This is a genomic window from Thermoplasmatales archaeon (genome assembly GCA_026127925.1).
Classification (GTDB): Archaea; Thermoplasmatota; Thermoplasmata; order Thermoplasmatales; family Thermoplasmataceae; genus JAKAYB01.
The window spans coordinates 57,672-260,414 of record JAJSLM010000002.1; the positions used below are offsets into that span (position 1 = coordinate 57,672).

A 202,743-nucleotide genomic window follows, 5' to 3' on the forward strand; every position below is an offset into this window, starting at 1 on the left:
CATGCAGGGGAATGGATTACTCGCTTGAAGATAATTTGCGCCATCTCCTAGAACAGGATTACAGGAATTTCAAAATAATTGCCGTCGTTGATTCCTCAGATGATCCTGCTGTGAAATACCTGAAAGGCACAGGAATGGATTATATAATATCTGACTTTGATTGTAGGCATTGCAGCGGAAAGGTCAAAGCCATATCTTCCGCCATCAAGAGCTTTAAGGATTTCGACGTCTACGTGATTGCAGATTCTGATATCACTGTCGAAAAGACATGGTTAAGTAGACTCCTGTCACCATTCTCTCGCGATGATGTCGGCATCAGCACAACCTTTCCTTATTTTTTGCCAGTTGGTGGCTTCTGGTCGAAAGTAAAACTCGTCTGGGGATTTGTAGGCCTTGGCATGATGGAATCTAAACTGACAAGGTTCGGGTGGGGTGGATCCCTTGCTTTTAGGAAATCAATAGTGTCTGGTGAGAATTTCAAATTTTTTTCAGAATTTGTTTCGGACGATATTGCACTTACAAAACTCTGCAAAAAGGAAGGGAAGAGCATAGCTTATGTGGCAGGTTCCAGGCCAATAATCAATTCTCCAGACAACTTTCGAACGTTCATAGAATGGTCGAACAGACAAACATCACTATCGGTGTATGCGACAAGGAATGTTCTTTATTATGGCATTCTTATCTATTCCGCAACGTTGGCTATTTTTGTCCTTTCCATATTGCTCTCAGTGTTGTTGAATCCAATTTTTTTAATATTCCTGATCCCAACAGTTATAAACGCAGCGAAAGCCATGAAGAGATCTGGAAGAAACTATCTTATAACTTTCCTTGTTAGTATTTTCCTCCCATTTCTTTACATGTACAATCTTCTTCATGCTTTGAAGGCAAAGTCCATAAGTTGGAGAGGTAGAGAATACTCTCTCTACAAATAACACATGGCAACACCTGCATCTGCAGGAGAATCTCGCATCACTTCACTGCGTTCCTGAAAACCATCCTGCTATGCTCCCGTTGACTTTTAAGGTCCTTGTCTGAGGTTTTGCTGAAACTATGTTCTTCTTTATCATATCCTTCAAAATTACCGCTCCCAGGAAACCTCCCAGATGGTATTCTTGCTCAGAAACATCTCTGCAGCCGTATGCAAACATGCGTTTTCCTATTTCATAAAATCGAATATTAACCCCAAGGTGCTGCAGTCCGACTGTACCGATATCCGTCAGTTTGTACGTTGGTTTCTTTGCATCGTCAACAGCAATCCAGGATTTCTCAATCAAAGAATGCAGGAGCTCCACGCCAAGTTTGCCGGCAAGATGATCGTAGCAAGTTCTTGCCTTTGAAAAATCGCCATCTTTTGCCGGCGTTCTTTTTTTAGAGTCACGGATAGAATTTATAAACCTGGATCCTGCAAGATCATCGAGCCACATAGAGTAACTTTCTAAGGGTTCTGGTATCAATGTATACTTTATTTCTCTCCCAGATCTGTGCGGTGCAACAAGGCCAACCGAACGGAGTTCTGAGAGGTGCGCGGACACTTTTGGTTGAGGGATTCCCGTACTTTTTACTATGGAACCTACGTTGCGTGTTCCAGATGCCAGAACCTCAATTATCGCTGTCCGTTCAGGATTAGAGAGTGCTCTCGCAATGTTGTTCCTAGTTGACCTACGTTCCATGATTTCCTTTTTGACATATTTAGCTGGACATATTATATTTTTCTTATATTTCCTGCCCCTTAATTACGCTCCGATCATCATGAAATCATGGAAAAAATGAATCACGAAAACAATAATCCTTTTGATTCAAAGGATCTGATGTACATAACAAAGAACCTGCTGACCACGGATGAAATAATTGAAAAATCAAAAGTTAGTCCCTCCAGGATTTCTGAATGGTTGGAACTGGGAGCATTCCCAGAACCAACTTATGTGACTTCGGATGGTAAGAAATGGTATCCGAAGTATACCGTCATTCTTGTCCAGCGAAGTATAAAGAACGGTACTTCACCAAAAGATGAGTTCATAAATGATGCAAAGAAAGTGATAAATAAATCAGGGCACGTCTACAGATTTGGCAAGGTGGAGGAGACAAACGAGAGTGATGATGAACTGGAAAAAATGTGGACAGATTTCAGATCTGGACTGTACGGAGCTTGCCTTCGAGTGCCCGATCCAAAGAACATACTGTCAAAGGGTGACCTGATAAACAAAATAAAAGGGCTGCTCGAAAAACCAGACTTATCCGATGTTTCATGGTGCGATTCACTGAAAAAATATGTAAATGAACTTGATAATGTTGAGGCAGAGTTCACCAATTATGATCGTGCAAGATTCGGGGGCCAAGTTTCAAGGGACATGTTCGTTATTGAAGTAAAGACAAAATACCCACAAATATTCAGAAAGAAGTGAAGCCTTCGGCAGAAGACTAGACTTTTTTGGAATAATTTCTTATAATCCAAGATTTATTTTGAAAATGAAAAGTAATCCCTGCCCGGGCTATCTCACCCAACTTCGTATTCTCCCAGGTTTTCCGAGCATACCGATACCTCGACCTTCTAAGATGAATTATCGGGACTGAAATACAAAGCGTAACGAAAATACTAAGAGAGAAAAGAGATTAAAATAATGCATTTGTATTCGTTGTGTATGGCAGAACTAAATGAAAAGGACTTCCCGCCGCTGTTTGGAACAAATGGCATAAGGGGAGTTCCAAACGAGGATCTTACAGCTGAATTTTCTCTGGCAATTGGAAAATCAATAGGTACGTTCTTTGGATCGAAGATAGCAATGGGCAGGGATACAAGGGACACAGGGCAGATGATATTTGACTCTGTTTGCTCAGGCATACTCTCCTCGGGATGCGATCTTATCGATCTTGGCATCCTTCCAACCCCCGCCATACAGTACTACTGTAAAATTAACAAGATTCCGGGCGTTATAATAACTGCATCGCACAATCCACCGCAATTTAATGGAATAAAATGCATAGCATCCGATGGAACTGAACTGGAGAGGGAATCCGAGAGAAAGATTGAGCTCATATATTACAATAAAAAATACTTGACAGTAAACTGGGATAAAATTGGGCGAGTATTTCAGGATAACAATGCACCTGGAATATACGTTGCAGGAGTGATGAGTAAGGTCGATCGTGATAACATACGTGGCAGAAATTTTAAGGTCGTTGTAGACACCGGGAACGGTGCTGCATTCTCCACAACTCCAACTCTACTGAGAGAGCTTGGGTGCAAGGTGGTCACGCTGAATGCAAATCCGGACGGGAAATTTACGTCAAGAAACTCAGAACCCAGACCTGAGAATCTGTCAGAACTCATTTCTGTAATGAAGCTTGGAAAATTTGACCTAGGCGCGGCACACGACGGCGACGCAGACAGGGCAGTCTTTGTTGACGAGAAGGGTAATTTTATCGATGGTGATATCACACTTAGCCTTATAGTGAAAAATCATGTCAAGAGAGGAGAGAAAGTCGTTACGCCCGTGAGCAGTTCTGATGCCCTTTCTGAAATCTGCAAGGAGAAAGGTGCTCAGCTGATAAAGACGAGAGTGGGCGCACCTATTGTTTCTAGAACAATGATCAGAGAAAAAGCATTACTGGGTGGAGAGGAGAATGGTGGCGTAATTTTCGGCCCTCATCAGTACTGCAGAGATGGTGCCATGACGCTGTCGCTCTTTCTAGATCTCATGGCTTCTACCGGATTGAAACCTTCAGAGTTGATAAAGACGGTTCCAGAATTCCATATGGAGAAAGCATCCGTCAAAAGAGAACTCGAGTGGAGCATTATGGAGAAACTTCTTCTGGAGCAGCTGGGTGACGTGGCGATTGATAGGACCGATGGTCTGAAGATCATGCTTGAGGATGGCTGGGTACTTCTCCGTCCTTCTGGAACAGAACCAATAATAAGGATATACGGCGAATCGAGAGAAGAGAAAAAGGCTAAAGAAATAGCCAATAAATACAAGGAAATGATAGAAGAACTCAACAGACGCTGACGCTACCGTATACCGGGATGAATCAGAATGAATGCGAAAAAACTGCAACATTGCCTGGACTTGAACAAACTATGCATTTCCTTCCCTCGTTTGAACCGTATGGTATCCCCAGGTTGCCGAGTCCAAATTTTTCCTCAAGTTTGTCTGAGCATTCTTTTCTCCCGCACCAGCCAGCCATTAAAAAACCATTTGCTTCAGCTATTTCATTGATGTCATTCAGCACGTGTGATGAGTTCTTTATGTATTCCTCCGCCCTCTTCATTAGGATCGTTTTTATCTCGTCAAGAATCGCTGTGGTTTCTGATATTCTTTCAACGGGGGCCGTTCTTTTTTCCTTTGTGGGCCTCAAGGCAAAGGTCACGGTGTTTCTCGAGAATTCTTTTTCTCCGATCTCAATTCTGAGCGGGACGCCTTTCATCTCCCACTCATTATATTTGAATCCAGGGGTATAATTGTCCCTGTCATCTGTAGATGCCCTGATACCCATTTCCTTGAGCATCCTCTCGATGTTGTGAGCATATTCTTTTACCTTTGGGTTTTCTGAAGGTATTGTGACAATAATCACCTGTATCGATGCTATTGATGGAGGAAGGATTAATCCCTTATCGTCGCCATGTATGCCTATAACTGCCGCAAGGAGTCTCTCGCTCATACCGAATGTTGTCTGGTTGGCATAATCGTGCGTTCCGTCATCTTTCAGGTATGTGATGTTGTAATTTCTGGAAAAATTCGTCCCATACTCATGCATAGTTGCAACCTGCAGTGAACGCCCTCCAACCAGAGTATCGCCGGCAAGTGTGTACATTGCGCCAGGGAACTTGTCCCATTCAGGTCTCTTGTTGACGATATAAGGTATACAGAGTTCCGAGCTAACCTTTTTCCATATATCAAGGTAATCCAGCAACTGGTTCTCTGCTTCCTCAAAAGTGGCATGTGCAGTGTGTGCTTCGAAAAAGTGGATTTCTCGGACTCGAATGAAAGATCGTGTGTGTTTTGTCTCGTACCTGTATACGTTCACAATCTGGTATATCCTAAGCGGGAGGTCTGTGTGCGATCTTATCCATAGGGAAAACATTCCGTACATGGCAGCTTCGCTTGTTGGTCTTAATGCCATTTCAACATCAAGTTTATCATTACCTCCTTTTGTAACCCAGTAGACCTGATTCTCGAAACCCTTTACATGTTCAAATTCTACTGAAAGCTGGTCTCTTGTGATAAGAACTGGAAAATTAACCTCTTCAATGCCATGAGCCTCAACGCTTTCCCGGATTATCCTGTCAATTTCCCGCATTATTTTCATTCCGTAAGGGAGCCATACGTTCATTCCCTTGACCGGATATCTCTTGTCTGATAAACCGCTTATCTCAACAATTTCGTTGTACCATTCACTGAAGTTTTCCTTCTTGTTTTCCATGATGCTTACTCAGCATCAGTACCATATAAATAAAATGATTCAGTTCCATGCACGCGTGAGAAGAAAAGCATTTCCATACCGACCTTACTCCTTCGTCGGGCTGGCCAATCCGACGACCGATTATAACATGTTTAATCATCCACGTCGATGATTAACTACCGTAGCATTGAATCTGAGTGTGAGATGGAATAAGACCTTTGGACGTCATGGCAAAGGCACCGCCGATGAAGCAGGGACCTCCGGTGCTTTAGCATGGAGAGGACGTCAGTGATCTTTCCCGACACCTATTCAATGGTGTATGTCCTATTATCCTGATCTATGAATGAGTGCCATCTCGAATGAAACTTGGCGTTCTCACACCATTCATTATCTTGCTCGTTACTGCGTTAATATTTAAATATCGTTAATAATTATGATGTCTATGTGTGCTATAAATCCGCACTCTATTTTGTTAGGTCGTTCCTTTCATTTTCTTGCTGTCTATTTGGGGGGTTTTTCTCTCCGGATTAACACAAATATATTCTTCTCTGGTTCTTTTCCCGTTCCCTCCGGTCTCGTTATCCTTTCCACTGCGTTTCTTCGGTATAATGTAATGTTAACACGTACAACGACTGCAGAAAGGCCTTATTTATGTGAGGCGTCAACGTTTACAGAGCCAGTTGCTGAAATTGATGTATATACACCGTTACTGGGAGGTAGGTAATAATGTATCTAAGAAAATTGACTTTAATCGTGATCTTAATTGTTGTCAGTGTATCGGCAGTTTCTGGTGCAGTAATACTGTACCATCCTTCTGACCCGGCACATGTTTCATTTAGCAGTTCAATAATGAAACAGGACGAGACCTCGTTTGTAATTTCGCCATTTAACATAAGCCCCAACACAGTTTTAGTCCAGAACTTCACAACTGCTAATAGCGGGAGATTCAATTTATCCGTTCATACAGCGAAAGGTTCCTCCACCGTTAACGTTAGTGATGGTTTATGGATCTATATTTTCAATGAATCACAAGGAGTCAAGCTTGTTAACGATTTTGCACATAAATACATGGATAACAACTTCCTTTATGCCGAACTCGCTAAGGGATTCGTCACAATTCACTTAACTCCTAATTCTAAATCGAAGAATACAATCGCTGAGGTAGGGCTTTTTGAAAGAAACATCACTGCTGAAAAAGGCAATTACATGATCATAGCTGTAAATCCGTCCAGTTCATTGAACCACGTTCAGTTTAGTGCTATACTCGCAGTAAAAAACTAATTCCCTTAAAAAATGCTCCCATAAATATATGTTTTCAATGTAATGTTTTTTCACATTCGTATGCTAGAACATATGGAAATTGATTCGCATTTGTATGAGTTTTGAAGTGAAATTTTTAGTCGGTAAAGGCCAAAATAAGGGGAAAGTAGAAAATTTGTAATGTCAACGACAAATGAAGTCGAAAGGTAATATTAGACCGATCGCCTAGACAGGGCTGCATTTCTATTTTTCTCGTAACTCAAAGAAGCTTCATCAGCTTGTCCATATAACTTCAATACGAACAATGGTGGGCATGCATAGGTGTTATTTGTAATCTTTTGTCCTTACCCATCCCTTGGAGAACGGGGTATTTTAAAACAAATTCCTTTTATATTTCAAAAAGGTATCATATTGTGATCAGGGTAGAAAGAATATACTCGGCTTCAGGCGACGAAAAGGGCATGAGGATTCTTGTAGAGCGTCTCTGGCCGAGGGGATTTACAAAGGAGAAGGCGAACCTTGGAATGTGGATGAAAAACGTCGCACCCACAGATGCACTGAGAAAGTGGTTTAACCATGAACCGGCAAAATGGGAGGGATTCAAGCGAAAATATTACGAAGAGCTTGATAAGAATCCGGACACTGAAAAACTGGTAGAAATCTGCAAGAAAAACGACGTCATATTTTTGTTTTCGTCAAAGGAAGAAAAAATGAATAATGCTGTCGCTCTCAAGGAATATATCGATCACAAGATCAAGAAATAGGTTGAGCTGCGGACAATCGTTCAATGTTTTTAAGTTCTCTTAGTGTACGTGCCCTTATTTCTTTCGGAGATTCGTACTCTTTTTCCTGTTTTCCGTTGGACAGGAATTTTTTGAGCAGGTTTTCCATTTCTCCACCACATTCGCATTTTTTCTCTTCAATTGGAGATGTCGATACCTCGACTCTGAGACATTTTTTGCACCTGTATAGCTCTTTCTTTCCTGAAAATTTTCCTTTCTTTGTGATCGGTGTCCCATTTATCTGAATTATATCCATGGCAAAATCATATGGTTTCGCAGAAGATATGGATGTCCCTATGCCAAATGAAGCAACACCCGCTTTTTTTAGTTCTAATAAATTCTCAAGCTTCAGTCCACCTGAAACCATGATCTTTACATTCCTGAATCCACGCAAGTCGAGCTCCCACCTCACCTCTCTCACTATATTTGCAAAATTACCTCTTCTTGAGCTGGGCGTATCGAGTCGTATATAGTCTAACTCTGGAAACATCTCAGCCGCTTTTATGGCCATGAACTTCTCATCGCCGTACGTATCAATGAGAACCGTTTTCTTCGCAGTATCTCTGGAATTTTTTACAGTATACTCCCATGCCTTGTCGTCTCCGAGTAGAAGAGAGAGGGCGTGTGGCATTGTGCCCACCGGTTCCTCGTCAATAAGTTTGGCTCCCAGAATCCCCGACACTCCATCCGCTCCACCTACGAAAGCTGCACGGTCTATCATTGGGGAAATCGCCGGATGCATTCTCCTTATACCGAATGAAATGAACGTTGTGTCCCCGAGCACCTGCCTTATTTTAGAGGAGTAAGTCGAAATACCTGTAGACTGGCATATGAAGCCTAGGATTGCAGTTTCAAAAACAGAAATATCCGGATATTTGCCCTCAATGCGCATGAATGGAATAGGGACTCCTGAATAATCCCTGGGGGGTAGTATGGTGCCCTCAGGAATGCTATAAAGATCCAGATGTTTCCCGGACAGCAGTTTTACAACCTCATCCAGACCAGAGAAATTGACCCATGGGTCAAGAGGGCCTGATAGTGTGAATTCAACGGTAACTCTATCATTGAATTTTACTCCGGAAACAGCCTTCATGCTCCTCTCAAAATATACGTCCGATGCCTTACCAGCAAGTATATCCTCATCATTGGCAATATTGAATGTAGACATTAGTTCACTTCCACAAGCAGTTCACTGTCATTTATTAATCTCACCTGGTAGTTTCTTTCCATGAAAGAAAGGGATTCCTCATGCCTCTTGGGATCGATGGCAGCGCAGAGACTCTTTATAACATTAATCTCGTAATTCCTGAAGAACGCTCCACTTACGGTGTGTTGGACACATATGTCAGTGCTTACACCGCATATGAAAAGGATTGATACTCCCCGCGCTCTCAAAAAACCGTCAAGGTCGGTATCAAAGAATGCATCATAGTGTCTCTTCCTTATGCGATACCCGGGAAATCCTTTCAGTTCTGGTACCAATTCGCTTGCAGGAGTCCCTATAAGACAGTGCTCCCCCCACACCTTGAATTCCGGATCATCACTTATATGCGTATCCAGGGTGAAGACAACCTCCATCTTTCCTTCGGCATTGCTAATGATCTTCGGAAGTTTCTTTAACACCTCGATCGCACCCTTAGAACCAAATTTTCCCGTGACAAAATCGTTGACCATATCCACAACTATCAAGGCTGATTTCATTCTTCCTCACCCTCAGTATCAGAATACCACCATATAGTCTCGTTCCCCTGATCCTCGATGTGTACGCCAAGCTTCTTCAGACCAGATCTTATCGCGTCAGAGCTTGCAAAGTCCCTTGCAATCCTGAGGCTCTTTCTTGCAGAAAGAAGGAGGCGGATCAGGTCGTCGCTTCTGGCTGTGGTCTTAGATTCCCTTATTATTCCTGTGAACTCGTTTACCCATTTAAGGACTGACAGAGACAAGTAAGCCGCCTTAGGTTCCATTGTATCCAGTTTTTTGTTCCATTCATTTACAAAGGACATCAGCTTTGAAAACATTCCCCTGAAATCTAAGTTATTTTCGAGAAACGAATCTAGGGACGCTATGGTCCCCTCGTCGTTCTCGAAGGTCTCATTTCCAGCCTTCTGCAGCAATTTGTTATATATGGAAGACAGTGCATTCACGTTTTTGCTGGATTCCTCCATTAATTCCCCTGAAAAGCTGAGCTGCGTATTAAACTGGCAGTTGAGCAGGGCGTACCTTAAATCTTCCGGTGTAAAATCTCTGAGGATCTCATCTATTGTGACATAGTTGTGAAGAGACTTCGACATCTTTTCACCTTCTATATTGAGCATCCCTGTGTGTATCCAGTATCTGGAAAGAATCTTTTTTCCACTTGCGGATCTTTCTATCGCTATTTCCGCTTCATGGTGAGGGAATATCAGATCGGTTCCTCCCCCATGTATGTCATATGTTTTTCCAAGAAACGCATCAGTTATTGCAGTATCTTCTATGTGCCATCCCGGCCTTCCTTTTCCCCACGGGGAATTCCAGTAAGGTTCGCCGGGTTTCATCTTTTTCCATATTACAAAATCCCTGGAATCTCTTTTATTCTCGTTGATATCTATCCTTGATCCTGAGCGCAGTGAATTGAGATCCTGGCCCGAAAGTTTTCCGTAGTCTGGAAATCTGGAAACAGAAAAATACACGCCGTCGTCCGTTTCATATGCATAATCTTTCCTCACCAAAGTCCTGATTTGTGAAATGATCTTCCTTATCTCCATGGTCGCAGGAACGTAAATGTTCACACTGTCTATCTTCAAAGCTCTCATGATCCTGAGATAATCCATGAAGTACCTTTTGCTAATTGTCTCAGTTGGCAGACCCTCCTGAGCTGCCTTTGCTATTATCTTATCATCCAGATCGGTTATATTCTGGACATAGAAAACGTAGAATCCCTTGATTCTCAGGTACTTCGCGAGAGCATCGAAGAATACGTATGTTTTAGCATGTCCGATGTGAGGGCTATCGTATACTGTTGGGCCGCAGACATACATCTTCACTATCCTGTTTTTACTCAACTTGAACGGAACAACTTTTTTCTGCATTGTGTCGTATATCTTCATGGAACCAACCGAATTAGTTTCTATTTGCATTTTATAGTAAGTATTAAATCTATTTACTTTTTGTCGATCAAATCAGAAATGTATTCCAGATTCTTCGGAGTCACGTAGAGCGAACCGAGGGAAAGAAGCTTACCTCTCTCTACATCGATCATTGATATGGAACAGTTTCTTATCTCAACGCCATAACTTTCAACTTCCCCAAGGTCCATGTATTTGGACACAGCTGACCTGATGGGTAGGGCGTGGGATACAAGGACTTCTATGCCTGAGACAGATTCAATGGCGCGCAGCATCCTTTCCTGATGCTCTTCCCAGGTTTCGACTCCAAGTCCAGCCCTTGACCTGCCTACTGCAGGGAACGCCCCAATCTCTGTGTTATTGAATTTTCCAAGGTAAGATTCTCTCAACCTCTCGTCGGTTTCAACGCGAATACCACGTTCCGCTCCGATAGTTTCTGCAGTTTCACGGGCTCTCTGAACTGGTGAACTTCTTATTCTATTGATCTTCAGGAGAGAAAGTTGCTTGGCGGCAAATTCGGCCTGTGAATGTCCCTTCTTTGTTAGCGGGTAACCTTCGATATCGCTCGATATTATTCCCTTTGTGTTTGATATGCTTTCACCATGCCTCACAAGTACAGCTATTTTCACGAATCCGTGATTCGAGCATCGTTAATAAAGAAGAACGAAGTTGTTTTGAAAATTTTTAGGGTTCTGAGCCTTGGGCACAGCTGTCTATTGTCTTAACTGCTACATTGAGTATAATTATGAAGACGAAATTACCGTGCCGATGCCAGATTTCGCAAATAAACTAATAACGGAGAAGAGTCCGTATCTGCAACAGCATGCTCACAACCCTGTTAACTGGTACCCATGGTCAGATGAGGCCTTTAGCGAGGCGAGGAACAAAGACAGACCTATCTTTTTAAGCATAGGATATTCGACATGCCACTGGTGCCATGTAATGGAGCAAGAGTCATTCGAAGATCCGGAAGTGGCAAGAGTGATGAACGAAACATTCATCTCAATTAAAGTGGACAGGGAAGAACGGCCAGATCTTGATTCGTTTTATATGAAAATATGCCAGCTGATGACAGGGTCCGGTGGATGGCCAATGAACATTATAATGTCACCAGATAAAGTTCCTTTTCTGGCACTAACTTATGTGCCAAAAGAAAGCAGGGGAGAGCAGATCGGACTTATCGAACTGACAGAGAGGATAAAAGAATTCTGGAAGGAAAAGAAGGATGCTTTAATAAAAGGTGGATCAGAGGCGCTGGCAGAACTAATGCGAGTAGAACAGAAGAAACCAGCCTTATCCGTTACACCTGAAATCAGGAAAAAAGCCTTTGCAGGATTAACCTCAATGTTCGATTCCAGTAACGGTGGTTTCGGTTCCAGACCCAAATTCCCAACACCCCATAACATAATGTTCCTCTTCAGAGTTTTTTTCTCCACGGGAGATAGAAATGCTCTTGAAATGGGTGTAAAAACACTGACTTCTATGAGGCTGGGTGGCATATATGACCATGTAGGGGGTGGCTTCCACAGGTACTCAACCGACGAAGGCTGGATTTTGCCCCATTTTGAGAAGATGACTTATGATCAGGCCCTGCTTTCCATCGCATATACTGAAGGGTACCAGATGTCCCACAACGAACTCTTTAAAGAGACTGTGCTGTCGATTCTTCGATTCATGACTAAGGAGATGCGATCTCAGGAGGGGGGATTTTATTCTGCCATAGACGCGGACAGCGATTCGGAAGAGGGGAAGTTCTACGTTTGGGAATACAATGAAATTTTACGCGTTCTTGGAGAAAAGGACGGGAGCTTATTCGCAGAGCTGTATAATGTGAGACCTGATGGGAACTATCTCGACGAAGCTTCGGGAAGGAATCCAGGAAAGAATGTGCTTCATCTTAACAGGACACTCCGTGAAGAAGCACTTCAAAGGAGAATTGAACCCAAAAGTTTCGAGCAAAATATTTATTCCATGCTTGAAAAATTGAGGCTAGGCAGATCAAAAAGAAACCCTCCGTTTAAAGATAAAAAAATACTTGCGGACATCAATGGCCTTATGATAACCGCACTCGTCAGGGCTTATAAAGCGTTTAACATGGATGAATTACTCAATTATGCAATCGAAGCTGAGCAATTTATAAGAAATAAAATGTTCGAAGGTGACAGACTTCATCACTTTTACATGGATGGTTTTGTTTCACCTGACGGTTTTTTGGACGATTATGCCAACGTTATACAGTCTGAACTTGAGTTATTCTCTGCTACAGGTAAATCAACCTACTTGGAATTCTCCCTGAAACTTGCTGAAATAACAGACGAACTGTTCGAAGACACTGAAAATGGCGGATATTTCTTCAGTTCAAGAGATGATACAGGTAGCTCTGTAAGGCTGAAGGAGGGCTACGACGGAGCTGTTCCATCAGGCAACTCAGTTCATATGCTCAACCTGCTCAGACTTTCGCTGATCACAGGAAATAATGATATGTTTGAAAAGGCAAAGAACATAGCAAACGCATTTAACGCCGAGATCGAAAGAGGCGCTCCTTTCCATTCGTACATGATGATTGCCATTGATCACGCTATCTCAAAACCATATCTTGTTACTGTTCCGGACAACACTCCTGAGTTAGAAAAAGTAAGAAGATCTGTTTGGGAAAATTTCTTTCCACATGCTGAATTTGTTTTTGCGAACAGTGAACTTACCGATCTACTTGCAAAGCTGAATCATTTCATTGAGAAAGATGTTACAAAGAACCAGATATCAGTATGCAGCAGAACTGAATGTCTCCTTCCGCCAAAGAACGACAGGGAACTGATTGATATCTTGTCGGGAGTGAATGAAAACAGATCGTAAAGCTGAAAGTTATAAAAAATGAAGTGCAGAAATGGATTGGCATTCAATCCACTTTTGCCCAGCAAAGTGCATTTATATAACCTGCAGGTTATGATTTTAGTTCGTTCTAAATTTCGTGCAATATTTTCACAAATTTAATTTTCAGCGACCAACAATAGGCCATAGATATCTGGATTTTCGTTGAAGAAGCAACTCTGTTATAAAACAAATCTTAAGAATCCGAACCGTTGTTATATATTTCGAGAACGGCTGCCAGGTCCCTTTTTGCAAGGTTTGGATCAAACGGCACTGGGGTATCATTTCTTACAGACTCAATAAATTCAGAGAATTCTTTCTCAAATACATCATAGAACTCAATATTAGCTGGCTTTCCGTTGAGTATGAGTCCACCAAATGCCGTTTTTCTATCCGGGAATTTGAAATCTAACTGGCTTCTGGAATTTACATCCTCGTAAAGGGAACCTGCAGAACCTATTATCTCGATTCCTGGAACGGAAGGCGGTTGTCTGTATGCCCATGAATAATAAAAGAAGCCGATAGATCCACCTTTGAAGTGGAATAAGGCTGTGGCGTTGTCCTCGCCCTGAATTGATGAACCAAGATGTGTGTCTCCGGATTCTATTCTCGAGTAGTTTCCGCCGAGGTTGAGCAAAGTATCGATATAATGTATTCCACCATCTATGAGCGATCCGCCGCCCATATGATCAGATTCAGTCCTCCATCCAGGCTTGTCGAAGTATCGCTGATCTCTCACGATAATTGTTCCTATCTTTCCAAGAATCCCATTTTTTATTGTATTCGCAGCATATCTCACCGATGGGTCGAAGAAATACTGCTCCGCCACCATGAATTTAATGCCATTCTTTTTTGAAGCTGAGATCATCTCGTCGGCATCTTTCAATGAGGTTGCTATTGGTTTTTCAACTATAACATTCTTCCCAGCTTCCATCGCTCTGATCGCCATTTCCTTATGAATATGATGCGGGACCACCAAATCGATTATATCTGCATCGGACTTGATGGCCTCATCGAAGGTTGAATATCTCTTTTTTATACGGTACTTTTGCATCACTTCCTCAGCGACAGAATCGTTTCTTTCAACTATGCTAATATCAATGTCCTTAATCGATCTTAAGTGAACGTTCCCAAAACCTTTGCAACCTACAACCACAATTTCCATGAATAGCTAAGAAGTTCAAGGCATTTAAGAAATTCGTTGCAGCAGGCTGGGAAACGCTCAGACAAAAATTCGGAGAACGTTCGCTGCACAGTTACCTTTTTGCAATGTAATCACTTTCAGGCGTTTTCAAGGTATTCTCCTCAGATCTGACGACTTTTGTACGCACAAGGGAACTGATTCCTGCGGCGACCAGGATGAAAAAGCTCGCTATAAGTGCAGCATGGATTCCAACAAGAAATTTTGAGGAAACTCCGCCTTCCAGCTTGGTTACTCCAAGAAAGACTTCGAATGCAATGTAACGTGGGATCGACAAGGCAGCTATGGATATTGCTATCACATAGCTGAAGAGTGTTCCAACATTGCTTAAAGTCCTTAACAATCCAGAGATCGAACCGTAGAGTTCTCTGGGAGCCCCAGACATTACCGCACTATTGTTAGACGGCCAGAACATGGACCCTCCGAAACCAGTAACAATTGAACCGGCGATCACGAGGTACAAGGTGGAATTCAGTCCCATCATGAGATAAATCAAGACACCACCCGCCATCAGGAATATTCCAATGCTCGCGACTATTCTTGATCCTACCCTATCCGAGAGTTTTCCCATCCTGGGGGCGAACAAGCTTGAAATAATATACCCGGGGACAAGCAGAAGTGAAGAATCCAGGGGACTGAAACCTCTTATCCCCTGAAGATACATTATCAAAATGAACAGAACGGAAAGATAACCTATTGCCTGCAAAGTAGCCGCAAGAAGGGAGAACGATAGAACACGATCCTTAAAGGCTTTCAGCAAGATCAAAGGATCCTTAACATGTTTTTCTACAAGTATAAACGGTATTATAAGCACAATGCCAACAACAACTAGCACGAGATTCAGGATATCAATGCCATTTCCGGCTATTTCTACTGCGCCATAAGAAATGAGGGAAAGCAATACAAGAAGCAGTACTGTTCCGAAGTAGTCAATCGTCGTTTTCGTCTTCTTATTATCCTTTATGTACATAATCGAGAAGTAGAAGCCTATCAGACCTACAGGGACATTTATGTAAAATATATACCTCCATCCTATAAGTGTGGTAATTATTCCTCCAAGCACTATTCCAAGTGCTCCTCCAATTGTCCAGCCCATGCTTGTTATACCAAATGCTCTTCCGCGCTCTTTTGGTGGGAAGTAATCTGCAACTATGGCACTGCTGTTTGCCTGAATCAGGACCGCGCCAAAGCCTTGAAACGCTCTGGAAATTATCAGAAACATTACATTCGGCGAAGCTCCAGATGCTGCAGATCCAGCTATAAACACAAGGAAACCAATGTTGAATATCCTTCCTCTTCCAAATATATCGCCTAGACGTCCCAACTGGGTCGTCAAAGCAGCAAGCACCAGTAGATAGATCAGAATTACCCAGATAGTATCGAGAAATGGAGCGTGAAGCTGGTCAGTAATGGTTGGGAGAGCAAGTATAACAATAGTTGTGTCAATAGCTGACATCAACATTCCGATAAGGACGCTTGCAAGTATCAGATTTCTTCGTTCGACCATTGTTGGCACATCTTAGAGTCGGAACACTCCAGCGAGGTCGATTCACCCCAGCGCCTTAAGAGATATGTAACCTCTTTAGTCTTCGCACAAAATAAGGCTGTGCTGTATTATTTTTTAGTATATAACCGTTGATGGGTAAGAAATTATTTGCGTTCACAATTTCGTAATTATATTAAACGAATTAAGATGGAGATATGTATCATCGTAGGATGATTGTCAAGTGAAGCATAGAATCTTTTTGAAAATGATCCTGTTTGGTTGGTGCATCCGATCCGAAGAATCACAATAATTCCATATTCTAAATATAGTATGTAGGTAAATTCCGAGCAAACTTTTTATAGGATTATCTCTTTTGATTCTTATGCGGAAGATTTTCCTGGCAGTCATTTTGACCGCAGCCATGATCGCCACCTCTTTCTTTGTCCTGAATCTAACCCATGATTCGGGGGGGCGTTCCGATATGGTCACCGTATAGTATAGAGAACAAGAGCATAGCCCTATCCTATAACGTATTTATGGACGAGAACGGGAATCTCATCCCCCAGAACATGACTCCGGAATTCTCCATCCATTCCTCATCGATAACCTATGAGGAATATCGCAACAACAATGTAACGCTGATCGTGAACAACGTCATGACAGGAAACACAATAGTGAATTCCTCTGCAATGATCGTAAACAATCTCAATTATCCAGTTGAATATATCGTCTCCTTCGATCTCGTAGGTGAAAGGAGTTACTTCACCTACGGATCGAGTGTCTCTCTCCTAAACGGAACATCGACAAACATCAGCGGTATACCCGTGAGATGGCAGTCAAACGGATTCGTCAGGGGAGTGAAGGCATACAGCAACGGTACGAATGCCCTGATTATCCCATATGCTGTCGATCTTAGATCAGGTGGAGCGTTCTTCATCGATCCAACCATAGGGAAGAAACCCCTTGGAGAGTCTTGTTCAATCTATTATTATGGAGACATCAGTGCTACGCTTAACGCTCCATCAAGTACCGCGTTAGGAGACACAATAACCCTAAGTGTCACCATCAACTCCCTCTCAGGTTCATCTCCCCGAAAGGTCAACTTCTATATATCCGGTGGTGGGCAGACACAAAATATTCACAGCACCAGCGTGACCGACGGAAATACATATACAGCGAGCTGGACTGACAATATTATCGGAAATATAACATTCTGCGCCAACTATCTTTACGACAGAGAGACCTACGACTATCGCGGACACGTATACACAAGTTACTGGTATTCATCCCTAGGAAGTGTCAGTATACACATGGATACTAATCCTTATAAGTGGATAGGTTACGACGGGAATAACGCTATATACCTAAGTAGTGTTGGATTCACACCTCCAATAAATCTAATTAATGAGAAAGGTTCTACGAAAATAAATGAAAAGAACGGATATAGAGAAAATGCATTTGCCTTTAATGTTTCATACTCTCAGGCATACACTAGTAATAATAACCAAGAGGGGTGTCTACTTACAAACCTCTACTTGAGTGGTTCTGGTATAGTTGCTACGGACTGCTACGGAATCGGTGGACCATACGTAATGCTTCAAGGTCAACTTAATAGCGGCCCAAGCGGGTCATATTTGAGTGTCGCTTCGGGTAGTGATTACTCTGTTCACATGGGCGATGTGAACTCAAGTGGAAATTCAAACGCTGGTGAAATTGCGTCTTTGATGATAGGTGCCTTTTCTCTTGCTGCTTCGATCGCTGCACCTGAATTTTCAATTCCATTAGGTGTATTAGGAGTCATCTCATCTGCTCTCATATCCTCGGTACACGAAACAAGTGGTGCTACCACAAAAGTTGAGGATTCCGGAAAAGTTTGGCAATGTTTTGTTCTGAACGGTGATGATACCTCTACGTATGGTTCAATCGAGAGGGCAAATTATTCCGCTGGAACAAGACTAAAGCTTACTTTACCTGCAAATGCTCTTAGAAGTACCGGATCCAGCTTAACTATACTCGGTTGCTCTGTCGGCTATGACGGGAATGTTAACTTTAGCAAGACAATTCCGTTGGTCCCTGCCTACGCCATATACGGCTCCACAGAAAACAGTAATAATGTATCTATAGGCGGGGTAAATCTCTACTTTAATCCCGCAGGAACGGACATTTACTATGAAGTTACCAGCAATAATTATGCAGGCAGTTCCAGTTATAGTGATTTTGTGTTCTACGCAAATTCGTATACGACATACAACGTCTTCTACGGTCCAAATGTATACGATCTATCATACGTTGGGAATTTACCCAACGGGGGTCACAGCATCACTACTGGAGGTCTGGGTTCGTCTTTTGGGCCCAGAGACTTTAAGGTCTAAACGTTGAGTTTAAAGAATCGGGCGAGAAAATGGATCAGAAGAAAAAAGAAAAATTCAGAATCCGGCACAAGAGGACATTCGTAAGTCTAGTTGCAGTTATAATTGCTCTAATCGTGATCTCCTCGGTTCTTTTCGTTGGATTTGTATACGTTCCACCATACACACTGCACAACTCTTCAAGTGAGTTTACATTTGCAACAAACAATTCCGAATTCAATGGAACAGGGCCTTGGGTTGGCAATTACTATGTGAATGGAAATATAACATCAATAACATACTTGAATCAGAGTAAACCTTCAGCATTTAAGATGTCGCTTGGCCAAATGCAGTTGAATTTGAGACAAAATACTGCTTTTGAAATGAATACATTAGTGTTAACAAAGCCAGGTGATTTATTTTATTGCTTTATTTCAGGGTTGTCTGTGAAGGGGCACATTCTGGATAATTTGCATCCTACTGGGGTAGAATTGCATTTTTACTTGATTGGAAATAACAAAGGAGAAAACTATGTTCACATCATAAACCAGAACAATACCTATGGTTGTATATGGGACAGGTTCAGTCAGTCTGTAGACAATCTTTCGACTCCTGAGCACGGTTACTACCCTAGTTACCCTTACGGTCCGTCAATCCATAACTTTTCTTCCCCTGTGGTACTAGGTCTCAGTACAAAAAATGTGACGCATTTCGACTTTTTCTCGAGTGGTTATTATAATTTCGGATTGACTATGTTGGTCAGGCTCACATTTAACGCAACAAGGAATCTTAGTTCCGTGCAGGGACAAAACTTCGAATTGTGTGCGAGCCTCCTTGGTCTCGGCAAAAAAGTAACTTCATCAGTCGAGGTCAACATTAGGGTTTTGCCATTAGTTTATATCACTAAAAATATGGGGGTCCCGTTCTTTTATATGAAAAATGATCGTACAAATGTTACTTACATAGTGAATGAAACCAATCGTTCACTGCCCGTGGAACCATACACAAATTACACTGCTTTTTTCTATCTCAATGGAACAAAGGAGAGCTACACCTTTAATACGGGTCCTCCCTTTGTGGATCGAGTACTAAACGTAGATCCGGAAAAACCTTATTTTGGATTTCTTTACAATCCATAATGTCCGGAGTGCAATGACTAGGTAGTGTGAATACTTGGTTGCCTCAGAATCAACTAATCAAGTGGGAATATTCGGAAAGCGTTAGAGGGATTGTTAAATAATTGGGACAGGATTCCTTTTTATGTTTCGCCATATTGAAGGAAACGGAACCTTGGAAAAAGTTCCAAATGGCGATATAAGTACAGGTAATTTCGGCGGAAATGTACTAAAGACTCTGTGTATTTAAGGGATAGAGATAATGGCTACGATTATTCCAAACAGGATCAAAAAATATTACAGATTACATAAACGTCTGTTTATTTCTATACTTGTTGTAATTGTTGCAATAACAGTTATCATGGTTTTTGTTTACAATTATGAACCAGGTTTTGAATATCATTCCTATGTTGGTCGCATATTTGGAAGTACAATCGGTCCAACAAATATACCATCTGACGATCCAGTGTTCGTCCTTGGAAATAATTCCACATCATACAGATCAATATCTTACCTCAATCAAAGCGGTTCTAGTTCCTATTTTAGTTCAAATTACTCAAAATTATATGCGGATTTGAATCCAAGTAATGTTGTATTCAATAATTTCCCAACATACGAAATTAGCGAATGTGTGAGAGTAGAAGGCCATATAGCTTCCAATCTTCATCCAACAGCTGTTTTCATAATTTTTTCTGCAAAATCATTCAGATCCTCGTTCATTTCTTACCTAGTTCTCAATCCTCTATTTCCTTCGGCCCAGGCTTCGAACAATGTCACTATTAATCAGAACTCTTATGGGAGCGAGTTGGCTCTCAACGGTACCCATGGAGTTTCAAAGGTTATGAGTAGAGTTCAACTTGACAATGTATCCTATTTCAATTTCAGACAGAACTACTATAACTTTGCATTTAATTATTCAACTGTAGGATATATTTCACCATTTCTATCTAATTCTGCAAAGGTTCAGAATCTCGTTGTTAATTTAACAGCTGAACTAATTGGCTTGAGTGAACCAGTTTACACTATGGTATCAATTCACATATCAATACCCCCGTATTACCTTATGAGAATTCAGACGCCACCACCGAATAACGTTAGTGTGATTCAAATAACACAAAGAAATTCAAGCGTAAGATACGTCGTAAACCCTTATGAAATTGATAGTGGTAATATATTATCTTTTAATGCGATTCCATACCAAACTTACATTGTCAAATGCCTGTTAACAAATGACACGACTTTAGTCAGGACATTCACAGCCGGTAGACCATGGGGAGAAAATAACTCATTTTTCATTTAACTATAAATTAATGGCGTGCCAACAACGAACTGCTGTTTTACTTGTTGTTTCAGTAAGGGGATTTATCCGGCACGACCTCTCCTTGTTTTTTTGATCTTTCTGGTATGGGCTCATTGAGTATTGTTTAAATCCTTCCAGTCGCAATATATATTTTAGGAAATGTTAAAACAAAGTTATATCTATACTGGAGGATGGATCTAAAGATCAAAAGGGACAAAAAAATGATAGAATCAACTACTTCATGCCATTAGAATTTGATATGAGGATACGAACGCCGCGGGAGAGATTCGAACTCCCGATCCACAAGGGAACCAGATCTCAAGTCTGGCGCCGTACCACTGGGCCACCGCGGCTTCATTAGGTAAAGGACAGGTGGATAATTAATCTTGCTTGCTTTCCATACGTGCTATAAGCGATTAGACTTTGAGAAGCAAGAAGGACATGGCTACAACTATAGCGATAACAAGGATAGAAAAGATAACATTTACCTTTCTCTTGGGTTTATACTCATCGCTCTCTATCTGCTTTTCTGCGACGAGGTAATTATAAGTGCCATAAGCTATTGTCAATGCCCCAAGAATTATCATCACTTCACCGTATACCACTGTTCCTGCTCCAAGGGATGATGAATTTTTCAGAATGTCAAGAAATATGGCAAATTTCGCAATAACAAAACCAAACGCAATCAATGCGATCCCAGTTCGTATCCACGCGAGGAAGGTCCTTTCGTTCGCCAGATAATCAGAGGGCCTTGCGCTTTTAGATTCCATTTTTATTTTTTCCCCATAGCAATAGCCATGAAAGGATAAAAACTGTTCCCATAACACGAGTATGGAAAAAGATTAAGGTTCATCAATTATCTTCTAAGTCTATCATTCGCTCGGATAGATGGTCTGCTTTTAGAGCTTCCCGTCCTGCCCGTTCTAAGGCCTCTTCCTTTGTACCCAGCCGATGTTAGACCTCTGTATACCCGCCCTGTGTTCTGTGGTTCGGAAATCCAAGATATTCTAGAATCATTCGTTATCTGGGGACTCTCTCTGTCAACAAGTATTACTTCATAATACTTGTATAAGCCATCCTCACCTACGTAGTAGGAATTAAGAACCTCGGCATTCGGATATTTGTCCGCAGCCCTTTCCTCAGCTATCCACTGTATGCTTTTCTTTGGTGTCAGCTTGTTGTAGGCCATCCTTCTGGGTCTTCGCCCCCCCATTATCTTGGGTTTCCCTCTTCCTCCTCGTCTTACTCTGGATCTTACCACCAAATAGCCGTACTTTGCCTTATAACCGAGTGATCTGGCGCGATCTATCCTCGTTGGAAAGTCCACTCTTACGACTGAATTTCCATTTCTCCAAGAGATCATCCGCTGCTTTTGTAAATTATAAATTTCGGATTTTTTTAGATCTTTCCAAGCATCACCGACTAAACTGTAAGTATTTTTTACTTCGCTCATTTTCGATTATCTCCAATCTTGTTATAACAAAGTGAATTAACACGCAATATATAGATATTTAGCAATCTTGATCATTCTGGATTACCAAAACGATATCAATTATCTGTCTTAGGAATATATATCGCTAATTCCATGGAACAATGGATTAACAGGATGTAGCGGCTATCAAAAACCATGCAGTAACATATTTTATCCTCCTAGCCATTTCATTTTGTTGAAAGGATCGGAAATAAGAAAGAGATATGTTCTTGTGTATTCATCATCTCTTGATAGTGTTCTCAGACAAATGGATTCAAACCTTACAAAACTTGGCTGCAAGCGGAAATTCAGAAACAACTTCTACGCTATTTACCTTGCTAATCAGTATAACAGAGACGATGTAATAGATTCGATCAACATGATCGATAATGTTAGGACTATAATCACGAGTGGCACCATTAAAAAATGCAAAGATGTAATGAATGAGGACATCAAAAGAAATTCAGTGTGATTTCCTTTCTGTCTTCAGCATTGCCACTTCCTTCTCTGAGAGCATGAGGAGTTTTTCGACGCTATCTGCAAATTTCCTGTTTCTGGTCATGTATGAAAAGTACCACAGGTTATCGTTTACCTTATCGGAACCGGTATGCATCAGTGTTGACAACTTCAGAAATAGAGATTTCCTGGTTTCCCGGGTTTCCCTGAGAGCAGCCATTCTCATAATGTAGCTTGGGAATTCATATTTGACATAGCTTTTGTTCGGCTTCTGTATTTCAGAGGATATTCCGGCACTAATTTCCTCGGCAAAGCCCTTGAACGCATAATGCTGCTTCTTTATGACTCTGCCCACAAATATGTCCGATATAGAAAGGATATCATATGCCGCAGATAGGTCATCGGCTTCGTCTGCTTCATAAGGCAAATTTTGATCAATCCACATCAAATAATCCTCCGTGGTGAAATCTTTGTTCCACAGATCGATAAGAATTTTCTCATAGGTTCGATCTTTGAATGTATCAGAAATCGTGTTATATATTGATACGGGTGCATCCCTTTTACTCGCACCTAAACTCAAAACTTTGTCATCCGAATATGGAAGGACTGAAACTATATCATTTATGATGCTCCTGATGTCCTGTCCATTCTTCTGAATCAGTTCGTCTATACGTTCTGAAGAGAACTCAAGATGTTCGCCCGAGGATATCTCTCTTATCCTGTCTACGAGTTTGTTTCTAAATGTTTTATAATCAAGATCCCCTCTTCTATTGTACTGCTTGAATTCTATGGCAAGTGACCGGTTGATTATGTCTCTCCCGGCATTTTTCCTTCTGAATGAATAAAAATCGTTTAGCGTTACTATTATGGGGTTATGTGTTGCGGCAATAATCTTTGAAAGCTCTGACAATCCTCCAAAATCCCCACCGGTTCCGCTGTTCCTACCTTCGAATATGTTATCGGCCTCATCGATAAGTATTATTCTCTGGAAACCTTTTGAGCCCTCCTTGTGATCACTAAAGAGATCCGAATATATGGAAGCCATGAGCGCAACTCTCTTCATGGCATCAGCATTCCTCTGATCAGAGGAATTCATCTCAACTACTGGAACATCGCTTTCTCTCGCTACTGTGATGGCTGTTGTAGTTTTTCCGGTGCCTGGCGATCCCCATAACAAAAGTGCACGCTTTGCTGGAATTCCATTTTTCCAACTATCAAGCCAGTTTTGTATCTGCAAAAGGATATCCTTTCTTATTATCAGGTCAGCAAATGTCTCAGGTCTGTATTTTTCGGATATGGTATTCATTTGATTCTTATTCCAGATGGCATCTCCTTGTCAGTGGTTAGCAGGCTGAGCGTTTGATCATTTTCTGCAGAAAGAAGCATGGCCTCACTGTCAAGCCCCATGAACCTAGCTTTCTTCAGGTTGTTTATTATGATTATCGTCTTTCCGATCATGTCCTCAGGGTCATAATATTCAGATATACTGGAGATCACCTGTTTCCGTGTACCACCGACATCAACTATAATCTTCAGGAGATTCCTGGATTTTTCCACCTTTTCGCATTCAACAACCTTTGCAGTCCTAAATTCTATCCTGTGAAATTCATCAATAGAGATTTCTTCTTCCACCATACTTTCACCCCTTTACGAATTCTCTTCCAAGTGTTTCTCTCGCTATAATTGTCTTCATGATCTCCCTCGATCCTTCCGCCAGCATGAAGGACCTTACCCCTCTGAGGGCCAGCTCCTGCGGATTGAATTTTGTGTACCCGAAAGCTCCATGCCATTGGAGTGCATCATTTATTGCATCGAATGACCACACTGTCGAGAGCAGTTTCGCAATGGCGATTTCCTTTGAGACTTCGAACCGAGTGAATCTCTCTTTTCTCTGCTCCTTGTCATACATCCACAGTGCCTTGTAAGCAATGTTCCTTGCAGCTTCCAATTTTGCTGTGTGGTCCGCCAGGCCAAACTGGATCCCCTGGAATCTGCCGATGGGTTGCCCGAAGGCTTTCCGTTCTTTCATGTATGAGGTTGCATTGTCCAGGCACTGTTGTGCTATCGATGCTGATATCAACGCAATCAGGCCACGTGCAAATTCAAATCCCTCGTGAACGATCTTGAATCCCCGGTTAACCTCGCCTATCATATTACCTTCAGGCACCTCATAATTTAGGAATCGTATCGATCCCCAGGTAGATCCTTCGCGTCCCATCTCTTCAAGGCTGGAGAGTTCCATCTCGCTTTCTCGATCAGGCGTATAGAATAAAGAAATCCCTGCTGTACCCTTGTCAGGATCTGTCTTTGCAATGGTTACATAACCTCCGCCTATCTCCCTTACATCCTTAACAAGACTGATATAGGATTTCTCTCCATTTATTATGTAAGATCTGTGGTCTTTCACAGCAACAGTCTTCATTGACCCCAGATCGGATCCAGCTCCAGGCTCTGTAGAGGCAACGCCCGTTATTATATCCCCTTTTGCAATCTTCTCTAAAACATTATCTCTTAAAGTATCTTTAGCATATTTTGATAGCAGGTAGGACCATGCATTGTCAACCAGAAAAAGTACAGATATTGCTGCAGTGACATCCTGGCGCGCGATCTCCTCTGCAACTATTCCTGTTGTGACTGCATCTGCTCCCATGCCGTTATATTCTTCGGGAATAGTCATTCCTAAGACACCAAGTTTCTTCATGCCAGTTATTATGCTTGATGGTATCCTCTTTGTCTTTACCATATCTTGGATTCTTGGCGCAATTTCTTTATTAGCAAACTCTCTCACAGAATCCCTCAGGATTGTCTGTTCTTCCGAAAATGAAAAATCCACCATTAATGTTAATCAATGGATAGAATATAATCCTATTTTTCTATCGATCTAAAATCTTGTAAACGAATTTAAAATGACGCGCAGATATCTCTCATTTTCAGATCCGAGAGAAGTCTATTTTTCTCTTTGACGGATCTTTGGAAAGCAATGTTACTCTGCTGTCCCTTCTTTCGCCAGACAGAACGTATCCTGTCCTGGATGCAAGTTCTGATGTGAATTCAAGTATATCATCATGGGACGGCATGTTTTCCCGATCAAGCCTGGCTATTGATTGGCCAACATGGACATATCCCTTTGACTCTATGTAATCTGGACTTGCAATGTTGTCCATTTTTGCATATTCCTCAATGTATGGCATATTTATGTATTTGACAAGAGTGTGTCTTATGACTTTTCTTGTGTCGAGGGATGGCATTAATTCCAAAGTCCTGTTGAAATTTTCCCAGGCATTGCCTATCGATGGATTAAGAAGGTCGTAGAAGATCTCTTTAGTCGGTCCGGCCGTAGTAACATAGAGCTGAGTTGGCAATGGATCGAGTCTTTCAAGAACCATAGGAAGGGTGCCATTTGTCACGAGAAAAGTAGACATGCCTCTCTTTTTTGCCAACGCTATGAATTCTCCGAGTCTAGAATATAAAGTAGGTTCACCGGTTAGGGATATGGCTATATGCTTTGGATTCTCGGCTTCCTTCCACTTCTCCGGAGACACCTTTGGATTGCCCTTGAAGCCTGATATGAGTTTCTTATGTGCTATAATTGATTGTTCCAGGATTAATTCAGGATCATCTTCATCAGCTATGTGCATCCCATCAAATCCCTGAAATCTCCAGCAAAATGCACAGTTCTCTGTGCAGGCCGATAGTGCAGGCGTCATCTGAACGCACTGGTGAGAATTTATTCCATAAAAGTCACCCTTATAACAACCACGCCCTCCTGTTAACTCGCTCTTTGTCCACTGGCACACTTTCACTGCAGAATGCTTGCCTACAAGACCGTAGTGTTGCTTCTTGTATACCTGCACATAGGCGTTTTCCATTTTTGACTTAGAATTACCAGATATATAACATTTTGCAGGAACGGTGTACTCTTCGAATCTTCAAGTAATAAATCTCCAAAAATTTCCATGAACAATCATGTCAATGAGTGAAGTGCAAAGCACATTTGTTGTTTGATCCAAGTTTTGCAACCAAACACGTTACAAGTTCTTTTTTCCTGGCATCATAAGAATAGATTTCTGACGGGATAACTCATTCAAAGTTCGTAAAGCAGATGAAGTGTGTCCACAACATGTCAAAGGGCACTCGAATAAACACGTGGATCTCACAGCGCATGTATCCTGAGTTATGTATTGTTTGCCTCACTCATAATCCTTGTATATATTCCTTATCGCTTTTCATGGAATCAATGCGATTGTATTCCAACAAGAATGCCCAAAAGAAATTCTTAATTTCGAAAAATAATAACAAATTTGGAGAGAATGCTGATTTTCCTCTCCTTAGCACAAAAATTAGGTAGAATTTAGTTTAGTCTTCTCCGCCTTCGCCGCCCTGCGGCATATTTCCTGGGCCAGATCCACCCTTGCTTCCTTTCGTGGCGATAACGTCATCGATTCTGAGTATCATAACAGAAGCTTCAGCTGCAGCGTCAATTGCCTGTTTTCCAACTCTTATGGGCTCAATTACGCCAAGTTTCTCAGCATCCGTTACTTCTCCCTTGAAAAGATCTATGCCTGCGGATTTGTTCCCTTTTGCATGCTCATTCCTTAGTTTTATTAGCATGTCTATTGCATCAAGGCCCGCATTTTCAGAAAGGGCTCTCGGTATCTCTTCCATGGCATTCGCAAATTTCTCTATTGCTAGCTGTTGCCTTCCCCCAACTTTTGAAGCATATTCCCTGAGTCTTAGTGCAATTTCCTCGGCCGCGGCACCAGCACCCGGTGTGTAAGCTCCATCCTCAACGGCTGCAGCAACAACATGCAGAGAATCTGTTATGGAACGCTCAATCTCGTCAACAACATGTTCAGTTCCACCGCGCACCAGTATGCTTACTGCTTTCGGGTTTTTGCATCCGGTTACAAAGGTGAGATAATCATCTCCAATCTTTATCTGCTCAACAGATTCTGCAACACCAAGATCCTGTGGAGAAAGCTCCTCTATGGAAGATGCTGTGGTTGCACCAGTGGCCTTTGCAAGTTTATCAATATCGCTCTTTTTTACTCTCCTAACGGCGTAAATTCCTTCTTTGGAGAGGTAGTGCTGGGCGAGATCATCAATGCCCTTCTGTGTAATCAGTACACTTGCTCCGCTATTCTTAACCTTTGAGACCATGTCTTTTAACACATTCTCTTCCTGGGAGAGGAATCTCTGAATCATAGAAGGATCTTCGATCCTTATGTTTGTATCAAATTCTGGCTTCTTGATCTCTAAGGCAGCATTCATTAGCGCGATCTTTGCATTTTTGACGAGGTTTGGCATTCCGGGGTGCACTTTTTCCTTGTCGACAATTATCCCATAGATCAAGCTTGTGTCTTCAATCGCGCCGCCCTGTTTCTTGACCAACTGTATGTCATCAAAGTCCACTCTGTATTTTCCATTGTCCTTTTCAGCAACGGCCCTAATAGCATTGTAAGATATATCTGAAAGTTTTTCTTTACTGGATGCGGCACTCTTGCTTCCCAGCGATGTCGAGGCCATCTTGACAAGTAGATCTTTGTCTTCAATTTTTACTGGCTTTGAGAGACCTTCAAGGATCTTCTTAGCCTGCTCGGCCGCCAGTCTGTATCCGGAGGATATTACGGTTGGATGCACATTCTGATTTATAAGGCTTTCAGCCTCCTGAAGAAGAGCACCAGCAATGACGACTGCCGTTGTTGTGCCATCGCCAACAAATGCATCCTGTGTCTTCGATACTTCCACCATCATCTTCGCCGCTGGGTGTTCAACATCCATCTCTTTAAGGATAGTTACACCATCATTTGTAATGACAATATCTCCAAGCGAATCAACAAGCATCTTGTCCATGCCTCTTGGCCCGAGGCTTGTTCTTACTGAATTTGCAATGGCTTTTGCGGCGTCGATGTTATTCTTCATAGCATCCTTGCCACTTTCTCTTTTTGTTCCTTCTCTGAGTATCAATATTGGTTGTCCTGCTAACATAGTTATCTATCAAGTAAAAATAAACTTCTATATAAGCATTTCTAATTTTAGCAGCATCTTCTCATAAAACGCGTGATTGTAAGCTTTTCGAACAACATTATATTGTCATATGTAATCTCAAAAGATGGTTAATGTTGAAAATGTAAAAATTGGTGAGCGTCACTTTCAGTATGTAAGCATGAATCTTGGTAATGCGCCTCTTCTGATCCTCAGGGGAGAACAAGGATATGTTATGTGCGGTTACCTGAGTTTAGAAACAGCCGAAAAGTTAGGGGATGCAGCTGTCAGGGTGACTGGCGTCAAGGATCTTGACAGTTTGCTTGGCGCAGTGGTTTCGGGAAGAACTACGAAAGCCTCAGAGCTTGGTATAGAGGTGGGCGTTAAAGTTTCGAGTGTTATTAAATTTTTATAAAGCAGGGAAAAGATAGAAACGTGAATGACACAGCCGCAGTTGGTATAATCCGCAACTCTAATAGAATCATAATAATCAAAAGAAAAGTGTCATCACACGATCCCTGGTCCGGGCAAATTGCTCTTCCTGGTGGTCACATAGAGAATGGGGAAACCATAAAGGAAGGATTGCTGAGGGAAATTATGGAAGAGGTTAATATTGAACTTTCAATAGAATCTATTGTTGGCGAAATGGAACCGGCTTCCACCATTATCAGTCCAGAGCTCAAGGTGTTTCCCTTCATACTCGATCATTCGGATCTCGAAGCGGCCCAACCTGGTCCCGAGATAAGCGAGATAAAAATCGTTAATGTCTATGAATACGAAGAAAGCACAACAGACAGGGGATTCCCAGCATTAAATTACGATGGATGGTACGTGTGGGGTATGACCTACAGGATACTTACCGAATACATAAGAGGAAATTTCAGATCTTATAAGAAGTAGTGCCGTTCTTTCTGAATGATATTCTTATTGCGAAATCCGAAAATTCCGACATAGACTTCTGCAATTCTTGCAGTTTTCCTTTTTCGGATATGGCTAGAAGAAAACCCTCTCCGCCACCACCCATTAGGCGTATGCCCTGCGCGTGATTATTCTTAGCCTCTTCTATAAGATTGTCAATCTTCTTGTTTGATATATTTTTGTCCAGTTCCTTTTTGATCTCCCATCCCCTGTTAAGATCGCTGATAAACGCATTTAGGTCATTCGTCTTTACGGCATCTACCATTTTATATGCAATCGATTTTATCTCAAGTAATTTAGGTATTATCTTGCTATTCTTGTTTTCAGTTTGATCGATCTGGGATTTTAGAAACGTTGAGCTTTCTCTGGTCGATCCAGTATATATCAAGAGTGTTCTCTTTTCAAGCTCTTGAATGAAGTCAGAATACTCCGAAAGATCGAGCATATTCTCAGAATCTCGTGTAAATTCCATCAACTTGAAATGGCCCATGGATATGGCATAAGGGTCCTGCTTTCCTAGGGCTATGTTGAAATAGTCTTTTTCCAATCTGTAAGATTCAGCTGCAAGCTCATTTGCAGAAATTTCCTTTCCCTTGATAGAATAGATCAACTTCAATATCGCCGTAATCAGGGCGCTGGAAGAACCCAGTCCAGAACCAGGTGGAACTGCGTTGTTGATTATCACCCTACCTCTTGATACACCTTTTGATTCAAATAACTTATAAAGTTTACTTAATACATCGTTCGATTCGGAAACGAGAGTTATGCTCTTGAGAAAATCTCTTGAAGATAGCTCAAGATCATAAGGATCCGGTTCATATGTCACCATGACTTTTCTATCGATGGTTGAGTTAAGTACGGCGCCTCCATATCGCTCTATGAAAGGCTCAACATCCGTACCTCCTCCAGCAAAAGTAATCCTGAGGGGGCTAAAGGCCAGATATCTATCCATGTATGAATCTCACTTGGATTACTAACGTCTCATATAATTGTATTGGTGCAAATTATCGGGATGTATTTCATTGATTATTGACATTTTTAAATCATTACCCTAACATGAAAGGTATTTCCATTAAATAGTTCTTCTAGTTCAAGAAATTGGATAAGCGTCATGATATTAGAATACATTCTGGAGAGTAGCACTATTAGAAGAAATTACCCGCGAAGATTGTTTCGCTTCGTGGATATACTTTTGCTCAAGCAATGGAAAAGATATATATCGGACGTTTAAATTGGTGGTAACATATGGTTTCTGAAAAAGCACTTTATGCAATTATAGCTGCCGTAGTTCTGATAGGAGGCGTTGGTATTGGCGTTGGTTATTATCATGTGATTACAACTGCCCCGGTCCCCGTTACTCAAAAGGAGACTTCACTGACATTGGTGATTACGCCAAACAACTATTTCAAAAATGCGACAATAAGTCATAGACAACCGGCTTATTTCGTCCTTGAACCTAACGGGACTCTGGGATCATCAGCAAAAATAGTTCTCCCCGCTCATACGTTGATTTCTCTGACAATAATAGATTATGATTCAGGTGTAGCAACAAATATAGGGCCGAATGGAACAGCAAATGTAACTTCTTACACAAACTTCACAGGCACGGTAGGTAATGTAGGATACGTGTACAATGGAACTGCACAATATGTGAACGGCACACTCTCCGGCAATTCTACGAATAATATTACGATATCGCATGGTGCCGGCTGGAAAGTTCATCACATGCCTTGGAATTCGACATTCGGAGGCTGGGAAGTCACGCACACTTTCACCATACTCAATGGAACTCAAATTATGTTAAATGTTCCTTCCTGGGCAGGGGATAATCCGAACGGTGGTGGCGTGACGCATACCAGTTTCTATATTAACCAGACTGGCACATTTTCCTGGCAGTGTTTTGTTCCTTGCGGTAACGAACTTGATGGATGGGGCGGTGCAATGGCCACACCCGGATGGATGATGGGAGTAGTTCAGGTAGATTGATCGCATGAAAAGCGAGGATAATAAGCCAGAAGATGAATCTAGGAGAAATTTCCTGAAATTGATGGGTGTTATCACCGTTGGTGCAGCATCTGTTGGCGCTCTTAGAGGAGTAATACAGAATATAATTCCCCCACCATCAAAGACAATAACTTCATTTCCTGTTCTAACACTTGTGGGATCAAGCGGATCTCCTATTAAGACCACAGATCTCAAAGTTAACGATCTTTCTATCGTAACTTTTCTCTATCCCCTTCAGGGCGAGCCTAATTTCCTTCTAAGGCTTGGAAACAGCAGCAACAAGGACATAGCTATTCCATCAATGACTGTTAAGATACCAATAAATGGAAGCACATACAAATCGCCTGGCGGTACCGGCCCCTATAATTCCGTGGTCGCTTCAAGCGCAATATGCCAGCACCTTGGGTGCGAACCTCCTGCTATACATTTCTACCCTCCGTCATCATCTTCTTATTCCGGAAAAATACATTGCAGTTGTCATGGTAGTACATATGATCCGTTTTCCGGTTTCTCTGTCGTCAATGGGCCTACGCAAAGACCATTGCCTAGTGTGATCATGTCTTATGACAAGGCAAGCGATACTTATTCTGTCAAGAACATGGTTGGCCCGACAATATATGGGAAACCAAGTGATCTGAGTGGTGCTGCCTCTCTGCCGTCTTCTACACAAACAACAGTGACAAATTCAGGAGTCCCACCTTGAGGTTATTACCATGGCTGAAGAAAAAGAAAACCTAATTGCAAAAATAATGAACGAACCGCAACCGCTCCCACGCAAAGTTCCTGATTACATGCGAAAGAAAGGAGGAATATGGTACTGGACCGGAGCCCTTGTAATGTTTGCTTTTCTGTACGAGGTTATTACTGGACTTGTCCTTTTGTTTTTCTATCAGCCCTCCAATCCTTATGTTAGCACAGCTAACGTTGCTTACAATATCCCTTATGGAACAATATTATTGACCACGCATCTCTACGGAGCCTATGCGATGATCGCACTGATGTACATTCATCTTCTGCGAAACATGTTTGTTGCTGGATATAAGAAGCCAAGAGAACAGCAGTGGCTAACAGGTGTATTGCTGTTTGTGTTGACTCTTGGTGCTGGTTTCTTTGGGTATTCCATGAGCGGGGATGTCCTATCGATATCGGCTACCGATGTCGGAAGAGGTATAGCTGCTGGTTTTCCATACATTGGAAACTACTTGAGAAGTATATTCTTCGGGAATGGAACCTCTTTATCTCTTTTCAGCAGGATGCTTTCCTGGCACATAATAATGGTAGCTCTTATAGGCATACTGTTTCTCGTTCACTTCTTTATGGCGGAGTACAATACTATTATGCCTTCTCATAAAAGTGCAAAGTATGTTGCACCGGCAATAGATCATGAAGATTCCAGTTACAAGAAGTGGTATCCGTACAATATGTATTATATGCTTGAGTTGATGTTCCTATTCTTTGGCGTTATCATCATTCTGCCATCTATCCTTGCAATAATTCCACATATGCCACCACTTTTTTCTCCTTTTCCTCAGGCTGAGCCAGGTACTCCAGCAGCCTCAATGGTAACTGTCTTCTACCCTCCGTGGTTCCTTCTCTTTCTTTATAAGGAGCTGGACTTTGAATTTTCAGAAGGAATGGGTCCATTTTGGGCCACGGTGCTCTTCGCTGGCATGCCCCTTATATATCTGATCATATTGCCAAAACTTGACAGCGGTGATTCTCTTAAACTGAGAGATCGGCCTATAATCGTGTCATTTGGCATCCTTGGGATTGCATACATCGTTGGCCTTTCTATCTGGGGGGCTATACAACCAGGTTTTCCAATATCTACAATTAAGGTTCTGGCATTTTTCTTTGGTATAGGTTTTGTGATCATTGCTACAACTGCGCTAATCGCTAAGGGATATCGGGAAAAAAGGATAAAGAATGAGAATTCAGCTTATACGTTCATTTCTGCGGCTCTTCTGATATTCTCTCTTTTCGGTCTCGCAATGCTCGTATTTTACTCGATAAAATATCCAACGATGATCCATCTAGTCTCTCTCGCAATAATGGCCGTGATAAGTGCACTTGCAATATTTTCAACTGTTGCCTTTGCCCTTGGAAAACTGCCACGTAAAAGTACACCTAAAACGAAGCTTGTTGGAAAGAGAGGACATATGATAGCTGGCGCTGGATTTGCATTTTCTGCAGTTGCCATTCTTTCTATCGTCTCCGTAATCCCTCCAGATGATTCATTCAACAACGCCCTTTATGGGATCGGGCTCGGTATCATCTTCCTGCTTGTTGGAGGCATAATAAGGATTCTCAGATCATCCGAACTGGGAGAATAAAATCGGAGGCACAGTCTGAAAAGAAAGTTTACGTTACCCTATAGTTCGGAAAGAATGTAAAAACTAATAAATAGAAAGAGAAAATGAAAGCCCATGCAGAAAAACAATAGCTACTGGCATACGGTTCCGGTAGGTCCAGATCCTCCTGAGCATCTGTATGTTATAGTTGAAACACCAAAGGGAAGCAAGAACAAGTACGAGATGAGCAAACAGTTTCCTGGAATCGTTTTGGATCGTGTTCTTCATTCGTCGGTTATGTACCCAATAGAATACGGCGCGGTTGGCCAGACCCTTTATGATGATGGAGATCCGCTTGATGCTATGGTCTTGGTAAATGATCGAACATACCCTGGAGTCGTAATTAAAGCTAGGCCTGTCGGCTTGATGCACATGATCGATCAAGGTATAGTGGACAATAAGATTCTTACGGTTGCAGAGGACGATCCGGTTTATAGCAATGTTGTAAATTATGACGAACTACCTAATCATGTAATAAAAGAAATATCACATTTCTTCGAGACCTATAAGTTGCTTGAAGAAAAGAGAACCGAAGTTCTAAAGTGGGAAGATCATGAGAAAGCCATAGAAGAGATAGACAGATCAATAAACCTGTATAAAGAGAAATTTAACAAATGAAACCTTTTCAGCCGTTCTTTGGGTAAAACTTTATTTTTGCCATATAAAATCGCTTTATGAGCTCGTAGAAAAGTAGTGTATTTCGCGCACATATCAGCGAAAAGAATTATAATAATCCTAGAGCTTAAGGAAGTTATGGCGTTCACAATATTCGATTGGGAAATGCTGGTGCTGGGAGCCGCGGTCGTAGGCCTATTGTATGCGGCTTTGCAGAGTATTTCCCTCCTGAGAATCCCTGTGAAAGAAGAGTTGCCCGCAGAAATTTCGAAGAGGATAAGGGAAGGTTCTGATGCATTCATGAAACGGCAATATACAACCGTTTTCATTTTCGCAATAATTCTCTTTGTGATAATATTTGTGGCATTCTACTTTTATCAGGGTTTTGACGTTGCATGGAAACTTGCCTTGGGTTTCATAGTTGGCGCAGTCGGGTCTGCGGTGGCTGGGATAATTGGTATGAGCATATCAGTCCGCCTTAACGTGAGGGTTGCCATTCTCGCTAAGAAGGGAATGAGCCCTGCACTCAGGGCAGCATTTAGGGGCGGGAGTGTTACTGGCCTTTCTGTCGCCTCATTGGCACTCTTAGGCCTAATCGTGTTCTACCTCGCATACAAGAATCCGGACTTGATGATTGGCTACATATTCGGTGCATCTCTTGTGAGTCTCTTTGCAAGAGTTGGAGGAGGCATATTCACAAAAGGAGCAGATGTAGGAGCCGATCTTGTTGGTAAGGTAGAGGCAGGGATACCTGAAGATGATCCGAGAAATCCGGCTGTAATTGCTGATAATGTGGGCGATAATGTTGGGGACTGTGCAGGAATGGGTGCTGATCTGTTTGAAACGTATGTTGTAACGATTACCGCATCCATGCTTCTTGCTTTCCTTGTAGCCAGAACATATGCAAGTTATAACGGCATTTCTATGCTATCAAACGGAGTTACTTTTCCGCTCGTGATAGGCGCCATAGCCATATTCGCAACGATAATCGGCACATTCTTTGTTAGAAAGAACCAGAAACAGCGGATAATGACTGCACTGTACAAAGGACTAATCGCAACCGCTATAATTTCTGCAATCGGATTCTATCTGGCGGATTATTACCTAATGAATGGAAATCTCGCCATATTTGGTGACACTCTTGTAGGGATATTTATAACATTCGTAATGGTTTACGTAACTGAGTACTATACTTCGGAGAGATACAAACCGGTAGCAAGAATTGCCAAGGCGTCAACAACCGGAGCCGGTACAACTATAATTACAGGCCTAGGTTATGGCTTGCAGGCGGTCTTCATTCCGGCAATTGTAATAGTCGGTGGGATCCTCGTATCGTTTTCAATCACTTTCCTTTCTTTCGGCAACATAGCAGATTTCGGTCTTTACGGAATCGGGATTGCCGCGACAAGTATGCTCTCCGTGGTTGGAATGATCATTTCAATCGATTCGTACGGTCCTATAACAGACAACGCTGGTGGAATAGCGGAAATGGCTGGATTTGATCAAAAGACAAGGGATGAGGTTACAGATCCACTTGATGCTGTTGGAAATACTACAAAAGCCGTTACAAAGGGTTATGCAATAGGAAGCGCTGCTCTTGCTGCTCTTACTCTGTTTGCAGCGTATAAGACACTGATCGCTTCTAAATTCCCAATAATAGAAATCGACAATCCACTCGTAATATCCGGACTCTTCATAGGAGCTATGCTTCCATTCTTCTTTACATCATATCTCATGAATGCTGTTGGAAAGGCAGCGTCTGCGATAGTCGAAGAGGTAAGGAAGCAGTTCCATGAAAGACCAGGGATACTCAAGGGCACCGAAAAGCCTGATTATGGCAAGGCAGTGGATATAGTCACTAAGGAAGCACTCAGACAGTTAATGATCCCGGCAATCATAGCAGTTGGAACTCCAATAATTGTAGGTTTTGTTCTCGGGCCGCTGGCCCTTGGAGGAATATTGATCGGCGTTATACTATCAGGTTTTCCGCTCGCAATAATGATGACAGTCGGTGGTGGCGCCTGGGATAACGGAAAGAAATACATCGAACAGGGGAACTATGGTGGAAAAGGTTCTGAAGCCCATAAAGCCGCTGTTGTTGGAGATACTGTGGGTGACGCTACAAAAGATACTGCAGGCCCTGCAATAAATCCACTGGTGAAGGTCGTCAACACAATTTCAATACTCTTCGTGGCTATAATGCTTTCGCACTACCTTCTCATCGGTTTCCATCCATAAAAACAAAACTATTTGGAAAAGTTCAAAGGGATAAAAACAACATCCCGTTTTATTTTTTTTGAATGCAATACAAACCACACCTCTTGATTCTTTTCACTTAAGAATGCAGGAGCTAACGTTGCAAAACGATCACAGCCAAACTGAAACAGCATTAATTTTCATGCTTATATGAATTCGCAAGTACGAGCAATTCTTAAGATTCAATTCTGGGCTTAAAGTAAACTTTTGGGTTAATGTGCGTCCGCAAGCGATCATTGAAAATGGTACAAAAGTAAAAAAAAAAGGAATGGAAAATGGTTGTTAGGAAAAGACTAGATCTGGTCCCATATTTCATGAGCAGCTATTATCGGGATATAATCAATATAAAAAAAAGAGAAGATTTTATTCTTCGTTGTCCGATTCCTTGGACTGAAGTGCAGCTCTTGCTGCCGCCAACCTCGCTATTGGAAGCCTGAACGGAGAAGCAGATACGTAGTTCAAACCAATCTGATGACAGAACTCTATCGTGTCAGGATCGCCTCCCTGTTCACCGCATATGCCTATTTCGAGGGTTTTATTTGTTCTCCTGCCCTTCTTTACTGCAATTTGCATTAATTCACCTACACCTTCACGATCCAAAGAATTGAACGGATCATCCTTGAGTATTCCATACTCAAGGTACTTGGCCATGAATTTCCCTTCGGCGTCGTCTCGGCTGTAACCGAATGTCATCTGAGTGAGATCATTCGTGCCGAAAGAGAAGAACTCTGCATATTTGGCTATCTGGTCAGCGGTTACACATGCCCGGGGTATCTCTATCATGGTTCCAAATTTGTAATCTATTTCAGTGCTTCCCATGGCTTCTTTGGCAATCTCCCTAAGAGATGTTTTCAGGCGTTTCATCTCGTTTGAATGTCCAACAAGCGGGATCATAATCTCCGGGAAAATTTTCCTGCCTTCTTCGATAACTTTCTTCGCTGCAGTTATTATTGCCCTGACTTGCATCTCGTATATTTCGGGGTAAAGCAGGCCTAGTCTGCATCCTCTGAAACCAAGCATGGGATTAAACTCCTCAATATTCCTTATTACTGTAAGAAGGCTGTTAAGTTCTGCAAGTCTTCCCACAATGGAATCCATTTCCTTGTTGTCTGTGGTCTTGGTAAGCTTCAATTTGAGATCGAATTCCTCCTGAAGAACATCTTCCTTGCTTGGAAGGAATTCATGAAGTGGTGGGTCGAGCAAGCGGATTATCACCGGAAATCCTTCCATTGTCCTGAAAAATTCAGTGAAATCCGATACCTGCATCGGAAGAAGCTGATTGAGATACTGAATCCTTTGTTCCCTGGTCTGGCTCATGATCATGGCACGCATTATGGGGATTCTATCTGTTCCTAGAAACATTCTCTCGGTTCTCGCCAAACCTATACCTTCAGCTCCGTTTTCACGGGCCATTTTTGCTTCAGCCGGCGTATTGGCATTTGCACGTACTCCAAGTTTTCTGAAACTGTCAGCCCATTCCAGAATGATTTTAGTTTGCTCGTTTATTGCAGGTATCTCTACCTCCAGTCTTCCTTTGAAGAACTCGCCAGTGGCTCCGTCGATTGTAACGACGTCGCCCTCTCCCAGCACGAGGCCGTTCACGGTTGCCTTTTTCTCCCTGACGCTAACAACCAGCATTTCGGCTCCCACAACTGCAGGTTTTCCCATAGCCCTTGCAACGACTGCGGCGTGAGATGTCATCCCGCCTTTCTGCGTCAAAAATCCTTCAGATGCAGCCATACCCCTGACGTCGTCCGCAGTAGTTTCAGGTCTTACCAGGATCACCTTCTTTCCGTCTTTGGATTTGGCGACAGCATCTTCAGAGGTAAACACTATTTCACCAACCGCAGCACCAGGCGAAGCTGCCAATCCCTTACCGATAGCTTTCTCATGTTTGGACTTCTTTACCTGTGGATGCAGTAAAAGATCAAGGGTCGACGGTGTTATTCTCAATACTGCAGTTTCTCTTGTAATAAGACCTTCATTTGCCATTTCAACAGCCATACGCACTGCTGCAACTGCAGTTCTTTTTCCGTTCCTTGTCTGCAGCATGTAAAATCTGCCCTTCTCTATGGTGAATTCCATGTCCTGCATATCCTTGTAATGGTTCTCCAGAATTTCTGCAGAACGGACGAGATCAGAATATGCCTGTGGCATAAGGGTCTTCATATCATCTATGTACTTTGGCGTCCTTATTCCGGCAACCACATCTTCTCCCTGTGCATTCTGAAGAAACTCCGCAAACAGTTTATGTTCCCCGGTGTTTGGATCGCGGGTAAACGCAACGCCAGTAGCTGAATCTTCACCCATATTACCGAAGACCATTGTAACAACACTCACAGCTGTACCAAGGGTATCAGGAATTTTGTTTATCTCCCTGTAGGCTATGGCTCGCTCGCTGTTCCATGATCGGAATACGGCTTCAACGCATAATCTCATCTGTTCAACAGGTTCCTGCGGGAATTTCAGACCCTCTTTTTCATATACACCGAAGTAGAGGTTGATCAACTCCTTAAGCTGGTCAGCACTGAGTTCATAGTCTTCCTTCTTACCGTACTTCTTCTTTATTGCTGTGAGGTTTTCCTCAAAATTCTCCTTGGGCACGTCCAAAACAACATTCCCAAACATCTGGATCAATCTTCTGTAAGAATCGTAGGCAAAGCGTTCGTTGGAACTCGCCTCTGCTAGACCCTGAACTGTTTCATCATTTAATCCAACATTGAGAACTGTATCCATCATACCTGGCATGCTGATCTTTGCACCTGACCTCACGGAAACAAGGAGTGGCGAAGATCGTGAACCAAACTTCTTACCGGATTCCTTCTCAATGGTTGCTAGAGCCTCAAGTGTCTGTTCCCACATTTGATCAGGGAACTCCTTCTTCTTGAGATATTGCAGACATGCCTCGGTTGTTATTGTGAATCCGGGAGGGACATTCAACCCGATTTTCTTCATTTCTGCTAAGCCGGCTCCTTTTCCACCCAGAAGGTCCACCATCTCTTTGCTGCCTTCCGAAAAAAGATATACATATTTGGCTGACATCATGATCTTGAATTGTTACAGACAATAAAAGGTTCTTTGTTTCGCACGACAAAGGCGCGTATAAAAAAAATCAAGGAGAAAGAAGGAATCGTAAAGGTTAGGGCGATATAACTTGCAAAGAATGTCATTTCAATCTGATTTAGGGAAGATCTCTTATCTCTACAGAGATGGGCATTTTCCATTGATCATGCTACATGGCCTTGGCGGAACTGGAAACAGTTTTTTGAAGGTTGCACTTCAATTACCGAGTGATTTTGCACTAATTATGCCCGATCTCCTCGGACATGGAAAGACAGTATCGAACGTGGATAACATTACTATTGAGAACCAGGGACTTCTGGTTAAAAGGATTGTTGAACATCTTGGTGCGTCAGAATTTGGTCTTTATGGGCATTCGTATGGTGGCTGGATATCTCTCTACTTCAGCATAAACATCGGGAAACCTCGGATCCTTATCCTGGAAGACTCCGCTGGTTTGAATCCAACAGTTGGGGAAGAGGGGGACGTTGAGAAATTTCTCGATGCAATTATGAGAACAAGCCCATGGAACAGCAGGGATACGTTAAGGTCAATAATAATAAACAATGCAACGGCTGAAAAGAAGATCACGAATGACCAGTTGAACTCTCTCACCCAAAGAACGTTAATCATGTGGAGTGAAGAGGATAGGGTTATACCGATTTACTTCGGTAAATTGATGCATGAGAACATAAAATCAAGCATCCTTATTACGTTCCCAAATGCTGCGCACGTACCGCATGTAAAATATCCGGAAAAGGTTGCCAGTTCAGTAACATCCTTTTTCAGAGGTACAATCTAGATATGGCCGGTAGAGTATTCTCCAGGATCTTCGAGCATTCTCCTTTCAATCATTGGGATGTGTGATTCCAAATCGATCTCGGAGAGCATGCTCACACTTCTGCCTGCATTTGTATAATTGAGCAATACAGCAGAGTCATCCTGCGTCATGTGCGTGGCCAGTGATCCTCCGCCAAGCGGATCGCTTATAGAATTCACAGATACTACCGGTACTCTGTTCTCCAATGATCTTAGCTTGACATAGAGGTGCCACATTTCCCGGTAGCGTTTTAAAATCAGGGAAGGGTTGAATATGATTCTCGCGCCTTGCCTAACCTGGACCTTAACATAGTATGGGAAATCAAGATCGTAGCATACTGCGATTCCGAAGGCAATATTTTGTGCACGAAAAACCTTTAACTCATTTCCGCTCCTGTATTTTGATTTCTCAGGCCCAAAAAGGGAGATCTTATCCTGGTAACCTTTAAGTTCTCCCTTATAGAAGACTGGAGCAGAATTAAAGAGCCCATAAGATCTTTCTACGGAAAAACTTCCAGGGATTACCAGACAGGAAAAAGAATCAGATATATTAGTGAACATATCCATAACCCTTCTGTATTCTGCAGATTTCTCCTCCAGAACAGTATTCAACCATTTTTCAGGCATTATCAGACTGTCTGCTTTCGAGGTCTCCAATTTTCTTTCTATTTTCTTCACTATAGAGTCGAGTTCTGAATATGCAGAAATCCTCGCCTGGAAGCTCAGGATTTTCAATTTTTTTCACCGTGAGAATTTTTCTCTAGGTATAAGAATAGTTTCATAACCATCTCTTGCTTTGTAATGTTTCCGATGTCACTCGGGCCGTTCGCATCGATCAGGAAATAATGGTTCTGAACTCTGCCGTATGGATCGTGCTTCTCAGAGAATGAATTGTAAACAATATAATCGCCCCCTTGACTACTCAGGAGTTTTTTCCAGTTTCGTGGTATTTCAGAGCCCTCAAGTTTGAAGGTCACAAATTTACCCTTGTGTTTCTCCCTAATCAATCGGTTCAATTTTCGCTCCTTCTTTAGCTCTATCTTCCAATCGCTGTCACTGTCCAGCTTCACTTTGCTTGGTTTAGAGACAGAGAAATCCGGAAGAGACGCTGAATTTATAACGATATCAAATCTTTCACTGTCCAGTATCTTTCTCACGGAATCGAAGTATTCATCAAGTGTGTGTGCTTCGTGAAATTCCACGTAATCCGGAATTTCATAATCTGAATTACCGACATATACCACGTGTGAAGACCCGAAGATAAAAGCGTACCTGGAAAGGTAATATCCAGTAAGTCCTGTCCCTCTGTTAGTGATCACTCTTACGGGATCTATCGGCTCATCTCCTCGTCCGCCTATTATGAGTGTTCGGGTCCCGTTCAACAATGTCCTGAAGAATGCCAGCTTGACGAAATCGATAATTTTGCTTGATTGTGAGATCTTTGCTTTTTCCTCTTCAATTAGTGGCGGCATTATAATCGCACCTGCACTTTCCAAAGTGGCTAAATTATTGGAATTTATTTTATTAGACATCATGGCTTCATGCATAACCGGGCAAATGACTACCGGATTGTTATTACCAAGAGCAAATGAGAAAAAGAGTGAGACCACATCATCAGCTATTCCGTTTGCCATCTTCCCGACAGCATTATAGGTGGTAGGGCATACAAGGAGCATTCTCTCCTTTTCTTTGTGAAGAAACAACTCGACATGTTCCACATTTCCACTAATCTCTGTCACAACCGTATTCCCAGAAGCCCATGCAAAGAGTCTTGGATCGATCATCTCCTGAGCTTCATTGGTCATTCCGACTATAACATTCGCTCCTTCCCTGCGCAAATCCCTTACTACGTCAAGGGTTCTGTAGATAGAAATGCTTGCACATACCCCCAGTATCACGGTCTTGTCTTTCAAGGATCCTTCGTATCCTGTTTCAGTCGTCATTTTCAAGTCTCCTTATAAGCCAGTTTCCTGTTGCATAAGCACAAAGATTTCCCTTTCCGTCATAAAGCTTCATCTTCACAAAATAAATCTTTTTCCCACCTTTGGCGACACGTGAAGTAACGGTCACCGGTCCTTCTTTGGCAGGACGTAGAAAATTTACAGTCATATTAACAGTGAGCTCATCTATTGCTTCCCCGTATGTCATTACCGACAGTCCGCCGGCGGCATCCATTATACTCATGATCGCACCTCCGTTCATTATCCCCCCAGGCCTAAGCAGATTCCTTTCCAATGGGAATTTAAGTTTAAGAAACCCTTGGACAGCTTCAACAATATCGATATCAAAATTCTTAAGAAAATTATCAAGTTTAAGGATCTCAGAAAGCTGCTCTTTCATGTTGTGGATAGCTATTACGGTTTCTTAATAATTTTCAAAGCGTTGTTAGTAGCTTTTAGAGCTACTATTTCCCGCAATTCTGAAATAATAAGTTAAATATGTTTAAAAGGTAATTCTAAAGCTTCTAATGAAATTAATTGCATAGAAAAAACTTTATGTTAACATCGCATTATTAGTTATGGAGACTACTAACGATGAATTTTCAAAGATCTCTGAGTTGCTGAGGCTTTTGGGTCTGTCGTATTATGAGGCGCAGGGCTTTGCTGCGCTTGTCTATCATGGTATCGCTGACGCAGATACCGTAGCAGATTCCGCTAAGATTCCAAGAACATCTGCATACAAGGTGATGGAGTCTCTGGTCGAAAAGGGTTTCGCAAAAGAGACACAGGGACGGCCAAGGATGTTCAAGCCAGAAGACATGAACAAAATTAGGAACGAATTCACTGAAAAAATTGACGATCTGTTCCGAAGGCTAAAAGCGCTTCAAGACGTTCTTCCATCAAAGGGGGAACCGCAACTGATCTACACGATTCATGGGACGGACAAAGTTTATGACAAAATTAAAGAAATGATAAACCTGACCGAGAGGGAACTTATAATATGCACACCAAGGATAAGAGACATTCGAACAGCATTCAAGAAAAATATCGAGAATGCCGTGAAGAGGGGGGTCAAGATCATTTTCATTACACCGCCTAATAAGAGAGTACCCTCACCATCAACTGTTTATAGAAAAGAAGGCCTTATCGCCACCGATGTAGTAAGTGATCAGGAGAGAGCTATGCTTGCCGCTCCTGAAATGGATGCATGTGGTTATTCCGATAATCCCGCTCTTGTGGCGCATGTTTTCCAGTTTGTGAACATGATGATGAACGGCGAAACGCCAAAGACGGTGTAGGGTTTGAAAGATATCACCGACATTATGCTAATAGGAGGACACATATCCACTTCGGGAGGTGTATCACTTTCACCAGAAAGGGCCAGTGTCTTCGGTTTTCGGACATTTCAAATATTCTCGAAAAATCAGATGCAGTGGAAGAGCAAACCTCTCGATCCTAATGAAATTGAAAAATTCCATGCAGAGGTTAAGAAGAGATCCCAACAGGGGATAATGGTTCATGCCTCCTACCTCCTGAATCTTGGCACGTCCAAGAGAGACCTCAGGGCAAAGGTTGAGGTGGGATTTGAAGAAGAGATAAGAAGGGCGGATCAGCTCGGTATAAGCTATCTCGTGATTCACCCCGGATCGTCATTCGATTCTGAGCCAAACGTTGCGATTAAAAATATTATTGAAAACCTTAACAACGCGATCTCAGAGGAGCAAAAATGTATAATACTTCTTGAAAATTCGGCTGGTCAGGGGAACACAGTGGGCAGGACATTTGAGGAGCTTTCTGGAATTATTGGGGGAGTCGAGATGAAAGACAGGATCGGGGTGTGCATTGATACGTGCCATGCCTGGGCCGCCGGATATGATATAAAATCAGAAGCGGGTTACAACGAGACAATGGATCAGTTCGACTCTATTATTGGCTTGAATAAGTTATACGGTTTTCATCTAAATGATTCTAAAAATGGAAAAGGAGATCGGTTGGACAGGCATGAGCAGATTGGAAAAGGCAGAATAGGCGACGAAGGTTTTGCTAATTTTGTCAATGATAAAAGGCTCCGACCAAAATCTTTTGTCTTCGAGACCCCACTTGGTGAAGCCGGGTATTCGAATGACCTGGATCATTTGCGAAAGATACTGAGGTCAGATTGATGAACATCATATCTTTTAGGCCATTATTTTTCAACACGCAGTGGCAAAAGTCAATTTCTCCTCCTTATGACGTGATCAGTAAGGACGAGGAAGTCGAGTTAAAGAAATTTCCATTTAACATTACACACATAACGCTTCCGGTTACCAATGCTATTGGTTCCGATCTCTTTAATGAGTGGATATCTAGGGGAGTTCTTTACCGGTACCCGAAGGAACTCTTGATTGTAATTATGCAAGAGTTTGAATACAATGGAAAGAAAATGAAACGATTCAGTGTGATGGCCCCTGTACAAACTTCACCGCCAGACGAAGATATTTTAACGCATGAACACACTTTTGGAAAATATGTCGGTGAAAGGAAAGACTTAATGAAGTTGACAAAATGTCAGCTTGAGCCCATATTTCTCCTATCCGAGAAAGGAGATCTTCTTGACAAATTAAAGAGGTACACAGAATCTACACATTTTCAGAACTCTGTTGAGGAGCCGAAAGGGGTAATGAACTACGTATACCTTGTGGAAGATAAAGAAAGAATCAGTGAGATATTATCTTCAGTTTCCAGTTCAAGGGCTATCGTCGCGGATGGCCATCACAGGCTCCAGGCGACAAGAGAGCTTTACGAAGAGGATCAACGGAACAAAGACTTCTGGAAATTCAGTCTTTCATACGTTGAACCCGCGGATCAGGATTCGCTTCTCATTCTTGGGATTCACAGGGTGATATCTTCTGGCCACAGTTTGAGAGATTATATGGCTCGCATTAGAGACTATTTTGAAGTTTCTGAAATAGATAATGCAAATGATGCAAAGACCGTTGTTCTCTATGATGGGAAATACCATTCATTAAGACCTAAAGATAAATCGTACAATGAAGCCGGCATAGACGATATAGAAGCATATGAGGCTTCAAATCCATTACTTATAGATCGAGTTCTTATTAGAAAGATTCTTGAAATTGATGAATCGACAATACTTACGGACGTTTATTATACCGGCGACGAGAGTGAAGCCAAAGAGCTTGTTGATGACGGAAACAGTGGTTTTGCAGTCATAATGCCGCAGTGGGACAAGAAAAAACTGTTCGCCTTAATGGATAAGGGCGTACAGTTGCCTCGCAAATCTACATATTTCTTTCCAAAGATTCCTTCTGGGCTGGCACTTTATTATGATGTAACGTGACAAAATGTAATACCAACCACATATTTATTTATCCACAGATGCCATTTAACTAGACAGATTTAGGCCGTTGTAGCTTAGCTGGTTGAGCAGCTGATTCGTAATCAGCAGGTCGGGGGTTCGAATCCCTCCAACGGCTTATTGACCGGCACAAGAAATTTATTCAATTACCAATAGAAATTGTTACGGATCGTAAAGGATTTCGGTTCATTCTGTATAGTATACAATCTCAGTACAATAAGGTACTAAGGAAAAGAGAATGATCTTGCAGAGTACGGTAAGCGCATTTACCATCTCCAGCATGAAAATGCATGGGGGCGGTAAACATTAAATGGCCGAAAATGGGTAAATTTGATTGGGCGATTGCACTGATAAACATGGGTTTCCAGGTACATGTGATGAATCTTTCAAAGTTACCCCAGATATTTCAGACTGTCACGAAGCACCCTATAACAAGTTTCCTTAACTGCAATTATGAATGAGGATTTTAGAAGAGAATGGATAGAAAAACAGATGCATAGCAGTGCATAATATTTCAGGAACGGATGTCAAATGTGAAGGCTTGAGAAAAGACCAGGGGGATAATGAAAATCGTCAGTTCTTGAAAGATGAGACATCTTATAAGAATTTATACGTAAGATGAAAAAAGGTGTGAATTTGCATTCAGTGGATATTAGTTAACAAATGATCCTTTGCGAAGAGCTAGTATGGATTTATCCGTATAATTTCATCAAATGTTTATTCATTGACCAACCAGTAGCCTATTCCTGCTGCATATTCATTCAGCTGTTGTTTCTGTTCCTAATTTTTCAGTCTCTGCGAGTGCATTGACTCGTTTCCTCAAGTACTCAGGAAGCATGAGAATATACTCCTGGAGTTTCTCTTTGTTAACAGCCCTCAAAATCTCGTTTTTAACTTCCTCAGGCAAAAACTCATGATAATACACCATATCAATTAGGATCTTTTCCGGATCTGCAACAGGAATGAAGAAACCGCCATATTCAACAAAAGAGTAACCAAAAAACATGCTTCTCTCTATCCACCGTAACAGATAATTCCTTCCCAGAAAAGTTCGTATACCGCTTCTTACGCGTCTGGGCGTAATTATGATTGGATTTGTTTCTTGCTCCCATAGATTCCGGATAGATAACGCATCCTGTAATCCATAATAAAATGGTTTGAAGGCAAATCCCACATACTGAATCTCATCGTAGAAAGAATATTGACCCCTAGTGATCCTGTATAATCTTCCTGATCTCACAAGATTATTCAGCACCAGCTTGTAGTAACCTTCTGGACCATGCCTGTAAGTGAAGAAATTTCTGGCTTCGTAAGAAGAGAAGACTGGTTTAGAGGAGAACCTGGAAACAAATTCCTTCATGAATTTCATCTAATATGCCTCTTCATTTCTCTTATCATGTTTTCAAAGGTAGGAGCCAGCCCAGTGTAAACAAGTGTCCGCAGTACGTGCTCATCAATGGGTGACGGCAAGTTGGAGAGGAATTCCATAAGATTCAGCCGAGTCGAAGCCTGCAATTCATAATTGGTTGAAAGGTGGTAAATATCATAAATGTCCCTTATGTAACGACGATCAGCATAAGCCAGCATCTTCTCTTCTATAAACTGGTCAGCTGTCAGACTTAAGACCTCAATATGGCTTCCATCTGTGAGTTCATATGCTATCTGGTTGCCTGTCGCATTGAATACGTGGTTGACCTCGACTCCTACAATTGCGTTATTGTTCTTTATACTTGAAAATATTACATTTCCAGTATCTTTAATCTTTAAGACCGACAAACCGTGAGACATAACTGATTTCTGAAATTTAGTCAAGATTCTTGGAAAAGAACGAGAATAAAAATCAAGATCCTCGGAAAATCTTTTACCATTGTAGCACCTCCATATGGCTGTTCCCCCATGAAAAATTAACTCATCTGTAAGCGAATAGAGAATGTCCATGATTTCGTCCTGAAGAAAGGCAACCTGAACCTGAGATTGCTTTTTTAGTTGCTTTGCAATAGGTAATTTCATGCCTAGCAATTAACCTAAGATATATAAATGTATATCTTGGGTTTATTAGTATCCACTGTAAATCTATTTTATAAGATCTCTAAAAATAGGTAAAGTTGTCTATAGAAGCGATAAGCATTTCATTAATATGGACGAGAATCTGGGATATACAGGATCTTTTGGAAATCACAGCAAACCATGTACACTATCAATATTTCCCGTCTCTGATCAACTAACAGCTACGACTACAGCGTATAAAATTCTTGCTTTTTTATTCATGTAAAACAAAATACACTTATACATATGTGGTTACTGTTACCGCATCAGTTACATTTTCAACAAAGAACTTAGCATATGGTTACCGTATAAACAATTAGGTCAGATGTTAATAAAACCTCGCTTAGAGAAATATTGTAATGTTCATTTAAAATTGAAGACAAACTAATTCGAAGAACCAGCGTGTTGTATTGGTGTAATAGGAATGTCAGATGTTAAATGATGTCATGCTTGAAAGTGTAGTGTTAAAAGTTGCCTGCGCTCCTGAAAGTGGAACTCCGTAAGAGATCAGAAAAACAGCATAGGAACCAGAATGTGCGAACAAAAGAGTAACACCTAAGAGAGAAAAGCCAGAATATTGGAAAATGCCATGCGTTGAATTTACTGCAATCTTGGTATACAAGGAAATTACGTCAAAGATCCCCAGTACATCAGAATATGCTGTTGCAGCTTTAGACGAAGATGAAAAGTGGTACTCGAGCAAACTTATGGAAGAACCATTACTGCTGTTCGTGAACGTTACATATTCTGAACTGACAATCCCAGTGAAGTTGAATGTGCTGTTTCTTGAACTATTAGTTTCAGAAGTACTTGTGTTCTTAAAGTCCTGATGGGTTTCGGAATTAACTTGATTTTTGCTTGGTACGCCGAAGTGAGGTTGATTCACAACAAAACCATAAACCATCACTACTACCAATATGACAACAACTACTGCGACTCCTGCGACAACTATCTTGCTTTTTTTGGATACCACGTTTCTTAAGTGGCGTAGTATATTTAAATATTTCTTAAAAAAATAATATCCCGTTAAGAAGCTGCAATTTATCTTGCTGTAATCTTTTTCTTGGGAATATTGTACGTTGCGTAATAATAAACTATTCCAAAGAATATGGCGAAGAAGAGTAAAATAAACAAATCCGATATCTGGCGAACTGCTTCAATGTACCAGAACGTGGCGAACGACAGAAGAATTGCCGAAACAGCAACCTTCACGTCGGCTTGTTTCACTTTTCTGACTTGAGATCTCAAGACATAAACCGCTATGACCACGGCAATCAAGCCCAATATAAGGCCAGTTAGGGTATAATAATAATTCTGGGGAAAAAGTGCTACGAGCACTATTGCCGCTTCAAATGCTTCCACAACACCAACAGAGTAAGCGGTAATAAGGATGCCGTGTTCCTTCTCTTCCTTCTTTGTCGGAAATCCGAGACGCTGGTACCTCATTGATCTTTTTGCGCTTCTCATTAGCCTCAAGCCAAAATACAAAAGCAAAGTCGCGGAAACAAGTCTCACATAGAAAATTGGTAGAAGGGCAATATAATTACCGATAAATGCCGTTGGAACAAGTACAGTAATGACTCCTAAAGAGACAGCGTAGAATGGTTCTGCGGTTCTAGTCTCTGCATAAAGTGCAACACCGACAGCAGATGCTTCAGACATTTCTAACAAAGTTATTCCGAAAGCTGCCAAAAGAATAGCAATTTCAATCAAGTTGCCTGTATATGCCTTTTTCTTTAAAGCTTTTTTTATGAGCTTTCTTTTCCCCGAAGGAATGTCCAAAACGCCATAGTTTTACGGACAAATCTAAGAGGTTAGCAACTTTTTTCGAGATTTAAAGTATCCCTCAATTAGCATGTTGGAAAATAAGTAATCCATTATTTTTTAAAACTATAAAACAGGCAAACGTTTCCTTTTATAGCCCAAACAATAGAACACGAAATTACTGAAAAAATTATATCACGGTTCGATCTTAAAATAGAATTCCGAATGTTCAATTATATCCTTGAGCCCGTTGGCCGCTTCTTCAACTTGAAGCATGAATTTACCTTCATCAAGATTTTCTCTTCCTATTTTCTTTAAAGAGATCATATTTTCGTCCAGCTGTTCTCCAAGTTCTTTTGCAATATTCTTTAATACCGTCGCATCGTGATCTAGACTCTCTGAAATGAATCTAGATTTTCTTATAAGCTTCCGGTATAAGTGAAAATTCCTATCTGGCTTCATGAGGATATTGAGAATCCTGGTAAGCTCACTGAAAAGTAGCAACCTTGAGCCATAAAGCACCGGAAGGTAGTATACACGAAATGTCCTTTTTTTGCTCATCACAGGAGACAGCAACTGCTCCCTCTTACTGAGATCAGCTTTTGGATCCGTTAAGTCATAATTTCGGATCTCACCGAGAAGTTTCAAGATCTTGCCAGTTTCATGCACTACCCTGGCATTTTTATGAAGAGGATACAAGGTTTGCAGGACCGTAAAATATTTTCTGAGTTCGACACGTTCATCGTGGATTTTTTCCACAGTGTATTCATTGATAGAGAGGAAATTGCTCAACGCAGTGTTGGCATAATCTTCAGGCCTCAAGCTTACTCTCCACATATCTTATAAGTTCTAATCTAACATCTTCAAAATTGCTGTCAGTTATGATATATTTTTCTTTTGGAAAAGCTGTCTTAATAGTATTCTGAAAAACATTTATGTAATTTCTATATGATTCATAAACGTCCCATTTTGTGAGCACATCCATTCCAGCTTCTAGCGGATCCAGAAACCCCCTTTTTGATATTAGCCTCCTCATTATTTCATCAGGAGATGACACGAGTACAACCTTGATGTCAGGTTCAGGTAGTATCGATAGAACATCTGACATCCATGTGTCCTCTAGGCCCCTTGCAGCACCCCAGGTCTTAAGAGAAAGGGTGTAACCGTCTGCAATTGCCATAAAACCTGATTCCACGCCGGATCTTATTGAAAGTTCTACCTGATCAGCAAGATCCGTAACGTACGAGAGAAACAAGGTCCTTCTCCTGAATATCATCTCCTTTTTCATTTTTGTTATGCGTTCTCCGATGAGTTTGGACATTTGCAACCCAAAGGCCAATACTCCATAACCCTGACCTTCAAGATATTTTTTCAAATCCTGAGAGTGAATTGTTCTTCCGGAGCCATCTATTCCTTCTATTGAAATCAGTTTTCCTCTATTCATAAAATCCCTCGTATGTTACTCCTTATTTCCATTTGGACTTCTCTCGGTGTCCGTGTTCCATCGATAATCACGAAGTTATTTTCTTCAGCTATTTCATCATAAGTTTCTAGAATCATAGACTGATACTTTAAGAATCCATTTCTCTGGTCGAGATCCGGAAAAATATCATGGCCAGATTCTTGTGGGTTTATCTGCTGCCGTTGCGATTTTATTCTGCTATAGGCGACCTCAGGCTTCACCCGAATATAAAATGTAATGTCAGGTTTTGCTGCAAATGAATAAAGCTCTCTTATCCACTTACTATCCACACCTCTTGCCTTGTCTCTCGCATAGGCCGTGTAAATGTACCTATCTGCTATTATAACATATCCAATCCTCATTAGTGGCAAGACAAACTTTTCGTAACGATCACAAAAATCAGTGGCGTGTATCAAACTGAAAGTTATAGGAGTCAATAATTCCTTCTTCTTTGATTCTTTTATTATGTCATGTACCCATTCGGATGAATTCCATTCTGTAAGATAGGCATCTCTGGATTGGGCTATCCAGTCTCTCAACAAAGCGGATTGGCTGGATTTCCCAGAACCATCCATACCTTCAAACGCAAAAAGTTTCCCTTTCATATTGTCCTGCCCGAATAGTTTTTGCTCGTAATCGACTTCATCTCTTTAGCTGCCTGGAGCAAGTCGCGAGCAGAAAATTTGTCGCTAGCAAAATTCAGGATGTTTCTGTCAGGTTTCGATGTGGTGGAACCCAATATGGCCGCTACTATCAGGCTTTCCTCAGATGTGAATCCTGGCATAACGGAATGCTTGACAAAGTTGAAACCCATTTCATATGGGTTCAAGAAGCCGAACTCCTTTAGCGTTAGTGCAATAAAAGAAGAAGCGGCAAGATAAGGTGTGATTTTTCCGTATCTGGTCGAATCATCTGCTATGCTGTCGTAAATGGCGGGTGAGATGTGCAAATTGAGATTCAGGGCTATATTCTCAAGCCAGTCTCTTCTCAAGGTCTTTCGATCAATCTCAGTTCCAGTGAGGACTCCTTCGCGCATTCCGTATGATGACACCATTAATTCCTTTGATTCGGCATATTTCATGAATTCATCTATTACAACAGCCGCAACGTGTACAGTTGCGGATCGATCTTTGTTCACCCCAGAAATATTTCTTCTATCTTCTGGATCAATAGATAAAAGATGTCTAGCATGCTTTGAGATACGCTGAATGGGTAGTGAATATCCGTGGAATGATAGCAATGGGTATTTGCGAGAATTAAGATCTATTTTTGCCAGGGCCCTAACATTGCCGCCAGTTCCAACAATTTGTTTTCCTCGAGGCAGATATATATTTTCTAGTTGTTTTCTGATTTCTTTTCTAAGTTTCTTTTCATCCTTTTCAAACTTCTTGAGCTTAAGGGCACCCAGGCCATACAGTTTCACTTTTCCAATTCTGCCATTCTTAACGGTTGCAACTTCTAACGAACCGCCACCAAGATCAAATATCATGGCATCTTTTATTGGCAGGGTATTAATCGTCCCCAGAGCAGCGAATTTTCCCTCCTCTTCTCCGGAAACAACATTTATCTTTATGCCTGTTTCTGAAAGTATCTTATCAACGATATAATCTGAATTTGACGCATATCTGAAAGCACTGGTGCCAACAGCAACTGTATCTGAAATATTCTCTAATTGAACGATGCTTTGAAATCTGCTCAATGTAGAGATAGCATTATCGATTTTTTTCTCTGAGATCGCTGACCCACTTTCAACTCCGGCCCCAATTCGTACAAATTCTTTTACGGACCGCCTTATCTTGAATGTTTTGTTTTCATAGAAATCGTATGTACACAACCTGAATGAATTATATCCTGCATCAATTACTGCTTTAATCATACATCTATCTCTGAAGAACTTTCTGGTCTATGACAAGTTTGACTAGGCTCTCTCCGTCGGAAGGATTATAGCTCAATAGAACAAGGCTACCTTTGCTCGTTTCAATGTTCGCGCCAGTGATAGCTTTTAGTAGTTTAGAAATCAAAGGTTCATGCGAAACAACGAGGCAGGACAGGTTGTCAAATTCCTTGATTCTGTTTATAAACTCCAAGGGTTTTCTCCCCGGCTCCAGTTCCGGAATAGTCTCTATTTTTACATCGAGTTTCAGTTCATCGCAGATCACATCAGCCGACTGGTATGCTCTCAGGAAACGACTGGAAAATACCCTATCAACAGTAACATTAATGTCATCGAGCAACTCAGCAACGCGCTTCATTTGTTTGATTCCACGCTTTACCAGTTTTCTGGCCTCATCAGACTCACCCTCAACAGAGGGCTCAGAAGCACCGTGCCTCACGAAAATTAGAGTTATCACGTTAGTTTGATTTGCCAAATTGATTTAAACATTATGTATATAAAATATATTGTCTATAGTTTTTATGTAGCTTAGCCCTTATTATCAGTATTTCAGGCAACGAGGTTCTTGGAGCCAATTGTTAACCTTTTTTCCCAACAGACAGGATTAAGCTTTAATCCAAGAACTAAATACTTCATGCAGTGAAGAAGCACGGAGAAATCATCGAAACCTATGTTCGAGCCCTAGAACCAAATTGTCCCATCCTTACCCCATTGATTAATTCTAGATCGGAATTCGAGATAGAACAGCTCAATGCAGGGATTGAATCGACAAACCACCTTGTATGGATGGAGAAACTTACTGAAGGCTTGAGATCGGATCTCAAAAAAAATGCAACATTCGTAAAGGCAGTATCAAGGCACAATTTCTGGATAGAGGCTCACAGCTGCACAATTTGCAAGGTAATTTCAACGATACAAGCTATTCCAATTAGTGTCAAGCCATCAGATTCTGGTGGCCTCATTTACAAACTTTTTCTTCCAGACAGCAGACTTGTACCAAAGCTGGGAACCATGCTTGAAGACACTCGGGAAAAGTTCGTCGTGTACGAAGGAAATGATAACACTGCGGGAACAAGCTTGACAATGAGGCAAAGAGAATTGCTTCTGTTAGCGTTCAGGGAAGGTTATTTTGATTCTGATCGTAAGATAAGCCTCACAGATTTAGCTGAAAAAATAGGGATCTCCACGAAAACACTTCAGGAAACATTAAGGCGGGCTACTAAAAAGGTGGTTCAGGATTACGTTACTGAAAAATTATAAAAAAAGCACACATATGAGGTCATAAGTTGATATACTATTCCTAGATAAGTAGATTGATAAACATGACATATGTGTTTAAATGCAAGGATATAGGAATGAAAGACGCATTCGAAGTACAGGCTGACACAAAAGAAGAACTTCTGCCGGTTATACAGGCTCATGCCAAGGCATCTCATGGCATAAATGAAGTAACGCCAGATCTGTTGCAGAAAATAAATGCCGCAATAAAGAAAAAGGGAATGTTCTAAGCGGACAAACAGAGCATTATCATTCCCTAATTAATTATTTTATAAATTTATTTTAATTGAACTTTTTCATTTTTCAAAGATCAGTATTTTCGAAACAAAATTGATCGAGATAGAAAAATAATATATGAACAAAAGCAATCTGATGTCCATGACTGTGACACAGCAGGAAGTTTTAAGTTGGTTGTCTGGTGGGGACGAAAAATCTGGCAACCTTGTTGATGTACCCTGGAAGATACAGCAATTTCAAAAGTATGCTATTTTAGAAAATGACAAAGTACCATTTTCCGTGTACCTCATATTTGAAAATGATATTATGAGGATATTCCTGAAAACAGGCATAGAAACAGCTGTTCTCGAGAATCAGGAAAGGTTGAGCATTTACAGGACCCTCCTATTGCTCAACAGGCAGCTTGATCTAGTAAAATTCATGCTTGACGGGATGAATGAAGAGGTCGTCAGCAGAGTTGATCTTGAACTGGATGAACTCTCAAAAAATGAACTTAACGTGGGGTTGAGTACTCTTCTCTCTTCTCTTTATCTTATGGTAAAGGCCCTCAAACTTGAGGATGAGTTCCAGGCCGGTATTGTTGAGCGAATGGTTCTCATGGTAAAGGATATGCTGAAGCAGGGAAAGAGCAAAGATGATATAAAGCAATATCTTACAGAAAAGATGGGGTTAACAGCTGATCAGGCTCAGAGTGTTATTGACCAGATAGTAGGAAGCCAGGAAAAGAAAATGCCAGGTGAAATGTACGGATGAGTGAGAAGCAGAGCTTTTTAAAAATTTCAAGTATAGATGCCGTATCATCCGACGTGTCCTTGATCACCAAGATATTATCCCTTCAGCAAAAAACTCTAAAGAATGATAAAGGGGAGTCCGTGTATTATTATGGTATACTTGGTGACGAAACAGGAACGATCCAATTTACTGCTTGGACCTTTTCTTCATCTTTAAGGGCAGGAGATGTTATAGAGATTGAACACGCGTCTGCCAGAGAATATAACGGCACAATTCGCCTCAATATTGACGCGAGATCCCAAGTTGTAATGAAACCCGGAACGGATATTGAAGTTAAGAGATCATATTCAGAAAAAAAGATTAGGGATCTGAGTTTGAAAGAACCTTTTGTCACGGTCAAAGGAAAGATTTCAGGTGTCATCGAAAAGGAGAAGGAGAAGAATGGAGAAAAGATCACGCTCTATTATGGTAATCTTGAAGATGACACTGCAGTCATCAGAGTCACTTCTTTCAGCAGGAAACTGGAGGAAGGCGAGACAGTAAAGATAGTGGGAGCCAAAGTGTCTGAGTATAATGGACGACTACGCCTAACTATCAGCGATAAGACGCAGGTGGAGCATGCTGATCTTGACTTCAAGATTGGAATCAGACTGTCAAATATTTCGGACGTTAAATCTCCCATCAGCGGCGTTTCCATTGCTGCTGTTATAGTAAACATTGGACCGAAGAGCGGTATAATAAAACGATGCAAAACGTGCAACAGAAAAATTGACGATGACGCGTGTGAAGAGCATCCAAATGATGGTTTCTACAAAGACCTATTTGCGTATTTTACTGCCGAGGACGGGACAGGATACGTTCACTGTACCTCCGGTAAATCCCCTCTGGGCGGTGTCCTTGGTCTGACTCCTGATCCTCTGGAGACACAAAATATCACGACCAGCCAGGTGATCAAGAAGCTTAATGAAACGCTCCTTGTGAAACCGGTTATTATCAGTGGCGACTTTGTAAAAAATAATGATTCTATGGCATTTAGGGTCAGAACAATAAAGCAGATGTCCGAAGACGATTTAAGGATCGTGCAGATGTTTGAGGACGAGGAAATTATATGATCTCACAGAAGCGAGAAGTATCTAATTGGATTTTTGCCCTTGAACTTAGGGATTCAAAAGTAACAGAGAAAAATGATGAATGGGCAAATGCAAAGCCGGTTGTAATAACTCCACTTGGAACTAGGGTTAGGCGTGTCCTGATCAACGGGATCATATCCCAGAAAAGTGTCCAGGACGATATGGCAAAACTTACAATTTCAGATGGAACAGGTAACTTCTACCTCTCTGCTTTTAATAACGACTTCAACAGGCCTGGCAGGGATGAGCTCAATGAGTTTCAGATAAACGAATCGGTTATTGTCATGGGGCGTGTCAGTTCATTCGGAAATGAGGATAAGATATATTTCAGCATATCTCCTGAGTTGATTGAGAAGTCCGGCGATATAACGCAAAAATTCTGGAGTTCCAGGGCCAGATATATAGCTACACGAAAGATATACGCCATAAGAGAGGCGGGAAAGGAACCTGAATCAAGCCGCGAAGCGCTGATAGGCAAGGGATATTCTCCGTACGAAGCTGATTGCGCTCTGAGATCGTTGAAAAACTATCCGGATTACGATATTCAGAACTTTGAGCGTGTAATTGCTTCTTCACCTGCTCCCGAAAAGAAAGACGATGAAGAGCTGAGGATGAAGGAGGCAATAATTAACTACATAAAACAGAATGATGAAAATGGAAAGGGATGCAGGTATGAGGATATAGCTGCAGCCTCGAAACTTCTTGGATTCGAGGAGAATAAGGTAGACGAAATTCTCAACGAGCTTGGGTCCGATGGAGAAATTTACGAAGCATCGCTGAAACGATACAGAGTTATCTAAAAAATCTTTGCTGGAACATTCTCTGTTACACTCTTCTCCCTTGACAGGGTGTAATATGCTTTTTCTTTATCGTAATCCACAACTATAAATCCGAAATCAAAAAGTGATTCGAAGATTAAGGCACTGTTTTTTCTGAACAATGAGGATATATCCCGAGAATTCTTCTTCAATTCAACAAAATTGGATGGAATCCGAACACCAACCACATCACTAGAAACTGATAATTTAAGTGGATCTATTGACATGGGATCAATAATAAGATCTGGCGTCCTAGTCCTTATAGGGTTCATGGAGAGCCATCTTTCAGCGATAAAACGATCGGTTGGCAGGCCAAAGTTAAGCGAATCTTCCATGTTTCCGTAAAAGTTGCGCAGATATTTCCTGGATATTGCCCCGATCTTATGTATATTAAAATTCGCATTAAGTGACATTAATGGATCAAACGTCCACACTATCAGCCGGTAACCATTATTTTTGGCCCACTCTTCCTGAGCCTTTTTCAGCTTGAATCCGGTTCCATTGTATTTCTTCTCTTCGAGTACTCCCGTCATGTGAGAATACAGGTAGACCTGGTCATTTTTATATCCCGGAAAACTGAAATTTATTCCTATAACCTTGCCGTTTTCCTTCGCCATGAGAACAACACCGCCGTGGAATTTCATCGCGGTCAGTGTGTCTTTAACAAGTTGATCTGCATTTTGCATTCCCCATGCTGACTGAACAATTGGAAGTACATTCCTCAGCTCATCAGGATCGTTTACGATATCTATATTCACAGGAGAATATCGCCAATGACAATAAAATGTATTCTACGGTGCTGCAGGCTCATTGAAAATTTAAAGAAAAAAACTTCAAATAGAACAGGGTAAACAAAGCATCTATTTTTTATTTTCTCAGCAGAATACCAAGTGAGAAAACAATCTTTACAGTGTTAGTAAGAAAAATCTCCCCTCTACCTAATGCATCTCAAATAAATCAAGGAAAATTATCCAAGACGTCTTCAGTTCTAGGAGAAATTTATCATTTCAACTTTGTGCTGAAAGCATAATTAACTGAGCGATCGAAAAAGAATAAGTTTTATCATGCAATACCCTGAATCATGCAGAATAACGAAGACGGGAAAGTAACGGAATTAAGTGATCAAACCTTTGATGAATTTACAAAAACTCATAAATTCGTGGTGATTGATTTCTGGGCCGAATGGTGTGCCCCATGCCTGATTCTTTCGCCGGTAATCGATCAGCTTGCTGAGGAGATTTCTTCTGTCTCATTCGGAAAGCTAGATTCCCAAAACAATGAGAATACGGCAAATAAGTACAGCGTTATGAGTTTACCTACTATTATGCTTTTTAAAGACGGAAAGGAAGTCGACCAGGTAATCGGAGTAACTTCAAAAGGTAATCTGGAGAGATGGATCAAGAAAAATGTGGCGTGATCGTTATGGGGAATTTACTTCTTGGAATTAATGGTTTGAGCTATTCAAGTTTTATGGAATGCAATCCCAAGTTTCTTCTTTCGTTGTTCGGAGCTACATACCGCGGAGTTGTCCTGAACAGAGACTCCTTGCATCCGTCGCCTGCTTGGCTATCTGTACTAAAGATGAAAGATGTAACGGGCAACAGTTTCATTGCTGCATCAAATGACGAGTTGCCTCTTGTCATGGATACGAAATCAAAACTTGTTAACATACCAATAACCGATCCATCCCTTGGTCTCGCGAGCATGCATTATTCGGCGCAAGTGTCGGCAGAGAAAGAGATAGACGATGTGAAGCAGATGGTTTCTGAACTGTTGCCAGACAACAATGTTATCGCCTCAATAAATGCAATCGATCGCTTGATGTCCAATGGGGAACAGAACAAGTGTCATCTCTATGAACTTGTGGATTCTTCCATAAGGAGCATGACATCAAGGGCTGACGACTTCATAGTTTTCTCACCGTTTGGGGGTGGTGTGAAGAATGGTAAGTACGTTCGAGAGGTTCACGGAATATATATGGGTACGATAGATAGGCCTTCCGAATTCGAGACCATACGCCCCGCTAATGTTGGTGCGCTCTTTCGTGAACTGGCAAGTAAAAAATAGAATTATGGTTTATTAAATCAAGGTTTTACAGAATCCGGTCTCTTGTCTGTTGATCCTCTGCACGTTGATCATATGGATAAGTAACGCCCAGTTCACTTGCATTATTCAGTTCTCTTATCTGAGTCTCATTCAATGACCAGCCCGTTGATCCGAGATTATCCGCAAGTTGATCTATTGTTCTTACACCAATTATTGGAGAAGTTATGTCCTTATTGGAGAGGAGCCAGTTCAATGAAATCTGTGGAATCGATTTGCCAGTCTCCTGGCTTATTTTCTCCAGTACTGAAAGAACCCTTTCGGTTCTTTCATTATCGAATCTGCTATAATTCTCTGGAGCCGAAGAGTCCCCGATACGTGTACCCTTCGGTGCATTCCTAATACCGTTTCTGTATTTACCAGAAAGAATGCCTCCTGCAAGAGGACTCCATGGTAGCACGGCTATCTCATCCGCATGGGCCATTGGAAGAAGTTCGAACTCAACCGCCCTCGTAAGCAAGTTGTAATTTGGCTGTAAACTCACGGGTTCATTCCATCCATTCGATCGGCATATCTGCAACGCTTTTTCGAATTGCCAGGCCCTGAAGTTGCTGGCGCCAATGTACCTTGCCAGTCCATCTTCAACAATTGTATTCAGTGTTCTCAGAGTTTCCTCAAGAGGTGTAAGGGGATCCCATGCATGAATTTGAAGGAGATCTACGTAATCTGTGTTCAATCTCTGCAGGCTCTCCCTGATTGAATGAAGTATATGCTTCCTTGATAGGCCGACTCCGTTGGGGTGATCTGCTGTTCTGAACCTAACCTTTGTTGCAACAAATATCTCTTCCCTGTTGTTCTCTGCTAGCCATTTCCCTATTATCTGCTCGGAACGTCCCGAAGAATAAACGTTGGCTGTATCGATAAAATTGCCTTTTTCTTCGGCAAATTTTGTCATAATCTTCATGGCAGCGTCCTCATCAGTCTGCCATCCGAAAGTCATTGTTCCAAGGCACAACTCGCTGACCAGGGCTCCAGTCTTACCAAATCTTTTCATATTCATATTTTTTTATTACATTCACGCTTAAAAAAGTATCTAAGTCCGTCCATCATCCTGGCTCACTGTTCGATACTAAAGATGAAAAAGAATAATAGATACAATCTGTTAACATTTATATGGAACTAAATTGTTATCGTGTATCACTTCCATTAATTGTTCCGTTCACTACGAGCTTTGGAACACAAAAGTTTAGGGACGCATTGATTTTTGAACTTAACAAGGATGGCACAACTGCTTATTCTGAATCCGTCACGGAAGAATCTCCCGGCTATAGCTATGAGGATAATGAAACGGCAATTCATGTGATTAGGGATTTTCTGATAGAGAACATCAAGGACATTCCGGAACCGAAAGAGTTTCTTGAAAGGACAGGTTGGATCAAAGGCCACAACATGGCAAAGGGAGCATTAGAAATGCTGCTCTGGGACTATTATTCGAAAGAAGCCGGTATTCCGCTTTATAAATATATTGGAGACACAAAGGGAAGCGCAGAAGTCGGGGTTTCCATAGGGATGGACGAGTTGGAGTCGATGAAGGAGCGGGCAAGGGATGCTGTGAAGAAGGGATACAAAAGGATAAAGGTCAAGATCAGGAAAGGTATGGAAGAAAAGATCGTTTCATCTGTAAGATCTACTATTGGAGAATATCCAATGAGTGTTGACGCGAATACAGATTACACTCTCGATGACACGGACTCCCTTAAAGCTCTGGACAAATACAACCTCAAATATATCGAACAGCCTCTTTCCTATGATGATCTGATTGACCATTCATATCTTGCATCAAAAATCTCAACACCTATCTGCCTGGATGAATCGATAACCTCTTTTGACAAAGCAAGAAAGGCAATATCTATCAACGCATGCAAGGTTATAAATATAAAACCCGGCAGGGTCGCTGGATTTACAGAATCATTGAAGATAGCGAAATACTCGCACGATCATGGTATCCATGTTTGGATTGGAGGAATGCTGGAAACCGGCATTGGCCGGGCGTTTAATGTATCCCTCGCTTCAAGCCGGTTTATTGACTATCCCGGAGACACCTCGCCGAATGACAGATACTTCGAAAAGGATATTGTGAAGAATCCTTTTACAATGTCAGATGGATTGATCGAGCCAAACGATGCTCCTGGAATTGGCGTAGATGTGGATCACAGGTTCCTTGTTTCTGTCACGTCTGAACGTTTCAAGCTCCTAGAGTGACCATGTTATTTTCATGTCTCTCGCGGCTTTCACTTCATCAACCCTGCCAACAGCAAGATTCTTTGGGAGTTTAGAAATCTCGTCCTGCGACAGTTCCAGCCCGCTCACGAGTATTTCTGCGAAAACATCGAGATCCTTCTTAGATGCACTTTCTGTAGGCTCAATCATCATGGCTTCGTGTACGATCAGTGGGAAGTATATGGTTGGTGCGTGTATTCCATTATCGATGAGGAATTTAGCAAGATCCAATGCCCGCTTCCCAGTATTTTCAGTTGAGAGGACGAATTCATGTTTCTTGAGTTTTTCATACGGTATTTCAAACCTTTCAGAAAGTTTCTTCGCGAGATAATTGGAGTTGAGCACAGCTCTTTCCGATGCAGATTTAAGGCCATTTCCGCCCATATACTTTATGTAAGACCATGCCCTGAGCATTGTGTTGAAGGAACCGTAATAGGAGCCGACCTTGCCAATGGTTTTTTTTGCGGAGTAGTCCAGGAAGTAATTTTTCTCATTTTTAGAAACTGTTGGAACTGGGAGGAATTCTTTCAGGAATTTCTTGACCGCAATTGGGCCGGCACCGGGACCTCCACCTCCATGCGGCGTTCCAAAAGTTTTATGGAGGTTAAAGTGAACCACGTCAAAACCCATCTTTCCTGGCGATGTTACACCCATAATCGCATTCAAGTTTGCTCCGTCGTAATACAGAAGAGAGCCGTTTTCGTGAACCAACCTTGCTATTTCGACGATGTTATGTTCAAAGATTCCAAGTGTATTCGGGTTTGTAATCATGAGCGCAGCGGTTTTTTCCGTCAGTGCAAACTTCAGAGCATCCAGATCAACGGTGCCATCCTTTCCAGAAGGAATCTCCACAACGTCAAACCCTCCCATGCTTGCAGAGGCAGGATTTGTACCATGAGCCGAATCCGGTATTATGATTTCTCTCCGTTTTTCTAGTTCTCCAATATCCTTAAGATAGTTTCTTATTATCAAGACACCAGTAAATTCCCCATGAGCACCTGCCCTCGGTTGTAGAGTGATGGCATCCATGTCAGATATCTCCTTGAGATATTCCTGAAGTTCGTACATTATCTTCAGATATCCCTGAATTGTTGTTTCATCCTCTAGTGGGTGTCCAGAGGTAAGCCCCGGAAATGAAGAAAGCTTGTCAGCGAATTTCGGGTTGAACTTCATCGTGCATGATCCAAGCGGATAGATTCCCTGATCAACGGAATAGTTCATCTGGGAAAGCCGTGTAAAATGCCTGACGACATCATATTCAGCAACCTCTGGCAATTTGAGAGACTTTCTTTTCAATCCTTCCGGAATTAACATTTTAGATTCGCTCAGATAGCTTGGAAGCTTATAGTCGTTCAAGGAGGACATTTCTGATATAAGCGGTTCATCATACTTTGCTTGCTGATACGACATCAAAGCACCTCCAGAGTGTCAATTAGTTTTCCTATATGTTCCTTTGTGGTGCGCTCTGTTACCGAAAAGAAATGGGCATTGTTTATACTGTCGTACTTTTTATTTATTAATCTGGACATTTCAAGACCGCCAAGTATCATCTTTTTTGCAAGTTGTTGCTGAAGGCCATTCTGTTGTTTTTTAAAGCTTACGAGGACATCAGAAAATGGTACACCCGTTACTGTATTCGGATCTATAAGGTTGTGTTTAATCATCTGATTCTTCAGGTTTGATGAGGCGGAAACTGTTGCGTCTGCAATTTTTTTCAGTCCATTCTTTCCTACAATGGATAAATACGTGAGAGCAGTGAGGGCCATCAGAGCTTGATTTGTGCATATGTTACTTGTCGCTTTTGCCCTGCGTATGTGCTGTTCCCTGGTCTGTAACGTCATTACAAAAGCTCTTTTACCGTTTGTGTCCAAAGTCTCCCCGATAATTCTGCCCGGAGATCTCCTTACGTGTTCCTTCTTAAAGGAGAAAAGTCCTAGAAGGGGACCACCAAAATTTGGGTGTAATCCAAGCTGTTGTCCTTCGGACACCGCAATGTCTGTGCCATATTGGCCCGGTGGAATAACTGATCCCAGAGATATTGGATCATAATACGATATTAGTACCGAATCTTTCTTTATCTCCTGGATTCTGGGAATATTTTCATCAAGAATTCCATACGCGTTTGGAAGTTCACAGACAATGGCCGCTGTATTGTCTGTCATTTTTTCCTGGATATCATCCAGATTCACATATCCCCTGTTATGATCTAGGGAATATCTCACAAACTTCATGTCAAGGCCCTCCGTGTAGCTCTCAATAACTTTGACCTTGTCATCGTACATGTTTGCTGGAATCAGTACTTCCTTTTTTCCGTTAATCCTGAAAGCCATTCTTACTGCTTCGCCGAGCGCACTGTATCCATCGTACATGGACGAATTTGTCATATCCATTTCTGTTAGATCAGATACGATACTCTGATACTCAAACAGGGACTGAAGCATCCCCTGGGATATTTCCGCCTGATAGGGGGTATAGGAAGTTTCAAACTCGGATCTACCTACAATGGCATCAACTGAACTCGGTATAATTCGATCATAGATTCCGTTACCAAGGAAGTTATAATACTCATGGTTCCTGTTCAGATGTGAGATCAGGTTTGCTTCTCCTATCAACTCGTCTTCCGAAATCCCGTTTGGTATTCGAATGATTTTCCCTTTAATGCCTTCTGGAACATCGGCAAAAAGATCGTCAATGTCTCTAATACCAAGTAACTTCATCATTTCAGATTCTTCATTATTGGACATCATAATTTTCCCAGCGTATGTAATATCGCAAGTGTGTATTTATTTTAATGGCAAAGGATAAACCTGATATCTGCAATTTGTTAGCAACGGAAATTGAGGCAAATCTGCAGCCCTACGAAATCTGATCTCGACTAGGAAATTTATATAGTTTATAAAGTGATAAATATATTAAATGGTCAAAGATGGGCATTTAATGTTAATGAAAGAATACAATAAGTCACAGCTTTACAAGGGGAATTTCTTTAATTATTCCATCTATAGAATGATAAGTCTCACAAGTCTTGGCCCAGCATTCATAATTGCAAGTTTCATGCTGGCTTCAGGCTACCTACAGAGAGAATATCTGGGGATGATCAGCATTTTAATTCTTTTTATAGAGTTGGGTCTTGAGCCATTTTTTGGTTTTGCAATTGACAAATTTCCGAGAAAGGCAGTATTGAAATACTGCGCGATTGGCATGATTTCACTGGCTCTGGGCACTTTCTTTTTAGCCAGTATGTTAGGGTCAGGAAGCGTATTTGTTCTTCTGAGTTTACTAGTTTTCGGAGACGTCATTACGGGCGTTGTCTTTTCGGCTCAGAGAGCACTTCAACAATCTATCTCATCCGAATCGGAAATGGGGAGGAACAATGGGATAGCAGAAGTTACGAGTCAGATTCCACAGGCGATTGGCGCATTTCTAACGATCCCAATAATAATCTATGTCGGCTTTTTGGGGGCTATTGTATTCGCCATTGTCACATCTTTTCTGTCTATCTTGCTACTTTCCAGAATCAAAGAAGAAGTTAAGAAAAGCAAGCCAGCGAAAAATTCCCCAAAAATAACGTCCCGAGGTGGTTACAGAGCCACGCTCCATTTCATTAGAGAAAATATAACTTCCGTGATGTTCGTAACGACTCTAAATTTTGCCTTCGTTTGTCTTATGTCCGGTAACTACCTTACTCCTGTTTACATTTACAAACTCGGAGGTGGGGTTTCAGATCTTGCTATTGTGGAATCTCTCTATGCACTGTTCGCTATTTTTTCAGGTTTAATGGCACCCAAGTTTGCAAAATACAAGAGAAATCTTCCGTTGATCTGGATATTCATGGGAATCTTTGCCTTAGGGAACATATTAGCTTCCTTGGGGGCCCACTTTTATTCTTCATGATTTCGCAGCCCATATTTTTTGGCGTAGGTAATCCCTCTGTCAGGATACTCAGGAACACATTTGTAATGAACAGGATCCAACATGAGGTCTCTGGAAAATTTTTTGCAGGAATAAACATAATTTCCACAATTTCAAGAATATGCATGATGACATTTATGACGCTGGCCATAAACATCATTCCCATTGAACTATTGTGGAAAATAAACGGAATAACGGTAATCGCAGCGATTTCCTTGTCAGTTTACATGTCGATTAAAGTTAGTGAAGTGCGCAGGTTTGCGTCTTTAAAGGGCACTACACTTATAAATAAGAAATATCCAGCAGATATTCATGGATAAATGGCAAAGAAAATTCATATTTGAGGTACCGTTCATGTATCACTTGATTAAAGAAGACTCATTGGCATATTCTGAGGCAATTGCCTATCCAACAATTGGAATTATATTGCTGTCTGGGATATCAGACAAGAACAATAGAATCCCTTTGCACACCTCAGCTGGTATAGCTTATACCGGGCTTGATTCGGAAATTTTTACTGATACAATAGTATACTTAAATCATGGCAAACAGGAAGGTTTTCTTGATGGCAATCCTGTGGAATATTCTGATTCAAAAAGATCTCCTTTCACGATTATAAACAATCACAAGAGCAGTATTTTTGAGCATTTGAATCTCAGTTCAGAGAATATTAATGTGTCATTTCGATCAGATAATAGGAATATACTGAGCGGAAGTTCTGACGCCGGTGCAGCTGCAATCGGGGCTAACATAGTTCAGCTTTCTGGTGGGGTAGCTGATACAGAGAAATTTGAAAACGAATTAAGGGGTATTTCAGAAAGTGTAGGAAGAAGTTATCATGGTGGTTTGACTCTCACATGGTCATCTGGGAAAGAATGCTCAACTGAAGTGCTTCTTCCGCCAGAAAGTTTCAGAGATTATATCATCTTGGGGTGTAATTTCAGAGATCGGCGTAATCCATCGGACACAATTCATGAATCCGCTGTAAGACATCCTGCATACGCGGAACGTGTTAAAAGAACAAAAGAAAGAGCGAATACCCTTAAAAAATACTCAGAAGAAAAGGATATTAAGTCTATATTTGAACTTTCAATGAAAGACACGGATGATTACCACAACTTACTCGAACAAGTCAATGTTAGAGTTATAAATGACAGGATGCGAAAGCTGATGAACAAGGTCAGGGAATTGAGAACGGAGACGTGGATGACCTATATAATTACCGGAGGCAGCAATGTTTTCGTCCCGATTGAAAAAAAGGATCTAAAGACAGTATCGGAAAACCTAAGAGGAATGTGTGATAGCTTGATCCCGTTAAAAGTTGCAGGAAACGCTCATGTCATAGACTCTTCAATTAGCATAAAGTGAAGCGCGGTGAGCCGTCTGGGCATTAAAGTACTTCTTACATGTGGAATAAATCGTCCACAAGTCCGGTATAGAAAAATATTAATTGTTTGATTATCTTTACCTTTTAGAGATGGCAGAGAAAAAGAATGAAGGTTTTCAGTCCGGAGCTGGACTTATACGATACTTTGAGGAAGAGGAAATCAAAGGTCCGGCGCTAGATCCTAAACTTGTCATTTATATCGGGATCGCTATGGCCGTCATAGTTGAGTTGGCTAAGATATTCTGGCCAATATGAAGTATTTCTGCCAATAGTTTCGCTTCAATACATTTTTCTGAAAGAAAGATACCATCCAAATTAGTTTGAGATACAAGGCTTGATCTTCTCGCCGCAAAGAATTAAATTCAATTTGTCATTGCCCCTGTAAGCTCCGGTGGTGTAGTCCGGCCAAGCATAAGGGACTCTCAATTCCTCGACTCGGGTCCAAATCCCGACCGGAGCATTACAAAACTCACACAATGCACTTTCAGGGGAAAATCGCTTTATATAAACGAAATTGAACCTTTTAATTATTGGAAAAGAACACCAATACGAAAAATAGATACCTGAATTAGATCAGTTGATTCTCAAAAACAATCCAAGGAATTGTATTATGGATAGTTACCATGAAAATTCAGATGCATTGCAACACCGATACTTATAGATTGGGCATTGAAATCATCATTTCCACATCGAGGTTTAGAGCCGCAAAACATGAAGCTTGAAATTGTATTCGGACATAAGCTGCTTCGAGAATCTGCGGTTCCTATGGCTCAGCAGAGACCATGAAAAGAGGCAACGGAAATTAAATGGCACATCAATAGTTCGCTATATTTCATATAGCGACAAATCTATATCAAGGAGGTGAATCACGTGACGGAATGTCGTTTAATAAACTTTATGTTGTAGTAATAGTGATAGTGCTGGTAGCTGTTGCGATCGGGGGCGTTTTCATTATCAAGGATCATTTTCCTGGGCCATCATCCAAGAAAAGCTCTGCTCTCTCGTCCCCCGGGTACCTTAATATAACGGTGGACAAAACCATAAACGATAGTGCGTACGCTAATTTTTTAGCTGAAAGTTATTTGGATTCAGGTTTTAATTCATCGTACCTTAATTCCACAGGTCTGTTTCTAAACAAAACCAGAATGCTTTACAACTTGACTATAACTTACCACGGTATTGGAACTACCTATTTTGCCTGGCCTGATATACAAATACATACTACCGAAGGGAATGCCACAGAAGGGATTTTGGATGAGGATCCTGCTACGTTGCTGTTCGGGGCGAATGTTGGATATGTGGAATTGAGTAACAACCAGAGTATGTCTGGGCAAATTGCAGGTTATTTCAATACAACAGCCAGCGTGACATCCATCTCGGTTGAAAGTGCAGTTATACTTACAGGTGTGTCTAATGGATATGAATACAACCCAGATATCTCCGCAAGTACCTCTAAGATTCCAGGAGTCTCTTCATATCTTTCTGTACTTTCTCAGCACACAGGAGCTGAAACAGAATATCCGAACGTTACACTGGATGGCCATCAGATCGATACTGAAATAAGTGGATGGACTCCTGCGAGTGGTGTTGCTGTTACGCCACTGAACATATCAGATCCATTCAGCCATCATAACGGTTCTGTTCTTCTCATATATACCGGACAGACGATTACTGAAGATCTGAACGTTACTGATGGTAACAGTTCCTACTATTTTGTTCTTAATAGCGTAAGTGGAAATACAGGTGTGTCGTCTGTGAATAACCTCCCTCTTAGCACTGAAACCAGTGGGTATTTTGACATAACTGTGACTGTGGTTGGACCCAACTCTTCTTTCACTGGTCCACTGGTAATAAACTTTAATGGGAAAATGGTTTCAATTTCATAAACACATCTTTTCTTTCTTCTATATAAAATTCTTATTATCCATTTGCCGAACCCGTACAGCGGACTCCGTAATTATGAGTTACGTGTTTTTCAGGTACTCCAATTATTTGGTTTAGAATGAATTCTTTTCTGGAAAATCCGAAATAAAGACAACTACATCGATATACTTCCAGGAAAAATACATGAAGAAAAATGAGATCAAAAAAAGCTACAAAAATAAATGCAATGATGTTTAGAATAATCCTTTTTTGTAGACGTTTTTTACTTCAAAAGCCTGTATGTCCCATGTCGGGCCCAGTGATTTTGCAACTTCCATGAGGTGATTCAAAGAGTCCGCTTCCCATTTACATACAGCCATATTTTTTCCCTGACCAAGATCTATTTCAAGCAATTTAAGTCCAGATGGTAATTTCTTTTCTTTAGCCATCGAGGTTACTTTGTTAGCAAAATCCATAACTTTGTCTTTCTGGTCATCTTTCCAACTGTGCACTACAACTATTTCTGTCATATATAATCATTAATGAACAGTATTTAAATATATTTAATTAAACGTTATAAATTGTATATATATTATAAAAATTGATTCGATTAATCAAGGAGTAGTGTTTTCACTTTGTAGACATCGGCCTGATTTCCCGGAAAGTTTTGAATATTCACGTCAAAAATACTTGGGATGAGGACAGAAATGAATTGTTAACCTAGGAACGATAAAAAAAAATACGCCGCAAGCCATAATATAGGGGAACCTCAAACCCCCTCTTAAGAAGAAGGGACTTGTAATTCTACAGGACAAGGAATATTGTGGTCATTACCGTGTGAAAATAAGTGAATTGCTTGAGTTCACTTCTTTGCTTCGCGGATTAATTTCCATTCATCATCTGTCAGCATGTCGAGAAAGTTAAATTGACCGGCAAGCCAGAGGCCTTCCCCACCGTCGAATTTTATGATATCTCCATTTATGTAAGTGCACGCATCAGAAATGAGAAATATGGCCAGGTTTATCAGCTCTTGAAGCGAACCGAATGTACCCAAAGGAACCCTTTTCAATAAAATGTCTCTTATCTCTTTCGTAGGCGCGAGATGAGACATTGCACCTTCGGTCGGAACGATGCCGGGGGCTATAGCTATGTGCCTTATGCCGTATTTGCCCCACTCAGCGGCAAGAGATTCAGTAAGTGCTAAAACTCCAGACTTGCCAATTGCAGACGGAACTACATAAGCCGAACCAGTTTGTCCGTATATTGTAGAAATATTAATGATCGTACCTCGCTGCTTTTTCTCTATCCACCTCTTTCCAAGGTCCATTGTCAGGTTTATAGTTCCATTGAGAACTATTCCTATGACAGAATTGAATGCGTTGAGTGAAAGCCTCTCGGTTTTGCTAATAAAATTTCCAGCAGCATTATTGACCAGAGTGTTAATTTCTCCAAACTGCTCCAAAAAATAATTCACAGAATATTTTACCTGTTCCGCATCACGGATGTCGCATCTTGAGTATATCGCGTCTATTCCCAGATCATGCATATCGTCTATTGTTTCTTTTAGAACATCCTCTCTGCGTCCTACAATCGCAACCTTTGCTCCAAGTTGTCCAATCCCGATTCCTATCTCTCTTCCGAGACCTGTCCCTCCGCCACTGATAAGTACTTTTTTTCCTTCCAGTATTTTATCTTTGAATATGTCCATGCAATTGAATGTTTTCAGCCGATAAGATTCTTTGCCTGGTAGGACACCAAGACGTTGTTTTAAGCAACATTAACATAAAGCAAAAATGTTGCTATTGCTTCACGCACATGGAAAGTGAGGTGCTATTTTACAAGCACCTTATTAGAATGAGGTCCAGATATGTTGCCTACTCCACGTAAAACAGGAAGATAATGTCTGACTAACTGACGTTTATGAAAATATCAAGTCACAAATGATTTCAATTTCAGATCATTCAAATATTTGAGACCTGTTTGATGAACTGCATGTCGATCACGCTATCTTAATTTATTTGCTTTGTGTGGTGGCTCTCACGTGTTAAAATGTGCAGTCTATCAGTTAATTTTAAGGAACATTACATTTGTCGGAATTTCTTGAAATTTACGGATACGTATTATCCACGCGATCATTTATATAAATCCAGCAGATAAACAAATTGTTATGAATCAAGAATTCCACGACGAAAACAAGCCGCCCTTCCCGGACTCCTTTTTTGAGGGTCTGGATAAGATAAAGCTAGCTGCATTGGTTCTAATAATAGGTACATTATTATCGCTGGTATCTCTATTTGTTCCAGCAGTAGCAATTGTAGCGGCGATATTAGTTATTATAATTGTATGGGTTGAGCTCATTGGTGGTTTCAGGCTTCTTAAGGAAAGCAATGCTGATTACGGTATAGGACTAACTGGTGCATACGGATTGATCGTAGCTGCCATAATTCTTTTTATCGGCGGAATATCCGTATTTGTTCTTCCCCCATTTGGTTTACTGGTCGTAATCCTGGGCGCTGTTTTAGGGATCCTTGCTGGTATACTTGTTGCTATAGGCTTATTCAGGATCGGAAGCAAAAATGGAAGTGGATTGATGGAAGTCGGGGCAGTTTTGGTGATATTTATTTCATTTATAGGTTGGATCCTTGTTTATGTATCTATAGGCGAGATTAAGAACAAAGCTAATAAGAGAAATGCTGAACAGTCGTTCAAAAGCCAGTAGTTAAAAATATAGAATTAAATATAATATTTATCAAAAATTATCCTTTATTGGAAAAAAGCTTTATTGTTAATTATCCTTTACTCTTTAGAGATATAATGACTGTTGACGACAAATTATTGGAGGTACAGGAGAAAATCGAGAGAAAGGTAGGAGGAATAGGAAGAGGAAAATATTCTCGTGTACTTAAAATGGCTAAAAAACCAAATAGAGAAGAGTACGTTAAGGTTGTTCTGATTACCGGGATCGGAATAATATTGCTGGGTGTTGTTGGTTTTGTCATTTATCTGATAATGGGTGTTTATATTCACCTACCTTAGGGGTAGAATAAAAATGGAAAATCAGGTTGAATTTGTAGATATTAATAGTAATGATTCTTCTGTAGGATGTGGTAAGACTGTAGAGGTACCTGTAATCCTAAGAGAGAGCCAGATAAAAAGAAAATTCGAAATAACTCTGTCGGTAGATTTCAATCAGGTGGATAAGTTGGTTGAGTGGTTCGTATCCGTTCAGGATCAGAAAAATAAATCCATAAGCGTTTCTCCAATGGATAAGAAAGACCTAACCGTTGAGGTTGAGCTCGACGAAGGTGAGAGCAGGAAGGTAGTTTTTTCAATAACAACCCCAAAAGGAGGATACATAGGGGATTTGGCAGCGTTTACCATTTCTGTAAAATCGGAAGACGGTCTTCTTTCAGCAACAAAATTACTTAAACTAACTCTTGCACCTATGATAATAGCTATGAAGACAACTGTTGGAAACGAATTACCAGTTTCTGTTGATCTTGAAAGGAAAAGTAACAGAGATATGGAGGAGAGGCGAATGAATGATCCTAATGCTATCAACGAGGTACTTTCCATTCTATCTCCCTATGAAGTGAAGGGTTATGTTTTTGCAGAAGTCATGCACCCCGATAGGGTAAGCTATATTGCAAAAGGAATAAAGGGATTCAAAGGTGTGGTAACAGGTAACATCGATATAGAAGAGATTGCGCATTATCTCATTCCTAAACCTGCGGTGTCTGGTCTTGAACTTGGCGCATTTGTTGAGCTGATAGATGGACCGTTTAAGGGTGAAAAGGCGAAGATAATGTCCATAGACTCAAATAAAGAGGAAGTTACAGTACAACTTGTAGAATCTATGGTCCCAATTCCAGTGACAGTAAAGGCAGAAGCAATAAGAATGCTTGATGTAAAGTAATCATTATGAGACTGAAGTCACCTTCAAAGGAGAGTCAGAAAACATTTCAGGAACATCTCAGGAAACTGTTCGAAAATCCTGAAGTTATAATTCCTCATTGCATAGATGGAGGATTATTTTGTCCATTCACTTCTTATGAGAAGAAATTATCCTCATCAAAATCCAATTTCGAGAAATTCTCGAAATCCGCGGATCAATTTCTTTCTGGTATGGCGGAATCTTATAAGGTTGTCAACTCAGATGCCCTGCCTCTCCTAGGGATGATAAAGACGCAGTTTGGATCTGTTGAATTTGCAAAGAGGGGAGACACTGATGAAAACGTACTTGCGGGGATACAGCACTATGATGATCCATTGTGGCGAATGATGGCTCACTACACACTCTCTAAATCAAAAGGTGTCAGAATTTATTCCTCAACTAATTATTTTCTAGCGTCATGTAAGAACACTTCTCCCGGAAAGGATTTCTTTCTTGATGCGCTTAAGGATGAAGGCATAGACGTTACGGTTGCTGATAATACGATAACAGTCGGTACAACGGGCAACAGTATGACTGTGACCCACCTGAATTCCGTTAACTTTAAGATTTTCGAGAACTCAAACCATAACACAATGATGGCTCTGCTGAGGCATGAACTTACACCGGACATATGGGCTGATTTTAAGTTCTCCTTCGATTATCTTCAGGATCAGGTTTCGGAAACTCAAACAGATCTTCTGGAATCCTACTCACAGGGTAGAATAAATGACAGAGAAGTCATTAAGTTGATTAGTGAATTCCGAGAAAAGGAAGCGATCAAGAAAGGGGCTTTTATGGTGGGTTCTGAAGTTTATCCTGGGCCAGAAGAATTCGTGAATGCGCACGATTTTATTTACGTTGATAAGAGCGTTATTATTCAGTGCTTAAAGGAATATGGAAAGGGAATAAGGATGGATACATTTTCCGAGCGTAAGGTCCTTGATGTGCTTTGGCCTGGCTTTAAAACGGAGATTCTAAAATCCATATTCCCTTCAGAACCGGATTCTTTTTTGAACTCCGCCAAAGGATCTCCGACGGAACAGATTATAGCACTTAAAGGCAGGCTAAAGGTCGACGAACTTAAAATCTCTGCAGAGGGTACAACTAGAGATTCTGCGTTTCTAGTCGATATCTTGAAAAATTATTTCAGTTACGGCAAAGACAGGACAATCCGCAATTTTGAAAAATCACTGGGGGAGTCTGTTACCAGGAAAGCTATTTTCCTGGCATTTCTAGACAGTGTCGGCGAAAGGAGGAACAGAGAATGGCAGTTCACTGAAACTGAAACCGATCTTGCTCAGAAAATTTCTCCGCATATAAAGAATATTTTAAAGGCTGGCCCGGATCACGCAACCGAAGAGATAGAGAAAATAAAAGCTTACGTTAGATAAACATGGCAAGACATTTTGTTTCAAAGAAGGAACAGAAAGTAGTCAGGGATCAACTTCTCTCCATGGGAATAGATCTTGGCGATCGCAGCGTTGAGCTCGATCAGCGCAAAGATTCCAGATGTTATTTTGTTGGGGGTAAACCATATATCTACGTATCGGACAGGTATATTCCGACAATATTTCTGCTTAATGACATCAGACCTAAAGGCAATGTCGTCGTGGTCGATGATGGTGCTGTTTCTCACGTGATCAATGGTGCCAACGTATTCTGTAAAGGCATAACACAGTTTTCGGGCAGCATAAAGAAGGGAGATACTGTTTTTGTCACCGATCTCCGAGGAAATTTCATAGCAGTAGGATTGGCCGCTGTGTCATCTGAAGACTTCTCCAAGTCAAACCCCGGAGAAGCAGTTCAGACTATTCATTATCCAGGAGATAAGATCATTAAAGAATTTTATGCCATTTGAAATATCAAGCTTTGTTAGTCATTTATTGGGGTTGATTTCATTTTTATTAGCACAAGAGATTTGTGCGTGCACCTTATTAATCAGCGGGGAATTTTCCCAACTAACAGGCATCGATTCGCAAATAAAGGTGGAAGGCAATAAGGCAAGCACATTTTCCGGAAAAAAGGTATGCCGTGAGCCGGGATTGAACCAGCGACCTCCAGATCTTCAGTCTGGCGCTCTCCCAACTGAGCTATCACGGCCTTCGTTTAGGATATGTTAGCGTTATTTAACACTTCCATTGATATTTGGTGTTAAAAGAAACAGGGCGAACGATATTTATTATATGTAGCTATTAGCCTTACTTATATGATACCTGGCGGAATGAACTCAAAAGAAGTAAAGAGAATGATGGCACAAATGGGCATTAAATCTACAGAAATGCCTGACGTAAAAACAGTCATTTTAAAGGGTACAAATAAGGACTACTCAATAACCAATGCTCAGGTTACTATGATAGAAGCGCAGGGTGTTAAGACCTTTCAGATACTCGGAAATTTTAAGGAGATAGCCAAAACAGATACCGAAAAACAAGTTGTAGGATTCCCGGAGGAGGATGTAAGTTTGGTTATGGAGCAGACGTCCTCGTCACGGGAAAAGGCAATAGAAGCACTCAAGAAAAACGACGGAGAACCTGCAAGAGCTATACTGGACCTAATGCAAAAATGATCAACAGAGAAGAAATTCTAAGGCGATGGAAGCCCGATGAAGCAGAGAAAAAGAAATTACATGATATTTCCAACGATTTGATAGCAAAAATTAAAAAGATACTTCTGAGAGAGAAGATCGATGCCGAACCGTTGGTCGTTGGTTCTGTTGCGAAGCATACAAATGTCAAGGGTGGAGATATAGATATTTTCATTGTATTCAGCAGGAGTTATTCCGAGAAAGACATCGGAAAACTGGGCCTGAAGATCGGACATGAGGTGCTTGTGGATGGAAGGGAAAAATATGCAGAGCATCCATACGTTTCTGGAACAATTGACGGGGTAAAAATTGACCTTGTGCCATGCCTGAGGATAGAGAAAAATTCAAAGATTATAAGTTCTGTAGACAGAACTCCTTTGCATACTCAGTATGTCCTGGAAAATTTAGCAAAAAATCAGGCGGATGAAGTCCTTCTCCTGAAGGCTTTCATGAAATCTGTGGGCGTCTATGGGTCTGAAATCAAGGTTTCCGGATTTTCAGGTTACATATGTGAACTTCTCGTCATTCATCTTGGTACATTTGAGAATGTGATCCAGATGTTTGCAACAAGCAGGGGAAGAATACTGATTCCAGAAGATGTGGAAAATGAGAAGAAGTTTTTGTCTCCTGTTGTGATAATAGATCCGATAGATGTTAACAGAAATGCATCTGCTGCTGTCAGCCTCGAAAACCTTTCGAAGATGAAGATAGAATCAAGATTATTTCTTCAAGATCAATCCATGAAATTTTTCAGTGGTCCCTTACCTGTTAAACCATCGCAGTACAGGGATCGGGGGGCATTCATGAGAATTTTCAGGCTCCAGAGACCAGATCTCGTAGATGACATAATATATAGCCAGGCAAATAGATTTCAGCAACAACTCACGGACCTTTTATCCTCGAAAGGCTTTTATCCGGTTTCATCAGAACTTTCTGTTTCCGCTGAATTTATAGATGTAGCAATTGAGACAAAACTTGTCGACCTTCCAGGAACAAGGGTACACATGGGCCCCCCGGTTGACGATGAGCGGGCCAAAGATTACATAGCACGATGGTCAAACAACAATGCGTTAAGAGGGCCATATGTCTTAGGAGATCGCCTTGCCGTGGATGTTTCAGTAGAACCGAGAACTCTGGAGGAAACAGTTAGGTTGGAACTGCCAAGGCTCAACATAGGCAAACATCTAAATCCACTGAAGAAAAAATTGATCATCATTGACCCGTCAAAGACAAAAGCCAGATATGAGGTACTGGGAAAATTTTACTCAAGAAAAATTTTGATTTGATGTTATCCCCCAGAAAATACCTCCAGCAGAGACACATCATCGTCAGGAAGTATGACATCATTTCCAATGAGTGGCACACCGTTCCTAATGCACACAAAGGATTGTTCCGATAATTTCAATTTAGAAAAGAGATCAGCCACACTCATCTCCCTGTCTATGGGCACTGTTGATCTATTTCTTCCTATTATTGTAACTGCCAAATCCATCACCACCATTTTTATAAGTAGCCCCGAGCAGATTTGAACTGCTGTCAACGGATCCAAAGTCCGGTATGCTTGGCCACTACACTACGGGGCTAGGTGTCCATAAAAATAGCACTGTCATATTAAAGCTTAACTGGGAAAAATGGACAAAAATCAGAACGACATCATCTTCTTGGCGTTCTTTTTTACTCTTCTCCATAACCCACTGGTGTACCTTTCACTCTCGGACACCTTGCCTCTTTCATGGTAGCCGTATTGCTCCCAGTATCCATCTTCATAATCACTTATCAGCTCAATTTGGGTCAGCCATTTCGCGCTTTTCCAGCCATACAGTTCTGGTATGAAAGGCCTTGCCGGGAAACCCTGTTCGACTCTAAGTGTTTGTTCATTCATCTTAAGCGCAATTATAGATTTTTCATCCATTGCATATTCTATCGGAACGGGAGTGCTGTATCCTTCAGCACACCTGAACATAACCCATCCCGCATCATCCTTCGGCTCTGAATCAATGATGATTTTTCTCAGGCTCGGGCCGGACCATTTTACTTTCTTTATGCTCCATGCTGTTACACAGTTGAAGTCGCTATAATATTCAAGTTGTGGCATGCTTGAAATTTCCTTATAAGAGTACTTTCTGGGCTTATCAACAAGTCCAGTGAGTTCCAGGCCCCATTTATCTTTGTTTATCTCAGGTTCACCGAGGGCGGAATATATGATCCAATCGTTTATGTACCTCTGTCCAGGATTTGGAACATGAATTTCTTCTTGATCCATTAAAATGAAATATTATCACATAAATAAGGATATTGTGAAACCAGATGCTAATGTGCGTTTGCATTTGTGTGGGATTGATCGGAGTTGTAGAAGGTACCTTGTAGTTCGCATGAAATAGGCAAAATTTATGTCAATTGTTAGGCTTAACTGCCATAAGTGATTTTTATGGAGTCTGCACAGTTAAAAAGGATCGAAGACATTGCACGCACAATTGGTCTTAATGATGACGAGTTTGAGAAATATGGAAATTATATGGCAAAGGTCTCGCTGAGCGTCCTTGAACGAGTGAAAAACAAGAAGAAGGGTAAATTAATCCTTGTCACTGCAATCAGCCCAACGAAGGAAGGCGAGGGTAAGACTACAACGGCTATAGGGCTAGCCCAGGGTTTCCAGAAATTAGGAAAGAAGGCGTGTATAGCTATCAGAGAGCCTTCTCTGGGCCCATGCTTCGGTATCAAAGGCGGCGCTACCGGTGGGGGATTGGCTAAGGTCGAACCAAGTGACAGAATAAACTTGATCTTCACTTCAGATTTTCCCTCGGTTTCTGCTGCACATAATCTTCTCTCATCAATGATTAACAACCACATCTACTTCAACAAGGAACCAAGACTAGATCCAAGGAAAGTCGTATTTCCAAGAACCGTGGATATGAACGATCGATCCCTCAGGGATATAATCATCGGATCAGGTGGTTCAGAAACTGGAGTACTCATGAAGGACCAGTTCGTTATCACAGCTGCTTCGGAGATAATGGCAATTCTTGGCCTTTCAACAAGCTACAAGGATCTGAAAGAGAGGCTATCGAGGATTCTAGTTGGATACACTTTCGACGGATCCCCTGTTTACGCATCGGATCTGAATGCCCAGGGTGCTATGGCTGCCCTTCTCAGGGACGCGCTGCTCCCCAATCTTGTTCAGTCTACTGAGGGTGTTCCAGCCTTTGTGCATATCGGGCCATTTGGCAATATAGCGCATGGGACATCCAGCATAATCGCCGACAAGATGGCACTTGGGCTCACAGATTACCTAATTACCGAAGCAGGCTTTGGCTCTGAGCTTGGCGCCGAGAAGTTTTTCGATATGGTGACTCGAATCGGGGATCTTCCGATCGATGGTGTCGTAATAGTTGCAACAATAAGAGCCTTGAAACTCCATTCTGGAATGCAGGAAGGTAAGGCCGATCCAGTTGAGATGCTTTCAAAAGGATCTGAGAATCTCTTGAAACATGTTGACATAATAAGGAATTTTGGTGTCGATCCGGTTGTGGCAATAAACAGGTTTCCCTCGGATACTAAGGAAGAGATCGATACGCTTGAAAGCATACTCAAAGAAAAAAAGATTGAATGGTCTTTATCAGAAGGGTTTGCCAAAGGGGGTAACGGAACAGTGGATCTTGCTACAAAGGTTATAGACAAAATTTCTGCCGGAAACGCTCCATTGAACAGAACTTACGCGGAGAGCGATACCGTAAAGGATAAGATCATCAAGATTGCAAAACAGGTGTACGGTGCAACCGATGTGGTATTTGAAAAACAGGCGACAAGAGACCTGCGTAATTTATCCCTCACAGGGATGGACAAAGCTTACGTCTGCATGGCAAAAACCCAGTACTCCGTAACGGACGATCCAGCCAAGCTTGGATGGCCGAAAGATTTTATCGTCACAGTGAAGAAAATCTCGGTTTCTTCTGGTGCAGGATTCGTTGTTCCAATGCTGGGCGATATAATGACTATGCCAGGGCTTCCAAAAATTCCTGCAGCAGAAAAAATAGATCTAACAGATGATGGCGAGATCACGGGTCTGTCTTAGGTGCAAGTATTAGAATAATGGCATAATACAGCACGAAAATGAGTTCAAGAATACGTTTCGAAGAAGCTGGCCGTATAGGGGATCTAGCAATTAGGAATAGGATTGTTATGGCCCCGATGATCTCCAATCTTGCCAACCCAGATGGATCTACGAACGAGACACACATTTCATATTTGCGGGAAAGAGCCATCGGTGGGACCGGTCTAATAATCACAGAGTACACTTACGTCGACAATGTAAATTCAAAGGGATCGCGCAATGAGCTCGGTATATATTCAACAGATTTCATTCCAAAACTGAGGAGACTTACAGAGATTGTTCACAATGAAGGTTCTAAGATTTTCATACAGCTCGTCCATGCGGGTGGCAAGGCTTTAGAATATTCTGAAAAATCTATGGCACCGAGTAGCGTAAACTACCAGGGCAAAGTGCCGAGAGAAATGAAGACAGACGATATTGAACGTGTGACATCGGCGTTTGCACGGGCTGCAAAAACAGCTGAAAGGGCGAACTTTGATGGCATTGAACTTCACGGTGCCCATGGCTATCTTCTTCAAGAATTCATTTCTCCGTCCCTGAACAGGAGAACCGATAAATACGGTGGTGATTTTGACAACAGGATAAGGTTCCCCCAGGAAGTAATAGATGCAGTCAAGTCTGAAATAAAGATTCCTGTAGGGATAAGACTTAGCCTATATGAAGACGATCCGGATGGGTACGGCCCTGAATATGGCCTGAGGGTTGCGGAATCCCTGAAAGGAATAGATTATGTGCATTTTTCGGCTGGTAGGTTCGCAGCTCCTGGATCTTCTGCATCCTTTTATAGCCCTAAGGCACATATATATTCAAGGCTGCCCAGGAAACCGCGGGTGACTTCCATTGTAGTTGGTTCTGTGACTTCACTGGAAGATGTTAACGCAGTGCTAGAACGCTCTGATTTTGTATCTGTAGGAAGGGGCCTTTTGGCCGACCCCCACTTTGTTAAAAGATTGAGCAATGGTAAAGACATAAGGCCATGTATCAGGTGTAACCAGGCATGCAGAGATCTTTCCTTTGGTGAGGTGAGGTGTACAGTGAACGTAGACCTTGGCTTTGAAAGGATGCCATATTTTATGGGCAGTCTCAAAGGAGAAATATCCATAATCGGAGGAGGTGTCAAAGGCATCGAAGCAGCGATAACTGCTGCAAGGGCAGGCCTAAAAGTAGCACTATATGAGCAGAGAGAAAGGATTGGTGGACAGATACTAGATATTTACGATCCGTTCAAGAAGAAAGAATTCCACGTCCTTCTTAACTATTATGAAAATGTTCTTAAAAATCTTGGAATTGAAATGCACATTAATGAGCGATATACAGGGAAAGGCCTTTACTGCCTACCAGATGTGTCATATGGGCATATTCCTGGGAATTCGGAAATAACAATAAATTCGAATATTTATCAGCACCATGATGAGGCGCTTAGCATTGCCAAAAGTTCAAATGTGAAGATGACAAGGGCGAGTCTCTCATCGCTGGATAGGGCGAGGGCCGCTGGTTTTGAGCTCTATGCAACTTCTATCGGGATAAGGCTTATCGACTCAAAAAAAGGAGACATAAACATAATCGAAAAAGATCAATATGATATAAGGAAGGCAATAATATCCGGAAGGAGGATCGTCATGGAAGAGCTCAGGATGAATTCTCCTGATTATCTCTAGACATTCTTCTGGCTCTCCGTTCAGCTCGTTCTCTTACTTGCTGCAATTCGGATTTTTCTTCATCCGTAAGCTCAAACTTTTCTGTAAGTTTATCCTTTATGAATTCCGGCGGGATTCCTGAAGTCAAAAAAACTTCATTCGTCGCTTTGTAGACAAACTGTCCAGATTCTCTGAGTCCCTTCACGTCAATCTCTACGACAATAGGATCTGAGACATGGAACATCCCTGAAACATACGCCTGCCTTTGAGCAAGGGACAGATGTACCCATGTCTTGTCTGATGGTGAGATACCTGATTCCATGATAAATGGCAATTCATCTTCAGTGGTCTGGTAATAAAGAATATCAGGTACGTCATCCGTCGGAAGATCATCCATGTTAACCGGGATCGTGTGTCCGTAGGCTGCCCTTATCTCATCCTTTGAATTAATCTGGTATCTCTGCTTTGGATCGGTATCCACTATGTACTTTATGTGGGTTGGAGTGACCCACCAGTAGTTTCTCCTCTGCGCCCTTATAACCGGGATAACGGTGTAGATTTTTGCCCACCCGTGCTCATTCAGCTTTATTCCATAATTATCTGGAAAGTGTCTGAGCATTCCAGCGAGTACTCGACCTATGCCTTCAACTTCCTCTTCTCTTATCAGAAGTTTCCCATGCTCACCACAAACAGGACATATCTTTCCCCTGAATGGCCCGTCCTTGCTGCATATACGTAATTCATCATTCATATTATCACTTCAACACTGCTATATTATACATGAGTGATTGCATAGTAACATTATGATTTTTTCCATGGCAGGCGGCAATGTTTTTAGAATAACTGGTCAAACTTAAGAAAGACGCCTAAAGCCATTCCCTGATCTCATCAGAGATAGGTTTCGCAACAGAAATTCTGCTAAACGGTGTGGCTAGCGTATCAGAAACCGCCAGATCATCTACAAGTGAACTTATCCTTTCACTAGAGGAGTGGGCGAAAACACCATGTGTGCCGGATACTTTAATCTTCGATGCACCCATTGATCTCAGCAACCCCACCGCCTTGATGATTGTTCCACCTGTAGAGATAATGTCATCAACCAGAAGTACAGATTTATTGTTAAAATCCAGTGCTGGTGGTTCCATTTCAACAGTGTTTGCGTCTATTCTTTTTTTGTTGAAGAAAGAAAAATCACAATTTAGCAATTTGGCGTAATCCTTCGCTCTATCCAGGCTTCCGTCATCTGGCGAAATGACGTAGTCCCACTTTTCCCTGGAAAAATAATCACTCATAGCCGGGATGACTTTTATGTTTTTAAACGCCTTATTAGTGAAACCAATGCTCTCTTCATCGTGAATTTCTACTGTAGCCATATAGTCACTGAATTCAGCAATGGTACGTACCATTACCTTTGAGGATATGGCTTCTCCAGACTTGTATATCTTATGCTGGCGTGCATAAGAAAAATAAGGGATAACAGCTATGACTTTTTCTGCCCCATTTTCTTTTGCAGCGTCAAGTGAAAATAACAGCTTAAAGTACTCTTCAAATGTTCTGGTATGGCCAACTACAATAACGGTCTCATCCTTCAGATTTTCATCTATCCTGAGATGGAATTCTTCGTCCGGAAACTTATCTACAGCAGGCTCAGTAAAACGGCAATTCAACTGCTCAGATATGCGTAATGAAAGTGAAGGCGAGGAATCCGCTCCAATAACAAGCATTATACCACCCTATGCTAGTTCTTTTTTAAATTTTGTTCTCCTGGATCTGGGCGATCAAAAAATCACTCATAATTGGAAATTGGATGCAGAATAGAATTCAACGGTAAGGTTATCATCTTTTGACGCGGATCCGACTGCTTGATCAGATGTCTTCGATACTATACCATTTCTAGATCTCTAAGATGCAATCCTGAACACTTTTTTTTTGGAAAATAGCTTTCCGCTACGCTTCCTCATCATAAAACCCTACAAACCATTTTTAAAAGGAATACGATTTAGGAATATATGTCAAAAAAGATCTGGTACCAGGGTGAGATTAAAAATTATGAAGACGTGAAAGTGACCCTACTGACGCACACTTTGCAGTACGGCAGTGGAATATTCGAAGGCATTAGGGCCTATAAAACTGATAAAGGAACAGCAATATTTAGGTTGAAGGATCATATAGAAAGATTCTTGAATTCTGCAAAGATATTGCGAATAAATATTGGTTTTACCGTCGCCGAGCTCATGGATGCAACAGTTGAAGTCGTTAAAGAGAATGGTTTTGAATCTTGTTACATCAGACCTTTTGCCTTCCATGAAAGTGATGGAATCGGTGTCAAACCGAAAACCGATGACATACGCGTCGCAATTATTGCGGTTCCCTTCGGGAAGTACCTTGGTGACAAATCCGTTAACGGTATCAGAGCGAAGATATCTTCGTGGAAGAGGATAAATTCAGATGTTATGTCTGTTCAGGCAAAGGCAACGGGCAACTATTTGAATTCTGTTTTGGCGAGTTCAGAAGCTATGGATGGGGGCTACGATGAGGCAATTTTGACATCTCACAGCGGTTACCTCGCAGAAGGTCCCGGAGAGAACATAATGCTAGTCAAAAACGGAAGAGTAATCACGCCTGGAATCGAGTCAGATATACTGCTTGGTATCACTAGGTATTCTATCATCGACCTTTGCGAAAGCCTTGGAATACCTCTGGTAGAAAGGCATGTACATAAAGATGAGCTTTTCACTGCAGATGAAGTTTTCTTCTGCGGAACCGCTGCAGAAATTACGCCCATAGTCAATGTCGATAATATCGTGATAGGCAACGGCAAAGTTGGGCCCATCACCTCAAAGCTCATGCAGGAATACGCAAACGTGACCGCCGGAAAAAATAAGAAATTTGATAAGTGGCTCACTTATGTTAAATAGATTAATTTTTTAATCTTTTGGCGCCATATTTATTTAGGTTTTAGGCATAAGGAATAGACGTATCTGAAACTTATTTTGAAGTATTTCATCTAGTTTGTGAGGTTTGTCGTCTGGAGGCTGATTTTATGAAACCATCGAAACTTAAAAACGGAGCAAACATAAGAATAATAGCACCTGCGAGTGCTCCTAGTCTCAGGAGCTTAACAATAGGGGTTTCAAAGCTTACGGATCTCGGATACCGAGTAACGTTGGGGGATAACATACGTAAGACAAAACAGATAGGATATCTGTCAGCATCGGATCAAGACCGGGCAAATGAGCTAAATAGAGCTTTTGCCGATGATAGTGTCGATGCTGTATTTTGCGCCAGAGGTGGTTACGGATCATTGAGGATACTTCCGCTGATAGATTTTGATATCATAAAGGATCATCCGAAGATTTTTGTTGGATACAGTGACATCACAGCTCTACACATGGCAATAGGAAAGAAAACGGATCTTATTACGTTCCATGGTCCAATGCCTGGAGTTGATTTTGAGCAAAAGATTCCGAAGACTATCGATGAGATGTTTAAACTTCTTCGCGGTGAAACGCTGGACCTCACACCGCAAATATCCAGAATTCTAGGTACAGTTGTTGAAGGGGAAACGAGTGGTATAAGCGCAGGAACCAATTTCTCCCTTGTGACTTCACTCTTTGGAACTGAGTTTCAACTCATACCGAACAGGAGGATTTTATTTCTAGAAGATGTCGCCACAAGCATACTTGATATAGATCGTTATATGGCTGAGCTCTTGCTTTCCAAGACACTCTACCAGCTCAAGGGCATGGTATTCGGGGACTTTGTGGAGATACCTCGTGAAGACTGGCCTGTACCTTCACTCAAAGAGGTAATTTACAACTACGTTAACAAAATGAAAAAACCGATAATTTACGGTATGCCGTTCGGCCATGGTGAAGATCAAATGACCATCCCGTTGAATGCTGAGATACGTATTTCTACAGAGGACAGCAATCTAGTACTTTTGGAGGACGTGGTTGATTAAAATTTACTAATTTATCAGAGATCTTTACCAACCATCAATATGTTTCTTGTCAGATCGTGTGCTGTAAACCCAATGTCAACAATTCAGCCCATTTTACCAAAAATATCACCCGTGCAATGTCGTCTCTACTTTTGTTATGAGGTAAAGGCTCACTTGGTTTTGAACCGACCAAGGCGCTGAAAACCTTTAATTAACTTGATTCCCATTCAACTCCTACTTCATGTTTAGAGATTTCGAAAAAAGGATCAAGACAAGGCTAACTGCTGATAACTATTCTGTCGCCATAGCCCTGACTCTTTCGGCAATTTTCTTTACGGTATATTCGTATTTTTCAATATTGAGGTATTTTTCACTTAACGCCACTGCATGGGATCTTGGTGTGCATCTCCAGGCGTTAAATAATGCATTCAGTACCAAACCATTCTATTCCTCACTTTTGGGGGAAAGCTTGATGGGGCAGCATTTTCAGCCGTTTGCATACATAGTCCTTATATTTTATAAGGTTGCTCCAAGTCCAATAACACTTCTCGTGATCCAGAGCTTTTTCGTGGCCTTTGCCGGATTTTTCCTTTATGATATTTCAAACCGAATCCTTAGAAAAATGTATGGAGATAACAAACTAGCTCAAATGTTTCCAGCGATTTTGACATTTTCCTTTCTCATTTCGCCGTTTACTTTTAGTCCGGTTCTCTTTGACTTCCATTACCTCGCCTTATTACCATTCTTTTATTTTATTACAATTGATTCTTTCCTTGCCGGAAAGAAACTTCTTCATATTATTGGACTAGCTTTCATAATTTCTTTACATTCAAATTTTGTATACATTGTTGCCTGTATTCTTGTATTCGAACTCATACTCATAATGTCGCAGAAGAAGCACGGATACTTTCTAGGATGGAATCCAGAAAGGAAAATGACTTATTACCTCAAGATAACGGCTGTTTCAGTCGTCGTGTTATACTTCTATCTGGTACTTGCCGGTTTTGCAAAAGGCGTATACCTTGGTGCACCACATTTCTCATTTTTACCAGGAACCGGTGAAGCCGGGGCACCATCGTCCACACCTCTCGGACTTCTTTTATCAATTTTCAGATCTCCTGATAAAGTCGTAGGGCTTCTAAAATCCAACTATCTGAGCAAGGTTTATTTCTTTATGCTCGTCATAGGTACCACCGGAATAATATCAATTATTTATCTGCCAGCGCTCATCCCTATTTTACCGTATATTATGTACGCGGTTTTTTCAAGCTATGGCCCATACTATCAGCTCGGCTACCAATACACCGCCATGATAGAACCCATGTTCTATGTGTCTGCTGCACTCTCTGTTTTATGGCTTATGAAGACTGTGCCAAAAATTAGATATGCAAAGTTAAGGAATATTCTTAAGAGGTATTCTATTGGCATCTCATTATTTCTTGTAGTTGCAATACTTATAGCGATTCCTTTCAGTCCTGTTTCCCCAAACAGTATATATCATGCTGGAAAACTTGGGCCTCTGCCTAATCTCAGAAACTTTGAAGTTACTCCGGCTACTGATCTGATCTTCGAGATAGGAAACGAATTGCCCCGAAATGCATCTCTGTTGACCCAAAATAACCTGGAACCATATTTTCCAAGTTATGTTAATGTGGACGCTACACCTTACTCTCCAACCGTTGTACCGAACGTTTCGAATTTCACCTATTTAGTTATAGAAACGTCAAATTTTTGGTCGTCATATTCACCAACTATACCCAGTTTGTATCAGTATACCAATTACTATCTTCAACAAGGATGGAGTGTTCTTGCGGAAAGCGGGCCCTACTCAATATTAGCTATCCAAAAACAACATACAGATTCTCCCTTAAAGTTTCAGCCTACAAAGCAAAACACGAGTTTTCATTACATTTCTAATACAGTCAATAATTCAACAAATACGAGCATTATCAACGGTAGCTTTGACACTGGTACATTATTCCCAGGTAATTATACGGTCAACCTAACTTCTTACAACGTAGCAAAAAATTTCCATTACAACATAACCGTGAATGCTTCCGGAGTTCTCAACACAATCCCTAATTCGTCGGAAATCTATTACAACTTCACAATTAGCGGAAATGGTCAGATGTCGTTTAGGTTCGATAACAAATTTCTGCTAGGCAGTTTGGGTTTCCGCATAACAATAACTTCCAAGGAACAGATACCCAAGCTTAGTTCTGTCTCGATCTTGCAAACATCTTTATAAAGAGGCCCCATGATTATTTCTCACATGGTTTCATAACTTCCGAAAACACGCCAAACGAGTCGGTTGGTATTGTTGCTATTCATTTTTTTGTTGGGGTATTATCATATTTTATCTCAAATGATGTATTTTAATTTAAATGCACAATTACGTCCTTTTTTAGTTAACCCACGTTGATTGACATGTAATACTCAACTTCTTCGTAACTTTTATATGGCTAACAAAACCTTTCTATGTTATATAAAGGACTTTCATCTCTGGTAAAATGTTAAATCAAATGATTGTCTTGTAATTTTTCGACTCAAAAAGTGATGAATTTGGTAGCAAGAAAAATGAAGTTTGGAGAAATGAAGAACCGTGACAGAAATTACGAAAAAAACCACAATAGATACATGGATAACGAGGTACCAAAATTTACTTTTCCTAGGAGTGGAATAAGAGCAAGAGCCGCCTATCAATTGATTCATGATGAACTCAACCTTGATGGAAATCCGGATCTGAATCTTGCTACGTTTGTGACGACATGGATGGAACCTGAGGCCGATAGACTTATAATCGAAAATCTACACAAGAATTTCATAGATCACTTTGAATATCCTCAGGTTAATGTTATAGAGGAGAGAATAGTTAACATACTTGCAAATTTATACAATGTTCCAGAGAGAGATAATTTCATCGGTACTTCTACAATAGGTTCTTCTGAGGCAATTATGTTGGGTCTTCTTGCACACAAATGGAACTGGAAGCAGAGACGGATCAAGGAAAATGAACCGCATGATAGGCCGAACATAGTATTTGGCGGTGACACTCATGTTTCTTGGGATAAATTTGCAAAATATTTTGACGTCGAGCCAAGAATTGTACCTCTTAAGAAGGATCGGTTTGTAATAGGTCCAGATGATGTTAGGAAAAAAATAGATGAGAACACAATAGCAGTGGGGGCGGTCTTAGGGACTACATTTACAGGTGAATTTGATCCTGTGACAGAGTTGAATGACATGCTGCTGGATGTTAAAAACGATCTTGGTCTTGATATACCTATTCACGTTGACGCAGCCAGCGCTGGATTTATTACGCCGTTTTATGAACCGGATTTTAAATGGGATTTTCGGCTGGAGCAAGTTAAGTCAATAAATTCGTCAGGCCATAAATTTGGTCTGGTTTATCCGGGACTAGGCTGGCTAATTTTTAGAAACGAAAGCCTTCTCCCTGAGGATCTAAAATTCTATGTAAATTATCTTGGAGACGAAATGCCAACATACACACTGAATTTCTCCGAAGGAAGTTCCATGATTGTAGCACAGTACTACAATATAATGAAACTGGGCTTCGACGGGTACTCAGCAATAGTAAACAAGATGATGGGTAATGCGCACTATCTCGCCGAAAGTATTGCAAAATTAGGATCGTTTGAGCCGTTAAATGACGCCAGGCATATCCCCGTTGTTACATTTAAACAGAAAGAAAAGAAAAAATTCACTCTTTTTGATCTTTCCTACAAGCTAAGGGAAAGGGGTTGGATCGTACCTGCTTACTCTTTGCCACCAGAGGCCAATGATACTACAATCATGCGGGTTGTTGTAAGGGAGAATTTCACTTCAGATATGATTGATATCTTTGTTCAGGACCTGATGAATGCAGAAAAAACTCTGGAAAATGGTAACCAGAGTCAAACTAAAGCTTATTCAAGGAATGCACATTCTGTATCATAACCTTGGAATAATTTCATTTTTTCGATTGCTGTGGCCTTCCACAATACTTGATACCGTTCTGAAGTGATGTACATACGGGACGCTGCATGGATTAAATACTATTTTTAACATTTCGCTTATATTGAAATCAATATTGATAGTTTCAGATCCAATAAGCTCAGGGGTATCTGTACAGTTAAATGTCATAAACTTCCTAAGATCAAAATTAAGTGGTAAATTTAAGGTATACGTATACTGGAACTGTATTTCGACAGAACCAAATAGAGTCTCTGGCTTAGACTCAGTAGATCTAGTCAACTCAGGCAGTAATTTCAACATATGCCGATTACTTCCAAAAAGATTCAAATCAAACGAAGGAATTTTATGGGTGCTGAGTTGGATTGTAGAATCCATGCTTGGAATTGGGGCTGAGGATGTTAAAAAGGTTGTAGAAAATAATCAGATTGATTACATTGTTAACATATCCTCAACTATACCCTGCAAATCAGATGTTCTGATTATTCAGGGCATCCCTTTTCTTGAAACGCTCAACAATCTTTCAGAGAGCAGTTCTAGTGCTTACATAGTACGTTCTCTGTTCTGGTTCCCTATTCTTTTGCTTCAAAGAAAATTACTGGCAAAATTTAAATCTGGAAGCAAAAAGATCTATGCAAACTCGAAATATATAAAGGGCTATTACGAGAATTTAGGGTTTAAAGTCCCATCTGTTATACACACTGTAAAAAATTTTTCCATGTTCAAAAGGAACACTGCCGAGTCGAATGAAAATTACGTTTTATCTTATATCGGGAAGGAAACTGAGATTAAGACTCTCATTGAACTTGCAAAAAAAGGTGTTAAGATAATAACATTCGGATCCAAAGTACCACCTGGCATTTCTATCGATTACATAAAGAACTTTATGGAGGTTGAAGGACATGTCAGTGATGATCGCTTAGTCCGTCTGTATTCCGGTGCTCTTTTTACCGCTTTTCCCTTCACTGAAGAGCCTTTTGGTTATATCCCCATAGAATCCTCTCTTTGTGGCACTCCGGTACTTACGTACAATAAGCAGGGTCCTTTGGAAACGGTTTGTGAAGGGGAAAATGGATGGCTTGTAAGTTCTCGGGGAGATTTTATTTCTAAGGGACTTGAGATATGGAATCGCAAAGATTCAGGAATTAACCCTATTAAGTGTATCGAATTTGCAAAAAAGAAAATAGATGAATTCTCATCTGAACTCAACATAGATCAAATGGTTACAGAGAATTAAGTGCTATAACTTATCCTGGATCGGGTTTTCAATGGAGACACCACACACATTATGCACCAGTTAAAACACAATGAGACAAATAAATATAGAAGACAAATATTATGAAATGTGGTCCAGACTATAACCAATTCAATAATGAAATGTTCAAGTTGCGATTTCACTTTTAATCTGAGCTTTCCGCAGAGAGGATTTATATGGGAGTTCAAGAAACTAAACAAATTCAACGTTAAATGCCCAAAATGCCAGAAGAAGACTCTGAAAGATATTGGTGATGCCCAGTTCAGCGGGATTTACCCAGTGTATACGTATGATTCTATAAGCAAGAGATCGGAAGCGGCAATTACAGTATATATTTTTGCCGCAATCATAGCAGCCTTCGTCATCACCTCTGTTATGTATACTTCCAGTCTACTCTCATATTATCTTGTTTTTATTCTGCTTCTCATGATCGTTGTCCCAATTGTCATATACTTATTTTCCGTAAGATATGCAAAAATTTCGTTGGAACCTTGAATTGCTCATTGTAACAATGATTCTTATACGATCATAAAATTCTAAGTGAGAAGAAAAGGAATGTACAAAATCCGAACAAAACAAAAATTGAGTAGGTTCTGTTAGATCTGAATGGATTCTTCTTCCTAAAACCGAAGAAGGAATTTGAGTTAGCAAGGTGAAATATTGCACCCAGAATTAAACACGGTATCACGTAAACATTTTTGAGAAACACAATTGCAAATGCGGCATAAAATATATATTCGAAAATAAACGCAATCCGTCCTTTTTTCCATAAACTCATGCCAATTTTTTTATCCCTCTTTCCAAAACCGAATAATGGTAGGTTTTTTGAATGCGTTAATGTATCAAGGGCCCAGTGTGATTCACATGCCATTAAAAATACAATAATCGCCAAGATCATTTTTGTTATAACTCCTATAAAAACTGAGATGCCTATTTCTATAACAAGAGAAAAGATCAAAGAATGTGAATAAGGATAGTTTGAAAAATTAACTTTGCTTTGCAGAGGACTCTCAGGATTAATCGAAACCTTCTCAGCCCCGGTCAGAACCAAAACAGGCTAGAGCAAATCTGGAAAACCGACTCTTAATAGCGGTACCCAGTTTGGAATCCAGGGGAAGAAATACATTAACAGGAACGCTATAGCAACGTGTCCTATGAACATGCAACTACATCTATAATCTTAACATTAAGTGTCCGACAGGTTCAAAATTTGAACTCAGAATATTAAATAATAACCTGAAAAGTATTCTCATTTTATGTCTGCAATAATGGGAATAGTGAAGTATCAAGCCACAATAGATATGAAGGCGGGGAAAACCTATGTCGCATTCGGTCTCGTATCTTTTCTCGCAATAGCCTATGGATATCTGATACCGAGATTTGCATCCGGAACTTTGTTTGCATATACCAAAAGTTCACAAGCATGGATGCTAACAACCTCAAGCGTCTTTGTAACAGTTGCTGCGGGCTTAGCGGGTTTATTTATTGGTGCATTCATCGGATCTGACGTCATTGCCCAGGAATTCGAATCTGGGTCCATAATCAAGCTATTTTCTCTTCCGATTCGTCGAGGAGATATCTATCTCGGGAAATTCATTGAAAAATTGATATTCGCACTGATCTTATCGCTAATATTTGTAATAGTTGCCATAATTTGCGGACACTTTCTTTCAGGCTATCAAAGCTATTTTCAGTGGTTACCCGCATTTATAGGTGGCATAGTTCTCTTGATTGCAGGATTTACGTCTATGGGTTTTCTTTTTGGGCCGTTGGTTCGGCAATCCTCCTTCGTTTTTGGTATAATGTTTGGCGTCTGGATATTTTTCGCTGTAATATTCGGGATCCTCGCGATGAAGATCGGTTATGGTGATGGAACATTTGCAATTCCATTTATGAATATGACCTCAGTTCCATCATCTATCATGAATTATGCAGTCAATCCGTCGGGAATTCTTCACTTGCAATACGTTTCGCTGGGAAGTTCTAGGCACTTTAGCATATCAGCGTGGAAATATATGATTCTGAATGTTATATTTGCGTCAATCGAAGTTCTGTTCATTTTTGGTTTGGGATTTGCCATATTTAGAAAAGCAGAAATAAGGGGCTGATAACAGTGGATGCGCTTGTTGTAGAAAATCTAAGCAAAACATACTCAAATGGAAGAGGAATAAGAGAAATAAATCTGAATGTCCAGAAAGGGAAAATACATGCTTTACTTGGTAACAATGGAGCAGGTAAAAGCACCACAATGAAATGTATTACTGGAATAATTTTCCCTGATAGTGGCCGAATAGAGGTAATGGGAAAAGAATTCAGGGATAATGATCCTAAAATAAAGTCATGTGTTGGTTATTCTCCTGAACTTCCCTCTCTACCAAAGAATTTGACGGGAAGGCAATGTCTGATTGTATATGGCTATCTAAAGGGACTAAGTAAGGATCGGGTCAGGCTGGAATCGAAAGATCTCCTTGAAAAGGTCGGGCTTCTTGATGCTTCAGACTCAAGGGTTTCTCAGTACAGTAGAGGTATGTTGCAGAGGCTTGATCTCGCGATAGCAATGGAGGGAGGTCCAGACATACTTATTCTCGACGAACCAACTGCAGGACTTGATCCATCTTCCGCATCAAAGTTCAGGGCTCTGTTAAGGGAACAGGCAGCAGAAGGTCAGACCATTTTGCTCTCCGATCACCAGCTTTCCGAAGTTGAGCGGTTATGTTCAGATGCGACAATTATAAATGAAGGACGGACTATAATTCAGTCAAAAATGTCTGATTTATTGAAGAAGGTAAAAGGGAGCTTCAAATACGTTGGAGAATTTTCTTCTGTGAGTGATAAATTAATTCATGACATTGAAAAAATAAACGGTGTTGTTCGTGTGGATATGGATCATAATGGCGGCAACACTCTCATAATATGTACTGAAAAGCGGGATCAGCTGAATAGTGAAGTCTCAGGAATCGCGAAAGAGATAGGCTGTTCGTTGTACTCATTAGCCGAGAGTAAAACAACATTGGAGGACATATTCCTAGCTCTTGTAAATGCCGAGGAGTAGCGTTAAATGGAAAGTCTCGTGAGCACTTTCTAGGGGGATGAATATAATATCAGAGTGAATAATAATGTTACGACAATTTGGGAACACTGAGATAGAATGTCATAGGACATGAGAGAAAAATTAGTTGGGGAGATGTACAGTAAGATGGATGACGATTTAAAATTTAAAAATGAGCTCTTAAGATCTGTTGAGCAGATTAATAACCGTGTTCTTGGTTTTCAGAGTTATATTATGCGTCGAACTTGGGGAGTGCTTTTTGGAATCGTTGCATTACTTATTTTGGTAGATTCTCTGTCGTTTCCTGTAATTACATACTTCATTTCTTCTGCTTATCTGGCAGATATCACCAGCATTCTAATTCAGGTAACAGTATTTGTATTCGCGATTTTTTATTGGTTTAATTTATTTGAGAACTCGGCGAGGATAGTTAAATTAAGAGAATTCGCCAGGGCGAATCGCTCTTATCGAATCGGAAATAGGACGATAATTTGGAGAAATGGTATTGTCGCATTGTTCCTTCTGTGTATATTCGCAGGATTAGTAATAGACAGCACAAATATCACTCTGAGATATGTAATATCAAACTTGATTTTCCTTCTTGTTTATTTGGTTCTCGATATTATACTCATTCGAGGTCTTAAAAACACATTTGTGAAAATCCCTTTTGAAGGATATGCAGTCTTCTTTTCGTACATGTTTTTGGTTATTTTCAGTTCTGTTACTTCGATTATTGGGATGTATATTTCAGTTCCAAAAATGCTTGAAGAAGTCTCATATCTACTGCTTGGTGTTGTTCTTGCGATCCTGCTGTTGAGCTCGTTTAGTTTCATTTATCACGCACCAGACTATTTGGAGGAACTCAATGGGGAGTAGTCTTACTGATGCGGAAAATTTTCGGCGATTTGTCCTCACCCAGCTCGCAGAAGAAATAACGGATACCCCTTTTAAGTCTTCGATAAGACTTATAATAATTATGTCTCTGGGTGTAAGCAAGAGAATGAGGCTCACTGACATTATGAAACTCACTGGATGTGGAAAGGGAAGTATTTCGAACCATATCGATAAACTAGAGAAGTCGGGTTTCGTAACTACGCATGACGCTTCGTTCTTCACTTCTCCGCGTATTGTAGTTGAAATAACGAAGAAAGGTGAAGAATTCTATAACAACTACCTCAGCATGCTTGAAAAAATAATATACAGTCATGGGCACGGTGATGGAGAGAATTCCGCGTCAGACTCTAAAACAGAAGATAGTCCGGATCTGAATTGATAGATCTTTGACAAATGATTCCTGGATTTCCAGCAAGTGTTATCTAAGAACCATTTACGTCTTCTGTATTTCGTTTCCGCCTCGGAACAGACAACAGCAAAAACATCAGGGCCAGAATGCTCGAGACCAGAACAAAGTTAAACGAAATTTCAATGCTTATAACAAAAATTAATGCAAAGATCGTGCTTCCAAGAAAACCTGATATCGCTTTTCCGGTGTAAAAGATTCCATTGTTCGATGTAGAGAACTTTGAACCAAAGACGTCACCGATTAGAGCGAAATACATCGATATCATGGATCCGCCGAAAAACCCAATAAGGACAATTGAAAGTGGAAATATTCTGAGAACCAAAAACAAGGCACCCGCTATGATAGAAATATCTATTATAACCAGTGTTTTCGTTCTGCCTATGAAATCCGAAATATACCCGAGTATTGGCCTGCTGATTCCACTTAACAGGGGAAATATGGAAATTAATATTGTGAATTCATACAACGGAAGCGATTTACCTATAAATCCAAAAGACGAGGCTATTACAATAAGTGGTATCGATCCAAGTATAAAAGAAATATAGAGTATCCAGTAACGAGTGTTTGTTATAGTGGAAAGCGGAGTTCTTCCGGAAATCGTTGATTGTTCTGGATAACGGGTTAATGACATTAATACGGGGAGTATTATGATTTCAAGCAAACCGATTATGAGCATTGGTGTTCTAAACTCTCCGAATCTCCCGATGAATACATTTGCTATACTTGCGCCAACACCAAAACCAAGAGATATTGTTCCGACAGCGATGCCCCTTGATCCCACAAACCATTTGACTGCAAGGTTAGTTGCAATACCGTATAGTATACCTTCCCCTATGCTCCCAAGAGACCATAAAACGTAGAATACTGCCAGATTGTGAAGGAATGACGTACCCAGAAATCCTGACGCAGAGAGAATTGCAGAAATTATCCCGATCCTCCTTGGGCCGTACTTGTCTGCTATGTAGCCTCCGGGACCTTGTGAAACGGTTGAAAAAATTGCGAATAGGGTAAACGCAACCTGAATTTCTATAAGTCTGGTTTCAAATCCGGATACAAGTAATGGTTCAAAAACATTCCACGAATATTGATAGAGTGAATTGAAAGACATCACGATTAAACCTATTGCAAGATAGAATCTCCGATCCACATGTAGGAATAATCTACACGTATTTATTATTCGAGCTCAACAACGTGAAATGTTCCTTAGAATACCGTGCTCCGAAAGATAAGGTTATGCCGGTTTTCAATCAAGGTTCTTCGTATCATTGAGATAACTGTCCAGCATATCCATGGCTTCTTTGAAGTTGTCGGGATCTGATGTCATGCAGATCCTGAATCCATTTTCATCATTAAAATACCTGCCTGGAACAATTAGTATACCCGTATCCTGGAGTAACTTTTTGGCAAATTCTAAAGAATCGGGTCCTTTTGTATATCTTAGATAAGCGATCGAACTTGAATCCGGTAGATCCGATTTTAGTTCTGTATGTAATGCAAGAAACTCTTTCAGTATTTGCATATTCTTTTCAATAATTGTCTTTGCAAAGGAAATAAATCGTTTCCTGTTCCTAATTGCCTGTGCAGCTATCCACATACTGTAATTCGATATTTCTGCGGTTACAATATCTTTCACATTGTTGAGTTCACTGGCGACATCTTCTTCTGCTATCATCCAACCAACTCTTAAATTTCCCAGACCGAAAAATTTTGTCATGGTATTCGAAACTATAATTCTTTTGGATCCGCTGAACAACGTCCCGGGATTTTCTTCCATGGAAAACGGTCTGAATGTTTCGTCAGAATAGAGATAACTGTCATTTTCCTCGACCAAACTAATCATTTCATTAATTACTCTTTGATCAAAACTTTTTCCTGTAGGATTATTCGGATTTGTGAATTCAAAGAGAAAATTCTTTTCTGACAAAAAATCTTCTCTATTTGGGGCTTTAAAGATCAATGGCATGCCAAGTGAACGCGGGGTAAGAAACATAGGCATATATTCTATCGGTGGAACATATACTTTTGATACCTTCTCTCTTAGGTATGCATTTGCAATAAATATCCCCCCGGTACCTCCACATGTCGTAACCACATTTTCCTTGTGGACTTTGTACACACTCGCTACACTTTCTGTGAATACTTCCGGCGTTTCCCTCATCTCTGATCTATAGTCTTCGTATGAAGTGTTGATACCGAAACGTTCTAGATCTGGTTCAGAAAAACCGCTATTAGTCAGATTAAATCTACATTGTTTCCTGTTCGTCCGTATCCATGTGAACATCTCATCTTCTAGGGCTTTCATTATTACGAGTAAACATAATTCCTGCTTGCTGAAAAATGTTTGTGCTTAAATTTACGGCACAAGAAACTCGTTTTCTCTATTCGCTGAGCCAGCTTTCTCTTCAGATCTTTTAATCTCAAGATTCCTTAATTCTTTTCTTATTATCTTGCCACTGATGGTTTTCGGTAAATCTTTGACAAATTCTATCCTTTTAGGCCTCATATAGGCAGCCGTTACCTTCTTTACATGAAAACTGAGTTCTCTCGCAAGAGAGCTGCTTGGAGAGTAACCGTTTTTAAGGATTATGAACGCCTTTACAACATTTCCTCTTATTTGATCTGGAGAGGCCACCACGGCGGATTCTGCGACAGCCGGATGAGTCAGAAGTGCGGACTCGACCTCAAACGGACCGATCCGGTAGTCTGAAGCCTTTATGACATCATCAGCACGTGAAACAAACCAAACATAACCATCTAAATCTATCTTCCCAAGGTCACCTGTATAGTAGTATCCGTGTTTGAATCTGTCAGAGTTCAATGCTGGATCATTGCCATATCCAGAAAATAAACCTGGAACGTTTTTTCCAATATCGATTGCAATGTTGCCCTCTTCTCCCACAGGTAGTTCCTTCCCACCGTCATCGACTATTTTGACCTTGTAATGCAGCAGCGGTTTTCCTGCCGATCCAGGCTTTACTTCAGAAATATTTGCGTTGCCTATAACCGCTGAGGTCTCTGTCTGTCCATATCCGTCCTTTATCACAATGCCAGTCAGATCCTTCCAGCGTTTTATGATCTCGGCATTCAATGGCTCTCCAGCTGACGAAGCTTTTTGCAAAGCCGAAGGCTTAAATTTGGTGAGATCCTGAACCATAAACATCCTCCACACAGTTGGAGCCGTGCATAGAGAAGTCACTGGATAATTCTCGATCGCACTCAGAGTTCTCTCAGCAGAGAACCTTTCCTGATCAAAGGAAAATGCGGTTGCACCGGCTATCAACGGGGCGTACAGGTTAGACCAAGCCCATTTCGCCCAACCAGGGCTACTAATATTCCAGTGAACGTCTTTGTTGTCTATGCCCAACCACTGCACTGTTGAAAGATGTCCGAGCGGATAGTACCCATTATGCACTATGGTTTTAGGCAGCCCTTCGGTTCCCGAGGTAAAAAATATGGCGTGTTTTGCCTTCGGATCTTTGTGGAACCCCGATACAAACGATTCCTCCATAGCTATCTTGTTTTGAAAGTTATCGTCTGATACATTGAATACCTTAATGTAAATCCCCTTTGCTGCATCCGTTACCTGTTTCATGGTGTAGGCGTCAGCAAAGATCGCCTTTGCGCCTGTCTGGTTTATCCTGTAAACTATATCATTTTTTGAGAGAAGTATTGGAGCTGGAGAATAAGCGACTCCAACAATTGACGAAGCAACAGTTATGTACCACAGGTCAGGTATCATCCTCATCATAATTATGACAGAATCGCCATCTTTAAGACCCTCATCCTTCATGAAATTGGCATATTTCTTGGCTTTTTCCAGCAACATAGAATAGGGAACTTCAATCAGTTGTTCTTCATCGTCCAGAATCATGAGTGCTATCTTGCCCGAATTTTGCTGTGTCAGAATATCTGATACCCAGTTGAAGTCTGACTTGTTTTGAAATTTTTCTATTTTTATCGTGATCTTATCATGCAATCAATAGAAATAAATCTTCTCAGTTTGAGGAGGTTGAATTCGAAACTGTACTTTCGAATTAATCTCTGTATTTTGCAAGGAAAAAAGAGATCGCAAACGGTACAACCATCCACAGTATTCCAGCAATTATTAAAACCGGAGCCACAATGCCAAATTCGGAAGGATTTATCACCTGGGAAGAAATCAGACCAAATTTACTCGTGAACATTGTCTGTATGAGAGAGGAATATCCGGCAGGACTGGCATAATTGAAACCTATGCTTGTCCATATGTAGGTCGTGCTGGATGACGAAATATTGAGAGCAGAAAGTATTGCTACAGGTATTATGGACCAGAAGAGATCCATTACAACGAATACGGCTATTGCTGCTCCAAGCAAAGCACCCTGTGATTTTGCAAGATGTGAAAACATGTACACGAGGGCCAGGAAAGCAACACCTTCAACTAGATACTGCCAGACAAAGTAAAGATCAAAGGTCATGGACAGATACATCCCAAAATAATGGAATATTATAACATCAGAAATAATCATCGATAGACCTACAGCAACAAATATTGAAATTACGTTAGATGCAAATCTCGAAGAAATAAGCGAGCCCCTTGTGACCGGTCTCTTCAGTACCGATTCTAATACACCGCTTGTTCTATCCTTACCGTATGTTAGGTACGCCGCAAATACCGCAAGGATAGGTATAAGAAATCCAAGTAACTCTGAGGTCCCAGCAAAGACAAGTGATTGCAGCGAGCTCTGTGTCATCGGTACGTAATCAGTCAATGGACCAATTTTTTTTAGCGGTAAGATCGTAGCACCCGAGGAATTTTTTGCAACGACATAATAGGTTTCATTGACATTTGGAGTAGTGATAATAGGGAATATGTTCTTTACAGTAAATCCTTCGACAGAATACTTGAATGAGGAATTCTTTAAGGACTGGTTTATGTTATTTGTTGAATTTATAAAATAGATATTAAGCGGAGGTGCCGTAGAACCATTACTTCCAACATAAAATAACTGCACTCCATATCTTGTTGTATTGGAGCTGTCGTATATTCCGGATATGACTTCCAGTCCGGAAGATTTATTAGTTGTATCTATTGTAAATTTCATTTGCGGTGTAGAAAATGAATGCCCGAAGGTCTTATAGGTGTAATTAACATAAATAACTGGAAGAACACTATTTCCGATGGGTATCGTAGAATTCGCGAAGCCGCTTGCCCCTGATATCGAACTGTAGAAAGTTCCGTTATATTCAAAATCAACCTTAATCTTGGAGGATGGGTTTCCGTAAGCGTTATGTGAGTAGGAAACCAGTACTAGGTTGCTTCCATTTTCATAATATCCATATGTCACGTGTGGGGTTGTCGGAATATGGACCGGAGAGTAAGTGGAAGCAGATTCATACGCAAGAAGTGCTGAGAGACCGACAATTGCAACTATCATTATTACGACGAATTTACTTGTTAGTGTCCTTCTTATTTCATAAATTATTGGTTTCATCTTATTCCTCCCGATGAGATTCCTTCGGTCCGGGAGGGGTGATTGACTCTTTATATCCTATTAGTCCAAAGAAATATTCTTCTAGGCTTTCTCCGACAGGATCAAAGCGTAAAATTTTATACTTGGCCCTCACTAGTTTTTGAGGAATTTCCGAAAGTTTGTTATCAGGAACTGTTAGGTCTCTTATGATCAACTCATTACCGTTCGATTCCAGATCTCCATATTTTGATAACAGTAACTTGCACTCGTCGTCGTAATTTTCAACTGTGATATGAAGTACGGTTTTCCCTAGGCTCCTCATTTCCTCTCTCTTTATGATCTTAATGAGTTTCCCGTGATCTATTATTGCTACGCGATCTGCAACATCTTCGATCTCACTGAGAATATGTGAGGACAGAAGTATGGCCTTTCCCTCCTTTTTCATGCTCATCATAAGCTTTCTCACAAATAGAACGCCTTCAGGATCGAGACCGTTAAGCGTCTCATCAAACAAGACGTTTTGAGGATTACCTATTATAGATTCTGCAATGGCGAATCGTTTCTTCATACCCTGTGAATATGATCGCAGTTTCTTGTTAAGATCATTTTTTAAACCAACTTGTTCGAGTAAGGACATAATCCTATCTTTTGCTGCATTCCCGTGTAGGCCATAAAAGCCTGCGAAATAGCTCATCAATAGCACAGGTGTTGCATTAGGTTCAAAATTGGGGAGCTCTGGTATCCAGCCAACATTCAATGAAGCCTTGACTTTATCGCTGATGATATCATACCCATCGACAAGGATCTTTCCAGAAGTTGGTAGTATGATGCCTGACGCCATTCTTATTGTGGTAGTTTTTCCAGCTCCATTAAGTCCTACAAGGCCAAGAATCTCGCCATTCTTCATTTCAAGATTCAGCTTATCAACAGCGGGCGGATTTTTTGGTGTATAAACTTTTGTGATATCTTCTATGTTCAGCATTTTACCCAGATTTTAACTCATCCCGATTATAGACGCCGTTTTAAACGTTTCCTTCTGTTTATTATCTTTCGCTTTAGTGAATTGTCCAACGATTGCAAGCGACGCGTTATAATTGCTTTTGTGTGAAGTCTCTCTTTGAGTAACATCTTGCTTTTGGGGAAACAGAAAGTTATCTTTATTTACATTTCCAGTTTATGAATTCCCTAGGTTCAAGATAGTCAATTAGTCCATTCTCGTATTAAATATACACGCCCTGATCCTTAGTTCTCAAGTACTTACAATCTGGAAATATCTTAATATCCGGGAAGGCTACTTGGGACATGGTTAACGTTGTTCTGATTCACGGCGGGGCCGGTTCGGACGTGTCCTTTTCGACTTTGCTTAGCAATTATGCAAAACTCTCGGCCTTGCAAAGAGGTGCGCTGAATGTGTCCGTCGATGCAGTCCGGATGCTTGAGGACAATCCCGATTTTAATGCCGGCACCGGATCGGTAAAGAGAATAGATGGATCGATTCAAATGGATGCGGCTGTCATGACGGAAGAAGGCTTTGGTTCGGTTGTTTCCATAGAAAGAGTCAAGAATCCAGTTTTAGTGGCAAGAGCCGTGATGGAAAAAACCCCACATCTAATTCTCTCTGGGGATGGTGCAACAAAATTTGCACGTCAGCAGGGCTTTGAGGATTATGATCCGTCTACAGAAAAATCATCGAAAAATTGGGAAAAGATGATAAGAATCCTTTCAGGAGAGGATAAAGAGACACCAAATAGGTATGAAAACTACATGAAGTACGCAAAAATTTTCGGTTTAGTTAAAGACACGGTTGGTGCAGTTTCCCGAGTTGATGGAAAATTTGCAGCCGCTGTTTCAACCGGTGGAGCAACGCCAATGATGAGGGGCCGCGTTGGGGACTCACCTCTACCTGGGTGTGGAATATACGCCGGAAAGAAAGGTGCAGTTGTAGCAACAGGCATAGGTGAAGAGATCATAAAGAAAATGCTATGTTATAACGTATACCTGCGTATTGGATCGGAACCTCTGAAGAATATACTAGATGATGAAGTTTCAAAATTTGGTAACACGTCCGTGGGGATCATAGCGGTATCCGAAAACGAAGAGGCATATTCTTCCAATACCAGCATGGCCACAGGCATCATGAAATTCTGAACGTTCCTTCTCTGTCAACCTTTATATCATACTTAAACATATTTAGGAAATGGAGTTCGAAAAATTCAAAACCATGCATTTCCCGAGAGATGTTTACATAGGGCATGGTGTGCTTGCAAATCTTCCGCTTATCGCAGAGCGGTATCTCCGTCGTGGATCTATAGTGATAGTTACAGGGGACTTCACGTATGGACTTGTGGGTAAACAAGTTGAAGATATTCTCAAGGATGCTGGTTATGTAGTGAATGTGATAAAAATTGGCGCCGCTGATGAGCCTAACTTAAGCCTTGTTTCTAACTTTGCTGCCCGTGGAAAGACCGGCATGATGATAGGCGTCGGTGGTGGAACAAAGATAGATGTTGCAAAAAAGGTTGCTTTTGACCTTAACGTCCCGCTCGTCAGCGTTCCAACATCTCCAAGTCACGACGGTATCGCCTCTCCCCGTGCCTCTATAAGCAGACCGAATGGAATTTATTCTGAGGAAGGTGCGATGCCAATAGCTATTGTGGCAGACACTTCAATAATGGTGAAAGCGCCTTACAGATACCTCAAGGCTGGTGCTGCAGATGTGATTTCAAATCTGACGGCCATATTGGACTGGAAACTTGCTTACAGGCTCAAGGGCGAGGAATATAGTTCAAGTGCTGCAGCAATTTCAGAATATGCCGCTAAAGAACTTATCGAGAAAGCCCACATGATCCTTGAAGACGTGGAGGAATCCGTCTGGTTGGTGACAAAACAGATTCTTGCGTCTGGAACGGCCATGGCGATTGCAGGATCTTCCCGCCCTGCCAGTGGAAGTGAGCACCTCATAGCTCATGCATTGACACAACTTGGCCCTGGAAATTCAATTCATGGTGAACAGTGCGCTATCGGCTCTGTAGTCTCGATGTTCCTTCACGGTGGGGATTGGAAATCACTGAAGCAAACCTATGAAACAATAGGTATGTCTGTTAAAGCTAAAGATTATGACATTCCGAGGGAAGTGATGATAAAGGCGCTGAGCACCGCCCATAGCATGAGGTCTGAGAGATACACAATTTTAGGTGAGACTGACCTCAGTCTGTCGGCCTCGGAAAGATCACTTGAAATAACTGGAATCATTTAAGAATTGGTTTTATGGTAAAAATTTCATTAATAGGATCCGATCTTTCGGTTGAAGGATTAGAATTTACGTTTCTCGGGCCTTTGACTGCGTGCTCAGAATGCAGGATAAAGAATGCTTGCTTCAATCTTGAACCGGGGAGAAGCTACAGGATCGCAAAAGTTAGGGATCAGGAGAACCCCTGCCTGATTTTCAATACGAACAAGGTAAAGGCCGTCGAAATAGAAGAATTACCGGAGTTTGCCAATATTCAATATGGACGAAAACTCCAGGAAGGATCTGTAGTAACACTTAAGTCAATGAAATGTGACTATATCACATGCAAAAACAATGAGAAGTGCAACCTTACAAACCTGCGTTCAGAAACCAAGGCAACAATTGTTGGAATTAAAGAGAAACTTGACTGCCCCAAAGGTTACGATATGAGAAGAGTTGAAATAAAGTTCTGATAACGCATGATCAGGATTGGGTTAATAGGAAAACCGAACGCTGGAAAGTCCACACTTTTCACATCCCTCACAGACGTACCGGTGGAGATTGCCAATTACCCATTCACAACAATCAAACCGAACTTGGGAATGTCCTTTATTAAGGTAAGTTGCCCGGAAAAAGAGATAGGCAAAAAATGCAAACCGAGAGAAGGAACATGTATTGACAGTGTTCGGCATGTTCCTGTGGAAATAATAGACGTTCCGGGACTCATAGAGGGTGCGAGTGAAGGAAAAGGTATGGGTAACGAATTCCTCGATAACCTGAGAAACTCAGATGCTCTCATACACATATTTGATCCTCTGGATTCCTCCGAAATGTTTCGCGGTCGCGATATTGACGTTGAAGAGCTCAACAACAGCATACATGCAACAGAAAATGAGATAATGGACTGGTTTTCAGATCGAATTTTTAGAGATTGGGAGAAATTTGCGAGAAAATGCGATGCTTCTGGCGATCGAATAGAATCATCCCTCTATACAAAACTGGCCTCATTTGGCTTGTCTGAAAAGGATATAGCTTCAGTCCTTTCCGAGGAATTCTTTCCAGGGAAGCTATCTCTCTGGGACAAGGGAGACGCGAAGAAGTTCGCATCCATAGTGTTCAAGAAGATTAAGCCGATAGTTAGGGTGGCGAACAAGGCTGACCTTCTATCGGAAGAGCAACGGCAGATCATGCATGAAAAATATAGCGACGTTACCCTCATTTCTGCGGAATATGAACTCGCGCTTACGAGAGCATTCTCTTCGAAGATCATAGATCGTACAGAAACAAACTTCAACATCTCTGGCAATGCAACCCAGAAGCAGAGAGAAGCTCTGGAAAAGATCAGGAAATTTTTCGAAAGCAAGGGAGTTTCAAGAGCCTATGATATACTTGAAAAGATAAGTAAGGACTGGTTGCATCATATCGTGGTATTTCCTGTGTACGACGAATCCTCTTGGACCGACAAGTCTGGGAATGTACTTCCGGATGCATTCCTTATGCCTCTTGGTTCTACCGCGCTAGATCTGGCTTATAAAATCCATACGCAGATAGGTGAAGGTTTCATTAGGGCGATAGACGCGAGGGCACACAGGGTGGTTGGTAGGGATCATGTCCTTTCCGATGGCGATATAATCAGAATAGTTTCAAAGTCATAGACCGGATTATCGCTCTGGCAAATCGTATTGATGTTTGCCTTTTTTTGGTTATTGTTCATCTGAAAGGTATTTTTAGCCATGGTGAATTATGCTAGGATGCAAATCAGGAAGAATGATCTATCGGAACTTTTGCAAATCTCTGCTTCTATTATGGAGCAAAGTTGTCACAAGACTCCGTTTGCCGGTAAATTCTACAGTGATTTGGTGGCTTTTGTGGGAGATACTCATTGCGCCTGGCAGGTATCATCCAAGATAATCTCCGATTATGGCGAAGCTTCCGATAAGATTGTTTTTCTAGGGGATTATGTTGACAGGGGTGATACGGGCATCGAGAACTTAGCGGTGATCTTGAAAGCTTTTGTTAAAAACCCAGAAAAGATAGTTCTTTTGCGTGGCAATCATGAAAGCCGGAAGGTCAACGAAAGATACGGGTTTCTTATCGAGGTGAAAGATAAATTCGGGCTCGAGTTCTATGATCTCGTCGAAAAATTTTTCTCAAGATTGCCGTATGCAGTAGTTATAAACGATTATTTCTGTGTTCATGGTGGCATTGCAAGGAATATACCGGTAATTGACGAGATTAAAAATTTGCCATATCCAGATACCGGGCCGGAAAACAAGGATGCATTGGAGCTTTTATGGAATGATCCTTCAGAGGATATCGATGACTTTTCCGAGAATTTACGGGGGGAAGGCACATTCTATTACGGTCAACAAGCCGTTGACATGTTCATTTCGAAAAATAACCTTAATGGAATAATCAGGGGCCATGAGGTCTGCGACGGTTTCAAGGAGAATCTTGATGGTAAGGTTATTACTGTGTTTTCTAGCACATACCACGATATGCCTCCCGGGTTACTTATTATGGAAAATGGAAATTTTTTTAGATCACGCATAAAAATATGACGCAAAAATAACACCGAAAGATCAAGTAACGTTATATACGGATTTTCATTACCAGTTTTACAATTTCATTTAGAATCGATTAGGTGATAATTTGGCTAATGGTGAAAACGCAGGAAAAAAATTAAAATCCGTGAGAAGCAAATTCAGGTGGTCTGATAGTTCATTCAAGAAGAGGGTATTAAAGCTCAAGAAAAAGGCTGATCCACTTGAGGGAGCACCATCAGGGAAGGGCATAGTTATTGAAAAGATAGGAATAGAGGCTAAACAACCGAATTCCGGTATCAGGAAATGCGTAAAACTTCAACTTATCAAGAACGGCAGGCAGATTACTGCCTTTGCCCCGGGTGACGGCGCTATTAACTATATAGATGAGCATGACGAGGTCACCGTAGAAGGTATTCGTGGAAGGCAGGGAAGAAGTAAGGGAGATATTCCAGGGGTAAGGTTCAAGGTTGTCAAGGTGAATGGAATATCCTTGCTCGAGCTCGTGAAGGGTAGAAAGGAGAAGACGGTGAGATAATGGCAGAGCTTAAGTTACTTGGGGAATACTCAATTAGTGACGTGGCCATACATGACGCAGGTATTTCTAAATATGTAAATCTATCATCGAACCTTAATCTACATACAGGTGGAAGATATTCAAGTTATTCCGCTGGGAAAAGAAACGTTAACACCCTAGAGAGGCTGCTGAATAAGATGATGCGTTCTGAAAAATGGACAGGGAAGAAATACAGTGCATACAGAGTTCTGAAAGAAGCTTTCAAGATCGTAGCAGAGAAGACAAAGCAGAATCCCGTTCAGGTCTTCGTCAATGCCATAGAAAACGCGGCTCCAAGGGAAGAAGTCACAAGATTGAAATATGGGGGAATTGCTGTTCCCAAGGCCGTGGATGTGGCGCCATCCAGGCGCGTTGATCTAGCTCTCAGGAACATAGCAATAGGTGCCACAAAAGCTTCTTTCAAAAGCACGAAACCTATTGCAGGTTGCCTGGCTGATGAGATCATCAACGCTTCTAGAAATGAGGCTGCATCATTTGCAGTCAGCAAGAAAGAAGAGGTAGAAAGAATAGCGGCTTCCGCGAGATAAAAACTCGCGGTCAGTCTGTTTCATATTCTACAGGCAGGGATTCCTGCTCCCATTTTTCCATTCCACCAACCATTGTTGCAGCTTTTAAAAAATTGTCTGAAAGGAATATGGCGGCAACTTCGCTCCTCTTCCCGTGTGCGCAAACTATGGCGTATTTCTTAGTCTTGTCCAAGATGGAAATTCGCTTCGGAAGATCGTTGAGTGGTATTTTTATGGAATCTTTTATCGTTCCTAGCTGCCATTCCCAGGGTTCTCTTACATCAATTACTGTCCACTCTGGCATGTGTTCATAGAGTTCGAATGGTGAGATTTCTAAAACGGAAGATACCGGTAAACCGGCTTGAATCCATCCTTTCAGGTTATCAGAAAGTGTCGTGGAAACGTTCAAATGGACTGTCTCTATGTCTTCTTTCGCTTTGATAGCGGTTTCGTGATCCTTTCCTATCAAAATAATTGCAGATTCCGTACTATTAAGCCATGACTTCAGTATCTTGCCCCATCCAAGGTTATGATAAGGGGCATTCATAGTACTAGGAATATGACCTGATAAATAATCCCTGTTGCTTCTTATGTCTATGCCCACACTCTTTTGGCCTATTATTTGTTCATATACATTCTTCAAATCTTCGTTATTCAACTTATCGGTAAAATACGTTCTGCAATAAAACAATATCTTCTTCTTTGCCCTTACAAAATCGTTTAATCTAGATTTCTTTATGTACACCATTCATTTTTAATTTCAGAGCATGGAGGCAACAAGCACTGGGGTAAGGAAAAGCGGAGTGCTCGGTGGAGGTAGGTGAAGCAATAGCAGTTATAGTGGTCATATTAGACCTCCTGTAGTATTCGTCCTAAGGAATTGCTCAACTCGACCCTAATGTTTCTGAATCATATGCGTGAATACCGTTTTAGACGTGTTCGTAGTAAATATACCTGGCTATTGATCATAAAGCAGCACATACTCTCCAGTCTCTAAGCGCAATCCATGCGTAACAAAAATCTGTCTCTCTGAACTTGTTCCTCTGAAGTGAACACTAAATAATGTCCTGAATATCACTTACACATGAACAAGAAGGATTTGCTCACGTCCAAGGTTCTGGATACGGAGATTAGCGCTGATACTACACTGGGGGAGCTAATGACACAATTTTCAGCATCTGGCGGTTTTACTTCAGCAAAACTGTTTACCGCTTACTCAATATTGAACAGGATATTTTCAGAAGAGAACACAACATTCCTTTCATTTCCTGCAGATATAATTTCTACCGGCACAAGGGGAATAATAAATGAGATTGTTAAGAGAAAACTTGTCGACGTTATAATTACCACAAACGGGACGCTTGATCATGATATAGCACGAACTTACACAAATTATTATGCAGGTAGTTTCGACTTTGATGATCGCAAATTAAGGGATATAGGTATCAACAGACTTGGAAATGTGTTTATCCCGGATGAAAGTTATGGCGAGGTTATAGAAAACAAAGTAACGCCAGTGCTTGAAGAGCTTTATGCAAAGAAAAAGGAATGGGGTGGTGCGGAACTGGTTAGAGAATTTGGTCTGAGACTTAACAATGAAAAGTCAATACTTTACAACGCTGCTAAGAACAACATCCCTGTTTTTGTTCCTGGAATGACAGATGGATCATTCGGTTCCCAGCTCTGGTCATTCTATGAGCAGAACCGAGATTTCAAGATTAATTTGTTACAGGATGAGCATGAACTGTCCGATATCGTATTTGATGCCAAAAAGACTGGGGCTCTCATGATCGGCGGAGGCATATCCAAGCATCATACCATATGGTGGAATCAGTTCAGGGATGGACTTGACTACGCGGTTTATATAACAACTGCACAGGAGTACGACGGTTCACTTTCTGGAGCCAAGCTCGAAGAAGCGATATCGTGGAAAAAGATCAGGCAGGACGCTGAATTTGTTAACATATACGGCGATGCAACTATAGTACTACCGTTACTGCTTGGTCCACTTCTGGTCAAAAGTTAGGCAACATATTCAGGGTCGTTGTTGAAGTCTTTATTCCTAGATGTATTTGAGCCACTCCATTATAGGGTCGTCTTCCTCTTTCAGCTCGGTTGAAGATGTTCCGCTAGCACTAACGGTCGAGAACCGGTAAAAGTATATTCTCGAACCTTTCTCGACTCCATACATGATATGTTCAACATATTTTCCTTCTGGAAGATGTGCCATGGCTTCTGGGAATTCTGGAGAAAAGTGAACCTCGACCTTGTCACCATCTTGGTAGAGGTGATATGAAGAATTTGACGATATATATTCTTTCAGTTTTTTTGTTTCTATGGATGGTCCCATCTTTTCATGAGTTTATCTTTCTATAATACTATTAGCATCTGTGTCAAGATTGATGCATAAACTAATTATTAATAAAAATATATCTAACTCATGCAGTACATAACGGAAGAGGATGTGTCAAAAAACCTCACGATGGCGGAAACAATAAAGATACTTGAAGAAACTTTCAATGAATGCGGGCATGGTAGGGCCTATTATAAGCCAAGAGAACGAATAACTTATATCGGAGGCGTATTCAACACAATGCCAGGTATAATAGAGAAGTTCCATGTTGCTGGTCTCAAAACCTATATAGCTACACGTTCAGGGGCAAGGTTTGTCGTAGTATTATTTGATACAGAAACATCCGATCTTCTGGCACTCATTGAGGCAAACAAGCTTGGCCAGATAAGAACAGGTGCTTTGCCTGCAATGGTATCTAAGAAACTGCTTCGTGCAAAAGAGCAAAATCTCTGTATTATCGGTTCAGGCTATCAGGCAGAGACACAGCTTGAAGGTATGATATCTGCACTCAATATAGGAAAGACATCCGTATATTCCCGTAACTTTGATCATGCGAAGGACTTTGCGAAAACAATGTCTGAGAAATTTAAGATCGATATAGTTCCTTTTAGAAATGCAAATGAGGCACTCACGTCATCCACTGTCGTCAACACAATAACGGATTCGAACAACTCCATATTTTCCAGATCAGATCTGGGAGAAGAGTACCATCTTAACCTGTGTGGTGCGAATCTTCCTAGGCGAAGGGAAGTGGCAGAGGATGCAATTGCAGACAGCGACATGATAATCGTTGAAGATATGGATCAGGCAATGAAAGAATCTGCGGAGATAAAAAGCTACGTGAAGACGTATGGAAAGGACAAATGTATCAATCTTAAAGACTTTGTATTAGAGGACGATCATAAAAGAAAAAGGAGTGTCTTTAAGTCAATGGGTATCGGCTTGGAGGATGTTGCTGCGGGTTATCTCGTTTTGAAAAATATGAATCTTATCTGAGAATTTTCCAATTGAGTTAGTGAATTAGTTTTAAGGTGATTTTAACTTCAATCTAGGAGAAAGCCGGCCGTTCATAGGAACAACTTCATCAACTCATCTACGGAATTGACAGCGTTGACCTAAGAGCTGCTTCAAGATCTGGGAATTTGAACACATAACCGTATTGCAGTGCTTTTTTTGGGATCACTTTCTTTCCGTGAAGAATGAGATCAGAAACTTCACCCATTCTTAGCCTTACCAGCGTTGCTGGGATCTTTATTTTTGCTGGCCTGTTGAGAACCTTACTGAGCGTTTTAGCAAATTCTCCCATTGTAACGGATTGAGGAGATACAGCATTCAATGGGCCATTTATTTTCTCATTGTCGAGTGAGAAAAGAACCAGGCCAACCTCATCGCTCATGTGAATCCATGCAAGCCACTGGTTTCCCGGCCTTATTGGGCCACCCAAACCCGTTTTGAAAATTGAGACAAGTTCAGGCAAACCCCCTCCCGATGCAGAAAGCACAAGGCTCGTTCTTACGTTTACAACACGAACTCCGTATTCCTCGGCTCTGTTTGCTGCTTTTTCCCACTGATGAACCAGGTCTCCAAAGAAATCGTTTCCTTTTGGAGAATCCTCATCCATTTCGGTGTCAGTGATTTTATCGTAACCGTAGTATCCAGCTGCTGTGCCGTTAATGAACACTTTAGGCCTAGCCTTACATTTTGATATCGCCTCAACAATATGATCAACGGTTTTTACACGCGACTCAACAATTTTTCTTTTGTATTCGCTGGTCCATTTTTTAAAAATGGGTTCACCCGTGAAATTTATAATTGCTGATGAACCATCTATTTCTTGTTGCCATTCGCTATTCTCTGGGGTGAATTCCACGACTTTTTTCCCAGGAAAAATCGCTTCTGTCTTTTGTTTGTTTCTTGAAAAGAACCTTATTTCATCTCCGCGAGAAAGCAGAGTTCTAGCGATCTCAGATCCGATTAAGCCGTTACCTCCAAACAGAGAGACAGTCTGCCTTGTGCCCTGATATGCATTTGCCATTTTGATTCACTCTATGCGGGATCTTTCTGCTGAGGGATTCTGAGGCATTCTGTTAGAATTCCTCTTCTTCATCACGATTTCAGACGCGATACTTAATGCTATCTCGAACGGAGTAACTGCATTGATATTTATTCCAATCGGGGCACTGACAGCATCGAGAAATGCGCTCGAAACTCCCACCCTTTTCAACTCCTCAAAATCCCTCGCAATCCTTTTTCTGCTTGCCATAAGGCCGATATACGAGGGTCTGTGTTCGGAGAGGAATCGAAGGATATCAATATCCCTTTCACCCTTTGTAAGTACGACTACAAAGTCGTCTTCGTTTACATTCAATGAATCAAGGTCAGAGTTAAGATCGGAAATAATTTCATCGGGATCGTTTGTTATGTTTGGTGCATGATTTATCAACACAACGTTGAAATTCATTTTCTTTCCGAGAGCAATAAGTTCGTTCTCCACATCATCTTTCCCACCTTGCCCAAAAATTATGAGCCTTTGTGAAGGTTTGTAGGGTTCGAGAAAAACATCTATCGTTCCACCACAGAAAGTCTCAACGTAGATGTCGTTTTCATTCTCTTTTGAGATCATGGCTTGAAGGCCATCCTTAGCAGTTTCAAGATGTATCCTAATCATTTTTGTTTCTCCAGTGATTAAAGTTTTACGTGCTTCCTCAATGATCACCGACTCAGGGCACACCCCGCCTAATGAGCCGTAAACAACCTTATCGTCTTTAACTATAACCCTGAAACCGGGTTTGGCAAGTGCAGAGCCTTCAGATCGAACAACAGACGCTACAACAAATGCTGATTTTTCATTTTTAAGATGTTCAAGCTCTGATATGTAGTCATAATCACCCATATGGGCAGATTGAAATCTGATTAATCTAATTTCGTATTATTTGAACAAGCATTACTTGTCTTATGTGCTGAGTTTTCAAAATTGAACAGAGGAATAAGGCTCAATTTTTATAAGTTTCTCGACAACAGTAATCATTTAGAGATAATATTTTGCGATTCGTTATATGATAACTGGTAAGGGTAAAATTTAGAGCAATATTTATATCAGTCAGTTCCTTTAGCGTGCTTACAAGAGGAAGATGATAATTGCATAAGTACAGTTTGATTGCAGTCATAGTAGTCCTCGCTTTTCTAGCGAGTACGTTTACAGTGATTGGAGCAAGTAATGCCATAACGCCACAGACAGGAACGGTGGACTATACGGTGCATGACGTATACGGGTCGAATAGTTCACTTGCCAACCCTTCTACGGTAATGAACATAGCTACAGTTTCAGGAATAACCGTAGAATCGCTGGCTGGAAGTTCCGGCTCGTTCTCTCTGGACTATGGCAATTACGTGGTAACTTTTCCATCAACCACAAATACGGTGCCTATATTCGGCACAGTTATAACCAACTATACACAGTACTACCTCACGGTAGCCTCGTCCACAACTAAGGAAAATTTTAGCGTTGGAGTTTCAGAGACCGTGTTATCATCAATAAGTGTCAGCATGCCCGGTCTGGTCTATCTGAACCTCAGCACAGTTTCAGGGTTTCAATTTTATTCCAGCACCGGAAGCTCGTCCACTGCATCAGCCTTCTCCGCTTACGTCCCGGTTTCATACTTTTTTGCAGATATATATTCTAGTGGAAATACCTATTCCTATCTTCTGAAGGGAAGTAGCAGCATCTCTTTGAATCCAAAGGCACTCCCGGTTGATCTTTACGGAAAAGTGACAAATAAAACAGGGAGCGCAATAAATGATTTCAATATAACAGTGATTGGAAAGAATAGCAATTACTATTCAGAGAACTTTAACGGGAATCCCTATTCTTTTGCTTTCAATCCTGCAAACGTTTCATATCTTGTATTTTCTTCACCAGGATACCAGCCGTACCAGATCACTCCGCCAACATCGACGGGATTGCATAAACAGAATGTTTCCCTGTTGCCAGGAAGCAGTAACATAAGCTATAATTATTCAATAGGTGCGAATCCAGATTTTCTCAATCTGACGGTTCACTTTGATGTGTCAAATTCAACGGCACTTCCGTATTTTGCGAATTCTTCTATCGGTTCCTTATACTGGCAGATAAGGATGGATAAGCTCACAACATCGTCCATATCCACATTCCTGTCAAGTTATGGAGAAAAATACACAAACAATTCATTTTTCCTCAATGGGACGAATTATAACCTTTCTGGGACCACATTCAAGATCACAGCATTCACAAATAGCAGCCTTGATGCCTTTGTGAATCTCACTTATAAAACATCAGGCCTTTCGAGTGTAAATTTATCAAAGGGATTCAATGTGAAGCTATACGCCAAGTCCACAGAGTATTCCTCTGGTAATTTATACTTCAATTATGCACTGAATTACAATGCTCCTGGCATGGCGTTATCGTCTCCAGCTTCGGTGGCAAAGACATTTATAAGCCCGGTGATCTTGAGGCAACAAACCTCCTCCGGTTTTATAAGCCTAGTTTTCTCAACACCATCAAATCCTTCGGTAAATACAAGCAAACTTGATCTGTATTGGGACGGGATGAATCGTTATGTCGATTACATGGGCAATTTTTCCAACGGATCTCCATTTTTTGTTGTTCCGTTAAATGACAACATTTATTTCAATGCTTCAGCTGGATTCTTCAATCCTGCAACGAATTCCAACAACTACCAGGATTCTCTCAATTTTAGCTGGAAAGTAGGATCAAGCTATTTCACGTCTATAACTACGCCGGCGTACAATGCGAGCTATAAATTTACCTCATCAGGAACATATAATGTTTCCCTAGCGTTCACGAGCGGTTCAGGGAGGACCAACAGCACGCATTTTGTTGTCTACGCTTTCAATTCCACTCCAACGGCTTCATTAAACGTTTCTTTTAACGGAAAATTATTGCTGCCCACAACCTCATTGAGCAATGGAGCGTCAAAGTCGTTCGATGTCCTGCAATCGAAGATCATGGATTTCAATGCTAGCGGCTCAAAGCAGCCAATACCGTCCACGAGTTATTACGCACCACTTTCCTACTACTGGATCTTGCCGAATTACACGACGACGGGAGAGAATATAACGAACCCGTCTAGCGTTTTTTCCGTGCCCTATATAGCATCGCACAAGGATGATGTCGGGTACCTGAATGTTATCAGCGCGGCAGGTATAACGAACGTTACCATGCAGATGCATGTGAATGATACAACACCCCCTACGCCCGTTGTGACTTTGTATAACTCAACAAACGCGGTCATATCCCAGCCAGTGGCTGGAAAACCTGTGACGTTTTCGGCTAACAGTTCATATGATCAGTATTACGGTTCAAGCAAGAACCTTACCTACAGGTGGTCTTTCCTTTACTCCAATGGAACGGTGTTAAAAACAGGGAACGCCAATATATCCATTATCGGTGGCGGAAATAATTCTACATTCATTAAAGTTGAATTCTACACTCTTTCGCCACTCACAGTTTCTCTCAAAGCCACAAATCCCGCTAGCATAACTGCATACTCGAATAATACGATCACTCAAACCGTTAATTCACCATACATAGTTGTGAAGAACGTTGTCATGCCAAAGTCCATGAATTCAGGATCCTCTGCCACTGCGACTATAAACGTTACAAATAATGGTACCGTTGCTGCGTCTTCGTTCTACATCAATTTGTTGGTAAACGGCAAAGTGATACAGTCCCACACTTACGGTCTGATAAACGCAAGCCAAACAGAGAGTGTTAAATTCTCTTTCGCGCCACCCATTAGTGGAAAGGTCTCGTTTGTTTTCCAGGCAGGTAACAGCAGTGAACCTTCATTCTTCGCGAAGGACGGATCGTACAGCATAACGGCATCGGTCAGTCCCCCGACGTGGGAAACACCTGTGATAATCGTTGGTGTGATCGCTGTAATAGTCGTGATCGGCCTAGTTTACTACAGATTTTCAACGAGGGGAACGAGGCAGAAGAAGGATACTGGAAACAAGAAGCAGATAAGACTTCCCGGGAAGAAACAGTGATAACTGAACTTTCAAAAGAAGTTCCGTGATTCACATTCAACAATTTTTTTAAATTTTTTGAAAATAAATAACGTAAATTTTTTAGAAGAAATATTCAATACGGTCTGTTCACTACACTATAGTGAATTCACTTATGAGCGGCAATAATCCTGTGGTTAAGGCAAGGGATCAAAAGCAGAGGACGAAGGAAGACCTAATTAAGCTTATCAAAGAAAACCAGCCGATAAGGTTCAAGGAACTACTTGAGTACTCCGATCTTTCCAACAGATGGCTCTCTGAGATGCTGAAGGAACTCGTTTCCGACGGTTTGATAATGAAGGGGAACAACAACGTTAAGCTGAAAAACGGCTTAGAGAAAAAGAATGTAGAATCTTACACGCTTACCGAGGAAGGGAATAGGGTGTACAGGGGCATATGGCCTGCGTTTAACTCCATGGTCGATTTAAAGCAGGATCTCTCTGACTATGTGGAGTTTGGCTACTCCCTCGGCCCAAAGGCGCATTACTCTAAGACCGATTTCTCCTATGGAAACAGGACGAGCATCATCGCCAGCGAAAACATTGATCCGTCGTTTTTTGAGATAACAAAGATGTTCATAAGGGAGCTCGGCCGGCGTGCAAGGCTGAATGTGATGGCCGGTATTGTCGATCTGGTTGTGAAAAAGTATCCGGATTATATCGAAGGCAAAAAGGAAAGTGCTTCCGGCAAGATCGTGTTCTATACCGAGGTCGACCTGTCGAAGCTCATGAACGACATCGATTACTATTTCCGATTTATCCAGGATCTCGAAAACGGCAGAAATCCGCTGTTCAACAACCCGGTGAAATCCCTCGGCGTGCTCTATGACAGCATAGTCGTTGCTGATCGAGTACTCAAGAATAAGGTCCAGCTGGACAACGTCATAAACTGGGTATCTGGGCATCTGAAGGACTTCTCAGACATATACGACCTGAATTTAGACCTGGAGATGCTCATAAGGCTCAACACCCTGATAGAATCGGAGAAGAGTCCATTCGGAAGCGAGGAGTATTCCGAAAAGTTTAAGGACAGACCTGAATGGAAGACTTATTTAGACTATTATCTCGTCCTCAAGATCATAAATTTCAGGAGCAGGCAGAGGCTTGAAGAGCTCGATAGGTTTTGGGAAAGCCGTTATGATACCTACAATTTTAACTCAATGGAAGAATTCATGAACTATATCTCTTCGCTTCAATGATCAGCGAATATCTCCGCGCCCTGTCTGGTCTTATCCGCTCTAGGGTTGAAGTCGAAAATCTCTTTGATTCTTGAGATCCATGAGCATACACGTATCGACCTCACCGCCTTGTTTTTGATATGAATGACCGCTAGGCTTTCTCTGATTAATAGAGCCTTTTCGAAGGTGAAAGTTCAGCTGAATTTTAGTGATGCGGGGCATAGTTTGAGGCATCTGCATTATCGCGATTCCCAGACAAAATCTTAAGTATTGTCTAATGATTCAAATCTGAGTTGGTAAGATGTCTTCCCACGTTCGATTGAAGCTGGTGGCGGTCGCCGTTTTTGTTCTCATGTTCTCTGCAGGCTGTGCTCTCGGTGTATCCGGTGGGCACACAGGCACGGTGCACAACACATCGGCTGGAGTATCTGCGTCGAATGATGGAGTTCATAGCAAAATAACTAACAATGCAGAATCAAATTCATCATTTCAGTACGGGGAAGAGACGCTTGTTCTTTTAAACGGTACGGTTCTTCCGGGAAATTTTGCGAACAAGGTCGAACCGGTCAAGCCATGGGCTGTTGCATACGATCCTTACAATGGTTACGTTTATGTTGCTAACTACGGCCTCAACGATGTTTATGTGATAAATTCGTCTAACAGCGTCATCGCGAAGATTAGCGTGGGCACAAATCCAGATTCCGTCGCATACGATGCTTTTGATCATGACGTGTACGTCTCCAACTTTGGATCGGAAAGTGTATCGGTTATCAGCTCAAGAAACTATGTTGTTCAGAGCATAAACTTAGCTGCAGAACCGCAGTCCCTGACCTATGATCCATCGAACCATATGGTATACACGGCAAATCCCGAGAACGACAACATATCCGTGATAAATTCTACCACGGGTAATGTCTCTTCAATAGCAGTTTCATCGACACCACACGCTGTATCCTATGATCCTTACAACAACTACCTTTACGTTGCAGAATTCAATTCGAACAGAACATCTGTAATCAATACAACATCAGGTAAGATCATAGATAATATAACTGTAGGAATCGAGCCGTATGCCCTGACCTATGATCCATCAAATAATTACATTTATGTTGCCAATGCCGGCTCCAGTAATATTTCTATCATCAACGCATCGAACGTGGTTACAGGTACGATCAATGTTGGAATAACGCCGGAGAGCGTGGCCTACGATCCGATGAACAAATATATGTACGTGGTCGATTTTGGTTCCAGCAATGTATCTGTCATAAACTCATCAAATCATGTAATCGGATCTGTTGATGTGGGGGAGGCACCAGAATCGGCTGCATATGATCCGCTGAATGGGTACGTATATGTTGCAGATATGTCGAACGGCACGTTAACGATGATCACGCCTCCCGAGAAAAATTACGGTGTGGCGTTCACCGAGACAGGCCTTCCTTCCGGATACGCGTGGAATCTGACATTCAACGGATCCGTGTATACACTCGACAACACATCGTACGTTTTCTATGTGCAGAATGGCAGCTATAACTACAGTGCATCCTCGGAAGGGTACCATGGGATATCAGGCTCAGTTGTAGTCAATGGTTCAAACATATCTGTAAACCTCACCTTCGCTCCGGTGGATTACAGCGTTTCCTTCAGCGAATCCGGCCTCCCTTCTGGTGCTGAATGGTTAGTCAATGTTACCAACACAAGCACGGGATATGTGTTACACGGAAGATCCAATCTTTCTGATATGCCATTCTTCCTTTCCAACGGCTCTTACACCTATACGGTTGCAACGGTGAATAAGGATTACACCCCTTCCCCATCATCAGGCTCGTTTAATGTCAACGGTAGCAATTCATCCGTTCCGGTGGTGTTCAAGGAGTTAACGTATTCCGATATATTCACTGAGACAGGCCTTCAACCGGGTGTTTCCTGGTCTGTGACATTTGACGGCATAACCGATTCGTCTACGTCAAGTTCCATAACGTTCATCGTTCCAAACGGAACATATCCATACCTCATAGGATCGGTTGCAGGTTATACGCAGCCGTCGAACGGAACCGTGAGCGTAAATGGAAGCACGGTGATTCATTCAGTGACATTTACCAGGCTAACCCCTATACCTGAGATTCATCCTAAGCGCTCTTCCGTTGATACGGAGCTCTACATAATCATGGGGGCGCTCATAGTAGCCATCATAGTCCTTTCAATATTCATAGTGAGGAGGAAAAAATAGAATTTTCATTCACTTTTCTGCCTCAGGTGCTGAAGGATCATTCCGATCACCTTTGAAGCATCGGATCTGTTCAGATCCTCCATGGATTCTGCGTCAAAATCCCTCAAGAAGGCTCTGAAAACATCATCTTCTATGTTCCCTGATTCTATCAGTCTTTTAATGTATTTCACCTGGTTCTGCGTGATCTTAGCCGGGCCTGTCAAAAGCTCTTCCCCTAAATCCTGAGTGAAAAGCGATGATGCTCCTGTCGCTGTTAAAACAGCGTCAACGAACGACCTTTTCTTTGCGATCTTGATGGCGGAGTTTGTCGCCCTTGCATCCTTTCTTTCAGGATCGATCTCCGACGTTGAGCATGATCCGAAGCCGTTGCCCACGATCTTTCCGTCCTGGAATATCCTCGTCTCGAAGACAAACATCTCGTTCTTTCCCTTGCGCTCTTCCGCTATGAAGGACTGCGATGTCAGCGAAAACTCCTGAAGAAGGAGTTCGGCACCACCCTTGAGAAGCGTCATCTTTTCTCCCCTGCGTATGTAGTCTGACCCCTCACTCATACGATCCCTGAACATCCTAAATATAGCATCTCTCCTTTCCATTCCCGTGGTTTCCATTATTTCTTCCTGTAGCCCCATGATTCATGATATAATGTACATGTATATAAATCTATCTACAATCAAGCTTGATTATGCATTAAAAATTGTCTTAAATATGCCGAATCAATATTGAATCGTGATTGTGAAAGCGTTATCGGAAAAACATGCTGTCCTTGTTTTGCTGGGTCTCCTGGATAGTGGCGAGGTTAGCAAGATGACGATAATGAAGTTCGGGCCTTCGATCAATACGATCGATGCCCTTTTGGATACACTTAAAAAAGAGGATCTTCTAAGCGTGAAGGAAGAACGGAGGGGCAGGCGCGTATTTCTCATCTCTCTCACAGAGAAGGGGAGGAAGGTTGCTGAGATCCTTGACAGCATCAGGAAGATGGGATGACCGTAATCGCGCCAATCGAATCAACGCGGGATCCTGATCCTTGAATTTTCCTGTTGTGTATCAAATTACAGAATCTCTGGGATTTGTGACTGATCCAGAGAAAGTATATATATGAACGATTCCTCTGAGTTTATGCGTGTTTTCCTTCCCGTTATTCTCCTGGTTCTTATCCTCTGTTTTATAGGAGTGCAGCCAGCCGCGAATCATACCGAGGCTGTGAATGCAGGTATCGTCATCCCGTCCGCTGTAAACACAGGAACGATATACACGCACGAGCCTGCACCTATGGGGATCGCAGATTACGGCATCGGTCCTAGAGGGGAGCCTTATGAATACAATACAACATCCTTCATGGGCGTCGCAAGTGTGGATTCCCTGAGCACCTATAATTCTTCACTCAATTACAGCTCTTACTATGGCGGGCCTTATGGAATGACTTTTCAGTTAAACGCCGTTCTTGTTGCAGTGTCCGGCGGAGCCTCCTATGCTTACTGGTCGCAGAACGTTGCTTTTATTAATACGTCTTCGAACAGAGTAAGGTTTGAGGACAATGTATGGAACTATACATCCGAAGGCGCGGAGATGTACAATTCCACAGTCTCCGGCAGCGGGAAGATAGAAAACTTCTCGGGCGGGGACTACTACTACGACTTCGCTTCAAAATCTCTTCCAGGCAACAACATGGAGCTGAGCTATCCTTCCACCGTAGAGCTGAGGATGAATGCTACGGTTGTCAGCGGTCATCCAGAGATCGTATTCTCGTATAACAGTGGTCAGGGGTGGCAGGTTTATGACAGTGCGGTAATAAAATTCCTCAACACATCCGGAACTCCGGAGTTCCGCGTTGATGGATTCACGTACAGTCCGGTAGGGACTTACTACGATGCTGAGCTCATCATGGGAGGTCCGGCCGGTGGCTCGCACACCGGGATCGTGTCCTCTTCGGTTCTCTTCCAGCTTGATTACTGGAACGGCCACAACTACCAGATGATAACGAACGCATTCAATTTCGGCTCAAATACCCAGGAGGGCATCTACGGCGCTGGCGACTCTGGCATATATTCCAAATCGAATGGATCGCTATACGCTAAAATAACGGCTGGGAACTCCACTCTGGGGCAGATCTACAATTCCGGAGATATCGGTATTTTGAACGTGACATCAAACGTACCATCGGGATACCTTATGATCAACGGCACGGCTTACAACTTCACTGGCGAAGACGTTAACGTTACGCTATATCCTGGTGAATACGCCTTCCAGTTATACACATCGTCGAATGTGCTTGTAGCTTCAGGCACCTTAAACCTTTCCGGTGGAGAGTACCTTCCAATGGTCATCACAGGCAGTTATGCCGTGACGTTTTACGAGACCGGATTATCTCCCGGTACATCATGGTCGGTCACGCTCAACGGAACGACGGAATCATCAACTACCGGCATGATAATTTTCATGGTTTCCAACGGAACCTATTCATACAGGGTGAATCCTGTTCCTGGGTACACCGCTCTTAATGATAGCGGAAATATGTCAGTTGTCGGAGAAAATGTAGAATACAATGTAACATTCAAGGCAGAGAAAGGCGCTCCTGTCAACCTGGCCCTTCTAATTGGGACTTTTGCTGCGATCCTCGTGATTGCTGTGGTTCTTTCTGTATTTCTCAGAAGGAAGGCGGGGAGATAAACAGAGCGTGCCCCTAAACCGATATGGACGGTATGGCAGGGACCAAAATATAGCGAAATACTTATATATTTTCAGCTGTTTTCTAATCGGTCAATATGGACATGGTAATTCTAGTTAAAATTAAGAGGATACCCACAAAGAAGGAATGGGAAGGTGCACAGAAGATTGTCGATAAGGCTGTCAAGAGTGGGATAAAGATTGAGAATTACGACACATACGGAGCATATGATTCTGTCGCAGTTGTCAAGGGTTCGAATAAAGGCGAGGAAATTTATCTCCGGTACGTTCACGCCGTTAAGGAATGGGCTGATGTGCAGACGCTTCCGATCATTGACCAGAAGCTCATGGATAAGATCAGCAAGGAATTCATTAAGTAAGGCGATCCTCTGGTCGCGAGATAACGAAAGGCATCCTTCTCAAATGAGAGAAGAATTGAATTTTTTCTTATTTGCAACAGAGGTTCCGATGTTCATGCATATCGCATTACGCTCCTATGGCAGAAGAGCGGAATGCACAGAATAAAACATTACATCCGATCATGCTGATCTCGATTCACGGGCGCAGCTATCATATTGCCAAATCTGGTTTCAAACACCCTTACAGCATATCGACCTATCAATTTTTTTTGGTCGTCTTTCCATTTTAGATCTGCCCAACGTTTTTAGAAAACATCTAATGTATGGATACTTGGCAGAGAGGAATTATAAATACAGAGGCAGAGAGTGTTCTAATCAATTTATTAAAGCAGTGAATCAAATGGTTTTGGAAAGGATCACTTTTTCCTCCAGATCGTTATCGGCACCACTGAACCTATGATGAGGATTGCGAGGATCACGCCAAGTATCACGTATATCTCTGTGGACGTGATCGACGGCGAGGATCTCTGTTTGGGTGGGGAGTGAGGTGGGGAAGGTGGAAGGGAAATTATCTTGGAAAATACAACTGGCTGAACGACGTTCGAGCCGTTGACAGTCACTCCGCTATTGGGCGGCGTTACATACGAATACCCAGGGACAGGATTGACCGAGTAAAGATACGTCCCATTCGCAGCCGAGAATACAATCGTTTCGATCGTTGAAGTTCTGGTTGTTCCATTAAAATTAATAGACCATAGCGTACCCGGAGCGAGGCCAGATTCCGTGAACTTAACGGTATATTCCACCACCGTTGGACTGATATTTTCATGGGCGGTGAATGGGAAAACGGAATTTATCATGGAATCCGCGTGATTCCCGGTGATTATCGTGCTCATGAGATCATCGTTGATATTCTCACTTGTGCTTATCTTCATTCCGGTGTTTCCGTGGCATGTGCATGGGAACAACGAAGCGATCGTGAATATTACAATCATAACAATGAAATATTTGCGAAATAGATCCCTAAAGCCGAGTCTTAAACGACCGATCTTCATATTTTAAATCCTTACACCTAATGATCTAAAAGGATGTTTATCTACTTTATCTTTTCAAATAGCCCTTAGCTCTATCTTTATTAATCCATGAAGATCGAAATGCGCTCTTTCTCTACGTATTGGTTGCGCTTAGTGATCCGGGTGGTCACGTGTCTCGATCTTCATCGGAATTACCCGCGTTCCGCAGGCACCCGTTCAACCCGGATATCATCTTATGCATTTTTTCTCATATATTTACACATGCGCAATGAGGAACGCGGGAACGAGTGTTACGGATCCAGTTACGTTCATACAATACGAGCTTGAAGAAAGGTATATAATGGGGCAGGAGTCCAGATAGAAGGATTTTTTTAATCTCTTTCCAGTTCATGAGGTGATGATATGGTAGGCAATGATACGTAAAGGACAAAGGAGGAGAAAACAAAGATCGTCATGGCGGTCCGGCAAACTCATCACGGGGACGGCGGTTTTATAAGCGTTGGCGGAAACGGTTTAACATTCTATAAGGGTGGAATTTTTCAGTCACCGTACAATACTCTGCCGGGATTTTTGGAATCCGCTTCATGGAATGGCCAGGAATTTTTGGTAGGGGGTTCAACTTACTTCTATCAGAAACCCATCAACAGAAATAATTATGGATTCAATGATGGTCCCCTATTAGCTTTGTATTACCCCGAGGATAATACGTTGGTAAACGAGACGAGTATTCTTCCTTCTTTTCTCCTTCACAATAATGGCACAATTGTTCAGACCGTGTGGAATGGATCGGTGTTTTACATACTCGGAGAGTATGGAAATGTGTCAGAATCCTCGGAGAATATAGTATTATTTTCGTACAATCCATCAACGAATCAACTACAGAATATGACCCATCTTCTTCCTAGTACTTTGAAAGCTCATATGACCGGCATGATTTATACAAACTACGGACTATTTCTGCTACTCTATGGATATTATGGGGCTAACTTGACACTTCTGACCCCTTCAGGTCATGTAGAAGATCTATCCTATATACTGCCTCCTAATTTTATATTCAACGACTGGAGCACTGAAGGAACCCCGATGACATTTGCAAACGGTCTACTTGCAATTGCTGGCAACTACGTGTCTAATAATACAGCAGATATTATAACATATAATCCGCAGAACGGCACGCATATCAATTATGCGCCGATAATGCAGAATGTGACCGGTTATGTAACATCCGTTGTGTACGATTTGGGTTTTTACGTTATCGTTGGATCAACTGATGGTTATAATTCTCCCAGTCCTGCGATCCTCTGGGCTCTATACCCCTTGGAAAATACGATTTATAATCTGTCTGATTTAGTTCCTTCAAATTTCACGCAAATAACTACTGCAGCCTCACACGATAATCAGATATTTATGTCCATAAGCTTCGTGGGAGGTGTATACTTTGGGGAGCTATCTTTAGCGGCGGCTTTTCCAGTTACGTTCCTGGAATCCAATCTTCCGTCAGGATTGAAATGGTTTGTTAACATAACAGAGAGCAATGGAACGACTTATGATTCAGGAGCGATCTCAGGATCGTCATACATTTTCTACTTGCCTGACGGGACATACTCATACACCATCGCATCGTCTGAGAGATCATCAGTTCCGATACAATCCCGCGGATCGTTCACTGTCGATGGCACACCGGTATCTGAATCCGTGGTCTTCCTATCCATATTCCGGTACACGGTAACCTTTTCCGAAAATGGTCTTCCGAAGGGAACAGAATGGTTTGTGAACTTAAGTAACGGTCGATCGTATCATTCTGTATCCGATATCATCTCCTTCCAGGAACCGAATGGAATATACGCATACACGATCTCAACACCTGACACTTCTTACAAACCACCTTCATCAGGTTCGTTTACAGTAGACGATTCCTCGGTTTCAGTATCTGTAAAATTCTTGCAGGTAGATTACACGGTAACCTTTTCTGAAAACGGTCTTCCGAACGGAACGGAATGGTTTGTGAACCTTAGCAATGGCCAGTCATTCTCATCAACAAACAGCACGATATCATTCTCGGTTCCCAACGGAACGTACTCTTACACAATCACAACAGTCTCTGGTTATCGATTCCATGCATTATCCGGATCGATATCTCTCACAGGCAGGGGCTTCTCAAAGAGCATAACATTCCCAACTACGGATAGATCACCTGAAAAATCCGGGATATCCGGTGCATCATTCTACATAATCATAGTCGGAGTCACAGCTGCAGTCGTCGGTGCAGTCGTTGCGATAATGATTAGAAAGAAGAGGTAATCTTTCCTATAATTTACTCATTCTGCATGCTGACTGTTAGGTTCCAAATCGATAGCTGCAGTACATTCCTATCAGAGAGTCAAATCACTATTTCGGTAACAGAGATCTAAAAGGATCAAACGATGATTCTTGAAAGTTTTCAACCACAATTGACGCGTCCTTTATCTGAATTTTCCCTTCCCTTCATTGGGCGGAACTATCTTGTCTGTGATCTGCACAATCAATGGCACATGTGGTTCGGGCATATCCAAAAATTATGAACTGGTAAGTAATGCTCGAGATCACTCGGACATGTCATGAAACATTAGACGCTCTACACCATATATGAAATTAATGGTAATCCAAGGTACAGTCTGGCGAATATGTCGCGCCACAGGTACTGGAGGTAAATGCCACAATATCTCGGAAAAGCATTACCCCTGTAGAAATATTTATAGAGCAAGTTCAAGAAGGGCGCTCTAAAATTTCTTGCGGAGTATTGGTTATTAAGGGGATCTTGCGTTTCAACTACCGAAATTAAAGTTATGTTTCCTAACATCCTCTACATCTGCCTGGACATCTTGAGGCACATATAAGGTTATGATGCCATCAATCCATCTTCTCCAGTTAATTTCCTCCTCCGTGTTGTTCGGTATAACACTGACGTTAAGAACATGGGTTTCGTGTGTTTTGTTGCAGGCAAGAGCGAAGAAACCTAATTCGTATAACTCGTTTCGTATATCTGATGCGGAAGCATTGTTAGGTATAAAGATTTCAATACTGCCGCTGTGGTGAATGAGGCTCAGCTCTCCTTTGCTAAAAGCCTTTGTCTTCGGAACAATCGCTTCCAATGCCGCCAGACTTTCATGATCCACACTCATGCGCAAAAGACCAACTTGGTTAATTGAGGCATATCTTCTTTTTACATCTTCCTTACGCTTTTCTTCTCTCTGGATCTCCAGTTTGCGTTTTCTTTCTGCCTCTTTTAAAATTCTTCGTTCCCTCTTGATCTTTTCGATCGCATGCCTGACACTCTGCAGTGAGTCTGTGTGAAGTCTGGCGGCGATCTCTCCTGTGGAAAGGCCCTCATCGAGAAGATTCTCGATCTTATTATAGTTATAGGATCTTCCGCGAACATTTTTTACTTTGCCTTTATTGATCATTATAACCCTAAAGGCATTCTATTTGCATATTTTTATCTTTCTACATATATATACAAACAATATACATTGTATTGCATTTGTCTATGCATTACGCTGCATTAAATTTAATTTTAATTGCATCATCGTTGAACCTGTTGTGCATCAAAATTGCATCATAGCTGCATTATCTTTATCTATTTTTTAAGTAACCTTTCCTTGGCCATCCACGGAAAAGGAATGAAAATCAACGGAAACAGACTTGCAGAAACTAAAAATTTTCTTATAGGTAACGTTTAAAAAGATATGACTACGCAACGTCATTTTAAAAAAATGCAACAGAAATCTAATAATCGCGTATCATTGCCCTTGGAATTAACCTGTGCTCTTGGTGGGTATGGATTCACGTTGCCTGCACAGATCTCCAATTCAGTTCGTCAGTGTTAGAGATGCATAGATGATAATCGACAACAAAGGCGACCTAATTACCTAGTCCATTATTATGTGTCTCAGAAATCATGGGAAACCCGCGCTAAAACGCTGTCTTATAGCCCATCAATGCCTCCAAAACCCTCATATCAGGAAATATTTTTATATCTCGATGTAGTCTATAGTATTATGAAAGCAAAACGTTTATTATTGACAATGTTGCCTGCGGTTCTGATAGCTGTCATAATGATATCCGGAGCCTTTTCTGCAGCCCAGTTTACACAGCAGAGATCCGTGCAGGCAAAACCGGAACTTGTTTTTAATAACCAGACACTAAACCTGAGCGGTTTGGAACACAGCGTGAATGTTGTTCAGGACAGCAACGGCGTATACCACATATACGCCCAGGACAACCACGATCTGTTCTATGCCCTCGGCTTTGTGCAGTCCGAAAACAGACTGTTTGAGATGGAGACATACGCCCTTGAAGGAATGGGTCTCATGTCAACATTTTTCGGCCCGTCTTATCAGCCGTATGATGAATTTCAGGCGCTTACAGGCGCGCCTCTGACAGCTCAGAGGGATTGGAATTCCGTTGTGCAGAACAGAACCACAAATGCCACCGACAGCCTTACATATGCCGCACTTACTGCATACGCAGAAGGCATAAACTCATACATAAACTACACGCGAGATATCGGAGTTCTTCCGACAATGTTCGCCCTTACAGGTACAACTCCATTTTACTGGTCTCCTGTATACTCCTTCGCCGTTCAGGAGGTCATGACGCAGTCTCTTGCCTTCGGAACGAATCCTCTTGTATTCTCCCTCGTCTATTCTCTTCTCGGGAACCAGACATACGACCTGATACCGACATTCTCCCCGGTACAGACTTATTATTACGGTGGCTATACAGGCGCGCCTAACCAGAGCGTTCTGGCAATGTCGCAAAATACGTATCCGGTAAATGCGGCGCTGAGATCGCTTATCGTCAAGGTTATGGAGGAGTTCGATCCCCTCTCGATCATAACAAAGAACGATACTCTCGACATGTCATACTGGCTCCCGCATGGGCACAGCAACGAATGGGTCGTTGCAGGGAACAGAACAGCGACAGGCTACCCAATACTGACCGGTGGCCCTGTTCTGGCGTTCTCACTCCCGTCAATATGGTTCCAGGTTCAACTTGTCGATCCCTCTTTTGACGTCTACGGTGTCGTTCTCCCCGGAGCTCCCTCGGTAATCATAGGCTTCAATCGGAATATCGCATGGACACTTACCGATGTGCAGGACATATCGAGCCAGAACTTCTTCTTCTCACAGACGGTGAACAACGGAAAATACTTGTGGAATGGCTCTTATTTCCCGGTGAAGCAGTATGACATAAACGGCGTCGAAGTCAACTGGACAAACCTGGGACCGATAATGGCACTCAACGGTACTACGGCACTCGTTATGGACTGGCTTGGAAATCGAGTGTCCAATGAGATAGGCATCCTTCTTGACATCAACACGGCTTCAGACTGGTCGCAGTTCCGTTCGGACCTGAGCATGTGGGTCGCTCCGTTCCAGAACTTCGCCTTCGCTGACAGAAACACTATCGGAGATATATCTGCAGGGATGTATCCAATATTTTCTTCATCCAGCGGCATTCCTTACAACCCTGCCGGGGTTATGCCAGGGAACGGCGAAGAGTACATCTCAGGTGAAATTCCTTACAGCATGATACCGCATGCGGTCAATCCGCCATCTGGATACATTGTATCCTCGAACCAGAGGCAGGTGGGCCCGTCATATCCCTACTGGCTCGGAAACACGCTCACCAACAGCCCCGGTTACAGGGCAGAGCTTGAGGCGTCATATCTCGCTACGCACCCGAAAGTGAGTGTGCAGGACATGATGAATCTTCAGCTGAAGAACTTCACAGACTATGAGGCTGTCCTGGCGATGCCCTACATTCTCTCCGATCTTCCTCATACCGGCTATTCCGGTGCGGTATCGAGCATGTTCTCCTCGTGGAACGATAGCATGTCGCCCTCCTCGAAAACTGCGACAGTATGGTTCTTCTTTTACGAGAACCTCTTCAACGATACATTCATACCCTATCTCACAGAGAAGGGATGGATACCCTCATACGAGAATGTCCTTGGATATCCGTCGGGCCTGAGCGGAAGCCTTCCCAACACTTCAGGATACTCACCCATGGACATGGTCATGCTTCAGGTGATCGAACAGGGAACCGCAAAGCCATTCTCGAATATGAGCGTGGCTTCGCTCATGTCCGAGGCTGCAAACCAGACCATGTCGTATCTTAACTCGAATTTCCCCAGCGGGAACTACACATGGTCGAATTTCTACGGCTTCGTCTTTCCGAATCTGTGGGGCATATCTCAGTTCAATGTCGGCCCTCTCGTGACAGGTGGAGATTTCAACACACCGAACGACGCAGGCGGAATATCCCCGGACTTCCCGCAGGGTGGCCAGAGCTGGGTCATGGTTGCGAACCTCTCGAACCTCTCGAATTCATACGGTGTATACCCCGGGGGGCAGAGCGAGAACCCCGAGAGTCCGCTATATGCGAACTATGTCAGTGACTGGGTATCCGGCGATTACCTTCACCTCCTCTTTGTTTCCAATTACACTCTCTTTTCCTCAAGCGAGGTCATGGATCGTTCGCTCTTCGTTCCTGACAGTGTGCCCGGCGATATGACAGCTAAGATTGTTGCATATTCGGGCGAGATCATCACCGGAACGGTGAACGCCACAGGATACGACTTCGGTGTGTACATCGAACCGGGCGTGACCAACGTCTATGTATTCCACGCCCGTGTTTTCGGAGCCAACGATCAGGGCATAATTGCTGTGGACACACATGGCATATTCATCGTCGACAGCAATATAAGTCACAACGATCTCCATCCGAATCCGGCCATACCTCTTAACACAGGCCTCGGCTTATACGGTGTATCCGATTCATACGTGATCGGTAATATCGTGACCTATGACGGAGCCGGAGGCATCGTTGTCGCGAACACTGGAAAGATACCCACGGGACTCCCGTTCCCTCAGGAGAACATGTCAGCGAACAACAACTTCATCGCGCAAAATTACGTTGCCTATGACGCAGACGGATGCGGTATCGTCATAGCGGCGTTCAACGCAGGATCGACGGTTGCAAACAACTGGGTCTTCAATAACACGGTCATGGGAAGCATGCAGCTCAACAACGGAACCTTCACTGGACCGTATGTCGGTACCATCGTGGTTGCTGCAGACACACCCGGTACGATGAACACAGGAACCGTAGTTCTGGACAACACGGTGATCGGAGGTCTCGAATCGAGCATAGTCGTCAACGCCCAGGCTCCAACAGCTGAGGTTAATGGTGTGGATATCATAGGGAACGTCCTGATACATGGTGGATTCCAGAGGGTCAACGCACCACCCTTCAGCAATGCTTCCGATCTCAACCTCCCACCTGCTCCTAATGCGATCGCGGTCTACGGGAACTACCAGCCAGGCATGCCCTTCTCACCTACAGTTGTGAACGTCTTCGCCTTCGACAACACAATCGAGGATCAGGGTATCGGCATATGGGTTGCCAACTCGTACCACGATGTCTTCGAAGACAACGTATTCCAGAACGTTACGACGGAGTTTGAATCGTTCTACGGTGTAGGATAATTCAAGAGAAATTCGTCAGACGATGTATGACGGAAAATAAAAAAACATTTTTCTCCTTTTTTTTATTAGACTTATAATGCGCAGATAAACATAATGCGGTATTTTCAACACACGAACAATGAATTTTCAAAGAACAGAATGTTCAAATAATTTATATATAACCACGGTATGACACTCTGATAGAAAATGGAACATAAAGTTCTAGCTATAATAGTCGTGACTATTATGGTGCTGTCTGGGTTGGCTGTGCTGGGAGGCACTGTTGCAGCCCAGCCGTCACCAGGTGGCCACACAGCAACCGCCCTTGCGACAAGTTCATCGCCTGGGCAATCGAGCCACGTGCTCTCTACACCAACACCGAACATAGCATTTTCGCCAAATGTTTTGACAGCAACTCAGGTCGATGGTCAAACGACTATAACGCCAAGTGTTTATAATGTTGTTCTAGTCTCAACCACATCCATATCGGATTCGAGTTCATCGAATATATACTTCTACTGGGCCACCGGTCCGTACACAAAGGACATATCCACTGGAGCAAGTTTTGAATTTGTACCTTACGCGGGTGAAACCTCAATGCCAGCTGGAACTATAATAACACCTACCAGTACGTCCGGTCCATCAGTCAGTCCAGGACAGACTGTTTATCTTATCGCATCGTTTGATTCTTCCTCGCCTACAAGCGCAGTAGGCTTCGCTCAGTTCACGATCTCGCCGCTGACACCAACGCTTCTGTTATCCTCATCGCTAACAGGAACACCAGCTTCAAGCGCATCAATAGCATCCGGAGCAACCGTTTATGTATCCGGTGGCGGTTACAGTCCGACCACTAGCTCAGTGCCGATCTACTTTAATTATGACGGTTCCTCGATCATGCTCGGGACTGCAAAGGCAGTTGCCGGTACGATAGCGCCGCAGCCTTTCACGGTTCCAATAAACCTTCCCGCTGTCTACCATTCTTCGGCACATTCACTAGGGCATTATGCCTTGGTTGCTGTTGACAGCACAGGCGTCACAGCAGTTGCCGCACTTGAGATAACACCCTCCATAACGTTATCGCAATCTGTGTTGCAGGCTGGTGCTAAGAACACAATAACTGTATCTGGAACAGGATTTGCTGCGAACCAGTATATTCAGGCCAACAGCATAACTGCAGCAGGATCTGCAGGAACAAACTCCTTGGTTACGGTTTCAAGCTCTGGATCGTTTAGCGTTAGCTTTACCACGCCAAAGCTCTCATCGTTCAGTCCTACTCTGTCGAACGATATAGTAAGTGTGTCGGTGACAGAGAGTTATTCATCGTCGGTTTCTTCGACAGGAATAACCGGCGCTTCATCAATATTAACGTCTGCATATGTCTCTTCGCCGACATATAACGAGATGGGTGTGGGAGTTACGAAAGGAGCCTCAAGTTCTGATTTGGTTCATTCCGGTGCTACGCACACTTATGTCGCACTCGGCCTACCCGCATCAACGACTTTCGAGCTCATGGTAGGTCCAGATAGTGTCCTTTCTTTCACCTCTGACGCCTATGGCGGTGCAGTCGGTACTTTCACTGTCCCGACAAACCTTCCAGCAGGTACTTACAGCATGACCGTTGCCAACCCGACCTATGGATTGTCTGCACAAATCATGGTATCACTTACAATAGAGGGATCAGCCACGAGTTCCATGGTGAGCTCAGGTTATTCTTTCTTGCCACCAGGATATCTTGCAGGTGAAACAGGATCTGGGTCGTTCGTTATCGCTGGAACCGGTTTTCCATCTGACGCTTCGATAAGCGTGACTGCATTATCGCCACCTGGTGCATCGATAGGTGATTTTAGTATAGCCTCACCCGCAATGACATCTCTGAACGGTTCCTTCAACTACACGGTAACTGTCTCTTCTGACAACGGCTTTTCCACTGGGGTAACCACTACCTTATACCTGAGTGTTGGAGGAGCATCCGCTACGTTGAGCGATGTCTTTACGCAGTATGTATCTCCTTTAGTGGGTTCATTCAGTAGTCAGATCGGAGCTTCGTCAACAAGTACGGTACCTGATAATGTTTCCCTGCTAATCGGTTCATCATCGCAGGCGCTCCTTTCTGGTGGTTCATACACCCTTATGTTCGGAACGATGGCCATAGTGACCTTTGTTCCTTCATCCTCGGGCGTTAGTGTCACCAGTGAGTTGCCAGGAACCGCAGTTTCAGGCACAACAAGTGGAGTAACCGTACACTTCCTTATACCTACTGTCTCATCCGGTCAGTATCCAATAAACCTTGAACTCGACACAAAGGAAATAGGCCAGACAAGCTATATTGGTAGCTTCTTCCTTGTAACGAACTCAGGTGGAACACCGACAGTCGAAATACAGGACGTTAACGCATTAGAAGCAGCTGCCATTGGAACAAATTACATCGCTTCTTCTTCTGGAGCTGGTGTTGGCATGGCGCAGGGTGCAGTCAGCTCAGCAACAGACTCAGTGCCTGACTCCGCGTATGTCTTCGCATTCGGGTATCCAACTATATCTTCGCCTACAGGATCCGACTATACACTGTTTTCCGCCGGCTCCTTGATAAGTCAGATGACTGCAACTTCCGGAGACTATAGTGCAAATGGCGCGTGGTTCTCCTTCGTAGGTTTAAACGTCGTTCAGGGCGGAAAGTACTTGATAGACGTCAACGACACTTTTACGCAAGCATCTTTGAGCAATGCTGCATACTTCACTGTATCGGCTGCATTCAGTTCGCTCTCGTACTCTGGAAACATAGGCTCAACTGTGTCATTCAGTGTATCTGGCCTCATGCCCAACACGAATTACGTGCTTGAGGTTAACGGGACAGTTTTGATGTCTAGTGGTGCTCCAGTGACATATCTTTCCTTGGGTGACGGTGCAGTGTCTGGATCATTTGTCATCCCAACATTGCCTGTCAGCCAGTCCGTTGGATTTACGGACTATCCACTTGCCATTGCCCTTGCATCAAACCCGTCATCGGTGGTAGCATCATCTGTGCTCAGCGTAACTTTCCCAAACACAACAACCCTATCACCGGGATATGCCGCATTCCCAACTGAACCTGTGTCGTTCTCCTGGCTACTTGCCTCCGGAACATACAGTGGCAGTACACCAATGAATCCATCGACACCTGGAGCTGGTCCGATACAGGTAACAGTGTATCTGGACGGATCGCCTATAACGACGGTTCAGGCCATGTACTCTACCGGTCCAACACTCAGTGGAACATTTGCCATGCCTAATGGAGTTGCCGGAACTGTATACAACATAAGCTTCAGCTACTCGCAGAGCGTTGCTTATTCAAGCGGTTCGTCATACACACCCTACGGTTCAACTGAGTATCTATCCGCGTCTTCGATATATGGTGCGCCTATAGTGCTCTCCACTGGTGCCGGTGCTTTCGTAGTGAGCATCTCAACATCGACCTTGGTGGCTACAATACAGACAGCTATAGGTAACGCAATGAAGGTTCCACTTGCACAGCTGAACGCATCTATAAAGGCAATCAACGGAACAGCAGTACTGATCAGCACAAAGTTCGGTGAGATGAACACGACTCTCGGAATAATGAACGCGTCCATATCTCAGATACTGCAGAACTCCCTGGTCCTCACAACGGATCTCGGCCACGTGCAGGTAACACTCTCTCAGATAGATGCTCAGCTTGTCTCGTTTAACTCATCCCTTGCGGTGATAAACACAACCGCGGGCCAGTTAAAGGTTGATATCGCGAACCTTAACGCTTCGCTGGCTGCTTTCAACGGCAACATAATATCCATAAAGACATCCATTGGAACGATGTCCGGAACCCTTGCAAGCATCAACGGAACCGTTGCAAGCAATGCAGCTGGCATAAGCACCCTTGTGGGATCGACAGCTACAATATCCACTAACCTTGGAACAATAAGTGGAACTGTAACAAGCATTTCCAACGGCCAGGCTACCATACAGACAAAGCTAGGCAATCTCACAACTGCAGTCGGAAACATACAGACGAAGACGAGCAGCGTCTCCTCATCCTTGAGTAACACGCTCATCTTTGAGATCGTCATCCTCGTCCTTGTTGTGATAACTCTCGCTCTGGTCGCAGTTGTGATCATGCGTGGAAGAAAGCAGTCACCGCCAAAAGAGTACAAGGAAGAGCCAAAACAGCCAAAACAGTAAAATAGGGGAGATCCCCCATAATCTTTTTTTTAAATTTTTTATTTAATTTTTCTTGCAATTTTTTACCTATAATTCTTTGAGTATATTTTAGTTCTTACGAAATTTTCATAAGTCTTTAATTTCAGGCGATGAACCTTGCGCAATCTTATAGTATAGAAATGTATTCAGTTTCGCATATGGTGCATCGTATAAGGGAAAGGCTGCCCGGGATAACAGTTTCGCTCTTTTCCGCACTCTACATCTCCTCCATGCTTTATATATCGCTCTTAAAGTATTACACGTTCCATGCGGACTTCGTCGATCTCGGCACTGAGAACCAGGTCTTCTGGCTCCTCAGCCATGGATACCTATATCAGTTTCTTCACCTCTACCATTATGGCGCCGAGCTACAGAAGCCGATACTCTTCGTCATTCTTCCTTTATACTATATTTTTCCGAGCCCGTATCTCCTCATCACGTTGGAAACCATCGCCCTAGGTCTCATCCCTGTGCCGATATACCTCCTCTCGGTAAAGCTCACAGGGTCGAAATGGCTTTCTGCAATCCTGGCCTCACTCTCGATATTCTATTTCCCGCTGGTCTCCGCTAACCTCTTTGATTTCCATATGATGACCTTCTCCCCAGTCCTGTATCTTTCAATGGCTGCCTCATGGGCCCTCGGCAAAAGGAGATTCACGATTTTCTTCGCCGCACTCTCCGCAATGACGAATTCACTCGTCCTCCTCATGGTCATATTCTTCCTCGTCTACGCGATATACATCGAACTCAGGGATCGCGGGATAAAGGCCACGCGCAGTTTGGTTGTCGTTCATTCTGCGATGATCGCAGTCCTTATAGCGGTCATCCTTGTCTATACTCATTTCGGCCTCTACACGTCAGGTGCCGCACCTCCGGGTGTTCCGATTGGCAGTGTAACGACGTTCGGCCTTTCATCGAAGATTGAGCTTTTCATTTATCTTTTTGGTAACACCGGCTTCGTCCCACTCCTCGAGCCATGGACTCTGTTCTTCATGCTCCCCTTCATAGGCTTCATCTTCCTCTCTTCGAATGTCATAAACTACACTCTCTTCGGCCTGATGTTTCCCGTTCTCTCAGCAGGGCCGATGTTCCTCGGTCTCGTCCTGGCAGTATCAAAGCTCGTCAAGTGGAGCGGCTACTTCAAGGATTACGAGAGAAGATTTTCCTTCAAGGGCTTAGTAAGAAAAGCGCGGGAACCTTCAGGAAGGGTCATGATACCATTCGTTATCGCCATGCTTGTTTTTGCTGCAGTATATTTCCCTCTGAGCCCACTGAACTCAGATATCGGTGGATTCTATGGGGGGTACTACAACGGCAACCATCAGGTCGCAAATGACACAACGATCAACGAGAATGTGGTTTTCCTCCACAGCATCCTTGGCCTCATACCGCAGGACGGTTCGGTACTTACACAGGACAACATTCCGCAGCTCTCCGGAAGGGAGTATGTTCAGCCACTAATAACGAGCTACAATTCCGACATACCTTACGACTATCTTCTCCTGGACCTCCCGCTCAATTACTTTGCACAGCCCGGGTTCCTGATACCGATCGCCAACGCTGATATGGCCTCGTCGCATTTCAGGATTCTCGCGGAAGGTAGCGGTGCTCTTCTGCTTGAAGCCAACTATTCCGGCCGCCCGATGATATTCAGACCGATGAATGAGAACATAACAGGATCTCAGATGACACCTGAAGGATCCGGATACATCTCTGGCACCGATCTGTCAAACAACTATGCGGTCAACTCCTCCGAGATGTTCTCCGGCCCGGGTATTACGCTCCTTCCAGGATCGTATAATGTTACGTTCTACATATCTTCAAGGTCGGTAATTCCCATGAACAGTACAATCCTAAGCCTCCAGGTTTACTCTCAGGGCCAGAGGCTCGGGATCTATGACATATTCCAGGGCAACTTCACCACACACGCCGTTTATGCCTTCACCGTTCACTTCACCACAGGCATCGTTCTGCAGAATGTGGACTTCATGGGCATCGGGCCCTCCAGGGATTCGAGTATTACGCTTCACTGGATATCCATATCCCAGCTGTCTGCCTAGAGTCACGCAGATATTTCATAGACAGATCGATCCCGCAGGGAATAAAAATCTTTTTAAACTATTATGGTTTATGTTTTTATGCGAAAATTGACAGTCTTAATAGCAATTTTGGTGGCGGTTGCCATGAGCCTCACATTTTTTGGCTTCAACGCGCCATCTGGAATGCATGCGGTCTCTCCTGCGGAGGTGCAGAGTGCGAATTCTTCTGCCCCTGTAACTGTGATGGCCATAAACCATGAGTATGTATCACACAATACAACAGCTGAATCCTACGGTACGGTAACCTTCCCGTCTGGCCCATTCTCAAAGATCGTCGTGTATTATGAGAACTTCTATGTCTCGAATCCGTGGGACTACAGTTACCAGGTCAAGGTCAACGGTGTGCAGATAGCTTCTGGAAATACAAATGAATCCCAGAACACAACGGTGCACCAGGACGTGACAGAATATTATTCCGTCATCGTCGGTCATAAGGTGAACGTCACAGCTTACACTGCAGAGTGGGAGCCGAATTATTCGGCGTACCAGAGCGTATGGTTCGTTCTCTATCCAGGAGCCAGACCGAACGTGCCGAATGTGGTCATACCGGTGCCCATAACGAAGAGTTTCGCCCCCTCGAAGAACGCTTTTCCGCATAACGTCTTGATACCATACAATACATCGCAGGTTTTCAACGTAACATTTCCCTCTAACGTAACATCGGGGCACATCAATTTCTATGCGCTCCAGAACGGAAATGATGAGGGTTGGTATGCTAACCAGCCCCCATTCAGAGAGTTCATAGTGTCGATAAACGGCACAACGGTTGCGGAGATGTGGCCGTATCCAAATGTCCAGACAGGTGGATGGGATCTCTTCCTCTGGCAGCCTATAACCGCGATAGGGGCTCTGCTCGATCATCCCTACACCTTCAACCTAGATCCGTATGTTTCACTCCTACACGGCACGAAATCGGTAAATATAACCGTGGTCAATAATGAGGATCTGTGGATAAGGGTCGCACTAAACTTCATGCTCTACACAACGAATTCCACAGTTAACAGCACTTTCACAAGCAGGTGGACGGAGATGAACGTATACAACCAGACGCCTGCAACAAACATGACGACAGAGAGCATACCCACATCCGCTGAATGGCTCAATGACTCACAGCTTGTCAAAGAGGATCTAAACGCATCCTCCATGACATCCTACGGTTCTGTAGTTGCGAAGAGGAATTACAACATAACAAACTATTTCAGCGCATACAGCTATGAGTTTGATCCAAGCGATAACATAGTTGTCCCCTACGGCTCCGGCTATCTCCTTGAGTACAATCAAACATTTGGATACGTCGATATGATAAACATCACAACTACAGGGATCATAACCGATGGTAATGTGGTCACGCACACATCGAGTTCAGAGCACCTGATCTATGCAGTATCAATGGTGTTCACTGAAGATCTCGTTCTCAGTCACAACGGCTCGCTCGTTGCTATAATTATTAAGGACAGTGCGCAGCAGAGCAGGTACGAGTTTGACCAGCTTTCAAGGATCACCAACAGTAGAGTGTACGTGAAAACTGTGATAGATGACGCTGCCCTTGCGGGCTACGGTGCATTTGATGGGCAGATAGTGAACGGTGTGATAACGAAGATGTACTACAACCATGCCTCGACATTTAAGACCGAGATACACTCAGATTCTGTATACGACAATGGATCGATGCACTCTACAGGGTATGAAAGGATGCTCTATGCCGTTAACAATTCAGTAATAAGCAGGGATGGCATAATGATCCTCGATAAATACATAATGCTGTGAGCAAAGGCGATCTGGCCCGCACCAAGAGTCCGGCCAGATTGCTTAAACATCATTTTTTTCATCTGCCATCCGAAGGACCATTTTTTCGCTGAAGCCTCCGTGCATGAATTTTCCGTATCGAAAGAAATATGCGCTGCGCATCGGACTGTTCACTCGTCGTGAGGTCGTTCCAGTTAACGCTGTTACGAGTTTTATGAGCAGCGTATAGATGTAAGAATGTGTGAACGAGATATTGTAGCGTATAATCCATCTCCCCGGGGGATTCCGGTAATTATCGCGCTGCCTCTCAGATCCCGGTTATCGATTGTCGGGTGTACCGTTCATGACACCCAGAAGGTCCGTGCGAAGTAGCTGGGTTTGGATTCAAGCCGGTACGGAAATGTTTATCTATATTACTTCATTATCTATTTTATGAAAAAAGTAATTGTAATTTTACTGAGTTTGGTATTTGTTGCAATGGCTTTTGCAGTTTTAACCCCTGTATCCCATTCACAGGATGCAAAAACCGTCGCAACTAGCCCGGATATTTCTGCTGTGCCACTCAAGAACACGATAATGAGTGAACTGAGCGCCAGGGGAATACCGGCAAAGTATGCAAGTCTTCCGAATCTTAATGTCCCGGCTAAGTTCCACGATGGCTTGGTCTCTCCTTCCTATACTTCGTCTCCAGCTCCCATGGGTATAGGCTACTACGGGACGGAGAATGTTTCTGGGCACATGATTTCTATGAACACCACAACGAGCAGCGTTATGGCTTCTATAAACGTTTATAACTTCTCAGACTTCTATCTCCTGAACGATGGTCCGCAAAGCGTCACTTTTCAGCTTAACTCCGTTCTGAACAATGTCACGCTCTTCGGAAACAGCAGTTACACATTCTGGACTCAGAACGTTGTCTTTTATTCCGCGAGAGTTCACCAGCTGACGTTCCTGGACAACATATGGAACTTCTCCAGTCCCGCGATATATATGAGCCCCAATGCACTCTATTCATACAACGGTAACCTCGTCTCTCCTGTTTATTATTTTGATGTAGGCCCAACAATCAATGTGACCTATCCTTTCCATCTATCCCTTTACCTTAATTCTTCCGTTGTTGACAACAGGACAGCAATGTTTTTCAATTACTCCGTAACGACCGGCGGCAAGTCCATGTCGGGGAGTTACGATCAGGTTCTGTTCAATTCAACCTACGGCATGCCTGCCAGCTATTCCGCACCGAGTCCGAAGTATCTCGCCAGTGGGACACAGATAACCCCGACAGGTTACATTCCATATGATTTTGAGATCATGGTTGGTGGCCCGGGAGGTGGAAGCACTTCATCCCTATACTCGCTCAATGCGACTATGAACTTGATGTATAAGAGCGGAACAAGCTACGTTAACGTTCCGTCTGCTTACGATGTGGGTTCTGAAACAGGTGAGACCTCTGAAGGAGTCTCTGTTTCCTGGATTGGTTCGACAGCCCATCTTTCAGCCGGTCCCTCTTTGGTTTACGGTATGTGGAACATCTCTACCGTTTCGTCCATGACAACGTTCACAGGCAGCATCGCACCTTCCAACGCCTTCGCCTTTGTGAGTCCTGCACCTTTTAACGTATCAATGGCAGCCTGGTTGCCGCTTTCAAGCAGTGGTTCATATGATTTTTCACTTCCCAGCGGCTCTTACGCCGTTGAGGTTCTAATGAGCGATTATTCTCCGGTGAATATGACCCTTGGGTCTTCCATGAGTATCTCACTCGTGAGGGACAACGCAATGGGCATTTATGCACCACTTTTCGCAATGAATAACAACCAGATCAAGAACATTTCTCTCAAGGGAACTGGAACGACTTCAAATCCATATGTCATCGACAATGTACAGAATATGCCTATAAATCCGATATTCGGTGAATTTAATGACTTCGGCTTCCCGGTTTTCTACGGCCTGCTCCTGATGAACACGAATGCCCATGTCCTGATAGAACACATGCCTTCCCTCCTGATCAACTATACCGACAGCGCCTATTCCGGTCTCCTGGCATTTTACCAAGTTCCGAAATACAATTACCTCAACTATGAGTTCTACAATACTTCCAATGTCTCCATGTGGCAGAATTACCACATCTCAGGCTGGTTCACTTACGAACAGTCAGGATTTCCTGTCGCTAACATCGTTGTGTGGAACTCAACCTCTGTTCTCGTTGGATCAAACGCAATGAGTGTTATGGATAGCGGTCTTCTTGTATATGGAAGCCCGAATGTGACCATCTGGGGCAACTACATCCTTGAATCATCAGAGGTCTTTGTAAACAGTACTTTCTATGCTCACACGAATATCTGGGGTGCACCTCTTGGTATTGCAGAGTATAGTTCCGGTGACGTGATCTACAACAACTTCTTTGCTGTTCAGTTCAACGCATATAGCCCGAACTCAAGCATATACAACGGTCTGCCTGCAGTTTACATGAACGCCTGGAACATAACTAAACAGTCCGCATCAGTTGTGCACATGTTCAACGGATTCGCCCTATCCGGGAGCATCATCGGGACAAGCTACCAGGGTGGTAACTTCTGGTGGAACTTCAATGGAACTGCTCCCTACAACAACTACGGCCTGATATACTACGGCGGCGATTACGCACCGCTGTTTTATTAGGTCCACATTCCTCCCTCATCTAAAATTTTTTCTGAATATTTTTCTATCCGCCGGTATGTGAGCATTGCAAAAATCCACATCTCTTTCTTTATTAATTGAAGATTTTATTTTTTTCAATTAACGTTACAAATGTTCCAGAGTACATTCATATTTCTTCTGGATGGATGAGTGTTATCCATATGGGGCTGCGACATACAGGGGTGTAAGAGTCATGTTATTCCTCATATGACAAGGAATATGGTATGAGGACAGAATCCTTTAAATATAAACTAAGGTTTAATTGTACGATGACCTATGCAAATATCGCTCTGTATGTAGGGTTTGCCATATCCTTGGTTTCCCTCATCGTTCTAAGCACCATTTACAAGAGGGTACATTCGAAGATTGCCCTTCTTCTCTTCTTCCTTTTTTTTATTGTGTTCTTTGCCCTTCAAATAATGAGTTCATACTACAGGAGTGTAGCGAATGTGGCGATAGTTTTTGAAACGCTTGCCTTTCTCTCCCTCTATTATCCCTATCTAAAGAAGGAGATCGTTTTCATCGCTCTACCGCTCGCACTTATAGGCACGCCTTTTTACATATTGTCCCTGTATTTCGTATCCTATGATCTGTTTGTGATGCTCAGACGTGCAAGAACAGGAAGCAGTTTCATAGTCGGTGCACTGACTGTTTTTATGATATCCGTGATCATGTCCATCGTGAATCTCGCGGTTTTCTCCCAGGAACTGGCGGAGATCTCCTTCGCCGTCCTTGATGTTGGCCTGCTATTGTTTTCCGTTCCTCTCTTTACTGTTACCTTTGGCGATTAGAATGAGAAAGCTCAGAACAGAAACTGAAATAATGGTTGATATACTCAGCCACATTTCCTCCCAACAGTGCACTGTGAGCGAGATAGTGAAGGAGATAAATGTACCTTATTCCAGGGCATCTGAATATGTTAGTCTTCTGATATCAAAAAGATTGGTTTCCATTTATGAAGATAAGGAAAAGAAATTTATAAACATAACAAAGGAAGGAAGTGAGTTTCTCTCAGAGTACAGGAAACTCAGGCACCTGCTCGACATATACGGCCTGAAGCCATGATCCTTTCAGGATCCGGAGAACATTCGCGCACACGTCAGAAATTTTTTCGCCTCATCGTTTTCCAAGAATCAAACTCATCCTTGATCTTTTTTTGTATTCGTTGACTTCTGTTTTCTTGGTCATAGTTTCCTCATAAAGGTCTTCGATCCAGCTTCTGAAATCCGTATCTATCTTGTGGTTTCTCTTTAGATATACATAGTCCTCAATCAACATTCTAGTGAATTCGGGCACACTCAGCTTAAGATCATTCGCAAGGTCATCGAGAAATTTATAATCTGATTCCGGGAGTTCAATATTGATCTTCCTTAGCTCTTTGGAATCCATGTTAGATGATCTCATTGTAGCTTATGGTTTTTTCCATCTCGGCTTCTAGACGGTGTGACTAGGATAGCGGTCTGGGATTCCGCAGTAAAATGCAATGTGATCCAGCTTACGGAAAATGCAGCTCTTTCCTGCGCTGCCAAGGTTATTATGTTTTCCGATCAGAATGGTTCCAAATCGGTATTCGGACAAAATTTATATACCGTTCTATCTGTAACACATTATGAATAAAGAGTTAAAAATTGTCATCGTGATAGTTGTTAGTATTGCACTCGGTGCCGTTGGAACAGTTCTGGGCATAGCTGCATTATTGATACGAAGGAAAAAATAATTCTTTTATTTTTATACTATTTTTTCGTTTTATAGTTACACAAATATAGATGTTTTGACGTTGCTCTGTGGATGTACATCATGTTTTGGAGAAGGATAGGCTATGGTATTACATCTCATCCAGAACTCTAATACCGACAATCTCTGACGCGTCTTTCACAATTTCCCTGTAAGACCTTATGAGAAGCATCCTCCTGCTCCTTACCTCCTTTTCCGAATTAATCACGGGGCAGTTTGTGTAAAAATCGTTGAAGCTCCTAGTTAGGTCGAGAAGGTAATTGGCAATAGTCTCGGGTTTTAGGTTGGCTACAGCATCCTTCAGAACATTGGCGTAGAAGTACATCTTCTTTATGAGTCCTCTCTCAATTTCATCATAGTATTCAGAAATGTCACCCTCCACATCCTGAGCCTTCTTAATTATGCTAGTCGACCTCGCGTAGGAATACATTATGAATGGAGCAGTGTCGCCTTCAAAATCTAGTGCCTCAGACCACCTGAATACTATCTGTTTATTGGCGTTCAATTTAACAATGTGAAACCTTATAGCAGAAACAGCCACAGCCTCAGCTATCTCCCTTAAGTGCTCCTCTGAAAGCTCTGGGCGTTTCTCCTTCACAATCTTGTAAGCCTCATCCCTGGCTCTTTCAATTAGGTCATCAAGCAGTGCACCCACACCTTTCCTTGTGGCCATCTTTCCGCTCTCAAGGGAAACATAAGAATAGAAAACAAAGTCAATTCTTTGCTCATATCCAAGGATATTCTTGAATACCTCGAGTATATGTTTTGAATAATCTTTGTGGTTCTCGCCTAATACGGTGATGCACCAGTCATAATACTGGAATTTGTACAGGTGATAGGCAATGTCTCTTGAAAAGTACAAAGAGGTACCGTCATCTCTGGTCAGAAAAACCTTCTTCCCGTCTAGAGTTATGAATTTTGCTGAGCCTTCACTCTCGACGTGATCTCCAAGAAGATCCAGAACCTGCTCTATGTCCTTATTCTGTACAAGATCGGATTCCCAAGTGAAGTCATCAATTTTAATATCGATTTTATTCAGGGAGGCCATTACTCCGTCTATGATCACTTTGCTGACATTCTTGATACCTGAAAGCAACTCCGGGTCTCCGTTTTCATATCTTCTCATTATGTCGTTAACTTCTTTCTCGGCAGAAGGATCCACCTCGATTTCTTTGCTGATTTCTTGGTACGCCTTCCAGAGGGAATTGACGGTAGGGTTCGGAGATCTATCATATTTGGTATAACCAAGATATAATGATGCAACCTGCCTTCCGGAATCATTAACGAAATACTGTGTAGTCACTCTGTAACCGTACCGGGACAACAAGCGAAAAAGGGAATCCCCAATTATAGAATTCCTGGTTCGTCCGATGTGTATCGGCCCCGTTGGATTCGCACTCGTATGCTCGATGCTAACTCTCTCCGGGTCCTGGAATGTATCTGGGAATCTGCCTCCATGCAGAATCTGTTCCGCGACTGCAGACATCATTGCCGATGGTTTTATCATAAAATTTACGTATCCGCCATTAAATTCTATGTTTTCTATGTAAGGTACATTCAAAAAAGCATTGTTAATTTTCGATCTAATTATATCCGGATTCATCTTTGATTCTTTGGTGATCCTGAAAGTCCTGAATGTTACATCTGAATGTCCTGTATGGTCTATTCCGATATCGCTCTCCCTATAATCTGGAAACTGGTTTTTAAGCTCATCCGAAATCTTTTGCAGATAGTCCTCAAATATCAGCATATTAGCAGTTGATCTTAAAGCGTTATAAAAGAGTTGGTAGGGAGCATCGCTATACAGGAGTGGATTCTTGCGTTAAAACTAAAATAATTGCGCGTGTAGATCTGTTTTAGTAGTTTTAGGCAATAGAAACCGCAGATCATCAGTTTATATGGGGAATTCAACGTATGATTTTCTATTCCATAACAGTCCTGGAATGAGCGCACAACAAATGCAGTCCAGGTATATAAACAAGGAGAGGGTTTAATTTCAGTTTTCGTGGGCAGAGGTGTCTACAAGGAGAACAAGATCATGCTCTAAGAATCAACATTTATGAGTCGAAATTTGCTAGATACATAAATGGTTCATCGAAATTCGTCAGTAAGGTAGGGAATGGAGAATATTGCGAGGCAAAGCAGAAATATAGAATTCCACGATGGAATGTGCGTATGTGTCACAGCATGACTTTAAGAATACCATGCTAATACCGACAGTCAAGTACGTCTATGTCTTTCCAAGTCACACGTAAATACAATGATCTGAAAGTGGATGGTTATCTTAAAATTGCGAACCATGGTTTTATAGCAAGCAACCGAACCGGTGCATTAGTCGGTATCGAGGGGACTATAGACTGGGCATGCCTACCGAATTTCAATTCACCCCCGATATTCGACCAGATCCTGGATAAGAATAAGGGCGGATATTTTACTATACGGCCACAGGGATATGAAGATTTGGAGTTTATCCAGTATTACAAGGAGTTAACGAATATACTTATTACCGAATTTACTTCAAACGGGAAAACCGTTATGAAGATCACGGATTTTATACCCACTTCCGAATATTCTACTATAAAGTTTCCCGAAATACACAGGCTTGTTGAAACAAGGTCTGCGGATGTCAAAGTGCATCTTGAATTCAGGCCAACAATTAATTTTGGAAGAACTGCAGTTACCATAGAAGAGCGCAAGAATGGATTCATTTATAGCTCGGATGGTACAAATGTCGGTATGGTCAGTGAATTGCCACTGAGGCAGGAAGGCAATCTCATAGTAGGGGACAAGCTTGTTCCAAGACACACATCATTATGGTCCATAGTACTTGAAGGGATTACACATCTTGACAAGGTTGAGGATTATAAATCTCTCCAGCGGCTTGAAGAAACAACAGAATACTGGCTTAGATGGAGCAGCATGGGCACCTATAACGGCCTGTATGGTAACGATGTAAACAGATCTGCCCTCATATTGAAAGGACTGTTTTTTGAGCCTACAGGGCTCATGGTCGCAGCTCCAACCACAAGCCTTCCGGAGGTTCTCGGTGGTGAGCGGAATTGGGATTACAGGTATTCATGGATTCGCGATACTGCTTATGTTATCGAAGCTCTGGCCAAGATAGGCTACAAGAGAGAGGCCACACGATTCCTTTACGATATAATGGACACCATTGAGAGGGAAAGGAGAATAAGGACGATATATCCTATTACACCCGACAGCAACGTCGATGAGATAGAGCTTGATTATGATGGGTATGCGGGCTCGAGGCCTGTAAGGATCGGGAACAAGGCATCAGAACAGCTGCAGATCGACCAATATGCTTCCATAATAAACGCAATAGATGCACTCAGCAAGGTGGGAGGCATAATTTCGTCATCTCTCTGGAATTTTGTAGGCGATACCCTGGACACGCTTTCAGAGCTGTGGACATTTCCAGACTCAAGCATATGGGAATTCCGTAGCGAGCCGAGACATTACGTTTATTCCAAGGTCCTTGCGTGGTCTGCTTTCCAGAATGCTATTGATATGGGTAAGAGAGAGAACTTATCGGGCCCTTACAGAAAATGGACGGCTATAGCTGAAGAAATCAAAGTCGATGTATTAAAGAACGGCTTTAACAAAGACGTTAACTCTTTTGTTCAGTATTATGGGGCTTCCGAAACAGATGCAGCCCTCCTGCGTATACCTCTTGTAAATTTCCTTCCCATTACAGATAGGCGTATCCAGGGAACTATAGGAAAAATAGAGAATGATCTGAGGATTACCGATCATCTGTTCAAGCGATACAAGAACGATGATGGTCTCAAAGGGAACGACAACGCTTTCCTTCTTCTATCTTTCTGGTACGTCGAAGTTTTGGTAAAGATGGGGAAGATCAATGAGGCGCGTGACGTTTTCGATTCTCTTATGGATCGCGCGAACCATCTTGGGCTTTTTTCGGAGGAGATCGATATAACAACAGGTGAACAGCTCGGTAATTTCCCGCAGGCCATGACGCACCTTGGTGTGATAAGATCTGCGGTCATACTGAATGCAGCCTTCAGAAACTCAAAGAAGGTCAACGGAAAGATACAGCTGAGAGCGCCAATAGAGTGATCGGCCTGTAATTTTTATCGTATTATTGAAAATTAAACACAGAATGCGTATTTTCAATCATTTCATACATTTTTCAACTGAGCCTTGCCGACTAATATACAATCGATATGTTATGGTCTTTAATGCAGGGCTCTTTAAGGATATTCCGTACTGGTTCTTTCGACACCAAAAATCTTGGGCAGTTCCTTGAATTGACGCAGGATTACGAAAACCCGCGTCTTCTTGTATCTGACGGAATATTGTTGAACACGGGCTCTATAAGGAAGGACCTGGTAATACAGAGAATACTGACATCAAATCAACTGCAAAGAATACTCATAGACATGGACGATTCGCCATGCTATATTCTGATTACGTCACCCGTCATAGAATCCTGGAAAAAGATCATTGTTGAGAGCATATATGACATACTGAAAGTAAAAAGCTACCGAGGGGCCATAATTTTTATGAATATAGTCGGAAAAAAAGGCATCTTCGAGTTTTATTTTGGTAAACGAGTAATATCAGAGGAGGGATTTAATTTATGGGCCGAACGATACCAACAATGAGGCAGTCTGTAGAGGAACTTTCTGCACGGATAGAACGTATGGGCCACCTGATGAACAAAGATGAAATGGAGTTGTTGACAAAACTTATACTGAAAGGCAGAAAGCACGCTCATGAAGCCTCGTATTCTTCCCTGGACCCAGAATTCTCGTTCGCACTTTCCGTTCTTATAGAAATGGAAAAGGAGATACATGTTATTAGGGAGCGTTTGGAGAGTCTGGAGACGGAATAATATAATACGTTCAATAGAATAATTTGTTATATATTTTACGTAGGAAATGGCAACTATGAAAATCATAATAAATGCAACTGGGTCCGATGCGATAAGATTATGGGAGTGGGATGGCAAGCATCTCACCTTCAAGGATCACAGAAACAAATCATGGGTATTCGTTCATGGAGTTGAATACGATCTAGACTTTCTCTCCTCGCAACTCGACCAGTCCAGATTCAGGTATTCCGAATCCTCTGGAAATAATGTATATGGCAAGATTAGAGGCCTAAAGGTTGAGGCCTATCCATCAAATATGCCGGATCTTATTCACGCCATAGAGACCATAGGTTTTGGAAGAAAATACAGCATGTATAATGCCGATATAAACCCTGCATTAAGATTCATGGCTGAAACTGACAGGCAATTCTTTTCCATAGAATCTTTATACGCTTATGATCCCGATATACCTGCAGTATCAATAACAGGGTCCGTGGTGCATGGAAAGCCTGAAACGATATCTATAAACGGCAAGCCCGAAGAGAAAATAAGTTCCAAATCGCTAACAGATATGGTAAACGCAATAAATGGTGCTGTTATTATAATATACGACAACACCGATAAGCTGTTTGAAAACCTACTTAAAATTACACATGGTTTGGGGTTTAAGTTACCTTTTATTAGAACATTCTCTGCGCAAACTTATGAATCCTACGGCCAGACCCACTATAAGAATCCGCGTGTCAGTCTCTCCGGTAAAATATGCATCTCGTCGGATTCTTTCGTATACTCCGAATCTGGATTGGCGGGGCTCATGGAAGTATCAAGGATCTCAGGTCTCCCGATAACCACGGCCTCCGTGGTTACTACCGGAACAGCTGTTTCATCCCTTGAAGAGGCATATGCCATAAAACATAATATTCTGATACCATTGTATAAAGACGATCACGAGAACGAGAAAACCATTGAAACCCTGTACGAAACAGACAAAGGTGGAATGGTTCTTCAGCCCGAACCTGGTGTTTACAGCGATGTTTACGAAATTGATTTTTCATCGATGTACCCCAGCATAATAGTTAACTATAATCTCTCTCCGGAAACCATGAACCTTTCATCAGGTTTTCATGTACCTGATGCACCATACCATATCTCAACCGATCGAAAGGGTTTCCTCTCAAGCGCGCTTGGCAATCTCCTAGAAATCAGGTTGTTTTACAAAGCAATAAAAAATTTAGATCCAATATATCAGAAAAGAGATGTAGCCTTGAAATGGATGCTCCTGACATCCTTTGGGTATACAGGTTATAAGAATGCGAAATTCGGGAAAATAGAGATGCATGAGGCCATCACTGCCATAGGCAGGTGGGCACTGATGCGCGCAATTAGCCTTGCAAAGGATCAGAACTTTAAGATCATTCATGGTATTGTTGATTCCCTCTGGCTAAGTGGCCAGGGAGACATTGAATCCCTGATTGCAGATATAGAGCACGAAACAAGGATAAAAATAGTTGTAGACGGGCATTACCGATGGATTACATTCCTGCCTTCCCGTTCAGGATTAGGTGCCCTCAACAGGTATCTGGGGCTCAGGTATGATGGATCTTTCAAGGTTAGGGGCATCGAAGCCCGGAGAAGCGATGTGCCTTACATGGCCATAAAATTCCAGATGGATGCGCTGAATATACTGCGTGATTGCAAGACCGTTGATGAAATAGTCGAAAAGAGAACGGAAATACTGAACTTGGAAACCTATTATAAAAATAATCTGAGCTCTTTTCCGAGAAATTACTATAATATCAATTTTCATATAACAAAGCACTTTGAAGACTATGCGTCCAATACAATCCAGAAACGCATCCTGAAGCAGGTTGAAGGCAAAGGGCGCGAGATCTGGCCAGGGTCAACAGTAAGGGCTGCAGTTGTAGATAAGAAAATGGATATATTCGATTTTGGTGATAATATTTATGACGATATAGACATAAAATTCTATGAACAAATATTATCAAGGGCATTTGAGCCAATAAACTTCCTCATGGACTCGGTATGTAAAAAGATAGAGTTCAATATACTAAACAAAAATAATATATTGATATAAAAAAATAATGGGTAAACCACTATACGAGCGGTTTCAAGTCCATTTACCCAAAAATTTTCAGTAATTATTTTTTCTTCTTTTTAGCCGCTACACTCTTTACTGCAGCTTTGCTTGAAGTTGCAGCTTTTGCTGTCTTGCTTGCTGGGGCTTTTGTGGCCTTGCTGGCAGCTGGTGCAGCCTTCTTAACAGTCTTCTTTGCCTTTGTTTTTTTCTCAGCCATTATATGTGTAACACTTAATTATATATGAATATTTTTATAAACGATTGAGCGAAATCCTGCACAAGCCTATCTGTTATTCTAAATAAACAATGTATTTTTTTATAAATATTAACAATAATTATCCTGGTTTATACAGGATAGAATATGATATCTATACATACATATTTAACAATGTTTAAAATGTATAATTTTATGCAATTTTACTTTCTAAAAACTTCTTATTAAATATATTATATTTATAATAATATGTATAATATAATCAACGGCTCAACAAATTGGTAATCTTGGAGGCCAGGACGGATATCGGGACGTCGTTCACGCTCAATAATTTTGAAACTCCTTTCCCCGCTCCCCTGCCAACGACTCTGCTTTCTATGAGCCCTACGCTTTCCAACTTTGATACTACTCTGTAGGTCTTAGATTCTGCAATGCTGAAACCATACTGTTCCCCCATGACCTTTGAGTTCTTGAGTACGCAGCTCATTTCTGCATACGGGCCTGATTTAAGGCAGCCACATACGGAAAGAAGAACGACGAGTTCTTCTGGATCGAGTTCTCCAAGTTTGCTCTCCGTAACGAACGGGTTTATCATTGATTTAGCCGCTCTTACATCATCAAAACTGAGTGCATTTCCATTCCTGTACTCGCACATGTAGGCTGACTTCTGAAGCAGTTCTATGGCAATTCTGGCGCTCCCGAATTGCGCAGCTATCTCGCCAATGTACCCCATGATACCGTCGTCAAACGCATCCTGCCTTATCGAGAGCCTGGCACGCTCGGAAACTATACTTACAAGCTCATCCAAATTATACCTGTTAAAGTATATTGAAGAGAAGGCGCCAAGTGATTTGCGATCAATCTCCGACATAAAAATGGACGGGTCCTCCATCGATATAAGGAGTGACGATATTTTCGAACCGTATAATTCATTGGACCTGAGAAGGTTATAGAGTCCTTCACTGTCACGCCTTATTATATTTGCACATTCATCCACAACTATTAACATATCGGCGCCTTTGTTATTGATTACTCCATTAAGTATTCCGAATATCTCACCATAGCTCATGTTCCATGCTGCAGTAATCTTCCCGAATTTTGAAGCTACGTCCAAAAGCAACTGCCTTATAGTCGGGAAGGAGAGTCCATTTTCATAGACTATCTCCACGTCGTGTTCTTCCCTAGCTAGGTACTTTACCGTTGAAGTCTTGCCGGTACCAGAATCTCCATAAATTACAGCAGTGGAGCAATTCCCGTTTTGCAGCGGCAATATGGAAGTCTTTTTTATCAGATCTATCTGGGACTCCCTGAAACGCATTGAACGCGGAATATATGAGAAATCAAGCGGCTGCGGATTTTTGATAATCACGTTCTTGTCTACGCGCCGCTAAGCGAGGCCAGAGAGGTGAACGATTTCTTATTCTCGATACCATACCTTTTGACCTTCTCAATATCCACACCCGACTTTTTCGCAAGGTGTTCTATGAATTTCATCATCAGCATACCGCCACCAGAAATCAGCGTTCCGGTTCCTGCCCTAGAAATGAAATTGCCATGCGTATCCCTATATCCATCCCTATTGGCCATTTTTGCAAGATGCCTGTATGAAGCATAGTACACTGCCAGTTGGTCCACTGTCAGCATATTCTTGTTAAGGTTCCTCGACTTTATTCGACCCAGCGGGACGTTTACCAATGGGGTAACAGTGAATTCAAACGGTCTTCCAGTTGAATACGAATTGCTTAGCCTGTTGACCATTGCTACAGTGTCCCATAGATCTTCGGTGGTCTCCCCTTCTTGCCCGACTTGAATTGTGAACGCCGGTCTCCAGTAGTTGGCGGTCTCCACAAAAACGCCTTGCCAGACAATCTGCTCCCATGTTCCGTCCGGTCCTATGCGCAGCGGCAGAGTCTTATTCGGCATGTGCCTTTTCGCGAGGGAATCGCTTCCGGTCTCTACGCCGGTTTGAATGCCGATCCAGTTTGAAGGGCCGGTCTTAAGGATCTTAGAAAGCTTCTCCATCATTTCCGGGTAGCCTACCGGTATTGATATCCTGCCATGTGTCGGGTTGGAAGTCTTTATTCCCGGTACACCCATCACAGCTGTGAAAAGCTCTGAAAGAGCCTCCTCGTTGGGTGCAAACAAGTTACCATGCTTGTAACCAAAAATCTCATCGGAATGAAGCCAGGCATTGGTTATTCCAGCCTGTTGATTTACCTTTATCTCGTTAACAACTGTTTGTACAGACGAATATCTCAGAGGTCTAAGTGTAACCTCACAGAAATCGCATCCAACTCCGCACCCTCTCATTACCTCAACCATACCCTTCATGGAAGGTCTCACGATTTCTGGGATTTCCTCAAGGCGTGGATATGCAGACTTTGTGATCCCTCTTGCCAGGAATCGATCATCCTTTTGGAGTATCTTTCTGAAGCGATCATCATAAGTCATATATCCTCTGTAGAACATGTTATTGTCTATGTCACCTGTGCTCATCTGATCGAAGAGGTACTCCGCGATATCATCCGTTTCTCCCTGTACAACGTAGTCAAAATGGTATTTTTCAATCTCGTCATTCAAGACTGTAAATTCCCAAACTCCTGGTCCACCAACAACAAGTTTGGCCTTTTTTCCAGCTCTAATCCTATTTATTTTTTCAATAAGATGATCCCATTCCCATCTTACCCACGCCATCATCTCCCCACCAAATAGCGCGTAATACGACATGGTAGTTGGTCCTATTCCCAAAGGATCCATGGTTGAAACCCCAATTATCTCGGTATCATCCTTTATAAAATTCTCCAGATAATCCTCATGAGCAACTGCAATATCCTTCTTATCATATTTTCTCAACAATGCAGCTTCAAGTTTACGAATCGCATATGGAGCGAAAACAAGTTCCCCATTCGGCATCGCGGGTGGGGCAGGGCCTTTTAAAAAACTATAAATTCTGTAAGGAATTGCCTTTGATGGTGCACATGGCAAGAAATCCAACAACGGGAAATTCCTGTACTCATAACTTAATGTTGAATCTGATACCAATACAAATTTGGTCATCTTAATTACCAGTAGCTTAGATTCGTGATCTGAATAAATACTTTGCTCTGTATTTTCGGTAAAATTTGCATCCCGATGCTAACGCAAGCTTAAAGCTACTGCGATATCGGTAATAAAATAATACAATGAATATGATTATCAATTCGCCTCCTCTCAAAGTTCTCAGATCTAAAGATTTGCACATCACTGCACTATTTCATTCTCTACAGCTAAACTTGCAGAAGCTGATTCAAAATCCCCTCAATTTTAGAATCGAACGAGCGAGGATCATTATCCATACCAATAATGCCATGTCTTCGAGTTACAAATTCCAGAGTGCTAAAGTACACAGAGACCCCTGTTGAAGTCTCTCTCACAAGTACCTTGCTTGGAAGATCTATACCTATAGTTTCAGATCGGCTCATGAGCAGTGTGCCTCCAGAAGGATTTCCAAATATTATAACGGTCGTTGGTCTCAGTTTGATACCAACATTAGATGCAGCTGAAGCGTGGTCAATTACAGTAAAAACTCTAAATCCATTATCTTCCAGATTTTTTAAAAGGAATTCAACTGTTTCTTCAAAATTTAGTCTCGATTTTATACCAAAAATTCCTTCGGGCAGTTTTTTAATCATGTGGCATTATTCTGGCATAAGTTATTAATTTTCAATGGTGCCGCAGAGGCGTCCTCCACTGCAGACCTCGTTGACATGAGACTCAGCCTAAGCAATTGATATTTACTGTTTTTCTTAAGCCTCTATCATTTCTTTGAACTATTGCTTAAAGAACCTGGTGGATTATTGAGTAAAATTTAAATGGGATGATTGAATGTAGATTAAATGACATTGATGCATTTACGATATCATTATTGTACACACATCTTTAGCAATTACAGCAACCCTAACATCTTGAACACGGTTCCTAGAACATTTCAAATGGAGGAGGTCCTGAGATGAAGAATGGTGATCCACACACCGCATTCTCTGGATCAGAAACGAAATCGTACACGCAACTTACGCAACTAGAAAGGAGGATTCTTTCCAGGCATCAAAAAGTAATCGTACTATGGAGTATAATCGCCTCATTTGCGTACGCCCTAATCTGGTATTGGCTCCCATCTGTTGATTCCTTTGTCGGGTCCCAGTTTAATCTCGGAACAATACAGATTAGCCTGCTTATATCGTCTTTCGGTGCAGCGTTCATCCTGACGAATTTCTTATGGGGCCATCTTAACGACAAGTATTGGCCTAACAGGATAGTTACGATAGGGCTCATCATTGCAGGTCTCTCAACATTTCTTTTCAGGTATTCCACGGGATTTCAGGAAATGATAATATACCGCATTATCGAAGGGGTTTTCAACGGTGCAGCATGGTCTGGAATAGTTAAGACCGTACAGCTATGGTTTCCTATTGAAAAAAGATCGAAGTACATAAGCATATTTGTGGCCATATACAGTTGGGCCATATCTATCGATCTTCTGATGGGGATAACGGTTGCTACTATGAGTTCATGGACAATGTGGGCAGAAATTGTCGGTATCATTGGCATAATCGCTGGTGTTCTGGCATATTTCATGGCCAAGCCGTTTGGCCCAATGGTCGGTCTCCCGCTGATTGAATGGGGTGATGTTTCACCAACAAAGAATATTAAGTTTCTAGGGACGGCCAAGGCTCTGTTCAAGCAAAGATGGATGTTGCTTGCCATATTCTCCGGGCTCGTGGTCATAGGTGGTGCAAACATAATCTCCGGAATATATCTACAGCAGGTCCTTCCGGTTATACAGAGAGTTCCGATATCCCAGATCGCTATAATAGGGACTGTCTGGGGCATCGTTCAGGGTTTGCTGATCCTTATCTTCGGCTATCTCAGTGATACATACAGGAAAAGAGTTCTGTTTGTTAAAATAGGTCTTGCAGCTGCATTCATATCCATGAGCGCCGTTGTAGTAACAACGATCATACATCCATTGCCTTTATTCGTAATCTATTTAGTTACGATCTCCACGGGCGCGCCGTTTCTCATAGCTGGACCAATATTTGCACTTTTGGGTGACAGGTATGGTGTCCTGCTCGTGGGAGCCGCTGCAGCTTACTTCGAGGGTTTCGGTACTGGTGGAGGAGCATTCTTGCTTCCGTTGGTGATCGGATACATGTCGTCTGTATTCAGTGTGGCTATTGCATGGAGTGCTGTTGCGGCTATATTCTTTGTGGTATTCATGCTATGGTTCCCTCAGAGGGAATACAGGATCACAGCATCGCTTGTAGATCCTATCGAGCTTGAAAGAGAAAAGGAGGAAAAGAGAATGGAATTTGGAATAAGAGAAGAAAGTAAAAGCGAGTTGAACGAGGGTGATTGATTTGCCAAGTGGATTTTGCGATATCGATTACGGGGTATCCCTTGATCCGGAAGATATGCCCAGGCAATGGTATAACATAATACCAGATCTTCCGCGAAAGCTTGATCCCATGCTTGATCCCGTAACAAAGGAACCCGTTAAGAGGTCACAGATGGAACGGCTTTTTCCCAAAGAAGTGGTAAGGCAACAGTTCTCTGAGGAAAGGTGGTTTGATATACCTGAAGATGTGCTTGATGCTTATCGTCGACTGCCCAGGCCCACGCCATTATTCAGGGCAAAAAGACTTGAGGAATACCTGCACACACCGGCAAAGATATTCTACAAAGGCGAGCATGTAACACCTGTTGGAAGCATGAAGCCCAATACTGCTTTACCACAGGCTTATTTTGCTAAGAAACAGGGTATAGATCTTGCAGTATCCGAAACAGGCGCAGGTCAGTGGGGATCGGCCCTCTCAATGTCGTGCGCTTTTTTCGGCTTAAGATCCAGGATATATATGGTCCGTGTGAGTTCCATTCAGAAACCAGGGAGGAAAATCATGATGCAGACTTACGGTTCAGAGGTCCTTGAATCCCCGAGCAACAACACGGCCTTTGGTAGGAAACTACTATCGGAAAACAGTGAACATCCTGGTTCCCTTGGGATAGCAATAAGCGAGGCGGTAGAAGATGTTCTTAGCAATGAAAACGCGAGATATCTTTTGGCTTCGTCGTTCAATTACGCACTTGCTCACCAGACGGTAATAGGGCAGGAAGTGAAGAAACAGCTTGAGCTTCTCGATATAGAACCTGATGTAATGACAGGTGCAATAGGAGGCGGCTCTAATTACTCTGGTTTCATTTATCCGTTCCTGAAGGATCAGATCCACGGTGAGAAGATAACAGATTTTGTTGCCGTAGAATCATCTGCTGTACCATCTACTACACGTGGGCAATATACTTATGACTATGCGGATACGGCAGAGAGGACACCGCTTGTGAAGATGTATACAACCGGACACGAATTTGCCAATCCACCAATACATGCCGGAGGCCTCAGATACCATGGGAAAGCACCGAGCCTTTCTCTTCTTATCAACGAAGGATACGTTCGATCCGTGTCCTACGGACAGACGCGAGTTTTCGAATCTGCAAAATTATTCGCGCAAACAGAAGGAATATTCACTGCACCGGAATCAGCTCATGGCCTGACGTATGCAATTGATGAAGCAATAAGATGCAAGAGAAGCGGCGAATCGAAAGTCATAATCTTTAACAACTGCGGGCACGGCCTTCTTGACCTCAGCGCATACAACGATTATAACAACGGGTTACTTCAGGACTGGGAGCCAGGGGAAATAAAAGTTCCGGACTATCTGCAGCGAAAGAACTGATCGATCATATGCCAAAAAAGTAAATTACCGGAACTACCATAATAACTATGACAAATGCAGAAAGGAAATTGACCATTCCCTTCGATAGCTTGCCTTTATTCTCGAATACTGCTCCGAGAATACTATCAATCTGGCATCCAAGGAATCCAAAAGCTGTAATTATGAGAACCTGTGATATAACGAAACCATGTGTGGACAGGATGCCGTAAGAAATACCAATAACGAGTGCTCCACAAAGAGCTGCCATTTCACCCAGCAACGAGACCCCTCCGTTTATGCCGGCTTTTGTTGGTTTGAGATTCGTGATCATACGGACTTTATTATCGAGCACTCCAATTTCGGAGGCAAATGTATCAGAATTTACAACAGCAAGTGATACCGCGAACAATGTAAAATAATGGAAATACCCAAGGTTTGCAAGAAATGTTGTGCCATTGAGAAATGCAACAAAGAGGCCTATCATACCAGCGTAGACAACATTGTATATCCCTCGCTCACCCTTCTTTCCTTCCTGGGCATTAATTTTTGATTTCCTGTTAAAGTAGGCTCGTGTGGCAATGAAGGAGCCGGTAGCGAAGATCAGCAACAAAATCAGCCATCGGTAAGATCCAAAAACAGAGACAACAAAACCAACGACCAGCGCAGCTATGCTGCCCCTAAAATCAAATACGTTGAATGCACGAGAGATTACGAAGAAGATCAGAAGAATTGCTATTGATATACCTATGTTATCTACTGTAAATATTACTTACCATCCCCTTTCCTGGAGCTTTTGTTCTGGCGGTATGTTCTCGATCTCAATGCCAGGCATCCCAACAAGGTTCGATGAAACATCTCCTATAAGTTTGTAGTCTTCATAGTTTTCCACAGCCTCAACAACAGCCCTGGCCATTTTCTCCGGATCCTTCGACTTGAATATCCCGCTTCCAACAAAAACACCGTCAGTGCCCAATTTCATCATGAGGGCCCCATCCGAAGGAGTTGCAACTCCACCCGCAGCAAAATTAACTACCGGAAGCCGATCCAGCCTTTTAATGTCCTTTAAGACCCTGACCGCTTCCTTTTCTATCGTCTCAAATGAAAGTCCGGAGTATAGATCAAATTCTCCAAGATAATCTTCGGTGCCAAATAGATCCTTAGATACGTTATGTCTCAATATACTGTAGGACAATGCAATATTCCTCGCGGCTTTAATAAATTCCTCATTGCTGAGTGTCTTAATGATCTTTATGCCCTCGTTCACCATCCTGATGTGCCTCACAGCCTCAATGATGTTGCCTGTTCCAGCCTCACCCTTGGTTCTTATCATTGCAGCTCCTTCAAGGATTCTTCGCACGGCTTCCTGAATAGACCTGGCCCCGCATACAACTGGGATTGTCAGATCTTTCTTGTAGATGTGGAAAAACGGATCGGCTGGGGTTAAGACTTCGCTCTCATCAAGCATGTCAACACCGAGCTGTTGAAGAACCAGACCCTCAGAAAGGTGTCCAATTCTGACTTTCGCCATGACTGGTATTGATACTGCATTCATTATTTCCTTTATTTTCTCGGGATCTGCCATTCTTGCAACTCCGCCTGCAGCACGTATATCGGACGGAACACGTTCAAGCGCCATGACAGAAACGGCTCCGGCCTTCTCAGCAATGACCGCCTGTTCGGCTGTTGTGACATCCATAATCACGCCGCCCTTTGTCATCTTGGCAAAACCTCTTTTAAGAAGTTCATCTCCGAATCGAAGTTCTGATAAGTTTAATGTCATAATATAAAGTATTCTGTTATGTTATTTATAACTTTATGTGCCGTTAGTTTTCGGCGCAATCAGCCCATTCTGTTAATTTTTCTATTCATTCATTTTTAGACTCTTAAAAATTAGAAATTTCGATATCGAACATACAACTTGATCAAAAAAATTATAAAAAAAATTTAGAAAAAATTAACTCAAATTATTTATCTCTCGTTTATTCGAGTAAATTTTTGAATTCCTTTGCCTACGTATACTGCCCGCGGCCTTATGAGTCTTTCCTCTTCCTCATCGTATTCTATAAAGTGAGCAGTCCACCCGGTTACTCTGGATAAAGCAAAGAGCGCGGTATATATGTTGTTCTGCAACGGGAAACCCATTGATAGGTAAACTATCCCGGAGAAGTAATCGGTATTAGGGTAGATCTTCTTTGTTCCATATTTGTTTATTCCAAGCTCTTCAAGTTTGGTAGCTACCTTAAAGAGATTGCTCGCTTCCTTGCTGTTTTTTACGAGCTTTTCTGCGTATCTCTTGAATATTTTTGCCCGCGGATCATAGGTCTTGTATACACGATGCCCAAATCCCATAAGTCTCTTTTTTCCGCTAACTATGTTTTCATTGAACCAGTTCTCAACGTTTGATTCAGAGCCAATCTCCTTGAACTGAGCAATTGATGCCTCTGCCGCCCCACCATGGAGTGGACCTTTAAGCGCTGATAATGCTGATGTAACACCGGAATACATATCAGAAAGAGTTGAAACCGTAACGAGTCCCGCAGTCGTAGACGCAGGTACCTCATGATCCGTGTAAAGTATTAATGCGGTATTCATAGCGTCAAGCTCTTCTCTAGAGGGCTCCTTTCCAAAGGTAGCCTTCAGAAAACTTCGTGCAAAACTATCGGAATGCTCTGGCATTGCTGGTGGTAAACCCATGATATGTCTGTAGACATTAACAGTAATTGCGGACATTTTTCCTATGATATTTGCAGCAACTTCCCGGTCAGTCTCTTTATTCCATTTAAATCCCGTTTCTGCAGCCGCGATCGAAGCAAATGCGGCCATCTGCATAGCAACTGCGTCAGATTGTCTTGGTAGTTTCCTTATTATGTCTACAACATAATCTGGTAACTTATACCCCTTTTCAATGTTCTCCTTAAAGGTTTGAAGATCGTGTTTGTTAGGCAATTCACCGTAAAGAAATAAGTACTGTATTTCTTCAACGGAAGCTCCGCTGTCAATTATATCATCAACGGAATAACCGCCATAAAGTAAAACGCCTTTCTCCCCGTCTATCGTCGTAAGTCTCGTCCATTCTATCTCAGCATTCTCAAGACCCTTGTCCACTTCTTCTTTATTTTCACCCTTCTGCATTTTTATCACAACATAAAGTATGCAATACGATAAGATAACCTGAGTGGTTAATATATTATGGTACATTGCAAAAAGGACTGCAATTAATTTTGATGTCGCATAATAATACTCCCTCAATGCACTCATTTGGTTTTGCTAAAAGGAAAAAAATTTCAAAAAGTCGTTAGCGTTCAAAAAGGTCGGCGAAAAGTTCGGGGTCGTCAACCCTAGAATATTCATTTATAGAATGATTCGATCCCCTTCACATGTCTGATATCCTGGTACTCATAAAATTCCTCGAAATAGTTGGAGGTGGAATATTTGCCGGGATTATCGGATCGCTTTCCGGTCTTGGCGGCGGGACAGTATTGGTGCCTCTACTCTCGCTTTTCTATGGGATCCCTATAGTGTATGCTACAGGAGCAAGCCTGGTATCAACCATAGCCACATCAGCAGGAAGCGGGAGTGGATACACAAAGCACCATATTTCAAATATAAAAATAGGGGTTGGACTGGAAGTTGCGACAACTACCGGTGCAATTGTCGGTTCCATCACCGCTTATATAATCTATTCACATGCGCTTGAATTCCTGATCTATATTATTTTTGGCATAGTGCTGCTCGGTTCCCTTATACCTACGATAACACGAGGAAAGTACGAAACACCGCCTGATCGAGCTCCGGATTGGACAACTAGGCTCTTTCAGCTTGCCGGATCCTACCACGATGCACGCCTTAAGAAAAGAGTGGACTATCACGGTGTCAGATGGTGGCTAGCGGAAATAATCATGTTTTTTGCAGGAGTTGTTTCTGGACTTCTTGGCATTGGGAGTGGTGCACTTAAGGTTCTTGGGATGGACTGGGCAATGAATCTACCTATGAAAGTTACAACAACAACTAGCAACTTCATGATCGGAATCACTGCAGCAACAAGCAGTGCAATGTACTGGTATTATGGGTGGATACAGTTTTTCATTGTTGCTGGAACTGCAATCGGTGTACTGGTTGGAGCGTTCATTGGGGCAAAGCTGCTCGTCAGGATGACGAATAAAGATGTTAGATGGATCTTCTTTGCGATCCTTTCATTTTTAGGAGTTGAAATGCTGCTAAAAGGCCTTTATCTCGATGCAATAATACATATTGCATTGACGGATCAATTCATAATTTCTATCATAGTTTCTATTGCAATGATCTTTTCATTGTATGTATACCACTTAAAGGAGCAAAAGCATGAGGAACGAAAAGGAACCGTTTGATCAGGATACAGTCTCCAGTTACATACTTAAAACTGGCGTAATGACAAGCATAGCTCTGATCCTTATTGGAATGACGCTTCTATTCATAAAAGATGGGGGCATGGGATATACTCTTTCAGAAATTTCCAGCTACAACGTAAAATTGCACATAAATTCAGCTATACTAAACCTTTCAACATTACCTTCTGGCCTCTACCATCTGGACGGAATATACTTTATATCTCTCGGCCTTTGGGTGTTGGTATTCACTCCCGTCTCTGTTGTCGTAACCGCAATAGTTGCGTTTGTTTGGGTAAGAAATAAACTTTACATAGTTCTGTCAGCAATCGTACTTTTCAATCTCATATTCGCAATATTTGTTCTTCATCTTCTTGTAAATATTAAGCCACCCTGATCTTCTCGATATTTTAATGCATTGTTAACCCATAAACTGCTAAATATTTATTATTCCGTGTACGATGAACAACAGAATTTATTATGCTTAATTTTGAGAGGGTTAAAATTCGTTCATCATTGCCTGAAGATAGGATGAAGAGTTTTACCTTGGAACCTATGCTTGGCTACAGTGACAAAGAAGCTGTTGCTGAAGCCAACAGATGCCTTGGATGCAACATATGCACACAAGCTTGTCCGGCAAGTCTTGATATAGCCGGATATATAAGAAGCACCGCTGTTGGTGATCCAGCCCAGACAGTCAGGATTATTTTTGAGAACCTTCCTTTTCCAGCAATAATTGGGCGTGTGTGTACACATCTTTGTGAGGACATATGTGTCATGTACGACACAGGTGGGCCTATAGCTATCAGACATCTAAAGCGGTATGCGGCCGACGAGTTTGATGACTATGCTCCGGTACTTTCCGTTCCAAGGAGGAAATTTATCGGCAAGAAAGTAGCGGTTATAGGGGGTGGTCCGGCTGGTCTCACCCTTGCCTATTATCTGACAATCCAGGGCATAAAGATAACACTTTTTGAGAAATATCCAACACTTGGAGGATTCATGAAAACTGCAATTCCAAGATACCGTCTGCCCCAGGAGGTTCTCGACAAGGAAATTGGATTCATAGTCTCACAGGGCGTTGACGTTAGACTCGGAACTGAAGTCGGAAAGGACATAAAATTCTCTGACTTGTTGAATACATACGATGCTGTTTTTATTGGCGTAGGCAACCAAAAACCGCATATGACAGGTACTCCCGGAAGCGACGCAAAGAACGTTGTTCACGCAACTGAATTCTTAAGGAGAGCCAGTTTTGAAGAGCATATTGACGTTGGTAAAAATGTCGTGATCATAGGCGGTGGCTTTACTGCAAGCGATTCGGCAAGGACGTCCATACGCCTTGGCGCAACAAACGTTAAGATATTGTATAGGAGAAGGGACGTCGATAGGCCCGGGTATCCCTCACTAAACGCTGATGAGGAGATGGACGAAGGTGTTGAGGAAAAGGTAGAGTATGTCTGGGAGGTTACGCCTTTTGAATATGTCAAGGAAGGAGATAGGGCAGTCAAGCTTCGTTACTGGCAGAATGAAATGCTCATTGAAAAGGGTGGCCGCGCGAAGCCAGTGCCGAAGAAGGATAAAGTTCTTGAGATGGATGTAGACTATGTTATAGAAGCGACGGGACAGGAAACAGACTACTCTTTCATGGAAGAGGATCTGGTACGAAAGTTGAGGCTGACACCACAGGGACAGCCGATAGTGAACGAGCATGGAATGACCTCTATTCCTGGGGTGTTTTCTGGTGGAGACTGTACAAATTCCGCGAGAGATCTTATTAGTGCAGTAAGGGACGGGGACACAGCCACTCTCGGGGTTCTCTTCTATCTCAATGTAATGGATCAGGTTGTGGAGGAGGAGCTTCCTTTCCTTGATCGATGGAAGAAGTTTTCTGCCACATCTGCAAAGATGGCGTATGCTGAAAGAATGAAATAGCTATTTTTCTACGTGATCGAATCCCGTGTATGGAACAAGTACTTCCGGGATTGAAAATCCTTCACCATCTTCGTCCTGATAATTCTCAATTATTGCGACAATAGTTCTGGTGCTTGCTATGGCAGTGCTGTTTAAGGTATGCGGAACCTTGTTCCCCTCTGAGGTCCTGTACCTTATGTTAAGCGATCTTGCCTGGTAATCCGTGTCATTTGAGGCTGATACAACTTCCCTGTATTTACCCTGTGAAGGGAACCATACCTCAATATCATACTTCTTTGCTGCCAGACTTCCAAGATCTTCAGAGCATATGTTTATTACACGGTATGGCAAACCAAGGTTCCTGAACAGTTGTTCTGCATTTCCGAGGATTTCATCAAAGAATCCAGATGAGTGTTCGGGCTTGCAGAAGACAAATTGCTCTACCTTGAAAAACTGGTGAACCCTGAATATACCCTTTGTGTCCTTTCCATGGGCACCAGCTTCCCTTCGAAAGCAAGGCGAGACTCCTGCCATCCTGATCGGAAGTTGATCGGGGTCAAGTATTTCATCCATGTAAAGTGCCGCTAAAGGATGTTCTGCGGTTCCTATGAGATATAGATCCTCTCCATCCATCTTATAAAGCATTTCCTTGAAAGTCTCAATATCCGTGGCTCCCTCGTACGCCTTGAAATTCAGCATGAATGGCGGTTCGACAACATCAAAGCCTCTCTCTGAAAGAAAGTCCATTGCGTAACTTATAAGGGCCTGCTCAAGCTTCACAAGTCTGTTTCTAAGATAATAGAATCTGGCACCAGAAACCTTTGCTCCCCTCTCCAGATCAACAAGACCGAGTTCGAGTGCGAGGTCGACGTGACTCCTCGGTTTATTCTCAATAAGTATGTAATCACCGCGGTCTCCGCTAGCTTTCCTGAATTCATGCAAATCATCACGATAGACTTTTGCTGTTCCATTTACACTGACAAGTACGCTGTTCTCGTCCCCTTTGCATGTCGGGACGCTTTCATCAATAAGATTTGGTATCTGTCTTGCAAGTTTGTCTCTTTCGTCCTCTATCTCTTTCTGCTTGTTTTCAAGCTCTCCGATTCTTGAATTAATCCCCCTTACAGAGTTTTTTAGGACTTCTGTTTCCTCCCCCTTTTTTGATAGATCCGCAATTCTAAGGCTGAGCAAATTTTTCTGATGCTTCTGGTCGTTAATCAGCTTCAAATTTTCCCTCCATTCTACGTCAAGGTCAAAAAATCTGTCCAGAACTCCGGTGTCAAAGCCCCTTGCCTTGCAGGATTCGTAATAGACCTTGGGGTTGTTGCGTAAGGATTTTACATCAATCATCCTGTCGCAATGTGTAGTCATTTTAAAAACATATCGAACCGATTTTGATCGATCTGCTAGCGGTTCTTTAATGCTGGTGATCTTTAAATCCGGGGGGCTTTCCACCCAGATAGGAAAAAATTAGTATCGGCGAAGCTTTGTGGCTGGTAACAGTGAACAGCTGCTTGAGTCAAGTAAAAAGACCCTAAAATAGAATTTGCACACCCTGTCAGATTCCTTAGCGCAGCTCTGTTCAGTAAAGGATTTGTTTAAACCCGTATTTACGTTAACAGAGAAGTGCCATAAAGCTATAATTTAGATTCAAACGTAGAAATTGCGAAGTTCTTTTATCAGGAACGCATAAACTCACAACACCTGTCGTCACGATCACTGCAGTATATGTTTCAAGGTCTGTGAAAGATTTACAGGTCAATGGGCCAATAGTATGGAAATTATTTTAACGACAAGCATCTAGAAAATCAGCAATGAGCCGTCTAGTATGAATAGCTACAAATGAAAGTTTTCACTGTAGGAATAATCCGGAAGTACGAAGCGATGACTTGAGGTAAGTGGATAACGATCCTTCAGTAATAGGACTTTTGGATCTCTACGAGAAATCGTAATGCATGACCAATAACGCGGTTAGACGTAGCATTGTGCTCTCTCTCGGCTACGATTCAGTAAAAGGAAAGCATTGCCCCTCTTGCTGTCTGCCCAAAATTGAGTCCAGATAACAATGGCCAGAACTTGACATTGATATCGAATAACCTATTAAGCATACACCTTGAAATATCCAACACGATGGGGTTTTTACGGCTTTGGCAGGAAGTTTATTTATTTGAATATCCGAGGTGAAATCTTCCCGGAATCGTATTATCCTTAGTTTAGGGGCGTTTCGTCTCCCACGCTGAACAACCACACTTTCAGCATACAGGGATGTGAGGAACAGTACCCGTCCAATTCTCACATCTTATTATCATCTTTTTCTTGACAAGGTGACTCTTAGCCTACAAATTTTAAAATAGGAGTATAGCATACCGTGCTATATGAAAGCATGTAACATGGCAAATATACTAACAGCATATACAAAACTGATGAATGACAAAGGTAAAATACGAAACGCAGTAAAAGAGAATAATAAATTAAGTCAATCGGCGCGGACCCGCAACTCTCTGGAGAAACTTCCAAAAATAGATCCAAAGAAGTTAGTAGATTTGAAGTGAATTCCATGGCTGTCTTAAGTTCCGAAAGTTCTATTGATCTGCTAGAGCCCACGAATAACCTGGCTGGTGGACATGAATTTTTGTCACATAGAGTGTCGAAGAAGAACGATACCGTAGTACAGGTTGGAAATTCCTCGATAGGATCTTACGATGTCCAAGTTGCTGCAGGGCCCTGTTCAATAGATTTCGAAGGTCTTGCAGATTTTGCGGTTGAACTAAAAAAGGCTGGTGCGAATTTGATTCGAGGAGGTGCGTTTAAACCGAGGACGAGCCCCTACTCATTTCTCGGCTATGGCGAAAAAGGGCTTAAAGAACTCCTTAAAGCCAAGGAAGCGGCCGGAATTCCAATTGTATCAGAAATAATGGACAGTTCACAGTTGCCCTTATTTGCAGATGTGGACATGCTACAAGTGGGCTCTAGAAATGCCCAGAATTTTACATTGTTAAGCAAGCTAGGTGAAATTGATAAGCCTGTACTTCTTAAAAGGGGAATGGGCAATACTTTGAATGAACTTCTTGGATCGGCAGAATATATTATGAAGGGAGGAAACAGCTCAGTTGTTCTATGTGAGCGCGGTATTAGAACATTCGAAGATGCGACCAGATTTACGATGGACATTGGGGCCGTCCCTGTTCTTAGGAGGGAATCCCATCTCCCAATTTGTGTCGATCCTAGTCACGCAGCAGGGCAGCAAGATCTCGTAATACCACTCGCACTCGCGGCTGTGGCTGCTGGAGCGAATATGCTTCTTATTGAAGTGCATCCAGATCCGAAAAACGCAATGAGCGACAGTGCGCAACAGTTAACACTGGAGCAGTTCAGAAGTTTAATGATGCGTATACGAAAATTAGAGAAAGCAATGAGGCATTAATTTGAAAGGATGTTCCTTCAGTGTCGGTGCTGTTATGTCTTATGGTATAGTGGGAAACGTATTTTCCAAAATAGATTCTCTACACGGAAAAAAATTGATTTTTTATTCCCGTTCCCTTAAATATTTATCACAAAGCATCACTGGAAAGAATGTCTACGCCTATTCACTTGCCGACGGCGAGGACCTAAAATCGTTCAACCATGTAATTTCTATAGTGAAAATCATGATGGAAAATAATCTTGGCAGGAACGACTACGTCATCGCTATCGGAGGTGGAACACTTACTGATGCTACAGGTTTTGCAGCGTCCATCTTCAAGCGTGGTGTCAGATTAATAAATGTACCCACAACTCTTTTGGGTATGATTGACGCAGCAATTGGAGGCAAAACGGCAATAAACTTTCTTGGCACTAAAAACATAGTTGGCTCATTTTATTTTCCCGAGTCTGTGTGGGTTGACCTGAGGTTTCTTGACTCTCTCCGTCAAGACAAATACAAGGATGGAATAGCCGAGATGCTGAAATACGGATTTATCATGGATCCTAATCTTCTGAAATTTATGCTAGCACGAAGGAGTGATCTCCTAGACAGAAAAAAAATGACCTTGAGACGTTCTATTCTTTCTTGTATGGGCGATAAGGTAAGGATTGTTGGAGAGGATTCTCTGGAATCAAGCAATATCCGCATCACTTTGAACTACGGGCATACCATTGGTCATGCTATAGAAGCAGCTTCCAACTTCAAAGTGTCACACGGAGAAGCAATATCTGTTGGGATGGTACTAGAGGCTGCATTTTCGGAGCAACTACTTGAATTACCAGTTAATCTGAGCGTTTCTATAAAGGAAGCTTTAGAATTATTCTCCCTTCCTGTCAGCGTTGACGTTTTAAAAACAAACCTGGACATGGACCTACTGCGGAACTCGTTGTATCAGGACAAAAAGGCTGAAGGCGATTGCATTTTCTTGCCGATTCTTCAGCAGATCGGCAAGGCGACTGTAAAAAAGATACCTATGAAAACTCTGGAGGATTTCCTTGTCTCGAGCATTGAGTGAGAAAAAACTCAAATTTGCACTTCTGGGGCATGATATTGGATATGCACTCTCACCGAAGCTCCACAAATCCATTTTCAAAAAAGGTGGTGTTTTTGCGGAATATAGTACATTTGATGTTGGCCGAGATAGGCTATCCGCTACCGTCAGACTTTTAGAAGAGGAGTATGACGGATTTAACATAACCAAGCCGTATAAGACCGATGTGTTCGAGATGTTAAGTGAGCGTGACACAGAAGCGGTACTGTGTGGGAACGTTAACGTAGCGTATAAAGGAATTGGGTACAATACAGACTACAGGGCACTTCTTAAGATAATGAGAGCATCAAAAATCCCCCATAATAGGGGTAAAGCATTAATATTTGGATCGGGTGCAACCGCAAGAACAACAGCGGTAGCTCTATCTTCTATTGGGGTGCAAGTGACTGTAGTCTGCAGAAACCAAAAGGAAGGATACGCGATTTCAGACCATCTCCTTAGAATGGGCCTTCCGGAAATAACTGTTATACCGCTTGATTTATGCCTGACTTGCTCCTCCGACATTGTCGTGAATACTATTTCTTCGTCATTCCTAGATTTTCCTACTATAAATTGCAGATATGCAGTAAATTTCAACTATGGAGACAGAGGGATGAATTTTCAGAAACAATTGCAATCCAGACCAGTGATCATTACGGGGGAAGAGATACTCTTGCAACAAGTTATTGAAACAGAAACTATCTGGTTAGGCAAGAGAATCGATTTATCATGGGAGGAGACGTTAAATGGTTAGCACGATGGGGAGACACTTCTTGATTACAACATTCGGTGAGAGTGCCAGTAAATACGTTGGAATGGTTGTTGATGGTATCCCCGCAGGCCTCCCGATTTCGGAAAAGGATTTAGCCTTTGAACTCTCTTTCAGAAAAACAGGAAGAAGGTTTGTTTCTGGGCGGAGAGAAAATGATATACCAGAAATTGTGAGCGGAATCTATGGGGGCTACACTACAGGTTCACCCCTGACAGTTTTGGTACGCAACGAGGATCCACAACCGACACTCTATGAAAATGTAAAACATGAGCCAAGACCTGGTCATGCCGACCTTGCTTTCATAAAGAAGTATGGGAGGGAAAACTGGGATTACGTTGGAGGAGGAAGGAGTAGTGCCAGAGAGACGCTTTCCAGAGTTATAGGCGGTACGATTGCGAAGAAGCTCATTCTCCTTCGGGGAACACAGGTTAGCTCGTACTTGAAGTCTATTGGGAATGTCAGTGGTTCTGCTAGTGTCACATTTCAACGCGCTGCGAATTCAAAGCACTTTCTCACGAGGGCAGTAAGCGAGAGAATAGACAAAAGATTTTCGAACATTGTAGAAAGACTTTTGCTTGAAGGAGATAGTGCTGGTGGGATAGTGGAGACAATTGCGACAAATGTACCGGAAGGATTGGGGGATCCAGTTTTCGGAAAACTTAAGGCAGTCCTTGCATACGCGATAATGTCCATACCTGCTGTTGTTGGTTTTGAGTATGGACTAGGGTTTGACGGTGCAAAGCTTAAAGGAAGCGAAGCGTCAGATTCCATTGTTAGGAATAGCAATGGTACTATTTCGCTTGAACGAAATTTGTCTGGAGGTATCCTTGGCGGCATAACGACTGGATCAGAACTTGTCGTTCGATGCGCCTTTAAGCCGTCAAGTTCAATAAGGATACCAGCGAAGACCATTGATCTTGACACCTTAGAGGATCGAAAAATTTCCGTTATTGGTAGGCATGACCCAGTTGTCGCGATAAGGGGTGTGGCTGTAGTTGAAGCGATGGTCTCTATCGTTTTGGCGGATTATTTTCTTTATGAAGGGATTATACCCGCTTCGCGTATCGAGAGGGGGGCTGCTTTAGAAATGGAGGAGAAATGGAAAAATTACATGAGGGAGTTCACTCAATAGCTCACGGTGGAGTCTCTGTTCTAAACGCAATTCCGCTCAACGTCGGGTCAACCGTAGCCGTAGACATTGGGGTAGAAGTGCGTTCGAGCGTAAATGAGCATCCTAAACCATCCTTCGGACTTGTAAAAGCAATACTCGATCACTTCGAGAATCTCACAGGCAACAGATTCGATGCTAGAATAACATCAACAATACCTCCGGCGATGGGGTTGAAGAGCAGCAGTGCTGTATCGGTTGCTCTCATAAAAGCAATAGCGTTGATTTCTGGGACTAATGTTTTTCCACCCAGACTTTCGGCCGTTATCTCACGTAGGATAGGTATATCTATTACCGGAGCTTTTGATGATGCTGTAAGTGCATACTATGGAGGATGTTTCATTACCAATAACGCATCTACGACCATAGAAAAGAGACTTTGTTTTGACCCGGAAACTGTCTTTGTTATTCTTGCAAACGGCAAGCGACAAACAATTAATCCATTGAACCTCAGAGGTCGCAAAGAGGAGTTTAGGGATGCTCTGAACATGGCTAGAAGAAACGACATTCTTGGAGCTATGAATCTAAATGGACGACTTGTCGCACAGTTCATGAACTACGACTTGAAACCCATGCTCTTGGCAGAAAAACTTGGTGCCATGGCTTCTGGTATTTCTGGCAATGGACCCTCAGTATTTGCACTCTTCAAAAAAGGGGAGGAGGGCCCATTGATCGAAAAATTTTCTGAATTGGGAAGAACTATTGTGACGAGGCCTGTTGAGTTTGAATGTGAGGATTAATAGATCAAGAATCTCTGGAAAATTGCGGGCACCACCTTCAAAGAGTCATGCGATAAGGCTCGTAATAGCCTCGCTACTAACAGATGTCCATCTGAGTAATCTCCCCAAGTCAGACGATTTACTGGTATCGGTTAACACTGTTCGAGAACTGGGTGTGAAAATAAGCGATGGGAAATTTTCGAAGAAAAAAAATACGCCAGAGATGAAAAAGCAGCTGTGGTTTGGTGGATCAGGGACAACGTTGAGGATGATGCTCCCAATTCTCGCCTTTCTTGGAGGGGAATTTAAACTTGATGGTGAACAAGCATTGAGAGATCGACCACTTAAGGAAGAAATCATAGCGCTTTCGGAAGCCGGATTAGAATTTTCCTCACATAAACTTCCCTTGACTATGAAGGGTAGTTATGAAACAGATCGGTTCCGTATTTCAGGATGGGAAAGTAGTCAATCAATCTCTGGTCTGATATATGGCTTGTTGCTTCTTGGTGGCGGAAAAATAGACATAATTCCGCCAATCACATCCAGACATTATATAGAACTCACTTGCAGTTTGTTAAGATCGCTTGGGGCGAAAATTTACTTCAAAGAAAATACAATAACAGTGGAGGAGAGTCCACTACAAAAATATTCTGGGAAGGTACCCGGTGATTATTTATTATCTTCATTCTATGCAGCATCTGCTTACGCAACTGGTGGATCAATTACCATCACAGATCTTCCGGAACCCGATAAATGGTGGGGCGATCACAGCATTATTTCGATTCTTTCCAATTCTAATATTGAAAGCAGTTTCTCAAACGGGACATGGAAAGTCTCTTCTGGAAAAGTAGGAGAAGGAATGGAAAGTAATATTTATGAAAGTCCAGACATGGCAGTAACCATTGCTTCCTTCGCCCCATTCCTGAAAGGAAACACCCGAATGTGCGGAATTGAGAATCTCAGAACAAAGGAAAGCGACAGAATTTCGTCGATCATGTCAGTGATGCAAGAGTTTGGTGTTAAATCACGTTCAGGCAAGTTTTTATCAATTTCAGGAAAGCCATCCATAAGAGATGCCACAATTAACACCTTGAAGGATCACAGAATAGCTATGCTTTCAACAGTGCTTTCTCTATATTCCGGAGGTACCATTATGAATGCCGAATGCGTTGGAAAAAGCAATAGTGAATTTTTTGCTGATATAATTAAACTCGGAGGAGATGTGAGATTAATAAGAGAACAATGAAACCGATAATTATTGGATCCGTTCCAGTAAGAGAAACGAAGGATGCGCTGGATGTTTTGTCAAAGCGTGGGCACTCGAGCGATCTCATAGAACTACGCCTAGACTACCTTCCTAGTATAGATTACGGTATATTCAACAAAATTAAGAATTTCCGCGACATAGTAATACTAACCGTCAGAGCTCAAGAAGAGGGGGGTGTGTACGATATTTCAAGAGATGAGAGAAAAGATTTCCTAATGGAAGCCATCGCATCAGGATTCAGAGTAGATGCAGAGATCTCATTGATGTCTGACTTTGAGGATCTTTATCCATTCATTGGATCGGTGCATTTCGTAAATAGAGTGCCAGACGAAATGTCTGTTCAGAGAAAAATTGACAGTATAAGAGGGAAATGCAGTTATGTCAAAATTGCCTGCAAACCCAACAAAAGAAGCAAAGCAATCATGCTTGGCCTTTTGTCGAATAACGATAACATAGCAGTAATGGAACTCGGAGGGGAACCTATTAACCGGGTTGCATTTTCTCTCTTCGGATCAAGATTGATATACTGCCATATTGGGGAGCCAACAGCAAATGGTCAGATGGATTGCTTGAGAACTAGGAATATCATGGACTGTTTATGGGAAGATAGCGAATGATGCTTTGGCCTTAAACATACTTTTTTTGAGAAGGTCCATTGTTTCTCCGAAAATGGGACAGCAGAGTATTGTGCCCTGTCTGGCAGAGATCGAATGGCATGTCGGGAATAATTGGGACTTCTTCTACAAAACTACATTATGACAGGATAATACGTTAAAAGATTGTGATCTTTGGTAGTCAGGTTACTTTATTTCTGCTGTATGATCTTTTCGCAAAGACCCGTTTCATGTAATCCTCCATCTTGATTTTTCCAATTTTTAGAACTGTTCTTGAATACGGATTATTCTGAGCTATCTCCCTCGCCAAAAGGTCCTGCTTTTTTATGCTTTCTGCGATCTTGAACATAATATTAAAATTGCTTGTTTGCAGTTTAGAGTATTCTACATCGAGCGATTCTGAAAGAGAGACGACACTGTCATAGAATGGAATGGAATACATGTGTCGTAAAACCTGGACGATAGCCATTGTCTTTTCGTGTTTCTCCATGCTTGTTTTTATAAACTCAAAACCTGAATCACTCCAAAATTTGGATGAACGGTTAATAGATTCCTTTGACGCATGGATCGGTATAGCGGCAATCTTTCTCGCTTTCGATGTGTCATCTGGTCCGAATAATGGGTGCAGACTGATATAGTTAAAGCCATTTTCTTTCGCAAGACCTTCCAGGGTTGATATAGAGGAGGATTTAGAGGATAGAATATCGTACACCATAGAATTTTTTACGTTGACAAGCATTTTACCGAGGTTTTTCTTTTTAAATGCATTAGATGGAATACATAAAATCACATGTTCACAGTATGGTCTAGAAGATGAAGATGAAAATTTTGCTCCAAGAGCTCTAGCTAAGTACTTCGCTTTCTTCTTGTCTCTCCCAGTAATGTATACTTTATTTCCGCTATCCACAAGGGATTTGGCGAGATTTCTGGCCATGCCACCATAACCTATTATCATCACCTTTTGTGGATTGTTGGAAATCTGCAATTGTTTGGAATATTCCAGAATGGAATCGATAATCTTACTTGCTAACGATTCAGGGATCCTAAGTTTCTTAGCGTTGTTAAGCCAACGTGAATTAATAATTTCCTCTCTTTTCTGGTCAGCAATAGGCAAACTATGTAACTCTTTTTCGTGCATTATTACTTTGACAACATTAAACCGTTTCCCTAAAAGTCTCAGAATTTCGCTGTCAATACTGTCAATTTCCTCTCTTGCGCTCTTTATGTTTTCAGAATTAAAACCGATCAAGTTGTCATTTTTACTAACCATATTATCATCCACCTCTAGAAATTATCATCGTTCCTGTGCTTGGATTCAGCCGGTAAAGCGTTGCATCTTTTACGTTGTCTGGAAATGCTCTGGAATTTGTCTTCCCTGCCATATTGTTAGCTTTAACGGCGTCAGAGTTTATGACTGTTTCTCTTAAAGATCCAAACGTGGCTCTCCACGTCCATGTGCAAGGATCCAATCCTTGGTATTCAACAGTTTCAATGTCAGCGAAAGATGCTTTATTTTGTTCATTGGCTTTGCGTGTTATTTGCCGCACTTCCTTATTCGGGATTCGACATATAAACTGTGAATTTGATATTTTAACATTGCGGGTAGGGATTGATAGGGTCAGTTCACCTACTATTCTCTCTCTCTCTCTCGCTCGTTTATCTGTTTCATTAGTGGCTATTCGGAACCTGATTTGCCCTGTTCCATTACAGTGGCTCCCACCGAGATAAACTCATCTCTCCACTTATAAAATGCAGAAGAGGTCAGGTTGTATTTCTCACATATCTCGGATATAAATTCTGAATTCAAAAGAGATTCCGTTACAATTCTTGTCGTTTCTTCTTTTAACATTTATGGGCGAGAAATCCCACATCGTCCAAAGATGGTAGGATGTCCCGTGCCTTACTACTAATAGAACAGGATCTTTGGTGATTCGATCTCAAAGTCATACCATCGACATCCACAGCTGGGTGATTGGTTCCAAAATTATTTAAATATATTTCCCAACGTAGACACGAATTTTAAAAAAAGGGATAAAGAGACAGTAAAGTAAGCGCCAAAAGAATGATCAATAAAATATTCATACCATTCCAGTGGTTGCATTTATGAGACGTGACACGACATAAATGTTATTGAACGCTAGCAAAATAGACATGGAAATGTATGGGTCAAGCGCAAATAAAATTAAAATATATATGCAAAGAGGACTTTTTACGTTAACATTCATAAAAATACCCAAGGAATATTATATTCTGGAGCAGCTAACAACACCATTAACGTAGCCATGACGACTACACTCAAAATCCTTGTTTTTTATTCATATAAGACAAAATGCATTTACATATATCGTTATTACGACAGGTACATTTTTTGTGAATGATAAAAGCATGTTTGCTTACTCAGCGCCTTCTATGAAATAAAAGTTCGTTAAGCAAATACCTAGTATAGTGTTTCCATACTAGACTTACAATTATTTATACTCTGAACAGATATCTACCAATGGTGTTCAAGCGTGTTAAGCCACACATAATCCTGACAGGTGATGAGAGAAGGTATCTGGAAAGCATAACAAGATCGAGAACAGCAGAGAGGAGGATGTATGAAAGGGCCAGGATAATACTGATGGATTCCGATGAAAGGAATCCGAGTGAGATTGCCCGTGAGCTTGGAACAAACAGAACAAAGGTATATCTGGTAATAAACAAAGCCCTGACCCTTGGGATTGAATTTGCACTTCATGACAGGCAGGGAAGAGGCAAGCCCAGATCCATGGGGGATGATGCAAGATCATACATAATCAATACAGCCTGCACAAGACCACTGGATCTGGGAATGCAGCAGGAACTGTGGACAAGCCGATCCCTGACTGCATATATAAGATCACATGCCCCATCAGAATATCATCTTCAGAGGATATCAAACGGAACAGTCTCCAAGGTTCTGACAAGGAGCAATATCAGACCCCATAAGATACGATACTATATGGAGAAGACCGATCCTGAACATGAAAGGAAGGGGGCAGAGGTTCTCCATGTATACAGGGATGTAAAGATACTGAGAAATAGCAGTGAAAACAGCCTGATCGCAGTTCTTTCATACGATGAGAAGCCAGGCATACAGGCCATAGGGAACATATATCCTGACAAATCCCCTGATCAGGATCATGGCTACGTTTCCAGGAATCATGACTATAAGAGGCATGGAACACTGTCCCTGATGGCCGGTATAGATCTCTTCACGGGTCACATAATACCGCTTGTTGAGGAGAGGCACAGAAGCGCCGAATTCATAAGATGGCTTGACATGGTGGATAAATACTATCCTGAGGATTATGTGATCACCATAATCCTTGACAACCATTCCATCCATTCTTCCAGGGAAACAATGCAGTACCTCAGCAAAAAACCACACAGATTCCGGTTTGTGTTCACTCCCACACATGCATCATGGCTGAACATCATAGAAACGTTCTTCAGCAAGATAACAAGGACAATGCTCAGGGGAATAAGGGCAGATTCAAAAGATGATCTGAAGAAAAGGATTCTGAATTACATAGAAGAGACAAACAGCGAACCCGTTGTTTTCACATGGAGATACAGGATGGATGAGATGCCGGGTGGAATAGGGGCATGATATTGTAAGTATAATTAGGAAACGCTATACTAGTCCATTTCCCCTAAATTTGTCCAGTAAATGCATGCCATATTACTCAGAATATGAGAGTATAAATAGTTCACCCAATCATTGTGGTATACATATAATCTGCACCGGTATAAACAGCATTTAGCTACTTCCCAAATCTCGGGCATAAGATTGCGCTTTTCAGGTTCAAGTGTAAATCTGATTTAATAAAAATTGTAGTTTGGCGGATTGATATTTATTTAAAACCCAATGTGTTTAAAATAAAACCTTAAGTTTTTCCTAATTGAAAAGTATCTAAAAATTGCTGCAAAAATTTTTGGTTGATAGCTCTCTGTGCCTGAATTAACAATAAGTACGCTTGCTAAGCAATACACAAATACTTTTTGGCATTATATCATTCTTGATTTCAACAATACAATTTTATTTCTGCCATGGTAAATCCTTTCTCTTATGCCGTTATAGGATAGTGTTCGCAATAGTCAAATTGGAAATTTTTTGTTTTGATTAGGAAAAACTTAGTATAGATGATTGTTTGCGTAAGATTAGATGGAATACTCATATGAATTGCACAAAAAGTACTATAAAATCGAATTCCGGCATCCTGTAAGGTTCATCAGCTCGGCTCCATTTAATGGTGGGTTTGGCCACGCGAATATTTACGTTAACAGGGAAGTGCCAAAGAGTTATAATTCCGATCCAGCCGTAGAAATTGAAAAGTTTCTGCATGAAGAGGATATAAGTGCACCGCTCACCGTGGTTACGATGACAGCTGTAAACGTCTCAACACTTGAAATGGATAAGCGTGTTGTTGGAGCCCATAGCATGGAGATCTATTTGACAGCCGGATTTGAAAATGCCGTTTCTATTGGCAACAGGAATCATCTTTTCGGTACAGTAAATCTATGTCTTGTTACCGATCTTCCGCTCTCAAACGCTGCCTCAGTGAATCTCCTCCAGAGTATGGTTGAAGCAAAGTCACAGTGCATGAACGATTTCGAAATAAGAGACATGGAAACCGGGAATAAGGCGCCTGGAACCTCCACGGATACCGCCTCAATCTTCATTTCATCTGAAGAAACAAACATAAAGTACGCCGGGAGAATCACAGAATATGGATATCACGCTTCAGAGCTGGTATACAACGCTTTAACTAGATCAATATTGAAGAACAAAATTTAAAAAATTTATATGTTAAAATTATGTCTTAAAGGTATGTCCAACTTTTAGATTTTTCCTCGTCATCTTCCTCTTCAGGTTGTCCGGCGTGGTATTCCTTTAGAGGTTTTCCTTCCAGTCTGACTTTTGGTGCTTTTCGGAAACTGCTGGCCATCCTCTTCTTCGCATATATGACAGACATTGCTTTCTCAGACACCTTTAGTTCAGATTGAGCGCCTCCAACAAGGCTGAATATGTTCAGAAGCAAGAGTGATCCTGGTAGTATAATGGCAAGCGATCTTATCGCTGCGTATGATGAATATATGCTTCCGAGGATACCATTTACTATCAATCCAGAGCCCGAAAAGTGAAGTACACCTTTGCTGAAGTATGTGCTTGCTATGGCCAGAGGACCAGATGTATAAGGTACGAGAGCAAGGGTGATCAGAACAATAACTGCAGTGGAAACCAACGAAGATACCAAAGCAGTAGAGGGCTTTCCTGATTTCCTTCCGCACATGTAACCTGCTACAGAAGGACCGGCTATCGGGATCCACCAAAGGAGAATTCCAAATAAAAGCCCATAAGCAATGCCACCGTATTGGGAATATATATTTTCTTCCTTCTCTTTGGGTGGCTCAAATTTGCTCTCGCTCGTCTCTTCGGTTTCCCCCTCATGGTCTTCTTCAAAAGGATGAATTGTCATTTTTTGTCAGACACTAATCATGTTCCAAATATTTAAGTTTTTGTTGATGTCTATTTTTTATTTATGTTTACAGAATCTAAACTAAAATACGCCAAAAAATAGTAAGTAGTGTCAAAAATGTATGGTGTTCATTTGGATTGTTAAATGTATCAATTATGCGCCATACTTCTCGGCTCTGTCTGACAATTGCAAGAGATAGGGTATCACATCGAGGCCTTCAAGGCTAAACCCAGTGCCAAGACATGAGACCTCATCAAAGAATCTTGTATGATTTCCCAGAATTCCGGAGGTGTTGAACAGTATTGGGACAGGATCCCCTGAGTGATCCTTGACGGAGCACGGCGTTGAGTGATCACCTGTGATGCATATAACGGCTTCTTCCGGTCTGAAATCCAGATCAGATAATGCAGCATCGATAGACTCGATAGCTTTCTTCTTTTCTCTGGGCTTCCCATCATGACCGGCAACGTCAGTGGCCTTTATGTTCATAAGTACAAAATCGTATCTTTTCAAGGCTTGGGACGCTGCTTTAAATTTGTTCCTGAAGTTGCTGTTAAGACTTCCAGTCGCTCCCTCCACCTTCAATAGATCCATTCCGGCAAGCTTTGCTATACCGGAGATCATAGGTATCCCGGATATGGCTGCTGCTTTCATGTTATACTTTTCATGGAAAGGCTGAAGACTAGGCGCTTTCCCTGGCCCCCTGAGAAGCAGGACATTAGCCGGCGGAAGTCCATTCTTTATGCGTTCCAGATTGACATCATGATTTCCCAGTATTTTTTGAGTTTCAGCTAGAAATTTATTGAGTACGCTCGCAGAAAATACAGCCTCGTTGTCTAACGCTTTTACGATCTCTGGTTTTCGCCCAAGGTCATGCGGATCCGTATCAGTGACCCTATCGGAAAGGTTATCTCCGCGAATCACAAGAGCAGCTCTGTGTTCTACGCCTTCCCTCACGAAGAAGTCCACGCCATCTATATTCATTCTTAGAGCTGAAGCCAATTTATCTGTTCCCGAATTAATTCTTCCTGCTCGTCTGTCCGTGACGATTCCGTTTTCGTCAATGGTTGCAAAGTTAGCTCTAAAGGCTATATCTCCCGGCCTGACATCCATTCCAAGACCCATGGCTTCAAACGGTCCTCTTCCAGTGTATACCTCAACCGGATTGTAACCGAGAATCGACAGATGTGAAGTATCCGAGCCAGCTCTTATCCCTGGGGTTATGGGAAACAAAATTCCACCCAATCCCTCAGAAACCAGGTGATTCATGTTCGGCCTGAAAGATGCTTGAAGAGAAGTCATGTAATTGAACTCTTTATTCGGCCTATCCCCAAGTCCATCCAGTATAACAAGAAGAATATTCTTCATTTGAATCCACCACCCTAAGTTCCTTCTCTCCATTCGTTCATGTATCTTATCTGTTCATCCGACAGGTGATCGATTGTTATTCCAAGCGTTCTCAACTTTATGTCAGCAACATATCTGTCTATTTCTGGAGGAACAGGGTAAACTTTACGGCTTAATTCTCCATGGTTCTTGACAAGGTACTCCGCAACAAGAGCCTGTAAGGCAAAACTCATATCCATTATCTCTACCGGATGTCCTTGGCCAGAGGCGAGGTTGACGAGTCTACCGTCAGATATCAAATTTACCAGGTTCCCGTTTTCCAGTTTGTATCTCGTAACATTTTCTCTGACACTCTTCTTTTCTATATTTTTTGCTTCAAGATCCTTGAAGGCTATTTCATTATTGAAATGCCCTGAATTTGCGAGCAGTATATTCCTCTTGGCGACGAGCATGTCATCGTATGTGACTATATCCTTGACTCCCGTTGCAGTAACAATCAGATCAGCGTCCCGGATAGCCCTGTTCATTGGCATGACCTCGAAGCCGTCCATGGCGGCCTCCACGGCCTTAACAGGATCGATCTCTGTCACGGTTACCAAAGCGCCCATCCCCTTCATTCTCATGGCTATGCCCTTCCCGCACCAGCCATAGCCCCCAACTACGACTCTTTTTCCGGCAATAAGGACATTTGTGGCATTCATTATTCCATCAAGAGTGCTCTGCCCTGTCCCATAACGGTTGTCAAAGAAATGTTTCATTTCGGCATCATTAACGTCAAACATTGGAAACCTAAGTGCACCACTCTTTTCCATGGCACGAAGCCTCTGGACACCTGTGGTTGTCTCCTCGTTTCCACCTATTATACTTTTTAAAAGTTCAGTCCTCTTGTCGTGAACTATGTTAACGAGATCGCCTCCATCGTCAATGATTATATTTGGCTCAAGATCCAACGCTTTATTCAGGTACTCGTAGTATTCCTCCTCGTCTTCTCCTTTCTTTGCATAAACTTCCATGCCAAAATCCTTTTTCAAAGATTCGACGACACTGTCATCAGAGCTTAATGGATTGCAGGAAGCCATTCTGACTTTTGCTCCCCCCTCTTTGAGGAGAAGTGCGAATACTCCCGTTTTTGCCTCTACGTGCAACGCCATAGATATCTTTACATCCTTGAATGGTTTTTCTTTAAGAAAACGTTCGCGTATGCTGGATGTGACGTCCATCCGGTCCCTGGCCCATTCAAGCCTCAAAAATCCTTTACTCTCTTTATCCATGATTCTCGTAATAGGTAAGGGTTTAAACTTATAAGAATACCACTTTTCATCATCTGTATGTCACTTATAACATTTGTAATATTTGCATCAAGATCGAACAACCTCAGGCCATCTTTTTCGATGAGAACATCGCCCACATACAGGTAAAATTCATCTACATTGCCCGAGGAAACAAATTCACTTATGACTCTTTTACCACCTTCCACAAGTATCTTCTTAAAGCCAATGGAGCCAAACTCTGTGAGCAAATTATCCACCAGAAGCTCATTTCTTCTTCTTCGCATCATTTCTGCATTTTGTATCTCGTCGCTTTTTTCTGTAAATACCATGGTTCTCATGGACCCGTCGAAAACGTTTGCATTCCTTGGAACTCTAAGATTCGCATCCAGAACAACTCGAGTTGGCAATTTATGCGGGTCATGTTCCACATTGTTTATTGAGAGCTTCGGATTGTCACGTATTACTGTGTTGGCACCCACTACAATGGCATCAACGCTCGATCTCAACTTGTAGACCCTTTCCCAGTCGTAAGCTGAGGAAATGTTCACACGTTCTCCTGATTTCCCTGCTATCATACCGTTAAGGCTCATTGCAACGTTGACGATAACTCTGGGTCTTGATGTCACAGTTCATTAACGGTAACGGAAATAAAATTATATTGGTGAATTATGGAACGGGAAAGAGATTCAAAGGTTTAGTCGTCCGCATAATGTAGCCATCAGTTCTGTGTATTGGCAGTAAGGAAATGTAAAAATCCACTTGTTAATCGGGATGCTTTTTAATTCTGTGGTGTGGTAAATTTGTATGAACCATTAATACTAGAAACTCTTATGCAGTAGATACTGTAGCAAATTTATTATTTTAAAAACACTATCTTAGGTAGAATTGGAAAAGATCGATTTATCCGAAAGACAGGAAAAACTTCCCATTGGTGTGAACTGCATAGACGAAGTTATGAGCGGTGGATTAGAGCCTGAGGTAATAACAGAGATATACGGAGAAGGCGGTTCTGGAAAATCGAATCTGTGCATGCAGTTTGCCATATCATCGATAAGAAGTGGGAAAAAGGTGATATTTCTTGACACTGAGGGTTTTTCAGCCGAAAGGTTTTCGCAGGTCTCCGGCAGAGATATCGAAATGCTTAACGAGATGATGATGTTCAGAATATCATCGCTGGAGGATCAGGAATTAACACTCCTAAGGTTATCTAAAATGATCGAGAAGACTAGACCTGTGGGTTTGCTGATCATAGATTCGTTCACAGAATTCTTCAGATTGGAACCATTTCCCGATGCATCTTCTAGAGCACTCGCGTTTCAAAGGGAAGTATCATCTCTCACTTCCATACTTCTCAAATTTAAGATCCCGATCCTCATAACAAATCAGATATATCAGGACCCCTCGTCTGGTGAACTCCATCCTTTTGGAGGGTACGTGATCGATCATGCAGTCAAGGCAATATACAGCATAGAGAAACTTCCTGAAGGAAAAAGGCGAATCTCTGTGGTAAAGCACAGGGCAATCCGTGAAGGAAATTTTGCTGAATTTCGGATCACCGATTATGGGATATCGTGTGAGGGATAAATGTGGGGGTAGCAATATCAGATATATTGGTTAAGCACGAAACAAAACTTAAGGATCACAAGGGAGAACGGGTGAGCATAGATGGTTATAACGTCCTGTATCAATTTCTCAGCAGTATAAGGCAACCGGATGGCACTGCATTAATGGACCACAATGGCCATGTAACATCTCATCTCTCAGGTCTCTTTTATCGTACGATGAACCTGATTGAGGCAGGAATAAAACCCATTTATGTATTTGATGGCAAACCATCTGTGCTCAAAAACAGGACAATAGAGGAGCGACGCCTTATCAAGGAAAAGGCCAGGATAGAACTTGAGGAAGCCATTGCTGCGGGTGAGCAGGAAAAGATAAGGAGCCTTTCATCGCGGATAAATTATATCTCGAAAGATATGGTTGACGAATCGATAGAGCTCCTGAACTCTATGGGAATCCCCAGCGTAGTAGCTCCTTCTGAAGGCGAGGCGTTCGCATCTGCCATGTGCCTCCAAGGCATTGTAAATGGTGTTGTATCCCAGGACTACGACTGCCTCCTGTTCGGTGCCCCTCGGGTATACAGGAATTTCACTCTGTTCGGGAGGCGGAAAGTGCCGGGCAGGAGCATTTACGTCAATGTCTCCCCTGAAATAATATACCTTGGGGAGAGCCTTGAGGCTCTCGAAATAACAAGGGAGCAGCTCATTTACATTGGCATCATGGTTGGAACAGATTTCAATAAAGGTCTCAAAAAGGTCGGTGCGAAAACAGCGCTGAAGTTGATAAAAAAGTACGGAGACATACATTCTGTGCTCAGGGAAAGAAATGAAACTATTGACAACCTTGATGACGTTATCGAATTGTTCATGAACAAGCTTGACGTATCCAAAGTCGATATTTCTCTGCGAAAACCCGACAGAGAAAAAATACTTGGGTTTTTGTGTGACAAACACGATTTCACTCCAGAACGAATAAAGCCTTACATCGAAACACTGGAATCGAGCTTTGGTAACCTTTCGCAAAGTAGCCTTGATGCCTTCGGGTCTCCTCATTGATTCATAATATTATAAAAATACATTAAGTATAAATATTGGAATATATTATATATTTCAATGAATGCCAATAAGTTAACTCTTGTAGACATTTCGCACGTCTCAAAGAGAGGTAGTTCATTAAGGATCACCATCCCAAAAAAGGTTTCAGAGAAACTTGGAATAAATCCAGAAGACATCCTTGGATTCTACTTCGACGGAAGCGAGATGATCATAGAAAAAGTAAAGTGATTATAGAACCGATTTATTGGCCGGAATCGGCTAAAAGAACTTTCCTCGCAGGCGCCACAAGCTTATCCAGTGATATTGTTGCGGCTTCCTTTAAATCTATCGGATGGATATTACCTTCCGAATATTCTTTTTCCAACTCAGAGAATGTACCGAATGATATGTCTCCACCTTTTCCGATAGGTCGTTCGATGGTGACTGTACTGTTCCATGGGAATATAATATAGTGAAAAATGTCTAACACGGGGTTGTTTTCCTTCTGCTTCATTGGGCAGAATGCCTTTTTCATCTTCTCAGAAATTTCCTGTAGTGAATCGGACATCAGGATGGCAGCACCCGGATCACTCTTTGACATCTTGACGAATGTATCCATCCTACCGCTTCCTTTCAAGCTGCCCATGAGAGGTGCGTGTGCGCAAACTACCTTCTTTTTCCTGAGCTTATCTGCAACATCTCTTGCCAGCATGTGGGCGTGTCTTTGATCCATTCCGCCCAAGGCGATGTCCACGTCAAGATAGAATATATCTGTAACCTGCATTATGGGATATATGTACTTGCTGAAATCTTTGTCAGCCTCATCCTCCGTTCGGCCCATTATGGGAAGCGATCTTCTCAGCCGCGTGAGGCTAGAAGCCTTGGCCACCCTGAGGAACATTTCCCAGTAGTCAGGATCGCTGACAAGATCCTTGGCCCAGGTGAATTTTATCTTGTCCGACAGGCCCACAGCGAGCATGCTTTTCCTTATCTGCTCGCCGCTCTTCCTTATCGCTTCCAGATCCCCACCGAGCTTATCATTTATCATTGCGTGCCAGTCCGCCAGGAGAATGGTGAGATCAATACCCATACCAGAAACCTCGTTGAACTTCTTTGGCCACATTAGCCCTATGGCGATGTGCGGTATTCCGGAAGGTTCGAAGCCGCAGTAGGCAGTTACTTTTTTTCCGGACAGGTTGTTAAATTCCTCCGGAGTTATTATCTCGGCCATGTTCCCTGAGAAAGTTTCGAGTGAAAGCATTTTCCAAGTTATCTCTCTTTTCGTATTAAGCTTTGTTCGCAGATCTCGTTAAACGAACAGCGCAAGCACCTGACCCTGCTCTGGTGATTCATTATCGGTTCTGCATACTGAGACCGCATTTCATTCAAAACGTAAAGGAGGCGATCACGTGTGTGCTCATCATTTTTCAGGACAAATGCCCTGTTATTATACTTCAGGACACCGTAAGGGACCTTATATTTTGGATAATTTTCCTCAAGTATCAGGAAGTATGCGGCCATCTGGAATACGTGCCCCTCCTTGGGGTAATCTGAATTTCCGCTCTTGTATTCGAAAGGTATCATCCTGTGTCGTTTTCTCTTTATCATGTCTGGTTTGCCAGATACCCCGTACTTTTCCGAGCGAAGAATTTTTCCATTTGAACTGAGGTCCTGGTATATCCTTTTTCCAGCGGGTATCGAAAACCTCTTCCTCGCCCTGAGGAGAAAATAAATGGCAATGATCGATAAGAAAAGAACAAAGAACAGTATGAGCAAAAGTAATGTCAACGAATCAATCCAACCAGCACAATGATCGCAGCTGCTGCAACTATAACCAGCGAGATAATGGCTGCTTTAATGAAGCCGTACTTGGCAAGGAGAAATCTATGTCTTCTCGTTCCTCTCCTGAACCTTTTTGATGTTTCTTTCGATCTCGGGTAACCTTCCTTGTCCATGTACCAGGCAACAGAGCAGAAAACATATTCTGAAATCTCTGTAGCGCTGATGTAATCCTTATCCGAAGCTTTCTTCATAGGATCTTTCTGATCACGATGTTTGAGAACGGACTCTCCTGCTCAAGTGCTATCTTCTTTTCCCGGGCTAGGAACATGCAATATACAAAGAAGGAGGCAGGGCTGATTTCAAGGTCTTTCCAGACACTTTCCAGCATCAGGCTCTGAGATTCGTAGCTCATTATATGCTCATAAACTCTCTCTATTTCTCTGGCAGGTTCCTCAGAATGCAGCGATTCCACAATCTCGTCGAATGACACAGTAACATCGTTGGTCTGTCTGGGCTTCCTGGAATAGGAGCGTTCGTGTATATATGCCTCTTTCATGGCGCTGAGGAGTTCGATCAGGAACACTTTCCTGTTCTCCCTGTGTCTTACAGGTTCGCGTATCTCAAGCTCTATTGGTTCTGCAAAATTGGCGTAGGTATCAAAGGCCTGATCATCATCGATAAAATCTTCCTCCTGGACAGTCCTCTTCTCTATGGACATCTCTGATTTCTGCCTGAGAATCTTCCACGCTTCGTAAATCAGAAAGCCTGCTGCTCCAAAATCCCTGAAATCCGCGTCAACAATTTCTGAGAAAATCCTTGTGAACGATCTTAGGTCTATATTCCATGGATCGATCTTTCCATCCATGCACATTCTGAACAAGGAAGCTATTGTCCTTTCAACAGGATTATTATATTCAACTATTGTGCCCTCGCTCTCAAGTATGTCTGTGTAGAACTTTGTATCCGTTTCCAAGATTGTTCCCTGCACAATTATACTGTTCATTATTTCTTCCTGATTCATCCACCCACCTCCGGATCATCTCCGCCATCTATGAATTTTTCAAAAACATCTGTGTTTTCATCATCCATCGTAGTTACGCCTATCACGTTATCTGCATACTTTAACATCGCCTTTCTAAGAGAAACAGTGAAAACCTGCGAAGTGAATGAATTGCGCTTAAACATCTTGCCAACCCTTTCTGCATTGGCTCCATCGAGGAACATGTCAACCTCGTCAAGGTAATATATAGGTGACGGGTTTGTTCTCTGCAGAGCCATAATGAACGACAATGCCGTCAAGCTCTTTTCACCGCCACTGAGCGCTTCCACCTTTGAAAATCCTTTGCCCTTCGGATTCGCCCTGATGTATATCTCTGAGTTCAGGGGGTCCTTGTCACTAGAAATCTCCAGAAAAGCTTCACCCCCATCCGAGATTTCGCGGTATATCTCACTCATCATTCTGCTTATTTTTGTGAACGTTTCCATAAATATGACCCGTTTTTGGTTGTTTAACTTATCTGTAAGTGCCTCAAGGCTGGATTTCTCTTCTCTGAATCCAGAGATGTCCTTTTCAATTTCTTCCAAGCTCTTAGTAACCTCGGAATACTCCTCTATTGCTTTTTGGTTCACTGGACCAAGAGCATTAAGATCAGAGGTGCACGCGTCCATATCCCTCTTGGCCTGCGAATCCGATTTTATCTCCTCCAGCACTTCTCCGCCGTTTTCCTCCATCTCCCTGTTAAGTTCGGATCTGCGCGACTCCAGGCTGTTCATCTTTATATTTATCTCCAGGATCAAATCGTTCTTTGTAGTCGCCAGTGATTTTTCCGTCGTTACACGATCTTCTAGGGACCTTATTTCGGAATCAACTTTGTTGATTTCTTCTATCAAGCCTTTATACTGCTCAGAGAGTTTTTCCTCCACAGATTGTAGTTTGACAAGATCATTTTTCAACTCAGACAACTTAGATTCAAATCCCTGAAGTTCAGACACAGAGTGCACCTTATCCGATTCGAGCGTATGGATACGGCTATTGAGCTCCTGCATCCTGTCCGTTATGTTCTTCATGTCGGAATCTATCTTTGTCAGTTCAAGTGTAAATTCGCTCACCTGGGCACTTAATAAATTCACCTCATCCTGAAGCAATGTCTCTTTCTCTGCAAACTTCGGGGACAGGTCTTTTATCGCCTGGAAAAGATCGTTCTTCTCCAAATCCCTCGACCTGAGTTCCTCCTTTACTTTCGCAATATCTGCGTCCTTTCCGGAGATTCCAGCATCCAGGTGCTCAAGTTCACGTTTCTCTTTTTCAGTATCTCTTCTCATATTTTCTATTTGCACCTTTCCGTTCTCAATAATTGATTCCAGTTGCCTGATCTCAGTTGTCTTAGATCCCTCATTCTTTGAACTCTCTCTCAGCATCTGTGAGATCCTTTCAAACTCATTATCCTTGAGCTCAATATCCGCGGATGTCTTCTCAAGTTCAGAATTAAGTTCAACAATTCTCGCAGAGAGTTCGTTTAACCGACCAGTATTGGGTTGGTTGCCCTTTGAGGATTCCGAGTACCCGCCAGTTATGGCACCACTGGCATCAAATATGTCGCCATCGACAGTGACGAGACGAACACCGACCATATACTTCCTTGCAGTCTGGACATCCTTCACTATAACTGTGTCCTGGAAGGCATACCATATCGCGCCTTCATACTCAGGATCGTACTTTACCTGTTCAAAGACATAACCAACGGCCCCTTCAGAAGAATGTACCGTGATAGCTTTTCCCCTTGGCCTACCAGAAACCATCTTGTTTATGGGAATAAATGTGAGCTTTCCAGCTTTCTCCGCCTTAAGGATTCTCAGGCACTCTTCTGCGACCCCGTCGTCATTCACTACCACCGAATTGAGTCTTGAGCCAGCACTGGATTCGATGGCCTTCCGGTATTGTTCGTCAAATGTGATGAGGTCCCTTATGGTGCCCCTGACGCCGGATAGCCTCCCTGAGTTCCTTGCATCCATTATTGTTGAAAGCGCCTTTCCGGATGATCCGAGTCTTGATAACGAAACTGCCTGGAGCTGACTGTGTTCGCGTCCAAGTCGGTTGAGCTCATCAAGTATCTGGTCCTTCTTCTTTCTCAGGTTATCGAGTGCGTTTTTGAGAAGATAGTACTGCTTGTTCACGCTTTCAAAGTTTGTCTTACCTTCGTCATGCTCTTTGCCTATCTCTTTCAGTCTCCAGGTTGCGTCCTTTACCTGAAATTCAATGTCCTTGATCCTCTCTTCGCTCGTGCCTAAGCGGGACAATAGCTGCCCCCTCTGATTCATCAGCGTCTGTCTCTCTTCCTGGATTTTTTCTATTTGCCGGTTGAGTTCCCTGATCTGGTCGTCCTTTTCCTTTATTTTGTTTTGTTTGTCCAGTATATCTGAAGAGTCCATGCTGATCTTCTTTCTAAGTGCTAGGAGCTCAGAATTTCTCTGTGAAAGTTTCTTGTTTAGATCTTCGAGTTTTGAAGAGTTTGAGATCTTGTTGGATTCCAACCACGCGATCCTTTTTTTATGGCTTTCTATAGTCTCCTTCGAAGACGATAATTCGTCATCAATCTTCTGTATCCTGTCGTTGAGGTTATCTATAGAGATTCCCATCTGGGCGATTTCGATTCTCCGGTTCTCAATTGTCGATCGGATCTCTTTCAGTTCGGAGTTCGCTGAACTATCAAGTTGTAACTTAAGCTTTTCAAGGTTGATCTTCTTTTCCTCCCTCTTTTGTTCAAGATCTGCGATCCTGGAATTGATGAGCACTATCTCGTTTTCCATGGACTTCCTGCTTTCTTCAAAGGAGCTGATACTTCTGGCTATGGATACTATCTCAAGGTTCAGTTTTGTTTGCTTTAAATTTTTCAATCTAGTAGAAAGTTCTATGTATCTTTCTGCCGCAGCTTTTTCTGATTCTAGCTGATTCCTTCTTATACGAGTCTGTTCAAGCATCACTTCAAGTCTGGTCAAATTATCTTGTATCTTCTGAATTTCACCCTGGGCCTTGTTTATTTCTATATCGAACATTTCTATTCCGGATATAGATTCCAGGAGCTTTCTTCGTTCAAAACCTGTCATCCTGACAACGTTGTTTATATCCCCCTGCAGTACGAAACTGTAGTTGTCAAGATATATGTGCAGGGAATCGAGAAGAGCCTCAATGTCAAACAAGCGTGCTTTTTTCCCGTTTATCAAATAATTAGATTTATAATCGTCGCTATCGCCTATGATCTCCCTGGTTATTACAATCTTCCTATCCATGGGATCTTTGTCTGAGTCTTCTGTATCAAGAACAACACTTACGCTGGCATAATTCTTTTTACTTGTTCCATCAGGACGCCTGTGAATCAGATCTGAAATTCTTTCCGCTCTCACCGACTTTGACGATCGTGTCCCCATAACAAAGACAATCGCATCCCCGATGTTGCTCTTTCCGCTCCCATTGGGGCCACTGATAACGGTGAAGCCCTTCCTGAATACAATTCTCCTTTTGCTACCAAACGATTTGAAATTGTCAACTTCCAGAGATTCGAGGAACATTTTAACACTTGTCCGACACTTGTCAGGTAGTTACCGCATTATAATATATAATGATTTTTATCGAAGTGAGTGTGGGACGCTATTCTAAGACCTACCCATATTGAACAGATTATGCCACACGCCGGTGCAGAATAAAGCGTTATCTATCCTGTCATCCCTCCTCTGTGCAACATTCCAGCCAAGCATCTTCTTGTCTGCTGCGAATCCTGATTCTGAATTGCTTCTCTGATGGTACTGTTCCAGATATGGCATTGTATTTTCGACAAAATCCCTCATGGTATCCTTCCATTTCTGTGATCCATTGAGTGTCGCATTCTTCTTGGGTATTACAAAAACTTTAGTTCCGCCAAGCTTGTCCATGTATGAAGGTGATGAATAATACCTGTCCAGACGGATGGAATCCATGTGTATTCGCATAATTGCGAGAAAATCCATCGCCCTGTCATATGCCTCTCTTTCAGATTTCATTGAAGAACCGAAGGCTATGTAGAGCCGGGATCGCAGATCCATCAGTGCAAAGGAATACGCGAACAACCGTTTCTTATGAATTTTAGATTTCTTTGTATCTTTACCATGTTCTGGATTCTCCTTTGCCATGTCCTTCAGTTTCTGTGCATACGATTCATAATTCTTCTTTACGGTTAGAGAATAACCGGTACCATCACCTGTTGCGTCCGAATTCATTACATCCTTCCTTTTTAATATCAGCGCATGAAGGTTGTGAATTGCAATAATGACCTCATCATCAGAGTATAATCTTTCAACTGTTTTGTATGATATATCTATTCCGGAAAGCATAGAGAAAACAGCAAGCATGTTCGCAAACATCCTATTTGATTCACCCACAAGCTGCTTGACCAGGATCAGCTTCACTCTCTGTTCCAGGGTGAGGAGATGCGGGTGACCTGGCCTGGGAATGATCTTTATTGAAGATACAGCTTCCTGTATAAGGGGATCAAGATCCTTCATTGCTGTTTTGATCCTGGTGGAGAATTCAGGTTCATATGTTCTCCAGTCCCTCTCCTTTTTGGGATGTTCAAGCTTATATTTCTTTCCCAGTGTGCTGTTGATCTCCTCCAGTTTGTATTGAATATCATCGGACATGATCCTTGGCATGGATGTTCATGCAACGAAAGGTTAAATAGTTATCTATAGATATCCATATACATGGTGAGAAGACTGGAATTGAATAACGGTAATCTTATCTTGAATGAGGACGAGATAGAAGGGTTTCTGGAGAGAACAGTGACGCCAATAGGTACTTCAGGGAAGGCAGATATTCCCAGAAGATACATAGGAAGAAGGGTTTATGTGATAATCACAAAAAATCCTGGAACTGTTCAGGAAAAGGGTAAAAAATAATTGCGTCCCACACCCTATCGAAGTAGCAGAAATAGTGACACGTGGTCATCTTTTTGTTCCGGTAAATAATGGTTTCCTCTTTTCAAGAAACGCATCCACACCTTCCTTGCTGTCCAGGCTTTCAAAAACTTTTCCAAATGCTTCCTGTTCCTCTTTAAACCCATTCCCTGACTTTGTTCGCAGAAGCTGCTTTATTAATTGGAGAGGCAAACGAGGCTTTTCTGCGAGATCTCTTGCATATTCCTTTGCGCGTGCAAGGTAGTCTTCTGAGACCTCATTTACTACGCCCAGGACAAGTGCCTCATGGGCATCAATTCTCTTACCGTTTGCAATCATGTCAAAAGCTCTCCCCTCACCGATGAGTGTTTTTAATCTTTGCGTTCCGCCAAATCCAGGGAGTATGCCAAGAGTGATCTCAGGCAACCCCAGAACTGTTCCGGGCTTTGCTATCCTTATGTCACAGGCGAGGGTAAGTTCAAAACCCCCACCGAGCGCGAAGCCGTGTATGGCGGCTATTACCGGCATGCTGTACGACGCGATGTAGTCCATGACCTCGTGTCCCTTCCTTGCAAATTCAAACGCTTCGGCAGGCGTAAGTCCTTTGAAATCCTTCACGTTTGCCCCAGCAGAGAAAGCTTTCTCTGAGCCAGTAAGTACTATGACTCTCTCTTCTGAAGACTCGATACCATTCTTTATTTCATTGAGGATATCAATGCTGAGCGGATTCAGCGCCGAGCCTGTAGCTATAGTAATTATTCTTACTTTTTCTTTATCTTCTATCTTTATATATTTATACATATTCTGCACCTCAATACTTATAAAATCCTTCACCAGACTTTCTCCCGAGCTTACCAGAATTAACAAGGTTCCGAAGTATGATGGGCGGTTTGTATCTGTGATCCCCGAATTCGCGATACAGTACCTCCATTATATCTCTTGTTACGTCTAAGCCAATAAAATCCGCAAGTTCAAGCGGTCCCATTGGGTGATTCATTCCCAACTTCATGGTCTTGTCTATGTCTTCCTTTGTCGATACGCCTTGTTCTAAAGTCAACATAGCCTCGTTAAGTAAAGGCATCAGAATCCTGTTTGATATAAATCCCGGGTAATCACTTGAAACTACGTACTGTTTATCAAGCAATGTTACCAGATTCATCACCTTATTCAGTGTTTCCTCAGAAGTTCTGTTGCACTTCACGATCTCGACGAGTTTCATCACCGGGACAGGGTTGAAAAAATGCATTCCAACAAACTTTTGTGGGAATTTACAGTAAGCTGAAAGAAGATTTATGGAGATTGACGATGTATTGGATGCTACTATAGAGTCCGGTCTGGTAACTGAGGAAATGGCCTCAATTACGCCTTTTTTTATTTCCGGTCTTTCTGGAACGGCCTCTATGTAAACATCTGATTCGGAGAGAGCAGAAAGCGTAGTTTCTGTCTTTATTCTATTGAGAACGGTCCTAGGATCTTCCTGAATGATGCCCTTTTTTTGAAGTTTCTCCAGGGACGACTCCATCGTTTTCAAAGCCTTATTTATGGCGTCAGGAAACGTATCAACTAGTGTTACATCATTTTCTTTTTCAGCGAACATCTGCGCTATTCCATTTCCCATTGTCCCCGCACCTATAACTGAAACCTTCATTCTTGCACCTCAAGTGAAAGCGAATGCCCGCCACCACCTCCATGGCATATTGTGGCAAGTCCTGTTCTTAGTTTCCTTGATCTCAGCGCGTTGAGAAGCGTAACTATAATTCTAGACCCGCTGTTCCCAAGAGGATGCCCTATGGCGATGGCGCCGCCATTTACATTAAAGCGCTCCTCGTCTATCCCTAATTGATCTCTCACTATGATCGACGCGATAGAAAAAGCCTCGTTGTGTTCTACAAGATCGAAGTAATCTATATTATTGCCGATCTGATCCAGCAGTTGTTTTGTGGCAGGGATTGGGGCTTCGACAAAATCTCTTGGATCCAGGGATGCCTGGGTAAAACCGGTTATTTCTGCAATTGGATTCAGATCGTACTCCCTAACCGCCCTTTTTGATGCAATTAACAGGGCGGAAGCTCCATCACTCAACTGAGAAGAGTTGCCCGCTGTCAATACACCTTTCTCCGTAAACGCTGGTTTCAATTTTGAAAGGTCTTCCATGCTGGTTTTCCTTATCCCCTCATCCGTCTTCAGTTCCGGCATCTCTATAGATTCTTTTCTAAATTCGCCATTTTGCCAGGCCTTTTCAGCTCGCTGGAAACTCCTCAAGGCGTAAGAATCGGCTTGTTCTCTCGTAACACCAAATTTGTTTGCTGATCTATCCGCGGAAACGCCCATATGTTCATAGTAAAAGGCATCGAGCAACCCGTCGACCAACATGCTGTCATTCATTTCCACCTTCTTGGTTAAAAGTTGTTTAACACCCCATCTCATATCTGGCGGGATCAAGAGTGGAGTTCTGCTCATATTCTCGGTTCCACCAGCTATTATAAGGTCTCTTTCCCCTAGCATGATTTCTCTAGAGGCATTTTCGATAGCCAGCATTCCTGAAGCACAAACGGTATTGACCGTATACTTTATCGTCTTATCAGGAAGACCAGCCAAAGAAGAAACCTGGCCCGCCGGATTTTGCCCTACGCCTGCCTGGATAACATTTCCAAATATGACTTCTTGTATGTCCTTGGGCTCTACCCCAGCATCCTTTATAACCGAAGTGACAGCCCTTGATCCGAGCACAGGTGCACTTGTGTTTATCAAGCTTTTTCCGAATCTCCCTATTGGTGTCCGGCAGGCCGAAACTATGTACACGTCTTTAGAAATCATAAGTGTTAATCGTTACAATTAATATAATGCTAACCGACCTTAACAGAATTGAACTCTAACAATAAGAATGTGAATCAAACGCAAAAAAATAATCTATAGATAAAAGAGAAAAAACTGGAAAAGAATTAATTCAGAACAGAGCCTTCTTCTACTTCTTTCTGGTGCTTTACTCTCCTTTTAATGACATACCTGGTGACATAACCTGCCACAGCATTGACAGTCTTTTTTGAGGCATCCTTCATAGATGCCTTCAGAAGCTCTTTGTTGCTATCAAAATTTTCATTAAAAAGATCCTGATTTTTGTCCACCAATTCTTCCGCAATTCTCTTAACATTTGAAGGTCTTATACTTCCCATTGAACATCTAACCTAAAGTTCTACGTCATCTTCTATGCAAATATAAGCATTCCTCTCCTTGTTTGGACGAGGAAATTATCTGTTGAAACCGTAATTCTGTGTTCCATTGACATTCTTTGGTTTCAATATTGCTCCTACTATGGTGATGATAACTCCAGCTATCGCGAGAACTATTCCAAGGATCAGTAATAGGCCCATCGCTACTATGGCTCCAGTATCAGTTATTAGCTCGGTTGTAACGGTTGAAGTAGAAGAAGACAGCGATACTACGGCAAAGGTCCCGCTTATGTTATCATAAGCAAAGCTCGTTACAGAATCAACAGATGTTTTTGTCAATGGAGGTACTTCATATTTGCCAATGTTTGAAGAATTTACAAAAGAAAGATCGCCAAAACGGACAAGATAGGTCGAATTTGATTTTGATGCAACCGTGAAGAGATTCCCGGAGGAGATTTCTATCTGTTTAGAAGCAAATATTCCCTGAGAATCCTTTGTCAATGTTAGAGTTGAAGTTGATATAAAATGATCTGCGCCGAAAGCGCCAACAGCAGCAAAAACTATTCCAACAACAAGTATTATTATTCCTATTAGCAATAATTTTTTTCTCATTGCATGTGTATAAATATATGATATATAAGTATCAGCATAGGTTTCTGTAACTCAGCGTGTCCTAAAGGAAGCTATGCAAAGATGAACATGGCTGGAAAATTCGTTATCCTTTATAACGAGTTTAAAATAAAGGATATATGTCGTTAGATATTAAAGAAGGGTTTATAAACATCAATGGATCAAGTGTTTTCCATCGTTTTTCATATAGTAGTGAAAGCAAAAGAAACTTGGTAATGTTACATGGCTGGTCTTTTACGTCACAGAACTGGAAGGATATCGGTGTCTTTGAGAAATTCTATAAGCTTTCAATGAACGTATATGCCTTTGACTATCCAGGGTTTGGTCAGTCTCCGTCATCAACTAAGTATGGCATAAAGAGAGGAGACCTGACTAACGGGCCAGTAATGTTGAGGGATTATATGCACGCAGTAGGCATAGACCATGCCAACGTCCTTGGTGCGTCAATGGGTGGGGGAATGGTTCTGAAGGCTGCATTTTCTTTCCCTGATATGATCGATAGCGTTGTTGCAGTTGCGCCGGCGTGGCTTGAACCAGAAAAGGAGAATCTCGTAAATATAAAAGCTCCTGTACTATTGATATGGGGCGAAAATGACATTGTCGTTCCCCCGTCTCTCGGAAAGGAATATTCCAATTTGATTAAGAACTGTAAACTGGTCATTGTACCCGACTCTAAGCACCCAGTATACATTGACAAAACGGACGAGTTCTTCAGGATCGTAAACGACTTCTATAAAGAATAATTTGGAACGAACACTCCCGTATAGTTGATTTTTTCATAAAATTGAATATGTTGCTGGATTCATAGATTTGCCTAACCAGGCGGGATAACCATGACTGGAAGAGTGCTCAATTTCACTATTTCCGAACTGATCGAGCCCAGAAACACCTTACTGAGCCCCGAAAGTTTCCTTGTTCCAGTAATTATCACGTCTGCACCTCTTTCTATCGCAGCGTTTGTCATTACCCTGGCAATCTGATCGCCAGACGCTTCAAGTCCAAGGAATGAGGCGTTTACATTTTCAGTCTCTATGAGTTCTTTAGCACTGTTAAGTACCTCTTGTGAAGCATTATCACTCTTGCTGAACACGGTTGGAGGAGTATATGAACCATAGGTCGGACCGGCCCCAATTATCAAAGGAGAAATATAGCAAATTATGTATTCGTCTGCTATAGGCTTAAATTTCATTGCGAATTTAAGAGCCTTTTTGGCACCGTCCGAATTATCGAAAGCTATGAAAAATTTCATAAGCTAATATCACGTATTAGTAATATAATCTTTTCTGTGGTTTCTAAAACTGGCAAACATCAAGATATAACATTGCTGGGTTAAACTCAAAATAACGTTTATTATGCGACAACGGAAATTGTGGACTGGACCGTATTTATAGGAGCAAAGGAGTCATGGATCACTGAAAACCTTCCTGAGGGAGACATGGCGAACATGTGTAATTTTAAAACGCGTAAAAAAATTCTGTGTCTTAGACTAGTTATGGCATATCTACCTCGAGAAAATCGCCATCCTCTCTGACGTTATATATCTTAAGGCTTTCGCCAATAGTCTCATATTCGCACTTTATCTCTGGTTTTATGACTGCATCTGAAGTCTTTTTTCCCGTTGTGATATCGTACCGGGCCTTGTGAGCCGGACAAACGGCCTCTTTGTCTTCTACCTTATCCAATATTGCGCAACCCATATGGCGGCATACGGCATCCATCGCATAGTACTTTCCAACGTATTTCGAAAGCAATACCGGCCTTCCTGAGATCCATACGACAATAGCATTGTTATTGGCAAAAACTTTTGTGGACATAGTTACTTTTTTGAAAGTCATAATAAGATATTTCCCGACCGACTAAATATTTTTGTAAACCGCATCTTTCCACATACGATTCTCATAAAAGGAAACAAAGCTGGAATTCTTCCATAAATTGTATTTCTGTTATCTTCCAAACCATGAGTGCTTTTTTGTGTTCTCTTCCATTAGCTGTGATATCAGTTGCTTTTGTGTGGAGTTAAGATGCTTTGGTACGATCAATTTAATTCTTATCATCAAGTCTCCGGAACCACTGCTATTCATGTGCGCCATTCCCTTCCCCTTAATCCTCACTATGTCATTTGGCTGTGTTCCCGCAGGGATGTTAACCTCGAACTCCTCCTTGAATAGCTTTATCTGTTTCTTTACCCCAAGTGCAGCCTCCGGAAAGGAAAGGTCAAGGGTTACGTAAAGATTGTCATCAGATCTCTGAATTCCGGACGGTTCATGTACGCTCAAAATTACATATAAGTCTCCAGAACGGCCATTATTATATTGTCCTTTTCCCTTCAGACGTAGCCTGAGCTGGTCCTGTGCCCCTTTAGGAATGTTTATTTGGAGATTCTCTGTTGTTGTAACATAACCTTTCCCCTTGCACACGGGACAAGGTTGGGATGGTACGGTTCCGCGCCCATTGCAGGTAGGGCAAACAGAGACGGAAACCATTCTAAAGTAACCCTGTCCCCGTACATTTCGTATCTGCCCGGTTCCATGGCAGGTTGGGCATGTAACCATCTTTCCGTCTTTGGATCCGGTTCCATTGCATGCCTGGCACGGCGCATTTCTCTGATATTTTATAACGCGTGTTGATCCGTAATATGCTTCTTCAAGTCCAATGTCTATAGAAGTGATTAGATCAAGATTTGGGCCGGAGTTTTGCATCCCTGAAAAAAAGTCGTTTGAACCGCTAAAGCCAAAGTTACCGCCAAATATTCTGTTAAATACATCTCTTAGATCACTGAAATCGTCATAGTGTGAAAAATCCTGCCAGGTGAAATCTGATCTACCGGCACCGAAATCAACTCTGCCGGTTTGATCGTACATCTTTCTCTTGTTTTCATCCGAGAGCACCTCGTACGCTTCGCTGATCTCTTTGAACCTTTCTGCTGCCTGTTCCTTATTTTCCGGATTTGCATCTGGATGGTATTTCTTTGCGAGTGTACGAAAAGCTTTTTTTATTTCTTCCTGGCTGGCAGTTTTGCTGACGCCAAGCACTTCGTAGTAATCCTTGGCCAAACCTATCTATCGCTCCACTTATTTCTTCTCAGTATAATCTGCGTCTACCACTTTTTCGTCTTCATTTTTTCCAGGCTGTTCATCTTGCGTTGTTTCGTTTTGCTCCTGCTGTGTTCCTTCATGTGCCTCGTTTGTTGTGTTTGGCCCACCTGGTTGCTGGTACATTTTCGCTCCAATTTCCTGTATTTTCTTTGAAAGTTCCTGTGAAAGAGTATCGACCTTTTGCAGATCCTTCTCAGAGATTGCAGACCTCATTTCCTTCACTTTTTCAAGCACATCCTTCTTTGTGCCTTCATCTATTTTGTCCCCTGCATCGTTAACAGTCTTTTCCACTGTGTATGCGAGCGTTTCTGCAGTGTTAAGTTTCTCGATTTCTTCCTTCTTTTTCTTGTCCTGCTCCGCGAACTCCTGAGAAGCTTTCTTCATTTTCTCGATCTCTTCCTTCGAGAGTTTATTTGATGCGGTCAAAGTGATGCTCTGGCTCTTTCCCGTGCCCTTGTCCACTGCTGAGACGTTAAGAATGCCATTAACGTCAATGTCAAAAGTAACCTCTATCTGGGGAATTCCCCTCGGTGCCGGCGGTAAACCCACGAGATTAAACATTCCAAGGGAAACATTGTCGGCAGCCATCGCGCGTTCTCCTTGAACTATGTGTATGGTTACTGCTGTCTGCATATCAGCAGCAGTTGTAAATATCTGTGATTTTTTTGTTGGAATCGTTGTATTTGCAGGTATTATGGGCGTTGCAACGCCACCAAGTGTTTCTATGCCTAGAGTCAATGGCGTCACATCAAGAAGTATGATATCCTTTATATCCCCAGATAAAACGGCACCCTGTATAGCAGCGCCTATAGCCACACACTCCATAGGATCAACGCCTCCCTCAGCTTTCTTGCCAAAGTAATCTTCTATGAATTTCTTCACCATAGGCATCCTTGTCGGGCCTCCCACAAGGATAATCTTATTTATGTCCGCTTTTGTGAGCTTTCCCTCTTCTATGGCCTTGTCTAGCGGCGTCTTGCACTTCTGTACTATCGGTGCAATAAGCTCTTCAAGCTTAGCTCTTGTCAGTGTGTACTTGAGATGTTTCGGTCCGGTTTGTGTGGCGGTTATGTATGGTAAATCGATCTCTGAAGTCAGTGTGGATGAAAGCTCAATCTTTGCCTTTTCGGCGGCATCTTTGAGCCTTATGTATGCGTTCTGATCCTTTGATAGGTCGACTCCTTCCTTTGCTTTGAAATCATCAACCAGGAATTTTATTATGGCTTCATCCATATCAGTCCCGCCTAGGGCCGTATCCCCTGAAGTCGATACAACCTCAAACAAACCTTCTCCAAAATCCATAATGGTTACATCCAGGGTTCCACCTCCCAGGTCGAAAACAAGGATCTTCATAGACTGGTTAAGTTTGTCTAGACCGTATGCAAGGGAAGCGGCTGTAGGTTCGTTGATTATCCTCTTTACGTTTAAACCCGCAATTACGCCTGCGTCCTTTGTCGCCTGCCTTTGGTTGTCATTGAAGTACGCCGGGACAGTTATTACGGCCTCACTCACAGTATCGCCAAGGAAAGCTTCAGCATCCCTCTTTATCTTCTGGAGAATGAACGCAGATATCTGTTGGGGTGTGTACTCTTTGCCATAAATCTTGTACTTAAAGTCGGTACCCATTTTTCTTTTAGCTGCAAAAACTGTTCCCTCAGGATTCAACAGTGCTTGCCTTTTGGCAGGTTCTCCTACAAGCAAATCGCCTTCTTTTGTGAAGGCAACGTAACTTGGGAATGCCTTCCCGCCCAAAGAGACACCTTCAGAGCTTGGAATCACCGTTGGTTTTCCTGAAATAACTACAGCTGCAGCCGAATTGCTAGTTCCTAAATCTATTCCTATTATCTTTGCCATTATTATTCACCTTTCTTTCCTACTACTACTTTCGAAGTTCTTATAACCTCATTGTTTATTTTGTAACCCTTCTGCACTTCGTCGACTATCATTCCGTCCTGGTCGCTCTGAACTACAGCGACTACTTCGTGCAAATATGGATCAAATTTTTTTCCTTTAGCATCGATGGGAGAGAAACCGTATGTACCGAGGATCTTTATTAGCTGATCTCTCACAACAGTGAGTTCGTGGCCATTTTCGGATTTTAGCATTGCTGCATCTATCGTATCAAGCAACGGTAAAAGGTTTTTTATTATATCTTTGCCTGCATTCTTTGTTATCTGAGCTATCTCTCGTTCCTTTGCCTTTTCGTAATTCTCCATCTCTGCCAGTTGCCTGATATAGAGATCCTTGTACTCCTTCAGAGACCATTTGGTCTCTTCAAGCTCTTTTTTTAGTTTCTGAACCATCGCGCGATCTTTGGCGGATATCCTTTTCTTGTTTAAGATCATTTCCTCTTCTATTGGTCTGGTTATATCATGATTCACAGGGTCTAACATCCGAACACGTAATTTAAAACAATATATAAACTGATTACTTCATTTCCTGTAGAGGCAACAAAAATATCTCGTCAGGGATTTATGAACCCTCTTCCCTATAACCGCTAATGTTACAAAGTTATTCTTCGAGTATTTCAATAATGACGGGTCTGACATGATCACGATACATCGTTTATTTTTCCCGAGAATCTTTGAGAAAGCTTCGAAGGCTTTTTCGTATAACTGATCTATCTCATTTCCAAATGTAGGGGAACTATGTCCATAGGGTAGATCGGTTATTATTGCGTCAATCTCTTTATCATTTTGCAAAGTAAGAAAATCTGAATTTATGATCTCATAATCCCTTATCCCAAGAAACTTAAGATTAAGCCTTGATCCCGTTACCATCTCCAGAGATTGGTCAACCCCGATGATTTTACGACCCAACATATGGGCCTCTATTAAAATCCCGCCTGTACCACAAAACGGATCAAGGACGGTATTCCCGTTTTTTGTTGCGGAAATGTTTACCATAAATCTTGCATATTTGGGGTCTATTGAAACTGGAGAGAAGAAAGGCCTCAGCGGGGCACGTCTCTTTTGAAACTCTTTAGGATCATTTGAATAAATCTCTCGACAGATGTACCATCTGTGCCAGTGGTATGCTCTTATTATATAATCTGGATTCTTGAATTTCACTCTCCCCTTTCCATGCAGCATTTCTCCTATCTGTGATTCCATCCTGGAATCATGGCAATTAGAGCTGTCCATGAACCTTACAAAAAAAGTTCCATCTGGCAATTCGATATCGGAAATATCCTCAAGCTTGGCAGCATCAGAAATGATCAGTGAAATTCTTCTCACGAAAGCAGCTTGCTCAACGTTTTTCACTTCTCCAGATACTACTGCAAAACTATCCGATCCGTATTCAAAAAAGCAGCCAGAATCATCGCATATACTCAATAACTCATAATAAGATGCAACTGGTAATTCCTGACTTAACTCTATCAGAAACCTATTCTGCATTAGTTGACTTCTTTTGTCTTCTTAATTTCCTTCTTGAGATCTACTTCCATATTTTCAAAAACTTTACTTAAACGTTTTATTGACCTCTTCACTGCTGCCTGAGGTTTTCCGGTGTTCACTTTGACAAAGATCTGCGGATTATCAATCCGGGGATGTTTTATGTAGTATCTGGCTTCCTCAACCTGTTCGTCATGTAGGAGCTCATCCATAAAAGGCCTTAAAATCGTATTATCATAATTCAGCATTTCGACTGTTATCGAATCTTTGTCTTTAGTTACAACACGTAGAGAGCAATCCATACCCCCCACATATTCATGCTTTATTTAGCTTTTTTGAGAAATTAGACCCTGATGGGATGTTTAAGAATTCCAGAATGTTATCTTATGCTTTCAAAGGTTTTTCTCAAGTATTCTCATTTATTATTGAAGAACACTTAAGGAGTACTTACCGTCATATTTCCTAACGCACTTAACGAGATCTCTAAGGTCTTCGGAATTCCTCATTGTCATGCAACACTATCACAAACAGGTTTAAATACATTATGGATATCTACTATACATAATAATGCCATACATCGTAGCCTTTAGGCTTCCAAAGGGAACTAATACGAATACGCTCAACAAATTTGTAAGAGGCCTGTACGGACAGGATTCAATGTCATGGAATGGGAGATACAAGTTCCATAGAAAGGGAATAACGGAAGAGATCCACTTCAGGAAATTCATTAGGGGAGTGATAATAATACGAGAATCCGATCTTGACAGGATCATCTCATACCTGTCAGGGTATAGAGCAGAATACTATGTCGGAAAAGTCATAGAAACCTCCGAAAGCGAAATTATCATGGGAGTCCAGAATAATATTGTCCCAAAGCCGGCTTACCAGGTAGTAATGTTCTGGGAATAGTTATTTATTCATCTAGTAACGTACAGGTCAGTAACAATTTCATTACAGGGTGGTTTTCCTTTGAGCAGACAGAATTTCCTGTCGCTAATCTCCTGCTCTGGAATTCTCAGAATGTTGTAGTATCTTGGAACACTTTCTATACAATGGATAGTTCGATGTTAATCTACGACATGTCATCTATGTCTGGAAACAATATGGTTTATGGAAACGTATTCTACCAAGATCCAATGCTTAATACAACAAGCTACAGTGTAATCGATGTTTCAACTAATTTCGCAAGCTCTAATATGAATCCTGTCGGGTTGATGCTTTACAGCAATAATAACACTATATTCTTTAACGCTTTTGACGTCTATTCCGCTGCGATTAGCCCGAACTACAGCATATACAGCGGTTCTGCCGTTAATTATACGGACAGCTGGGACATGGGGTACTTGGGGAACTTCTGGTGGAATTATCATTTCCACTTCAGGCACGATGAACCATATAACAACAATGGTCTAATTACATCAGGGTATGATTACTTCCCAATGCCACTGTTCGGTGCCCACCCAGCAAACTTACTATAAAGGAAATAATGAAAACCTAAATACCTTTTTTTAAAACGAATATTTTAATCCCTTTTCTATTTCTAATTCTTACCAGGTTTCATCGTGTACATCATTTGCGTCAGTTCATTTTGATAGTGTACATGATTTGCTGTAATTTCGAAAAGATCCTATACATTCCCTAATCCTCCTCCATATTAATATATCTTCTCCCCGTTACCCACTCTTCATTTACGTCCATCATTATTGTCACAACAAGTCTCAGAAGAGACTGTTCCGACGGAAATGCCCCTATCTTTTTCGTTCTCCTCTTGAATTCCAGGTTAAGTCTCTCCAGCACGTTTGTTGTTCTCAGCCTATTCTGGTACGATTCACTGTACGCTCTGTAATTGTACAGTGAGGGATACCATCTCTCGAACATCTCGGATGCTTTATCGAGACCCTCTTTAACAAGTGCG

At 42.1% G+C, this 202,743-nt stretch carries 190 protein-coding genes and 5 tRNA genes (1 of these 195 cut by a window edge); 104 read left to right on the top strand and 91 right to left on the bottom strand.

Annotation, left to right across the window (positions count from 1 at the left end; translation table 11 throughout):
- A protein-coding gene (locus tag LVQ96_02550) for a glycosyltransferase family 2 protein (protein MCW6170031.1) crosses the window boundary here: on the top strand, positions 1-932 show its 3' portion. It extends 157 nt beyond the left edge of the window; only the last 932 of its 1,089 coding nucleotides appear in the window; its start codon lies off the left edge, out of view; the stop codon is at positions 930-932.
- Between the two features lie 42 nt (positions 933-974).
- Here the strand turns inward: LVQ96_02550 and LVQ96_02555 are convergent, their stop codons facing one another.
- The gene (locus tag LVQ96_02555) at positions 975-1,670 is read right to left on the bottom strand and encodes a metalloregulator ArsR/SmtB family transcription factor (protein ID MCW6170032.1); all 696 of its coding nucleotides are present in this window, start codon (positions 1,668-1,670) and stop codon (positions 975-977) included.
- Positions 1,671-1,766: 96 nt separating this feature from the next.
- On the opposite strand from LVQ96_02555, the gene LVQ96_02560 reads away from it, so the two are divergent.
- Both LVQ96_02560 and glmM read left to right on the top strand, forming a co-directional pair.
- Positions 1,767-2,402 (top strand): DUF6058 family natural product biosynthesis protein, encoded by a 636-nt coding sequence (locus tag LVQ96_02560; protein ID MCW6170033.1) that lies wholly within the window; start codon positions 1,767-1,769, stop codon positions 2,400-2,402.
- Positions 2,403-2,639: 237 nt separating this feature from the next.
- Positions 2,640-4,004 carry a phosphoglucosamine mutase gene (gene glmM / locus LVQ96_02565; GenBank protein MCW6170034.1) on the top strand — a complete coding sequence of 455 codons (1,365 nt, stop codon included), beginning with the start codon at positions 2,640-2,642 and terminating at the stop codon, positions 4,002-4,004.
- A gap of 22 nt (positions 4,005-4,026) precedes the next feature.
- Here glmM and proS read toward each other — a convergent pair whose 3' ends face one another.
- Positions 4,027-5,418, bottom strand: a complete 1,392-nt coding sequence (gene proS / locus LVQ96_02570) for a proline--tRNA ligase (GenBank protein MCW6170035.1) — start codon at positions 5,416-5,418, stop codon at positions 4,027-4,029.
- Positions 5,419-6,123: 705 nt separating this feature from the next.
- On the opposite strand from proS, the gene LVQ96_02575 reads away from it, so the two are divergent.
- Both LVQ96_02575 and LVQ96_02580 read left to right on the top strand, forming a co-directional pair.
- The gene (locus tag LVQ96_02575) at positions 6,124-6,678 is read left to right on the top strand and encodes a hypothetical protein (protein MCW6170036.1); all 555 of its coding nucleotides are present in this window, start codon (positions 6,124-6,126) and stop codon (positions 6,676-6,678) included.
- Positions 6,679-7,070: 392 nt separating this feature from the next.
- Positions 7,071-7,421, top strand: a complete 351-nt coding sequence (locus tag LVQ96_02580) for a DUF488 family protein (GenBank protein MCW6170037.1) — start codon at positions 7,071-7,073, stop codon at positions 7,419-7,421.
- Here the strand turns inward: LVQ96_02580 and LVQ96_02585 are convergent.
- The 4 genes from LVQ96_02585 to LVQ96_02600 are packed head-to-tail and all read right to left on the bottom strand — an operon-like array spanning position 7,411 to position 11,172.
- Positions 7,411-8,607 carry a nicotinate phosphoribosyltransferase gene (locus LVQ96_02585; protein ID MCW6170038.1) on the bottom strand — a complete coding sequence of 399 codons (1,197 nt, stop codon included), beginning with the start codon at positions 8,605-8,607 and terminating at the stop codon, positions 7,411-7,413. The two genes, LVQ96_02580 and LVQ96_02585, sit on opposite strands and share 11 nt — an antisense overlap.
- Complete coding sequence (locus LVQ96_02590) at positions 8,607-9,140, bottom strand: cysteine hydrolase (protein ID MCW6170039.1); 534 nt, start codon at positions 9,138-9,140, stop codon at positions 8,607-8,609. Before LVQ96_02590 ends, LVQ96_02585 begins: the two co-directional genes overlap by 1 nt.
- Positions 9,137-10,555, bottom strand: a complete 1,419-nt coding sequence (gene cysS, locus LVQ96_02595; protein MCW6170040.1) for a cysteine--tRNA ligase — start codon at positions 10,553-10,555, stop codon at positions 9,137-9,139. The genes LVQ96_02590 and cysS overlap by 4 nt, the downstream gene beginning before the upstream one ends.
- 23 nt (positions 10,556-10,578) lie before the next feature.
- The gene (locus LVQ96_02600; GenBank protein ID MCW6170041.1) at positions 10,579-11,172 is read right to left on the bottom strand and encodes a histidine phosphatase family protein; all 594 of its coding nucleotides are present in this window, start codon (positions 11,170-11,172) and stop codon (positions 10,579-10,581) included.
- Between the two features lie 70 nt (positions 11,173-11,242).
- Here LVQ96_02600 and LVQ96_02605 point away from each other — a divergent pair, with 70 nt between their 5' ends.
- On the top strand, positions 11,243-13,396 hold the full coding sequence (locus LVQ96_02605; protein ID MCW6170042.1) for a thioredoxin domain-containing protein: 2,154 nt from the start codon (positions 11,243-11,245) through the stop codon (positions 13,394-13,396).
- A gap of 211 nt (positions 13,397-13,607) precedes the next feature.
- Here the strand turns inward: LVQ96_02605 and LVQ96_02610 are convergent, their stop codons facing one another.
- Both LVQ96_02610 and LVQ96_02615 read right to left on the bottom strand, forming a co-directional pair.
- On the bottom strand, positions 13,608-14,576 hold the full coding sequence (locus LVQ96_02610) for a Gfo/Idh/MocA family oxidoreductase (GenBank protein MCW6170043.1): 969 nt from the start codon (positions 14,574-14,576) through the stop codon (positions 13,608-13,610).
- A 91-nt stretch (positions 14,577-14,667) separates the two neighbouring features.
- Complete coding sequence (locus tag LVQ96_02615; protein ID MCW6170044.1) at positions 14,668-16,119, bottom strand: MFS transporter; 1,452 nt, start codon at positions 16,117-16,119, stop codon at positions 14,668-14,670.
- Positions 16,120-16,634: 515 nt separating this feature from the next.
- Here LVQ96_02615 and LVQ96_02620 point away from each other — a divergent pair.
- From LVQ96_02620 to LVQ96_02630, 3 genes are all read left to right on the top strand, one after another.
- Entirely contained in the window at positions 16,635-18,470 is a 1,836-nt protein-coding gene (locus LVQ96_02620) for a hypothetical protein (GenBank protein MCW6170045.1), read from the top strand.
- A 29-nt stretch (positions 18,471-18,499) separates the two neighbouring features.
- Positions 18,500-19,585: a hypothetical protein gene (locus LVQ96_02625; protein MCW6170046.1), complete on the top strand. Its 1,086-nt coding sequence runs from the start codon at positions 18,500-18,502 to the stop codon at positions 19,583-19,585.
- A gap of 238 nt (positions 19,586-19,823) precedes the next feature.
- Positions 19,824-20,861 carry a hypothetical protein gene (locus LVQ96_02630; GenBank protein ID MCW6170047.1) on the top strand — a complete coding sequence of 346 codons (1,038 nt, stop codon included), beginning with the start codon at positions 19,824-19,826 and terminating at the stop codon, positions 20,859-20,861.
- A gap of 272 nt (positions 20,862-21,133) precedes the next feature.
- Here LVQ96_02630 and LVQ96_02635 read toward each other — a convergent pair.
- The 3 genes from LVQ96_02635 to LVQ96_02645 all read right to left on the bottom strand — a co-directional run bounded on the left by LVQ96_02635 (position 21,134) and on the right by LVQ96_02645 (position 22,314).
- Positions 21,134-21,214 (bottom strand) — tRNA-Ser (locus LVQ96_02635).
- Between the two features lie 63 nt (positions 21,215-21,277).
- A complete protein-coding gene (locus tag LVQ96_02640) occupies positions 21,278-21,631 on the bottom strand; it encodes a DUF202 domain-containing protein (GenBank protein MCW6170048.1) in 354 nt (117 codons plus the stop codon).
- Positions 21,632-21,717: 86 nt separating this feature from the next.
- Complete coding sequence (locus LVQ96_02645) at positions 21,718-22,314, bottom strand: 50S ribosomal protein L15e (protein MCW6170049.1); 597 nt, start codon at positions 22,312-22,314, stop codon at positions 21,718-21,720.
- Positions 22,315-22,528: 214 nt separating this feature from the next.
- Between LVQ96_02645 and LVQ96_02650 the strand changes: the two genes are divergently transcribed.
- On the top strand, positions 22,529-22,804 hold the full coding sequence (locus tag LVQ96_02650; protein ID MCW6170050.1) for a hypothetical protein: 276 nt from the start codon (positions 22,529-22,531) through the stop codon (positions 22,802-22,804).
- Here the strand turns inward: LVQ96_02650 and LVQ96_02655 are convergent.
- The 5 genes from LVQ96_02655 to LVQ96_02675 form a co-directional block, all read right to left on the bottom strand.
- On the bottom strand, positions 22,796-24,094 hold the full coding sequence (locus LVQ96_02655) for a replication factor C large subunit (protein MCW6170051.1): 1,299 nt from the start codon (positions 24,092-24,094) through the stop codon (positions 22,796-22,798). The genes LVQ96_02650 and LVQ96_02655 overlap by 9 nt on opposite strands.
- Positions 24,091-24,423 (bottom strand): methionine--tRNA ligase subunit beta, encoded by a 333-nt coding sequence (gene metG, locus LVQ96_02660; protein ID MCW6170052.1) that lies wholly within the window; start codon positions 24,421-24,423, stop codon positions 24,091-24,093. The genes LVQ96_02655 and metG overlap by 4 nt, the downstream gene beginning before the upstream one ends.
- Before the next feature lie 4 nt (positions 24,424-24,427).
- On the bottom strand, positions 24,428-25,624 hold the full coding sequence (locus LVQ96_02665) for an acyl-CoA dehydrogenase family protein (protein MCW6170053.1): 1,197 nt from the start codon (positions 25,622-25,624) through the stop codon (positions 24,428-24,430).
- A 94-nt stretch (positions 25,625-25,718) separates the two neighbouring features.
- Positions 25,719-26,657 carry a 4-demethylwyosine synthase TYW1 gene (gene twy1 / locus LVQ96_02670; protein MCW6170054.1) on the bottom strand — a complete coding sequence of 313 codons (939 nt, stop codon included), beginning with the start codon at positions 26,655-26,657 and terminating at the stop codon, positions 25,719-25,721.
- A 487-nt stretch (positions 26,658-27,144) separates the two neighbouring features.
- Positions 27,145-28,776, bottom strand: coding sequence for a TCP-1/cpn60 chaperonin family protein (locus LVQ96_02675; protein ID MCW6170055.1), 1,632 nt, complete (start codon positions 28,774-28,776; stop codon positions 27,145-27,147).
- A gap of 124 nt (positions 28,777-28,900) precedes the next feature.
- Here LVQ96_02675 and LVQ96_02680 point away from each other — a divergent pair, with 124 nt between their 5' ends.
- Together LVQ96_02680 and LVQ96_02685 are read left to right on the top strand one after the other, a co-directional pair.
- Positions 28,901-29,188: a DUF1805 domain-containing protein gene (locus tag LVQ96_02680; GenBank protein ID MCW6170056.1), complete on the top strand. Its 288-nt coding sequence runs from the start codon at positions 28,901-28,903 to the stop codon at positions 29,186-29,188.
- A 20-nt stretch (positions 29,189-29,208) separates the two neighbouring features.
- Positions 29,209-29,673: an NUDIX domain-containing protein gene (locus LVQ96_02685; protein ID MCW6170057.1), complete on the top strand. Its 465-nt coding sequence runs from the start codon at positions 29,209-29,211 to the stop codon at positions 29,671-29,673.
- Here the strand turns inward: LVQ96_02685 and LVQ96_02690 are convergent.
- A complete protein-coding gene (locus LVQ96_02690; GenBank protein MCW6170058.1) occupies positions 29,654-30,643 on the bottom strand; it encodes a kinase in 990 nt (329 codons plus the stop codon). The genes LVQ96_02685 and LVQ96_02690 overlap by 20 nt on opposite strands.
- Positions 30,644-30,936: 293 nt before the next feature.
- Between LVQ96_02690 and LVQ96_02695 the strand changes: the two genes are divergently transcribed.
- The 5 genes from LVQ96_02695 to LVQ96_02715 all read left to right on the top strand — a co-directional run bounded on the left by LVQ96_02695 (position 30,937) and on the right by LVQ96_02715 (position 36,899).
- Positions 30,937-31,677 carry a hypothetical protein gene (locus LVQ96_02695; GenBank protein MCW6170059.1) on the top strand — a complete coding sequence of 247 codons (741 nt, stop codon included), beginning with the start codon at positions 30,937-30,939 and terminating at the stop codon, positions 31,675-31,677.
- A gap of 4 nt (positions 31,678-31,681) precedes the next feature.
- Positions 31,682-32,398, top strand: a complete 717-nt coding sequence (locus tag LVQ96_02700) for a Rieske 2Fe-2S domain-containing protein (protein ID MCW6170060.1) — start codon at positions 31,682-31,684, stop codon at positions 32,396-32,398.
- 10 nt (positions 32,399-32,408) lie between these two features.
- Positions 32,409-34,028, top strand: a complete 1,620-nt coding sequence (locus LVQ96_02705) for a cytochrome bc complex cytochrome b subunit (GenBank protein MCW6170061.1) — start codon at positions 32,409-32,411, stop codon at positions 34,026-34,028.
- Positions 34,029-34,121: 93 nt separating this feature from the next.
- Positions 34,122-34,664, top strand: a complete 543-nt coding sequence (locus LVQ96_02710) for an inorganic diphosphatase (protein MCW6170062.1) — start codon at positions 34,122-34,124, stop codon at positions 34,662-34,664.
- Between the two features lie 135 nt (positions 34,665-34,799).
- Positions 34,800-36,899 carry a sodium-translocating pyrophosphatase gene (locus tag LVQ96_02715; protein MCW6170063.1) on the top strand — a complete coding sequence of 700 codons (2,100 nt, stop codon included), beginning with the start codon at positions 34,800-34,802 and terminating at the stop codon, positions 36,897-36,899.
- Between the two features lie 381 nt (positions 36,900-37,280).
- On the opposite strand, the gene ppdK is transcribed toward LVQ96_02715, so the two are convergent.
- On the bottom strand, positions 37,281-39,962 hold the full coding sequence (gene ppdK, locus LVQ96_02720; protein MCW6170064.1) for a pyruvate, phosphate dikinase: 2,682 nt from the start codon (positions 39,960-39,962) through the stop codon (positions 37,281-37,283).
- A gap of 118 nt (positions 39,963-40,080) precedes the next feature.
- On the opposite strand from ppdK, the gene LVQ96_02725 reads away from it, so the two are divergent.
- Positions 40,081-40,779, top strand: coding sequence for an alpha/beta hydrolase (locus tag LVQ96_02725; GenBank protein MCW6170065.1), 699 nt, complete (start codon positions 40,081-40,083; stop codon positions 40,777-40,779).
- Here LVQ96_02725 and LVQ96_02730 read toward each other — a convergent pair.
- Genes LVQ96_02730 through LVQ96_02740 form a run of 3 tightly spaced genes read right to left on the bottom strand, consistent with a single transcriptional unit; the run spans position 40,776 to position 43,136 of the window.
- Positions 40,776-41,531 (bottom strand): carbon-nitrogen hydrolase family protein, encoded by a 756-nt coding sequence (locus tag LVQ96_02730; protein MCW6170066.1) that lies wholly within the window; start codon positions 41,529-41,531, stop codon positions 40,776-40,778. The two genes, LVQ96_02725 and LVQ96_02730, sit on opposite strands and share 4 nt — an antisense overlap.
- Positions 41,528-42,739 (bottom strand): bifunctional phosphopantothenoylcysteine decarboxylase/phosphopantothenate--cysteine ligase CoaBC, encoded by a 1,212-nt coding sequence (gene coaBC, locus LVQ96_02735; protein ID MCW6170067.1) that lies wholly within the window; start codon positions 42,737-42,739, stop codon positions 41,528-41,530. Before coaBC ends, LVQ96_02730 begins: the two co-directional genes overlap by 4 nt.
- A complete protein-coding gene (locus LVQ96_02740) occupies positions 42,729-43,136 on the bottom strand; it encodes a PaaI family thioesterase (protein MCW6170068.1) in 408 nt (135 codons plus the stop codon). The genes coaBC and LVQ96_02740 overlap by 11 nt, the downstream gene beginning before the upstream one ends.
- A gap of 178 nt (positions 43,137-43,314) precedes the next feature.
- Between LVQ96_02740 and LVQ96_02745 the strand changes: the two genes are divergently transcribed.
- The 5 genes from LVQ96_02745 to LVQ96_02765 all read left to right on the top strand — a co-directional run bounded on the left by LVQ96_02745 (position 43,315) and on the right by LVQ96_02765 (position 46,555).
- Positions 43,315-44,034: a TrmB family transcriptional regulator gene (locus LVQ96_02745; GenBank protein MCW6170069.1), complete on the top strand. Its 720-nt coding sequence runs from the start codon at positions 43,315-43,317 to the stop codon at positions 44,032-44,034.
- A 3-nt stretch (positions 44,035-44,037) separates the two neighbouring features.
- Positions 44,038-44,898: a deoxyribonuclease IV gene (locus LVQ96_02750; GenBank protein MCW6170070.1), complete on the top strand. Its 861-nt coding sequence runs from the start codon at positions 44,038-44,040 to the stop codon at positions 44,896-44,898.
- Positions 44,898-46,076, top strand: a complete 1,179-nt coding sequence (locus LVQ96_02755) for a DUF1015 family protein (protein MCW6170071.1) — start codon at positions 44,898-44,900, stop codon at positions 46,074-46,076. The genes LVQ96_02750 and LVQ96_02755 overlap by 1 nt, the downstream gene beginning before the upstream one ends.
- Before the next feature lie 63 nt (positions 46,077-46,139).
- Positions 46,140-46,212: transfer RNA gene (locus LVQ96_02760), tRNA-Thr, on the top strand.
- A gap of 202 nt (positions 46,213-46,414) precedes the next feature.
- Complete coding sequence (locus LVQ96_02765; GenBank protein MCW6170072.1) at positions 46,415-46,555, top strand: hypothetical protein; 141 nt, start codon at positions 46,415-46,417, stop codon at positions 46,553-46,555.
- Positions 46,556-46,851: 296 nt separating this feature from the next.
- On the opposite strand, the gene LVQ96_02770 is transcribed toward LVQ96_02765, so the two are convergent.
- From LVQ96_02770 to sixA, 9 genes are all read right to left on the bottom strand, one after another.
- Positions 46,852-47,463: a hypothetical protein gene (locus LVQ96_02770; protein ID MCW6170073.1), complete on the bottom strand. Its 612-nt coding sequence runs from the start codon at positions 47,461-47,463 to the stop codon at positions 46,852-46,854.
- On the bottom strand, positions 47,460-48,104 hold the full coding sequence (locus LVQ96_02775; protein ID MCW6170074.1) for a nucleotidyl transferase AbiEii/AbiGii toxin family protein: 645 nt from the start codon (positions 48,102-48,104) through the stop codon (positions 47,460-47,462). The genes LVQ96_02770 and LVQ96_02775 overlap by 4 nt, the downstream gene beginning before the upstream one ends.
- Positions 48,105-48,567: 463 nt before the next feature.
- Positions 48,568-49,113, bottom strand: coding sequence for a hypothetical protein (locus LVQ96_02780; protein ID MCW6170075.1), 546 nt, complete (start codon positions 49,111-49,113; stop codon positions 48,568-48,570).
- Positions 49,114-49,181: 68 nt separating this feature from the next.
- A complete protein-coding gene (locus LVQ96_02785) occupies positions 49,182-49,853 on the bottom strand; it encodes a hypothetical protein (protein ID MCW6170076.1) in 672 nt (223 codons plus the stop codon).
- 246 nt (positions 49,854-50,099) lie between these two features.
- A complete protein-coding gene (locus LVQ96_02790; GenBank protein MCW6170077.1) occupies positions 50,100-50,726 on the bottom strand; it encodes a hypothetical protein in 627 nt (208 codons plus the stop codon).
- Positions 50,716-51,348, bottom strand: coding sequence for a hypothetical protein (locus tag LVQ96_02795; protein ID MCW6170078.1), 633 nt, complete (start codon positions 51,346-51,348; stop codon positions 50,716-50,718). The genes LVQ96_02790 and LVQ96_02795 overlap by 11 nt, the downstream gene beginning before the upstream one ends.
- Positions 51,345-51,971 carry a dTMP kinase gene (gene tmk / locus LVQ96_02800; protein MCW6170079.1) on the bottom strand — a complete coding sequence of 209 codons (627 nt, stop codon included), beginning with the start codon at positions 51,969-51,971 and terminating at the stop codon, positions 51,345-51,347. The genes LVQ96_02795 and tmk overlap by 4 nt, the downstream gene beginning before the upstream one ends.
- Positions 51,968-53,242: a Ppx/GppA family phosphatase gene (locus LVQ96_02805; GenBank protein ID MCW6170080.1), complete on the bottom strand. Its 1,275-nt coding sequence runs from the start codon at positions 53,240-53,242 to the stop codon at positions 51,968-51,970. The genes tmk and LVQ96_02805 overlap by 4 nt, the downstream gene beginning before the upstream one ends.
- A 4-nt stretch (positions 53,243-53,246) precedes the next feature.
- A complete protein-coding gene (sixA, locus tag LVQ96_02810) occupies positions 53,247-53,717 on the bottom strand; it encodes a phosphohistidine phosphatase SixA (protein MCW6170081.1) in 471 nt (156 codons plus the stop codon).
- Between the two features lie 182 nt (positions 53,718-53,899).
- On the opposite strand from sixA, the gene LVQ96_02815 reads away from it, so the two are divergent.
- From LVQ96_02815 to LVQ96_02835, 5 genes are all read left to right on the top strand, one after another.
- Complete coding sequence (locus tag LVQ96_02815) at positions 53,900-54,520, top strand: helix-turn-helix domain-containing protein (protein MCW6170082.1); 621 nt, start codon at positions 53,900-53,902, stop codon at positions 54,518-54,520.
- Between the two features lie 62 nt (positions 54,521-54,582).
- Positions 54,583-54,768 (top strand): DUF1059 domain-containing protein, encoded by a 186-nt coding sequence (locus LVQ96_02820; protein MCW6170083.1) that lies wholly within the window; start codon positions 54,583-54,585, stop codon positions 54,766-54,768.
- Positions 54,769-54,892: 124 nt separating this feature from the next.
- A complete protein-coding gene (locus LVQ96_02825) occupies positions 54,893-55,528 on the top strand; it encodes a hypothetical protein (protein ID MCW6170084.1) in 636 nt (211 codons plus the stop codon).
- The gene (locus tag LVQ96_02830; GenBank protein MCW6170085.1) at positions 55,525-56,619 is read left to right on the top strand and encodes a hypothetical protein; all 1,095 of its coding nucleotides are present in this window, start codon (positions 55,525-55,527) and stop codon (positions 56,617-56,619) included. Before LVQ96_02825 ends, LVQ96_02830 begins: the two co-directional genes overlap by 4 nt.
- On the top strand, positions 56,616-57,437 hold the full coding sequence (locus tag LVQ96_02835; protein MCW6170086.1) for a hypothetical protein: 822 nt from the start codon (positions 56,616-56,618) through the stop codon (positions 57,435-57,437). The genes LVQ96_02830 and LVQ96_02835 overlap by 4 nt, the downstream gene beginning before the upstream one ends.
- Here LVQ96_02835 and LVQ96_02840 read toward each other — a convergent pair.
- A complete protein-coding gene (locus LVQ96_02840; protein ID MCW6170087.1) occupies positions 57,434-58,213 on the bottom strand; it encodes a hypothetical protein in 780 nt (259 codons plus the stop codon). The two genes, LVQ96_02835 and LVQ96_02840, sit on opposite strands and share 4 nt — an antisense overlap.
- A 323-nt stretch (positions 58,214-58,536) precedes the next feature.
- Here LVQ96_02840 and trxA point away from each other — a divergent pair, with 323 nt between their 5' ends.
- Complete coding sequence (gene trxA, locus LVQ96_02845) at positions 58,537-58,872, top strand: thioredoxin (protein MCW6170088.1); 336 nt, start codon at positions 58,537-58,539, stop codon at positions 58,870-58,872.
- Positions 58,848-59,522: a hypothetical protein gene (locus LVQ96_02850; protein MCW6170089.1), complete on the top strand. Its 675-nt coding sequence runs from the start codon at positions 58,848-58,850 to the stop codon at positions 59,520-59,522. The genes trxA and LVQ96_02850 overlap by 25 nt, the downstream gene beginning before the upstream one ends.
- Positions 59,523-59,547: 25 nt before the next feature.
- Here LVQ96_02850 and LVQ96_02855 read toward each other — a convergent pair whose 3' ends face one another.
- Entirely contained in the window at positions 59,548-60,558 is a 1,011-nt protein-coding gene (locus LVQ96_02855) for an aldo/keto reductase (protein ID MCW6170090.1), read from the bottom strand.
- 113 nt (positions 60,559-60,671) lie between these two features.
- Here LVQ96_02855 and menC point away from each other — a divergent pair, with 113 nt between their 5' ends.
- Positions 60,672-61,760, top strand: a complete 1,089-nt coding sequence (gene menC, locus LVQ96_02860; protein MCW6170091.1) for an o-succinylbenzoate synthase — start codon at positions 60,672-60,674, stop codon at positions 61,758-61,760.
- Here the strand turns inward: menC and gcvPB are convergent.
- Entirely contained in the window at positions 61,752-63,188 is a 1,437-nt protein-coding gene (gcvPB, locus tag LVQ96_02865) for an aminomethyl-transferring glycine dehydrogenase subunit GcvPB (protein ID MCW6170092.1), read from the bottom strand. The genes menC and gcvPB overlap by 9 nt on opposite strands.
- Complete coding sequence (gcvPA, locus tag LVQ96_02870) at positions 63,188-64,525, bottom strand: aminomethyl-transferring glycine dehydrogenase subunit GcvPA (protein ID MCW6170093.1); 1,338 nt, start codon at positions 64,523-64,525, stop codon at positions 63,188-63,190. Before gcvPA ends, gcvPB begins: the two co-directional genes overlap by 1 nt.
- A gap of 169 nt (positions 64,526-64,694) precedes the next feature.
- Between gcvPA and LVQ96_02875 the strand changes: the two genes are divergently transcribed.
- The 6 genes from LVQ96_02875 to LVQ96_02900 all read left to right on the top strand — a co-directional run bounded on the left by LVQ96_02875 (position 64,695) and on the right by LVQ96_02900 (position 68,963).
- Entirely contained in the window at positions 64,695-65,672 is a 978-nt protein-coding gene (locus LVQ96_02875; GenBank protein ID MCW6170094.1) for an MFS transporter, read from the top strand.
- A gap of 65 nt (positions 65,673-65,737) precedes the next feature.
- On the top strand, positions 65,738-66,010 hold the full coding sequence (locus LVQ96_02880; GenBank protein MCW6170095.1) for a hypothetical protein: 273 nt from the start codon (positions 65,738-65,740) through the stop codon (positions 66,008-66,010).
- Positions 66,003-67,058: a diphosphomevalonate decarboxylase gene (locus tag LVQ96_02885; GenBank protein ID MCW6170096.1), complete on the top strand. Its 1,056-nt coding sequence runs from the start codon at positions 66,003-66,005 to the stop codon at positions 67,056-67,058. Before LVQ96_02880 ends, LVQ96_02885 begins: the two co-directional genes overlap by 8 nt.
- 109 nt (positions 67,059-67,167) lie before the next feature.
- Complete coding sequence (locus tag LVQ96_02890) at positions 67,168-67,332, top strand: preprotein translocase subunit Sec61beta (GenBank protein MCW6170097.1); 165 nt, start codon at positions 67,168-67,170, stop codon at positions 67,330-67,332.
- A gap of 130 nt (positions 67,333-67,462) precedes the next feature.
- A tRNA-Glu gene (locus LVQ96_02895) sits at positions 67,463-67,537 on the top strand.
- A gap of 418 nt (positions 67,538-67,955) precedes the next feature.
- Positions 67,956-68,963: a hypothetical protein gene (locus LVQ96_02900; protein MCW6170098.1), complete on the top strand. Its 1,008-nt coding sequence runs from the start codon at positions 67,956-67,958 to the stop codon at positions 68,961-68,963.
- 231 nt (positions 68,964-69,194) lie between these two features.
- Here the strand turns inward: LVQ96_02900 and LVQ96_02905 are convergent, their stop codons facing one another.
- Positions 69,195-69,470, bottom strand: coding sequence for a hypothetical protein (locus tag LVQ96_02905; protein ID MCW6170099.1), 276 nt, complete (start codon positions 69,468-69,470; stop codon positions 69,195-69,197).
- Between the two features lie 332 nt (positions 69,471-69,802).
- A complete protein-coding gene (locus LVQ96_02910; protein ID MCW6170100.1) occupies positions 69,803-70,648 on the bottom strand; it encodes an SDR family oxidoreductase in 846 nt (281 codons plus the stop codon).
- 459 nt (positions 70,649-71,107) lie between these two features.
- On the opposite strand from LVQ96_02910, the gene LVQ96_02915 reads away from it, so the two are divergent.
- The 5 genes from LVQ96_02915 to LVQ96_02935 are packed head-to-tail and all read left to right on the top strand — an operon-like array spanning position 71,108 to position 74,732.
- A complete protein-coding gene (locus LVQ96_02915; protein MCW6170101.1) occupies positions 71,108-71,659 on the top strand; it encodes a DUF973 family protein in 552 nt (183 codons plus the stop codon).
- A 47-nt stretch (positions 71,660-71,706) separates the two neighbouring features.
- On the top strand, positions 71,707-71,976 hold the full coding sequence (locus LVQ96_02920) for a protein translocase SEC61 complex subunit gamma (protein MCW6170102.1): 270 nt from the start codon (positions 71,707-71,709) through the stop codon (positions 71,974-71,976).
- Positions 71,977-71,989: 13 nt separating this feature from the next.
- The gene (locus LVQ96_02925; GenBank protein MCW6170103.1) at positions 71,990-72,856 is read left to right on the top strand and encodes a transcription elongation factor Spt5; all 867 of its coding nucleotides are present in this window, start codon (positions 71,990-71,992) and stop codon (positions 72,854-72,856) included.
- 5 nt (positions 72,857-72,861) lie between these two features.
- The gene (locus tag LVQ96_02930; protein ID MCW6170104.1) at positions 72,862-74,265 is read left to right on the top strand and encodes a hypothetical protein; all 1,404 of its coding nucleotides are present in this window, start codon (positions 72,862-72,864) and stop codon (positions 74,263-74,265) included.
- A 2-nt stretch (positions 74,266-74,267) separates the two neighbouring features.
- Positions 74,268-74,732: a DUF1947 domain-containing protein gene (locus tag LVQ96_02935; protein ID MCW6170105.1), complete on the top strand. Its 465-nt coding sequence runs from the start codon at positions 74,268-74,270 to the stop codon at positions 74,730-74,732.
- A 169-nt stretch (positions 74,733-74,901) separates the two neighbouring features.
- Here LVQ96_02935 and LVQ96_02940 read toward each other — a convergent pair.
- A tRNA-Phe gene (locus tag LVQ96_02940) sits at positions 74,902-74,974 on the bottom strand.
- Between the two features lie 106 nt (positions 74,975-75,080).
- Between LVQ96_02940 and LVQ96_02945 the strand changes: the two genes are divergently transcribed.
- On the top strand, positions 75,081-75,440 hold the full coding sequence (locus tag LVQ96_02945; GenBank protein ID MCW6170106.1) for a nascent polypeptide-associated complex protein: 360 nt from the start codon (positions 75,081-75,083) through the stop codon (positions 75,438-75,440).
- Entirely contained in the window at positions 75,437-76,744 is a 1,308-nt protein-coding gene (gene cca / locus LVQ96_02950; GenBank protein ID MCW6170107.1) for a CCA tRNA nucleotidyltransferase, read from the top strand. Before LVQ96_02945 ends, cca begins: the two co-directional genes overlap by 4 nt.
- Positions 76,745-76,746: 2 nt before the next feature.
- Here the strand turns inward: cca and LVQ96_02955 are convergent, their stop codons facing one another.
- The 3 genes from LVQ96_02955 to LVQ96_02965 all read right to left on the bottom strand — a co-directional run bounded on the left by LVQ96_02955 (position 76,747) and on the right by LVQ96_02965 (position 77,721).
- Entirely contained in the window at positions 76,747-76,944 is a 198-nt protein-coding gene (locus LVQ96_02955; GenBank protein ID MCW6170108.1) for a hypothetical protein, read from the bottom strand.
- Positions 76,945-76,968: 24 nt separating this feature from the next.
- Positions 76,969-77,041, bottom strand: a tRNA-Gln gene (locus LVQ96_02960).
- Positions 77,042-77,100: 59 nt separating this feature from the next.
- Positions 77,101-77,721, bottom strand: coding sequence for a sulfite oxidase-like oxidoreductase (locus LVQ96_02965; protein ID MCW6170109.1), 621 nt, complete (start codon positions 77,719-77,721; stop codon positions 77,101-77,103).
- A gap of 165 nt (positions 77,722-77,886) precedes the next feature.
- Here LVQ96_02965 and LVQ96_02970 point away from each other — a divergent pair, with 165 nt between their 5' ends.
- Together LVQ96_02970 and LVQ96_02975 are read left to right on the top strand one after the other, a co-directional pair.
- Entirely contained in the window at positions 77,887-79,530 is a 1,644-nt protein-coding gene (locus LVQ96_02970; protein ID MCW6170110.1) for a formate--tetrahydrofolate ligase, read from the top strand.
- A gap of 38 nt (positions 79,531-79,568) precedes the next feature.
- Positions 79,569-81,227 carry an FAD-dependent oxidoreductase gene (locus LVQ96_02975; protein ID MCW6170111.1) on the top strand — a complete coding sequence of 553 codons (1,659 nt, stop codon included), beginning with the start codon at positions 79,569-79,571 and terminating at the stop codon, positions 81,225-81,227.
- Here LVQ96_02975 and LVQ96_02980 read toward each other — a convergent pair.
- Positions 81,199-81,957 (bottom strand): RNA 2'-phosphotransferase, encoded by a 759-nt coding sequence (locus tag LVQ96_02980; protein MCW6170112.1) that lies wholly within the window; start codon positions 81,955-81,957, stop codon positions 81,199-81,201. The genes LVQ96_02975 and LVQ96_02980 overlap by 29 nt on opposite strands.
- A 115-nt stretch (positions 81,958-82,072) precedes the next feature.
- Positions 82,073-82,930, bottom strand: a complete 858-nt coding sequence (gene prs / locus LVQ96_02985) for a ribose-phosphate diphosphokinase (GenBank protein MCW6170113.1) — start codon at positions 82,928-82,930, stop codon at positions 82,073-82,075.
- Positions 82,931-83,215: 285 nt separating this feature from the next.
- On the opposite strand from prs, the gene LVQ96_02990 reads away from it, so the two are divergent.
- From LVQ96_02990 to LVQ96_03015, 6 genes are all read left to right on the top strand, one after another.
- Positions 83,216-84,124, top strand: coding sequence for a branched-chain amino acid transaminase (locus tag LVQ96_02990; protein ID MCW6170114.1), 909 nt, complete (start codon positions 83,216-83,218; stop codon positions 84,122-84,124).
- Positions 84,125-84,249: 125 nt separating this feature from the next.
- Complete coding sequence (locus tag LVQ96_02995) at positions 84,250-85,170, top strand: LD-carboxypeptidase (GenBank protein ID MCW6170115.1); 921 nt, start codon at positions 84,250-84,252, stop codon at positions 85,168-85,170.
- A 220-nt stretch (positions 85,171-85,390) separates the two neighbouring features.
- Positions 85,391-87,397, top strand: coding sequence for a DUF2079 domain-containing protein (locus LVQ96_03000; protein ID MCW6170116.1), 2,007 nt, complete (start codon positions 85,391-85,393; stop codon positions 87,395-87,397).
- 314 nt (positions 87,398-87,711) lie between these two features.
- Positions 87,712-89,106: a glutamate decarboxylase gene (locus tag LVQ96_03005; GenBank protein MCW6170117.1), complete on the top strand. Its 1,395-nt coding sequence runs from the start codon at positions 87,712-87,714 to the stop codon at positions 89,104-89,106.
- A 121-nt stretch (positions 89,107-89,227) separates the two neighbouring features.
- Positions 89,228-90,358: a glycosyltransferase gene (locus LVQ96_03010; GenBank protein MCW6170118.1), complete on the top strand. Its 1,131-nt coding sequence runs from the start codon at positions 89,228-89,230 to the stop codon at positions 90,356-90,358.
- A gap of 135 nt (positions 90,359-90,493) precedes the next feature.
- Positions 90,494-90,871 carry a hypothetical protein gene (locus tag LVQ96_03015; protein ID MCW6170119.1) on the top strand — a complete coding sequence of 126 codons (378 nt, stop codon included), beginning with the start codon at positions 90,494-90,496 and terminating at the stop codon, positions 90,869-90,871.
- A 31-nt stretch (positions 90,872-90,902) separates the two neighbouring features.
- Here LVQ96_03015 and LVQ96_03020 read toward each other — a convergent pair whose 3' ends face one another.
- Positions 90,903-91,268 carry a hypothetical protein gene (locus LVQ96_03020; protein MCW6170120.1) on the bottom strand — a complete coding sequence of 122 codons (366 nt, stop codon included), beginning with the start codon at positions 91,266-91,268 and terminating at the stop codon, positions 90,903-90,905.
- Between the two features lie 364 nt (positions 91,269-91,632).
- On the opposite strand from LVQ96_03020, the gene LVQ96_03025 reads away from it, so the two are divergent.
- The 4 genes from LVQ96_03025 to LVQ96_03040 all read left to right on the top strand — a co-directional run bounded on the left by LVQ96_03025 (position 91,633) and on the right by LVQ96_03040 (position 94,698).
- Positions 91,633-92,484, top strand: a complete 852-nt coding sequence (locus LVQ96_03025) for an ABC transporter permease (protein ID MCW6170121.1) — start codon at positions 91,633-91,635, stop codon at positions 92,482-92,484.
- Positions 92,485-92,489: 5 nt separating this feature from the next.
- Positions 92,490-93,428, top strand: coding sequence for an ABC transporter ATP-binding protein (locus tag LVQ96_03030; GenBank protein ID MCW6170122.1), 939 nt, complete (start codon positions 92,490-92,492; stop codon positions 93,426-93,428).
- Between the two features lie 108 nt (positions 93,429-93,536).
- Positions 93,537-94,301 carry a hypothetical protein gene (locus LVQ96_03035; protein ID MCW6170123.1) on the top strand — a complete coding sequence of 255 codons (765 nt, stop codon included), beginning with the start codon at positions 93,537-93,539 and terminating at the stop codon, positions 94,299-94,301.
- The gene (locus tag LVQ96_03040; GenBank protein ID MCW6170124.1) at positions 94,291-94,698 is read left to right on the top strand and encodes a transcriptional regulator; all 408 of its coding nucleotides are present in this window, start codon (positions 94,291-94,293) and stop codon (positions 94,696-94,698) included. Before LVQ96_03035 ends, LVQ96_03040 begins: the two co-directional genes overlap by 11 nt.
- Positions 94,699-94,741: 43 nt before the next feature.
- On the opposite strand, the gene LVQ96_03045 is transcribed toward LVQ96_03040, so the two are convergent.
- From LVQ96_03045 to LVQ96_03065, 5 genes are all read right to left on the bottom strand, one after another.
- Positions 94,742-95,836 carry an MFS transporter gene (locus LVQ96_03045; protein ID MCW6170125.1) on the bottom strand — a complete coding sequence of 365 codons (1,095 nt, stop codon included), beginning with the start codon at positions 95,834-95,836 and terminating at the stop codon, positions 94,742-94,744.
- Positions 95,837-95,971: 135 nt separating this feature from the next.
- Positions 95,972-97,030, bottom strand: coding sequence for a pyridoxal phosphate-dependent aminotransferase (locus LVQ96_03050; GenBank protein MCW6170126.1), 1,059 nt, complete (start codon positions 97,028-97,030; stop codon positions 95,972-95,974).
- A 51-nt stretch (positions 97,031-97,081) separates the two neighbouring features.
- Positions 97,082-98,704, bottom strand: a complete 1,623-nt coding sequence (locus LVQ96_03055) for an AMP-binding protein (GenBank protein ID MCW6170127.1) — start codon at positions 98,702-98,704, stop codon at positions 97,082-97,084.
- Between the two features lie 58 nt (positions 98,705-98,762).
- Positions 98,763-100,202 (bottom strand): ABC transporter permease, encoded by a 1,440-nt coding sequence (locus LVQ96_03060; GenBank protein ID MCW6170128.1) that lies wholly within the window; start codon positions 100,200-100,202, stop codon positions 98,763-98,765.
- Between the two features lies 1 nt (position 100,203).
- Positions 100,204-101,163 carry an ABC transporter ATP-binding protein gene (locus LVQ96_03065; protein ID MCW6170129.1) on the bottom strand — a complete coding sequence of 320 codons (960 nt, stop codon included), beginning with the start codon at positions 101,161-101,163 and terminating at the stop codon, positions 100,204-100,206.
- Positions 101,164-101,483: 320 nt separating this feature from the next.
- On the opposite strand from LVQ96_03065, the gene LVQ96_03070 reads away from it, so the two are divergent.
- From LVQ96_03070 to LVQ96_03100, 7 genes are all read left to right on the top strand, one after another.
- A complete protein-coding gene (locus LVQ96_03070; GenBank protein ID MCW6170130.1) occupies positions 101,484-102,329 on the top strand; it encodes an isoaspartyl peptidase/L-asparaginase in 846 nt (281 codons plus the stop codon).
- A gap of 49 nt (positions 102,330-102,378) precedes the next feature.
- Positions 102,379-103,437, top strand: a complete 1,059-nt coding sequence (locus tag LVQ96_03075; protein MCW6170131.1) for an NAD(P)-dependent glycerol-1-phosphate dehydrogenase — start codon at positions 102,379-102,381, stop codon at positions 103,435-103,437.
- Between the two features lie 11 nt (positions 103,438-103,448).
- The gene (locus LVQ96_03080) at positions 103,449-103,883 is read left to right on the top strand and encodes a UPF0179 family protein (GenBank protein ID MCW6170132.1); all 435 of its coding nucleotides are present in this window, start codon (positions 103,449-103,451) and stop codon (positions 103,881-103,883) included.
- A 6-nt stretch (positions 103,884-103,889) separates the two neighbouring features.
- A complete protein-coding gene (ychF, locus tag LVQ96_03085; GenBank protein ID MCW6170133.1) occupies positions 103,890-105,065 on the top strand; it encodes a YchF-related putative GTPase in 1,176 nt (391 codons plus the stop codon).
- A gap of 96 nt (positions 105,066-105,161) precedes the next feature.
- A complete protein-coding gene (locus LVQ96_03090; protein MCW6170134.1) occupies positions 105,162-105,971 on the top strand; it encodes a metallophosphoesterase in 810 nt (269 codons plus the stop codon).
- 91 nt (positions 105,972-106,062) lie between these two features.
- Positions 106,063-106,491, top strand: coding sequence for a 30S ribosomal protein S12 (locus LVQ96_03095; GenBank protein ID MCW6170135.1), 429 nt, complete (start codon positions 106,063-106,065; stop codon positions 106,489-106,491).
- Complete coding sequence (locus LVQ96_03100; GenBank protein ID MCW6170136.1) at positions 106,491-107,057, top strand: 30S ribosomal protein S7; 567 nt, start codon at positions 106,491-106,493, stop codon at positions 107,055-107,057. Before LVQ96_03095 ends, LVQ96_03100 begins: the two co-directional genes overlap by 1 nt.
- 10 nt (positions 107,058-107,067) lie before the next feature.
- On the opposite strand, the gene LVQ96_03105 is transcribed toward LVQ96_03100, so the two are convergent.
- Positions 107,068-107,694 carry a hypothetical protein gene (locus LVQ96_03105; protein ID MCW6170137.1) on the bottom strand — a complete coding sequence of 209 codons (627 nt, stop codon included), beginning with the start codon at positions 107,692-107,694 and terminating at the stop codon, positions 107,068-107,070.
- A 426-nt stretch (positions 107,695-108,120) separates the two neighbouring features.
- Here LVQ96_03105 and LVQ96_03110 point away from each other — a divergent pair, with 426 nt between their 5' ends.
- Positions 108,121-109,062 (top strand): deoxyhypusine synthase, encoded by a 942-nt coding sequence (locus tag LVQ96_03110; protein MCW6170138.1) that lies wholly within the window; start codon positions 108,121-108,123, stop codon positions 109,060-109,062.
- A 36-nt stretch (positions 109,063-109,098) separates the two neighbouring features.
- Here the strand turns inward: LVQ96_03110 and LVQ96_03115 are convergent, their stop codons facing one another.
- On the bottom strand, positions 109,099-109,386 hold the full coding sequence (locus LVQ96_03115; protein MCW6170139.1) for a hypothetical protein: 288 nt from the start codon (positions 109,384-109,386) through the stop codon (positions 109,099-109,101).
- A gap of 90 nt (positions 109,387-109,476) precedes the next feature.
- Between LVQ96_03115 and LVQ96_03120 the strand changes: the two genes are divergently transcribed.
- Positions 109,477-110,385, top strand: a complete 909-nt coding sequence (locus LVQ96_03120) for an ornithine cyclodeaminase (protein MCW6170140.1) — start codon at positions 109,477-109,479, stop codon at positions 110,383-110,385.
- A gap of 97 nt (positions 110,386-110,482) precedes the next feature.
- On the opposite strand, the gene LVQ96_03125 is transcribed toward LVQ96_03120, so the two are convergent.
- Entirely contained in the window at positions 110,483-111,424 is a 942-nt protein-coding gene (locus LVQ96_03125) for a TIGR01777 family oxidoreductase (protein MCW6170141.1), read from the bottom strand.
- A gap of 6 nt (positions 111,425-111,430) precedes the next feature.
- Entirely contained in the window at positions 111,431-112,282 is an 852-nt protein-coding gene (locus tag LVQ96_03130) for an XdhC/CoxI family protein (protein ID MCW6170142.1), read from the bottom strand.
- A 245-nt stretch (positions 112,283-112,527) separates the two neighbouring features.
- Here LVQ96_03130 and LVQ96_03135 point away from each other — a divergent pair, with 245 nt between their 5' ends.
- The 3 genes from LVQ96_03135 (at position 112,528) to LVQ96_03145 (ending at position 118,862) form a co-directional block, all read left to right on the top strand.
- Positions 112,528-115,437 carry a hypothetical protein gene (locus LVQ96_03135; GenBank protein ID MCW6170143.1) on the top strand — a complete coding sequence of 970 codons (2,910 nt, stop codon included), beginning with the start codon at positions 112,528-112,530 and terminating at the stop codon, positions 115,435-115,437.
- A gap of 121 nt (positions 115,438-115,558) precedes the next feature.
- On the top strand, positions 115,559-116,653 hold the full coding sequence (locus LVQ96_03140; protein MCW6170144.1) for a hypothetical protein: 1,095 nt from the start codon (positions 115,559-115,561) through the stop codon (positions 116,651-116,653).
- Between the two features lie 280 nt (positions 116,654-116,933).
- A complete protein-coding gene (locus LVQ96_03145; protein MCW6170145.1) occupies positions 116,934-118,862 on the top strand; it encodes a YncE family protein in 1,929 nt (642 codons plus the stop codon).
- Positions 118,863-118,867: 5 nt separating this feature from the next.
- Here the strand turns inward: LVQ96_03145 and LVQ96_03150 are convergent, their stop codons facing one another.
- Positions 118,868-119,491 (bottom strand): hypothetical protein, encoded by a 624-nt coding sequence (locus LVQ96_03150; GenBank protein ID MCW6170146.1) that lies wholly within the window; start codon positions 119,489-119,491, stop codon positions 118,868-118,870.
- A gap of 103 nt (positions 119,492-119,594) precedes the next feature.
- Here LVQ96_03150 and LVQ96_03155 point away from each other — a divergent pair, with 103 nt between their 5' ends.
- The 3 genes from LVQ96_03155 to LVQ96_03165 all read left to right on the top strand — a co-directional run bounded on the left by LVQ96_03155 (position 119,595) and on the right by LVQ96_03165 (position 121,909).
- Positions 119,595-119,849, top strand: coding sequence for a hypothetical protein (locus tag LVQ96_03155; protein ID MCW6170147.1), 255 nt, complete (start codon positions 119,595-119,597; stop codon positions 119,847-119,849).
- 132 nt (positions 119,850-119,981) lie between these two features.
- Positions 119,982-121,532, top strand: a complete 1,551-nt coding sequence (locus tag LVQ96_03160) for a thermopsin (GenBank protein MCW6170148.1) — start codon at positions 119,982-119,984, stop codon at positions 121,530-121,532.
- A 95-nt stretch (positions 121,533-121,627) separates the two neighbouring features.
- Positions 121,628-121,909 carry a hypothetical protein gene (locus tag LVQ96_03165; GenBank protein MCW6170149.1) on the top strand — a complete coding sequence of 94 codons (282 nt, stop codon included), beginning with the start codon at positions 121,628-121,630 and terminating at the stop codon, positions 121,907-121,909.
- Positions 121,910-122,304: 395 nt separating this feature from the next.
- Here the strand turns inward: LVQ96_03165 and LVQ96_03170 are convergent, their stop codons facing one another.
- Entirely contained in the window at positions 122,305-122,943 is a 639-nt protein-coding gene (locus tag LVQ96_03170) for a hypothetical protein (GenBank protein MCW6170150.1), read from the bottom strand.
- A gap of 432 nt (positions 122,944-123,375) precedes the next feature.
- Here LVQ96_03170 and LVQ96_03175 point away from each other — a divergent pair, with 432 nt between their 5' ends.
- A complete protein-coding gene (locus LVQ96_03175; protein MCW6170151.1) occupies positions 123,376-125,223 on the top strand; it encodes a hypothetical protein in 1,848 nt (615 codons plus the stop codon).
- Between the two features lie 503 nt (positions 125,224-125,726).
- On the opposite strand, the gene LVQ96_03180 is transcribed toward LVQ96_03175, so the two are convergent.
- Positions 125,727-126,365 (bottom strand): hypothetical protein, encoded by a 639-nt coding sequence (locus LVQ96_03180; protein ID MCW6170152.1) that lies wholly within the window; start codon positions 126,363-126,365, stop codon positions 125,727-125,729.
- Between the two features lie 594 nt (positions 126,366-126,959).
- Here LVQ96_03180 and LVQ96_03185 point away from each other — a divergent pair.
- The 7 genes from LVQ96_03185 (at position 126,960) to LVQ96_03215 (ending at position 142,225) form a co-directional block, all read left to right on the top strand.
- The gene (locus LVQ96_03185; protein ID MCW6170153.1) at positions 126,960-130,454 is read left to right on the top strand and encodes a penicillin acylase family protein; all 3,495 of its coding nucleotides are present in this window, start codon (positions 126,960-126,962) and stop codon (positions 130,452-130,454) included.
- Between the two features lie 186 nt (positions 130,455-130,640).
- Complete coding sequence (locus LVQ96_03190) at positions 130,641-134,621, top strand: hypothetical protein (GenBank protein ID MCW6170154.1); 3,981 nt, start codon at positions 130,641-130,643, stop codon at positions 134,619-134,621.
- Positions 134,622-134,797: 176 nt separating this feature from the next.
- Positions 134,798-136,699: a DUF2079 domain-containing protein gene (locus LVQ96_03195; protein ID MCW6170155.1), complete on the top strand. Its 1,902-nt coding sequence runs from the start codon at positions 134,798-134,800 to the stop codon at positions 136,697-136,699.
- 78 nt (positions 136,700-136,777) lie between these two features.
- On the top strand, positions 136,778-138,505 hold the full coding sequence (locus LVQ96_03200; GenBank protein ID MCW6170156.1) for a hypothetical protein: 1,728 nt from the start codon (positions 136,778-136,780) through the stop codon (positions 138,503-138,505).
- A 411-nt stretch (positions 138,506-138,916) separates the two neighbouring features.
- The gene (locus tag LVQ96_03205) at positions 138,917-141,142 is read left to right on the top strand and encodes a thermopsin family protease (GenBank protein ID MCW6170157.1); all 2,226 of its coding nucleotides are present in this window, start codon (positions 138,917-138,919) and stop codon (positions 141,140-141,142) included.
- Positions 141,143-141,429: 287 nt separating this feature from the next.
- Positions 141,430-141,951, top strand: a complete 522-nt coding sequence (locus LVQ96_03210; GenBank protein ID MCW6170158.1) for a hypothetical protein — start codon at positions 141,430-141,432, stop codon at positions 141,949-141,951.
- Between the two features lies 1 nt (position 141,952).
- The gene (locus tag LVQ96_03215) at positions 141,953-142,225 is read left to right on the top strand and encodes a hypothetical protein (protein ID MCW6170159.1); all 273 of its coding nucleotides are present in this window, start codon (positions 141,953-141,955) and stop codon (positions 142,223-142,225) included.
- A gap of 51 nt (positions 142,226-142,276) precedes the next feature.
- On the opposite strand, the gene LVQ96_03220 is transcribed toward LVQ96_03215, so the two are convergent.
- Both LVQ96_03220 and argS read right to left on the bottom strand, forming a co-directional pair.
- Positions 142,277-142,549: a hypothetical protein gene (locus tag LVQ96_03220; GenBank protein ID MCW6170160.1), complete on the bottom strand. Its 273-nt coding sequence runs from the start codon at positions 142,547-142,549 to the stop codon at positions 142,277-142,279.
- Between the two features lie 436 nt (positions 142,550-142,985).
- Entirely contained in the window at positions 142,986-144,644 is a 1,659-nt protein-coding gene (gene argS, locus LVQ96_03225) for an arginine--tRNA ligase (protein MCW6170161.1), read from the bottom strand.
- Between the two features lie 482 nt (positions 144,645-145,126).
- Here argS and LVQ96_03230 point away from each other — a divergent pair, with 482 nt between their 5' ends.
- The 4 genes from LVQ96_03230 to LVQ96_03245 all read left to right on the top strand — a co-directional run bounded on the left by LVQ96_03230 (position 145,127) and on the right by LVQ96_03245 (position 149,844).
- Positions 145,127-146,992: a glycoside hydrolase family 15 protein gene (locus LVQ96_03230; protein ID MCW6170162.1), complete on the top strand. Its 1,866-nt coding sequence runs from the start codon at positions 145,127-145,129 to the stop codon at positions 146,990-146,992.
- A 122-nt stretch (positions 146,993-147,114) separates the two neighbouring features.
- Positions 147,115-147,540: a hypothetical protein gene (locus LVQ96_03235; protein MCW6170163.1), complete on the top strand. Its 426-nt coding sequence runs from the start codon at positions 147,115-147,117 to the stop codon at positions 147,538-147,540.
- Entirely contained in the window at positions 147,516-147,770 is a 255-nt protein-coding gene (locus LVQ96_03240; GenBank protein ID MCW6170164.1) for a hypothetical protein, read from the top strand. Before LVQ96_03235 ends, LVQ96_03240 begins: the two co-directional genes overlap by 25 nt.
- Positions 147,771-147,825: 55 nt before the next feature.
- Positions 147,826-149,844 carry a type B DNA-directed DNA polymerase gene (locus LVQ96_03245; GenBank protein ID MCW6170165.1) on the top strand — a complete coding sequence of 673 codons (2,019 nt, stop codon included), beginning with the start codon at positions 147,826-147,828 and terminating at the stop codon, positions 149,842-149,844.
- 64 nt (positions 149,845-149,908) lie between these two features.
- Here LVQ96_03245 and LVQ96_03250 read toward each other — a convergent pair whose 3' ends face one another.
- The 4 genes from LVQ96_03250 to LVQ96_03265 all read right to left on the bottom strand — a co-directional run bounded on the left by LVQ96_03250 (position 149,909) and on the right by LVQ96_03265 (position 153,732).
- Positions 149,909-150,064, bottom strand: a complete 156-nt coding sequence (locus tag LVQ96_03250; protein ID MCW6170166.1) for a hypothetical protein — start codon at positions 150,062-150,064, stop codon at positions 149,909-149,911.
- Between the two features lie 259 nt (positions 150,065-150,323).
- Positions 150,324-151,430, bottom strand: coding sequence for an orc1/cdc6 family replication initiation protein (locus LVQ96_03255; protein MCW6170167.1), 1,107 nt, complete (start codon positions 151,428-151,430; stop codon positions 150,324-150,326).
- An 8-nt stretch (positions 151,431-151,438) separates the two neighbouring features.
- A complete protein-coding gene (locus tag LVQ96_03260; GenBank protein ID MCW6170168.1) occupies positions 151,439-153,118 on the bottom strand; it encodes a B12-binding domain-containing radical SAM protein in 1,680 nt (559 codons plus the stop codon).
- A 209-nt stretch (positions 153,119-153,327) separates the two neighbouring features.
- On the bottom strand, positions 153,328-153,732 hold the full coding sequence (locus tag LVQ96_03265; GenBank protein ID MCW6170169.1) for a DUF302 domain-containing protein: 405 nt from the start codon (positions 153,730-153,732) through the stop codon (positions 153,328-153,330).
- Positions 153,733-154,049: 317 nt separating this feature from the next.
- Here LVQ96_03265 and LVQ96_03270 point away from each other — a divergent pair, with 317 nt between their 5' ends.
- Together LVQ96_03270 and LVQ96_03275 are read left to right on the top strand one after the other, a co-directional pair.
- On the top strand, positions 154,050-155,456 hold the full coding sequence (locus LVQ96_03270; GenBank protein MCW6170170.1) for an MFS transporter: 1,407 nt from the start codon (positions 154,050-154,052) through the stop codon (positions 155,454-155,456).
- A gap of 1 nt (position 155,457) precedes the next feature.
- Positions 155,458-156,828, top strand: coding sequence for a TrpB-like pyridoxal phosphate-dependent enzyme (locus LVQ96_03275; protein MCW6170171.1), 1,371 nt, complete (start codon positions 155,458-155,460; stop codon positions 156,826-156,828).
- Positions 156,829-156,832: 4 nt separating this feature from the next.
- Here LVQ96_03275 and LVQ96_03280 read toward each other — a convergent pair whose 3' ends face one another.
- From LVQ96_03280 to LVQ96_03290, 3 genes are all read right to left on the bottom strand, one after another.
- Positions 156,833-157,555, bottom strand: coding sequence for a DUF92 domain-containing protein (locus LVQ96_03280; GenBank protein MCW6170172.1), 723 nt, complete (start codon positions 157,553-157,555; stop codon positions 156,833-156,835).
- Positions 157,556-157,576: 21 nt separating this feature from the next.
- The gene (gene pdxS, locus LVQ96_03285; protein ID MCW6170173.1) at positions 157,577-158,587 is read right to left on the bottom strand and encodes a pyridoxal 5'-phosphate synthase lyase subunit PdxS; all 1,011 of its coding nucleotides are present in this window, start codon (positions 158,585-158,587) and stop codon (positions 157,577-157,579) included.
- 188 nt (positions 158,588-158,775) lie between these two features.
- Positions 158,776-159,939 (bottom strand): citrate synthase, encoded by a 1,164-nt coding sequence (locus LVQ96_03290; protein ID MCW6170174.1) that lies wholly within the window; start codon positions 159,937-159,939, stop codon positions 158,776-158,778.
- A 245-nt stretch (positions 159,940-160,184) separates the two neighbouring features.
- On the opposite strand from LVQ96_03290, the gene LVQ96_03295 reads away from it, so the two are divergent.
- The 3 genes from LVQ96_03295 (at position 160,185) to LVQ96_03305 (ending at position 163,106) form a co-directional block, all read left to right on the top strand.
- Entirely contained in the window at positions 160,185-161,174 is a 990-nt protein-coding gene (locus tag LVQ96_03295) for a sulfite exporter TauE/SafE family protein (GenBank protein ID MCW6170175.1), read from the top strand.
- Positions 161,149-161,568 (top strand): DUF1634 domain-containing protein, encoded by a 420-nt coding sequence (locus tag LVQ96_03300; protein MCW6170176.1) that lies wholly within the window; start codon positions 161,149-161,151, stop codon positions 161,566-161,568. The genes LVQ96_03295 and LVQ96_03300 overlap by 26 nt, the downstream gene beginning before the upstream one ends.
- An 83-nt stretch (positions 161,569-161,651) precedes the next feature.
- Positions 161,652-163,106, top strand: a complete 1,455-nt coding sequence (locus LVQ96_03305; protein MCW6170177.1) for an FAD-dependent oxidoreductase — start codon at positions 161,652-161,654, stop codon at positions 163,104-163,106.
- Here LVQ96_03305 and serS read toward each other — a convergent pair whose 3' ends face one another.
- Positions 163,107-164,435, bottom strand: a complete 1,329-nt coding sequence (gene serS, locus LVQ96_03310; protein ID MCW6170178.1) for a serine--tRNA ligase — start codon at positions 164,433-164,435, stop codon at positions 163,107-163,109.
- 1,207 nt (positions 164,436-165,642) lie between these two features.
- On the opposite strand from serS, the gene aroF reads away from it, so the two are divergent.
- From aroF to LVQ96_03345, 7 genes are read left to right on the top strand one after another with little or no spacing between them, the layout of a single operon-like run.
- Positions 165,643-166,509 carry a 3-deoxy-7-phosphoheptulonate synthase gene (gene aroF, locus LVQ96_03315; GenBank protein ID MCW6170179.1) on the top strand — a complete coding sequence of 289 codons (867 nt, stop codon included), beginning with the start codon at positions 165,643-165,645 and terminating at the stop codon, positions 166,507-166,509.
- Between the two features lie 34 nt (positions 166,510-166,543).
- A complete protein-coding gene (gene aroB / locus LVQ96_03320; protein ID MCW6170180.1) occupies positions 166,544-167,563 on the top strand; it encodes a 3-dehydroquinate synthase in 1,020 nt (339 codons plus the stop codon).
- Positions 167,544-168,332 (top strand): hypothetical protein, encoded by a 789-nt coding sequence (locus LVQ96_03325; protein MCW6170181.1) that lies wholly within the window; start codon positions 167,544-167,546, stop codon positions 168,330-168,332. The genes aroB and LVQ96_03325 overlap by 20 nt, the downstream gene beginning before the upstream one ends.
- Positions 168,325-169,482: a chorismate synthase gene (aroC, locus tag LVQ96_03330; protein ID MCW6170182.1), complete on the top strand. Its 1,158-nt coding sequence runs from the start codon at positions 168,325-168,327 to the stop codon at positions 169,480-169,482. Before LVQ96_03325 ends, aroC begins: the two co-directional genes overlap by 8 nt.
- Entirely contained in the window at positions 169,449-170,258 is an 810-nt protein-coding gene (locus tag LVQ96_03335; GenBank protein ID MCW6170183.1) for a shikimate kinase, read from the top strand. The genes aroC and LVQ96_03335 overlap by 34 nt, the downstream gene beginning before the upstream one ends.
- A complete protein-coding gene (locus LVQ96_03340) occupies positions 170,236-171,483 on the top strand; it encodes a hypothetical protein (GenBank protein MCW6170184.1) in 1,248 nt (415 codons plus the stop codon). Before LVQ96_03335 ends, LVQ96_03340 begins: the two co-directional genes overlap by 23 nt.
- A complete protein-coding gene (locus tag LVQ96_03345) occupies positions 171,480-172,121 on the top strand; it encodes a type I 3-dehydroquinate dehydratase (protein MCW6170185.1) in 642 nt (213 codons plus the stop codon). Before LVQ96_03340 ends, LVQ96_03345 begins: the two co-directional genes overlap by 4 nt.
- A 178-nt stretch (positions 172,122-172,299) precedes the next feature.
- On the opposite strand, the gene LVQ96_03350 is transcribed toward LVQ96_03345, so the two are convergent.
- From LVQ96_03350 to LVQ96_03360, 3 genes are all read right to left on the bottom strand, one after another.
- Positions 172,300-173,388, bottom strand: a complete 1,089-nt coding sequence (locus tag LVQ96_03350) for a prephenate dehydrogenase/arogenate dehydrogenase family protein (protein ID MCW6170186.1) — start codon at positions 173,386-173,388, stop codon at positions 172,300-172,302.
- Positions 173,389-173,392: 4 nt separating this feature from the next.
- Positions 173,393-173,665: a hypothetical protein gene (locus LVQ96_03355; GenBank protein MCW6170187.1), complete on the bottom strand. Its 273-nt coding sequence runs from the start codon at positions 173,663-173,665 to the stop codon at positions 173,393-173,395.
- 128 nt (positions 173,666-173,793) lie between these two features.
- Positions 173,794-173,967 carry a transposase gene (locus LVQ96_03360; GenBank protein MCW6170188.1) on the bottom strand — a complete coding sequence of 58 codons (174 nt, stop codon included), beginning with the start codon at positions 173,965-173,967 and terminating at the stop codon, positions 173,794-173,796.
- Between the two features lie 648 nt (positions 173,968-174,615).
- On the opposite strand from LVQ96_03360, the gene LVQ96_03365 reads away from it, so the two are divergent.
- Positions 174,616-175,749, top strand: coding sequence for an IS630 family transposase (locus LVQ96_03365; protein ID MCW6170189.1), 1,134 nt, complete (start codon positions 174,616-174,618; stop codon positions 175,747-175,749).
- A 555-nt stretch (positions 175,750-176,304) separates the two neighbouring features.
- Positions 176,305-176,937, top strand: coding sequence for an adenosylcobinamide amidohydrolase (locus LVQ96_03370; protein ID MCW6170190.1), 633 nt, complete (start codon positions 176,305-176,307; stop codon positions 176,935-176,937).
- 25 nt (positions 176,938-176,962) lie between these two features.
- On the opposite strand, the gene LVQ96_03375 is transcribed toward LVQ96_03370, so the two are convergent.
- From LVQ96_03375 to LVQ96_03390, 4 genes are all read right to left on the bottom strand, one after another.
- Positions 176,963-177,619 carry a hypothetical protein gene (locus tag LVQ96_03375; GenBank protein MCW6170191.1) on the bottom strand — a complete coding sequence of 219 codons (657 nt, stop codon included), beginning with the start codon at positions 177,617-177,619 and terminating at the stop codon, positions 176,963-176,965.
- A gap of 153 nt (positions 177,620-177,772) precedes the next feature.
- Entirely contained in the window at positions 177,773-178,987 is a 1,215-nt protein-coding gene (locus LVQ96_03380) for a 2,3-bisphosphoglycerate-independent phosphoglycerate mutase (protein MCW6170192.1), read from the bottom strand.
- A 14-nt stretch (positions 178,988-179,001) separates the two neighbouring features.
- Positions 179,002-180,237 (bottom strand): adenosylhomocysteinase, encoded by a 1,236-nt coding sequence (locus LVQ96_03385; GenBank protein MCW6170193.1) that lies wholly within the window; start codon positions 180,235-180,237, stop codon positions 179,002-179,004.
- On the bottom strand, positions 180,210-180,863 hold the full coding sequence (locus tag LVQ96_03390; protein MCW6170194.1) for a dihydrofolate reductase family protein: 654 nt from the start codon (positions 180,861-180,863) through the stop codon (positions 180,210-180,212). The genes LVQ96_03385 and LVQ96_03390 overlap by 28 nt, the downstream gene beginning before the upstream one ends.
- Before the next feature lie 259 nt (positions 180,864-181,122).
- On the opposite strand from LVQ96_03390, the gene radB reads away from it, so the two are divergent.
- Genes radB through LVQ96_03405 form a run of 3 tightly spaced genes read left to right on the top strand, consistent with a single transcriptional unit; the run spans position 181,123 to position 183,080 of the window.
- Positions 181,123-181,821, top strand: coding sequence for a DNA repair and recombination protein RadB (gene radB, locus LVQ96_03395; GenBank protein MCW6170195.1), 699 nt, complete (start codon positions 181,123-181,125; stop codon positions 181,819-181,821).
- 26 nt (positions 181,822-181,847) lie between these two features.
- Positions 181,848-182,852, top strand: a complete 1,005-nt coding sequence (gene fen / locus LVQ96_03400) for a flap endonuclease-1 (protein ID MCW6170196.1) — start codon at positions 181,848-181,850, stop codon at positions 182,850-182,852.
- 57 nt (positions 182,853-182,909) lie between these two features.
- Positions 182,910-183,080: an AbrB/MazE/SpoVT family DNA-binding domain-containing protein gene (locus tag LVQ96_03405; GenBank protein MCW6170197.1), complete on the top strand. Its 171-nt coding sequence runs from the start codon at positions 182,910-182,912 to the stop codon at positions 183,078-183,080.
- Between the two features lie 13 nt (positions 183,081-183,093).
- Here the strand turns inward: LVQ96_03405 and LVQ96_03410 are convergent, their stop codons facing one another.
- From LVQ96_03410 to LVQ96_03435, 6 genes are all read right to left on the bottom strand, one after another.
- Positions 183,094-184,092: a tyrosine--tRNA ligase gene (locus LVQ96_03410; GenBank protein ID MCW6170198.1), complete on the bottom strand. Its 999-nt coding sequence runs from the start codon at positions 184,090-184,092 to the stop codon at positions 183,094-183,096.
- 8 nt (positions 184,093-184,100) lie between these two features.
- Positions 184,101-184,619, bottom strand: coding sequence for a CRISPR-associated protein Cas4 (gene cas4 / locus LVQ96_03415; protein MCW6170199.1), 519 nt, complete (start codon positions 184,617-184,619; stop codon positions 184,101-184,103).
- Positions 184,616-184,864, bottom strand: coding sequence for a hypothetical protein (locus LVQ96_03420; GenBank protein ID MCW6170200.1), 249 nt, complete (start codon positions 184,862-184,864; stop codon positions 184,616-184,618). The genes cas4 and LVQ96_03420 overlap by 4 nt, the downstream gene beginning before the upstream one ends.
- Positions 184,861-185,634 carry a hypothetical protein gene (locus LVQ96_03425; GenBank protein MCW6170201.1) on the bottom strand — a complete coding sequence of 258 codons (774 nt, stop codon included), beginning with the start codon at positions 185,632-185,634 and terminating at the stop codon, positions 184,861-184,863. The genes LVQ96_03420 and LVQ96_03425 overlap by 4 nt, the downstream gene beginning before the upstream one ends.
- The gene (smc, locus tag LVQ96_03430; GenBank protein MCW6170202.1) at positions 185,631-189,179 is read right to left on the bottom strand and encodes a chromosome segregation protein SMC; all 3,549 of its coding nucleotides are present in this window, start codon (positions 189,177-189,179) and stop codon (positions 185,631-185,633) included. Before smc ends, LVQ96_03425 begins: the two co-directional genes overlap by 4 nt.
- An 84-nt stretch (positions 189,180-189,263) precedes the next feature.
- Positions 189,264-190,295, bottom strand: coding sequence for an ISNCY family transposase (locus LVQ96_03435; protein MCW6170203.1), 1,032 nt, complete (start codon positions 190,293-190,295; stop codon positions 189,264-189,266).
- A gap of 51 nt (positions 190,296-190,346) precedes the next feature.
- On the opposite strand from LVQ96_03435, the gene LVQ96_03440 reads away from it, so the two are divergent.
- Positions 190,347-190,541 carry a DUF2080 family transposase-associated protein gene (locus tag LVQ96_03440; protein ID MCW6170204.1) on the top strand — a complete coding sequence of 65 codons (195 nt, stop codon included), beginning with the start codon at positions 190,347-190,349 and terminating at the stop codon, positions 190,539-190,541.
- 45 nt (positions 190,542-190,586) lie between these two features.
- Here the strand turns inward: LVQ96_03440 and LVQ96_03445 are convergent, their stop codons facing one another.
- From LVQ96_03445 to LVQ96_03465, 5 genes are all read right to left on the bottom strand, one after another.
- Positions 190,587-191,339 carry an enoyl-CoA hydratase-related protein gene (locus LVQ96_03445; protein MCW6170205.1) on the bottom strand — a complete coding sequence of 251 codons (753 nt, stop codon included), beginning with the start codon at positions 191,337-191,339 and terminating at the stop codon, positions 190,587-190,589.
- Positions 191,340-191,349: 10 nt separating this feature from the next.
- Positions 191,350-192,186 (bottom strand): 3-hydroxyacyl-CoA dehydrogenase family protein, encoded by an 837-nt coding sequence (locus LVQ96_03450; protein ID MCW6170206.1) that lies wholly within the window; start codon positions 192,184-192,186, stop codon positions 191,350-191,352.
- Positions 192,183-193,355: an acetyl-CoA C-acetyltransferase gene (locus LVQ96_03455; protein ID MCW6170207.1), complete on the bottom strand. Its 1,173-nt coding sequence runs from the start codon at positions 193,353-193,355 to the stop codon at positions 192,183-192,185. The genes LVQ96_03450 and LVQ96_03455 overlap by 4 nt, the downstream gene beginning before the upstream one ends.
- A gap of 125 nt (positions 193,356-193,480) precedes the next feature.
- Entirely contained in the window at positions 193,481-193,711 is a 231-nt protein-coding gene (locus LVQ96_03460) for a 30S ribosomal protein S17e (protein ID MCW6170208.1), read from the bottom strand.
- 75 nt (positions 193,712-193,786) lie between these two features.
- Positions 193,787-194,320, bottom strand: a complete 534-nt coding sequence (locus LVQ96_03465) for a hypothetical protein (GenBank protein MCW6170209.1) — start codon at positions 194,318-194,320, stop codon at positions 193,787-193,789.
- Positions 194,321-194,457: 137 nt separating this feature from the next.
- Between LVQ96_03465 and LVQ96_03470 the strand changes: the two genes are divergently transcribed.
- Positions 194,458-195,081, top strand: a complete 624-nt coding sequence (locus LVQ96_03470) for an alpha/beta hydrolase (GenBank protein MCW6170210.1) — start codon at positions 194,458-194,460, stop codon at positions 195,079-195,081.
- Positions 195,082-195,152: 71 nt separating this feature from the next.
- Here the strand turns inward: LVQ96_03470 and LVQ96_03475 are convergent, their stop codons facing one another.
- From LVQ96_03475 to LVQ96_03505, 7 genes are all read right to left on the bottom strand, one after another.
- Positions 195,153-195,587 carry a universal stress protein gene (locus LVQ96_03475; GenBank protein ID MCW6170211.1) on the bottom strand — a complete coding sequence of 145 codons (435 nt, stop codon included), beginning with the start codon at positions 195,585-195,587 and terminating at the stop codon, positions 195,153-195,155.
- A 241-nt stretch (positions 195,588-195,828) separates the two neighbouring features.
- Positions 195,829-196,173 (bottom strand): Rieske (2Fe-2S) protein, encoded by a 345-nt coding sequence (locus tag LVQ96_03480; GenBank protein ID MCW6170212.1) that lies wholly within the window; start codon positions 196,171-196,173, stop codon positions 195,829-195,831.
- A 108-nt stretch (positions 196,174-196,281) separates the two neighbouring features.
- Positions 196,282-197,391 (bottom strand): molecular chaperone DnaJ, encoded by a 1,110-nt coding sequence (gene dnaJ, locus LVQ96_03485; GenBank protein ID MCW6170213.1) that lies wholly within the window; start codon positions 197,389-197,391, stop codon positions 196,282-196,284.
- A gap of 18 nt (positions 197,392-197,409) precedes the next feature.
- Positions 197,410-199,287 (bottom strand): molecular chaperone DnaK, encoded by a 1,878-nt coding sequence (gene dnaK, locus LVQ96_03490; protein ID MCW6170214.1) that lies wholly within the window; start codon positions 199,285-199,287, stop codon positions 197,410-197,412.
- Between the two features lie 2 nt (positions 199,288-199,289).
- Positions 199,290-199,736, bottom strand: coding sequence for a nucleotide exchange factor GrpE (locus LVQ96_03495; protein MCW6170215.1), 447 nt, complete (start codon positions 199,734-199,736; stop codon positions 199,290-199,292).
- 129 nt (positions 199,737-199,865) lie between these two features.
- Positions 199,866-200,831, bottom strand: coding sequence for a methyltransferase domain-containing protein (locus tag LVQ96_03500; protein MCW6170216.1), 966 nt, complete (start codon positions 200,829-200,831; stop codon positions 199,866-199,868).
- Positions 200,831-201,130, bottom strand: coding sequence for a DNA-directed RNA polymerase subunit L (locus LVQ96_03505; GenBank protein ID MCW6170217.1), 300 nt, complete (start codon positions 201,128-201,130; stop codon positions 200,831-200,833). The genes LVQ96_03500 and LVQ96_03505 overlap by 1 nt, the downstream gene beginning before the upstream one ends.
- Before the next feature lie 265 nt (positions 201,131-201,395).
- Between LVQ96_03505 and LVQ96_03510 the strand changes: the two genes are divergently transcribed.
- Entirely contained in the window at positions 201,396-201,737 is a 342-nt protein-coding gene (locus LVQ96_03510) for a hypothetical protein (protein MCW6170218.1), read from the top strand.
- A 143-nt stretch (positions 201,738-201,880) separates the two neighbouring features.
- Positions 201,881-202,306 carry a hypothetical protein gene (locus LVQ96_03515; GenBank protein ID MCW6170219.1) on the top strand — a complete coding sequence of 142 codons (426 nt, stop codon included), beginning with the start codon at positions 201,881-201,883 and terminating at the stop codon, positions 202,304-202,306.
- Positions 202,307-202,466: 160 nt separating this feature from the next.
- On the opposite strand, the gene LVQ96_03520 is transcribed toward LVQ96_03515, so the two are convergent.
- The coding region (locus LVQ96_03520; GenBank protein ID MCW6170220.1) for a transposase at positions 202,467-202,743 on the bottom strand (277 nt) is incomplete at its 5' end.

What these genes read in the sequence shown, in the direction of transcription:
- LVQ96_02555 (MCW6170032.1), bottom strand. Translation starts at nt 1,670, where the DNA reads ATGGAACGTAGGTCAACTAGGAACAACATTGCGAGAGCACTCTCTAAT.
- LVQ96_02560 (MCW6170033.1), top strand. Translation starts at nt 1,767, where the DNA reads ATGAATCACGAAAACAATAATCCTTTTGATTCAAAGGATCTGATGTAC.
- glmM (MCW6170034.1), top strand. Translation starts at nt 2,640, where the DNA reads ATGGCAGAACTAAATGAAAAGGACTTCCCGCCGCTGTTTGGAACAAAT.
- proS (MCW6170035.1), bottom strand. Translation starts at nt 5,418, where the DNA reads ATGGAAAACAAGAAGGAAAACTTCAGTGAATGGTACAACGAAATTGTT.
- LVQ96_02575 (MCW6170036.1), top strand. Translation starts at nt 6,124, where the DNA reads ATGTATCTAAGAAAATTGACTTTAATCGTGATCTTAATTGTTGTCAGT.
- LVQ96_02585 (MCW6170038.1), bottom strand. Translation starts at nt 8,607, where the DNA reads ATGTCTACATTCAATATTGCCAATGATGAGGATATACTTGCTGGTAAG.
- LVQ96_02590 (MCW6170039.1), bottom strand. Translation starts at nt 9,140, where the DNA reads ATGAAATCAGCCTTGATAGTTGTGGATATGGTCAACGATTTTGTCACG.
- cysS (MCW6170040.1), bottom strand. Translation starts at nt 10,555, where the DNA reads ATGCAAATAGAAACTAATTCGGTTGGTTCCATGAAGATATACGACACA.
- LVQ96_02610 (MCW6170043.1), bottom strand. Translation starts at nt 14,576, where the DNA reads ATGGAAATTGTGGTTGTAGGTTGCAAAGGTTTTGGGAACGTTCACTTA.
- LVQ96_02615 (MCW6170044.1), bottom strand. Translation starts at nt 16,119, where the DNA reads ATGGTCGAACGAAGAAATCTGATACTTGCAAGCGTCCTTATCGGAATG.
- LVQ96_02620 (MCW6170045.1), top strand. Translation starts at nt 16,635, where the DNA reads ATGGACGAGAACGGGAATCTCATCCCCCAGAACATGACTCCGGAATTC.
- LVQ96_02625 (MCW6170046.1), top strand. Translation starts at nt 18,500, where the DNA reads ATGGATCAGAAGAAAAAAGAAAAATTCAGAATCCGGCACAAGAGGACA.
- LVQ96_02630 (MCW6170047.1), top strand. Translation starts at nt 19,824, where the DNA reads ATGGCTACGATTATTCCAAACAGGATCAAAAAATATTACAGATTACAT.
- LVQ96_02640 (MCW6170048.1), bottom strand. Translation starts at nt 21,631, where the DNA reads ATGGAATCTAAAAGCGCAAGGCCCTCTGATTATCTGGCGAACGAAAGG.
- LVQ96_02645 (MCW6170049.1), bottom strand. Translation starts at nt 22,314, where the DNA reads ATGAGCGAAGTAAAAAATACTTACAGTTTAGTCGGTGATGCTTGGAAA.
- LVQ96_02655 (MCW6170051.1), bottom strand. Translation starts at nt 24,094, where the DNA reads ATGAATACCATATCCGAAAAATACAGACCTGAGACATTTGCTGACCTG.
- metG (MCW6170052.1), bottom strand. Translation starts at nt 24,423, where the DNA reads ATGGTGGAAGAAGAAATCTCTATTGATGAATTTCACAGGATAGAATTT.
- LVQ96_02665 (MCW6170053.1), bottom strand. Translation starts at nt 25,624, where the DNA reads ATGGTGGATTTTTCATTTTCGGAAGAACAGACAATCCTGAGGGATTCT.
- twy1 (MCW6170054.1), bottom strand. Translation starts at nt 26,657, where the DNA reads ATGGAAAACGCCTATGTGCAGGTATACAAGAAGCAACACTACGGTCTT.
- LVQ96_02675 (MCW6170055.1), bottom strand. Translation starts at nt 28,776, where the DNA reads ATGTTAGCAGGACAACCAATATTGATACTCAGAGAAGGAACAAAAAGA.
- LVQ96_02680 (MCW6170056.1), top strand. Translation starts at nt 28,901, where the DNA reads ATGGTTAATGTTGAAAATGTAAAAATTGGTGAGCGTCACTTTCAGTAT.
- LVQ96_02690 (MCW6170058.1), bottom strand. Translation starts at nt 30,643, where the DNA reads ATGGATAGATATCTGGCCTTTAGCCCCCTCAGGATTACTTTTGCTGGA.
- LVQ96_02695 (MCW6170059.1), top strand. Translation starts at nt 30,937, where the DNA reads ATGGTTTCTGAAAAAGCACTTTATGCAATTATAGCTGCCGTAGTTCTG.
- LVQ96_02700 (MCW6170060.1), top strand. Translation starts at nt 31,682, where the DNA reads ATGAAAAGCGAGGATAATAAGCCAGAAGATGAATCTAGGAGAAATTTC.
- LVQ96_02705 (MCW6170061.1), top strand. Translation starts at nt 32,409, where the DNA reads ATGGCTGAAGAAAAAGAAAACCTAATTGCAAAAATAATGAACGAACCG.
- LVQ96_02710 (MCW6170062.1), top strand. Translation starts at nt 34,122, where the DNA reads ATGCAGAAAAACAATAGCTACTGGCATACGGTTCCGGTAGGTCCAGAT.
- LVQ96_02715 (MCW6170063.1), top strand. Translation starts at nt 34,800, where the DNA reads ATGGCGTTCACAATATTCGATTGGGAAATGCTGGTGCTGGGAGCCGCG.
- ppdK (MCW6170064.1), bottom strand. Translation starts at nt 39,962, where the DNA reads ATGATGTCAGCCAAATATGTATATCTTTTTTCGGAAGGCAGCAAAGAG.
- LVQ96_02725 (MCW6170065.1), top strand. Translation starts at nt 40,081, where the DNA reads ATGTCATTTCAATCTGATTTAGGGAAGATCTCTTATCTCTACAGAGAT.
- coaBC (MCW6170067.1), bottom strand. Translation starts at nt 42,739, where the DNA reads ATGACGACTGAAACAGGATACGAAGGATCCTTGAAAGACAAGACCGTG.
- LVQ96_02740 (MCW6170068.1), bottom strand. Translation starts at nt 43,136, where the DNA reads ATGAAAGAGCAGCTTTCTGAGATCCTTAAACTTGATAATTTTCTTAAG.
- LVQ96_02745 (MCW6170069.1), top strand. Translation starts at nt 43,315, where the DNA reads ATGGAGACTACTAACGATGAATTTTCAAAGATCTCTGAGTTGCTGAGG.
- LVQ96_02755 (MCW6170071.1), top strand. Translation starts at nt 44,898, where the DNA reads ATGAACATCATATCTTTTAGGCCATTATTTTTCAACACGCAGTGGCAA.
- LVQ96_02765 (MCW6170072.1), top strand. Translation starts at nt 46,415, where the DNA reads ATGGGTAAATTTGATTGGGCGATTGCACTGATAAACATGGGTTTCCAG.
- LVQ96_02770 (MCW6170073.1), bottom strand. Translation starts at nt 47,463, where the DNA reads ATGAAATTCATGAAGGAATTTGTTTCCAGGTTCTCCTCTAAACCAGTC.
- LVQ96_02775 (MCW6170074.1), bottom strand. Translation starts at nt 48,104, where the DNA reads ATGAAATTACCTATTGCAAAGCAACTAAAAAAGCAATCTCAGGTTCAG.
- LVQ96_02795 (MCW6170078.1), bottom strand. Translation starts at nt 51,348, where the DNA reads ATGAATAGAGGAAAACTGATTTCAATAGAAGGAATAGATGGCTCCGGA.
- tmk (MCW6170079.1), bottom strand. Translation starts at nt 51,971, where the DNA reads ATGAAAGGGAAACTTTTTGCGTTTGAAGGTATGGATGGTTCTGGGAAA.
- LVQ96_02805 (MCW6170080.1), bottom strand. Translation starts at nt 53,242, where the DNA reads ATGATTAAAGCAGTAATTGATGCAGGATATAATTCATTCAGGTTGTGT.
- LVQ96_02820 (MCW6170083.1), top strand. Translation starts at nt 54,583, where the DNA reads ATGACATATGTGTTTAAATGCAAGGATATAGGAATGAAAGACGCATTC.
- LVQ96_02825 (MCW6170084.1), top strand. Translation starts at nt 54,893, where the DNA reads ATGAACAAAAGCAATCTGATGTCCATGACTGTGACACAGCAGGAAGTT.
- LVQ96_02830 (MCW6170085.1), top strand. Translation starts at nt 55,525, where the DNA reads ATGAGTGAGAAGCAGAGCTTTTTAAAAATTTCAAGTATAGATGCCGTA.
- LVQ96_02835 (MCW6170086.1), top strand. Translation starts at nt 56,616, where the DNA reads ATGATCTCACAGAAGCGAGAAGTATCTAATTGGATTTTTGCCCTTGAA.
- trxA (MCW6170088.1), top strand. Translation starts at nt 58,537, where the DNA reads ATGCAGAATAACGAAGACGGGAAAGTAACGGAATTAAGTGATCAAACC.
- LVQ96_02850 (MCW6170089.1), top strand. Translation starts at nt 58,848, where the DNA reads ATGGATCAAGAAAAATGTGGCGTGATCGTTATGGGGAATTTACTTCTT.
- LVQ96_02855 (MCW6170090.1), bottom strand. Translation starts at nt 60,558, where the DNA reads ATGAATATGAAAAGATTTGGTAAGACTGGAGCCCTGGTCAGCGAGTTG.
- menC (MCW6170091.1), top strand. Translation starts at nt 60,672, where the DNA reads ATGGAACTAAATTGTTATCGTGTATCACTTCCATTAATTGTTCCGTTC.
- gcvPB (MCW6170092.1), bottom strand. Translation starts at nt 63,188, where the DNA reads ATGTCGTATCAGCAAGCAAAGTATGATGAACCGCTTATATCAGAAATG.
- gcvPA (MCW6170093.1), bottom strand. Translation starts at nt 64,525, where the DNA reads ATGATGTCCAATAATGAAGAATCTGAAATGATGAAGTTACTTGGTATT.
- LVQ96_02875 (MCW6170094.1), top strand. Translation starts at nt 64,695, where the DNA reads ATGGTCAAAGATGGGCATTTAATGTTAATGAAAGAATACAATAAGTCA.
- LVQ96_02880 (MCW6170095.1), top strand. Translation starts at nt 65,738, where the DNA reads ATGAACAGGATCCAACATGAGGTCTCTGGAAAATTTTTTGCAGGAATA.
- LVQ96_02885 (MCW6170096.1), top strand. Translation starts at nt 66,003, where the DNA reads ATGGATAAATGGCAAAGAAAATTCATATTTGAGGTACCGTTCATGTAT.
- LVQ96_02890 (MCW6170097.1), top strand. Translation starts at nt 67,168, where the DNA reads ATGGCAGAGAAAAAGAATGAAGGTTTTCAGTCCGGAGCTGGACTTATA.
- LVQ96_02900 (MCW6170098.1), top strand. Translation starts at nt 67,956, where the DNA reads ATGTCGTTTAATAAACTTTATGTTGTAGTAATAGTGATAGTGCTGGTA.
- LVQ96_02905 (MCW6170099.1), bottom strand. Translation starts at nt 69,470, where the DNA reads ATGACAGAAATAGTTGTAGTGCACAGTTGGAAAGATGACCAGAAAGAC.
- LVQ96_02910 (MCW6170100.1), bottom strand. Translation starts at nt 70,648, where the DNA reads ATGGACATATTCAAAGATAAAATACTGGAAGGAAAAAAAGTACTTATC.
- LVQ96_02915 (MCW6170101.1), top strand. Translation starts at nt 71,108, where the DNA reads ATGAATCAAGAATTCCACGACGAAAACAAGCCGCCCTTCCCGGACTCC.
- LVQ96_02925 (MCW6170103.1), top strand. Translation starts at nt 71,990, where the DNA reads ATGGAAAATCAGGTTGAATTTGTAGATATTAATAGTAATGATTCTTCT.
- LVQ96_02930 (MCW6170104.1), top strand. Translation starts at nt 72,862, where the DNA reads ATGAGACTGAAGTCACCTTCAAAGGAGAGTCAGAAAACATTTCAGGAA.
- LVQ96_02935 (MCW6170105.1), top strand. Translation starts at nt 74,268, where the DNA reads ATGGCAAGACATTTTGTTTCAAAGAAGGAACAGAAAGTAGTCAGGGAT.
- LVQ96_02945 (MCW6170106.1), top strand. Translation starts at nt 75,081, where the DNA reads ATGATACCTGGCGGAATGAACTCAAAAGAAGTAAAGAGAATGATGGCA.
- cca (MCW6170107.1), top strand. Translation starts at nt 75,437, where the DNA reads ATGATCAACAGAGAAGAAATTCTAAGGCGATGGAAGCCCGATGAAGCA.
- LVQ96_02965 (MCW6170109.1), bottom strand. Translation starts at nt 77,721, where the DNA reads ATGGATCAAGAAGAAATTCATGTTCCAAATCCTGGACAGAGGTACATA.
- LVQ96_02970 (MCW6170110.1), top strand. Translation starts at nt 77,887, where the DNA reads ATGGAGTCTGCACAGTTAAAAAGGATCGAAGACATTGCACGCACAATT.
- LVQ96_02975 (MCW6170111.1), top strand. Translation starts at nt 79,569, where the DNA reads ATGAGTTCAAGAATACGTTTCGAAGAAGCTGGCCGTATAGGGGATCTA.
- LVQ96_02980 (MCW6170112.1), bottom strand. Translation starts at nt 81,957, where the DNA reads ATGAATGATGAATTACGTATATGCAGCAAGGACGGGCCATTCAGGGGA.
- prs (MCW6170113.1), bottom strand. Translation starts at nt 82,930, where the DNA reads ATGCTTGTTATTGGAGCGGATTCCTCGCCTTCACTTTCATTACGCATA.
- LVQ96_02990 (MCW6170114.1), top strand. Translation starts at nt 83,216, where the DNA reads ATGTCAAAAAAGATCTGGTACCAGGGTGAGATTAAAAATTATGAAGAC.
- LVQ96_02995 (MCW6170115.1), top strand. Translation starts at nt 84,250, where the DNA reads ATGAAACCATCGAAACTTAAAAACGGAGCAAACATAAGAATAATAGCA.
- LVQ96_03000 (MCW6170116.1), top strand. Translation starts at nt 85,391, where the DNA reads ATGTTTAGAGATTTCGAAAAAAGGATCAAGACAAGGCTAACTGCTGAT.
- LVQ96_03015 (MCW6170119.1), top strand. Translation starts at nt 90,494, where the DNA reads ATGAAATGTTCAAGTTGCGATTTCACTTTTAATCTGAGCTTTCCGCAG.
- LVQ96_03025 (MCW6170121.1), top strand. Translation starts at nt 91,633, where the DNA reads ATGTCTGCAATAATGGGAATAGTGAAGTATCAAGCCACAATAGATATG.
- LVQ96_03035 (MCW6170123.1), top strand. Translation starts at nt 93,537, where the DNA reads ATGAGAGAAAAATTAGTTGGGGAGATGTACAGTAAGATGGATGACGAT.
- LVQ96_03040 (MCW6170124.1), top strand. Translation starts at nt 94,291, where the DNA reads ATGGGGAGTAGTCTTACTGATGCGGAAAATTTTCGGCGATTTGTCCTC.
- LVQ96_03045 (MCW6170125.1), bottom strand. Translation starts at nt 95,836, where the DNA reads ATGTCTTTCAATTCACTCTATCAATATTCGTGGAATGTTTTTGAACCA.
- LVQ96_03050 (MCW6170126.1), bottom strand. Translation starts at nt 97,030, where the DNA reads ATGAAAGCCCTAGAAGATGAGATGTTCACATGGATACGGACGAACAGG.
- LVQ96_03060 (MCW6170128.1), bottom strand. Translation starts at nt 100,202, where the DNA reads ATGAAACCAATAATTTATGAAATAAGAAGGACACTAACAAGTAAATTC.
- LVQ96_03065 (MCW6170129.1), bottom strand. Translation starts at nt 101,163, where the DNA reads ATGCTGAACATAGAAGATATCACAAAAGTTTATACACCAAAAAATCCG.
- LVQ96_03070 (MCW6170130.1), top strand. Translation starts at nt 101,484, where the DNA reads ATGGTTAACGTTGTTCTGATTCACGGCGGGGCCGGTTCGGACGTGTCC.
- LVQ96_03075 (MCW6170131.1), top strand. Translation starts at nt 102,379, where the DNA reads ATGGAGTTCGAAAAATTCAAAACCATGCATTTCCCGAGAGATGTTTAC.
- LVQ96_03080 (MCW6170132.1), top strand. Translation starts at nt 103,449, where the DNA reads ATGGTAAAAATTTCATTAATAGGATCCGATCTTTCGGTTGAAGGATTA.
- ychF (MCW6170133.1), top strand. Translation starts at nt 103,890, where the DNA reads ATGATCAGGATTGGGTTAATAGGAAAACCGAACGCTGGAAAGTCCACA.
- LVQ96_03090 (MCW6170134.1), top strand. Translation starts at nt 105,162, where the DNA reads ATGCAAATCAGGAAGAATGATCTATCGGAACTTTTGCAAATCTCTGCT.
- LVQ96_03100 (MCW6170136.1), top strand. Translation starts at nt 106,491, where the DNA reads ATGGCAGAGCTTAAGTTACTTGGGGAATACTCAATTAGTGACGTGGCC.
- LVQ96_03110 (MCW6170138.1), top strand. Translation starts at nt 108,121, where the DNA reads ATGAACAAGAAGGATTTGCTCACGTCCAAGGTTCTGGATACGGAGATT.
- LVQ96_03115 (MCW6170139.1), bottom strand. Translation starts at nt 109,386, where the DNA reads ATGGGACCATCCATAGAAACAAAAAAACTGAAAGAATATATATCGTCA.
- LVQ96_03120 (MCW6170140.1), top strand. Translation starts at nt 109,477, where the DNA reads ATGCAGTACATAACGGAAGAGGATGTGTCAAAAAACCTCACGATGGCG.
- LVQ96_03125 (MCW6170141.1), bottom strand. Translation starts at nt 111,424, where the DNA reads ATGGCAAATGCATATCAGGGCACAAGGCAGACTGTCTCTCTGTTTGGA.
- LVQ96_03130 (MCW6170142.1), bottom strand. Translation starts at nt 112,282, where the DNA reads ATGGGTGATTATGACTACATATCAGAGCTTGAACATCTTAAAAATGAA.
- LVQ96_03145 (MCW6170145.1), top strand. Translation starts at nt 116,934, where the DNA reads ATGTCTTCCCACGTTCGATTGAAGCTGGTGGCGGTCGCCGTTTTTGTT.
- LVQ96_03150 (MCW6170146.1), bottom strand. Translation starts at nt 119,491, where the DNA reads ATGGGGCTACAGGAAGAAATAATGGAAACCACGGGAATGGAAAGGAGA.
- LVQ96_03160 (MCW6170148.1), top strand. Translation starts at nt 119,982, where the DNA reads ATGCGTGTTTTCCTTCCCGTTATTCTCCTGGTTCTTATCCTCTGTTTT.
- LVQ96_03165 (MCW6170149.1), top strand. Translation starts at nt 121,628, where the DNA reads ATGGACATGGTAATTCTAGTTAAAATTAAGAGGATACCCACAAAGAAG.
- LVQ96_03170 (MCW6170150.1), bottom strand. Translation starts at nt 122,943, where the DNA reads ATGAAGATCGGTCGTTTAAGACTCGGCTTTAGGGATCTATTTCGCAAA.
- LVQ96_03175 (MCW6170151.1), top strand. Translation starts at nt 123,376, where the DNA reads ATGGCGGTCCGGCAAACTCATCACGGGGACGGCGGTTTTATAAGCGTT.
- LVQ96_03180 (MCW6170152.1), bottom strand. Translation starts at nt 126,365, where the DNA reads ATGATCAATAAAGGCAAAGTAAAAAATGTTCGCGGAAGATCCTATAAC.
- LVQ96_03185 (MCW6170153.1), top strand. Translation starts at nt 126,960, where the DNA reads ATGAAAGCAAAACGTTTATTATTGACAATGTTGCCTGCGGTTCTGATA.
- LVQ96_03190 (MCW6170154.1), top strand. Translation starts at nt 130,641, where the DNA reads ATGGAACATAAAGTTCTAGCTATAATAGTCGTGACTATTATGGTGCTG.
- LVQ96_03195 (MCW6170155.1), top strand. Translation starts at nt 134,798, where the DNA reads ATGGTGCATCGTATAAGGGAAAGGCTGCCCGGGATAACAGTTTCGCTC.
- LVQ96_03200 (MCW6170156.1), top strand. Translation starts at nt 136,778, where the DNA reads ATGCGAAAATTGACAGTCTTAATAGCAATTTTGGTGGCGGTTGCCATG.
- LVQ96_03205 (MCW6170157.1), top strand. Translation starts at nt 138,917, where the DNA reads ATGAAAAAAGTAATTGTAATTTTACTGAGTTTGGTATTTGTTGCAATG.
- LVQ96_03210 (MCW6170158.1), top strand. Translation starts at nt 141,430, where the DNA reads ATGACCTATGCAAATATCGCTCTGTATGTAGGGTTTGCCATATCCTTG.
- LVQ96_03215 (MCW6170159.1), top strand. Translation starts at nt 141,953, where the DNA reads ATGAGAAAGCTCAGAACAGAAACTGAAATAATGGTTGATATACTCAGC.
- LVQ96_03220 (MCW6170160.1), bottom strand. Translation starts at nt 142,549, where the DNA reads ATGGATTCCAAAGAGCTAAGGAAGATCAATATTGAACTCCCGGAATCA.
- argS (MCW6170161.1), bottom strand. Translation starts at nt 144,644, where the DNA reads ATGCTGATATTTGAGGACTATCTGCAAAAGATTTCGGATGAGCTTAAA.
- LVQ96_03230 (MCW6170162.1), top strand. Translation starts at nt 145,127, where the DNA reads ATGTCTTTCCAAGTCACACGTAAATACAATGATCTGAAAGTGGATGGT.
- LVQ96_03235 (MCW6170163.1), top strand. Translation starts at nt 147,115, where the DNA reads ATGCAGGGCTCTTTAAGGATATTCCGTACTGGTTCTTTCGACACCAAA.
- LVQ96_03240 (MCW6170164.1), top strand. Translation starts at nt 147,516, where the DNA reads ATGGGCCGAACGATACCAACAATGAGGCAGTCTGTAGAGGAACTTTCT.
- LVQ96_03245 (MCW6170165.1), top strand. Translation starts at nt 147,826, where the DNA reads ATGAAAATCATAATAAATGCAACTGGGTCCGATGCGATAAGATTATGG.
- LVQ96_03250 (MCW6170166.1), bottom strand. Translation starts at nt 150,064, where the DNA reads ATGGCTGAGAAAAAAACAAAGGCAAAGAAGACTGTTAAGAAGGCTGCA.
- LVQ96_03260 (MCW6170168.1), bottom strand. Translation starts at nt 153,118, where the DNA reads ATGACCAAATTTGTATTGGTATCAGATTCAACATTAAGTTATGAGTAC.
- LVQ96_03265 (MCW6170169.1), bottom strand. Translation starts at nt 153,732, where the DNA reads ATGATTAAAAAACTGCCCGAAGGAATTTTTGGTATAAAATCGAGACTA.
- LVQ96_03270 (MCW6170170.1), top strand. Translation starts at nt 154,050, where the DNA reads ATGAAGAATGGTGATCCACACACCGCATTCTCTGGATCAGAAACGAAA.
- pdxS (MCW6170173.1), bottom strand. Translation starts at nt 158,587, where the DNA reads ATGACATTAAACTTATCAGAACTTCGATTCGGAGATGAACTTCTTAAA.
- LVQ96_03290 (MCW6170174.1), bottom strand. Translation starts at nt 159,939, where the DNA reads ATGCAGAAGGGTGAAAATAAAGAAGAAGTGGACAAGGGTCTTGAGAAT.
- LVQ96_03295 (MCW6170175.1), top strand. Translation starts at nt 160,185, where the DNA reads ATGTCTGATATCCTGGTACTCATAAAATTCCTCGAAATAGTTGGAGGT.
- LVQ96_03300 (MCW6170176.1), top strand. Translation starts at nt 161,149, where the DNA reads ATGAGGAACGAAAAGGAACCGTTTGATCAGGATACAGTCTCCAGTTAC.
- LVQ96_03305 (MCW6170177.1), top strand. Translation starts at nt 161,652, where the DNA reads ATGCTTAATTTTGAGAGGGTTAAAATTCGTTCATCATTGCCTGAAGAT.
- serS (MCW6170178.1), bottom strand. Translation starts at nt 164,435, where the DNA reads ATGATTGATGTAAAATCCTTACGCAACAACCCCAAGGTCTATTACGAA.
- aroF (MCW6170179.1), top strand. Translation starts at nt 165,643, where the DNA reads ATGGCTGTCTTAAGTTCCGAAAGTTCTATTGATCTGCTAGAGCCCACG.
- aroB (MCW6170180.1), top strand. Translation starts at nt 166,544, where the DNA reads ATGTCTTATGGTATAGTGGGAAACGTATTTTCCAAAATAGATTCTCTA.
- aroC (MCW6170182.1), top strand. Translation starts at nt 168,325, where the DNA reads ATGGTTAGCACGATGGGGAGACACTTCTTGATTACAACATTCGGTGAG.
- LVQ96_03335 (MCW6170183.1), top strand. Translation starts at nt 169,449, where the DNA reads ATGGAAAAATTACATGAGGGAGTTCACTCAATAGCTCACGGTGGAGTC.
- LVQ96_03345 (MCW6170185.1), top strand. Translation starts at nt 171,480, where the DNA reads ATGAAACCGATAATTATTGGATCCGTTCCAGTAAGAGAAACGAAGGAT.
- LVQ96_03350 (MCW6170186.1), bottom strand. Translation starts at nt 173,388, where the DNA reads ATGGTTAGTAAAAATGACAACTTGATCGGTTTTAATTCTGAAAACATA.
- LVQ96_03360 (MCW6170188.1), bottom strand. Translation starts at nt 173,967, where the DNA reads ATGTTAAAAGAAGAAACGACAAGAATTGTAACGGAATCTCTTTTGAAT.
- LVQ96_03365 (MCW6170189.1), top strand. Translation starts at nt 174,616, where the DNA reads ATGGTGTTCAAGCGTGTTAAGCCACACATAATCCTGACAGGTGATGAG.
- LVQ96_03370 (MCW6170190.1), top strand. Translation starts at nt 176,305, where the DNA reads ATGGAATACTCATATGAATTGCACAAAAAGTACTATAAAATCGAATTC.
- LVQ96_03375 (MCW6170191.1), bottom strand. Translation starts at nt 177,619, where the DNA reads ATGACAATTCATCCTTTTGAAGAAGACCATGAGGGGGAAACCGAAGAG.
- LVQ96_03380 (MCW6170192.1), bottom strand. Translation starts at nt 178,987, where the DNA reads ATGAAGAATATTCTTCTTGTTATACTGGATGGACTTGGGGATAGGCCG.
- LVQ96_03385 (MCW6170193.1), bottom strand. Translation starts at nt 180,237, where the DNA reads ATGGATAAAGAGAGTAAAGGATTTTTGAGGCTTGAATGGGCCAGGGAC.
- LVQ96_03405 (MCW6170197.1), top strand. Translation starts at nt 182,910, where the DNA reads ATGAATGCCAATAAGTTAACTCTTGTAGACATTTCGCACGTCTCAAAG.
- LVQ96_03410 (MCW6170198.1), bottom strand. Translation starts at nt 184,092, where the DNA reads ATGCTTTCACTCGAAACTTTCTCAGGGAACATGGCCGAGATAATAACT.
- LVQ96_03420 (MCW6170200.1), bottom strand. Translation starts at nt 184,864, where the DNA reads ATGAAGAAAGCTTCGGATAAGGATTACATCAGCGCTACAGAGATTTCA.
- LVQ96_03425 (MCW6170201.1), bottom strand. Translation starts at nt 185,634, where the DNA reads ATGAATCAGGAAGAAATAATGAACAGTATAATTGTGCAGGGAACAATC.
- smc (MCW6170202.1), bottom strand. Translation starts at nt 189,179, where the DNA reads ATGTTCCTCGAATCTCTGGAAGTTGACAATTTCAAATCGTTTGGTAGC.
- LVQ96_03435 (MCW6170203.1), bottom strand. Translation starts at nt 190,295, where the DNA reads ATGCCAAGGATCATGTCCGATGATATTCAATACAAACTGGAGGAGATC.
- LVQ96_03440 (MCW6170204.1), top strand. Translation starts at nt 190,347, where the DNA reads ATGGTGAGAAGACTGGAATTGAATAACGGTAATCTTATCTTGAATGAG.
- LVQ96_03445 (MCW6170205.1), bottom strand. Translation starts at nt 191,339, where the DNA reads ATGTATAAATATATAAAGATAGAAGATAAAGAAAAAGTAAGAATAATT.
- LVQ96_03450 (MCW6170206.1), bottom strand. Translation starts at nt 192,186, where the DNA reads ATGAAGGTTTCAGTTATAGGTGCGGGGACAATGGGAAATGGAATAGCG.
- LVQ96_03455 (MCW6170207.1), bottom strand. Translation starts at nt 193,355, where the DNA reads ATGATTTCTAAAGACGTGTACATAGTTTCGGCCTGCCGGACACCAATA.
- LVQ96_03460 (MCW6170208.1), bottom strand. Translation starts at nt 193,711, where the DNA reads ATGGGAAGTATAAGACCTTCAAATGTTAAGAGAATTGCGGAAGAATTG.
- LVQ96_03465 (MCW6170209.1), bottom strand. Translation starts at nt 194,320, where the DNA reads ATGAGAAAAAAATTATTGCTAATAGGAATAATAATACTTGTTGTTGGA.
- LVQ96_03470 (MCW6170210.1), top strand. Translation starts at nt 194,458, where the DNA reads ATGTCGTTAGATATTAAAGAAGGGTTTATAAACATCAATGGATCAAGT.
- LVQ96_03475 (MCW6170211.1), bottom strand. Translation starts at nt 195,587, where the DNA reads ATGAAATTTTTCATAGCTTTCGATAATTCGGACGGTGCCAAAAAGGCT.
- LVQ96_03480 (MCW6170212.1), bottom strand. Translation starts at nt 196,173, where the DNA reads ATGACTTTCAAAAAAGTAACTATGTCCACAAAAGTTTTTGCCAATAAC.
- dnaK (MCW6170214.1), bottom strand. Translation starts at nt 199,287, where the DNA reads ATGGCAAAGATAATAGGAATAGATTTAGGAACTAGCAATTCGGCTGCA.
- LVQ96_03495 (MCW6170215.1), bottom strand. Translation starts at nt 199,736, where the DNA reads ATGGTTCAGAAACTAAAAAAAGAGCTTGAAGAGACCAAATGGTCTCTG.
- LVQ96_03500 (MCW6170216.1), bottom strand. Translation starts at nt 200,831, where the DNA reads ATGCAGAATAGGTTTCTGATAGAGTTAAGTCAGGAATTACCAGTTGCA.
- LVQ96_03505 (MCW6170217.1), bottom strand. Translation starts at nt 201,130, where the DNA reads ATGGATTGCTCTCTACGTGTTGTAACTAAAGACAAAGATTCGATAACA.
- LVQ96_03510 (MCW6170218.1), top strand. Translation starts at nt 201,396, where the DNA reads ATGCCATACATCGTAGCCTTTAGGCTTCCAAAGGGAACTAATACGAAT.
- LVQ96_03515 (MCW6170219.1), top strand. Translation starts at nt 201,881, where the DNA reads ATGGATAGTTCGATGTTAATCTACGACATGTCATCTATGTCTGGAAAC.